This window comes from Frondihabitans sp. OV104 (assembly GCF_057787745.1).
In genome coordinates this window covers 1,982,382-2,209,040 of the sequence record NZ_CM173541.1, presented here as the reverse complement: position 1 = coordinate 2,209,040, position 226,659 = coordinate 1,982,382, and the positions used below count along the sequence as shown (strand labels likewise).

210 protein-coding genes, 7 tRNA genes, 1 other RNA gene, 3 pseudogenes and 1 riboswitch (2 of these 222 running past the window's edge) are annotated in these 226,659 nt (G+C 69.9%); of the genes and pseudogenes, 147 read left to right on the top strand and 74 right to left on the bottom strand.

All coding sequences use genetic code 11. The features are described from left to right. Positions 1-499, bottom strand: partial view of an aminodeoxychorismate lyase gene (locus AC3CBB_RS10460; RefSeq protein ID WP_488624519.1) — the 5' portion only. 362 nt of this gene lie to the left of the window's left edge; the window shows 499 of its 861 coding nt (coding positions 1-499); its start codon is at positions 497-499; its stop codon lies off the left edge, out of view. Between the two features lie 22 nt (positions 500-521). On the opposite strand from AC3CBB_RS10460, the gene AC3CBB_RS10455 reads away from it, so the two are divergent. From AC3CBB_RS10455 to ribH, 4 genes and pseudogenes are all read left to right on the top strand, one after another. Continuing rightward, complete coding sequence (locus AC3CBB_RS10455; RefSeq protein ID WP_158614158.1) at positions 522-1,187, top strand: pentapeptide repeat-containing protein; 666 nt, start codon at positions 522-524, stop codon at positions 1,185-1,187. Positions 1,188-1,325: 138 nt separating this feature from the next. Next, positions 1,326-1,475, top strand: a riboswitch (FMN riboswitch). A gap of 109 nt (positions 1,476-1,584) precedes the next feature. Then, complete coding sequence (locus tag AC3CBB_RS10450; protein WP_488624518.1) at positions 1,585-2,217, top strand: riboflavin synthase; 633 nt, start codon at positions 1,585-1,587, stop codon at positions 2,215-2,217. Continuing rightward, positions 2,214-2,852, top strand: a pseudogene (ribB, locus tag AC3CBB_RS10445) (3,4-dihydroxy-2-butanone-4-phosphate synthase); the annotation flags it as partial. The gene AC3CBB_RS10450 and the pseudogene ribB, both read left to right, overlap by 4 nt. Positions 2,853-2,887: 35 nt before the next feature. After that, positions 2,888-3,376, top strand: coding sequence for a 6,7-dimethyl-8-ribityllumazine synthase (ribH, locus tag AC3CBB_RS10440; RefSeq protein ID WP_123505268.1), 489 nt, complete (start codon positions 2,888-2,890; stop codon positions 3,374-3,376). A gap of 43 nt (positions 3,377-3,419) precedes the next feature. On the opposite strand, the gene AC3CBB_RS10435 is transcribed toward ribH, so the two are convergent. From AC3CBB_RS10435 to upp, 9 genes are all read right to left on the bottom strand, one after another. Then, positions 3,420-4,205, bottom strand: a complete 786-nt coding sequence (locus tag AC3CBB_RS10435) for a dienelactone hydrolase family protein (RefSeq protein WP_488624517.1) — start codon at positions 4,203-4,205, stop codon at positions 3,420-3,422. 29 nt (positions 4,206-4,234) lie between these two features. Further along, on the bottom strand, positions 4,235-4,822 hold the full coding sequence (locus AC3CBB_RS10430) for a TetR/AcrR family transcriptional regulator (protein WP_158614157.1): 588 nt from the start codon (positions 4,820-4,822) through the stop codon (positions 4,235-4,237). An 80-nt stretch (positions 4,823-4,902) separates the two neighbouring features. After that, on the bottom strand, positions 4,903-5,343 hold the full coding sequence (locus AC3CBB_RS10425; RefSeq protein ID WP_123505876.1) for a GNAT family N-acetyltransferase: 441 nt from the start codon (positions 5,341-5,343) through the stop codon (positions 4,903-4,905). A gap of 85 nt (positions 5,344-5,428) precedes the next feature. Then, entirely contained in the window at positions 5,429-6,868 is a 1,440-nt protein-coding gene (locus tag AC3CBB_RS10420) for a serine hydrolase domain-containing protein (RefSeq protein WP_488624516.1), read from the bottom strand. Continuing rightward, the gene (locus tag AC3CBB_RS10415; protein ID WP_488624515.1) at positions 6,865-8,238 is read right to left on the bottom strand and encodes a cryptochrome/photolyase family protein; all 1,374 of its coding nucleotides are present in this window, start codon (positions 8,236-8,238) and stop codon (positions 6,865-6,867) included. The genes AC3CBB_RS10420 and AC3CBB_RS10415 overlap by 4 nt, the downstream gene beginning before the upstream one ends. After that, positions 8,239-8,817: a MarR family winged helix-turn-helix transcriptional regulator gene (locus AC3CBB_RS10410; protein ID WP_488624514.1), complete on the bottom strand. Its 579-nt coding sequence runs from the start codon at positions 8,815-8,817 to the stop codon at positions 8,239-8,241. Between the two features lie 76 nt (positions 8,818-8,893). Next, positions 8,894-9,619, bottom strand: coding sequence for a hypothetical protein (locus AC3CBB_RS10405; protein WP_488624513.1), 726 nt, complete (start codon positions 9,617-9,619; stop codon positions 8,894-8,896). A gap of 275 nt (positions 9,620-9,894) precedes the next feature. Beyond that, on the bottom strand, positions 9,895-10,593 hold the full coding sequence (locus AC3CBB_RS10400) for a winged helix-turn-helix domain-containing protein (protein WP_488624512.1): 699 nt from the start codon (positions 10,591-10,593) through the stop codon (positions 9,895-9,897). A gap of 467 nt (positions 10,594-11,060) precedes the next feature. Next, on the bottom strand, positions 11,061-11,696 hold the full coding sequence (upp, locus tag AC3CBB_RS10395; protein ID WP_488624511.1) for a uracil phosphoribosyltransferase: 636 nt from the start codon (positions 11,694-11,696) through the stop codon (positions 11,061-11,063). Between the two features lie 72 nt (positions 11,697-11,768). Here upp and AC3CBB_RS10390 point away from each other — a divergent pair, with 72 nt between their 5' ends. Then, entirely contained in the window at positions 11,769-12,200 is a 432-nt protein-coding gene (locus tag AC3CBB_RS10390) for a nucleoside deaminase (protein WP_488626738.1), read from the top strand. A 412-nt stretch (positions 12,201-12,612) separates the two neighbouring features. Here AC3CBB_RS10390 and AC3CBB_RS10385 read toward each other — a convergent pair whose 3' ends face one another. Beyond that, a complete protein-coding gene (locus tag AC3CBB_RS10385) occupies positions 12,613-13,575 on the bottom strand; it encodes a cation diffusion facilitator family transporter (RefSeq protein ID WP_488624510.1) in 963 nt (320 codons plus the stop codon). Positions 13,576-13,648: 73 nt separating this feature from the next. On the opposite strand from AC3CBB_RS10385, the gene proC reads away from it, so the two are divergent. After that, entirely contained in the window at positions 13,649-14,482 is an 834-nt protein-coding gene (gene proC / locus AC3CBB_RS10380) for a pyrroline-5-carboxylate reductase (RefSeq protein WP_488624509.1), read from the top strand. Positions 14,483-14,512: 30 nt separating this feature from the next. Here the strand turns inward: proC and AC3CBB_RS10375 are convergent, their stop codons facing one another. Together AC3CBB_RS10375 and AC3CBB_RS10370 are read right to left on the bottom strand one after the other, a co-directional pair. Next, positions 14,513-15,184 carry a potassium channel family protein gene (locus AC3CBB_RS10375; protein ID WP_123505256.1) on the bottom strand — a complete coding sequence of 224 codons (672 nt, stop codon included), beginning with the start codon at positions 15,182-15,184 and terminating at the stop codon, positions 14,513-14,515. After that, entirely contained in the window at positions 15,177-16,568 is a 1,392-nt protein-coding gene (locus tag AC3CBB_RS10370) for a TrkH family potassium uptake protein (protein WP_488626737.1), read from the bottom strand. Before AC3CBB_RS10370 ends, AC3CBB_RS10375 begins: the two co-directional genes overlap by 8 nt. Positions 16,569-16,721: 153 nt before the next feature. Between AC3CBB_RS10370 and AC3CBB_RS10365 the strand changes: the two genes are divergently transcribed. From AC3CBB_RS10365 to AC3CBB_RS10350, 4 genes are all read left to right on the top strand, one after another. Then, positions 16,722-17,225: an ArsR/SmtB family transcription factor gene (locus AC3CBB_RS10365; RefSeq protein ID WP_488624508.1), complete on the top strand. Its 504-nt coding sequence runs from the start codon at positions 16,722-16,724 to the stop codon at positions 17,223-17,225. 131 nt (positions 17,226-17,356) lie between these two features. After that, a complete protein-coding gene (locus tag AC3CBB_RS10360) occupies positions 17,357-17,551 on the top strand; it encodes a helix-turn-helix domain-containing protein (RefSeq protein ID WP_123505254.1) in 195 nt (64 codons plus the stop codon). A gap of 140 nt (positions 17,552-17,691) precedes the next feature. After that, on the top strand, positions 17,692-17,790 hold the full coding sequence (locus AC3CBB_RS10355) for a 30S ribosomal protein bS22 (protein ID WP_003792170.1): 99 nt from the start codon (positions 17,692-17,694) through the stop codon (positions 17,788-17,790). 77 nt (positions 17,791-17,867) lie between these two features. Next, the gene (locus AC3CBB_RS10350; protein WP_488624507.1) at positions 17,868-18,137 is read left to right on the top strand and encodes a glutaredoxin family protein; all 270 of its coding nucleotides are present in this window, start codon (positions 17,868-17,870) and stop codon (positions 18,135-18,137) included. Positions 18,138-18,156: 19 nt separating this feature from the next. On the opposite strand, the gene aspS is transcribed toward AC3CBB_RS10350, so the two are convergent. After that, positions 18,157-19,485, bottom strand: a complete 1,329-nt coding sequence (gene aspS, locus AC3CBB_RS10345) for an aspartate--tRNA(Asn) ligase (RefSeq protein WP_233579885.1) — start codon at positions 19,483-19,485, stop codon at positions 18,157-18,159. A gap of 108 nt (positions 19,486-19,593) precedes the next feature. On the opposite strand from aspS, the gene AC3CBB_RS10340 reads away from it, so the two are divergent. The 5 genes from AC3CBB_RS10340 to ccsB are packed head-to-tail and all read left to right on the top strand — an operon-like array spanning position 19,594 to position 24,332. Beyond that, on the top strand, positions 19,594-20,235 hold the full coding sequence (locus AC3CBB_RS10340; RefSeq protein WP_488624506.1) for a histidine phosphatase family protein: 642 nt from the start codon (positions 19,594-19,596) through the stop codon (positions 20,233-20,235). Further along, complete coding sequence (locus AC3CBB_RS10335; protein ID WP_488624505.1) at positions 20,232-20,834, top strand: TlpA family protein disulfide reductase; 603 nt, start codon at positions 20,232-20,234, stop codon at positions 20,832-20,834. Before AC3CBB_RS10340 ends, AC3CBB_RS10335 begins: the two co-directional genes overlap by 4 nt. After that, entirely contained in the window at positions 20,835-21,602 is a 768-nt protein-coding gene (locus tag AC3CBB_RS10330; RefSeq protein ID WP_488624504.1) for a cytochrome c biogenesis CcdA family protein, read from the top strand. Then, positions 21,586-23,322 (top strand): cytochrome c biogenesis protein ResB, encoded by a 1,737-nt coding sequence (resB, locus tag AC3CBB_RS10325; RefSeq protein WP_488624503.1) that lies wholly within the window; start codon positions 21,586-21,588, stop codon positions 23,320-23,322. Before AC3CBB_RS10330 ends, resB begins: the two co-directional genes overlap by 17 nt. Beyond that, on the top strand, positions 23,319-24,332 hold the full coding sequence (ccsB, locus tag AC3CBB_RS10320; protein WP_488624502.1) for a c-type cytochrome biogenesis protein CcsB: 1,014 nt from the start codon (positions 23,319-23,321) through the stop codon (positions 24,330-24,332). The genes resB and ccsB overlap by 4 nt, the downstream gene beginning before the upstream one ends. Here ccsB and AC3CBB_RS10315 read toward each other — a convergent pair. Continuing rightward, positions 24,317-25,360 carry an o-succinylbenzoate synthase gene (locus tag AC3CBB_RS10315; protein ID WP_488624501.1) on the bottom strand — a complete coding sequence of 348 codons (1,044 nt, stop codon included), beginning with the start codon at positions 25,358-25,360 and terminating at the stop codon, positions 24,317-24,319. The genes ccsB and AC3CBB_RS10315 overlap by 16 nt on opposite strands. Here AC3CBB_RS10315 and AC3CBB_RS10310 point away from each other — a divergent pair. The 3 genes from AC3CBB_RS10310 (at position 25,359) to AC3CBB_RS10300 (ending at position 28,512) form a co-directional block, all read left to right on the top strand. Beyond that, positions 25,359-26,282 (top strand): 1,4-dihydroxy-2-naphthoyl-CoA synthase, encoded by a 924-nt coding sequence (locus tag AC3CBB_RS10310; protein WP_488624500.1) that lies wholly within the window; start codon positions 25,359-25,361, stop codon positions 26,280-26,282. The two genes, AC3CBB_RS10315 and AC3CBB_RS10310, sit on opposite strands and share 2 nt — an antisense overlap. 16 nt (positions 26,283-26,298) lie before the next feature. After that, positions 26,299-27,417: an AMP-binding protein gene (locus AC3CBB_RS10305; protein ID WP_488624499.1), complete on the top strand. Its 1,119-nt coding sequence runs from the start codon at positions 26,299-26,301 to the stop codon at positions 27,415-27,417. A 141-nt stretch (positions 27,418-27,558) separates the two neighbouring features. Next, a complete protein-coding gene (locus tag AC3CBB_RS10300) occupies positions 27,559-28,512 on the top strand; it encodes a 1,4-dihydroxy-2-naphthoate polyprenyltransferase (protein ID WP_123505245.1) in 954 nt (317 codons plus the stop codon). A gap of 42 nt (positions 28,513-28,554) precedes the next feature. On the opposite strand, the gene AC3CBB_RS10295 is transcribed toward AC3CBB_RS10300, so the two are convergent. Further along, positions 28,555-28,845: a DUF4229 domain-containing protein gene (locus AC3CBB_RS10295; RefSeq protein ID WP_158614155.1), complete on the bottom strand. Its 291-nt coding sequence runs from the start codon at positions 28,843-28,845 to the stop codon at positions 28,555-28,557. A gap of 67 nt (positions 28,846-28,912) precedes the next feature. Between AC3CBB_RS10295 and AC3CBB_RS10290 the strand changes: the two genes are divergently transcribed. From AC3CBB_RS10290 to AC3CBB_RS10280, 3 genes are all read left to right on the top strand, one after another. After that, complete coding sequence (locus AC3CBB_RS10290; RefSeq protein ID WP_123505243.1) at positions 28,913-29,275, top strand: PLD nuclease N-terminal domain-containing protein; 363 nt, start codon at positions 28,913-28,915, stop codon at positions 29,273-29,275. Then, a complete protein-coding gene (menD, locus tag AC3CBB_RS10285; protein ID WP_488624498.1) occupies positions 29,275-31,017 on the top strand; it encodes a 2-succinyl-5-enolpyruvyl-6-hydroxy-3-cyclohexene-1-carboxylic-acid synthase in 1,743 nt (580 codons plus the stop codon). The genes AC3CBB_RS10290 and menD overlap by 1 nt, the downstream gene beginning before the upstream one ends. 84 nt (positions 31,018-31,101) lie before the next feature. Then, complete coding sequence (locus tag AC3CBB_RS10280; protein WP_488624497.1) at positions 31,102-31,953, top strand: PPK2 family polyphosphate kinase; 852 nt, start codon at positions 31,102-31,104, stop codon at positions 31,951-31,953. A 41-nt stretch (positions 31,954-31,994) separates the two neighbouring features. Here AC3CBB_RS10280 and AC3CBB_RS10275 read toward each other — a convergent pair whose 3' ends face one another. Further along, on the bottom strand, positions 31,995-33,221 hold the full coding sequence (locus AC3CBB_RS10275; protein ID WP_488624496.1) for an isochorismate synthase: 1,227 nt from the start codon (positions 33,219-33,221) through the stop codon (positions 31,995-31,997). A 122-nt stretch (positions 33,222-33,343) separates the two neighbouring features. On the opposite strand from AC3CBB_RS10275, the gene ubiE reads away from it, so the two are divergent. The 4 genes from ubiE (at position 33,344) to AC3CBB_RS10255 (ending at position 37,943) form a co-directional block, all read left to right on the top strand. Then, complete coding sequence (ubiE, locus tag AC3CBB_RS10270) at positions 33,344-34,075, top strand: bifunctional demethylmenaquinone methyltransferase/2-methoxy-6-polyprenyl-1,4-benzoquinol methylase UbiE (RefSeq protein WP_488624495.1); 732 nt, start codon at positions 33,344-33,346, stop codon at positions 34,073-34,075. Positions 34,076-34,096: 21 nt separating this feature from the next. Continuing rightward, positions 34,097-35,176 carry a polyprenyl synthetase family protein gene (locus tag AC3CBB_RS10265; protein ID WP_488624494.1) on the top strand — a complete coding sequence of 360 codons (1,080 nt, stop codon included), beginning with the start codon at positions 34,097-34,099 and terminating at the stop codon, positions 35,174-35,176. Positions 35,177-35,296: 120 nt separating this feature from the next. Then, positions 35,297-36,661: a ferredoxin--NADP reductase domain-containing protein gene (locus AC3CBB_RS10260; protein WP_488624493.1), complete on the top strand. Its 1,365-nt coding sequence runs from the start codon at positions 35,297-35,299 to the stop codon at positions 36,659-36,661. A gap of 64 nt (positions 36,662-36,725) precedes the next feature. Continuing rightward, positions 36,726-37,943, top strand: a complete 1,218-nt coding sequence (locus AC3CBB_RS10255) for a heparan-alpha-glucosaminide N-acetyltransferase domain-containing protein (RefSeq protein WP_488624492.1) — start codon at positions 36,726-36,728, stop codon at positions 37,941-37,943. 143 nt (positions 37,944-38,086) lie between these two features. Here AC3CBB_RS10255 and AC3CBB_RS10250 read toward each other — a convergent pair whose 3' ends face one another. Further along, positions 38,087-38,575 (bottom strand): YajQ family cyclic di-GMP-binding protein, encoded by a 489-nt coding sequence (locus AC3CBB_RS10250; RefSeq protein ID WP_123505236.1) that lies wholly within the window; start codon positions 38,573-38,575, stop codon positions 38,087-38,089. 126 nt (positions 38,576-38,701) lie between these two features. On the opposite strand from AC3CBB_RS10250, the gene AC3CBB_RS10245 reads away from it, so the two are divergent. The 3 genes from AC3CBB_RS10245 (at position 38,702) to AC3CBB_RS10235 (ending at position 41,459) form a co-directional block, all read left to right on the top strand. Then, positions 38,702-38,783, top strand: a tRNA-Tyr gene (locus AC3CBB_RS10245). A gap of 108 nt (positions 38,784-38,891) precedes the next feature. After that, positions 38,892-39,695, top strand: a complete 804-nt coding sequence (locus AC3CBB_RS10240; protein WP_488624491.1) for an inositol monophosphatase family protein — start codon at positions 38,892-38,894, stop codon at positions 39,693-39,695. A gap of 273 nt (positions 39,696-39,968) precedes the next feature. Then, a complete protein-coding gene (locus tag AC3CBB_RS10235) occupies positions 39,969-41,459 on the top strand; it encodes a M23 family metallopeptidase (RefSeq protein ID WP_488624490.1) in 1,491 nt (496 codons plus the stop codon). Positions 41,460-42,136: 677 nt separating this feature from the next. Here AC3CBB_RS10235 and AC3CBB_RS10230 read toward each other — a convergent pair. Beyond that, entirely contained in the window at positions 42,137-43,846 is a 1,710-nt protein-coding gene (locus AC3CBB_RS10230) for a glycoside hydrolase family 13 protein (RefSeq protein ID WP_488624489.1), read from the bottom strand. A 71-nt stretch (positions 43,847-43,917) separates the two neighbouring features. Between AC3CBB_RS10230 and AC3CBB_RS10225 the strand changes: the two genes are divergently transcribed. The 7 genes from AC3CBB_RS10225 (at position 43,918) to AC3CBB_RS10195 (ending at position 49,119) form a co-directional block, all read left to right on the top strand. After that, entirely contained in the window at positions 43,918-44,904 is a 987-nt protein-coding gene (locus AC3CBB_RS10225) for an aldo/keto reductase (protein WP_233579882.1), read from the top strand. A gap of 174 nt (positions 44,905-45,078) precedes the next feature. Continuing rightward, a complete protein-coding gene (locus AC3CBB_RS10220; RefSeq protein ID WP_123505231.1) occupies positions 45,079-46,053 on the top strand; it encodes an aldo/keto reductase in 975 nt (324 codons plus the stop codon). A 138-nt stretch (positions 46,054-46,191) separates the two neighbouring features. After that, positions 46,192-46,263 (top strand) — tRNA-Thr (locus tag AC3CBB_RS10215). 83 nt (positions 46,264-46,346) lie between these two features. Continuing rightward, positions 46,347-46,420, top strand: a tRNA-Met gene (locus AC3CBB_RS10210). Positions 46,421-46,640: 220 nt separating this feature from the next. After that, complete coding sequence (locus tag AC3CBB_RS10205; protein WP_488626736.1) at positions 46,641-47,465, top strand: alpha/beta fold hydrolase; 825 nt, start codon at positions 46,641-46,643, stop codon at positions 47,463-47,465. 336 nt (positions 47,466-47,801) lie between these two features. Beyond that, positions 47,802-48,446: a hypothetical protein gene (locus AC3CBB_RS10200; protein WP_488624488.1), complete on the top strand. Its 645-nt coding sequence runs from the start codon at positions 47,802-47,804 to the stop codon at positions 48,444-48,446. 46 nt (positions 48,447-48,492) lie between these two features. Continuing rightward, a complete protein-coding gene (locus tag AC3CBB_RS10195) occupies positions 48,493-49,119 on the top strand; it encodes a hypothetical protein (protein WP_488624487.1) in 627 nt (208 codons plus the stop codon). 298 nt (positions 49,120-49,417) lie between these two features. On the opposite strand, the gene AC3CBB_RS10190 is transcribed toward AC3CBB_RS10195, so the two are convergent. Then, positions 49,418-50,065 carry a TetR/AcrR family transcriptional regulator gene (locus AC3CBB_RS10190; protein ID WP_488624486.1) on the bottom strand — a complete coding sequence of 216 codons (648 nt, stop codon included), beginning with the start codon at positions 50,063-50,065 and terminating at the stop codon, positions 49,418-49,420. Positions 50,066-50,169: 104 nt separating this feature from the next. Between AC3CBB_RS10190 and AC3CBB_RS10185 the strand changes: the two genes are divergently transcribed. Further along, complete coding sequence (locus AC3CBB_RS10185) at positions 50,170-51,330, top strand: FAD-dependent monooxygenase (protein ID WP_488624485.1); 1,161 nt, start codon at positions 50,170-50,172, stop codon at positions 51,328-51,330. Positions 51,331-51,380: 50 nt separating this feature from the next. Here the strand turns inward: AC3CBB_RS10185 and AC3CBB_RS10180 are convergent, their stop codons facing one another. Together AC3CBB_RS10180 and AC3CBB_RS10175 are read right to left on the bottom strand one after the other, a co-directional pair. Further along, the gene (locus tag AC3CBB_RS10180) at positions 51,381-51,704 is read right to left on the bottom strand and encodes a DUF7882 family protein (protein WP_488624484.1); all 324 of its coding nucleotides are present in this window, start codon (positions 51,702-51,704) and stop codon (positions 51,381-51,383) included. Positions 51,705-51,729: 25 nt separating this feature from the next. Further along, positions 51,730-52,020, bottom strand: coding sequence for a hypothetical protein (locus AC3CBB_RS10175; RefSeq protein ID WP_488624483.1), 291 nt, complete (start codon positions 52,018-52,020; stop codon positions 51,730-51,732). A 223-nt stretch (positions 52,021-52,243) separates the two neighbouring features. On the opposite strand from AC3CBB_RS10175, the gene AC3CBB_RS10170 reads away from it, so the two are divergent. The 3 genes from AC3CBB_RS10170 to AC3CBB_RS10160 are packed head-to-tail and all read left to right on the top strand — an operon-like array spanning position 52,244 to position 55,300. Next, positions 52,244-53,458 (top strand): type III polyketide synthase, encoded by a 1,215-nt coding sequence (locus AC3CBB_RS10170; RefSeq protein WP_488624482.1) that lies wholly within the window; start codon positions 52,244-52,246, stop codon positions 53,456-53,458. Further along, the gene (locus AC3CBB_RS10165; RefSeq protein WP_488626735.1) at positions 53,458-54,165 is read left to right on the top strand and encodes a class I SAM-dependent methyltransferase; all 708 of its coding nucleotides are present in this window, start codon (positions 53,458-53,460) and stop codon (positions 54,163-54,165) included. Before AC3CBB_RS10170 ends, AC3CBB_RS10165 begins: the two co-directional genes overlap by 1 nt. Then, entirely contained in the window at positions 54,158-55,300 is a 1,143-nt protein-coding gene (locus AC3CBB_RS10160; RefSeq protein ID WP_488624481.1) for an FAD-dependent oxidoreductase, read from the top strand. The genes AC3CBB_RS10165 and AC3CBB_RS10160 overlap by 8 nt, the downstream gene beginning before the upstream one ends. Here AC3CBB_RS10160 and AC3CBB_RS10155 read toward each other — a convergent pair. Further along, positions 55,297-56,124 carry a UbiA family prenyltransferase gene (locus AC3CBB_RS10155; protein WP_488624480.1) on the bottom strand — a complete coding sequence of 276 codons (828 nt, stop codon included), beginning with the start codon at positions 56,122-56,124 and terminating at the stop codon, positions 55,297-55,299. The two genes, AC3CBB_RS10160 and AC3CBB_RS10155, sit on opposite strands and share 4 nt — an antisense overlap. A 288-nt stretch (positions 56,125-56,412) precedes the next feature. Between AC3CBB_RS10155 and AC3CBB_RS10150 the strand changes: the two genes are divergently transcribed. The 4 genes from AC3CBB_RS10150 to AC3CBB_RS10135 all read left to right on the top strand — a co-directional run bounded on the left by AC3CBB_RS10150 (position 56,413) and on the right by AC3CBB_RS10135 (position 59,113). Continuing rightward, complete coding sequence (locus tag AC3CBB_RS10150; RefSeq protein WP_123507469.1) at positions 56,413-56,859, top strand: FAS1-like dehydratase domain-containing protein; 447 nt, start codon at positions 56,413-56,415, stop codon at positions 56,857-56,859. Then, positions 56,856-57,284 carry a MaoC/PaaZ C-terminal domain-containing protein gene (locus tag AC3CBB_RS10145; RefSeq protein ID WP_488624479.1) on the top strand — a complete coding sequence of 143 codons (429 nt, stop codon included), beginning with the start codon at positions 56,856-56,858 and terminating at the stop codon, positions 57,282-57,284. The genes AC3CBB_RS10150 and AC3CBB_RS10145 overlap by 4 nt, the downstream gene beginning before the upstream one ends. After that, positions 57,281-58,390 carry a UDP-N-acetylmuramate dehydrogenase gene (locus tag AC3CBB_RS10140; protein ID WP_488624478.1) on the top strand — a complete coding sequence of 370 codons (1,110 nt, stop codon included), beginning with the start codon at positions 57,281-57,283 and terminating at the stop codon, positions 58,388-58,390. The genes AC3CBB_RS10145 and AC3CBB_RS10140 overlap by 4 nt, the downstream gene beginning before the upstream one ends. 84 nt (positions 58,391-58,474) lie before the next feature. After that, complete coding sequence (locus AC3CBB_RS10135; RefSeq protein WP_488624477.1) at positions 58,475-59,113, top strand: hypothetical protein; 639 nt, start codon at positions 58,475-58,477, stop codon at positions 59,111-59,113. A gap of 147 nt (positions 59,114-59,260) precedes the next feature. On the opposite strand, the gene AC3CBB_RS10130 is transcribed toward AC3CBB_RS10135, so the two are convergent. Next, positions 59,261-60,514, bottom strand: a complete 1,254-nt coding sequence (locus AC3CBB_RS10130; RefSeq protein WP_488624476.1) for a pyridoxal phosphate-dependent aminotransferase — start codon at positions 60,512-60,514, stop codon at positions 59,261-59,263. Positions 60,515-60,679: 165 nt separating this feature from the next. Between AC3CBB_RS10130 and AC3CBB_RS10125 the strand changes: the two genes are divergently transcribed. From AC3CBB_RS10125 to rplA, 5 genes are all read left to right on the top strand, one after another. Further along, positions 60,680-60,752, top strand: a tRNA-Trp gene (locus tag AC3CBB_RS10125). A 119-nt stretch (positions 60,753-60,871) separates the two neighbouring features. After that, complete coding sequence (gene secE, locus AC3CBB_RS10120; protein ID WP_123507463.1) at positions 60,872-61,153, top strand: preprotein translocase subunit SecE; 282 nt, start codon at positions 60,872-60,874, stop codon at positions 61,151-61,153. Positions 61,154-61,337: 184 nt separating this feature from the next. After that, complete coding sequence (nusG, locus tag AC3CBB_RS10115) at positions 61,338-62,309, top strand: transcription termination/antitermination protein NusG (RefSeq protein WP_123507461.1); 972 nt, start codon at positions 61,338-61,340, stop codon at positions 62,307-62,309. A 96-nt stretch (positions 62,310-62,405) separates the two neighbouring features. Then, positions 62,406-62,837, top strand: a complete 432-nt coding sequence (gene rplK, locus AC3CBB_RS10110; protein WP_123507459.1) for a 50S ribosomal protein L11 — start codon at positions 62,406-62,408, stop codon at positions 62,835-62,837. Positions 62,838-62,917: 80 nt separating this feature from the next. Further along, positions 62,918-63,607, top strand: coding sequence for a 50S ribosomal protein L1 (rplA, locus tag AC3CBB_RS10105; RefSeq protein ID WP_123507457.1), 690 nt, complete (start codon positions 62,918-62,920; stop codon positions 63,605-63,607). Positions 63,608-63,780: 173 nt separating this feature from the next. Here rplA and AC3CBB_RS10100 read toward each other — a convergent pair whose 3' ends face one another. Then, entirely contained in the window at positions 63,781-64,770 is a 990-nt protein-coding gene (locus tag AC3CBB_RS10100; RefSeq protein WP_488624475.1) for an NADP-dependent oxidoreductase, read from the bottom strand. Between the two features lie 130 nt (positions 64,771-64,900). Here AC3CBB_RS10100 and AC3CBB_RS10095 point away from each other — a divergent pair, with 130 nt between their 5' ends. After that, positions 64,901-65,518, top strand: a complete 618-nt coding sequence (locus AC3CBB_RS10095) for a Pr6Pr family membrane protein (protein ID WP_488624474.1) — start codon at positions 64,901-64,903, stop codon at positions 65,516-65,518. Positions 65,519-65,546: 28 nt separating this feature from the next. On the opposite strand, the gene AC3CBB_RS10090 is transcribed toward AC3CBB_RS10095, so the two are convergent. Next, entirely contained in the window at positions 65,547-66,161 is a 615-nt protein-coding gene (locus AC3CBB_RS10090) for a YqaJ viral recombinase family protein (RefSeq protein WP_199738312.1), read from the bottom strand. A gap of 111 nt (positions 66,162-66,272) precedes the next feature. Beyond that, positions 66,273-67,466 carry an ROK family protein gene (locus tag AC3CBB_RS10085; RefSeq protein ID WP_123507451.1) on the bottom strand — a complete coding sequence of 398 codons (1,194 nt, stop codon included), beginning with the start codon at positions 67,464-67,466 and terminating at the stop codon, positions 66,273-66,275. 434 nt (positions 67,467-67,900) lie between these two features. On the opposite strand from AC3CBB_RS10085, the gene AC3CBB_RS10080 reads away from it, so the two are divergent. From AC3CBB_RS10080 to AC3CBB_RS10045, 8 genes are read left to right on the top strand one after another with little or no spacing between them, the layout of a single operon-like run. Continuing rightward, positions 67,901-69,217, top strand: a complete 1,317-nt coding sequence (locus AC3CBB_RS10080; protein WP_123507449.1) for an ABC transporter substrate-binding protein — start codon at positions 67,901-67,903, stop codon at positions 69,215-69,217. A 51-nt stretch (positions 69,218-69,268) separates the two neighbouring features. Then, the gene (locus AC3CBB_RS10075) at positions 69,269-70,237 is read left to right on the top strand and encodes a carbohydrate ABC transporter permease (RefSeq protein ID WP_123507447.1); all 969 of its coding nucleotides are present in this window, start codon (positions 69,269-69,271) and stop codon (positions 70,235-70,237) included. Then, positions 70,234-71,130, top strand: coding sequence for a carbohydrate ABC transporter permease (locus AC3CBB_RS10070; RefSeq protein ID WP_123507445.1), 897 nt, complete (start codon positions 70,234-70,236; stop codon positions 71,128-71,130). Before AC3CBB_RS10075 ends, AC3CBB_RS10070 begins: the two co-directional genes overlap by 4 nt. Then, the gene (locus AC3CBB_RS10065) at positions 71,117-73,162 is read left to right on the top strand and encodes a GMC oxidoreductase (protein WP_488624473.1); all 2,046 of its coding nucleotides are present in this window, start codon (positions 71,117-71,119) and stop codon (positions 73,160-73,162) included. Before AC3CBB_RS10070 ends, AC3CBB_RS10065 begins: the two co-directional genes overlap by 14 nt. A gap of 39 nt (positions 73,163-73,201) precedes the next feature. Then, a complete protein-coding gene (locus tag AC3CBB_RS10060) occupies positions 73,202-73,918 on the top strand; it encodes a ThuA domain-containing protein (protein WP_488624472.1) in 717 nt (238 codons plus the stop codon). After that, the gene (locus AC3CBB_RS10055) at positions 73,903-75,000 is read left to right on the top strand and encodes a Gfo/Idh/MocA family protein (protein WP_488624471.1); all 1,098 of its coding nucleotides are present in this window, start codon (positions 73,903-73,905) and stop codon (positions 74,998-75,000) included. Before AC3CBB_RS10060 ends, AC3CBB_RS10055 begins: the two co-directional genes overlap by 16 nt. 47 nt (positions 75,001-75,047) lie before the next feature. Beyond that, on the top strand, positions 75,048-76,109 hold the full coding sequence (locus AC3CBB_RS10050; RefSeq protein WP_488624470.1) for a LacI family DNA-binding transcriptional regulator: 1,062 nt from the start codon (positions 75,048-75,050) through the stop codon (positions 76,107-76,109). A gap of 8 nt (positions 76,110-76,117) precedes the next feature. Then, positions 76,118-77,029 (top strand): TolB family protein, encoded by a 912-nt coding sequence (locus tag AC3CBB_RS10045; protein ID WP_488624469.1) that lies wholly within the window; start codon positions 76,118-76,120, stop codon positions 77,027-77,029. 93 nt (positions 77,030-77,122) lie between these two features. Here AC3CBB_RS10045 and AC3CBB_RS10040 read toward each other — a convergent pair whose 3' ends face one another. Together AC3CBB_RS10040 and AC3CBB_RS10035 are read right to left on the bottom strand one after the other, a co-directional pair. After that, positions 77,123-77,791 carry an ABC transporter ATP-binding protein gene (locus tag AC3CBB_RS10040; protein WP_488624468.1) on the bottom strand — a complete coding sequence of 223 codons (669 nt, stop codon included), beginning with the start codon at positions 77,789-77,791 and terminating at the stop codon, positions 77,123-77,125. Between the two features lie 35 nt (positions 77,792-77,826). Beyond that, the gene (locus AC3CBB_RS10035; protein ID WP_488624467.1) at positions 77,827-79,425 is read right to left on the bottom strand and encodes an ABC transporter permease; all 1,599 of its coding nucleotides are present in this window, start codon (positions 79,423-79,425) and stop codon (positions 77,827-77,829) included. 115 nt (positions 79,426-79,540) lie between these two features. Between AC3CBB_RS10035 and AC3CBB_RS10030 the strand changes: the two genes are divergently transcribed. The 4 genes from AC3CBB_RS10030 (at position 79,541) to rplL (ending at position 83,117) form a co-directional block, all read left to right on the top strand. Continuing rightward, on the top strand, positions 79,541-80,302 hold the full coding sequence (locus AC3CBB_RS10030; RefSeq protein ID WP_255410980.1) for a response regulator transcription factor: 762 nt from the start codon (positions 79,541-79,543) through the stop codon (positions 80,300-80,302). Next, positions 80,299-81,873 (top strand): sensor histidine kinase, encoded by a 1,575-nt coding sequence (locus tag AC3CBB_RS10025; RefSeq protein WP_123507429.1) that lies wholly within the window; start codon positions 80,299-80,301, stop codon positions 81,871-81,873. Before AC3CBB_RS10030 ends, AC3CBB_RS10025 begins: the two co-directional genes overlap by 4 nt. A gap of 287 nt (positions 81,874-82,160) precedes the next feature. Then, positions 82,161-82,676 (top strand): 50S ribosomal protein L10, encoded by a 516-nt coding sequence (rplJ, locus tag AC3CBB_RS10020; protein WP_123507427.1) that lies wholly within the window; start codon positions 82,161-82,163, stop codon positions 82,674-82,676. A gap of 57 nt (positions 82,677-82,733) precedes the next feature. Then, positions 82,734-83,117, top strand: a complete 384-nt coding sequence (rplL, locus tag AC3CBB_RS10015; RefSeq protein ID WP_123507426.1) for a 50S ribosomal protein L7/L12 — start codon at positions 82,734-82,736, stop codon at positions 83,115-83,117. Between the two features lie 99 nt (positions 83,118-83,216). Here the strand turns inward: rplL and AC3CBB_RS10010 are convergent, their stop codons facing one another. Beyond that, entirely contained in the window at positions 83,217-84,815 is a 1,599-nt protein-coding gene (locus AC3CBB_RS10010; RefSeq protein ID WP_488624466.1) for a helix-turn-helix transcriptional regulator, read from the bottom strand. Between the two features lie 246 nt (positions 84,816-85,061). Here AC3CBB_RS10010 and AC3CBB_RS10005 point away from each other — a divergent pair, with 246 nt between their 5' ends. From AC3CBB_RS10005 to AC3CBB_RS09990, 4 genes and pseudogenes are all read left to right on the top strand, one after another. After that, entirely contained in the window at positions 85,062-86,942 is a 1,881-nt protein-coding gene (locus AC3CBB_RS10005) for an ABC transporter ATP-binding protein (protein WP_488626734.1), read from the top strand. A gap of 156 nt (positions 86,943-87,098) precedes the next feature. Further along, positions 87,099-88,463 (top strand): cystathionine beta-synthase, encoded by a 1,365-nt coding sequence (locus tag AC3CBB_RS10000; RefSeq protein ID WP_123507422.1) that lies wholly within the window; start codon positions 87,099-87,101, stop codon positions 88,461-88,463. Positions 88,464-88,500: 37 nt separating this feature from the next. Continuing rightward, positions 88,501-89,652 (top strand): cystathionine gamma-synthase, encoded by a 1,152-nt coding sequence (locus tag AC3CBB_RS09995; protein ID WP_488624465.1) that lies wholly within the window; start codon positions 88,501-88,503, stop codon positions 89,650-89,652. A 139-nt stretch (positions 89,653-89,791) separates the two neighbouring features. Continuing rightward, a pseudogene (locus tag AC3CBB_RS09990) lies at positions 89,792-90,403 on the top strand (sugar transferase); the annotation flags it as partial. A gap of 37 nt (positions 90,404-90,440) precedes the next feature. Here AC3CBB_RS09990 and AC3CBB_RS09985 read toward each other — a convergent pair. Beyond that, the gene (locus tag AC3CBB_RS09985) at positions 90,441-91,598 is read right to left on the bottom strand and encodes a tyrosine-type recombinase/integrase (RefSeq protein WP_488624464.1); all 1,158 of its coding nucleotides are present in this window, start codon (positions 91,596-91,598) and stop codon (positions 90,441-90,443) included. Further along, a complete protein-coding gene (locus AC3CBB_RS09980) occupies positions 91,591-92,067 on the bottom strand; it encodes a hypothetical protein (protein WP_488624463.1) in 477 nt (158 codons plus the stop codon). Before AC3CBB_RS09980 ends, AC3CBB_RS09985 begins: the two co-directional genes overlap by 8 nt. A gap of 120 nt (positions 92,068-92,187) precedes the next feature. Between AC3CBB_RS09980 and AC3CBB_RS09975 the strand changes: the two genes are divergently transcribed. The 13 genes from AC3CBB_RS09975 to AC3CBB_RS09915 all read left to right on the top strand — a co-directional run bounded on the left by AC3CBB_RS09975 (position 92,188) and on the right by AC3CBB_RS09915 (position 101,882). Next, a complete protein-coding gene (locus AC3CBB_RS09975) occupies positions 92,188-92,403 on the top strand; it encodes a helix-turn-helix transcriptional regulator (protein ID WP_488624462.1) in 216 nt (71 codons plus the stop codon). Then, positions 92,403-92,534 carry a hypothetical protein gene (locus AC3CBB_RS09970; protein WP_488624461.1) on the top strand — a complete coding sequence of 44 codons (132 nt, stop codon included), beginning with the start codon at positions 92,403-92,405 and terminating at the stop codon, positions 92,532-92,534. Before AC3CBB_RS09975 ends, AC3CBB_RS09970 begins: the two co-directional genes overlap by 1 nt. Next, on the top strand, positions 92,531-92,731 hold the full coding sequence (locus tag AC3CBB_RS09965; RefSeq protein ID WP_488624460.1) for a helix-turn-helix domain-containing protein: 201 nt from the start codon (positions 92,531-92,533) through the stop codon (positions 92,729-92,731). Before AC3CBB_RS09970 ends, AC3CBB_RS09965 begins: the two co-directional genes overlap by 4 nt. A gap of 319 nt (positions 92,732-93,050) precedes the next feature. Beyond that, the gene (locus tag AC3CBB_RS09960; RefSeq protein WP_488624459.1) at positions 93,051-93,776 is read left to right on the top strand and encodes a hypothetical protein; all 726 of its coding nucleotides are present in this window, start codon (positions 93,051-93,053) and stop codon (positions 93,774-93,776) included. A 92-nt stretch (positions 93,777-93,868) separates the two neighbouring features. Beyond that, complete coding sequence (locus AC3CBB_RS09955; RefSeq protein WP_488624458.1) at positions 93,869-94,186, top strand: hypothetical protein; 318 nt, start codon at positions 93,869-93,871, stop codon at positions 94,184-94,186. A 58-nt stretch (positions 94,187-94,244) separates the two neighbouring features. Further along, a complete protein-coding gene (locus AC3CBB_RS09950) occupies positions 94,245-95,579 on the top strand; it encodes an AAA family ATPase (RefSeq protein ID WP_488624457.1) in 1,335 nt (444 codons plus the stop codon). Next, positions 95,576-95,737, top strand: a complete 162-nt coding sequence (locus AC3CBB_RS09945; RefSeq protein ID WP_488624456.1) for a hypothetical protein — start codon at positions 95,576-95,578, stop codon at positions 95,735-95,737. The genes AC3CBB_RS09950 and AC3CBB_RS09945 overlap by 4 nt, the downstream gene beginning before the upstream one ends. Next, positions 95,734-96,051: a hypothetical protein gene (locus AC3CBB_RS09940; RefSeq protein ID WP_488624455.1), complete on the top strand. Its 318-nt coding sequence runs from the start codon at positions 95,734-95,736 to the stop codon at positions 96,049-96,051. Before AC3CBB_RS09945 ends, AC3CBB_RS09940 begins: the two co-directional genes overlap by 4 nt. Continuing rightward, positions 96,048-96,446, top strand: a complete 399-nt coding sequence (locus tag AC3CBB_RS09935; RefSeq protein WP_488624454.1) for a helix-turn-helix domain-containing protein — start codon at positions 96,048-96,050, stop codon at positions 96,444-96,446. Before AC3CBB_RS09940 ends, AC3CBB_RS09935 begins: the two co-directional genes overlap by 4 nt. Before the next feature lie 11 nt (positions 96,447-96,457). Next, positions 96,458-97,000: a hypothetical protein gene (locus AC3CBB_RS09930; RefSeq protein ID WP_488624453.1), complete on the top strand. Its 543-nt coding sequence runs from the start codon at positions 96,458-96,460 to the stop codon at positions 96,998-97,000. Then, positions 96,997-97,323, top strand: a complete 327-nt coding sequence (locus AC3CBB_RS09925; protein WP_488624452.1) for a hypothetical protein — start codon at positions 96,997-96,999, stop codon at positions 97,321-97,323. The genes AC3CBB_RS09930 and AC3CBB_RS09925 overlap by 4 nt, the downstream gene beginning before the upstream one ends. Positions 97,324-97,929: 606 nt before the next feature. Continuing rightward, the gene (locus AC3CBB_RS09920) at positions 97,930-98,094 is read left to right on the top strand and encodes a hypothetical protein (protein WP_488624451.1); all 165 of its coding nucleotides are present in this window, start codon (positions 97,930-97,932) and stop codon (positions 98,092-98,094) included. A gap of 80 nt (positions 98,095-98,174) precedes the next feature. After that, positions 98,175-101,882 (top strand): phage tail tape measure protein, encoded by a 3,708-nt coding sequence (locus AC3CBB_RS09915; RefSeq protein WP_488624450.1) that lies wholly within the window; start codon positions 98,175-98,177, stop codon positions 101,880-101,882. Between the two features lie 675 nt (positions 101,883-102,557). Here AC3CBB_RS09915 and AC3CBB_RS09910 read toward each other — a convergent pair. Together AC3CBB_RS09910 and AC3CBB_RS09905 are read right to left on the bottom strand one after the other, a co-directional pair. Beyond that, positions 102,558-102,746: a hypothetical protein gene (locus tag AC3CBB_RS09910; RefSeq protein WP_488624449.1), complete on the bottom strand. Its 189-nt coding sequence runs from the start codon at positions 102,744-102,746 to the stop codon at positions 102,558-102,560. 577 nt (positions 102,747-103,323) lie between these two features. Next, positions 103,324-103,602 carry a hypothetical protein gene (locus tag AC3CBB_RS09905; protein ID WP_488624448.1) on the bottom strand — a complete coding sequence of 93 codons (279 nt, stop codon included), beginning with the start codon at positions 103,600-103,602 and terminating at the stop codon, positions 103,324-103,326. A 112-nt stretch (positions 103,603-103,714) separates the two neighbouring features. Here AC3CBB_RS09905 and AC3CBB_RS09900 point away from each other — a divergent pair, with 112 nt between their 5' ends. Beyond that, positions 103,715-104,182, top strand: coding sequence for a hypothetical protein (locus tag AC3CBB_RS09900; protein WP_488624447.1), 468 nt, complete (start codon positions 103,715-103,717; stop codon positions 104,180-104,182). Between the two features lie 13 nt (positions 104,183-104,195). On the opposite strand, the gene AC3CBB_RS09895 is transcribed toward AC3CBB_RS09900, so the two are convergent. Further along, a protein-coding gene (locus tag AC3CBB_RS09895; protein ID WP_488624446.1) for an IS3 family transposase occupies positions 104,196-105,364 on the bottom strand; the annotation gives its coding sequence in 2 pieces (ribosomal slippage) (positions 104,196-105,076 and positions 105,076-105,364; 1,170 coding nt in all). A gap of 39 nt (positions 105,365-105,403) precedes the next feature. Between AC3CBB_RS09895 and AC3CBB_RS09890 the strand changes: the two genes are divergently transcribed. The 5 genes from AC3CBB_RS09890 to AC3CBB_RS09870 all read left to right on the top strand — a co-directional run bounded on the left by AC3CBB_RS09890 (position 105,404) and on the right by AC3CBB_RS09870 (position 108,676). Then, a complete protein-coding gene (locus tag AC3CBB_RS09890) occupies positions 105,404-105,841 on the top strand; it encodes a hypothetical protein (RefSeq protein WP_488624445.1) in 438 nt (145 codons plus the stop codon). Positions 105,842-105,895: 54 nt separating this feature from the next. Then, positions 105,896-106,036: a hypothetical protein gene (locus AC3CBB_RS09885; RefSeq protein ID WP_488624444.1), complete on the top strand. Its 141-nt coding sequence runs from the start codon at positions 105,896-105,898 to the stop codon at positions 106,034-106,036. Positions 106,037-106,150: 114 nt separating this feature from the next. Then, positions 106,151-106,345 carry a hypothetical protein gene (locus AC3CBB_RS09880; RefSeq protein ID WP_488624443.1) on the top strand — a complete coding sequence of 65 codons (195 nt, stop codon included), beginning with the start codon at positions 106,151-106,153 and terminating at the stop codon, positions 106,343-106,345. Between the two features lie 73 nt (positions 106,346-106,418). Beyond that, the gene (locus AC3CBB_RS09875) at positions 106,419-107,369 is read left to right on the top strand and encodes a hypothetical protein (protein ID WP_488624442.1); all 951 of its coding nucleotides are present in this window, start codon (positions 106,419-106,421) and stop codon (positions 107,367-107,369) included. A 218-nt stretch (positions 107,370-107,587) separates the two neighbouring features. Then, on the top strand, positions 107,588-108,676 hold the full coding sequence (locus AC3CBB_RS09870) for an LCP family protein (protein ID WP_488624441.1): 1,089 nt from the start codon (positions 107,588-107,590) through the stop codon (positions 108,674-108,676). Between the two features lie 9 nt (positions 108,677-108,685). On the opposite strand, the gene AC3CBB_RS09865 is transcribed toward AC3CBB_RS09870, so the two are convergent. Further along, the gene (locus AC3CBB_RS09865) at positions 108,686-109,252 is read right to left on the bottom strand and encodes a TetR/AcrR family transcriptional regulator (protein WP_148061245.1); all 567 of its coding nucleotides are present in this window, start codon (positions 109,250-109,252) and stop codon (positions 108,686-108,688) included. 246 nt (positions 109,253-109,498) lie between these two features. On the opposite strand from AC3CBB_RS09865, the gene AC3CBB_RS09860 reads away from it, so the two are divergent. The 3 genes from AC3CBB_RS09860 to AC3CBB_RS09850 all read left to right on the top strand — a co-directional run bounded on the left by AC3CBB_RS09860 (position 109,499) and on the right by AC3CBB_RS09850 (position 113,521). Next, a complete protein-coding gene (locus tag AC3CBB_RS09860) occupies positions 109,499-110,728 on the top strand; it encodes a multidrug effflux MFS transporter (protein ID WP_488624440.1) in 1,230 nt (409 codons plus the stop codon). A 37-nt stretch (positions 110,729-110,765) separates the two neighbouring features. Further along, a complete protein-coding gene (locus AC3CBB_RS09855) occupies positions 110,766-111,473 on the top strand; it encodes a phosphatase PAP2 family protein (RefSeq protein ID WP_488624439.1) in 708 nt (235 codons plus the stop codon). Positions 111,474-111,538: 65 nt separating this feature from the next. Further along, complete coding sequence (locus AC3CBB_RS09850; protein WP_488624438.1) at positions 111,539-113,521, top strand: helicase HerA-like domain-containing protein; 1,983 nt, start codon at positions 111,539-111,541, stop codon at positions 113,519-113,521. Positions 113,522-113,587: 66 nt separating this feature from the next. Here the strand turns inward: AC3CBB_RS09850 and AC3CBB_RS09845 are convergent, their stop codons facing one another. Next, a complete protein-coding gene (locus tag AC3CBB_RS09845) occupies positions 113,588-114,214 on the bottom strand; it encodes a hypothetical protein (protein ID WP_488624437.1) in 627 nt (208 codons plus the stop codon). A gap of 231 nt (positions 114,215-114,445) precedes the next feature. Further along, positions 114,446-114,859 carry an RNA-binding S4 domain-containing protein gene (locus AC3CBB_RS09840; RefSeq protein WP_488624436.1) on the bottom strand — a complete coding sequence of 138 codons (414 nt, stop codon included), beginning with the start codon at positions 114,857-114,859 and terminating at the stop codon, positions 114,446-114,448. Positions 114,860-114,953: 94 nt separating this feature from the next. On the opposite strand from AC3CBB_RS09840, the gene AC3CBB_RS09835 reads away from it, so the two are divergent. The 3 genes from AC3CBB_RS09835 (at position 114,954) to AC3CBB_RS09825 (ending at position 118,517) form a co-directional block, all read left to right on the top strand. Then, positions 114,954-115,038 (top strand) — tRNA-Ser (locus AC3CBB_RS09835). Positions 115,039-115,179: 141 nt separating this feature from the next. After that, the gene (gene pta, locus AC3CBB_RS09830; RefSeq protein ID WP_488624435.1) at positions 115,180-117,270 is read left to right on the top strand and encodes a phosphate acetyltransferase; all 2,091 of its coding nucleotides are present in this window, start codon (positions 115,180-115,182) and stop codon (positions 117,268-117,270) included. 53 nt (positions 117,271-117,323) lie between these two features. After that, positions 117,324-118,517 carry an acetate/propionate family kinase gene (locus tag AC3CBB_RS09825; RefSeq protein ID WP_488624434.1) on the top strand — a complete coding sequence of 398 codons (1,194 nt, stop codon included), beginning with the start codon at positions 117,324-117,326 and terminating at the stop codon, positions 118,515-118,517. Between the two features lie 86 nt (positions 118,518-118,603). Here the strand turns inward: AC3CBB_RS09825 and AC3CBB_RS09820 are convergent, their stop codons facing one another. Next, positions 118,604-119,281: an NAD(P)H-binding protein gene (locus AC3CBB_RS09820; protein WP_123507398.1), complete on the bottom strand. Its 678-nt coding sequence runs from the start codon at positions 119,279-119,281 to the stop codon at positions 118,604-118,606. A 54-nt stretch (positions 119,282-119,335) separates the two neighbouring features. Between AC3CBB_RS09820 and ffs the strand changes: the two genes are divergently transcribed. The 4 genes from ffs (at position 119,336) to AC3CBB_RS09800 (ending at position 130,810) form a co-directional block, all read left to right on the top strand. Further along, an RNA gene (ffs, locus tag AC3CBB_RS09815) (signal recognition particle sRNA small type) lies at positions 119,336-119,432 on the top strand. Positions 119,433-120,184: 752 nt separating this feature from the next. Beyond that, entirely contained in the window at positions 120,185-129,199 is a 9,015-nt protein-coding gene (locus tag AC3CBB_RS09810; RefSeq protein WP_488624433.1) for a choice-of-anchor G family protein, read from the top strand. Between the two features lie 82 nt (positions 129,200-129,281). Next, positions 129,282-129,935: a hypothetical protein gene (locus AC3CBB_RS09805; RefSeq protein ID WP_488624432.1), complete on the top strand. Its 654-nt coding sequence runs from the start codon at positions 129,282-129,284 to the stop codon at positions 129,933-129,935. Beyond that, positions 129,932-130,810, top strand: a complete 879-nt coding sequence (locus tag AC3CBB_RS09800) for a hypothetical protein (protein WP_488624431.1) — start codon at positions 129,932-129,934, stop codon at positions 130,808-130,810. Before AC3CBB_RS09805 ends, AC3CBB_RS09800 begins: the two co-directional genes overlap by 4 nt. 41 nt (positions 130,811-130,851) lie before the next feature. On the opposite strand, the gene AC3CBB_RS09795 is transcribed toward AC3CBB_RS09800, so the two are convergent. Both AC3CBB_RS09795 and AC3CBB_RS09790 read right to left on the bottom strand, forming a co-directional pair. After that, positions 130,852-131,589, bottom strand: a complete 738-nt coding sequence (locus AC3CBB_RS09795) for a signal peptidase I (protein ID WP_488624430.1) — start codon at positions 131,587-131,589, stop codon at positions 130,852-130,854. Positions 131,590-131,719: 130 nt separating this feature from the next. Then, positions 131,720-132,337 (bottom strand): SipW-dependent-type signal peptide-containing protein, encoded by a 618-nt coding sequence (locus AC3CBB_RS09790; protein ID WP_488624429.1) that lies wholly within the window; start codon positions 132,335-132,337, stop codon positions 131,720-131,722. A gap of 201 nt (positions 132,338-132,538) precedes the next feature. Between AC3CBB_RS09790 and AC3CBB_RS09785 the strand changes: the two genes are divergently transcribed. The 9 genes from AC3CBB_RS09785 to AC3CBB_RS09745 all read left to right on the top strand — a co-directional run bounded on the left by AC3CBB_RS09785 (position 132,539) and on the right by AC3CBB_RS09745 (position 143,799). After that, positions 132,539-135,055 carry a DNA polymerase III subunit gamma and tau gene (locus tag AC3CBB_RS09785; RefSeq protein ID WP_488624428.1) on the top strand — a complete coding sequence of 839 codons (2,517 nt, stop codon included), beginning with the start codon at positions 132,539-132,541 and terminating at the stop codon, positions 135,053-135,055. Between the two features lie 2 nt (positions 135,056-135,057). After that, complete coding sequence (gene recR, locus AC3CBB_RS09780; protein ID WP_123507384.1) at positions 135,058-135,657, top strand: recombination mediator RecR; 600 nt, start codon at positions 135,058-135,060, stop codon at positions 135,655-135,657. Between the two features lie 223 nt (positions 135,658-135,880). After that, complete coding sequence (locus AC3CBB_RS09775; protein ID WP_123507382.1) at positions 135,881-137,146, top strand: aspartate kinase; 1,266 nt, start codon at positions 135,881-135,883, stop codon at positions 137,144-137,146. Positions 137,147-137,194: 48 nt separating this feature from the next. Next, positions 137,195-138,253 (top strand): aspartate-semialdehyde dehydrogenase, encoded by a 1,059-nt coding sequence (locus AC3CBB_RS09770; protein ID WP_488624427.1) that lies wholly within the window; start codon positions 137,195-137,197, stop codon positions 138,251-138,253. A 114-nt stretch (positions 138,254-138,367) separates the two neighbouring features. After that, complete coding sequence (locus AC3CBB_RS09765) at positions 138,368-139,798, top strand: malate:quinone oxidoreductase (protein ID WP_233580084.1); 1,431 nt, start codon at positions 138,368-138,370, stop codon at positions 139,796-139,798. Between the two features lie 313 nt (positions 139,799-140,111). Then, positions 140,112-141,287: a sensor histidine kinase gene (locus tag AC3CBB_RS09760; RefSeq protein ID WP_488624426.1), complete on the top strand. Its 1,176-nt coding sequence runs from the start codon at positions 140,112-140,114 to the stop codon at positions 141,285-141,287. Further along, a complete protein-coding gene (locus tag AC3CBB_RS09755; protein WP_488624425.1) occupies positions 141,284-142,429 on the top strand; it encodes a hypothetical protein in 1,146 nt (381 codons plus the stop codon). Before AC3CBB_RS09760 ends, AC3CBB_RS09755 begins: the two co-directional genes overlap by 4 nt. Continuing rightward, positions 142,416-143,159, top strand: a complete 744-nt coding sequence (locus AC3CBB_RS09750) for a response regulator transcription factor (RefSeq protein ID WP_123507372.1) — start codon at positions 142,416-142,418, stop codon at positions 143,157-143,159. The genes AC3CBB_RS09755 and AC3CBB_RS09750 overlap by 14 nt, the downstream gene beginning before the upstream one ends. Before the next feature lie 34 nt (positions 143,160-143,193). After that, positions 143,194-143,799, top strand: a complete 606-nt coding sequence (locus tag AC3CBB_RS09745) for a thymidine kinase (RefSeq protein WP_488624424.1) — start codon at positions 143,194-143,196, stop codon at positions 143,797-143,799. A gap of 10 nt (positions 143,800-143,809) precedes the next feature. On the opposite strand, the gene AC3CBB_RS09740 is transcribed toward AC3CBB_RS09745, so the two are convergent. From AC3CBB_RS09740 to AC3CBB_RS09720, 5 genes are all read right to left on the bottom strand, one after another. Then, on the bottom strand, positions 143,810-145,027 hold the full coding sequence (locus AC3CBB_RS09740) for a DUF2510 domain-containing protein (protein ID WP_488624423.1): 1,218 nt from the start codon (positions 145,025-145,027) through the stop codon (positions 143,810-143,812). Between the two features lie 85 nt (positions 145,028-145,112). Then, positions 145,113-147,143, bottom strand: a complete 2,031-nt coding sequence (locus tag AC3CBB_RS09735) for a hypothetical protein (protein ID WP_488624422.1) — start codon at positions 147,141-147,143, stop codon at positions 145,113-145,115. A 429-nt stretch (positions 147,144-147,572) separates the two neighbouring features. Beyond that, a tRNA-Pro gene (locus AC3CBB_RS09730) sits at positions 147,573-147,646 on the bottom strand. 50 nt (positions 147,647-147,696) lie between these two features. Beyond that, a complete protein-coding gene (locus tag AC3CBB_RS09725; RefSeq protein ID WP_123507364.1) occupies positions 147,697-148,656 on the bottom strand; it encodes a metallophosphoesterase in 960 nt (319 codons plus the stop codon). Beyond that, positions 148,653-151,238 carry a transglycosylase domain-containing protein gene (locus AC3CBB_RS09720; RefSeq protein ID WP_488624421.1) on the bottom strand — a complete coding sequence of 862 codons (2,586 nt, stop codon included), beginning with the start codon at positions 151,236-151,238 and terminating at the stop codon, positions 148,653-148,655. The genes AC3CBB_RS09725 and AC3CBB_RS09720 overlap by 4 nt, the downstream gene beginning before the upstream one ends. A 51-nt stretch (positions 151,239-151,289) precedes the next feature. Between AC3CBB_RS09720 and sp36 the strand changes: the two genes are divergently transcribed. Further along, complete coding sequence (sp36, locus tag AC3CBB_RS09715; protein WP_199738302.1) at positions 151,290-151,448, top strand: Sp36 family protein; 159 nt, start codon at positions 151,290-151,292, stop codon at positions 151,446-151,448. Then, entirely contained in the window at positions 151,448-151,909 is a 462-nt protein-coding gene (locus AC3CBB_RS09710) for a RidA family protein (protein ID WP_123507360.1), read from the top strand. Before sp36 ends, AC3CBB_RS09710 begins: the two co-directional genes overlap by 1 nt. Positions 151,910-151,941: 32 nt before the next feature. Here AC3CBB_RS09710 and acs read toward each other — a convergent pair whose 3' ends face one another. Next, a complete protein-coding gene (acs, locus tag AC3CBB_RS09705; RefSeq protein WP_488624420.1) occupies positions 151,942-153,903 on the bottom strand; it encodes an acetate--CoA ligase in 1,962 nt (653 codons plus the stop codon). A gap of 642 nt (positions 153,904-154,545) precedes the next feature. Between acs and AC3CBB_RS09700 the strand changes: the two genes are divergently transcribed. The 9 genes from AC3CBB_RS09700 (at position 154,546) to AC3CBB_RS09660 (ending at position 163,121) form a co-directional block, all read left to right on the top strand. Next, entirely contained in the window at positions 154,546-155,445 is a 900-nt protein-coding gene (locus AC3CBB_RS09700) for a TadA family conjugal transfer-associated ATPase (RefSeq protein WP_488624419.1), read from the top strand. After that, positions 155,442-156,407, top strand: a complete 966-nt coding sequence (locus AC3CBB_RS09695) for a type II secretion system F family protein (protein WP_488624418.1) — start codon at positions 155,442-155,444, stop codon at positions 156,405-156,407. The genes AC3CBB_RS09700 and AC3CBB_RS09695 overlap by 4 nt, the downstream gene beginning before the upstream one ends. A gap of 85 nt (positions 156,408-156,492) precedes the next feature. Beyond that, on the top strand, positions 156,493-156,696 hold the full coding sequence (locus AC3CBB_RS09690; RefSeq protein WP_488624417.1) for a DUF4244 domain-containing protein: 204 nt from the start codon (positions 156,493-156,495) through the stop codon (positions 156,694-156,696). Continuing rightward, a complete protein-coding gene (locus tag AC3CBB_RS09685; protein WP_488624416.1) occupies positions 156,677-157,015 on the top strand; it encodes a TadE family protein in 339 nt (112 codons plus the stop codon). Before AC3CBB_RS09690 ends, AC3CBB_RS09685 begins: the two co-directional genes overlap by 20 nt. Positions 157,016-157,635: 620 nt before the next feature. Beyond that, complete coding sequence (gene topA / locus AC3CBB_RS09680; RefSeq protein WP_488624415.1) at positions 157,636-160,524, top strand: type I DNA topoisomerase; 2,889 nt, start codon at positions 157,636-157,638, stop codon at positions 160,522-160,524. Then, positions 160,524-161,144: a dTMP kinase gene (gene tmk, locus AC3CBB_RS09675; protein WP_488624414.1), complete on the top strand. Its 621-nt coding sequence runs from the start codon at positions 160,524-160,526 to the stop codon at positions 161,142-161,144. Before topA ends, tmk begins: the two co-directional genes overlap by 1 nt. 2 nt (positions 161,145-161,146) lie before the next feature. Next, complete coding sequence (locus AC3CBB_RS09670) at positions 161,147-162,295, top strand: DNA polymerase III subunit delta' (RefSeq protein ID WP_123507346.1); 1,149 nt, start codon at positions 161,147-161,149, stop codon at positions 162,293-162,295. 45 nt (positions 162,296-162,340) lie between these two features. Continuing rightward, positions 162,341-163,009 carry a TetR/AcrR family transcriptional regulator gene (locus AC3CBB_RS09665; RefSeq protein ID WP_123507344.1) on the top strand — a complete coding sequence of 223 codons (669 nt, stop codon included), beginning with the start codon at positions 162,341-162,343 and terminating at the stop codon, positions 163,007-163,009. 39 nt (positions 163,010-163,048) lie between these two features. Beyond that, a tRNA-Thr gene (locus AC3CBB_RS09660) sits at positions 163,049-163,121 on the top strand. A 311-nt stretch (positions 163,122-163,432) separates the two neighbouring features. Here the strand turns inward: AC3CBB_RS09660 and AC3CBB_RS09655 are convergent. Then, the gene (locus tag AC3CBB_RS09655; RefSeq protein WP_488624413.1) at positions 163,433-163,870 is read right to left on the bottom strand and encodes a hypothetical protein; all 438 of its coding nucleotides are present in this window, start codon (positions 163,868-163,870) and stop codon (positions 163,433-163,435) included. Between the two features lie 165 nt (positions 163,871-164,035). Between AC3CBB_RS09655 and AC3CBB_RS09650 the strand changes: the two genes are divergently transcribed. The 4 genes from AC3CBB_RS09650 to AC3CBB_RS09635 all read left to right on the top strand — a co-directional run bounded on the left by AC3CBB_RS09650 (position 164,036) and on the right by AC3CBB_RS09635 (position 166,967). Then, a complete protein-coding gene (locus AC3CBB_RS09650) occupies positions 164,036-164,563 on the top strand; it encodes an RNA polymerase sigma factor (RefSeq protein WP_488624412.1) in 528 nt (175 codons plus the stop codon). A 9-nt stretch (positions 164,564-164,572) separates the two neighbouring features. Beyond that, positions 164,573-165,076, top strand: a complete 504-nt coding sequence (locus AC3CBB_RS09645) for a hypothetical protein (protein ID WP_488624411.1) — start codon at positions 164,573-164,575, stop codon at positions 165,074-165,076. Then, positions 165,073-165,519, top strand: a complete 447-nt coding sequence (locus AC3CBB_RS09640; protein ID WP_488624410.1) for an META domain-containing protein — start codon at positions 165,073-165,075, stop codon at positions 165,517-165,519. Before AC3CBB_RS09645 ends, AC3CBB_RS09640 begins: the two co-directional genes overlap by 4 nt. Before the next feature lie 89 nt (positions 165,520-165,608). Then, positions 165,609-166,967, top strand: coding sequence for an LCP family protein (locus tag AC3CBB_RS09635; RefSeq protein ID WP_488624409.1), 1,359 nt, complete (start codon positions 165,609-165,611; stop codon positions 166,965-166,967). A gap of 94 nt (positions 166,968-167,061) precedes the next feature. On the opposite strand, the gene AC3CBB_RS09630 is transcribed toward AC3CBB_RS09635, so the two are convergent. Continuing rightward, positions 167,062-167,316 carry a hypothetical protein gene (locus AC3CBB_RS09630; RefSeq protein ID WP_488624408.1) on the bottom strand — a complete coding sequence of 85 codons (255 nt, stop codon included), beginning with the start codon at positions 167,314-167,316 and terminating at the stop codon, positions 167,062-167,064. 23 nt (positions 167,317-167,339) lie between these two features. Further along, the gene (locus AC3CBB_RS09625) at positions 167,340-167,597 is read right to left on the bottom strand and encodes a hypothetical protein (RefSeq protein ID WP_488624407.1); all 258 of its coding nucleotides are present in this window, start codon (positions 167,595-167,597) and stop codon (positions 167,340-167,342) included. Positions 167,598-167,723: 126 nt separating this feature from the next. Between AC3CBB_RS09625 and AC3CBB_RS09620 the strand changes: the two genes are divergently transcribed. The 3 genes from AC3CBB_RS09620 (at position 167,724) to AC3CBB_RS09610 (ending at position 171,078) form a co-directional block, all read left to right on the top strand. Then, positions 167,724-168,650: a ribokinase gene (locus AC3CBB_RS09620; protein WP_488624406.1), complete on the top strand. Its 927-nt coding sequence runs from the start codon at positions 167,724-167,726 to the stop codon at positions 168,648-168,650. Between the two features lie 103 nt (positions 168,651-168,753). Continuing rightward, a complete protein-coding gene (locus AC3CBB_RS09615) occupies positions 168,754-170,274 on the top strand; it encodes a D-alanyl-D-alanine carboxypeptidase/D-alanyl-D-alanine-endopeptidase (RefSeq protein ID WP_488624405.1) in 1,521 nt (506 codons plus the stop codon). Between the two features lie 204 nt (positions 170,275-170,478). Beyond that, positions 170,479-171,078, top strand: a complete 600-nt coding sequence (locus tag AC3CBB_RS09610; protein WP_488624404.1) for an isochorismatase family protein — start codon at positions 170,479-170,481, stop codon at positions 171,076-171,078. Between the two features lie 626 nt (positions 171,079-171,704). Here the strand turns inward: AC3CBB_RS09610 and AC3CBB_RS09605 are convergent. The 9 genes and pseudogenes from AC3CBB_RS09605 to AC3CBB_RS09565 all read right to left on the bottom strand — a co-directional run bounded on the left by AC3CBB_RS09605 (position 171,705) and on the right by AC3CBB_RS09565 (position 181,294). Further along, the gene (locus AC3CBB_RS09605) at positions 171,705-173,627 is read right to left on the bottom strand and encodes an ABC transporter ATP-binding protein (protein WP_488624403.1); all 1,923 of its coding nucleotides are present in this window, start codon (positions 173,625-173,627) and stop codon (positions 171,705-171,707) included. Between the two features lie 143 nt (positions 173,628-173,770). Next, complete coding sequence (locus tag AC3CBB_RS09600; protein WP_488624402.1) at positions 173,771-175,120, bottom strand: MFS transporter; 1,350 nt, start codon at positions 175,118-175,120, stop codon at positions 173,771-173,773. Positions 175,121-175,802: 682 nt separating this feature from the next. After that, positions 175,803-176,411 (bottom strand): annotated as a pseudogene (gene ribA, locus AC3CBB_RS09595) (GTP cyclohydrolase II); the annotation flags it as partial. A 26-nt stretch (positions 176,412-176,437) separates the two neighbouring features. Continuing rightward, positions 176,438-177,439, bottom strand: a complete 1,002-nt coding sequence (gene ribD, locus AC3CBB_RS09590) for a bifunctional diaminohydroxyphosphoribosylaminopyrimidine deaminase/5-amino-6-(5-phosphoribosylamino)uracil reductase RibD (RefSeq protein ID WP_488626733.1) — start codon at positions 177,437-177,439, stop codon at positions 176,438-176,440. A gap of 137 nt (positions 177,440-177,576) precedes the next feature. After that, positions 177,577-178,155 carry a GNAT family N-acetyltransferase gene (locus AC3CBB_RS09585; protein ID WP_488624401.1) on the bottom strand — a complete coding sequence of 193 codons (579 nt, stop codon included), beginning with the start codon at positions 178,153-178,155 and terminating at the stop codon, positions 177,577-177,579. 40 nt (positions 178,156-178,195) lie between these two features. Then, positions 178,196-179,203, bottom strand: coding sequence for a tryptophan--tRNA ligase (gene trpS, locus AC3CBB_RS09580; RefSeq protein WP_123507318.1), 1,008 nt, complete (start codon positions 179,201-179,203; stop codon positions 178,196-178,198). Between the two features lie 54 nt (positions 179,204-179,257). Next, positions 179,258-180,103 carry an exodeoxyribonuclease III gene (locus AC3CBB_RS09575; RefSeq protein ID WP_488624400.1) on the bottom strand — a complete coding sequence of 282 codons (846 nt, stop codon included), beginning with the start codon at positions 180,101-180,103 and terminating at the stop codon, positions 179,258-179,260. A gap of 65 nt (positions 180,104-180,168) precedes the next feature. Beyond that, positions 180,169-180,441 (bottom strand): HPr family phosphocarrier protein, encoded by a 273-nt coding sequence (locus AC3CBB_RS09570; protein WP_123507316.1) that lies wholly within the window; start codon positions 180,439-180,441, stop codon positions 180,169-180,171. 82 nt (positions 180,442-180,523) lie between these two features. Then, entirely contained in the window at positions 180,524-181,294 is a 771-nt protein-coding gene (locus tag AC3CBB_RS09565; protein ID WP_123507315.1) for a DeoR/GlpR family DNA-binding transcription regulator, read from the bottom strand. 242 nt (positions 181,295-181,536) lie between these two features. On the opposite strand from AC3CBB_RS09565, the gene ptsP reads away from it, so the two are divergent. Genes ptsP through AC3CBB_RS09545 form a run of 4 tightly spaced genes read left to right on the top strand, consistent with a single transcriptional unit; the run spans position 181,537 to position 186,421 of the window. Then, complete coding sequence (gene ptsP / locus AC3CBB_RS09560) at positions 181,537-183,195, top strand: phosphoenolpyruvate--protein phosphotransferase (RefSeq protein ID WP_488624399.1); 1,659 nt, start codon at positions 181,537-181,539, stop codon at positions 183,193-183,195. A gap of 54 nt (positions 183,196-183,249) precedes the next feature. Then, a complete protein-coding gene (locus tag AC3CBB_RS09555) occupies positions 183,250-184,803 on the top strand; it encodes a PTS mannitol transporter subunit IIBC (RefSeq protein ID WP_488624398.1) in 1,554 nt (517 codons plus the stop codon). A gap of 23 nt (positions 184,804-184,826) precedes the next feature. Further along, positions 184,827-185,264: a PTS mannitol transporter subunit IIA gene (locus tag AC3CBB_RS09550; protein ID WP_123507313.1), complete on the top strand. Its 438-nt coding sequence runs from the start codon at positions 184,827-184,829 to the stop codon at positions 185,262-185,264. Next, the gene (locus AC3CBB_RS09545) at positions 185,261-186,421 is read left to right on the top strand and encodes a mannitol-1-phosphate 5-dehydrogenase (protein WP_488624397.1); all 1,161 of its coding nucleotides are present in this window, start codon (positions 185,261-185,263) and stop codon (positions 186,419-186,421) included. The genes AC3CBB_RS09550 and AC3CBB_RS09545 overlap by 4 nt, the downstream gene beginning before the upstream one ends. Positions 186,422-186,530: 109 nt before the next feature. Here the strand turns inward: AC3CBB_RS09545 and AC3CBB_RS09540 are convergent, their stop codons facing one another. Continuing rightward, positions 186,531-187,370: a hypothetical protein gene (locus AC3CBB_RS09540; protein WP_123507311.1), complete on the bottom strand. Its 840-nt coding sequence runs from the start codon at positions 187,368-187,370 to the stop codon at positions 186,531-186,533. A 197-nt stretch (positions 187,371-187,567) separates the two neighbouring features. On the opposite strand from AC3CBB_RS09540, the gene AC3CBB_RS09535 reads away from it, so the two are divergent. Together AC3CBB_RS09535 and AC3CBB_RS09530 are read left to right on the top strand one after the other, a co-directional pair. Then, positions 187,568-188,725 (top strand): DUF6177 family protein, encoded by a 1,158-nt coding sequence (locus AC3CBB_RS09535; protein ID WP_488624396.1) that lies wholly within the window; start codon positions 187,568-187,570, stop codon positions 188,723-188,725. Next, complete coding sequence (locus AC3CBB_RS09530; RefSeq protein ID WP_488624395.1) at positions 188,715-189,059, top strand: hypothetical protein; 345 nt, start codon at positions 188,715-188,717, stop codon at positions 189,057-189,059. Before AC3CBB_RS09535 ends, AC3CBB_RS09530 begins: the two co-directional genes overlap by 11 nt. Here the strand turns inward: AC3CBB_RS09530 and AC3CBB_RS09525 are convergent. The 6 genes from AC3CBB_RS09525 to AC3CBB_RS09500 all read right to left on the bottom strand — a co-directional run bounded on the left by AC3CBB_RS09525 (position 189,056) and on the right by AC3CBB_RS09500 (position 195,033). Next, the gene (locus tag AC3CBB_RS09525) at positions 189,056-189,808 is read right to left on the bottom strand and encodes a succinate dehydrogenase iron-sulfur subunit (RefSeq protein ID WP_123507308.1); all 753 of its coding nucleotides are present in this window, start codon (positions 189,806-189,808) and stop codon (positions 189,056-189,058) included. The two genes, AC3CBB_RS09530 and AC3CBB_RS09525, sit on opposite strands and share 4 nt — an antisense overlap. 1 nt (position 189,809) lies before the next feature. Beyond that, on the bottom strand, positions 189,810-191,624 hold the full coding sequence (gene sdhA / locus AC3CBB_RS09520) for a succinate dehydrogenase flavoprotein subunit (protein ID WP_488624394.1): 1,815 nt from the start codon (positions 191,622-191,624) through the stop codon (positions 189,810-189,812). A gap of 40 nt (positions 191,625-191,664) precedes the next feature. Then, positions 191,665-192,120 (bottom strand): succinate dehydrogenase hydrophobic membrane anchor subunit, encoded by a 456-nt coding sequence (locus tag AC3CBB_RS09515; protein ID WP_488624393.1) that lies wholly within the window; start codon positions 192,118-192,120, stop codon positions 191,665-191,667. Positions 192,121-192,123: 3 nt separating this feature from the next. Then, complete coding sequence (gene sdhC / locus AC3CBB_RS09510; protein WP_123507306.1) at positions 192,124-192,570, bottom strand: succinate dehydrogenase, cytochrome b556 subunit; 447 nt, start codon at positions 192,568-192,570, stop codon at positions 192,124-192,126. Positions 192,571-192,660: 90 nt separating this feature from the next. Next, positions 192,661-193,809 (bottom strand): glycosyltransferase family 4 protein, encoded by a 1,149-nt coding sequence (locus AC3CBB_RS09505; RefSeq protein WP_488624392.1) that lies wholly within the window; start codon positions 193,807-193,809, stop codon positions 192,661-192,663. Positions 193,810-193,920: 111 nt separating this feature from the next. Continuing rightward, complete coding sequence (locus tag AC3CBB_RS09500; protein WP_123507305.1) at positions 193,921-195,033, bottom strand: mannose-1-phosphate guanylyltransferase; 1,113 nt, start codon at positions 195,031-195,033, stop codon at positions 193,921-193,923. Between the two features lie 226 nt (positions 195,034-195,259). Here AC3CBB_RS09500 and AC3CBB_RS09495 point away from each other — a divergent pair, with 226 nt between their 5' ends. The 9 genes from AC3CBB_RS09495 (at position 195,260) to AC3CBB_RS09455 (ending at position 204,178) form a co-directional block, all read left to right on the top strand. Next, a complete protein-coding gene (locus tag AC3CBB_RS09495) occupies positions 195,260-196,351 on the top strand; it encodes a BMP family lipoprotein (RefSeq protein WP_488624391.1) in 1,092 nt (363 codons plus the stop codon). 108 nt (positions 196,352-196,459) lie between these two features. Continuing rightward, on the top strand, positions 196,460-197,977 hold the full coding sequence (locus AC3CBB_RS09490; RefSeq protein WP_488624390.1) for an ABC transporter ATP-binding protein: 1,518 nt from the start codon (positions 196,460-196,462) through the stop codon (positions 197,975-197,977). Next, on the top strand, positions 197,974-199,251 hold the full coding sequence (locus AC3CBB_RS09485; protein ID WP_488624389.1) for an ABC transporter permease: 1,278 nt from the start codon (positions 197,974-197,976) through the stop codon (positions 199,249-199,251). Before AC3CBB_RS09490 ends, AC3CBB_RS09485 begins: the two co-directional genes overlap by 4 nt. Beyond that, positions 199,248-200,537, top strand: a complete 1,290-nt coding sequence (locus AC3CBB_RS09480) for an ABC transporter permease (RefSeq protein ID WP_488624388.1) — start codon at positions 199,248-199,250, stop codon at positions 200,535-200,537. The genes AC3CBB_RS09485 and AC3CBB_RS09480 overlap by 4 nt, the downstream gene beginning before the upstream one ends. After that, entirely contained in the window at positions 200,534-200,971 is a 438-nt protein-coding gene (locus AC3CBB_RS09475; protein ID WP_123507300.1) for a cytidine deaminase, read from the top strand. Before AC3CBB_RS09480 ends, AC3CBB_RS09475 begins: the two co-directional genes overlap by 4 nt. Then, positions 200,968-202,260 (top strand): thymidine phosphorylase, encoded by a 1,293-nt coding sequence (locus tag AC3CBB_RS09470; protein WP_488624387.1) that lies wholly within the window; start codon positions 200,968-200,970, stop codon positions 202,258-202,260. Before AC3CBB_RS09475 ends, AC3CBB_RS09470 begins: the two co-directional genes overlap by 4 nt. Before the next feature lie 66 nt (positions 202,261-202,326). Next, entirely contained in the window at positions 202,327-203,439 is a 1,113-nt protein-coding gene (locus AC3CBB_RS09465; RefSeq protein WP_123507298.1) for an adenosine deaminase, read from the top strand. Positions 203,440-203,442: 3 nt separating this feature from the next. Continuing rightward, positions 203,443-203,892, top strand: a complete 450-nt coding sequence (locus tag AC3CBB_RS09460) for a PTS sugar transporter subunit IIA (RefSeq protein WP_123507297.1) — start codon at positions 203,443-203,445, stop codon at positions 203,890-203,892. Positions 203,893-203,905: 13 nt separating this feature from the next. Further along, positions 203,906-204,178, top strand: coding sequence for a PTS sugar transporter subunit IIB (locus AC3CBB_RS09455; protein ID WP_488624386.1), 273 nt, complete (start codon positions 203,906-203,908; stop codon positions 204,176-204,178). A 362-nt stretch (positions 204,179-204,540) separates the two neighbouring features. On the opposite strand, the gene AC3CBB_RS09450 is transcribed toward AC3CBB_RS09455, so the two are convergent. The 3 genes from AC3CBB_RS09450 to AC3CBB_RS09440 form a co-directional block, all read right to left on the bottom strand. Next, entirely contained in the window at positions 204,541-206,421 is a 1,881-nt protein-coding gene (locus AC3CBB_RS09450; protein WP_488626732.1) for a phospho-sugar mutase, read from the bottom strand. Between the two features lie 2 nt (positions 206,422-206,423). Continuing rightward, entirely contained in the window at positions 206,424-207,272 is an 849-nt protein-coding gene (locus tag AC3CBB_RS09445; protein ID WP_488624385.1) for a purine-nucleoside phosphorylase, read from the bottom strand. Positions 207,273-207,404: 132 nt separating this feature from the next. Then, positions 207,405-208,577, bottom strand: a complete 1,173-nt coding sequence (locus tag AC3CBB_RS09440) for an Rv1352/Rv1906c domain-containing protein (RefSeq protein ID WP_488624384.1) — start codon at positions 208,575-208,577, stop codon at positions 207,405-207,407. 216 nt (positions 208,578-208,793) lie between these two features. On the opposite strand from AC3CBB_RS09440, the gene AC3CBB_RS09435 reads away from it, so the two are divergent. Continuing rightward, positions 208,794-209,669, top strand: coding sequence for a type IV toxin-antitoxin system AbiEi family antitoxin domain-containing protein (locus tag AC3CBB_RS09435; RefSeq protein WP_488624383.1), 876 nt, complete (start codon positions 208,794-208,796; stop codon positions 209,667-209,669). Positions 209,670-209,914: 245 nt separating this feature from the next. Here the strand turns inward: AC3CBB_RS09435 and AC3CBB_RS09430 are convergent, their stop codons facing one another. Further along, on the bottom strand, positions 209,915-211,675 hold the full coding sequence (locus tag AC3CBB_RS09430) for an acetyl/propionyl/methylcrotonyl-CoA carboxylase subunit alpha (RefSeq protein WP_488624382.1): 1,761 nt from the start codon (positions 211,673-211,675) through the stop codon (positions 209,915-209,917). A gap of 79 nt (positions 211,676-211,754) precedes the next feature. Then, positions 211,755-212,414 (bottom strand): Maf family protein, encoded by a 660-nt coding sequence (locus AC3CBB_RS09425; RefSeq protein WP_488624381.1) that lies wholly within the window; start codon positions 212,412-212,414, stop codon positions 211,755-211,757. Positions 212,415-212,464: 50 nt separating this feature from the next. On the opposite strand from AC3CBB_RS09425, the gene AC3CBB_RS09420 reads away from it, so the two are divergent. The 4 genes from AC3CBB_RS09420 (at position 212,465) to AC3CBB_RS09405 (ending at position 216,874) form a co-directional block, all read left to right on the top strand. Next, on the top strand, positions 212,465-213,700 hold the full coding sequence (locus tag AC3CBB_RS09420) for a class I SAM-dependent RNA methyltransferase (RefSeq protein WP_488624380.1): 1,236 nt from the start codon (positions 212,465-212,467) through the stop codon (positions 213,698-213,700). A 75-nt stretch (positions 213,701-213,775) separates the two neighbouring features. Continuing rightward, positions 213,776-214,486 carry a response regulator transcription factor gene (locus AC3CBB_RS09415; RefSeq protein ID WP_123507550.1) on the top strand — a complete coding sequence of 237 codons (711 nt, stop codon included), beginning with the start codon at positions 213,776-213,778 and terminating at the stop codon, positions 214,484-214,486. Then, a complete protein-coding gene (locus AC3CBB_RS09410) occupies positions 214,476-215,780 on the top strand; it encodes a sensor histidine kinase (RefSeq protein ID WP_488624379.1) in 1,305 nt (434 codons plus the stop codon). Before AC3CBB_RS09415 ends, AC3CBB_RS09410 begins: the two co-directional genes overlap by 11 nt. After that, entirely contained in the window at positions 215,777-216,874 is a 1,098-nt protein-coding gene (locus tag AC3CBB_RS09405; protein WP_488624378.1) for a hypothetical protein, read from the top strand. The genes AC3CBB_RS09410 and AC3CBB_RS09405 overlap by 4 nt, the downstream gene beginning before the upstream one ends. A 614-nt stretch (positions 216,875-217,488) precedes the next feature. Here AC3CBB_RS09405 and AC3CBB_RS09400 read toward each other — a convergent pair. Both AC3CBB_RS09400 and AC3CBB_RS09395 read right to left on the bottom strand, forming a co-directional pair. Continuing rightward, positions 217,489-217,725, bottom strand: a complete 237-nt coding sequence (locus AC3CBB_RS09400; protein WP_488624377.1) for an acyl-CoA carboxylase subunit epsilon — start codon at positions 217,723-217,725, stop codon at positions 217,489-217,491. Continuing rightward, positions 217,722-219,323 (bottom strand): acyl-CoA carboxylase subunit beta, encoded by a 1,602-nt coding sequence (locus AC3CBB_RS09395; protein WP_488624376.1) that lies wholly within the window; start codon positions 219,321-219,323, stop codon positions 217,722-217,724. The genes AC3CBB_RS09400 and AC3CBB_RS09395 overlap by 4 nt, the downstream gene beginning before the upstream one ends. A gap of 58 nt (positions 219,324-219,381) precedes the next feature. Between AC3CBB_RS09395 and AC3CBB_RS09390 the strand changes: the two genes are divergently transcribed. The 6 genes from AC3CBB_RS09390 (at position 219,382) to purE (ending at position 225,650) form a co-directional block, all read left to right on the top strand. After that, the gene (locus AC3CBB_RS09390; RefSeq protein ID WP_488624375.1) at positions 219,382-221,130 is read left to right on the top strand and encodes a hypothetical protein; all 1,749 of its coding nucleotides are present in this window, start codon (positions 219,382-219,384) and stop codon (positions 221,128-221,130) included. Next, positions 221,127-221,921 (top strand): biotin--[acetyl-CoA-carboxylase] ligase, encoded by a 795-nt coding sequence (locus AC3CBB_RS09385; protein WP_488624374.1) that lies wholly within the window; start codon positions 221,127-221,129, stop codon positions 221,919-221,921. The genes AC3CBB_RS09390 and AC3CBB_RS09385 overlap by 4 nt, the downstream gene beginning before the upstream one ends. Before the next feature lie 3 nt (positions 221,922-221,924). Then, positions 221,925-222,521 (top strand): PH domain-containing protein, encoded by a 597-nt coding sequence (locus tag AC3CBB_RS09380; protein ID WP_488624373.1) that lies wholly within the window; start codon positions 221,925-221,927, stop codon positions 222,519-222,521. An 85-nt stretch (positions 222,522-222,606) separates the two neighbouring features. Continuing rightward, positions 222,607-223,917, top strand: a complete 1,311-nt coding sequence (locus tag AC3CBB_RS09375; RefSeq protein ID WP_123507284.1) for a UDP-glucose dehydrogenase family protein — start codon at positions 222,607-222,609, stop codon at positions 223,915-223,917. A 2-nt stretch (positions 223,918-223,919) separates the two neighbouring features. Next, positions 223,920-225,062, top strand: a complete 1,143-nt coding sequence (locus AC3CBB_RS09370; RefSeq protein ID WP_488624372.1) for a 5-(carboxyamino)imidazole ribonucleotide synthase — start codon at positions 223,920-223,922, stop codon at positions 225,060-225,062. Between the two features lie 87 nt (positions 225,063-225,149). Further along, on the top strand, positions 225,150-225,650 hold the full coding sequence (gene purE, locus AC3CBB_RS09365; RefSeq protein ID WP_123507283.1) for a 5-(carboxyamino)imidazole ribonucleotide mutase: 501 nt from the start codon (positions 225,150-225,152) through the stop codon (positions 225,648-225,650). A gap of 22 nt (positions 225,651-225,672) precedes the next feature. Here purE and AC3CBB_RS09360 read toward each other — a convergent pair whose 3' ends face one another. Beyond that, a protein-coding gene (locus AC3CBB_RS09360; RefSeq protein WP_488624371.1) for a glycosyltransferase family 4 protein crosses the window boundary here: on the bottom strand, positions 225,673-226,659 show its 3' portion. The gene runs 153 nt beyond the window's last position; only the last 987 of its 1,140 coding nucleotides appear in the window; the start codon falls outside the window, past its right edge; its stop codon occupies positions 225,673-225,675.

Genomic DNA, 226,659 nt, shown 5'->3' with positions numbered 1-226,659 from the left:
CCGCCTTGTTGACGGCGTACGAGAGCGTCTTCGCGCCCTGCAGCAGCCACGGCGAGGTGTCGCGGACGTCGCTCCGGTAGCCGCGGTCGAGGGTGACGACGGCGATCCCCGCCGTGCGCTCCTCATCGAAGCCGCCCGCCTCGAACAGGTGCACCCAGCCGGTGGGCGCCGCTGACGCCGACCCCTCGATGCCGCGGGTGTAGACGAGCTTGACGAGCAGCTCGGGCGCGGTGTCGTCGGCCAGCTCGATGCTCCGCAGCACGGCCTCGCGCCAGACGTCGAGGTCGGGCACCGGGAGGTCGAGCATCGCCGCCGACCTCGCGAGGCGCGTCAGGTGCGGCTCGAGGGCCTGGGCTCGGCCGCCGACGACGCCGATGCTCTCGAAGACGCCGTCCCCGCGCGTCACGCCCAGGTCGAGCACCGACACCTGCGGGGCGTCGGGGTCGGCGGTCGTGATGGTTCCGGCGGGGTCGATGATCAGCAGCACTGGCGATGTCATACCCCGACGCTACCCTTCTGGCATGGCCAGCAAGAAGAAGACCGAGTTCGAGGCGCCGCGTCTCGACGAACCCGATCCGCAGGGTCTCGACGACTCCGCGGCCGAAGAGCTGGGCTCACGCGAGTCGCACGACGCCGAGCGGTTCACCGGCGGCGACCTCACCGAGTACGACCTCGAGGGCTCGCGGTTCAGCGAGTGCGTGTTCGAGCAGCTGACGCTGACCGGCGCCCGGCTGCGCGGCAGCCGCTTCACCGAGTCGGTGCTCGTCGAGTCGTTCGCGCCCGAGCTGAAGGCGTCACGCACCTACTGGCGGGCCGTGCGGTTCGACCGTCCGCGCTGGGGCTCGGCCGAGCTGTTCGACTCCGAGCTCGAGTCGGTGCGGATCTCAGGCGGCAAGATCGACTACCTCAACCTGCGGTCGTCCAAGCTGACCGACGTCGTCATCGAGAACTGCTCGATCACCGAGCTCGATCTCGGCGGCGTCTCTGCGACGCGGGTCGCCCTGCTCGACTGCCGCATCGGCACCCTCGACGTGACCGGCGCCCGGTTGTCGTCGGTCGACCTGCGCGGCGCGACCTTCGACCGGATCGACGGGGTCGACGACCTCGGCGGCGCCGTCATCGACGACCTCCAGCTCCAGCTGCTCGCTCCGATCCTCGCAGCGAGAATCGGCGTGCTGGTTCGGTGATCCCGTGTCCCGCGGGCGCATTGCCGGCGTCGGCCGCGGGGATCCGGGCTCTGGCGAATCCGCCGCGGCGGCGCAATGTCGACGAACGTAACGCGTAAGGCGAACGAAACATGGCGGTGATACCTTGTGGATCACAAGCAACGCGCTCCGGGGTCAGTGAGATTCTGAACCGGCGGTATAGTCCGCGACCCGCACCGCACGGCGATCATGACGATCGCACGGCGAGGCGGCTGAACTGGTGTGATTCCAGTACCGACGGTGAAAGTCCGGATAGGAGGCAGCGCGTGCCCGTGCGCGTCATCCTGCGCGCGGGCGGCGGCCGTCGGCCGACCCATCCCCGGAGCTCTGACAAGAGCCACCCCGCCCCGAAGGCGGAGTGCAGACCGGAGAAGAACACGTGTTCACGGGAATCATCGAGGAGCTGGGCCGGGTCGTCCGCATCGACGACAACGGCGACTCCGTCCGGCTGACCGTCCACGGCCCCCTGGCCGTCGACGGAGTCCACCACGGCGACTCCATCGCCGTCTCGGGAGTCTGCCTCACGGTCGTGGAGTCGACGGCCGACAGCTTCACCGCCGACGTCATGAAGCAGACCCTCGTCATGAGCACCACGGGCGATCTGGAGGCCGGCTCGTCGGTCAACCTCGAGCGGGCGGCCCGCGTCGGCGACCGTCTCGGCGGCCACATCGTTCAGGGTCACGTCGACGGCACCGCCACCCTCGTCGAGCTCGAGCCGAGCGACGCCTGGCGCCGCCTCCGCTTCAGCCTGAGCGACGAGCTGTCGCCGCTCCTCGTCGACAAGGGGTCCGTCACGCTCGAGGGCGTCAGCCTCACGGTCAGTGCGATCAGCGACCCAGGAACTCCGGACGCGTGGTTCGAGGTCTCCCTCATCCCCGAGACCCTGGCCGCCACCACCCTCGGCCACAAGGCCGTCGGCGACCGGGTCAACGTCGAGACCGACGTGCTGGCCCGCCATGTCCGCCGCATGCTCAAGCTCGACGAGCTGTCCGAGACGGCGGCCGCGCTGTGACCACCGCCGCCACGCTCGACACGATCGACACGGCGCTCGAGCACCTGCGCCTGGGGCGGCCGATCATCGTCGCCGACGACGAGTCGCGCGAGAACGAGGGCGACGTCGTGCTCTCGGCCGAGCTCGCCTCGCAGGAGTGGCTGGCCTGGCTGGTCCGCTACTCGTCGGGGTTCGTGTGCGCGCCGATGAGCGCCGAGATCGCCGACCGGCTCGACCTGCCGCCGATGGTGGCGCGGAACGAAGACGAGCGGGGCACCGCGTACACGGTGTCCGTCGACTCGGCGAGGGGCGTGACGACGGGGATCAGCGCCCACGACCGCGCCCACACGCTGCGAGTGCTCGCGGATCCTGCGTCCGTGCGAGACGACCTGCACCGGCCCGGGCACATCCTGCCCCTCCGCGCCGTCGCCGGCGGCGTCCGCGCCCGCAACGGGCACACCGAGGCCGCCGTCGACCTGATGATCGCCGCAGGGCTGCGCCCGGTCGGGGTCATCAGCGAGATCGTCGCCGACGACGGCGAGATGATGCGCCTGCCGGCCCTCCACGAGTTCGGCGCCGCCCAGGGCGTGCCCGTCATCACGATCGCCGGGCTCATCGAGTGGCTCGACGCCCGCGAACCCCGCCAGACCCCCACCGCGGCGACTGCCGCTGCTACAGAAGGAGCGACCGCATGAGCGGCGAAGGAGCACCCACCACCACCGACATCGACGGCACCGGCGTCCGCGTCACCGTCGTCTCGGGCACCTGGCACACGAAGATCGCCGAGGGGCTGCTGAGCGGTGCGCTTCGCGCCCTCGAGGCCATGAACGCCACCGTCACCGTCGTGCGCGTGCCGGGCAGCTTCGAGCTGCCCGTCGTCGCGAAGGCCGCGCTCGAGAACGGCGCCGACGCGGTCGTCGCCCTCGGCGTCATCATCCGGGGCGGCACTCCGCACTTCGAGTACGTGTCGGACGCCGCCACCTCGGGCCTCACCCGCGTCGCGATCGACGCCGGCAAGCCGGTCGGATTCGGCCTGCTGACGCTGGACGACGAGCAGCAGGGCATCGACCGAGCCGGCTACCCGGAGTCGAAGGAGGACAAGGGCGCGGAGGCCGCGACGGCCGCCGTCGAGACGGTGCTCACGCTGCGCGCGATCGCGGCGCCCGCCCTGGTCTCGTAGCTCGACGGGGCCGGACCCTCGAATCGGCCGCTCAGCGAACGGGCTACGCGAGGACCTCGCCGAAGAACGTCTCCATCGCCGCCCACGAGCGCGTGTTCGCCCGCTCCTGGAACGCGGCGCCGTGGTCGGGCGCGTCGGTGCCGGGCACCGCGAACGCGTGCAGCGCGCCCGAGTACGACACGATCTGCCAGTCGTCGGCGCCCGCGCTGGTCATCTCGTCTTCGAAGGCCTCGACGGCGGCCGGCGGGACGATGGGGTCGGCCGCACCCGTCAGCACGAGCACGGGCGCCGTCACGGAGCCGGACGCGGCGGGGGACTGCGTGCTGAGGTTGCCGTGGAACGACACGACCCCGGCGACGTCGGCCCCGGCGCGGGCGGCCTCGAGCGCGCCCGAGCCCCCGAAGCAGTAGCCCATGACGGCGATGCGCGACGGATCGACGCCCGGCGTCGCCTTGAGGGTCTCGAGGTTGGCGAGCACGCGCTCGCGGAACAGGTCGACGTCGCCGTAGAACTTCCCGGCGAGGGCACCCGCCTCGTCGCCGTCCGCCGGCTGGCTGTCCGCGCCGTAGATGTCGCCTGCGAGGGCGATGTAGCCGAGGCGCGCGAGCATCTCGGCACGCACCTTCACGTGGTCGGTCAGGCCGAACCAGTCATGAAGCACGAGGACGGCCGGCGAGAGATCGTCGGCATCCGCGGGAGCGGCGAGATAGCCCCCGAGCGCGGTACCGGCGGAGTCGTGCTGCACGTCGGTGGCGGTGACGGCGGCCTCGGGCACGGAGCCCAGGAGGTCGCGGAGTTCGGGGGTCAGGGCTGAGGCATCGAGGGTCATTGTCCCGACGCTACTCGCAGGAGACTGCTCTACTCGCCGACGGCGACCGGGATGGGGGCGACGGACAGCATGCGGTCGACTGCCTCGCGGACGACGATCGCGCGCCGTTCGGTGTCTTCGCGGTGGAGGTTCGTCGTCGACGGGGTGACGAACCACGAGAGCACGAGGCCGAACGACATCGTGAAGACCTCGTCGACGCGCCACTCCGAGTCGATCAGGCCGCCGGCCTGCGCCTCCCGCACGCGCTCCCGGCGCGCCTCGAGCTCCTCGTGATCGACGATGCCGGGGCTCGACAGGCTGACGCCCTCGATCTGACCCCAGAGGATCATCCGGGCGTCGTCGACATGGGCGGAGAAGTGCAGGTAGAGCCGGGACGCCCAGCCGGGCATGTCGTTCGCGTCGAGCGGCACTGCCTCGAGCCAGCGGTCGATCGACGAGCCGAGCGCGGCGTCGAAGAGGTCGCGCTTGGTCTTGAAGTGCGCGTACAAGCGCTCCTTGCTTGCTTCCGCGTTCCGCGCGATGGTGTCGATCCGGGCCCCGGCGAGGCCTCGCTCGGCGAATTCCGTGTGCGCGGACGCCAGGATCCTCTCGCGAGGAGGGGTCTCTCTGCGTGCCATTTTTCGAGTGTATGTCCAGAGCGGCATCCCCGGGCCAGAAATCCGGAACAGAACGTTCGGTGTGTCGGTGAGAAGCCTCGTCAGCCTGCCGGGCGCGTCATCGGAACATGCACGATCTCGTCGTCCAGGAAGTCGTCGCCCGAGCGCACGAAGCCGAAGCGCGCGTACCAGCCCTCGAGGCGGGCCTGCGCGTCGAGGCGGGTGAGCCGGCCTTCGGCGGCATCGACGGCGCGCTGCATCAGGACGCCGGCGTAGCCGTGCCCGCGGGCGGGGAGGGCGGTGGCGACCCGGCCGATCCTGCGATCCTCTCCGTCGTGCAGGAGGCGCAGCGTCGCCAGCACGTCGCCGCTCGCGTCGGCAGTCCAGAACTGGCGTGTGTCGGGCTCGAGGTCGCGGCCGTCGAGCTCGGGATAGGCGCACGCCTGCTCCACGACGAACACGTCGACGCGCAGCCGCATGATCCGGTAGAGCACCGTCGGGTCGAGGCGGGCGGTGAGGGCGTCGTCGTGCGTGACCGTCATGCTTCGAGCGTACGGGGTGATCGCCGAGCGCTCTGTCTATCGAACACATCGACGGGCGCCTGCCGGTGCAGGCCCGCCGCCGCTCTCAGCGCTCGACGCGCACGCCCAGCGTCTGCACCCGCGGCGCCGCCTCCGGGGTCAGGCGGATCTCGACCCGCAGCCGGCCGTGCGCGCCGGGGATCCGCCACACCAGGTGCGAGGGCGCCGACGACTCCTCGTCGGGCCCGGCCTCGGGGCCCGCCGGGAGCGGCTGCTCGGCGAGCCCGCCCACGGCGTCGATCGCCTCGGCCCAGGCCGTGCGGCGGTGGCCGAGGGGCACGTCGAGATCGACGTTCTCGCTCAGGAGGCCCGCGGGCACGTCGGCCCCGCGCACGACGGCATCGACAGCCGCCTGGGCGACGCGCGTCTCGGGCCACACGGTGGCGCGCGGCGCGGCGTCGACGTCGTGGAGCAGCGCGTGCAGCGTCGAGGCGGTCGGGACCGACACCTGCGCGTAGGTCGCGTTCTCGAACGCCACCATGCCGATGCCGGAGGCGGCGTGCCAGCGCATGTGCGCCGAGAAGCCGGGGTAGCCGCCGGAGTGCGACACGACCGTTCCGAGGTCGACCTGGTCTTCGACGAACAGCCCGAATCCGTACGCGGTCGGCTCGCCGCTCGACTTCGACACCGCGGGCACGTACCGGTGCATCTGCTGGAGCTCGCGCCGCGACGCCCGCGAGAGGATCCCGTCGCGGTCGCCGTCGCGGCCGTCGGCCCATGCCGACGACAGCCAGCGTGCCCAGCGCGACAGATCGGCGACGGTGCTGAACAGCCCGCCGATCGGCGAGAAGCCGCCCGGGCCCGAGAAGGGGAGCGGCTGCCATTCGCCGTCGAGCCTCCGGTGGCCCACGGCGAGTCGGTCGTCGGCGTCGTCGGGCCGCACGAACCCGGTCGACGCGAGCCCGAGGGGCTCGAGGATCGACCGGGTGACGACGTCGCGGTAGGGGGTGCCGCTCGCGACCGCGACGACCCGGCCGAGCAGGGCGTAGCCGAGGTTGGAGTAGGCGAATCGGGTGCCGGGCACGCTGTCGAACGACAGCCCCGAGGTGAGCAGGGCGTCGAGGGCCTCGTCGGTGATCGACTCCTGCCGGTCGCCCCACGGGTCGTCGGTGGGAAGGCCCGCCGACATCGTGAGCAGCATCCGGATCGTGGGCACCGGCGCGTCGGCCGACGGCAGTCGGACGGCCTCGAAGGCGGGGACGTACGCCGTCACCGGGTCGTCGAGGTGGAGCGACCCCGCGTCGCGGAGGGCGAGGAGGGCGGTGGCCGTGAAGCTCTTGGTGCACGACGCGATCCGGTAGACGGTGTCGGCGGTGGGCCGCGTTCCTGCGACCGTTCCCGTGGAGCCGGTGTGCACCAGGCCCTCGGGCGTGAACACCCCGTACGAGGCGCTCGGGGCATGACCCTCGCCGGCTCGCTGATCTTCGCCGGCTCGCTGGGCGAAGAGCCTGTCGACGCCGCGCACGGCCTCTGCGAGCGACGTCACTTCAGACCGGCCTTCCGTCGCATGTGGTCGTAGGCGTCGAGGGCCTCCTGCCGCGACCGCTTCAGGTCGACCATCGGCTCGGGGTAGTCGTCGGTGCCGTACTCGGGCACCCACTGCCTCACGTAGTCGCCCTGCTTGTCGAACTTGTCGCCCTGCAGCACCGGATTGAAGACGCGGAAGTACGGCGCCGCATCGGCGCCCGACCCGGCCACCCACTGCCAGTTGCCGGGGTTGTTGGCCTCGTCGGCGTCGACGAGGGTGTCCCAGAACCAGGCCTCGCCCACTCGCCAGTCGACGAGCATGTTCTTGATCAGGAAGCTGGCGGCGATCATGCGCACGCGGTTGTGCATGACGCCGGTCTGCCAGAGCTCGCGCATCCCGGCGTCGACCATGGGGATGCCGGTGCGGCCCTGCTGCCACGCTTCGAGGTCGGCCTCGTGCGGCTCCGCCCACTCGAAGGCGTCGAACTCGGGGCGGTAGTTCGCCGTCGCGAGGTCGGGGTTGGCGAAGAGGACCGTGTAGTTGAACTCGCGCCAGACGACCTCGCGCAAGAAGCCCGCCGCCTGCTTCTTCGCGGCCGGCGACAGGTCTCCGCGGAGGCGGTGCCACACCTGGAACGGACTGATCTCTCCGAACTTCAAGAACGGCGAGAGGTGGCTCTGGGTGTCCTCGCCGGGGAAGTCGCGCCGGTCGTAGTCGGCGAGGTCGTCGGCGATGAACTGCTCGAGACGACGATGAGCGCCGGCCTCGCCGGGCTCCCACCGGTCGCGCAGGCCACCCGCCCAGTCGGGCTTCTCGGGCAGCAGCGACCAGGAACTCAGGCGGTCGCCCTTCGGCGCGGGGGTCAGGCCGTCGAGGTGCTTCGGCCCGGGATACGGGTGGCGGGGCTCCGGCTGGTCGAGGCACGCGCGGTAGAACGGCGTGAAGACCTTGAACGGGGTGCCCGAGCCGGTCTTGATCGTCCACGGCTCGAAGAGGAGGCTGCCCTGGAAGCTGTGCGCCTCGATGCCGGCGTCGGTCAGGGCCTCTTTGATGCCCGCGTCGACCTCGCGGGCCCGACCGCCGTAGCGGCGGTTCCAGACGACGGCACCGGCGTCGATCTCGGCGGCGAGGGCGGGGATCACGTCGGCCACCGGGCCGCGGCGGAGCGTCAGCGCAGCCCCGCGGTCGTCGAGGTCGGCGGCTAGCGACTCGAGGCTGTGGTGCAGCCACCAGCGGGAGGCGGCGCCGATCGGCCGGATACCGGCCGTCTCGTCGTCGAGGACGAACACGACGACGATCGGCTCGCCGCGTTGGACGGCCTGGTGGAGGGCGGGATTGTCGGCGACCCGGAGGTCGTCACGGAGCCAGACGAGGGTGGGGGAGGCCACTCAGATGCCGACCCCGACGGGGGCGGTGACGCCTTCGCTCGACTCGGCAGCCGCCGCCGGCTCATCCGGCGCGTTCGCCGCGTCGCCCGGGAGGCTGGGATCGTCTGGGAAGCACAGCCGGTCTTCGTTCGGCGTGTCCGCGATCTTCGGGCCCAGGCGCAGCTTGAGGCAGAGCGCCATCAGCTGCTCGAGCTCGTCGCGGTCGAGAGTCCCGCCGACCCGGCGCGCGATGGCATCGGCGTGGCGGACGGCTGTCGACCGGAAGACCTCGCTGCCGAGGGAAGTGAGCGCCACGATGATGCCGCGACCGTCGCCGGGGTCGCTGAGCTTCTCCACGATGCCCTTCGCGGTGAGGCGGTCGACGAGGCGGCTGATCGAGGGCTGAGTCAGCAGCAGGTGCTGGGTCAGGTCTTTGATGCGAGCGCGCTTGTCGGTCTGGTTCGACAGATTGAAGAGCACGTCGTACTCGTTGAACGAGATCTCGTTGGTGGGAAAGCACGCCGTCAGCTCGCGCATGATCGTGACCTGCGCCCGGAACAGGGCCTCCCAGGCCCCCACGGCCGCGCTCTTGTCGCTCATCGCTACTCCCTCAAACAGTTCCATCAGTGTACGGAGTACCGCCGACAAAAGACCGGGGAGGCGAGGTGCCGACGGGCTACTCGGTCGGCTCCGCGACCTCGAAGCCGTAGTAGCCGCAGGCCTCGGTGAGGAAGAGCCCCGGGAACTGCGTGACGACCGCCGTCCAGGCGCGAGCGCCGTCGAGGCCGAGGTCTTTCACGGCCTCCGGGTCGAGCTCGGCGTCCTCGGCATCCGTCTCGAGCAGGACGGTGGCGATGTAGCCGCCGTCGATGTTCTCGTTGTCGCCGAACGGCATCGAGATGGTGAAGCCGTGGGCGATGTCGTCCTCGACGCGCTCGGCGGTGAGCTCGATGTGCGGCTGGAGCCGGCGGGCCAGATCGATGATCGAGTCGATCCAGGTGCGCGCCTCGGCGGCCTGCTCGGACGACCATCCCATCTCGGCCCGCGCCTCGTCGAAGCCGTCCAGCCTGACCGGGCCGTCGTCCGACCAGGTCGCCGTGATGTCGGTCGTCGACGTATCGATCGACGGCGTCACGACGAGCTCCGACGGCAGATCGTCGACGCCGTACGCGAGCCAGAGGCCCAGCTCCGGCAGCGCGGTGTCGAGCAGGTCGCTCGTCGGGCGGACGTTGCCGGGCACGACGAAGCTCACCTCGAACTCGGAGCCGACGCGAACCGGCTGGACCACGCCGAGGGGCGACCGGCCCGACGCGTCGACCCAGTCGACGTCGTCCGGGTCGTAGAGGAGGACGCCGTGGGGGCGCTGGTCGGAGGAGATCCACCGGAGGTCTGCGAGAGTCACGCGCCCAGTCTGGCATCCCCGGGGCACAGCCCCGGTCGACAGACTGAAGGCCAGCTACCGAGGCGGGTAGCTGGCCTTCTCCCTTGCACCAAGAGTGTCCTGCAATCACATTCCACTGACGTTGCCACAGCAAACAACTTCAGTGACATCAATGTATAACGGCGAGGTAACGACGTCTAGTTACCGAATCGTTATTTTGCTGGGAAGTCACCCAGTGGCCACTGACGGCCGGGGTACGCGATGTCGGCGGGCCGGGGGACAACGGCGAGGGCGGCTCAGAAGACGTCGGGGCTGGGCGTGGAGGCCTGACGGATCGACACGTCGGCGTGACGGTCGAAGCGGTAGCCGACGCCGCGGACGGTGCGCACGATGTCCTCGAACGCGCCGAGCTTCGAGCGCAGGCGACGCACGTGCACGTCGATGGTGCGCTCGTTCGGCACCTCGTCGTCAGCCGCCGACCAGAGGCTCGAGATGAGCTCCGCGCGGTCGATGGTGCGGCCCTCGCGCAGGACGAGGTACTGCAGGAGCTCGAACTCCTTGTAGGTGAGGGGGGCAACGTCGCCGTCGAGCAGGACGCGCTTGCGCGAGATGTCGACCACGACGCCGCCGCGGGCGCCGGGCTCCTCGTCGACATCGGTGTGGCGGTGCTTCGCGAGGGCGGCAGGATCCTGCAGCGCGAGTCGCACCACATCCACGTCGCGCCCCCCGGCGCCTTCGGGGGCGAGCGCCACGGCGGCGTGCGTCTCGGCGGCCGGGGCCAGCTGCTGCGTCAGGGCTCGCAGCTGCGAGACGATCTCGCCGAGGCTCGTGCCGGCCTCCAGGGCCTTGAGCTCGTCGATGCCCACGTAGAGGACGAAGCCTCGGGCTTCGCTCCCCTCGGGGACGGCGCGAAGGCGGGGGGCGGGGGATTCCGTGACGGCCGTGAGGTGGCGCTGGGTGGTCTGGACGGGGGTGGTATCGAGTGCGAGTGACATGGGTGAGCTGAGTCCTCTGGGACGTCGAAGGCGCCCGTTCGTCCGCTGTCGCGACCCTCGTGGAGCGGGAGGGGCGTGCGGAGAAGGAACGCGATGCCTTCTGTGTGTGCCGCGTGGCTCCCTGCTGAGCGGAATGAGGCTCGAAGCGGGTAGCAAGTGGGGATGCGCCGCCGGGTGGGCGGATGTGCATCCGGAGTCGGCCTCGCGAGCGGGTGTGCTCGCACTGAGGGTGCGGGTCGCAGACAGCGGTATCAGGTCTGCGGACCTGCGGAGACTCGGCGGGTCGGACGCCTTTAGGCGTGCATTCGACAACACATGACTGCCGTGACCGACATCATGCCGGCCGACGCCTTGAGACCTCGGGGAGCGGAGGCTCCCTGGGTGATCGGGGCGAACGAGTGTGCAGTCATGGCCCCGATTGTTTCGCACGGCGACGCCCGGTGTCAACCGGACGTGCCGCCCGTGCCCTACTCGGCCAGCCCGTACAGGCGGTCGCCGGCGTCGCCGAGTCCGGGCACGATGTAGCCGTTCTCGTTGAGGCGCTCGTCGACGGCGCCGAGCACGATCGACACCTCGCGGCCGTGCATGGCCTTCTCGACGGCGGCCAGTCCCTCGGGCGAGGCGAGGATGCAGACGGCGGTGACGTCGACGGCTCCGCGCGCGAGCAGGAAGTCGATCGCGGCGATCAGCGAGCCGCCGGTGGCGAGCATGGGGTCGAGCACGAAGCACTGGCGGTTCGACAGGTCGTCGGGGACGCGCTCGGCGTAGGTGACCGGCTGCAGGGTCTCCTCGTCGCGCATCATGCCCAGGAACCCCACCTCGGCGCTCGGCACGAGCTTCGTCATGCCCTCGAGCATGCCGAGGCCGGCGCGCAGGATCGGCACCACCAGCGGCCGCGGCTTCGAGATCGCGAGGCCGATGGTCGTCGCGACCGGCGTCTCGATCTCGACGGGCTCGGTGCGGACGGTGCGCGTGGCCTCGTAGGCCAACAGCGTCACGAGCTCCTCGGTGAGGGCCCGGAACGTCGGCGACTTGGTCCGCCGGTCGCGGAGCACGGTCAGCTTGTGGGTGATGAGGGGGTGGTCGGCCACGTGCACTCGCATAGGCTCGAGGCTAGCGGAGTCGAACGACGGAGGTGGCCGGTGCCCGCGATGCCGACGGAGTTCGCCGCGTGGATGGGCGACGCCCTCGACGAGGCCGCTCTCTGCGCCGCGACGGGCGACGTCCCGGTCGGGGCCGTCGTGGTCGACGCCGCCGGGCGCATCATCGGCTCGGGCCGCAACGAGCGCGAGGGGGCGCAGGATCCCACCGCCCACGCCGAGGTCCTCGCTCTGCGGGCCGCGGCCCGTGCCACCGGCGACTGGCACCTCACCGGCTGCACCCTCGTCGTCACCCTCGAACCGTGCCCGATGTGCGCCGGGGCGATCCTGGCGGCGCGGGTTCCGCGGGTCGTGTTCGGCGCCTGGGACGACAAGGCCGGTGCCGCCGGAAGCCTCTACGACATCCTGCGCGACCGGCGCCTGCCGCACCGGGCCGAGGTGTACGCCGGCGTGCGAGAGGACGAGTGCGCCGCCGTCCTGCTCGACTTCTTCGCCGCCCGCCGCTGACGAGGCCCCGCTCCGCCCCGCCGTTTCGGCTCAAACCCGCTGTCTATCCCGCGGGCCCGCGTCGCTCCGGCGGGCTGGCGGACGCCGCGCCGAAGCCGCGCCGCGCCGAAGGCGCCAGAAGGCATCGATTAGCGGCCGCCGCGGCCGAGGACCAGGCGAAGCCCGGCCTGCGCCGCTCCGGCGGTCTGGCGGACGCTGCGGCGAAGCCGCGCCGCGCCGAAGGCGCCAGAAGGCATCAATTAGCCGGCCGCCGCGGCCGAGGACCAGGCGAAGCCCGGCCCGCGCCGCTCCGGCGGTCTGGCGGACGCTGCGGCGAAGCCGCGCCGCGCCGAAGGCGCCAGAAGGCATCGATTAGCCGGCCGCCGCGGCCGAGGACCAGGCGAAGTCCGGCCCGAGACCATCAGGCGACCGGCTAATCGGCGGCGCGGAGGATGATCGCGTCGGTCGGCGGCGCGACGGCGTCGGGCGCCGCGTAGACGTCCGGCTCGACGTAGATCACGCGTGCTACGGGAACGGCCGCGCGGATCCGCGCCTCGACGGCGTTGATCGACGACGCGACGTCGGCGAGCAGCATGCGCCCGCTCAACGCCACCTTGACGCCGACGAGCAGCTCGTCGGGCCCGAGATAGAGGGTCTTCATGTGGATGATCGACTCGACCTCGGCGCCCTCGGTGATGGCCGAGCGGATCGCCGCGACGTCGGTGGACGACGCGCCCTCGCCGACGAGCAGGCTCTTCGTCTCGATGCCGAGCACGATCGCGACGAGGATGAGCAGCGCGCCGATCAGCACCGTGCCGAGCGCGTCGAACAGGCTGTTGCCGGTGACCCAGGTGAGGCCGACGCCGAAGAACGCGAACACCAGGCCCGTCAAGGCCGCGGTGTCTTCGAGCAGCAGCACGGGGAGCTCGGGGGCCTTCGCCCGGCGGACGAACTGCACCCACGATCCGGTGCCCTTGTGCGGCCGCGCCTCGCCGAGCGCCGTCTTGAGCGAGAAGCCCTCGAGGCCGATCGCGATCACGAGCACGATCATCGGCAGCCACGGCACCTCGAGCTCGTGGGGGTGCTGCAGCTTCTCGATGCCCTCGTAGAGCGAGAAGACGCCGCCGACCGAGAACAGGATGATCGACACGACGAACGCGTAGACGTACCGCTCGCGGCCGTGGCCGAACGGGTGCTCCTCGTCGGCGGCCTTCTTCGCCTGGCGGCCGCCGATCAGCAGCAGGAACTGGTTGGCCGAATCGGCGATGGAGTGGATGCCCTCTGCCAGCATCGACGCCGACCCCGACAGGGCCCACGCGATCAGCTTGACGAGGGCGATCCCGAGGTTGGCGCCGAGCGCCGCGAAGATCGCCTTGTTTCCGTGACCCGAGCTCATGCAAAGCCTTCCTCGTGATTCGCGACCCGGACCCCTGCGCCCGCGTCGCTGCCGCCAATCCTAGGATGGACGAATGACCACCACCCTGCCCGCCACAGCGATTCTCGGAGCCGGATCGATGGGCGGTGCGATCCTGCAGGGGCTGCTCAGCCCGGAGGTGACCGTCGAGGGGGGTCTCCGCGTGACCAACCGCTCCGAGGCCAAGGCGGGCGCCCTGCGACGCGGAGCCGTCACGTCTCTGGCCACCGAGACCGATCCGGCCGCCAACGCGTCGGCGGTCACGGGCGCGAAGCTGGTGCTCATCGGCGTGAAGCCGTACCTGGTCGTCGACCTGCTGCGCGAGATCGCGCCGGTCCTCGAAGCGGGCACGATCGTCGTCAGCCTCGCAGCCGGGATCACCACCGCCGCGATGGAGGCCGTCCTGCCCGAGCACGTGGCCGTGCTCCGCTCGATGCCGAACACACCGGCCGTCGTGGGCCTCGCCGTCACGGGCCTCGCCGCCGGCAGCCGGTCGAGCGACGCCGACCTGGCGCTCGCCCGCTCCCTCTTCTCGTGCGTCGGCGACGTCGTCACGATCCCGGAGGAGAAGATCGACGCGCTCTCGACCATCTCGGGCTCGGGACCGGCGTACGTCTTCTACCTGATCGAGGAGATGACCCGTGCGGCCGTCGACCTCGGCTTCACCGACCACCAGGCCGCGACCATGGTGCAGGGCACGTTCCGCGGGGCGAGCGAGCTGCTGGCCCGCGAGGTGATCGATCCCTCCGAGCTGCGCCGCCGGGTGACGAGCCCGGGCGGGACGACCGAGAGGGCGGTGGAGGTGCTGCAGAGAGCCGACCTCAAGGCCGTGTTCGACGACGCCGCGGCGGCCGCGCTGGCGCGGGCCAAGGAGATCGGCGGCGAGTGAGGCGGCGTCGGGCGGTTCCTGCGACCCGCTCTACGACTCCAGGGCTGAGAACCGCTCGAGATCCGTCTCGGTTCCGCTGACGATGATGAGGTCGTGGTCGCCGACGACGGTGTCGGGGCGGGCCTCCTGGAAGGCGCCGCCGGGGCTCTTCACCCCGACGATCGTGACGCCGAACTTCGGCAGCACCTTGCACGCGCCGAGGCTCTGCCCCCGCACCGACTTGGGCGGGTACATCTTGACGATCGAGAACTCGTCGTCGAACTCGATGTAGTCGAGCATGCGGCCCGAGACGAGGTGCGCGACTCGCTCCCCGGCCTCGGCCTCCGGGTAGATGACGTGGGTCGCGCCGATGCGCGTGAGGATCTTGCCGTGCGAGGTCGAGATGGCCTTGGCCCAGATCTGCGGAACTCCGATGTCGACGAGGTTCGCCGTGATGAGCACGCTGGCCTCGATCGACGATCCGACGCCGACGACCGCGATGGCGAAGTCCGCGGCGCCGATCTGGCGGAGCGCGTCGATGTCGCGAGCGTCGGCCTGGACGGCGTGCGTCACGCGGTCGGCCCACTTCTGGACGAGTCCGGCGCTGGTGTCGACGACGAGCACCTCGCGGTCCTGGCGTTCGAGCTGGCCGGCGGTCGCGGCGCCGAACCGGCCGAGCCCGATGACCAGGACGGGGGCGTCGTGGGGAATCCGTTCAGCCAACGATCGGCCTTTCTTCGGGGCGGGTGAACAACTGGCGGCGCTGGCTGTTGGCCAGGGCCACGGCGAGCGTCACTGTACCAACGCGGCCCATCCACATCGTGACCGCCAGCACGTACTTGGCCGGGTCGGGCAGCGAGCTGGTGAGGCCGGTCGAGAGGCCGCAGGTGGCGAATGCCGAGATCACCTCGAAGAGCGCGTGCGAGAGCTCCGCCTTGGTGATCTGCAGGATCACGATGGTCGCCACGGCCACGATCGTCGCGCCCCACAGGGCCACGCTGACCGACAGGCGCAGCACGTCGGAGGGGATGCGGCGGCCGAACGCCTCCATGCTGCGCTTGCCGCGCGCCTCGGCGAAGGCGGCCAGGAACAGCACGGCCAGGGTCGTCACCTTGATACCGCCCGCGGTCGACGCGGAGCCGCCGCCGATGAACATCAGCATGTCGGTGACCAGGAGGCTCGAGTCGTGCAGATGCGCGATGTCGATCGTCGAGAAGCCGCCCGAGCGCGCCATCGTGCTCAGGAAGAACGACTCGAAGACCGTCTTGCCGGCGTCGTCGGTGCCGAAGGTGCGCGGGTTGTCGAACTCGAGCACAAGGTAGAGGACGGCTCCGGCGACCAGCAGCACGGCGGTCGTGACCAGCGTCAGCTTCACGTGCAGCGACCAGCGGCGCGGATGCAGGGGGTTGCGCGTGATCGCGTAGATGACCGGAAAGCCGATGCTGCCGAGGAAGACGCCGACCATCAGCAGCCCGAGAAAGACGAAGTCGCCTTCGAACGGCGCGAGCCCGGCTGCGTTCGGCGTGAAGCCGGTGTTCGTGAACGCCATGGCCGAGTAGTAGAAGCTGTCGAGCACGGCATCGCCGAACGGGATGCCGTCGATCAGCATCCGCGGAATCAGGAGGAGGGCGATCGCGAGCTCGATCGCGAGGGCGCTCACCGCCACCGTCGTCAGCAGGCCGCCGACCTCGCCCAGCCGCACCGCCTGCCCCTCGGGCACCGGGCCGGCGTGGGCGCGCAGCGGGTTGGTGTCGCTCGCCGCCATCAGCTTCGACCGGAGGCCGAGTCGGCGCGACACGACGAGGCCGAGGATCGACGCCACGGTCAGCACTCCGATCGCGCCGATCTGGACGCCCACGAAGATGACGACGTGGCCGAACAGCGACCAGTGCGTCGCCATGTCGACGGTCGCGAGCCCGGTGACGCAGATGACCGACACGGCGGTGAACAGCGAGTCGGCGACCGGGGTGATCTCGCCCGACGTCGACGAGATCGGCAGCATGAAGATGCCGGTGAAGACGAGGATCAGCGAGGTGAAGATGAGTATCGCGAACCGCGCCGGCGACTTGCGGGTGATGTCGTCGACCGAGTCGCGGAGCACGGCCAGAGGCCCTCGCGAGCCCTTCGAGACGGGGCGTCGCGGCTGGACCCGACCGGTGCGACCCACCTGCGGAGCTGTCGCCACCCGTCCTCCAACGCCGCCGAGATTCGCCTAGAAGCCTCCATGGTAGTCGGGCTCGCGGATCGATACCCTTGCGCCATGGCCGACATCTACACAGTGATCGCCGACCCTACGCGTCGCGAGCTGCTCCGTGTGCTTCGCGACCGAGCCGACGGCCAGGGCGCCCGTGGCCACGACGGCGACGGCCGCGGCAGCGACGGCGAGATCAGCGTCGGCGAGATGGTAGTCGAGCTGATGCTCAGCCAGCCGACCGTGTCGAAGCACCTCCGCGTCCTGCGCGACGCCGGGCTCGTGTCTGTCCGCGAAGAAGGGCAGCACCGCTACTACCGCATCGACTCCGAGCCGCTCATCGCCGTCGCCGAGTGGCTCACGCCGTTCGTGGCCGTCGTCGACGAGCCGATCGAGGCGCAGGAACTCGCCCCCGCCACCGGGCGCACCGTCCCCGCGCCGCTCCGCCGGGCCGCCGAGACCCTGCCCGATGTCGGCGACGTGGGGGCCACTCTCGGCCGTACCGTGGCCGGCGCCCGCAGCCGCATCCTCGACACCGCCAAGAAGCGGCTCGGCCACCGCGAACAGGGGTAGCCGGCTCGCTGGACACCGAGTCACATGCGCCCCTAAAGTAGCCACGAGGCACACGAGCAACACTCAGCAGGCCCCAAGACGATGTCGTCCGCTCCGAGTGAGCGGGTCGACCCCTAACCCGAGGCAGGACCATGTCGGACGATCTGACAGACGCGCGCTTTCTCACGGTGGCCGAGGTCGCCGACATGATGCGCGTCTCCAAGATGACCGTGTACCGCATGGTGCACTCGGGGGAGCTGCCGGCGATCCGATTCGGCCGCTCGTTCCGCGTGCCCGACTCGGCCGTGGCGGCCGTGCTGCGCGGCGGGGTCGCCGACGTCGGCTGACGTCGTGCAGGGCGGGCAGTTCCTGCGCCGGTTCGTGTTTCCGATCGCTGGCGAGTAGACTGACGCGAGGTATTTTTCCGCGGTTCTTGATGGGCCCGGTTTTTCCAGGTTTCATCCAACAGACAACTGCGAGGTGCCCTATGGGTTCTGTCATCAAGAAGCGTCGTAAGCGCATGGCGAAGAAGAAGCACCGCAAGCTGCTTCGTAAGACGCGTCACCAGCGCCGCAACAAGAAGTAGAGCAAACGCAAAAAGGCTCCTGCCCTTCGGGCGGGGGCCTTTTTTCGTGCCTCGCACGGCGGCGGTAGCATGACGGAGTGCCCGTGCCCCATGTGACCCTGCTGACGAAGCCCGGCTGCCACCTGTGCGACGACGCCCGCACCGCCCTCGAGGCGGTGCTCGACGAAGTGGAGTTCGCCGGCGCTCGCGACTACGACGAGCTGTCGATCCTCGACGATTCCACGCTGGCCGACGAGTACGCCGAGGAGATCCCCGTCGTGCTCATCGACGGGCGCGTGCACACCATCTGGCGCGTCGAGCCGGAGCGCCTGCGCACAGCGCTGCGCGCTGCGGCACCGCCCCGCTGATAATTGTGCTCTAACCGGTCTACGGCTCGAGGCGCGTGGGCCCGCGGAACAGGTAGGTCGTCTCGCGCAGGTTCGGCAGGTGCAGCATCAGCATGAGCACGCGCGCCAGGCCCATGCCGAAGCCGCCGTGCGAGGGCACGCCGTAGCGGAAGAAGTCGAGGTAGCCGCCCAGCTCCTCGGGATCGAGGCCCTTGTCGCGGGCGTTCGCCTCGAGGTGGTCGATGCGGTGCTCGCGCTGGGCGCCGGTCGAGATCTCGGTGCCGTTGTAGATGAGGTCGTAGCTGTTCGTCAGGCTCTCGTCGCCCTCGTTGCGCATGTGGTAGAACGGCCGGATGCTCGACGCGTAGTCGGTGAGGAACACGAAGTCGTGGTCGTAGGTCTCTTTGACGTAGGCCGAGATCTGGCGCTCGCCCTCGGGGTCCATGTCGTCGTCGGCGCGGGGGATCTCGTAGCCGCGGTCGGCGACGATCTGCTTGGCCTCGGCCAGGGGGATGCGCGGGAACGGCAGCGACGGAACCGTCAGCTCGACGTCGAACAGCTCTGCGATGGCGGCTCCGTGCTTCTCGACCACGGCCGAGAACGCCGCGTGCAGAAGCTCTTCGTGCAGCTTCATGACGTCTTCGTGCGACTCGATCCAGCTGATCTCGGAGTCGACCGAGGTGAACTCCGTGGCGTGGCGGCTGGTGAACGAGGGGTCGGCGCGGAACGCGGGCCCGACCTCGAAGATCTTGCCGAAGCCGGCCGACTGGGCCATCTGCTTGAAGAACTGAGGACTCTGCGCCAGGAACGCGCTGCCCTCGAAGTACTCGACGCGGAACAGCTCGGCCTTCGACTCGCTTGCTGAGGCCATGAGCTTCGGCGTCTGGATCTCGACGAAGTCGTGCTCGACCCAGTAGGTGCGGAGCGCGTGGAGCAGCGTCGTCTGGATCTTGAAGATGAGGGCGTTCTTCGGAACGCGGAGGTCGAGGAAGCGCCAGTCCATGCGCTTGTCGATGCCGGAGTCGTCGGCGATCGGGGTCTCGGGGATGGCGAGCGACGCCACGTCGAGCGACTCGAGCTTCACCTCGACGCCGCCGAGCTTGACGCGCTCGTCGTGCTTCAGCTCGCCGGTCGCCGTGAGGAACGAGCCCTGGGACAGAGCGGAGATGGTGTCGGACACCGGGGTGGCCTCGATCTCGCCGGCCTCGTTCGAGACGCGGGGGGCGACCAGCTGGACGGCACCGGACTCGTCGCGGAGCACGACGAACTGCACCTTCTTCTGATCGCGCACCGTCTCGACCCATCCGGACACCGTGACGGGCCCGTCGGAGGAAGCAGCGAGGTCTTTGATGAGGGTGCGTTCAGTCACGGTCCCCGAGTTTACGTGTCGGGCGGGTCTCTCGGGGCCGAGAGACCGCATCCCTGTGGAAAACCCTGGTGGGAGGTGTGCGCAACGGCGCAATCTACACTGGATGCCGTGCCCGCGAACCAGATCCACCTCGTCCGCCACGGCGAGGTGTTCAACCCCGAGGGCGTCCTCTACGGGCGCATCGAGGGGTTCGGGCTGTCCGACCTCGGCCATCGGATGGCCGAGGCGGCGGCCGACGCGCTGTTCGCCGAGAAGGCCCCCGTGCACGCTCTCTTCGCCTCGCCCTTCCAGCGCACGCTGGAGTCCGCGGCGCCCTGGTCGCACCTCTTCGGCCTCGACATCCAGACCGACGAGCGCCTGATCGAGCCGACGAACAAGTACGAGGGCCGCGCGGGCGGCTTCACGAAGTCCCTGGTGCGACCGGCCGAGTGGCCGTGGATCGCCAACCCCCTCAAGCCCAGCTGGGGCGAGGCTTACGTGAGCATCGCCGCTCGCATGCTCGCCGCCGTCGACAGCGCCTGGCGCAGCGTCGACGACGGCGACGTCGTGCTCGTCAGCCACCAGCTCCCGATCTGGATGGTGCACCGCAGCCTGGAGGGCGAGCGGCTGTTCCACGACCCGCGCCGACGTCGGTGCTCGCTCTCGAGCGTCACCACTCTCGAGCGCCACGACGACGCCTTCGTCGAGGTCGGCTATCGCGAGCCGGCCGCTGCCCTCCACGCGTCCGCCATCGACTCTGGAGCCGTGTGAACCTCAAGCGCCCCTTGACCCTCGTCCGCGCCGCCGTCCTCGGGGCCGCTCTCGTGGTGGCCCTCGCCGGCTGCTCGTCGAACGACCTCCTCGCGCAGTACCAGAGCGGATCGAACAAGAACTACATCTCGGGCGACGGCAGCGTCACCGAGGTCAAGGTCTCGGACCGCACCGACCCGGTGCAGTTCACGGCCACCACCGACGAGGGCAAGTCGATCTCGCGCAAGACCTACGAGGGCCACGTCGTCGTCCTCAACTTCTGGTACGCCTCGTGCCCGCCCTGCCGTGTCGAGGCCCCGGCGCTGCAGTCGCTGAGCGAGCAGTACTCGTCTGACGGCGTGCAGTTCATCGGCGTCAACGTGCGCGACGAGTCCGACACCTCGCGCGCCTTCGCCCGCAACTTCAAGATCACCTACCCGTCGGTCACCGACGTCACCGACGCGAAGGTCCAGCTCGCGCTGGCCGGCACCCGCGGACCGAACTCGACGCCGACGACGATCGTGCTCGACTCCAAGGGCCGCGTCGCGGCGCGCATCCTGGGCGAGGTCGACAAGAGCATCCTCAACACCCTCATCTCCGACACGGTGGCCGGCAAGTAGGTGTTCCAGGGCAACCCGTTCTACGAGGCGGTCACCAGCGGCCAGCTCGCACTGGCCCTGCCGGTGGCGATGCTCGCCGGCCTGCTGTCGTTCGTGTCGCCATGCGTGCTGCCTCTCGTGCCGGGGTACCTCGGCTACGTGGGCGGCCTGGCCGGCACGTCGCAGGACGCCCGGGGCAAGCGCCGCGACCGCGCCCGAGTGGTGGTCGGCGTGGTCCTCTTCATCCTCGGCTTCACCATCGTCTTCGTGGCTCTGAACACGGCCGCCGGCGCTGTGGCGGGGTTCTGGTACCTCCAGTGGCGGGTGCTCATCTCCCGGGTGCTCGGCGTCGTCGTGATCCTCATGGGGCTCGTCTTCATCGGCAACTTCCCCTTCTTCCAGCGCACGGCGAAGCTCACGATCAGCCCGAAGGTGGGCCTCGTCGGCGCCCCGCTGCTCGGCATCGTCTTCGGCCTCGGGTGGAGCCCCTGCCTCGGGCCGACTCTGGCCGCGATCACCGCGATGTCCGTCAACTCGGGCTCGGCGGCGCAGGGCTTCCTGCTCGGTCTGTTCTATTGCGTGGGCCTGGGCGTCCCGTTCCTGCTGGTCGCCCTGGGCCTCGGCTGGATGGCGCGCACCATCGCATTCGTCAAAAGGCACATCCGTGCCGTCAACCTTGTGGGAGGCAGCCTTCTCGTGGTCATCGGAGTTCTCATGGTCGTCGGGGTCTGGGCAGACCTCATGTCGCGCTTCGGGGCGGTGATCGCGAACTATGGCACGGTCGTCTGACACCGACAAGGGGCTGACCGGCGGCTCGACCGACACCTCCGAAGACCGCGGCGTCGATCAGCGCGCCGATCCGCTGAGGCCGAGCGACCACATCGACTCCGAGCCCGGCGACTCGGGCGACTCCGGCATTACCCAGCCGCGCCTGAGCCCGCTCGGGTACCTCCGCTTCTTCTGGCGCCAGCTCACCAGCATGCGCACGGCGCTCCTGCTGCTCATGCTGCTGGCCCTCGCGGCCGTGCCCGGATCGCTCGTGCCGCAGACCAGCTCCGACCCGAACGGCGTCGCGCAGTACAAGTTCGACCACCCGACGCTCGCGCCGATCCTCGACAAGATCGGCCTGTTCAACACGTTCTCGACGCCGTGGTTCTCGGCCGTCTACCTGCTGCTGTTCGTGTCGCTGGTCGGCTGCATCATCCCGCGCGTCAAGCACCACCTCGAGGCGCTCCGCTCGGCCCCGCCGAAGACCCCGGCCCGACTCTCGCGCCTCGCCGGCTTCCAGGCCTTCGACGTGCCGCGCCCCGCCGATCGGAGCGCCGCGCCGGTGTCGGCCGAGATCGCCGTCGCGCACGCCAGGTCGCTGCTGCGCCGGGCCGGGTACCGCACGCGGATCGTCGGCGACTCGGTCAGCGCCGAGCGCGGCTACCTGCGCGAGACCGGCAACCTGGTGTTCCACATCGCGCTGCTCGGCATCCTGGTGACCGTCGGCATCGGCGGCGGCTTCGGCTACACCGGCCAGCGCGTCGTGGTCGTCGGCCAGACCTTCTCGAACGTGCTCGGCTCGTACGACTCGTTCAACCCGGGCCGGTTCTTCAACGACGCCCAGCTGGCGCCGTTCAACATCAAGGTCGACAAGTTCACGGTCAAGTACGAGCAGAAGATCCTCGATGCGATCGGAACGCCGATCGAGTACAAGACCGACGTGACGACGACCCAGCCGGGGGCGACGGCCGAGAAGAAGACGATCAAGGTCAACGAGCCGCTTCAGATCGGCGGCACCAACGTCTACCTTCTCGGCAACGGCTACGCGGTCAACGTGGTCGTCCGCGACGGCGAGGGCAACGTCGCGTTGAAAGACTCCATCCCCTTCCTCCCGCAGGATTCCAACCTCACGTCGCTCGGCGTCATCAAGGTGCCCGACGCACTGCCGAAGCAGCTCGGCATGCAGGGCTTCTTCTACCCCAGCGCCGTCAAGCAGGCGACGGGCGCCTACGCGTCGAACTATCCCGACGCCATCAACCCGGTCCTCTCGCTAAGCGTGTACACGGGCGACCTCGGCCTCGACGACGGTGTGCCTCAGTCGGTCTACACGCTCGAGACCGGAAAGCTGAAGGTCCTCGCCGGCACCCAGCCGTCGGCCGAAGAGAAGCCGATCGCCCTGAAGCCCGGCCAGACAGTGAAGCTGCCCGACGGTCTCGGCTCGATCGAGTTCACCGGAGTCAGCCGCTTCGTCTCGCTCGACATCCACCACGACCCGTCGCAGCTCTACGTGCTCGTCTTCGCCGTGCTCATCGTGCTCGGCCTGCTCACGGGCCTGTTCGTGCCCCGCCGCCGCGTGTGGGTCAAGGCCGTCCAGGGCGAGAACGGGCTCCGCATCGAGTACGCGGGCCTCGCCCGCGGAGAAGACCCGACGCTCGAGCGCGCCGTCGGCGACCTGGCCAAGAGGCACCAGGCCGTACTCGACCCGAAATCGGCCTCCGATCGACGTAAGGTGAACCCGTGACGACAGATCAACTCTCGCTCTACTGCCTCTATGCGGCCTATTCGGCGATGGCGATCTACACGATCTCCTTCATCGCCTTCGCGCTCGACCTCGCGAAGCGGTCGGGCGACGCCCAGGTGGCTGCCACCGCGGCGATCAAGGCTCAGGCCCAGCGTCTCGCCGGCAAGGCCGAGATGATCGCGCAGGGCGCAGGAACTCCTGGCGGCTCCGTCGCCGTCCTCGAGCGCACCGACGTCGACACCGGCGCCGACGCGCCCCGCCGCTCGTCGAAGTTCGAGCGCATCGGCATGTCGATGATGGTCCTCGGCCTCGCCGTCCACATCTCCTCCGTCGTGCTCCGCGGGTTCGCGGCCGACCGGGTGCCGTGGGCGAACATGTTCGAGTTCGGCCTCACCGGCACGGCTCTCATCGTCGCGGTCTTCCTGATCGTGAACCTGTTCGTCAACCTGAGGTACCTCGGCGCCTACGTGATGGGCCTGAACCTCATCCTGCTGGGCGTCGCCGTGGTCAACTTCTACGTCGCGGTCAGCCCCCTGGTGCCTGCGTTGCAGTCGTACTGGCTCGTCATCCACGTCTTCGTCGCCTGCCTCGGCACGGCGTTCTTCGCCATCGCCGGTGGGCTCTCGGCCGCGCAGATCATCCAGGACCGCCGCGAGACGGCGAAGAACCCGGGTCTGCGCCTGTTCGACACGCTCCCCGGAGCCGAGCGCCTCGAAGACCTCGCCTACCGCATCGCGCTGGTCGGCTTCGTGCTCTGGACCTTCACGCTCATCGCCGGCGCCATCTGGGCCGAGAAGGCCTGGGGCCGCTACTGGGGCTGGGACACCAAGGAGACCTGGACCTTCATCATCTGGGTCATCTACGCCGGCTACATCCACGCCCGAGCGACCCGCGGGTGGCGAGGAGCGCGCTCGGCGTATCTGTCGCTGGTCGGCTTCGCGGCTGTCATGTTCAACTTCTCGGTCGTGAACCTGTTCTTCAAGGGCCTCCACGCCTACTCGGGTCTGTAAGCGCCGCCGTTCTCGTCGAGGAGGGCGTGGCAGGCTCGGATGCGGTCGAGCCACCAGGCGCGGCGCTCGGCGGGCGCCGCGTGCTGCCGCAGCAGGTCGATGTCGACGTCGATGCGCCGCACGTCGACCGCACCGCCCGAGGGGAGCAGCGGCTCGCGAGTGACGTCGGCCGTCAGCATCGCCGCGGTGCCGAGCCCGCAGTCGTGGGGGAGCGCGGGCACGGCGGCGGCGAGGTAGGCCCCCATCGAGAGCCCGACCGACGTGTCGATGGCGCTCGATACGACGACCGGCAGCCCGGCCTCGCGCACGATGCGCGTCGCGGCGGCCACCCCGCCGAGCGGCTGGGCCTTGATGACGAGGAGGTCGGCGGCTCCGGCGCGGGCGACGGCCAGAGGGTCGGCGGCCTTGCGGACGCTCTCGTCGGCGGCCACGGGCACCCCGGTGCCGGCGGCCCGTACGGCGGCGAGCTCTGCGACGGTGCGACAGGGCTGCTCGACGTACTCCAGGTCGAAGGGGGCCAGCGCCTCGAGGGCGGCCAGCGTCTCGTCGACGGACCAGTGCATGTTGGCGTCGACGCGCACCCTCCCGGCGGCACCGACGTACTCGCGCGCGGCCCGGACCCGGGCGACGTCGTCGGCGAGGCTCTGCCCCGGCTCGGCCACCTTCACCTTGACGGTGCGGCAGCCCGGGTACCGGTCGAGGATCCCCGCCACCAGCGCCGCGTCGACAGCGGGGAGCGTCGCGTTGACCGGCACCCGGTCGCGCAGGGGAGCCGTCTCGTCACCCCACCCGAAGTCGATGGCGGCCCGGAGCCAGGTCGAGGCCTCCGCGGGCTCGTACTCGACGAACGGGCTGAACTCGGTCCAGCCGCGGGGCCCCTCGACGAGCAGCGCCTCGCGCACGTCGACACCGCGGAACCGGTTGCGGAGCGGAAGCGCCACCACGTGGGCGTCGCGGACGAGGTCGTCGATCGAGGGAAGCACGCGGCCCAGTCTTCCACCGGGGCCGGTGGCTAGGCTTGCAGCCATGCGCGACACCGTCTCCGACCTGTTCGATCCCCGCGAGTGGAATGAGGTCGAGGGCTTCGCCGAGCCGACGAACGCCGCGTTCACTGACATCACCTACCATCACGACGTCCGCGGCCAGGTCGCCCGGATCGCGTTCGACCGCCCGGAGGTGCGCAACGCGTTCCGGCCGCACACCGTCGACGAGCTCTACCGTGCCCTCGACGACGCCCGCATGAACCCGCGGATCGGCGTGGTGCTCCTCACCGGCAACGGGCCCAGCGCGAAGGACGGCGGCTGGGCGTTCTGCTCGGGCGGCGACCAGCGCATCCGGGGCCGCGACGGCTACAAGTACGAAGGCGACGAGGCTCTCAAGCCCGACCCGGCCCGGAGCGGCCGACTTCACATCCTCGAGGTGCAGCGGTTGATCCGCACGATGCCCAAGGTCGTCATCGCGGTCGTCCCCGGCTGGGCCGCGGGCGGCGGCCACTCGCTGCACGCCGTCGCCGACCTGACGATCGCCAGCCGCGAGCACGGCAGGTTCAAGCAGACCGATGCCGACGTGGGCTCGTTCGACGGCGGCTACGGCAGCGCGTACTACGCGCGGCAGATCGGCCAGAAGCTCGCCCGCGAGGTGTTCTTCCTCGCGCAGGAGTACTCGGCCCAGCGCGCCTACGAGATGGGCGCGGTCAACGCCGTCGTCGACCACGCCGAGCTCGAGGTCGAGGCCCTGTCGTGGGCGCGAATCATCATGACGAAGTCGCCGACCTCGATCCGCATGCTGAAGTTCGCCTTCAACGCGGTCGACGACGGCATGGTCGGCCAGCAGGTGTTCGCCGGCGAGGCGACCCGCCTGGCCTACGGCACCGACGAGGCCGTCGAGGGCCGCGACTCCTTCCTGCAGAAGCGCGAGCCCGACTGGTCGCCCTACCCCTGGCAGTACTGATGTCGGGAGGGCAGTGATGCACGGGCTGCGAGCCATCGACGCACGGCGGCCGCGCGAGGTGCTCGAGGGGATGCGCGACGCGCTGGCAGGCGGCGACGCCGTGAATCCGCGGGTCGACTCCGGAGTTCCTGCGGACCTCCCGACCCAGGTCGAGAAGCGCGTCGCCCTGGTGATCGAGACGAGCGGCTCGACGGGGAAGGCCAAGCGCGTGGCCCTCTCGACCGGCGCCCTGCTGGCCGGAGCGGCCGCCGCCGACTCGGCCCTGAGCGGCCCGGGCCAGTGGGTGCTCGCGCTTCCGGCGCACTACGTCGCAGGCACCAACGTGCTCGTCCGCTCGATCGCCGCCGAGACGGAGCCCGAGCTGCTCGAGCCGGGGCACTTCGATCCGGCCGCGTTCGCCGCTGCCGCACGGCGCCTGACGCATCCCGTCCGCTACACCTCCCTCGTGCCGGCCCAGCTCTCGACGATGCTCGACTCGCCCGACGCCTCTGCGCTCGCGCGATTCGACGCGGTGCTGGTCGGCGGTCAGGCCACCCCGCGATCACTGCAGGAACGTGCACTCGCCGCCGGAGTCCGCGTCGTCCGCACCTACGGCTCGAGCGAGACGAGCGGAGGCTGCGTGTACGACGGCGTCCCCGTCGGCGCCACGCGAGCGGCCGTGGTCGACGGCCAGCTGGAGCTCAGCGGACCCACCCTCGCCGAGTACTACCTGGGCGATCCCGAGTGGACCGCGGCGGCGTTCGTCGAGCGTGACCGCGTGCGCTGGTACCGCACCGGCGATGCGGGCGTCGTCGACGACGAGGGCGTCGTCACCGTGACCGGCCGGCTCGACGACGTGATCGTCTCGGGCGGTGAGAAGGTCTCGCTCGGCGTCGTGGAGCGGATCGTGCGCGAGCTGCCGGGCCTGGCGGGCGCCGTCGTCGTGCGCGCCCCCCATGCCCGCTGGGGTGAGGTGCCGGTCGTCGTCGCCGTGCCGCCCGTCGCGCTGACCCTGGTTGACCTCCGGACCGCCGTCGCGGACTCCGCGGGTCGCGCCGCGGCCCCCGACCGCATCCTGGTCGTCGAGGCGATCCCGCTGCTGCCGAGCGGCAAGCCCGACCGCGTCGCCCTGGCGCGCCTCGCCGCCACGGCCTGAGCCCCGGGGGTTTCGTTCCCGAAGGCTTTCCCTGGGCGTGAATTCACGCGCAGGGAAAGCGTCTCCAGAGCGAACTGCAGCCCCTCGCAGGGCGTGGAGCGAAGTGGCCGACTTCGGAGAGACGCCCGGTAAACTCCCGGGGTGCCACAGACGCGATCGAACAGCAAGAAGAAGACCGGCCGACCGGGCGGACGCCCCGGGAAGGTCGTCGCGCGCAAGGCGACGGCCGGCGACTGGATCTCGGGGGCGCGGCCTCGCACGCTGACCCTGTCGATCGCGCCGGTCGCCCTCGGCAGCGCCGCCGCCGCGGCCGTCAACGACTTCGACTGGCCGCTCGCGCTCCTGTGCCTCATCGTGTCGCTGTTCCTCCAGGTCGGTGTGAACTACGCGAACGACTACTCCGACGGGATCAAGGGCACCGACAAGTTCCGCGTCGGCCCTCCGCGCCTGACCGGCGGCGGCGTCGCGAACGCGAAGAGGGTGCGCAACGTCGCCTTCGCCTCGTTCGCCGTCGCGGCCGGTGCGGGCATCGCCATCGTGATCATCACGCAGTTCTGGTGGCTCCTCGCCGTCGGCGCCGCGTGCGTGGTCGCCGCCTGGTTCTACACCGGGGGCCGTCGCCCGTACGGCTACAACGCCATGGGCGAGATCTTCGTCTTCGTGTTCTTCGGCCTCGTGGCGACGTGCGGCACCATGTTCGTCCAGGCGCACGACGTCTCGTACACGGCCGTCGGCTTCGCCGTCATGATCGGCCTGTTCTCGTGCGCGGTGCTGATGGTCAACAACATCCGCGACATCGAGCAGGACCGCCAGGCCGGCAAGCGCACGCTCGCCGTCGTCCTCGGCCAGCGCGGGTCGCGCATCGTCTACGCGCTCTTCCTTCTGGTGCCGTACGTGATCGTGTTCTTCTACACGTACCTCTTCTTCAACGTCGGCTACGTCTACTTCGCTCTGATCCTGACGCTGCCGGCCCTGCTCATCGGCGTCACGGCGAAGACGGCGAGAGAGCTGATCCTGGCGCTCCAGCTGTCGTCGTTCTCTGCGCTGCTGTTCTCGCTGGGCCTCAGCGCCCTGTTCTTCTTCGCGCAGCCGTAGCGCGCACCGGCGCGGCGTCAGAGCGCGTCGGTCCGGGACGCCCTACGCGTCTTCGGACGGCGGACCCGACTTGCGCAGCACGGGGCGGCCGCCGAGCAGCTCGTCCTCCGCGTCGGCGTCGAGGTCGCGCTCCGGCACCATGCGCCGCTGCGCGATGCCCTCGGCTACACCGGCGCGAAGGCGGCCGAAGAAGATGTACGAGATGAGCAGTGCCAGCACCGCGGCGATTGCGGCGGCGATGTAGACGTTGATCGACGGGATGAACCTCAGCACCACGAAGATGACCGCGAACGTGCCGATGCGGGCGGAGGTGTAGAGGAGCGCTGCTTTCACGCTGGGCAGTCTAAACGAGCTACCTCGGCCAGGCGATCGCACAGTCGGGGCGCCTACCATCGCCCACATGGTCAAGGGTCTGATTGTTCTGATCGTGGCAGCCGCCGCGTTCGTCGTCTACGCCCTCGTCGACTGCCTCTTCACCGAGCATCAGCGGGTGCGCGCGCTGCCGAAGCCGGTGTGGGCTCTGATCGTCATCGTGCTCCCCGTCGTCGGCGCCGTGCTGTGGCTGCTGCTCGGCAGAGCCCCCCGCACGCCGCGACGCACCGTCGCCCCCGACGACGATCCGGAGTTCCTGGGCCGCCCGTTCACGGCGGTGAGCGACGAAGACCGTCACGAGCTCGACGAGCGCATCCGCCGCCTCGAGCAGGAGCTCTCGGAGCCGCCCGCCCGCACGGACGACGACGGGCCGAGTGGCACACTGAAGTAGTGCCGACCCTTCCCGCCCCCTCGGGCAGTCCCGCTACCGATTTCGCCGTCGTGCTCCTCGCCGAGCTGCAGGCCTCGGGCGTCCGGGACGTCGTGCTCAGCCCGGGGTCGCGGTCACAGGCGCTGGCCCTCGCGGCGGCGGAGTTCGAGCGCGCCGGGCGCCTGCGGCTGCACGTCCGGCTCGACGAGCGCTCAGCGGGGTTCCTGGCCCTGGGGCTGGCGATCGAGTCGGGGCAGCCCACCGCCGTCGTCACCACGTCGGGAACCGCCGTCGCGAATCTGCATCCGGCCGTGCTGGAGGCGCATCACTCGGGCGTCCCGCTGATCCTGCTGACGGCCGACCGGCCCGACGAGATGCGCGGGATCGGCTCCAACCAGACCACGCACCAGCCGCGCCTCTTCGGCGAGGCACTCCGCCTGCTGCGCGACGTGCAGGCGCCGTCCGACAGCGGCGTCGACGCGCAGTACGTCCACGAGCTGGCGCGCGAAGCCGTCTCGGCCGCCCTCGGCCGCTCCGGCTCGCCCGACCGTCCCGCTGCACCGGGCCCCGTCCAGCTCAACGTGGCCTTCCGGGAGCCGCTCTCCGCCCCGGCGACCACGCTTCCGACCGAGGCTGCGCCTGCTCCCGGCGCAGGAACTCCGACGACCGCCGCCCTCCCCGGCCGCACCGCCGACCTCCGCGTCGACGAGGTACCCGGCACCGTCGTCGTCGCCGGCCACGCGGCCGGCCCCCGGGCCGAGGAGGCCGCCCGCCTGCTCGGCGCGCCTCTCGTCGCCGAGGTCTCGAGCGGCGCCCGTTTCGGCCCGCACCTCGTGCCGTCGTATCGGCAGCTGCTCGACGATCCCTCGTTCGGCGGCGCCGTGCGCCGCGTCGTCGTCTTCGGGCACCCCACGCTCACCCGCGAGATCCCCGCGCTCCTGAAGCGGGCCGACGTGGAGGTCGTCGTGGTCCGCGGCGGAGTCCCGGAGGCGTACGACCCGAGCCGGTCGGCGACCGTGGTCGACGACGTGCGGATCGAGGGCGACCCCGACGGTCGGCAGCATCGCGGCTGGGTCGGAAGCTGGGTGCACACCGGTCGGGCGCTGCTGAGCGACGACGACGCGGCGCCCGACCTGGAGGCCGAGCAGTCCGAGTTCCTGCGCTCCGAGGTCGACGTGATTCGGCAGCCGGTGACACGTCGCCACCTGGTCGAAGCGCTCTGGCGCCTGACCTGGCCGCACGACCGGCTGATCCTCGGGGCGTCTCGGCTGATCCGCGAGGCCGACGTCGCCGTGACCGGCAAGAAGATCGCCGTGCACGCGAACCGCGGCCTCGCCGGCATCGACGGCACGATCGCGACGGCCACCGGAATCGCGCTCGCGTCGCAGGCCGGCGGCACCGCGGGAGGCCCTGCGCTCGACTGGGCCGACGGCGCCCGGGGCATCTCGCGCGTGCTCGTCGGCGACCTGACACTGCTGCACGACGCCGGCTCCCTGCTGTTCGGCGAGGGCGAGGCCCGCCCGCGGCTGCAGATCGTCGTGGGCAACGACGGCGGCGGCACGATCTTCGACGGGCTCGAGGTCGCGCAGACCGCGCCCGTCGACGCCATGACGCGCGTGCAGCTCACGCCGCAGCCGGTGTCGTTCGAGCACCTGGCCCGTGCCTACGGCTGGGACTACGTGCGGGCGTCGACCCGCGGCGAGCTCGAGCAGGCGCTCGCCGGGCCGACAGGCACTGTCATCGAGGTGCCGCTGGCGCGCTGAGAACGGCAGACGCTCCGGGTCTGCAGGCGCTCCGGATCTGCAGGCGCTCCGGGTCTGCAGGCGCTTCGGGTCTAAGGTCGAGAAATGGCCAAGACGTGGAGCACCGAACCGTCCGACGCGCTGAAGTTCGCGCCCGGCACCGCCCTCGACAGCATCGACACCGACGCCTCGCCCGGCTTCGGCGGCGACAAGAAGTACGGTCAGCAGACGCTCGAGTCGGGCCGCGAGCAGCTGTCCGAGCTGCAGGAGAAGCTCTTCGCCGACTCGCGCGCGGCAGGTGGCACGAAGAGCGTGCTGCTCGTGCTCCAGGCGATGGACACCGCTGGCAAGGGCGGCATCGTCCGCCACGTGGTCGGCGCGGTCGACCCGCAGGGAATCAAGCACCACGCCTTCAAGAAGCCCACCGAAGAGGAGCTGGCCCACGACTTCCTCTGGCGGGTGCGCAACGAGCTGCCCGGCGTGGGCATGATCGGCGTCTTCGACCGGTCGCACTACGAAGACGTCCTCGTCGCGCGGGTCCGCTCGCTGGTCTCGACCGACGTGCTCGAGCAGCGCTACGACGAGATCAACGCCTTCGAGAGCGAGCTCGTCGCGAGCGGCACGACCCTGATCAAGGTGATGCTGCACATCTCGTTCGACGAGCAGAAGGCGCGTCTGGCAGAACGGCTCGACCGCCCCGACAAGCACTGGAAGTACAACCCCGGCGACATCGACGAGCGCAACCTCTGGGCCGACTACCAGAGCGCCTACCAGGTGGCCCTCGATCGCACGTCGACCGATCAGGCGCCGTGGTTCGTGGTGCCAGCCGACAAGAAGTGGTACGCGAGGGTCGCCGTCCAGCGGCTCCTCATCACCGCGCTCCGGGCGCAGGAACTCGACTGGCCGCCGGCCGACTTCGACGTCGCCGTCGAGAAGACGCGTCTCGCGGCCTCCTAGCGGGGCGCCGGCTCGGCCCGCCCGGTCAGCGTCGTCGAGGGTCAGCCCAGCGCGTCGGCCATCGGCATGAACTTCATCGTCGTCTCAGCGACCTCGCGACTGGCGACGGACTCGGCGACGATGCCCGCCCCGGCGTACGCCCGCACGCGGCCGTCGGCGCCGTCGGCCGCTCGCGTCACCTGAGCGCACCGGAGCGCGATCGCCCACTCGCCGTCGCCGTCGGCCCCCACCCAGCCCACGGGGCCGGCGTAGCGGCCGCGGTCGAACGGCTCGAGCCGCGCGATGACGGCCAGGGCGGCGGGGGTGGGAGTTCCTGCGACCGCTGCCGTGGGGTGCAGGGAGTCGATGAGGTCGAGCGCGGACGCGCCGTCGGCCAGGCGCCCCCGGACGTCGGTGGCGAGGTGCCACACGTTCGGCAGCCGGAGCGTGAACGGCCTCTCGGCCGTGGTGACCTCGATCGCGTGGCGCTCGAGCGAGAGCAGGATGCTGCTCAGGGCGAAGGCGTGCTCGTCGAGGTCTTTCTGCGACGTAGCGAGCTCGAGCGCGTTCGCGGCGTCGGAGGCCGCGTCGATGCCGCGGCCCATGCTGCCGGCGAGGACCCGGGCGCTCAGCTCGCCGGACTCGCTGCGGATCAGAGTCTCGGGGCTCGACCCGATGAGCCCGTCGACCGCGAACGTGTAGGTGTCGGGGTAGGCGAACGCGAGGTCGCGCGCCACGCGACGCAGGTCGGCGTCGTCGGGGAGGGCGGCGTCGAGGGGCCTCGCCAGCACGACCTTGCTCAGCTCGCCCGACTCGATCGCGGCGACCGCGTCGTGCACGGCACCGGCGTACGCGGCCGCCGTGAACGCCGGCTCGGCGAACTCGACGTGCACCTCGGCGCCCAGCGACGTGCGCTCGCCGACGTCGGCGCCGTCGACCCGCGTGATCCAGTCGATGCCCGCGCGACGGCCGACGACGACCCGCGGCACGATGAGCACGCTCACGTCGTCGGACTCGTCCGCGAACGCGAAGGACCCGAACGCGACGAGCCCCGTTCCCGCGAGCCGCACCTCGTCGACGACGGTCGCAGCCGCGGCGATCCCTCGCCAGGCCTCGGCCGCCTCCCGCATCCGCGCCTCGCCCCGGAACTCGAGCCGCAGCGCCTCGCCGATGCCGGCGATGCCGTCGCCGCGCCGCACGAAGAGGAGCGGATCGCGAGGGTCGACGTGGGCGAGGAAGGGGGTGATGTCGTCGATCCGGGTGGTCTCGACGTGCAGGGGGTGGTTCACTTCTTCATCGTAACGACCGGGATCGCGGGGCCCTCGGGCAGTTGCGTCCCCTTCACCTGGGTGTTCGTCGTGCATCGCCTGCTCTCGGCCTGGGTGGAGATCGGGCCGGTAGGATTCCCTGCGTGACCAAGGCCGATATGAACAAGCAGCCCAGCGAGGTTGCCTCCATGTTCGATGGGGTGGCCGCGCACTACGACGTGACGAACGACATCCTGTCGGGCGGCAACGCGGTGCTGTGGCGCATCGCCACCGTGAAGGCGATCGGCGCCGAGCCCGGCGAGAAGGTGCTCGACATCGCCGCCGGCACCGGCACGTCGTCGGCGGCCATCGCCAAGGGCGGCGCCACCGTCACGGCTCTCGACTTCTCGGCCGGCATGGTCGCGGTCGGCCGCAAGCGCCAGCCGCACATCGAGTTCATCGAGGGCGATGCCGAGCAGCTGCCGTTCGACGACGGCACCTTCGACGCCGTCACGATCTCGTTCGGCCTGCGCAACGTGAACAAGCCACGCCAGGCGCTCTCCGAGATGTACCGCGTGCTCAAGCCCGGCGGCCGCATCGTGATCTGCGAGTTCTCGACCCCGCCCGTCGCCGCCCTGCGCTTCGGCTACCAGGCCTACCTGCGGCACGTGCTGCCCGGAATCGCCAAGGTCACCTCCAGCAACTCGCCCGCCTACACCTACCTCGCCGAGTCGATCGAGAAGTGGCCCGAGCAGCAGGTGCTCAGCCAGTGGCTCCGCGGGGCCGGCTTCACCCGTGTCGCCTACCGCAACCTGACCGCAGGGATCGTGGCCCTCCACCGGGGTCACAAGCCCGCCGGCTCGACGAGGCGACCCGCCTCGGCCCCCGACGCCTGAACCACACGCAAAGGTGAACCCGTGAACCCCAGTGCACCTCCGGCTCGTCGGAGCTCGGGCCTGAGCTCGTCGCTCGGCCTCGCTGAGAAGCTCTTCTCGTCGGCCTCCGAGCGCCGCTTCGTCGCGGCCATCGACGCCGGCCTCGAGCGCGTCGAAGACGGCCTGCTCGTCGAGATGGCCTTCGGCGACGACCTCGCCGACGTCACGAGCCGCTACCTGCTCAGTGCCGGCGGCAAGCGCATCCGCCCGACGCTCGCACTGCTCATCTCGCAGCTGGGCGACGGGGCCACCGACGCCGTCGTGTCGGCCGCGCAGGCCGTCGAGATCACTCATCTCGCGTCGCTCTACCACGACGACGTCATGGACGAGGCGACCATGCGCCGAGGCGTCCCGAGCGCCCAGTCGCGCTGGGGTAACAGCGTCGCCATCCTCACCGGCGACCTGCTCTTCGCCCGGGCCTCCACGATCGTCGCCGATCTCGGCGAGGAGGCGATACGGCTCCAGGCGCAGACATTCGAGCGCCTCTGCCTCGGCCAGCTGCATGAGACGATCGGCCCGCGCGAGGGCGACGACCCCATCGCGCACTACCTCGACGTGCTCAGCGACAAGACCGGCTCGCTCATCTCGATGGCGGCCAAGGTCGGCGTCATGTTCTCCGGCGCCCCGCGGGAGTACCTCGGGCCGGTCTCGGCCTTCGGCGAGAAGATCGGCGTCGCCTTCCAGCTCGTCGACGACGTCATCGACCTGTCTCCGCAGAGCGAGGAGACCGGCAAGCGCGCCGGCACCGACCTCCTGGCCGGCGTCGAGACCCTGCCGCTCATGTACCTGCGCGTCCAGGCCCAGACCGACATCGACTCGTCGGCCCTGCTCAGCGAGATCGAGGCCAACGTGCGCGCCGCGACCGCGGGCGGCGACGTCAGCGAGGCCGACCTCGCCGACACCGTCCGGCAGCTCCGCGAGCACGACGTGACGCGCCGCACCCACGACGAGGCCCGCCGCTGGGCCGACGACGCGGTCGCCGCACTCGCGCCGCTGCCGCAGGGCCCCGTGAAGAAGGCGCTGACCCGCTTCGCGGAGCGCGTCGTCGAGCGCCAGGCCTAGCTCTCCCGCCTCGGGCCCTGGTGCCCGGGCTTGTCCGAGCGATTCGCAGCGGCACGCCGAACACACCCTGACCACCTGTCCGAGAACACCCCGAACCGCCCGGAAAAGAACGCAGTACCTATGACGACCTTGCGCCTCGCCATCGTTGGAGCCGGCCCCGCCGGTATCTACGCCGCCGACATCATCCTGAAGGCCGAACGCCAGTTCGACGTCCAGATCGACCTGTTCGAGCAGCTCCCCGCCCCGTACGGCCTCGTCCGCTACGGCGTCGCCCCCGACCACCCGCGCATCAAGGGCATCATCAACGCCCTCCGCGACGTGCTCGACCGCGGCGACATCCGCATCTTCGGCAACGTCCGCTACGGCGTCGACATCTCGCTCGACGACCTGAAGAAGCACTACAACGCCGTGATCTTCTCGACCGGCGCCATCAAGGACGCCGACCTCGACATCCCCGGCATCGACCTCGAGGGCAGCTACGGCGCCGCCGACTTCGTCAGCTGGTTCGACGGCCACCCCGACGTGCCGCGCACCTGGCCGCTGGAGGCCTCCTCGATCGGCGTCGTCGGCGTCGGCAACGTCGCCCTGGACGTCTCGCGCATCCTCGCCAAGCACGCCGACGACCTCCTTCCCACCGAGATCCCCGACAACGTCTACGACGTGCTCAAGGCTTCGCCCGTCACCGATGTGCACATCTTCGGCCGCCGCGGTCCGGCCCAGGTGAAGTTCTCGCCGCTCGAGCTCCGCGAGCTGGGCGAGCTCCGCGACGTCGACATGATCGTCTACGACGAGGACTTCGACTACGACGAGGCCTCGAAGAACGCCATCGCCACCAACAAGCAGGTCTTCGTCATCGACAAGGTCCTGAACCAGTGGCGCCAGCGCGAGACCGGCAGCGCGTCGCGCCGTCTCCACCTGCACTTCTACGCCAAGCCCGTGCGAGTCGAAGAGGTCGACGGCCGGGTCTCCGGCCTCATCTACGAGCGCACCCGGCCCGACGGCGCCGGCAGCGTCGAGGGCACCGGCGAGTTCCGCACCGTCGAGATGCAGGCGATCTACCGCGCCGTCGGCTACTTCGGCTCGCCCCTCGACGGCATCCCGTTCGACGAGAAGCGCGGCGTCATCCCGAACCACGAGGGCCAGGTGCTCGACGACCACGATCAGATCGTGCCCGGCGTGTACGCCACCGGCTGGATCAAGCGCGGCCCCGTCGGCCTCATCGGCCACACCAAGAGCGACGCGATGGAGACCGTGCAGCACGTGCTGACCGACCAGGCGTCGTGGTGGGCCCCGGCCGACCCGTCGCTCGAGGCGATCCCCGCGTTGCTCGAATCCCGCGGCGTCGCGTTCACCGACCTCGAGGGCTGGCACCGCCTCGACGAGCACGAGATGGCGCTCGGCGCCGGCTTCGAGGGCGACGTCGAGCGCGTCCGCGTGAAGGTCGTGCCGCGCGACGAGATGGTCACGGTGTCGCGGGCTCAGTAGTCTCGGCGCCCGGGCCTGTGGATGACTTCTGCAGACTCCCGGGCGCCGCCGCTACCGTGGTGGCATGACGCTCACCGCCTCGCGCCCTGCCGCTTCCGGCCCGGGAGCACGCCTCCGCGGCATCGATGCGGCGCGTGGCATCGCCCTGTTCGGCATGTTCGCGGCGCACCTCGTCGACGTCGAGAACCCCGTCGACTGGAGCGAGCCGTCGACCTGGTGGTCGATCGTGGCGGGTCGGTCGTCCGTGCTCTTCGCCGTGCTCGCAGGCATCTCGCTGGCTCTGACGACGGGGCGCGACAAGCCGGTCCGCGGCGCGGCCCTGACAGTCGCCCGGCGCAGGATCGCCGCCCGCGGCGTCCTCATCGCCGTGATCGGCATCCTCCTGATGCTGCTCGAGACTCCCGTGGCGGTCATCCTCGCCACCTACGGCATCCTCTTCGTCGTGCTCCTCCCCGCCCTGTCGTGGTCGCGCGTCGCGCTCCTGACAGTCGCCGGCGGGCTCGCCCTCGTCGCGTTCCCCATCTCGCTCGCGTCGGTGTTCCCGCTCGCCGAGACCGGCGTCATCCTCCAGCAGATCTTCCTGTACTACCCGCTCGCGACCTTCGCCGCCTACCTGCTGCTGGGCCTGGCCGTCGGCCGCTCCGACCTGCGGTCTCCGCGCGTGCTCGGTGCGCTCCTCGGCGGGGGCACGGCGCTGGCCGTGGTCGTCTACTCCGTCGGCGAGGCCGTCACGCCCGGCGGCCTCCTGTTCCACTCGTTCGGCGGTCTGCGGCTCCGCGACTACGTCTTCGCGTCCGAGCCGCACTCCTCGACTCTCGTCGACATGCTGGGCTCGGCCGGCGTGGCCCTCGCCGTCATCGGCGCCTGCGGGCTCCTCGCCCGGGTTCCGCGCAACGCGCCGCTGTTCGTGCTCGCCCGCGTGGGCGCCATGCCGCTCTCGATCTACTCGGCCCACCTCGTCGTCATCGCCTGGCTCTACCACTCCGGGTTCCTCGACGGGCTCACGCCCGCGGGCGAGGGGACCGTCTGGGCCCTCTTCGTGGTCGGAGCCTGCCTCGCAGCCCTCGCCTGGGGCGGGCGTCCGGGGCCGCTCGAGCGTGCGGTCGCCGCCGTCGCGCGTGCCGTCGGCGGGCGCGCGCCGGAGGCCGTGGCACCAGGTGTCCAGGGCGGCGCTCCCGTGCTCGGCGCGGTGTCCTCGTCCGTCAGCGGAGTCGCCGCCGGCGGATCCACGTCGACATCGCCCCGAGACGACTGGGCGCCGCCGAGCGGCCGCCCGCTGTAGGCCCGGCCGCACCGGGGGATGGAACCACGATCGGGTGGCGGAGGTCGGGTGCGACGGGTGCCGGGTGACGAAGGGGTCAGGCGCGGCGGCGGGCGGCGAGTTCCTGCGCCGGGATTGTCGCGCGAAGCGCTGGTCGAGCCCGCCTAGCGGAAGTTGACGAACTGGAGCGAGACGTCGAGGTCGGCGCCCTTGAGGAGCGCCATCGTCGCCTGGAGGTCGTCGCGGCTCTTCGAGGTCACGCGCAGCTCGTCGCCCTGGATCTGGCTCTTGACGCCCTTGGGCCCCTCGTCGCGGATCAGCTTGTTGATCTTCTTCGCGGCCTCTTGGTCGATGCCGTCTTTCATGGAGATCTCGATGCGGTACTCCTTGCCGCTGGCGTACGGGTCGCCGGCGTCGATGCTCTTCAGCGAGATGCCCCGCTTGATGAGCTTCGACTCGTAGACGTCGAGGACGGCCTTGGCGCGCTCCTCGGTGTTCGCCTTGATGAGCACCTTCTCGCCGCTCATGTCGATGGCGGCGCCGACGTTCTTGAAGTCGTAGCGCTGCTCGACCTCCTTGCGCGCCTGGTTGAGCGCGTTGTCGGCCTCCATCTTGTCGACCTTGCTGACCACGTCGAAAGAGCTGTCTGCCATGTCGTCCACCCTAGCGAATGGCGGCGACGGCGGCCTCCGCACGCGCCGTGGTCGAGACCACGGCGCGGAGGCTGTATTGTTGACGGGCGCCTTCGGTTGGTGAATACACTGGTCGAGTGCGCACCTGGCAAGTTACCCAAGCGGCCAAAGGGATCTGACTGTAAATCAGCCGGCGTAGCCTCCGGGGGTTCGAATCCCTCACTTGCCACACGGTGTCCGACGACGACACGGAAGAACACACTGTGTCCCTTCGACACAGAAGAACGCAGAGACGCCCGGTGCTGAGCATCGGGCGTTTCGCATACCTGGGGGTCGCATGACCACGAACGCCGAGCTGCTCGAGATCGCCCGCTCCATCGCGCGGGAGGCGGGCGAGCTGGCTGCGCGGCGCCGGGCCGAGGGCGTCGAGGTCGCCGCGAGCAAGTCGAGCTCGGTCGACATCGTGACGCACGCCGATCGCGAGGTCGAGACCCTGATCCGCGCACGGCTCGCAGCAGAGCGACCGGGCGACGGCTTCTACGGCGAGGAGTCCGGCGCGGAGCCGACGCAGACGGGTCTCACCTGGATCGTCGACCCGATCGACGGCACCGTGAACTTCCTCTACGGGATTCCGGCCTACGCCGTCAGCATCGCCGTCGTCGAGGGCGAGCCCGACCCGCTCACGTGGCGGGCTCTGGCCGCGTGCGTGTTCAACCCCGTCGCCGGGGAGGAGTACGTCGCGACCCGCGGCGGCGGCGCCTTCCTGAACGGCGAGCGTCTCGCCGTGTCGAGGCCCGCCGACCTGTCGCAGTCGCTGCTCGCCACCGGCTTCTCGTACGACCCTGTGCGCCGTATCGAGCAGGGCGCGGTCGTCGCCCCCCTCCTCGGCCGCGTCCGCGACATCCGCCGTATCGGGGCCGCCTCCCTCGACCTCTGCAGCGTCGCCGCGGGTCGGCTCGACGCCTACGTCGAGCGCGGCCTCCAGCCGTGGGATCACGCCGCCGGCGTCCTCGTCGCCGGTGAAGCAGGTGCGACGGTGCTCACCCCCGCCGGAGCCCAGGCCAGCCGCGACCTCACCTTCGTCTGCGCGCCCGCCGTCGCCGCTGAGCTCGCGGAGGCACTCGCCGACGGCGGGTTCTGAGTACCGAACCAGAGAGGGCGCAGGAACTCCCCGACACCGCCCGACCCCCCGCACGCGGGTATATATCAATATCGGGCCTAGCCATCCGGTTGCGAATTCGCTACCATGGGTCAGGCGTTGCTCGTCCGGGAGGCTTTCCGGGGGCGCACGCTAGGGTGATTCGATCACCGTCGTCCGCGGCCGTCTCTCCGCGGGCAGTTCCCGGCCACAGCCCTGTGCAGCACTTTCTGCGCGGCGCCGAAGCCCGCCCCCGACCCTGAGGACCTACTCGCAGTGACCCAGCCTGACGCCGCCCCCACCGCCCACCGCGGAACCGCAGGCGACGTCGACGGCCCCACCGTGGCCCCCCTCACGCGACGTGCCGCGCGCGCCCGCGAGCGTCAGCTCGAGACGGCGGCGACCTTGGTCGTCGACCCGTCATCGCTGGCTGGCTCGTCGTCGCTGGCTGGCTCGGCTGCGCTCGCCGGTCCGGCTTCGCTGGCTGGCTCGGCTTCGCTGGCTGGCTCGACGTCGCTGGGCGATCCGACTGCTGTGGCCTCGGCGGCGCTCGGTGCAAATCCGGCTCGGGTCTCGCCGGCCCGCCTGTCTCCCGACGCGATGTCGTCGTCTGCCGTGTCGCCCGCGTCGGCGTCCGTGTCGACTGCTTCGGCGTCGCCAGCTCCGGTGTCGACTGCTTCGGCGTCGCCCGTTTCGACGCCGGCGAGTCCGGCGTCGGTCGCCTGGCCCGCCACACGCACGACGCCGGGCTCGATGGTCACGTCGCGCACGTCGACGGGGTCCGGCCCGACGGTCGCGACGCCTGCGGTCACGACGACCGGTGGCCCGACGGTCGCGACGCGCACCTCGGTGGCGGCCGACCCTGTGGCTCGCGAGGCGACCCGTGCTGCCGAAGCCCCGTCGGTCGCAGCACCCGCCGCGGCCTCCGCCCCGGCGACGCGGCGGTCGCTGCGCGCCCAGCCGATGCGTCGAGTTCCTGCGCCCGGTTCCCCTCGTCTCGCACCCGCCGCGGTCCGGCCCGTGATCTCGACCCGCGGCCGTCGCACCCGCCGTTTCGGGGTCCTCGGTGGCCTCCTGTTCGTCGGGGCCACCGTCGTCGCGACCTCCGTTCCCGCGAACGCCTACTTCGTCGACACCCCCGAGCACGTCGCCGTGAAGCTCGCCGCCGCCGTCGAGGCCGGCACCACCGTCGGCGGGGCCACCTCGTCGACCGCCGGGCAGGGCTACATCGCGTCGGGCACCGTCGTCGGCGCCAGCCTCGGCCGTGACGGCTACTCGGTCAGCGCCCCCAAGGTCACCTCGTCGAGCACCGGCACCGGAGCGTTCGCGAACGACTCGACCGCGCCGGTCCAGTGGCCGTTCGCCACGACCTCGCCGATCAGCAGCGGCTTCGGCTCGCGGCAGGTCGCCAACTGCAGCTTCTGCTCCACGTTCCACGAGGGCCTCGACTTCACGCCCGGCGCCGGCACGCCGATCCAGATCATCGCGGACGGCACCGTCTCGAAGGTCGAGCAGGGCGGCGGTGCCCTGGGCTACAACGTGTGGATCGACCACACCATCAACGGCGTCCCGGTCACCAGCGTGTACGCGCACATGGTCGCCGGATCCATCAAGGTCACGCTCGGCGAGAAGGTGAAGGTCGGCCAGCAGGTCGGCAACGTCGGCTCGACCGGCAACAGCACGGGTGCGCACCTGCACTTCGAGATCCACCTCAACGGCGTTCCGGTCGACCCGTACCCCTGGCTCGTAGCCAACGCCGGCGCGTAGCGCCTCGTCTGCCGCGGCTGCGCGCGGCGCCGCCGAACGTCGGCCCCGCCCCGCCTCGTACCCGCCAATCGAGCGGCTCGGCCCGTGGGCTCGGTTCGGCCCCGCCGGGTCGGTGAAGACCCGCCGATGCGGCTCACGCCTGCCGATCCGGCGCGCTCCCTCCGAGGCGGCGACGTAGCCCCGCCGAATCGGCTCGCGCCCGCTGAAGGTCCGGCGGCTTCGTGCCGATCCGGCGGGGGCGAGGCGGTGGCGGGCGGCTCGGCCCGCGCTTTCGGTTCTGCCCGGCCGGGTCGGCGGAGACCCGCCGATGCGGCTCACGCCTGCCGATCCGGCGAGCTCCCTCCGAGGCGGCGACGTAGCCCCGCCGAATCGGCGCGTTCCCGCCGAACGGCAGGCGGGTTCGTGCCGATTCGGCGGGGGCGAGGCGGTGGCGGCCGGCTCGGCCCGCGGGTTCGGTTCGGCCCCGCCGGGTCGGCGAAGACGCGCCGATGCGGCTCACGCCCGCCGATTCGGCGCGCTCCCGCCGAGTCGGCGATGTAGCCCGCCCGAATCGGCGCGTTCCCGCCGAAGGGCAGGCGGGTTCGTGCCGATCCGGCGGGGGTGACGCACTCGAAGCCACCCACACCATGCCGCACCGACAACGCCGCGGATCACCCCACCCAGCGCCGCGACCGCGATCAGGCCGAGCGGACCCAGACGGTCGCGTCGCCCGGCAGCGCCGGCCCGTCGAGCTCCACGGTCGCCAGCAGCTCGTCGCCGATCGGCAGCTCGACCGGCACCGTGCCGGTGTTCGCGATGACGGTCACGACGCCGTTGCGGAACGCGACCACGTCGGCTCCGTATCCGTCGAGCCACTCGACCGACCCGGAACCCAGGTCGAACTCAGCCCGGAGCGCGAGCGCCAGGCGGTAGAGCTCGAGCGTCGACGCCGGCTTGCCGGTCTGCGAGTCGCGGGCGTAGGGCGCCCAGTCGTCGGGCTGCGGCAGCCACGACTCGCCGCTCGTGTTGAAGCCGTAGGCGGGGGACGCGGCCTCCCACGGGATGGGCACGCGGCAGCCGTCGCGGCCGTACCTCTCGCCGTTCGTGCGGAACCAGGTGGGGTCCTGGCGGGCGTCGTCGGGCAGGTCGATGGCCTCGGGCAGGCCGAGCTCCTCGCCCTGGTAGAGGTAGGCCGAGCCGGGAAGGGCGAGCATGACGGCGGTGGCGGCGCGGGCTCGGGCCAGGCCGACCGCGCGGTCGGGGAGGCCCGGGCTCCTGGGGCCGATTCCTGCGCCCTGGGGGTTGTCGGCGGTCAGCCCGAGGCGGGAGGCGTGGCGGACGACGTCGTGGTTCGACAGCACCCACGTGCTCGGCGCGCCGACGCTGGAGAACACCTCGAGGGAGGCGTCGATGACGCGCTTGATCGACGGGGCCGACCAGCCGCTCTCGAGGTAGGTGAAGTTGAAGGCCTGGTGCATCTCGTCGGGGCGCACCCAGTTGGCGAGCTTCGAGAGCGGCTCGACCCACGCCTCGGCGACGAGGATCCGGTCGCCCGCGTACGTGTCGAGCAGCGCGCGCCAGGAGCGGTAGATCTCGTGGACGCCATCCTGCGCCCAGTACGGCGGCGTCGCGCCCTCTTCGAGCCCGCCGCCCATGCTGCCGCTGTCGGCGGGCGGGGTGTAGTCGGGCAGACCGGGCTTCTTGATCATGCCGTGGGCGACGTCGACCCGGAATCCGTCGACTCCGCGGTCGAGCCAGAAGCGCAGGATGTCGAGGAACTGCTCGCGCACCCACGGGTTCTGCCAGTCGAAGTCGGGTTGCGACGAGTCGAAGAGGTGGAGGTACCACTGGCCGGGCGTGCCGTCGGCCTCGGTGATGCGGGTCCAGGCCTCGCCGCCGAAGACCGACTGCCAGTTGTTCGGCGGCACCTCGCCGTCGGCGCCCGTGCCGTCGCGGAACAGGTAGCGAGCCCGCTCGGTCGAGCCGGGCCCGGCGGCGAGGGCCTCCTGGAACCAGCGGTGATCGCTCGACGAGTGGTTGGGGACGAGGTCGACCACGAGGCGCAGTCCGAGCTCGGTGGCCTTTGCGCGGAGGGCGTCGAAGTCGGCGAGGGTGCCGAACCGCGGGTCGACGTCGCAGTAGTCGGCGACGTCGTAGCCGGCGTCGCGCTGCGGCGACGTGTAGAACGGCGACAGCCAGACGGCGTCGACGCCGAGATCGGCGAGGGCCGAGAGGCGTGAGGTGATGCCGGGGAGATCGCCCATGCCGTCGCCGTCGCTGTCGGCGAACGAGCGCGGGTACACCTGATAGATGACGGCTGTGCGCCACCACTCCGATCCCGTGTCGGCGGCGATCAGCTCGGAGGGGGAGATGTCTGAGGCGGGCACGGTGGACTCGTCGTGAGGCATGGGTGCCACGATACGACAGGCGTGCTCTGCTTTCCGTCTCCCTTGCCAGGCTGCCGATCTGATCGGTTAAGGTGGAGTATCCGACGTCGATTGGCCTTGACCTGAACATCTTCACCGACACTGAGACCGCCACCGGTTCCGCGTTCCCTCTCGCGCTCGGCACGAACGTCTTCGGGTGGACCGTCGGGGCTCCGACGGCGCTCGAGATCCTCGACGTGTTCGCGGCCGACGGCGGCCGGGTCATCGACACCGCCGACGTCTACTCCGCGTGGCTCCCGGGCAATTCGGGCGGCGAGTCCGAGGCCATCATCGGCCGCTGGCTGGCACGCCCCGGCAACCGCGACCGCGTGCTCGTCAGCACCAAGGTGGGCCAGCACCCCGACGCGCCCGGCCTCACGCGCGACAGCATCCGCCGGGGTGTCGAGGCGTCGCTGACCCGCCTCCGCACCGATCGCATCGACCTCTACTTCGCGCACTACGACGACGACGAGACGCCGCTGGAGGAGACCGTCGGCGCGCTCAGCGAGCTGGTCGACGAGGGCAAGATCCGGTATCCGGCCGCCTCGAACTACACGGGCGCGCGGCTCCGGCAGGCACTCGCGATCGCCGACCGCGACGGGCTGCACCCCTTCAGGGCGATCCAGTCGGCGTACAACCTCGTGCGGCGCGACGACTACGAGCGCGACGTCGCCCCGATCGTCGACCACTTCGGCCTCGCAGTGCTTCCGCACTCGGCGCTGGCGAGCGGATTCCTCACGGGCAAGTACCGCAACGGCGTCGACGACGGCGAGTCGCCCCGCGGCGGTCGTGCGCTGAGCTACCTCACCCCCGAGAACGTCGCCACGGTCGACGTCGTCATGGAGATCGCCGAACGCCACGGCGTCGTGCCGGGCGCCGTCGCCATCAAGTGGCTGGCCTCTCGCGACGGCGTGATCGGCGCCCTCTCCAGCGCCCGCTCGACTCTCCAGCTCGAGGGTCTGCTCGCGGCCTCCAGCCTCGATCTCTCGGCGCAGGAACTCGGGGCCCTCACTGCGATCTCGGAGCCCCCGGCCGCGTAGGCGCAGTCCAGCCCCTCCATGCTCCCGCCCGGTGCGATGACCGTCTTCGCCGTCGAGCCGGAGCTCCAGGCTGTGCGAGACCCGATGATGCCCCTCGCCGAATGTGTCGCCGCTCGGAATGCGCGACGTCGACCGGTGTTGTCTTCAGGAGACACCTCGACAGAAGGAGCTCACATGACGGACGCACCTCGTATCGCACTCGGCGAAAGCGACCTCCGGGTCTTCCCCCTCAATCTCGGCGGCAACGTCTTCGGCTGGACGGCCGACGAAGAGACGTCGTTCGGCGTCCTCGACGCGTACGTCGCGGCCGGCGGCAATTTCATCGACACGGCTGACGTCTATTCGGCGTGGGTCCCGGGCAACGCCGGTGGCGAGTCGGAGTCGATCATCGGCCGCTGGATGGCGTCGCGCGGCAACCGCGCCGACATCGTGATCGCTACCAAGGTCGGCATGCTCGAGGGCTTCCAGGGCACCTCGCGCGACATCGTGCGCAAGGCCGTCGATGCATCTCTGCAGCGCCTCGGCACCGACTACATCGACCTCTACTACGCGCATCAGGACTTCACCGACCGCCCGGTCGAGGAGGCCGTCGAGGCTCTCGACGAGCAGGTGCAGCTCGGCAAGGTCCGCGCCATCGGCGCCTCCAACTTCACCGGCCAGCGCCTCGAGCAGGCCCTGCGCTTCAGCGAGTCCGAGAACATCTCGAAGTACGCCGCGATCCAGAACAAGTACAGCCTCGTCGAGCGCGACGACGTCGAGGGAAGCGAGGGCGGCCCGACGGTCGCCGACGTGGCGCTCGCCGAGACCGTGTCGGTCATGCCGTACTTCTCGCTGGCCAGCGGATTCCTCACGGGCAAGTACCGCGACGGCGTGACCGTCGACAGCCAGCGCGCCAGCGGCGCCGGCGCGTACCTCGACGACCGTGGCCGCCGCGTGCTCGGGGTCCTCGACGAGGTGGCCGGAGCCCACTCGACTTCGGTCGCCACCGTGGCGCTCGCGTGGCTGCTCGCCCAGCCGTCGGTCGGCACGCCGATCGCGTCGGCCCGGACCGTCGAGCAGCTGCCCGACCTCGTCGCGGCCGCGACGCTGACGCTCGCCGACGACGAGGTCGCCGCCCTGTCGGCGGCGTCGTCGACCGTCTCGGCGTAGCCCGCATCGCGAGGGTGTCGGGGCGACCCGGCACCCTCCGTGCTGTCGGCGTCGTCTCGTGTCACGAGGCGCCTCGAAGTCCTGCTATTCTCGTGTGGTGCCAATCGCGGCCTGAAACACTGACGGCGCGACGGCTACGCCCCCTTAGCTCATTGGTAGAGCACTTCCTTGGTAAGGAAGAGGTAGTGGGTCCGATTCCCACAGGGGGCTCGTCCCTCTGAACGACACTGAACCACCGCTCGCGCGGACTCAGTCGAGATGCGGAGGCACAGGCCGGCCTAGTCGGCTGGTGCGGCGGGGTAGCTCAGGTGGTTAGAGCACACGGCTCATAATCGTGGTGTCGCGGGTTCGAGTCCCGCTCCCGCTACACGTAAGGCCCTCTGGCCTGGGTCACCCCAGGCGGAGGGCCCTTTTTCACGGTGTCTCGGCGGTCAGAGGCACGACGATCGAGTTCACGAGAGCCCGCGAGGGCGGTGCGTGTGAGAACGTCGCGTTAACTCTTCTCAGTCGTGTCTTCTGTGCCGCCAGAATGTGGCTGGCGGGTATCTGCTCGCCGTTGTGAATCGCTTTGTGAGCTGGGAGCTTCGATGAGCACGATTACGACTTCTGACGGAACCGAGATCTTCTACAAGGACTGGGGCACCGGGCAGCCCATCGTCTTCAGCCATGGTTGGCCTCTGTCGGCCGATGACTGGGACGGACAGATGCTGTTCTTCCTGAGCAAGGGCTATCGCGTTATCGCCCACGATCGGCGAGGTCATGGACGATCGACTCAGACGTCCGAAGGCCACGACATGGACCACTACGCGGCCGACCTCGCAGCACTGACCGAGCACCTCGATCTCCACGACGCGATCCACGTAGGCCACTCGACCGGTGGCGGCGAGGTGGCGCACTACATCGGGGTCTACGGGGAGGCGCGGGTCGCTCGGGCGATTCTGATATCGGCTGTCCCGCCGCTCATGGTCCAGACCGAGACCAACCCGGGTGGCTTGCCGAAGAGCGTGTTCGACGGGTTGCAGGCGGCACTGGCCGCGAACCGGTCGATCTTCTACCGCGACCTGCCCGCGGGTCCGTTCTACGGGTACAACCGCGACGGCATCGAGCCATCGGAGGCGGTCATCCAGAACTGGTGGCGGCAGGGAATGATGGGCGGTGCCAAGGCCCACTACGACGGTATCGTCGCGTTCTCGCAGACCGACTTCACCGAAGACCTCAAGAAGATCAGCGTGCCGACGCTGGTCATGCACGGCGAGGACGACCAGATCGTCCCCTTCGCCGACGCAGGCCCACTCTCGGCAGAGCTGGTGCAGAACGGCACCCTCAAGGCCTACCCCGGCTTCCCGCACGGTATGCCGACCACCGAAATGGACACCATCAACGCCGACATTCTGGAATGGCTCACCGCCTGAGTCGATGCGCGCAGCAACGCGTTGACGCCGAGAGGAGGTTCGGTGGCGCCTTGGCGCCCCCGAGCCTCCTTCTTCGTCTGGGTGCCGGCTATCGACATCGGGATCGGGTCGGGTCGGCCGGACCGGACGATTCTCGGCTACAAGTCCCCGGCGCGACGCCGTCGATCCTCGAAGGTGTGAAGGGGTGTGCAGGACCGCTGGGTGAAGGCTGACGCTCAGATCGATGTCCTCATCCCGCGTTTCTTGGGAGAGCGCACCAAACTGAATCTCTATGCAAGATCAGGCTGTCGTTAGGCTCCGAGTAGTCTTGTTGACCCGAACGACGGAGTTCCCCCATTGACTACCACCCAGAACGATGCTGCCGCCCGCTGGGCTGCGGCTGCGGAACTCGCGGACGGCGTTACCGATTACGGCCTTCACAAGCGGCGCGCCCGGGTGCTTCTGCAGGTCGTTGCCCTCATCGGTGGAACCTGGATCGTCGGCTTCGTCATCGCGCTCATTTTCATTCCCCACGGATCCGGCCACGACACGTCTGGGTCCTCCGACGTGCAGTTCCAGCAGCTCATCGCCCAGTTCGTCTTCCTTGCCCTCGGCTTACTCATCGTCATCCTAGGTTTCATCTGGGCTAAACGCACCGGCCACTACATCACGAGGTGGCGGGCTGTTGCGAGCCCCCTCAATCGGAAGGAGAAGAAAAGCGTCCGCCGGCAGATCAGCGGCAAAGAGCAGCCCGACGAGGGACACCTAGGAACTGTTGTGGCGATGGCACGCCAGAACCGGCGAGCCACCCTCGGCATCGCACCCATCTACTCGGCGCTGGTCCTCTTTGCCATCGCCACCGCGGTCGGCTCCAATGATCTCCTCATCAAGCTCCTCGAGCTCGCGGTGTCCTTGATGTTCGTCGTCGTCGCGATCCAACTGGTCGTGCTCTATCGCCGAGCTGGCCGTTTCATCGAGCTCCACTCAGGCGAGACCGAATGAGAGTGCGGGGGAGCAGCCCGCAAGCAATCGGCGGAACACGGGCAGCATGAGTTCGATCTCCGATGCACTGCCGGCGGCCAGTGACGAGGATCGCCGGTGGGCTGAGGCTTCTCGGCGCGTCCGGGAGCAGAAAGAGCATGGGCCGCGCGTACGGGGGATATCGAACCAACTGGCTCTTCTCATCTTGATCGTTTGCGTTGGCGGCCTAGGCGTCGTGGCCCGCTTTAATGAGCCCCTGAGCGCTGCTGCTGTCGGCCAGTTCCTGCTCCTCGCCGCGGCGCTTGCTGTGAGCGGTGTGGGCTATGCCCGGGCAAAGCGCGGTGGCCGCCTCCTGTCGCAGATCCCGACAACACGAGCCGAGTGGCCTCTCTCGCCGCTGCTCCCCGAAGAGCGTCGCTCTCTGGCCCGGCAGCTTCGCGGACGCATCCCGCCAACCGAGCATTCTCGCGAGATCGTGCCGGATCTCATCGCGAACTCCCGACTGAACAACCGAGCAGTGCTGCTCTCCCTAGTCGGGCTTGTTTTGTTCCTGTTTTCGGAATCGTTGTACCTCGGGTGGCCGCGGCCACTCGTCATTGCGGGCCTCGCGGTCTTCCTGGTGATCATGACAAGGGTCGAAGCCCGAAGGTGGCAGAAAGCACTCGAGCAGAGCCGTTCGACGTTTCACGCGTGAAGTCTCGGAGACTCGATCGCCATTCGGGAATGGCGGCTTTGTCTTGGAAACCCTCAAAAGGACTGCCTAGCTAGCGTTGCGGCGGGAACGACTTTTCGAGACGGCGCGGGGCTCTCGAATTCAGGGCTTGCGAGGCCCCTGACCCGGCGATTGAGACGTCTCGAAGACCTTCAGTGTCCCGAGACACGCCTCAGAGCACCCGTTCCGGGACTGGACCAGGTCGCCCAGCCGAGATGGACGAACCCGGGCGGGCGAGGGAGCTGTCCTCTGATCGGTGTGTCCGGCAGCGGCGCGACTGCTAGATGCTCCCGGCGGCTCTCGCCTTCGAGGCGCGAAAATTGGCGGCGGCGTCGCGGAGCGTCATCTCAGCGTCGTCGTGGAGCGACTGAGCCACGACGGCGAGGTCATCTCCCGAGAGGATCGCCGCTCCGACCCTGTCCGTGATGGCCTGGACGACCGTGATGAGAGCACTTGCGTGGGCCCGGGCGACCAGGGGGTTCAGCTCGGGGTCGGTGTCCCGTATGGCTTCCGCCAGCGCGTCGCCCTGCCGATGGCGGAACTGCAGGGCGTAGCGCCGCAGAACGTCGCTCTCGATCGACTGGGCCGGATACTCTCCGCGAGCGAGGTGGGGATCCTCGGTCACGAAGTGGTCGATATCGGCGTGCACCAGGTCGCGAAGCGCATCGGCGGGAGTCAGAGACGGATCCCGGTCGGCGACAGCGCGACGGGAGCGCTCGAGCATGTCGTCGGCCATGTCGAGGACGAGATCGGGCTTGGTGGGGAAGTGGTTGTACACCGTCTGCTCCGCGACCCCGGCCGCGGCCGCGACGCTCGTCATGGAGACGGCGTCGTACCCGTGTTCCGCGAAGAGTCGAGCAGCGGCATCCGCCACGCGCTCGCGCATCTCGCGCTTCCTCCGCTCTCGGCGTCCTGGCTCCTCGGTCACGCCGATCATTCTTCCACAGTGCTTGGGGTTACTCCACCTTCGTGCTAGCGTGAAAACGGTGGGGTTACCCCACTAATTTGACTCAGGCTGAGAGAGGACGATTCATGAACACCACGAAGACGCAGACGACGGGGGAGGTCCTGATCTCCGGCGCGAGCTTCGCCGGGCTGACGACGGCCATCTGGATGCAGCGCCTGGGGTACCGGGTCACCATCGTCGAGAGGGCAGCAGGGCTCCGGAAGGGCGGCACCCCCGTCGACCTGCGGAACGACGCCATGATGATCTTCGACAGGCTCGGGTTGCTTCCGGCGGTCCGGGCCAAGGCGCTACCCGCCCGCTCGACCGAGTTCGCCCACGTCGACGGCACCCCGATCGCGAGCATGGGGCCGGAGCCCACGGCCGACACGATCGTGGTCGACGACTACGAGATCCACCGCCACGACGACGTCGAGATCCACCGCGACGACCTCCTTGCCATCTTGTTCGCGGAGGTCGAGAAGACTGCCGAGATCGTCTTCGGGGAGTCCATCGCGGCACTGACCGACACGTCTGAGGGCGTCCGAGCCGAGTTCCGCGGCGGTCCCGTCCGCGACTTCGCGCTCGTCGTCGGATGCGACGGCAACCACTCCGGTGTCCGCGGCCTCCGCTTCGGCCTCGAATCGGAGTACAGCCGCTTCCTGCACCACTACACGTCCGTGACGGTAGTCGACGGCGCGCTCATCGCCCCCTGGACATCCAGGATCCAGAACACACCTGGCCGCACTCTGCTGCTGAACTCCTACGACACCACGACCGACGTCGTCCTCGTCTTCCAATCCGACGATGAGATCGCGTACGACTACCACGACGTCGACGAGCAGAAGCAGCTGATTCGCGACCAGTTCGCCGACGCCGGCGAGCCGTTCAGCGAGGCCATCGTCGACAAGGCCCTCGGCGCCGACAACTTCTATTTCGACAAGCTGAGCCAGATCCGGCTGCCCGGGTGGTCGTCCGGCCGAGTCGCTCTCGTCGGTGACGCCGCCTACTGCCCGTCGCCCGCCGCCGGGATGGGCGGCTCCGTCGCCATTCTGGGGGCGACCGCCCTGCACGACGCGTTCGTCACAGCCGGGGGAGACATCGAGATCGCGTTTGCGGAGTACGAGCGGAGCTTCCGGCCGACCGCCGAGAAGATCCAGACGGAGACCGAGCAATTCGGCCTCCCCATGATCTTCCCCGACACCGCCGAGGCGATCGAGGCCCGCAACGCCCAGCTTCTCGAGATGTGATCAGTGGCCTGTCCTGCCGGCGACCTCGGGCACTCCAGCCGACGCCGCCGCTAGATCACGTGATCCGGCTGCGATTCCTGTGGCTCCGGAATGAGGGCCAGGCCGGGGTTGGAGTTCGCCGCCGCGGTCAGAATCTCGATCCAGGCCCGACTGATCGACGGCATGAGCCGATTCTCGTAGTCGAAGTTCAACGGGATCGAGGGATGCAGCCAGATCGTCGACTGAGGGGCGTCGCCGTCGGCGCCCTTCTGCCACGTGAACGAGAACGACTCATCCCGCCGGAGCTTGGCGAGGATGACGAGCTGCAGGTGAGCCAGCGCCCGGTCGTCGATCCCGATCGCGAACCGGTTGTCGCCGTAGAACAAGGTCCCCACGCCTATGCCGCCTTTCCGGTCGTGTTCACTCGTCGAATTCATCGAACGGAATGCCGCCCTGAGCGCCGGAGCCCGGACCGGGCTCGGTGAGCGGAGCTGCTTTCACGTCGCCGAGGGCAGCGGTCCTCGCCCGGAGGTCCGCAATCGCGGGCCCGTCGACGATGTCGGCGTCGTCGTAGCCTGCAGGCTCGGCCATGAGCTCGCTGCTGGGCCCGATGAGGATCGTCGACTCGCCCACGATCCCATCCGGACTGATCGAGGGAATCTGAAGCGAATCCGTCGCTCCGCGTTGGCCGAGACGGGTGGCGTAGTCCACGACGGCGTCGACCAATCCGTCTGTCGTCACCAACGAGCCGCCGGCATAGAGAATTCGTTTCACAGGACCCACCTCTCATGTGCGACGCTCTGCCGCCGGACTCGGTCTCTGAAGCCGATTCAACCTCATCGGGTGTGGTCGTTGCCGTTTCGGGGTACGCGAGAGGGCCGATGAGGACGCCGCGCACCTGAGCGCCGCCGCCACGGCGGAAGTAGCATGACGCATGCCCGCCGCCATCCGCTCCATCGAGACAGCTGTGCCGGCGACGATCGTCGGGCAGGCCGCCCTCCGCGACCTCCTCCACGAGCAGGAGGTGTACGGCCCGCTCGGGCGCCGCGTGATCTCGGCGGCTTTCGACGGGTCGGAGATCGAGACGCGCCACTCCGTGCTGGAGGAGCTCGGATCGGACGCGCCGCCCCGCGTTCCTGCGCTGTATGAGGCTTCGTCGCGGCGCCTCGCCGACCCGGGCACGGCCGCACGCAACGACGCGTACGCCCTGTACTCGAAGCCGCTGCTCGTCGAGGCGGCGCGCAAGGCGCTGGCGGGTGCGCCGGGCCTCGACGCGGCTGACGTGACGCACGTGGTGACGGTGTCGTGCACCGGCTTCTACGCGCCCGGCCCCGACTACGTGCTGGTGCGGGAGCTCGGGCTGAGGCCCTCGACGCAGCGGTTCCACCTGGGGTTCATGGGCTGCTACGCGGCGTTCCCGGCTCTCCGTATGGCGGCGCAGTTCTGCGAGGCCGACCCGTCGGCCGTGGTGCTCGTGGTGTCGGTCGAGCTGTGCTCGCTGCACCTGCACGTGGTCGACGATCCCGACGCGATCGTCGCCGCCTCGGTCTTCGGCGACGGCGCTGCGGCGGCCGTCGTGACGGTGCAGGGCGGATCCGGCCCGCAGCTCGACCTCGACGCCTTCGAGTCGACGATCGTGCCCGAGGGCGCGGGCGAGATGGCCTGGACCATCGGCGACCACGGCTTCGACATGGTGCTCTCGTCGTACGTGCCCAAGATCGTCGAGCGCAACATCGGCGCCGCCTTCGAGCCTCTGCTGGCCGGCGCCGGGCTCGCGGTCGGCGACGTCGACGCGTGGGCGGTCCACCCGGGCGGACGCAGCATCCTCGACCGCGTCCAGTCGGCCCTGGGCCTCGACGACGAGCTGCTCGCCCCATCGCGCCGGGTGCTCCGCGAGTTCGGCAACATGTCGAGCGCATCCGTGCTGTTCATCCTGAGCGACCTGCTGCACGAGCAGGGCGACGGGCACCGGGCGCAGGAACTCGCCCTCGCCACCACCACGGCCTCCGCCGGCGCCTCCGCCCTCGGCGAGCCCGCCCCTCGTCCGACGGCCCTGGCCCCGTCGGCGCCCCGGCGCGTGGCCGCCGTCGCGTTCGGCCCCGGGCTCACGGTCGAGACGGCGCTCCTCACCCTGCGCGCGGGGTCGTGATGCCGCTCGCCGTGCGCGAGACGGCGGCCGCGGAGCTGATGGACGACCCCGACTGCGACCCGCTCGCGCTCGACCGCACGTACGGCCACTTCGCGCTCGTGAACCGCCTCGTCGCGGGCTGGCGGTCGGTGTACACGACCCGCATCCGCCCGCTGGCGCAGGTGGTGCCGGGAACCCTGACCGTCCTCGACCTCGGGTCGGGCGGCGGCGACGTGTCGCGGGCCCTCGCGGCATGGGCGCGGAGCGACGGCCTCGACCTCGAGGTCACGGCGATCGATCCCGATCCGCGCGCGTTCCGCTACGCCTCGTCGCGCCCCGGCTCGGAGGGCGTCCGCTTCGAGTGCGCGTCGAGCGGCGACCTGGTGGCAGACGGGCGCCGGTTCGACGTCGTGGTCTCGAACCACGTGCTCCATCACCTCGACCCCGCGGCGCTCGCCGAGGTGCTCGGCGACAGCGAGCGTCTCGCCACGCGCCTGGTCGTCCACAACGACATCCGCCGCAGCGCCCTCGCCTACGCCGCCTACTGGGCCGCCACCGTCGGCACCTTCCGAGGCTCGTTCATCCACCCCGACGGCCTCCTCTCCATCCGACGGAGCTACCGGGCGCCGGAACTCGCCGCCGCCACCCCCGCCGCCTGGACCGTCACCCGCCATCGCCCCTGGCGCCTGCTCCTGTCGTTCGCGCCACCCGGTCCGCCCCGTGCGTGACGTCGTCGTCGTGGGCGGCGGGCCCGTGGGGCTCTTCCTCGGGGCGCTGCTCGCCGAACGCGGGCTCGACGTCGCCGTGTGGGAGCGCCGCGAGGCCCCGGGGGCGTCGTCGCGGGCCATCGGCATCCACCCGCCGTCTCTGGCCGCCTTCGACCGGGTCGGGGTGGCCGACGCCGTCGCCGCCGAGGCCGTGCGCGTCCGTCGCGGCATCGCCCGCAGCGGCCGCCGCACCCTCGGCGTCGTCCCGTTCGCGGGCGTCCACCCCCGTTTCGACTTCGTCGCCGCGCTTCCGCAGCACCGCACCGAGGCGATGCTCGAGGCGCGGCTGGCCGAGCTCGCGCCCGGGGCGCTCCAGCGCGGGGTCGAGCTCGTGGCCGTGGACGACGCCGACACGTCGCGCGTGCGGCTCGTCGCGCGGGCATCGGGCGTCGAGTCGTCCGAGGTGGCCCGCTTCGTCGTCGGGGCCGACGGGCCGCGGAGCACGGTGCGGGGCCACCTCGGCGTCGCCGCGGCCCTGCGCAGCTACCCCGACCCGTACGTCATGGGCGACTTCCGCGACGACACCGGGTCGGGCGACGACGCCGTCGTCCACCTGGAGGGCGACGGCGTCGTCGAGTCGTTCCCGCTCCCGGGCGGCGCCCGTCGCTTCGTCGTGCACACCGGCACCCGGCTGCAGGATGCGACGGCGGAGGACGTCGCGCGCCTCGTCTCCGAGCGCACCGGGTCGCCGGTCGATCCCGCGACGAACACGATGCTCAGCGGCTTCGTGGCACAGCGGCGCATCGCAGACAGGACGGTGCGCGGCCGGCTCGCCCTGGTGGGCGACGCGGCGCACGAGATCAGCCCCATCGGCGGCCAGGGCATGAACCTGGGCTGGCTCGACGCGCTCGAGCTCGCGCCGCTGATCGTCGCGGCCGTCGCGAAGGGCGCTGTCGATGAGGGTGCGCTCACGGCCTGGGGGGCGCGGCGGCTCGGGGCCGCGCGGCGCGCGGCCGGGCAGGCGGAGGCGAACATGGCGCTGGGCAGGCCCGTGGGCGCGGCCCGACGCGTCGTGCGCGACACGGCGTTGAGCGCCGTGCTGGCGACACCCGCCCGGCGCACGCTGGCGCGCGCCTACTCGATGGCCTGGGCCTAGCCGGCCAGGTGGGCCCCGCCGGCGATCAGCTCGGCGGCGAGCACGACCGCGGCCGCGATGACCAGCCGGAACAGCGCGCGATCGGGCGGCCGGGTGACGAGCAGCCTCGTGCCCCACGCCGCGATGCCCACGGCGACGACCAGGCCGACGAGGGAGGCCGCGGAAGCCCGAGTTCCTGCGACCACGATCACGGACGACAGCACGAGGGCGCCGAACGCCACCAGACCGGAGGTGCGCGCACCGAGCCGGTGCGGCAGCCCGCGGACTCCCGTGGCCGCGTCGTCGGCCAGGTCGGGCAGCACGTTGGTGAAGTGGATGGCCACGCCGAAGATCGCGCCGACGGCCGTCGCCCAGGGTGCGGCGGGCGTGCCCTCCTGCGCCGAGAGGGTGACGACGCTCGGCAGCAGGCCGAACGCCACGACGAACGGGAGCACCGAGACGGGCGTGCGCTTGAGTCCGGCGTTGTAGGCCCAGCCGGCGGCGACGAGCACGAAGTGGCAGGCGGCCGCACCCGGCCCCAGCGCGACCGACACCGCCATGCCGATCACCGCCGTCGAGACGGCCGCGCGGAACACCGTCGCCCGGGGGATCAGCCCCTGCGCAACCGGCTTGTCGGTCCGGCCGCTGGCGGCATCGCGCGGCGCGTCGATCCAGTCGTTCGAGAACCCGATCGAGAGCTGGCCCAGCAGGATCGCGACGGCCAGCACGGCGATCCGCGCCGGGGCGAAGCCGAGGCTCGTCGCGAGCAGCGCCGCCAGCGCCGTGACGGCCAGCGTGGGGCCGGGGTGCGACGAGAGCGCGAGTTGCCTCGCCCGGCTGAGCATCGCCCCAGCCTAGGGGACGCCCGCGGCGCCGAGGGGAATGAAGCGTGCCCCGCCGAGTAGCCCGGCGGGGCACACCGTGTGCGCCGGACGGCCTCGCAGCACCGTGGACTCACTCCGGAGTCCGTGGTGGATCAGTACCGAGCGCTGCGGTGCCGTCAGAACGGGGCACGTACGTCGAGTTACCATCCCAGACGTGACACGGACTATACGCCGCGATATCCCCGCCGGAAAGGGGGCAGTCGCAACTCGCTAGCGGCGGCGTCGGAGGCCGCCCGTAGACTTGTCGCCGTGCCTGTGAACCCTGAACTGCAAGGGCGGTCCTTTCCGTCCGTGAGTCCGTATCTCGTCGGGCGAGAGAAGGTGCGCGAGTTCGCCCGCGCCACCTCGTCGACCAGCTCTCTCGCCCTCGACCCCGAGGCGGCCCGTGCGGCCGGGTTCGCCGACGTCGTGGCGCCCCCGACGTTCGCGATCGTCGTGCAGGAGCACACGCTCCAGCAGCTGCTCTCCGAGCCCGACGCCGGCATCGACTTCTCGCGCGTGGTCCACGGCGACCAGCGCTTCGCCTACACGCGCCCGATCGTCGCCGGCGACGAGCTCACCGCCACGTTGACGGTCGCGAGCGTGAAGTCGCTGGGCGGCCACTCGATGGTCACCGCCGAGTCGGTCATGGTCGACGGGGCGGGCGACCACGTCGTCACCGCCATCTCGACCCTCGTCGTGCGAGGCGACGAATGAGCGCCCTCGAGGTCGGCCAGGTCGTGGCCGAGAAGACGTACACGCTCACCCGCGACTCCCTCGTGCGCTACGCCGGGGCCTCCGGCGACTTCAACCCGATCCACTACCGCGACGACGTCGCCGCCTCGGTCGGGCTGCCGGGCGTGCTCGCCCACGGCATGCTCACCATGGGCGCGGCCGTGCAGCCGGTCGTCGCCTGGCTCGAGAGCGCTGACGGGCCCGGCATCGGCGCGTGGGTCACCGACTACCAGGTGCGCTTCACGCGACCCGTGCTCGTCGACCCCGAGACCGGCGCCGATGTCACCGTCGTCGCGAAGGTCGGCCAGCTCGACGCCGACGCCAAGACCGCGCGCGTCGACCTCACGGTCACGTTCGGCGGCGAGACCGTCCTGGGCAAGGCCCAGGTGCGAGTGGCCTGGGCGTGACGTCTCCCGGCACGGTGTCACTGGCCGACCTCACCACGATGGGCGTCGGCGGCACGCCCGAGCGCCTCGTCGAGGCGACGACCTCCGACGAGCTGCTGGCGGCGGTCCGCGAGGCGATCGCGGGCGGCGACCCGTGGTTCGTGCTCGGCGGCGGCTCCAACCTCGTGGCGAGCGACGAGGGCTTCGCCGGCACGGTGGTGCGGGTCGCGACGCGGGGCGTGGAGTTCCTGCCCGCCGAATCCGGGGCCGTGCGCCTTCGGGTGCAGGCTGGCGAGCCGTGGGACGACCTCGTCGCCCTCACCGTCGCCCGCGGCTGGTCGGGCATGGAGGCGCTCAGCGGCATCCCGGGGTCGACGGGCGCCGCACCGGTCCAGAACATCGGGGCCTACGGGCAGGAGGTCGGCGACAGCCTGATCAGCGTCGACTTCTTGGACGCCGAGAGCGGCGAGTTCCTGCGCATCCCCAAAGCCAACATGGGTCTCGACTACCGCACCAGCGTCTTCAAGACCGGTCGCGTGGGCGTCATCACGGCCGTCGAGTTCGCCTTGATCGACGGGGCAGGAACATCGCAGCCCGTCGCCTTCCCCCAGCTCGCGGGCGCCCTCGGCGTCGACCTGGGCGCGCGCGTGCCCGTGGCCGACGTCCGGGCGCGGGTGCTCGAGCTCCGCGCCTCCAAGGGCATGGTGCTCGACGCCGCCGATCGCGACACCTTCTCGAGCGGCTCGTTCTTCACCAACCCGATCGTCGAGCGCGCTGTGCTCGACTCGCTCCCCGCCGACGCGCCCCGGTGGGAGACCAGCGCGCAGGAACCCCGCGCCCAGGCCGTCCCGCTCGGCGAGACGCCGGCGCCGCCGCACCCGTCCGAGCCCGGCCCCGTGAAGCTCAGCGCCGCCTGGCTCATCGAGCACTCCGGCGTCGCCCGCGGCTTCCGCCTGCCGGGCTCCGGCGCAGCGATCTCGTCGAAGCACACCCTCGCCATCACGAACCGCGGGAGTGCGACAGCCGACGACGTGGCCGAGCTGGCCCGCTTCGTGCAGTCGCGGGTCGCGGCCGAGTTCGGCGTCGTGCTGCACCCCGAGCCGGTGCTCCTCGGGCTGGTCCTCTAGCCCACAGGCTGCCGTAATGTGAATTTCACATACGGTAGGTGGTGTCGTCGGCATCGGCGACTTCCCCTCACCGAAAGAGACCCTATGTCACGTCTTCCGCTTCCCGCTTTCGCCGCAGTCGCCCTCGGCGCGGCCATCGCGCTCGCGCCGGTCGCCGCTCACGCCGCGCCGGTGCCGGCCGCTCCGGCCTCGGCACCGGCCCCCGGCGCGCCCGCCGGTGTGGTCGACACGCAGATCAAGTTCGACGACTTCGTCTACCTGAAGCTCACGTCGCCGCGCGGATCGTCGCTCAAGGTGTCGATCTACGACGACGGCGCGCTCGTCGGCAGCGGCTACACGACCGGTGACGCCGCGGCCGCCTTCGAGCTCGAAGGCCAGGGCAAGGAGACCGAGACGTACACGGTCCGCTCCGTGGCAGCCGGTGGGATCGCCGCCACCCAGGACCTCACCGTCGACTTCAGCGGCGTGGAGCTCGCCAAGCCCCGCCTGGTCGGCGCTCCCGAGCAGAACCTGTCGCCGCGTCTGACGTTCACGGCGATCCCCGGCGCCAAAGTGTCGCTCTCGGTCAACGGGTCTCCGGCCGTCTCGAAGCAGGCCGGCGCCGACGGCCTCGTCGCGTTCTCGGCGAACCTGAAGCCGCACACCCAGAACCGCCTCGTCGCCCAGCAGTTCGCGGGACAGTCGAAGTCCGGCGTGCACTCGTTCGGCATCATCCAGAAGTAGTGCGAGGCGCGACGGATCGCAGCCGGCCCGATGCGCCCCGGCGGACGGGCTCGGCCGCGATCCGTCGGGCTCGGCCCCGATCCGTGGGGCTCGGCCCCGATCCGTCGGGCTCGTCTGGGATATATCGGGCGGTACGCGCTGCGGGGCCTAGGCGAAGAGCTGCTGCAGGCGGCGCACGCCCTCGAGGAGGGCGTCGTCGCCGAGCGCGTACGAGAGGCGGAGGTATCCGCTGGGGCCGAACGCCTCACCGGGCACGGTCGCGACCTCGGCCTGGTCGAGGATCAGATCGGCGAGCTCGAGCGACGTGGTCGGCGTGACGCCGCCCCAGGTGCGGCCGAGCAGGCCCGACACGTCGGGGTAGACGTAGAACGCGCCCTCGGGGGTCGGCGTGACGATGCCGTCGATCGCGTTCAGCTCGGCGACGATGGTCTTGCGACGCACGTCGAAGGCCTGGCGCATCGCCTCGACGGAGTCCTGCGAGCCGGTCAGGGCCGCGATGGCCGCACGCTGGGAGACGTTCGACACGTTCGACGAGAGGTGCGACTGGAGGTTCGATGCCGCCTTGGACACATCGGCAGGCGCGACCATCCACCCGACGCGCCAGCCGGTCATCGCGTAGGTCTTCGCGACGCCGTTGACGAGGATCGTCGTGTCCGCGAGCTCGGGGACCGCCTCGGTGATGGACACGGCCTTGACGCCGTCGTAGACGAGGTTCTGGTAGATCTCGTCGGTGATGACCCAGATGCCGTGCTCGAGAGCCCACTCGCCGATGGCGCGGGTCTGCTCGGCCGAGTAGACGGCACCGGTCGGGTTGGACGGCGACACGAACAGCAGCACCTTGGTGCGCGGGGTGCGGGCCGCCTCGAGCTGCTCGACGGTGACGAGGTAGTCCTGGTCGGCACCGGCGAAGACCTCGACGGGCACGCCGCCGGCGAGCTTCACGGCCTCGGGGTAGGTGGTCCAGTACGGAGTGGGCAGGATGACCTCGTCGCCGTCGTCGACGATGGCGGCGAACGACTGGTAGACGGCCTGCTTGCCGCCGTTGGTGACGATGACCTGCGACGCGGTCACGGCCGTGCCGCTGTCGCGCAGCGTCTTCGCGGCGATCGCCTCGCGCAGGTCGGGAAGGCCGGCGGCCGGCGTGTAGCGGTGGTTCCTGGGGTCGCGGGCGGCGACGACGGCGGCCTCGACGATGTGGTCGGGCGTCGCGAAGTTGGGCTCGCCGGCGGCGTAGCTGATGACGTGCTTGCCCTCGGCCTGGAGCGCCTTGGCCTTCGAATCGACCTTCAGCGTCGCGGACTCGGCGATCGCGGCGATGCGCGAGGAGAGTCGGGGCTTGATGGTCGTGTCGGTGCTGGCAGCGTCGGTCCTGTTCACGGCCCCAACCCTACCCGGCGACATGCCGCCGGAGGGTCTCAACTTTACTTGCCCAGAGGCGTCGCCTACACTTGTCTGCGGTGGTGGAATCCACCAAGCTTTTCCATGCCCATCGTCCAGGTGAGAATCTGAGCGACGGGGCGGCACCTTCAGGGGGGTCGCGGCGGGGGAGCGGATTCCGGTATCCAAAGGGCGGTGGCTCAATTGGTAGAGCAGCGGTCTCCAAAACCGCAGGTTGCAGGTTCAAGTCCTGTCCGCCCTGCAGCCCTGTCCGTGCAGACGCACGGGCTGGACGACATGCCTGATCCAGGCTGACGGCCGAGCAGCACCTCGCTCGGCTCGGGGCCGGGGCGGGCACACGCTTCGAAAGGCACGAACCAAGTGGCGAGAAAAGACGTTGACGTTCCCGATGAGGACGTCGTCGCGATTGCGAAGGCCGATGGGGCTGCGCGTCGCGGTCGTTTCGCGCGCATCATGCTGTTCTTGCGCCAGGTCATCAACGAGCTCAAGAAGGTAGTCACTCCGACCCGCAAAGAGCTGGTCAGCTTCACGCTGGTCGTGCTGGTGTTCGTCGTGATCATGATGGCGCTCGTGTTCGGTCTCGACACGCTCTTCGGCTTCGCCGTCCAGTACGTCTTCGGCAACGGAGTCAGTGCCGGCTAGAGCGGAGTCGGCGCCAGCCCGTCCGTGGCATCTCGAGGCCGCCCGGGCCGCCTCCAGCCGCAACTCGCAGTCTGAACGCCGGTAGCGAGCTGTCGAAGCCCACCCCGTCCAGACCCACGACAATCCCGATCCGGGCGTCCAGCATCCCGACGACGACCCGAACCATCCAACGGAAGAAGAACCCTTGCCGAAGAACGAGCGCGACGACATCGACCTCGCCACTGCCGCCGAGCAGTCCTCCGAGGTCGAAGAGGCCCAGGAGGGCTCGACGCAGACCGCTGACGAAGACAGCGTCGACTCCGCCGAGCACGAGGCGCTTCACGTCGAAGGCGACGACCAGTCCGACACGACCGGTCTCGACGAGCTTCTCGACACGCTCGACGCCGCGAAAGACGAACAGGCCGACGCCGTCGTCGACGACGCTCTCGACATCGACAGCGCCGACGAGGCCGAGGCGGCCCTCGAGGCGACCGAAGACGAGGAGGAGCTCGACGGAGACGAGGCCGAGGCGGCTGAAGAAGCCGACGAGGCCGAGGTCGACCCGTACGAGGCCTTCCGCTACGACCTGCGCGGCAAGCCCGGAAAGTGGTACGTCATCCACTCGTACGCGGGCTTCGAGCGCCGCGTGAAGCAGAACATCGAGAACCGGATGGTCTCGATGACCATGGAGGACTTCATCTACCAGGTGGAGGTCCCGATGGAAGACGTCGTCGAGATCAAGAACGGGCAGCGCAAGCTCGTCACCCGCGTCCGCATCCCCGGCTACGTGCTCGTCCGCATGGACCTCAACGAAGACTCCTGGTCGGTCGTCCGCCACACCCCGGGCGTCACCGGGTTCGTGGGCAACGCCCACAACCCGACGCCGCTGCGCTTCGAAGAGGCCTTCAACATGCTGAAGAGCCTCGTCCAGGTGCAGGAGGCCGCACCGGCCGCCAAGGGCAAGTCGGGCGGCGGCAAGGCGGCGCAGCGCGTCATCCCCGCCGAGGTCGACTTCGAGATCGGCGAGACGATCACCATCAAGGAGGGCTCGTTCGCGGGTCTTCCGGGCACGATCAACGAGATCAAGCCCGAATCGGGTAAGCTCACCGTGCTCGTTTCGCTGTTCGAGCGCGAGACGCCGGTCGAGCTCAGCTTCGACCAGGTCACCAAGCTGTAGCCCCCATTTTTTAGACCACCGGATCGTGCCGCACGGCATTCCGGGAGAGCACGTTGCAACCGCAACGAGCTCGAACCCACAAGAAGGAAGAAACACATGGCACCGAAAAAGAAGGTCACGGGTCTGATCAAGCTTCAGATCAACGCCGGCGCCGCGAACCCCGCCCCGCCCATCGGCCCGGCTCTGGGTCAGCACGGCGTGAACATCATGGAGTTCTGCAAGGCGTACAACGCCGCGACCGAGTCGCAGCGCGGCAACGTCGTTCCCGTCGAGATCACCGTGTACGAAGACCGTTCGTTCACGTTCATCCTCAAGACGCCCCCGGCCGCCGAGCTCATCAAGAAGGCCGCCGGTCTCGCCAAGGGCTCTGCGACGCCGCACACCGTCAAGGTGGGCAAGCTGACGATGGACCAGGTCCGCGAGATCGCCACGACCAAGCAGTCCGACCTGAACGCCAACGACATCGAGGCCGCGGCCAAGATCATCGCCGGCACCGCTCGTTCCATGGGCATCACGGTCGACGCGTAAGCGTCCTCCCACCCCTCTAGACATCCAGTGGGAGAGCCGGCCAGGCTCGTAACCACGCCCTCGAAATCAGGAGATTTCACATGGCTCAGAAGTCCAAGGCGTACCGCGCCGCTGCCGAGAAGATCGAGGCAGGCAAGTTCTACACTCCGACCGAGGCCGTCGCCGTCGCTCGCGAGACCGGCTCCAAGAAGTTCGACTCGACCGTCGAGGTCGCGCTGAAGCTCGGCGTCGACCCCCGCAAGGCCGACCAGATGGTGCGCGGCACCGTCATCCTCCCGCACGGCACCGGCAAGACCGCCCGTGTCATCGTGTTCGCGACCGGTGCTGCCGCTGAGGCCGCTATCGCCGCGGGTGCCGACGAGGTCGGTGGCGACGAGCTCATCGAGAAGGTCGCCGGCGGCTACACGTCGTTCGACTCCGCCGTCTCGACCCCCGAGCTCATGGGCAAGGTCGGTCGTCTGGGCAAGGTCCTCGGCCCGCGCGGCCTCATGCCGAACCCCAAGACCGGCACTGTCACCCCGAACGTCGCTCAGGCCGTGAACGACATCAAGGGCGGCAAGATCGAGTTCCGCGTCGACAAGCACTCCAACGTCCACTTCGTGATCGGCAAGGCCGGCTTCACCGAGGAGCAGCTCGGGGCCAACCTCGAGACCGCCCTCGACGAGGTCGTCCGTCTCAAGCCGTCCTCGTCGAAGGGCCGCTACATCACCAAGGGCACCGTCTCGACCACCTTCGGTCCTGGCATCCCCCTCGACATCAACCAGTTCTAGAACTCGGTAACCAGTTCTAGAACTCGGTAACCAGTTCTAGAACTCGGTAACCAGTTCTAGAACTGTATGAGAAGGGCCCGCGTCTTCGGACGCGGGCCCTTCGTCGTACCCCGGGCCGCGATCGAGACGCAGGAACTCGCGCCCAGCGCGGCAGACCCGAGTTCCTGCGCCCCTTACTCGTCGGCGACCTTCAGCACCAGCTTGCCGCGCGTGTGGTTCTGCTCGAGCAGCCGGTGGGCGTCGGCGACGTCGTCGAGGTCGTACACGTCGTCGACGTAGACCGTAACGTCGCCCGAGTCGAGCAGGCGGGCGATGATGGCGAGGCAGGTGGCGTCGGGGGACATCGCGTAGTCGGTGAAGCGGACCCCGGCGGCGTCGGCGCGCTCGGCGAGGCCGTCGACCGGGTTGACCGGCACGTGCACGAGAAGGCCGCCGGGGCGGACTACTCCGATCGACCGTTCGGCGACCGCGTCGTCGGCGACCAGGTTGATGCAGACGTCGACGAGCGCGACCTCGTCTTCGAAGAGGCTCGTCGTGTGGTCGACGACCTGCTGGGCGCCGAGCTCGGTGAGCCAGGACGCGTTGCGCGGCGACGTCGTGGTGATGACGTGGGCGCCGAAGTAGGCGGCGAACTGCACGGCGAAGTGGCCGACGCCTCCCGCTCCGGCGTGGATGAGGATCCGCTGGCCCTCGTGCGCCTTGGCGACGTCGACGACGAGCCCCCAGGCGGTCAGAGCCGCCAGCGGAACCGCCGCCGCCTCGACGTGCGAGAGGTTCTTGGGCTTGCGGCTGACCTGCAGCGCGGGCACGCTGACGTACTCGGCGTAGCTGCCGGGGGAGCGGGGCACCGAGGCGACGCCGTAGACCTCGTGCCCGGGCTTGAGCGGGTGGGCCTGGTAGGGGCTCTCCACGACGACTCCGCTGAAGTCGCAGCCGAGGACAGCCGGGAGCTCGGGCGAGCCGCAGGTTCCGGCAAGGCCCGTGCGGGCCTCCGCATCGAACGGGTTGACGCCGGCGGCGAGGACTCGGATGAGCACCTCGGACCCCTGTCGTCCCGGCGTCGGGATCGTCGTCGGCGTCAGGACATCCGGCCCGCCGTTCTCCGTGATCACTATGGCCCGCATGGTGTGGGTCATCACGGCCCCTTCGGTCGTCGTCGTCATCGAGAGCCTTCCTTGGTGGGTGGCGCGGCTGTCGGGTCAGGCGCTTGGCGTGCTCTCAGTAAACGGGGGCGATGAGTCGGATGTGTTTCGGGAGTGTCAAGGATGCGGAAACTATGGATACGCTCGCGGGGTGAAGACCACCGTCGTCGTCGTGCGCATCGCTGCCGCCCTCGCCATCCTGATCGCGGTGCTCGCGCAACTGGCCAGCTCAGTGAGTTCGCCGGTGTTCGCGATCCCGAACTTCTTCGGCTACTTCACGATCCAGAGCAACCTGTTCGTGATGGTGACGCTCGTGCTCGGGGCCGTGTGGCTCGCACGCGGGCGCGCAGACCCCGGGTGGCTGCTCATCGCGCGCGGCGCCACCGCGACGTACATCGCCACGACCGGCCTGGTCTACAACACCCTCCTGCTGAACGTGCCGCCGTCCGACTTCACGGTCGCGTGGTCGAACGACATCGTGCACCGCTGGATCCCGCTGATCGCGGTGCTCGACTGGATCTTCGTCGGCGACCGACGGCCGATCGCCTGGAAGCGCCTCGGGGTCTTCCTGATCTACCCGCTGGTGTGGCTGATCGTCGTGCTGCTCCGCGGGCAGAGCTTCGTGCCCTATCCGTTCCTGAACACCGCCACGCTCGGCTGGCCGGTCGTGCTGCTGTACTGCGTCGGCATCGCCGTGTTCATCGGCGGGATGAGCGCCCTGGTGATCTGGCTGAGCCGGTACCGGATCCTGCGGGTCGGTGCTCCGTAGAAGGCTGCGGCCCCTGAAGAGGGCGGCTCTAGCGGACCGTCTCGCGGAGCGCCTCGATCACCATGTCTGCGAGCCCGACCAGCTGATGGATCTGGCTCTCGTCGCGCTCGACCCACTCGCACCTCGGCGGCCCCGGGATCGGCACGAAGTCGTCGTGCTGCTCCCAGACGACGAGGGTGCGCTCGGCTCCGAGCACGTACTGCTGCCACCAGACCTGGCGGAGGTACGACCGGGGGATCGACGTCCAGGCCTTCGACGTGGTCTTGATCTCGCAGAGGACGACGTCGCCGTTGCCGCGCTCGGCGACCCCGTCGGGTGTCGCCAGGTGGAGCGGCTGGCCGTAGGCGTGGAACAGTCTGCTCGACGGCAGGATCGCGTGGTTGCGCTGGACCCAGCGGGCGATGACGGGTTCGCGCGCGCGGCCGTGGTCGGTGAACTGGTTGCCGGTGAAGCCCGAGCCGAAGAGCTTCTCGGTGACCACGCCGCGGATGGCGGCGGGGCCCGAGAGACGCGCCACGTCGGTCGCCGTGATGCCGCGCGAGCGGGCGCGGAGCCAGGCGACGCGATCGGTCGAATCGGCGAGCACCCGCGCCTCGTGGTGGCGCTTGGCGTCGTCCGCGTCGTCGTCCCAGAGGGCGAGCATCGGCTGGACGAGGGTCATCCCCCCATTCTCCTTCGAAATTCGAGGAGATAGCGCCGTGCGGCGGGTGTTTTGGAGCGATCGGTGCCCGCCGGCGCGGAATTCTCCTCGAGATTACTGAGCGGAGGAGGAAGCGGCGGCAGCCAGAGCGTCGAGCGCCTCCGGCGCCAGCGCGAAGTGGATGGCGAGCATGCTCGCGCCGAGGATGGCCGCGTCGTCGGCGGCTCGCGACTGCACGATCTGGAGGTGCTCGGTGGCGAGCGGCATCGACCGCGAGTAGACGACCTCGCGGACGCCGGCCAGGAGATGCTCGCCGGCTTCCGACATCGAGCCGCCGAGCGCGATCACCGACGGGTTGATGAGGCTGACGCAGGTCGTGAGCACCTCGCCGATGTCGCGGCCCGCTTGGCGGACGGCCCGCACGGCGTCGAGGTCGCCGCGACGGACCAGCTCGACCACGTCGTCGCCGGTTGCGACGTCGCGGCCCTGGCGGCGGAGGGAGGCGGCGATCGCCGGACCGGAGGCGATCGCCTCGAGGCAGCCCGTGTTGCCGCACCGGCACTGGATGCCGGCGCCGCGGGACACCGGGATGTGCCCGATGTCGCCGGCGCTGCCCTGGGCACCGCGCTGCAGCTGGCCGCTCGAGATGATGCCCGAGCCGATGCCGGTGGCGACCTTGAGGAAGAACAGGTGATCGACCTCGGGCCAGGAGTGGGTTCGCTCGCCGAGCGCCATGATGTTGACGTCGTTGTCGACGTACACGGGAATCGGCATGTGGCGATGCACCCAGCCGGGAACGTCGAAGGCGTCCCAGCCGGGCATGATCGGCGGGTTCACCGGCCGCCCGGTCGAGAACTCGACAGGGCCGGGGAGGCCGATCCCTGCCGCGATGAGGTCGGCCCGCGACTTGCCCAGCTCGGCGAGAAGACGATCGGCGTGCTCGACCATCCAGCCGAGGACGACCTCCGGGCCGAGGCTGATCTCGAGCCGCTCGGTGTGGCTGGCGAGCTCGCCGCCCATGAGGTCGGCGAGGGCGACGTGCGCGTGGCTGGCCCCGAGGTCGGCGGCGAGCACGACGCGCGAGGAGGGCTTGAGGGCGATGCGCGACGGCGGTCGGCCACCCGTCGATGCGGCGTCGGCGACGGGCCCGATCAGGCCGAGGGAGGTGAGCGCGTCGAGGCGCAGGCCGATCGTCGAACGGGCGAGGCCGGTCACCGCGGCGAGCTCGGCGCGGGTGCGTGGACGGCCGTCGCGGAGCAGCTGGAAGAGGTCGCCCGCCCCTGTCGATCCGAGGACAGACGTGCGCATCGCGTCTGACATAGGAGGAGTAAACCACAGGCGTCCACCCCGGTGATCGATTCGTGACCAAAGGCGTCGAGAATCGTTCGTCTTTTGCTTGACGCTCGACAGAAGTCCACCTAATGTGTGACTCGGTCAAGGATGACCTCTCCGATGGTGCATCCTTCCGCCCGCTTTCCCTCGCGATGTTTTCTCTTCACCGAAGCGAAAGTTTCGTTCGATCCGCACAACTTTCGAAAGACGAGGGGGAGATCACGAGTCGACATCGAACGCCGGAAAACAGGCGATCGTGCGTTGACTTAGCGAACCAGAGGGGTCAAGATGACTCCAGCAATTGGTTGCAAGAGGCCACAAACCACTGAAACACAGCAGCGGGGCTTCGAAAGTTTTATCCGTTCAACGACGAACCGCCAGGCAACGCAGCCGGCGAAAGGACACTGACCATGCCAACCCAAATCACCAGCTCCGCATTCAGCCGTAGGGCATTCCTCGGCGGGGCAGCGGGCGTCGCCTCGATCGCAGTGCTCGCGGCCTGCTCCTCCGGGGGCGGAAGCGGCGGCACCAGCTCCAAGACCATCAAGTTCTGGAACATGCCCTGGGGCAACACGACCTTCAACACGCTCGACAAGACCATCACGACGGGCTACAAGCCTTCCGGCTCGAACGGGGCCGCCACCTACCAGGTCATCCAGTGGGCCAACTTCACGCAGACGTTCGCTTCGGCCGTCTCGTCGAACACCGGCCCCGCTGTCTCCTCCGGCGGTGGAACGCAGGCCTTCCAGTACGCCGCGCAGGGCAAGATCGCCTACGCCGACGACCTCATCGACTCGTGGAAGTCCAACGGCCTCTACGACGACTTTCTGCCCGGCCTCATCGACACGATGAAGACCGACAAGGGCTACGCGGCCGTTCCGTACAACCTCGACATGCGCGTGCTCTGGTACAGCAAGTCGCTCTTCGAGAAGGCCGGCATCGACGAGGCGCCCACCGACTGGCAGAGCTACATCGACGCCTGCAAGAAGCTCAAGGCGATCGGCGTCTACGGCTGGGGCCAGGGCTCGGGCGCCGGAAACTTCACCGGCTCGCACACGATGGTCAGCCACATGATCAACAACGGCGGAGGCCTCTTCGACGAGAACCAGAAGCCCAACGTGGTCACGCAGAACAACATCGAGGCGATGGAGTTCATGCTCGAGCTGGTGAAGAACGGCTACACCGACCCGGCGGCCGCGACCTACACGAGCGCCAACGTCCAGGCGCAGTGGAAGGCCAAGAAGTTCGGCATGGGCTTCGACGGCGCCGCGCTCAACCAGAACGTCGGCGGCGACTTCCAGACCGACCTCGTCGTGGGCACCCCGCTCGTCGGCCAGAACGGCGGCAAGGGCGCGCTGTACTTCCCGAACAACATCATGATGTACACGAACACCCCCAGCCAGAAGGGCTCGGAGGCGTTCCTCACGTACTACTACAAGAACATGGCGCCGCTCTGGACCAAGAACACCGGTGTCGGCCTCCCCGTTCTCCAGTCGATCGCCGACACCGCGGAGTTCAAGGCGAACGCCAATGCGGTCAAGGTCATCAAGGAATGGCAGCCCATCTCGAAGACGTGGGCCTCGCCGGGTGGCGACGCCCTGTTCGCGGGCGTCACCGTCGCCGACGGAACCCCTGCTATGAGCAACTTCACGCAGTCGATCCTCGGCGGCAAGGTCTCGGCGAAGGACGCCCTGACCACACTTCAGAACGCTCTGAAGTCGGCCTGACCCCCTGCGACGTGGTCGCCATCCCCCCGTTCTGTCACGAAGGAGTGAAGTATGTCGGCCAGTAGCGTCGCAGAGAACCTGAGGCGCGCTCGGCGCGGAGTCGGTATGTCCGGCTCCGGGTCGGGCGCGCCCCGCCCCACCCGCAAGTCCAAGAAGTTCACCGCCCGCACGTGGACGCTCCTCGCGTTCGCTCTCCCGTCGCTGGCGCTGCTGCTTCTGCTCAACCTCTACCCGGTCATCTACGCAGGCATCCAGTCGCTGCGGAGCGGCTCGCTGATCGACAGCGGCACGTTCGTCGGCCTCCAGAACTACACGAACATCCTGACCGAGCCGGCCTTCTGGAAGGCTGCTCAGTTCACGGTGATCTTCACCGTGGTCGGCGTGTTCGGATCGTGGCTCGTCGGCCTCGTGTTCGCGCTCCTGCTCCGCACCCGCATCCCCGCGGGCGGCGTCTTCAAGGTGCTCCTGCTGCTGCCGTGGATCGTCCCGGTCGTCGTCTCGTCGACCTCGTGGAACTGGCTGGTCGCCACCCCGCAGTCGCCGTTCCCGGTCATCGCGTCGCACCTGGGCCTCGGGAACGTGCTGTTCCTGGCCGACCCGGTGCTGGCTCAGGTGACAGTCTGCATCTTCAAGGTGTGGATCTCGTTCCCCTTCATGATGATGATGATGGCCTCGGCGCTGGCCTCGGTCGACACCAACGTCTACGAGGCCGCGAAGGTCGACGGCGCGTCGAACTGGCAGTCGTTCCGCCTGATCACGCTGCCTCTGATCGCCCGCACCACCTTCGTGTCGTGGATCCTGATGACGATCTTCTGCGTCAACGACTTCCCGACCATCTTCCTTCTCACCGGCGGCGGGCCCGTCAACGCGACCCAGTCGCTCGTGGTCCTCGCCTACCTGACCGTCTTCCAGAACTTCCAGACCGGCCCCGGCGTCGCGATCGCCTTCCTGATGACCTTCGTCCTGGTCGTCATCTCGGTCGTCCTGTACCGCCAGATCCGAAAGGTGAATGTCGAATGAGCACCCTCAGCGTCCGCAAGGCCCGTATCGGCGCCGAGCCCGGCGAGATCACGAAAGTCGCCAAGCGAATCACCTCGCAGGATCTCCAGGAGCGCGGCAAGTGGTGGCGCTTCGTCCTGATCCTGATCATCACGGCCATCGTGCTGGTCCCGATCATCGCGGTCGTCGGCCTGTCGTTCACGCCCTCGCTCGGATCGACGGTCACGGGCAACTTCACGCTCGAGAACTACGGCCTGGTGTTCTCGCAGACCGCCGTGGCGGCCTGGCTGAAGAACAGCCTCACGGCGACCCTCATCACGGTCGTCATCGCCACCGCAGTCGCGGCCCCTGCCGGCTACGTCCTGAGCCGGGCCCGCAACAAGCTGGTCTCGGGCTACTCGCTGGTCCTGTTCGTCGTCCAGTCGCTGCCGGTCGTGACCGCGGTCATCCCGCTGTTCATCCTGTTCGCGAAGTTCAACCTGGTCGACAACCTGGCCGGCGTCACGATCATCTACGTCGGCTCGACGATGTCGGTCGCGATCTGGATGATGGCGGCGTACTACGACTCGATCCCGATCGCGCTCGAAGAGGCCGCCTGGATGGACGGCGCCTCGCTGTTCGGCTCGTTCACGCGCATCGTGCTCAGGAACGCCCTTCCGGGAATCCTCTCGACGGCGATCTTCTCGTTCCTGCTCGCCTGGAACGACTACCTGATCGCGCTGGTGTTCCTGCGCTCCGACCCGAACTACACGCTCCCCGTCGGCCTGGAGACGTTCTTCCAGCAGAACGCGACCAACTGGGGTCTCGTGATGGCCGTCGCCGTCGTGATGATGCTCCCGCCGGTGATCCTGTTCACGTTCCTGAACAAGTACTTCAGCGTCGGCGGAATCGGCGGATCGCTTGCCGGCCGCTGAGGCCACCCCGTTCACCGCACCTCTGAAGTTCTCCGCACGCCTCCGCGCCGCCGTCGACCGGGTCATCCCGGCCGACGGCTGGCCGGCCGGCTGGTCGGGCGGCGTCGCCGACTACGTGTCGACGGCCGGCTCCGACCTCGACTGGGCGCGTGAGCCGCTCCGGTCGCTCGACGTCCGCCTCGGCGAGAGCTTCGCCGAGCTCTCCGCGGCTGAGCAGGACGCCATCCTCCACACCCTCGAAGCCGAGAGCGACCCTGGCTTCGCAGCCCTGCGCCGCATCTGCTGGGAGGGGTTCTACGCCTCGACCCCGGGTCGCCGCCCGGCGGGCCTCGACATGGTCGGCTTCCACGCCGTCCCTCCGGGAGTCGCCCCGATCGAGCCCGACCCGGTTCCGAGCATCCGCCCCGAGCAGGTGCGCCGCTCGTACGACGCGGTCGTCGTCGGCTCCGGCCCCGGCGGCGGCGTGGCCGCCCAGGTGCTCGCGCAGGCCGGCCGCCACGTGCTCCTGATCGAGCGGGCGCGCCAGCTGTCGAACGCCGATCTGCGCGGCGACCACCTCCACGGCAAGCGGGCCGCGGTCTACGCGCCGTCGGCCGGCCCCGGAGCCGGACACCCCCGAATCGCCCAGCTGCCGACCGGCGACGTCGAGCTCGACGGCACCGGCCATGCCGCCCTCTACGGCCTGAACGCCGACGCGTTCGGCGGCGGCACCCGGCTCTGGCAGGGGATGGCGTGGCGGTTCCTGCCCGAGGACTTCGCCATGCGCGACCACTACGGCAACCCCGAGGGCGCCTCGCTGCAGAACTGGCCGGTGGGCTACGACGAGATGGAGCCGTACTACACCCGCGCAGAGCAGGAACTCGGCGTCGCCGGCACCGAGGGCGGCCTCACGAGCCGCACCCCGCGCTCGTCGGGGTACCCCCTCCCCCCGATGGGCACCGAGCCCGCGCGGGAGCTCCTCGGCCACGCGGCCGACACCCTGGGCTGGGGCTGGGGGCCGATTCCCCTGGCCATCAACAGCGTTCCGAACGACGGCCGTCCGGCCTGCGTCCGCTGCCCGCAGTGCGTCGGCCACGCCTGCCCCGTCAACGCGAAGAACGGCTCCCACAACACGTTCGTGCCGCGCGCCGTGGCCACCGGCCGCTGCGACGTCCTGTTCGACGCCGAGGTGATCGAGGTCCGCGACGGCTCCGGCCGCGCGGGCGTCACCGTCATGGCCGACACCTCGGGCGCTCCGGTGAGCCTCGCCATCGACGCCGATGTCGTCGTGCTGTCCGCCGGAGCCGTCGAGACACCGCGGCTGCTGCTCGCCAGCGGCATCGGAAACGACGAGATGGGCCGCCACCTGCACGACCACCGCTTCACGACCGTGCTCTCGACCGTCGCCGAGCCCGCCAAGCCGTTCGTCGGCCCGGGCCATTCGGTCGCCACGCTCGACCACGTGCACCGCGACACGATCCCGTGGGGCGGCGGCGTGCTCGTCGACCTGATGGGGCTGCTGCCGCTGACCTCCGCGATGGCGCCGAGCGCCGAAGGAGTTCCTGCGTGGGGCGACGGCCACAAGGAGTGGATGAGGGAGGGGCGCCGCCACGTGTTCGGGGTGTTCGGCATGGGGCAGGAGATGCCTCTGCCGACGTCGCGGGTCTCGCTCGCGAGCGTCCGGGACCGCTGGGGCCGGCCGGGTGCAGCTCTCCGAAAGGATGTCCACTGGGCCTCGCGCGAGGTCGAGATGGGGATGGCGGTGGCGGGCCGGGAGTGGCTGGCCGCGGCCGGAGCCACCGACATCCGCGTCCCGCATGGCGGAGCGACGGCATCGGCTGCCGGCGAGCACTCCTGCGGGACCGCCCGGATGAGCGATGACGCCGCGACGGGTGCCACCGACCGGTACGGCCGGGTGCACGGCGCTCGACGGATCGTGGTCTGCGACTCCTCGCTCCACCCCACCAACGGCAGCGTGAACCCGACGCTCACGATCGTGGCGAACGCGTTCCGCGTCGCCGAGCACCTCGCCGGCAACTGGCCGAGCGCCTGAAGACCTGATCGAACGACCAGAGAAGACGAAGAACCGAAGATGACTGGAGATACCGACGTGACGACGACAAAGCGCGCCCTCGTGGTGCGAGGCGGATGGGACGGCCATGAGCCGGTGGAGGCGACGGAGCTGTTCCTGCCGTTCCTCAAGGAGAACTTCGCCGAGGTGCGGGTCGAGGAATCGCCCGCGATCTACGCCGACGCCGAGTACATGGACACGGTCGACCTGATCGTGCAGTCGGTGACGATGTCGACGATCGAGCGCGAGGAGTTCGAAGGACTCCGCGCGGCGGTCGAGAAGGGCACCGGCCTCGGCGGTTGGCACGGCGGCATCGCCGACTCGTACCGCAACAACTCCGACTACCTGCACCTGATCGGCGGCCAGTTCGCCTCCCACCCCGGCAAGGCGCCGGACGAGCGGATCGGCGAGCAGTCCGACAACTACCGGCCCTACGTCGTGGCCATGACGGACGCGGCGAAGGACCACCCCATCACGCAGGGCATCTCGGACTTCGAGCTGACCAGTGAGCAGTACTGGGTGCTGCACGACGATTACAACGATGTGCTGGCGACGACGACCCAGGCCGTGCGGCCGTGGGACCCGTGGACCCGTGAGGTCACCAGCCCGGCCATCTGGACCCGGCAGTGGGGCGAGGGCCGCATCTTCGTGACGACGCCCGGCCACCACGTCGACATCCTCCAGAACGAGAACGTCCGCACCATCATCGAGAGGGGGCTCCTGTGGGCCAGCCGCTGACAGTAGGAATCATCGGCGTCGGGAAGATCAGCGAGCAGTACTTCGCGAGCTTCCCGTCGCTGCCCGGCCTCGAGCTCGTGGCCGTCGCCGACATCGACGCCGCCCGCACGGCCGAGGTCGCCGCGGCCCAGGGCGTCCGCGCTCTGACCGTCGACGAGCTGCTCGCCGACCCGACGATCGACGCCATCGTGAACCTCACGATCCCGGCAGCGCACGTCGAGGTCGGCATGCGCGCGCTCTCCGCGGGCAAGCACGTCTTCGCCGAGAAGCCGCTCGGCCTCTCGACCGAGGAGGCCGCCCCGCTGCTCGCGCTCGCCGAGACGACCGGGCTGCGCGTCGGCAGCGCACCCGACACCGTGCTCGGGACAGGAGTCCAGACCGCCCGCGACGCCCTCGACGCCGGCCTCATCGGCGCCCCCGTGGGCGCTCAGGTGCACTGGTCGGCGCCCGGGCACGAGCGCTGGCACCCGTCGCCGCTGTTCTACTACCAGCCCGGCGGCGGCCCCCTGTTCGACATGGGCCCCTACTACCTGACGAGCCTGATCACCCTGTTCGGCCCCATCGTCCGCGTCACCGGGCAGGCGACGCGCTCCGCCCGCGACCGCGTGGTCGAGACGGGCCCCCTCGCAGGAACTGCGATCCCCGTCGACGTCGACACTCATATCGCCGCCCTCATCGAGCACGCCTCCGGCGTCACCTCCACCCTCACCGTGAGCTTCGAGGTGTGGGCGACCCGCTCGCCGCTGTTCGAGGTCTACGGCACCGCCGGCACGATCGCCGTCGCCGACCCCAACCGGTTCTCCGACCCGAGCGAGATCGCGACGAAGGACGAGCCCGAGTTCCGCGAGCTGCCGGTCTCTGCCGGCTACGCCGACGCCGGCCGCGGCTACGGCCTCGCCGACATGGCCCGCGCCATCGAGACCGATCGGCCGCACCGCGCCAGCGGCGAGCTCGCGTTCCACGTGCTGGAGGCGATGGAGGCGATCCTGGTCTCGAGCGACGAGAAGCGCGTGGTCGAGATGTCGAGCACGGTCGAGCGCCCGGCGCCGGTGCCGCTCGGCGCCCGCCCCGAGGACTGGTGAGCGGCCGCTAGGTCGCCGCGCCGGACCGAGACGCGAGCATCAGTACGATGACGACCGTGACGAACAGGACTGCGGCGCTTTCGGCCGCCGACAGCGGCCCCGCCTCGCGGGCCACTCTGTCGGAGGTGGCCGAGCGCGCCGGCGTCTCGATCTCGACGGTGTCGAAGGTGCTCAACGGGCGCGGGGGAGTCTCTCTCGACACCCGCGCCCGTGTCACGGGGATCCTGCGCGACCAGCGCTACAACCGGCGCAACTCGACGCAGGCGGCGGCGCCGCTGCTCGAGCTCGTCTGCCAGGCGCTCGACAGCCCGTGGATGGTCGAGGTCGTCGTCGGCGTCGAGAGCGTCGCGCGCGAGAACGGGCTGAGCGTCGTGGTCACCGGCATGAAGGACCGCGGTGCGGGCGACGCGAGCTGGATCGAGGGGGTCCTGCAGCGCCGGCCGCTCGGCGTCGTGCTCGTCATCGCCGACCTCTCGGACGACAACCGGCACCAGCTCCGCAGCCACAGCATTCCGTTCGTCATCATCGATCCGGAGGGAGACCCTGATCCCGACGTCCCGGCGATCGGCTCGGCGAACTGGATGGGCGGCTTCATGGCGACCCGCCACCTCATCGGGCTCGGCCACCGGGATATCGCGACCATCTCCGGCCCCGACGGCTTCATGGCGTCGACCGCGCGGCTCTCCGGGTACCGGGCGGCACTCGCCGGGGCCGGCATCCCCGAGCACGGCGGCTACGTGCGCGGCGGCGACTTCTCGCTCGAGGTGGGGCTGGCCGAGGGTCTGGTGCTTCTCGGCCGGCCGGACCGCCCGACGGCGATCTTCGCGGCCAGCGACATGCAGGCCCTGGGCGTCTACGAGGCGGCCCGCACGCTCGCGCTCCGGATTCCCGACGACCTCTCGGTCGTCGGCTTCGACGACCTCCACATGACGCGCTTCACCGGCCCGCCGATGACGACGGTGAGGCAGCCGCTCACCGAGATGGCGGAGGAGGCCACGCGCCTCGTGCTCCGCCTGCGCGAGGAGCCGGCGCTCCGCTCGACCCGCCTGGAGCTCGCGACGACGCTCGTCGTGCGCGGCAGCACGGCGCATCCGGCTTCGTCGAGTTGACTGGGGGCATGCCCCGCACCCTCCTCCCCGGCCAGAGCAGCCGAGTGCTGCTCGTCGACCCCGCGACCGGCGACGCCGAGACCGTCTTCGAGAGCGACACCGTGCTCGTCGAGGCGCCGAACTGGGACCCGGATGGACACTCGCTCGTCGTCAACGCCGACGGGCTGCTGTGGAGGCTCGGGCTCGCGGACGGTCGCCTGGAGCCGATCGCGATGGGCGGAGTTCCTGAGATCAACAACGATCACGTCATCGCGTCCGACGGGGCCTCGATCTTCGTCAGCGGGAAGGACGGCCACGTCTACGAGGTGCCCGCCGCCGGCGGGACCGCGCGGCGCGTGACCCGCGAGCACCCGGAGGGCCGCGGCTACAAGAACTACCTGCACGGCGTCTCGCCCGACGGCACGGCACTCTCGGTGGTCGTCGGCGGGAGGCCCACGCCCGAGTCCGCGTTCGACGAGTGGCGCACGAACCTGGCGCTCGTGGCGGTCGCCGACGGTGCGACGACGCTGGTGACCGACGACGAGCACCCTGACGACGGCGCCGAGCTGGCGGGCGGCTGGGTCTGGTTCAACACCGAGCGCTTCGCCGACGAGCCCGGCCACGCCCAGCTCGCGCGCGTCCGCCCCGACGGCTCCGAGCTCGAGCGGGTGGTCGACTCCGACACGGTCGACTGGTTTCCGCACCCGGCGCCCGACGGGTCGTGCCTGGTCTACCTCTCTTACGACGCAGGAACTCGCGGCCACCCCGAGAACCTCCCCGTGGCGATCCGCGCGCTCCCGCTCGTCGGGGGCGACCCCGACGGGCTCGGCGACCGCGAGCTGATCCGCCTCTTCGGCGGCCAGGGCACGCTCAACGTGGCGGGCTGGGCGCCCGACTCGAGCCGCTTCGCCTGCGTCGCCTACCCTCTCGCCGACGCCTGAACCCTCCCGATCGGCGTCTCCGCCGGTCCGCGGACGCGCGTCTCGGCCGATCGAGAGGGTCTGGCCGTGCCCACGAGTGGGCGCGGCGGCGGGCTAGGCGTCTTTGACGTGACCGCCCTTGAGATGGAGGCGGCGCTCGGCGCGGCGAGCCACCGACGAGTCGTGCGTCACGATCACCAGGGTCAGGCCGCGGTCGCGCCACACACCCTCCAGCAGGTCCATGATCTCGTCGCGGGTCGCCTCGTCGAGGGCGCCGGTCGGCTCGTCGGCCAGGAGCACGCTCGGCTCCTTGACCAGCGCGCGGGAGATCGCGACGCGCTGCTGCTGGCCGCCCGAGAGCTCCGACGGCAGGTGGTCGGCGCGCTCGGCGAGCCCGACCGACTCGAGCGCGGCCCTCGACCGTGCCTTCTGCTCGTCGCGGGACAGCGGCGAGCGGGCGAACGCGGTCTGCACGTTCTCGAGCGCCGTGAGCGTCGGGATCAGGTTGAAGCCCTGGAACACGAAGCCGATGTCGGTGGCGCGGATGTCGGCGAGCTTCGAGTCGCCGAGGGTCGAGACGGTCTTGGTGCCGAGCATGATCTCGCCCGACGTGGGCTTGTCGAGGGCGCCGAGCATCTGCAGCAGCGTCGACTTGCCGCCGCCGGTGGGGCCCTGGATCGCGACCATCTGGCCGGTCGGGATCTCGAGGTTCACCTTGCTGAGCGCGGTGACGGTGCGCGTCTTCTGGACGTACGTCTTGGTGACGTCTTTCAGGGAGTACATGGGAGTCCTGTCGTGTCGATGTCGGAGGTAGCGGCTCAGGCCACGCTGCGGAGAGCTTCGGCGGGACGGAGGCGCGAGGCGCGCCATCCGCCGATCGCGCCGGCGAGGAGGCCGCCGATCACGGCGAGGGCGACCGCGATCACGATGATCGAGACGGCGATCGGGGCGTGGAGGCTGACCTCGGTGGCGGTGGAGGCGACCTGGGCGCCGAAGCGGGCGCCGGTGGCGCCGGTTCCTGCGCCCGTGCCTCCCTCGGCTCCGCCCGACGTGCCGCCGGCCGCCCCGCCCGGGGGAGTGCCACCGGCTGCGCCACCGGCTGTCGTCGTCGCGGCGCCGCCCGAGAGGGTCGGCGAGATGACGTTGATCACGATGACTCCGACGATGCCCACGATCACGCCGGCAACGCCGCCGATGAGGCCCTGCACGAACGACTCGCCGGCCACCTGACGCACGATGCGGCCGTTCGACCAGCCGATCGCCTTCAGCGTGCCGAACTCGCGGGTGCGGCGGGTGACGCCCGAGACCGTGAACAGGATCGCGATCAGGAAGGCGGCGGCCAGCACGATGATCGACAGCCAGGTGCCGAGGTTCGAGACCAGGCTGGAAGCCGTCGACAGGGAGCCGGAGACGCTGGACGCCAGGTCGGACTCCGTCGAGACGGTCGCCTTCGGGAGGGTCTTCTCGAGAGCGGTCTTGAGCGTCGAGACGTCGCTGGACGACTCGGCGCTGACGTAGATGGTGCTGACCTTGCCCGAGAGGTCGGCGACCTTCTGGGCGGTGTCGAGGGGCATGTACATGTCGGAGCCGGTGGTCGCCGACGACGAGGTCGACTTGACGATGCCGATCACGGTGAAGGTCGTGGAGCCGATCTTCTTGGTGTCGCCGACCGCGAGGCTCTCGGTCTTGGCGTACGAGCTGTCGACGATCAGGACGTGCTTGCCGGCGTCGGCCGACGTGAAGGTGCGCCCCTTGGTGAGCGAGACGCTCGTGAGGGGGCCCACGGCGTCGGCCGTGACGCTGACGCCCGAGACCGTCGTCTGGTCGAAGCTGAACGAGCCGCCGCCGAAGCCGCCGCCGCCCTGGCCGCCGGTCGGTGCGCCGGTGGCCGTGCCGGTCGGGGCCTGCTGCTGGGCGGTGCCGCCGGTGGTGCCTCCGGTCGTGCCCGACGTGCCCTGCTGCGTCGTGGTGCCCGAGAAGTCGTTGAGCTGGAGCGACAGGGTCGCCGCGGCGCTCTTCACGCCGGTCGTCTTCTCGACCTTCGCGAGGGCGGAGTCGGCGAAGGTGGCCGTGCCCCGCGCAGCACTCAGGCTGGACTGCGACAGCGACGTGCTGTTGCCGCTGGTCGTTCCGCCGCCGGAGCCGAAGGTGAAGGTCGGCCGACCGCCGGTCGACGACGGCGTCTCGGTCTGGCTGATGGTGATGTCGGTGCCGACGCCGTAGACGGACTGGAGCACGGTCGACTGCGCCGCCTTCACCCCGCCTGCGACGGAGTTGACGATGATGACGAGCGCGATGGCCAGGGCCATGCCGGTGGCGATGATCGCCGTCTGCTTGCGCCGGTTGCTCAGCTCCCGGTACAGGTAGGTGAAGAACAAGGGGTACTCCTCGGGGTGGTGGCAAGGTGCTGTGAACATGGCGACAGTACGGACGGCGCATATGGCGGGGTTATCGCGACCTTGTCAAATTCCTATGAAGCAAATCCCTGGCGGGCTCATCAGGTCGTCACAGGCAGCTCATAGAAACCGGCAGATACTTGAGAGCGTGACCACTTCAGCCCCCATCACCGCCCCCGCCGCACCGCGCCTCACCCGCGCCGACGGCTCGCCCCTCCGAGTGCTCGTCGTCGACGACGAGAACAGCCTCACCGACCTGCTCTCCATGGCGCTCCGCTACGAGGGCTGGGAGGTCAAGGCCGCACCGGACGGACAGACCGCTCTGACGCTCGCCCGCGAGTTCAAGCCCGACGCGATCGTCCTCGACGTCATGCTCCCCGACATCGACGGCCTCCAGGTGCTCGGCCGCCTCCGCACCGGCGGCGACGACACCCCCATCCTCTTCCTCACGGCGAAGGACGCCGTCGAGGACCGCGTCACGGGCCTGACCGCGGGCGGCGACGACTACGTCACCAAGCCGTTCAGCCTCGAAGAGGTCGTCGCCCGTCTCCGCGGCCTCATCCGCCGCTCGGCCGCGATGGTCTCCGAGGGCGGCGACTCGCGCATCATCGTGGGCGACCTCGTGCTCGACGAGGAGAGCTACGAGGTGTCGCGCGCCGGTCGCGAGATCGAGCTCACCGCCACCGAGTTCGAGCTGCTGCGCTTCCTCATGCGCAACCCGCGCCGTGTGCTGTCGAAGGCGCAGATCCTCGACCGCGTGTGGTCGTACGACTTCGGCGGCAAGTCCAGCGTCGTCGAGATCTACATCTCGTACCTCCGCAAGAAGATCGACGCGGGCGAAGAGCCCATGATCCACACCGTGCGCGGCGTGGGTTACGTGATCAAGCCCGTCGCATGACGGTCCACCCCGTAGCCGTCGCGCGAGGATGGGCGAAGAGCTTCGGTGGTCCGTTCACGCTCCGCCGGCGCCTCGTGCTGAGCATCGTGGCGATCTCGGCTCTGCTGGCGATCCTGATCGGCGCCCTGAGCGTGGTCGTCCTGCAGCGCGTCCTCTCGGCCCAACTTGACGCGCAGCTCACGTCCGCCGTCGCTCGCGCCTCAGGCCAGGACGGCCGCAACGGCTTCGGCGGGTCGGGTGCCGACACGGGCGGACCCAACCAGGCACCGGGCACCGTGACCATCTACTACTCGGGCAGCGCAGCCTCTGCCACGAGCAGCACGCTCGGTTCCGGTCTCGTGCTCGAGTCCGGACGCGTCGGCACCGTGTCGTCTGCCACGAAGACAGCCCTTTCGAACGTGGCGACCGGCGACAAGAGCGAGGAGATCCAGCTCGGTTCGAGCTACGGCAGCTATCTCGTGCGTGCGGTGCCGGTCACGGTGCAGCTTCCCAGCGGCAGCTTCGTCCAGGCTCGCGTCGTCGTGGGCCTGCCGCGAGACTCCGTCACCGGCCCCGTCGGCAAGCTCATCGCCGGCATCGCGATCATCGCGGCCGCCGGCATCGCCGCCGCGATCTTCTTCGCCATGATCACCGTCAAGTACGCCCTCGGACCGCTGCAGCGCATGGCCGAGACCGCGGCTCGCGTCGCCGAGATGCCGCTCGACCGCGGCGAGGTCGCGCTCGACGCCCGCGTGCCCGAGGAGGACACCGACACCCGCACCGAGGTCGGACGCGTCGGCGCCGCCATGAACCGCATGCTCGGTCACGTCTCGCATGCGCTCACGGCCCGCCAGGAGTCCGAGAACAAGGTGCGGCAGTTCGTCGCCGACGCGTCACACGAGCTCCGCACGCCGCTCGCCTCGGTGCGCGGCTACGCCGAGCTCACCCGCCGCATGGGCAAGGACCTCCCCGAAGACGTGGTCTACGCCATGGGCCGAATCGAATCCGAGTCGGTCCGCATGACGTCGCTGGTCGAGGAGCTCCTGCTGCTGGCCCGCCTCGACGAGGGCACCGACCTCGTCAAGAAGGAGGTCGACCTCACGCGCATCGTCCTGGACGCCGTGCACGACACGCACGTTCAGGCGACGGAGCACCAGTACGACGTCTCGGTGCCCGAGGTGCCGATCACGCTGCTCGGCGACCCGATGCGCCTGCATCAGGTCGTCGCGAACCTCCTGGCCAACGCCCGCACCCACACGCCCGACGGCACCGAGGTGTGGGTCAGCCTGGAGCGCGACGACACGACTCACGAAGCCATCGTCACGGTCTCGGACAACGGTCCGGGGATCGACCCCGCCGTCATGCCGGTGCTGTTCGAGCGGTTCGCCCGGGCCGACAGCTCGCGGTCGCGCAAGGCCGGCTCGACCGGTCTCGGCCTGGCCATCGTCCATGCCGTCGTGCACTCGCACGGGGGCACGGTGACCGCGACGAACGGCGACCCCGGTGCCGTCTTCACGGTGCGGCTGCCGCTCGAGCGCGCACCGCAGGGTCGGCCGGTTCCGCTGCCGGCGCCCGAGCCGGTGCGCTCGTAGCGACCGCCCCGAGTTCCTGCAGACACTGCCTGTGACCGATGCCCGGCGTCTTCGGCGGGAGTTGCAGGAACTCGGGCCGGTCGCCTATAGTGAACGAAGCCCAAGACCGCTGGTTGTCGGTGCCCGCTCGAAAGAGCAAGCGCTGGCCGAAGGTTCTCTCCCGAGAGACGTCCCGCGCAGGTGTTCGAAGCTCAAGCTCCGTGCATTCTGCGCGGAGCTTTTTTCGTGTGAGCACTGGACTCGAGAGAGTCACGAGGGGCTGCCAGCTTTCACACGTTAGGAGCGACATGGCGAACAAGGAAGCTTCGGTCGCCGAGCTCACGGAGTCGTTCCGTAGCTCGACCGCCGTCCTGCTCACCGAGTACCGCGGCCTCACCGTTGCTCAGCTCAAAGCGCTGCGCACCGGTATCCGTGAGGACGCCACCTACGCCGTCGTGAAGAACACGCTCACCAAGATCGCGGCGAACGCTGCGGGGATCTCGTCGTTCGACGAGGAACTCGTCGGCCCGTCCGCGATCGCTTTCGTCCACGGAGACCCTGTCGCCGTGGCCAAGAGCCTGCGTGACTTCGCCAAGGCGAACCCCGAGCTCATCGTGAAGGGCGGTTACTTCGACGGTAACCCTCTGAGCGCAGCCGAGGTCAACCAGCTCGCCGATCTCGAGTCGCGGGAGGTGCTGCTGGGCAAGCTGGCCGGCGCCTTCAAGGCTTCGCTGTTCGGTGCGGCCTACCTGTTCCAGGCTCCGCTGTCGAAGACCGTTCGCACGGTCGAGGCTCTGCGCGCCAAGCAGGAGGACGCCGCGTAAGCGGTCGTCCAGTACTCACCACCCCACACTTTCAGCACTACCAACAAGGAGAAACAAATGGCAAAGCTCAGCCAGGACGAACTGATCGAGGCTTTCAAGGAGCTCACGCTCATCGAGCTCAGCGACTTCGTCAAGAAGTTCGAAGAGGTCTTTGAGGTCACCGCCGCTGCCCCCGTCGCCGCTGCCGGTGCCGCTGGCCCCGCCGCCCCGGCCGAAGAGGTCGAGGAGAAGGACTCGTTCGACGTCGTCCTCGAGGCCGCCGGTGACAAGAAGATCCAGGTCATCAAGGAGGTTCGCGCGCTCACCAGCCTCGGCCTCGGCGAGGCCAAGGCCGTCGTCGACGGTGCCCCCAGCACCGTCCTCGAGGGTGCCAACAAGGAGACCGCCGAGAAGGCCAAGGCTCAGCTCGAGGCCGCCGGCGCCACGATCACCCTCAAGTAGTCTCACCACTGCTGACACGAAAGCCCCGGGCCGAGAGGTCCGGGGCTTTCGCGCTGCCAGCGTCGCCTGCGCCGGGCAGCGCTACTGCTACTGCTACTGCTACTGCTCCTGCTCGGCGAGGCCCAGCTGCACGGCGCGCGCGATCGCCTCGCGGCGGTTCGTCGCCGAGAGCTTGCGGTAGATGCTGCGGACGTGGCTCTTGACCGTGTTCACCGAGATGAAGAGCTCGGCGCCGATCTGGCTGAGGGTCGCGCCGGTCGCCAGGTGCCGCACGATGACCAGCTCGCGCTCGCTGAGCGGGTCGACGAGCACGACGGAGTCCGTCGAGGGGGCGGTGCGGAGGCGCTCCATCATCGCGACGACGATCGCCGGCTGAACGCGCCCGGCGGCGCGGCCGAGCAAGCGCTCCAGCACTTCCGACGGGAGCGTGGCGAACGGCCAGACGACGCCGTTCACGGCCGCCATGAGCAGCGATCGGTCGAAGGCGATGCTCGATGCGACCGCGTTGCCGAGGTCGTCGTGCGCGGTCGCGGCGATCGCGTGGATCTGCACCATCGACCGCATCGAGTGCAGGTCGCCGAGCGCCAGGCACGACTCGAGCGCGTCCAGCGCCTGCTGCGGGTCGCCCAATGTCAACGAGGCGAGTGCGGTGATGCTGGCGGGGCAGTTGACGTGGTGCTGGCCTACCGGGATGTCGGCGAGGGCGTCGTGTGACTGCGATGCCTCGCCCAGCGACCGAAGGGCTTCGGAGCGCAGGATCCGTGTCGCCGAATCGAGCGCCGACGCGCCCGAGAAGTGCGCGAGCAGCCGTGTGACGCGGCCGAGCAGATCGAGCGCCTCGATCGAGGCGCCGTCGTCGTAGCGGGAGAGGGCCTCGACGTACAGCGAGTGCGCCTCCCAGTCGGTGTTGCGGCAGGCGATGCGCAGGTCGCGGAGCAGCGCCTCGTGCGGTTCGGAGCCGCTCTCGCGCTCGATGTGGAGGTGGAAGCGCGTCACCTGCGCGAGCGCGCCGAACGACGAGCGCAGCAGGTCGGTTCCGTCGGCGTGCTGGGCGGCGAGGTCGATCTGGCTGTCGGCGAGGGCGAAGTCGCCGAGCAGGAACGCCACGTAGGCGAGCGCCGAGTGGCACTCGACCCGCTCGGCGGTCGACAGGTGCTCGTTGGCGAGCCCCTCGGCCAGCGACAGCGCGAACAGGGCCTCGTCGAAGGCGCCGGTGTGGATGCGCGCGAGGCCCAGCTGCAGTGAGAAGGAGGCGCTCAGGTCGATGCGGCGGCTGATGTCGAGCGACTCGTCGCTCTCGATCATGGTGCGCGCCGTCTCGAGGTTCTCACGGGAGCGCTCGATGTCGCCCATCGTGCGCATGGTGGCCGCGAAGTGGATCAGGTAGCCGACGCGGACGTCGAGCGGACTGCCCGGATCGGCCCTGATGCTCTTGTCGACGGCGCGGAACCAGGGCAGCGCGGCACTCCGGGACGTCGAGCCGATGGAGCGGTAGCTGGCCGCGAGAGCGAGCAGGATGCGGGCGCGGTCGCTCCACTCCTTCTCGGGAATGCTGCGGATGGCGTCGCGAAGCCGGGCACCCTGGATGGGCGCGATCTGGGGCCACATCGTCTCGATCGTGTCGAGCGCGTTGCGGCCGTCGAGTTGCAGCGCCGTCGAGTTTTCGGGTTCGCCGGTCGTATCGTTTCGGGAGTTCACGGAATACCTCTGCTGCATCGGGTAGTTCCCCGGTCGGGACGGGGAATGCAGCTCGTTGGACGCGATCCGAAGGCGACGATCGTGCTTCGGGCGGATCGTCCTGACGGGAGAGACCTCGATCTGCCCCCTGCTTCGGGCCACTGCCCGACAACATCATAAACTGAGATTTCTTTCCACCGGGAGCTTTTCGCACATCGGCCAGAACTGGGGTCATCGCAGCGGGCGTACTGTGAGCCGGTGAGCAGGATGGATCAGATCGCCTCGGGCGGCGGCATGCGAGGCGGCGGCGGCCGACCGGGCGGCCCCGGGCGGGTATCGGCCGCCGATGCCCGGGCGCAGAAGGCGGCCAACGCGGACGCCCCGAAGATCCCCGACCTGTTCCGGCGGATCCGCAGCCTGTTCCAGCCGCATCGGCGGGCGCTCATCGTGACAGTCGTGCTGGTGCTCGTGTCGGCGGCGATCAGCGTCCTGCCCCCGCTCCTGACCCAGCAGGCCTTCGACAGGGGCCTCTTCCCGGCCGGCGGCCCGAACATCCCCGTGCTCATGCGCCTCGTCGGCGCCATGGTCGGCCTCTGGATCCTGTCGGCCGGTCTCGGCGTCTGGCAGACCTACCTGACGGCCACCGTGGGCAACAAGGTGATGGGTGCGCTCCGCATCCGCCTGTTCGGGCACCTGCAGCGCATGGAGCTCGCGTTCTTCACCCGCACCAAGACGGGGATCATCCAGTCGCGCCTGCAGAACGACGTGGGCGGCGTGGCCAATGTCCTGAGCAACACGGTCTCGAGCATCCTCGGCAACACGGTCACGGTGATCGCGGCGTTCGTGGCGATGCTGCTGCTGTCGTGGCAGATGACCGTCGTGGCCGTGATCCTGCTGCCTGTGCTCGTCGTCGCGCAGCGGCGCGTGGGCCAGGTCCGGGCGCGGATCGCCACTCAGACGCAGGAGTCGCTGTCGGACATGACGGCCATCACGCAGGAGACGCTCAGCGTGTCCGGGATCCTGCTCGCGAAGGCCTTCAATCAGCAGCGCACCGAGGTCGAGCGCTACGCGAACGAGAACCGCACGCAGATCGGCCTGCAGGTGCGGCAGACGATGAGCGGCCAGGGGTTCTTCGCGACCGTGCAGATCTTCCTGTCGATCATCCCCGCCGTGATCTACATCGTCGCCGCCTACCTGATCCAGGGCGGCGTCGACGTGACTGCCGGGACGATCGTCGCGTTCACCACCGTCCAGGCCCGTCTGACGTTCCCGCTCATGGCGCTGCTGCGGGTGGCGCTCGACATCCAGACGTCGAGCGCCCTCTTCGCCCGAATCTTCGAGTACCTCGACCTGACGCCGGCGATCCGCGAGCCTGCTGTGCCCGAGCGGGTCGACCGGTCGCAGCTGGGGCGCGTCGAGTTCGACGACGTCACGTTCGCCTACCCGGACGCCGAGCCCGGAGCCCGGACCCTCGCCGGACTCACGTTCGATATCGAGCCGGGCCAGTTCGCCGCCTTCGTCGGCCCTTCCGGCGCCGGCAAGACCACGGTCTCGTATCTGATCCCGCGGTTCTACGAGGCGTCCGGGGGCAGCGTGCGCTTCGCCGGAGTCGACGTGCGCGACCTCGGCCAGGACGACCTCGTCTCGAACATCGGCATCGTCAGCCAGGAGACCTACCTCTTCCACGCCACGATCGCCGAGAACCTCCGCTACGCGCGGCCGGGCGCCTCTCAGGAGCAGCTCGAGGACGCAGCGCGCCAGGCGAACATCCACGAGACGATCGCCTCCTTCCCCGAGGGGTACGAGACGCTCGTGGGGGAGCGCGGCTACCGGCTCTCGGGCGGCGAGAAGCAGCGGCTGGCCATCGCGCGCGTGCTCCTGAAAGACCCCGCAGTGCTGGTGCTCGACGAGGCGACCAGCGCGCTCGACTCGGTGTCGGAGCGCATCGTGCAGGCGGCGCTCGACAACGCCTCACGCGGGCGCACCACGATCTCGATAGCGCACCGCCTGTCGACCGTCCGCGCGGCCGACGTGATCTTCGTCGTCCGGGCCGGCCGCATCGTCGAACGGGGTACGCACGACGAGCTGGTCGCTCTCGGAGGCCTGTACACAGAGCTCTACGAGCAGCAGGCGAACGTCCCGCTCTGACCTTCGGGACGCAGGGTGTCCTCCGTGGTGCCGAGAGCCGTTCGCGGTGACCGCACGATGCCGAAGTCGCGTCGATCGAGGACGCGCCGAAGCCCGCGATTCGTCCGTCGGCGTAACAGCCCCCTGCCGTCAGGCACCCCTCGGTAGACTCGAGAGGTGAAGTACGCGGACTCCGTCATCGACCTCGTCGGCAACACCCCGCTCGTGAAGCTCAACCGGCTGACAGAGGGCATCAGCGCCACCGTGCTCGTCAAGGTCGAGTACCTGAACCCGGGCGGATCGTCGAAAGACCGCATCGCGACGCGCATCATCGACGCCGCCGAGCGCGACGGGCTGCTGAAGCCCGGGGGCACCATCGTCGAGCCGACCAGCGGCAACACCGGCGTGGGGCTCGCCCTGGTCGCCCAGCAGCGCGGCTACCGCTGCGTCTTCGTGCTGCCCGACAAGGTCGGCGAAGACAAGCGCAACGTGCTCACCGCCTACGGTGCCGAGATCATCGTCACGCCGACCGCAGTCGCTCCCGACAGCCCCGAGTCGTACTACAGCGTCTCCGACCGCCTTGTGAGCGAGATCCCCGGCGCCTTCAAGCCGAACCAGTACGAGAACCCGAACGGCCCGCTCAGCCACTACGAGACCACCGGCCCCGAGATCTGGCGCGACACCGACGGGCGCATCACGCACTTCGTCGCCGGAGTCGGCACCGGCGGCACGATCAGCGGCACCGGTCGCTTCCTGAAGGAGGCCTCCGAGGGTGCCATCACCATCGTCGGCGCAGACCCCGAGGGCAGCGTCTACTCAGGCGGCACCGGTCGCCCCTACCTGGTCGAGGGAGTGGGCGAGGACTTCTGGCCCGGCGCCTACGACGGCTCCGTCGTCGACCGGATCATCGCCGTGTCGGACGCCCGGTCGTTCGACATCACGCGCCGTCTCGCCCGCGAAGAGGGGCTGCTGGTCGGAGGATCGAGCGGCATGGCCGTCGCCGCCGCCCTCGACGTGGCCCGCGAGCTCGGACCCGACGACATCGTGGTCGTGCTGCTGCCCGACTCGGGCCGCGGCTACCTCGGCAAGATCTTCAACGACCGCTGGATGCGCTCGTACGGCTTCAGCGAAGAGAGCGACGAGACCACCGTCTCGGACCTCATCGCCTCGAAGAGCGGCGAGCTGCCCGACCTCGTGCACGCCCACCCGTCCGATACCGTCCGTGACGTCGTCCAGATCATGTCGAAGTACGGTGTGTCGCAGATGCCGGTGCTGTCGGCCGAGCCGCCGGTCGTCATCGGCGAGGTCGTCGGCGCCGTCGAGGAGCGCGCGCTCCTGGAGCAGGTCTTCTCGGGCCAGGCCCAGATGACCGACCCGGTCGCCACGTTCATCGGGCCGCCGCTCGCCCTGATCGGCCTCAACGAGTCGGTCTCGGTCGCGCGGCGCGCGCTCGAGAAGAACGACGCCCTGCTCGTGACGACGGACGGCAAGCCGGCCGCGGTCGTGACGCGTCACGACCTCCTCGCCTTCCTGTCCGAATAATCCCTGTTCCTGCTCGACCGAACCCCGAGGTACCCCTGTGAGCCACGACTTCGAGACCCGCGCCATCCACGACGGCCAGGCGTTCGACCCCACGACCGGCGCGATCATCCCGCCGATCTACCAGACGTCCACCTTCGTCCAGGACGGCATCGGCGGCTTCCGCGGCGGCTACGAGTACGGCCGCTCGGCCAACCCCACGCGCGACTCGCTCCAGACAGTCCTCGCGAGCCTCGAGGGCGGTTCGGCGGCGTTCAGCTTCTCGTCGGGCCTCGCCGCCGAGGACAGCCTGCTGCGGGCCGTCCTGGCCCCCGGCTCACGAGTGGTGATGGGCAACGACGTGTACGGCGGCACCCACCGTCTCGTGAACCGGGTCTGGGCGGCCTGGGGCGTCACGCTCGAGACCGTCGACATGAGCGACCTCGACGCGGTGCGTGCCGCCGCCCGCCCCGGCGAGACCACCGTCCTGTGGGTCGAGACGCCCAGCAATCCGCTGATGAAGATCACCGACATCGCGGGGCTGGCCGAGATCGGCCACGCCGCCGGCGCTCTCGTCGTGGTCGACAACACCTTCGCGTCGCCATACGTGCAGCAGCCCCTCGCCCTCGGTGCGGACGTCGTGGTGCACTCGACGACCAAGTACCTCGGCGGCCACTCCGACACCCTCGGCGGCGCCCTCGTCGTGAACGACGACGAGCTCGCGTCGAAGATCGGCTTCATCCAGTTCGGCGTCGGCGCCATCTCGGCCCCGATGGAGGCCTGGCTCACGATCCGCGGCATCAAGACCCTCGGCGTCCGCATGGACCGCCACTCGTCGAACGCGCAGGCCATCGCCGAGGCCCTCGTGGAGCACCCTGCCGTGGAGACCGTCTTCTACCCCGGCCTCGCGACGCACCCCGGCCACGAGCTCGCCTCACGTCAGATGAAGCGCTTCGGCGGCATGCTCTCGGTCGCGCTGGCCGGCGGTCCCGCGGCGGCCCGCACCTTCGCCGAGTCGACCGAGGTGTTCCAGCTCGCCGAGTCGCTGGGCGGCGTCGAGTCGCTCATCGGCTACCCGTCCGAGATGACCCACGCATCGGTGAAGGGGACCGAGCTCGCCGTCCCCGAGAACGTCATCCGCCTCTCGGTCGGGATCGAGTCGATCGACGACCTCCTCGCCGACGTCGACGGGGCGCTCGGCCGCCTCGGCTGAGACCCGCAGCAGCACCCCTGGGCCCGCTCCTCGTGAGCGGGCCCTTTTTCGTATCCGAACCCGACATGTCAGGTATTGATATCGAGGGCGAATTGGCCTAGTCTCGGATTTGATATTTCGCATTCGATTCGAGGTTTCTGTGTCTCTCGCAACCCGCGCTCCGCGCCCGATCAGCGCTGCCCATCCTGCTGACGCTTCCGCACCGATCAGCTTCGTCGACAGGGCCTCTCGTTCGAGCGACTCCGTGCCCAAGCGCGCCGTCGACCTCGCCGGCTCCGCCTTCGGACTCCTCCTGCTGCTGCTCCCCATGCTCGTCGTCGCGGCGGTCATCCGTCTCACGAGCCGCGGTCCGGCCATCTACCGGCAGGAGCGAATCGGCCTCGACGGCCGCCCCTTCGAGATCCTCAAGTTCCGCACCATGTACGCCGACGCCGATCGTCGTCTGGACGAGCTCAAGAAGCGCACGACGATCGAGGGTCCGCTCTTCAAGATGATCGACGACCCGCGCATCACGCCGGTGGGCCGCGTCCTCAGACGGTTCTCGATCGACGAGCTGCCGCAGCTCGTCAATGTGCTCCTCGGCGACATGAGCCTGGTCGGGCCCCGACCGGCCCTCTCGTGCGAGGTCGACGAGTACTGCGCCCGAGCCGTCCGCCGCCTCGAAGCGGTTCCGGGCATGACCGGAGCGTGGCAGGTCGGCGGGCGCAGCACCCTCTCATGGGAGGCCGGGCTCGACCTCGACATCCACTACGTCGACAAGTGTTACCAGTCCGCGACCTCGAAAGGATTTAGCGGGTTTCGGCCTGTTCAGTCCGCATCTGGTCCGCGAAAAGCTCGGTCGAGGTTTTCATCAGGGCACCTGCTGCAAGCCTCGTGCGGTCCTCGGCGGTCTCCCAAAGGTGGCTGTAAACAGCCAGTGTCGTCGTTGCTGAGGCGTGGCCGAGGGCTCGCTGAACGGTAACAACGTCGCATCCTGCGGCGATCAGGCCCGACGCGTAGTGGTGCCGCATGTCGTGCAGCTTGGCCGTGACGCCAGCCGCCTCACGTGTCTTTTGCCACCAGTACGTGACGAACGCGTGCGACGGTGGCAAGCCGTTCTTGCCGACGAATAGCCACTGCTCTTCGCCGCGCACACCAATCGTCTCCACGTGACGCGCGAGCATCTCGAGCAGTTCGTCCGGCAAGAACACGACCCGCTCGGAGCCATGCTTGGGCGGGGTGATCCGAATGCCGCCGGCAGGTGCCCTCTGGATCTGCCGCGTGACGTGCAGCTCGCGCTTGAGGAAGTTGATATCTCCGAGCTGAACCCCGGACGCCTCTCCCTGCCTGAGCCCGGCAAACGCCGCGAGGCACACGTACGGCTCGAACCACGGCTCAGCCGCGGCACGGATCTTCGCCACCGTCTCTGAGGATGGCACCTGCATGGCCTGCTCTGCGCGTCGCATGCGGGGGAGCCTCACCCCTTCGGAGGGGTCGACCGCAAGCAGACGATCGCGCACCGCCCCTCGAAGGACGGCGCGGACGTACTGGTATCGGGTCCGAATCGTTGACGCGGCAAGCCCCGCCTTGTCCATCGACTTCACCCACGCCTCGACATGGGACCTCCGAAGCTTGCCGAACTCGATGTCTTTGAACGTGCACATCCGCACGGCCAGCTCTGAGTTCTCGATGGTGTTCTGTGCCCAGAGCTGATGACTGGCCCAGCCAACGTAGAAGGAGGCAAGCGTTGCCGCGCCGGCGATCGGGTCAACATATGAGCCAGTTTTCATAGCGGCTGCGATGTCATCCAGCCACTCCTGGGCACTATCACCAACCGAGCGGCCTCTTGCCAGCGCTACCGCCGTGGCTTTGTTCCGGTAGTCAAACTGCTTAGCGAACTCGCGCCCCGTCTCATCGCGGTACCGGGCCCGCCACTTGCCATTCGGGCGCTGTTGGATGCTAGCCATCAGCATCCTGCAAATCCGCAAGCTTGTTCTCTGCCTCGCGGGCGACCGTTTGGCGATGCTTCACGTTCCGAACTACACGCTCAGGTGAATCACGCAGCCATCCAGTTGCCAGCTCCTTCAACGCCGGAGCTGACGCCCGCTCGATTGCGAACTTTAACTGCATCTGCGTCTCCAGGTAATGCTCGACGGCCTTCTCTAGCGCCTCATTGGCCTTGAACATTTGTCGATTCCAAAGCATCATCTGCGTGTCACCGTCAGCCATCGTCAGCGAGAAGGCATAGCCGAGGATGCTCTGGATGTCTTCCGCCTCGGCTAGGCGCAGGGGCCGTTCGCCACGCTCAACAGAACCCACGGTCACGTGCGACCACTTCCAACCGCGTGCCTTCATGGCGTCAGCAAGGTCGCGCTGCGACATCTCGCCTCGGAGCTTGACGAGGTTGCGACCGATTTGTTCATCCATTGTGGGCATGAACTAGACCATATCGAAATCTGACCGCCGTTGGTAGTGATTGGTTGCGTACCAGAGTTGGACATGCTTTAATCCTTCCAAGGGCGGTCACCAGAACTGTCCAAGAGCGAAGGGGCTGTCATGGCCATCACCATCAATGGGACGGAGACGCCGCGGCTGCGACGCCTTATGACCCTTCCGGAAGCGGCGGAGGCAATTCGGCGTAGCGAGTCTCAACTGCGGTGGATGATCTCCGCGAAGAAGGCACCGCCTCACGCGAAGGTCGGCGGACGCATCATGTTCGACGCTGACCAGCTCGCGTCGTGGATCGATGACCAGTTCGCGGGGGCGTCCTAATGACTGAGCATGAGATCGAGGCTATTGAGGGCAACCGCATGCTCTGCACGTGCGGCCTCTGGCTCGAGGGGGAGTCCACGTGGAAGGCCATGCTGGCTGGCTCCCGTCACGCTCAGGACATGGCCGCATGACCGGCCACCGGCAGCTTCGCGAACGTCGGGAAGCGAACCACCTTGGGCGCAACGAGACGGCCACCCGCGCGTCCATGGGAGCGCGAACCCTCTCGTACATCGAAGACGGGACCATGCGGGCGACACCGCAGATCATCGACCGCATCAATGTCGCCATGGACTCGCTCATCGCCGAGAAGCAGCGGCAGGCCGGATGACAGCTTTGGCACCAGGTCGAGCCGATTACTCGCTCGACTACTACTCCCTGACTTATCGGGATTCAACGGGCGAACAAGCTGTCCGCAACCTCACGCCAGGCAACGTCTCGATCACCTGGCCGGACGGATACACGATCTGGATTCCAGAGCAGCAAGCCAAGGGACTGTTGAGGTTCCTGCTCTGGGCCTACAGCTTCCGCAGATCGCGGAAGGGTCACACCTGGGCTCAGCCCAAAAAGAACGACGCCGGCTCTCCTGGCAGAGAAACCGGCGTCACATCCACCCAGAACCGTTCAAAGAACTGAAGGACGAAGTCATTATGACCACTACGACTATTAAATCAGCCGCCCACCGGAGCCGCGACCCCCAGAACTGGGCAGAAGCGCTTACCGAAGTGGGCCTCCAATGCCTAGGTGACTGGAAGCCATCCATCACCGAGGTGGCCGACGCAGACAAGTACGCCGACTACGCCGTCGAGATCGTCTATTCCACGACACGCGTCCATGAGGACGAGCCGCTCGGCAACAACAGCATCAGGTGGTGCGGTTGGATCGCGGTCTTTCCCACCTCGAAGAAGTTCCAACTGCAGGTGCCGCAGAGATCGCATGACTTCGACCTAAGTTCCTTGCAACGCGAGGCAGAGAAAATCCGGGACGGTTGGTTCAACGCGCGCACATGGACAGCGCTCGTGCTGCCCCGGACCGGCGAAGAAGTCTTCTACGCGCGCATCGGCTACCTAGAACTTGCGGCCGACCCCTTCGTCTCTGGTGATGAGATCGTCCCCTGCGAGGAGGCCTGGTGCCAGGACAACGGTAGACACCACCTCGGTGACCGGGATGATGACGACGTCCTCGTAATTCATACCGCCGAGTCGTTTGTTGGCGAATACGGGACGATCGAAATCACGAAGGTCAGCAATGACGTCTGGCGCATCGATCCTCACATCGAAGTCGGCCTATCCGCAGCGGCTGCGGCGGACCTCGTCAACGACCTCGAGTACGCGCTCGCCGCAGTCAAGAACCTGAACGAGAAGGACGCCGCCTGATCGCCATGGAGGACAATCCGATGGCCCGTGACCACAAGGTTGCGGGCCATCGGTCAGTCCCGACTCGATACCCGGAGCGAATCACCCTGTCGATGGGTGCCGAACGGTACCTCGAGCAGCTCGGGCAAGACCTACTAACCGGCGACGTCGAACTGACTCAGCTGTCACCCGCCCTCCTGCAGCTCTACGTCGTCGCTTTCGAACAGGGACGCGCGTCGCTGCGGGCCGAGCTCGACCGGGCGAACGACGACGCCGACCGGCTTTACGCCGAGGTGTGTAGACGGCTACCGCCCAACGAGGACTGGCAGACCTTCGCCGAGCTCTCCCGGCTCCGCGGCGATGAGGAACGTGCCCGCCGAGCAGAAGAACGCACCAAGTACATCGCGGCATCCACCGCGGCCAGCAACTAGCACCCCAGCAACAAACGCCCCCACGTCCAAACGGTGAAGAGAAACCGAAGAGGAACCCATGACCAACCCCAAGACCGCAGCACGCCCCGCCACGGGTCTGACTGCGGCACAGGCAGACGCAATCGACTTCAAGAACATGCCGACGACGCCACCCGCACGGCTTACCGCTCTCGAGCCGTCGCAGGCCAAGCCGACTCGCACCATGATTCTCACGCCGATGGCGACAGTGAAGCCGGAACGCCAGACGTTCCTCTGGACCGGACGCATCCCCATGGGAACGGCGACGATCTTCGCGGGGCGCGGTGGCGAGGGTAAGTCCACCTTCTCGCTCTGGCTGGCCTCCCAAGTCACCCGCGGAACCCTCGAGGGAGAATTCGCCGGCATCGCCACGAGCGTCTTGCTCGTCGGACACGAAGACGACCTCGGGACCGTCGTTGCCCCAAGGCTCGTGGCAGCTAAGGCCGACATGGGCCGCGTGTTCTCCCTCACCATCCAGAGCGACGTCGAAGGTATCGAGGTCAACGAGGTGCCGTCGATCGCGGAAGACCTCGGGCGCATCCGGCAGGCCATCGTGGAGTCTGGCGCGAAGCTCATCATCGTCGACCCGCTCACGTCGATGATGGACGGCGCAAACCTGGACAAGACCTCAGAGGTGCGCAAGGCGTTAAACCCGTTCACGGCTCTCGCTGCGGAGCTGAACGTTGCGATTGTCGCCCTCATGCACTTCCGCAAAGGCACCGGCGACACCCGAGACCTGCTCTCTGGCTCGCATGCTTTCAGGGACACCGCCCGCAGCGTCATCCTCTTCGTCACCGATGAGGACACTGGCCAGCGTGTCGCGAGCGTCGACAAAGCGAACTACTCCGAGAGTCGTGGCGACTCGTTCTCGTTCAACCTGGTGTCCACTGACGTGCCTCTCGCTGGCGGGGACGTGGCATCGGTCGCGCGAGTCGAGTACCTGGGGGAGTCCACCATCAGCGTCTCCGACATCGTCAACAAGCCCGAGGACGTCGACCTCGGCGAAGACATTGGCGCTGTGGTCGCATACGTGAACGACCGCGTAGATCCGGTGAAGCCGGCGGACGTAGCGCGAGACCTCGGGCAGGACCCCAAGGCGGTGCGCACATATCTGTCCCGAGCCTGGAAGCGGGGGATCGTCGACAAGACCGGTTATGGCTACTACCAGCGAAGTGCAACAGCTCCGTCAGTCCGTGCAGTTGTTGCTCCTGTTGCACCTGTTGCTCTTAACCCCCTAAGAGCAACAAGTGCAACAACTGCGACAGCGCAACAGGCACACGAAGCTGTTGCTCTTTGCTCCGTCTGCCAACTCCCAATGAGCCCGGCACTCGCGGGCCATGCCACCCATCCCGGCTGCGATGGGAGCGTCCGATGACCCGCAACGCGTTCGGCATCCCCATCTCCGAATCCCTCTGCCCTGACTGCGACGCCGAAATGCGCGTCGTCGAAGTCAGCCCCGGAGTCTCCATCCTGCAGATCCTCCACGACGACACCTGCCCCACGCTCAACTTCATCGAAGGGGGACGCAAATGAGCGACGACACAGACGCCGACCTCGCCACCGGCTTTCAGGCGTGGGACGGCTCCGTACCAAGCCGCCCCATCGACATCGAACGCACCCTCCGACTGCGACTTGCCGTCCTCGACAGAGACCAAGACGCTTACCTCACAACCCTCGGAGCAATCCTGCGAGACAACAGCGGCCCCAACAGGGTCACCGCCATCGTCGCCACCATCAACAACCTCGTCGCGGATCTCGAAATACTCACGATCAATCTGGTCGGCGAACAAGAAACGACGAACATCCTCAAGACGGCGCTGCTCGAATCCCTGCGAAGTGCTGAATGATTCGCCCACCCGAGTTCCTCGTCCTCACCAGTGGCGTCTTCGTCAGCTCCCGGGTGGCGGCTTACCTGCTCAGCCACGCCGACCTCGACGCCTACCGTCGGCACCACCGCGGCGAAGACCCCGAAGTCGACAACACCCTCGTCGCCATGACCGTCGCGGCACTGGGCTGGCGTAGTTCCGCAACCGGAACCAAGGAAGCGGCACCACCGGAACTCGACCCATCATCAGAGTGGCTGGGAACACGAGCAGCCGCGAACCAACTAGGCGTGACCGATTCCGCCATCCGCAAGGCCATACGTGAGCGCCGTCTACACGCCGAGAAGATCGGCAACGTCTACCGCATCACCCGCGAACAACTCGCCCACTACAAGCAGACCCGCACTGCCAACCATTAGGAGCAACCCCCGTGTCACTCGAAGCACTCACCACCGAAGTCGACAGCATTCGCGAGCAGGCCAAAGCCACCTCGAACACCTACGGGCAGCAGGCCAAGGCGATCGACAACGACCCCAACCTCAGCGCCGAAGGCAAGAAGACAGCCAAAGCGACCGTCAACAACAACGCCCGCGAGAGCCTCCGCAACCTCAGCCGCAAAGAGAGCGAGGCCATCGACAGGAAAGTGCGCGACCTCGAAACCCGGCTCGACTCGAAGATGGGCAGCACCGCGACCGACATCATCGCCTTCCGTGACGCACAGGACCGGGCCGACCGTTTCAGCGACCCCGACGACGCCAAGCGTGTCCTCGAGCGAGCCATCCGATCCGAAGACACGGCACTCGCGCACGCGATCTTCCGACGCGCCATCGACGCCAACTGGAGCAGCGTCATCGCCACCTTCGGCAACGAGTACCCCGACAAGAAAGACATCGTCGGAGAGCTCGCCTACCTCAAGGAAGCGCAGAGGAACACGCTCACCCGCTCCATGCAGTACATGTGGTTCAACGCATGAGCGACGCACCCGAGACCACGTTCACCGAGGCCGACGTCGAGTACCTCAACCAGCGCGCCATCAAAGCGGAGCACGCAGCCATGCGTCTCACCGTCGCAGCGAAGTACGGCATCAGCCCCGAGGACAGCGCTGCCCTGCTCACCGCACCCGACGAAGCCGGCCTCACCGCGCAAGCCGCACGCCTCAGTGAGTGGCGCGCCTCCACGCGTGTCACCGGTCCTTACGTGCCAACGGAAGGCAGAACACCCGAGCGGACCAAGAAGAGCGAGGTGCAGCAGTTCAGCAACCGGCTCTTCGGACGCGACCCCGACCTGACCTACTGACCATGCCGATCGTTGGGCTGGCATACCGGCACCAAGCCAGCGACCGACATGTCACGACCAGATGCCTCGACCATCGAGACACCTAGGGGGAGGCCACCCCAAACCCAGGTCCAAAGCCCCTCCGGGGATAGGCGGCATCCGTCCCCACGATCTGGATGAACCGGCCCTTTGGCTTAGATCCCCGAGTTTGCGGGGCGGAAGGAACGAAATATTGAGTGCAAGTAGGGCTCCGAGGGCTCCGAAGGAGCTGCAGGAGGGTGGAAAGCGTCTCTGGAACCGTGTTCTGAGGGACTTTGAGCTGGCGGATCACGAGGAGTCGATCCTGCAGCAGGCGGCTAGGACGGTCGACATTCTCGATCGCCTGCAGGTCGAGATCGGCGCTAGCGAGCTAATGGTGGAGTCGACGCAGGGTTCGCGCATGAATCCGGCGGTAGTGGAATTCAGGCAGCAGACCTTGACTCTGGCGAAGCTGATGGCGTCCCTGCGCATCCCGTTTGGGGACGATGAGTCGGTGCCTCAGAACCGGTCTGGTGTTCGGCGGGCGAGTCTGTCGGCTGAGCGGTGAAACGTCGGGAGCGGCAGGACAGGGTCAGGGTTCCTCGGGGCGTGGCGGTGTACGTCAGCGCGGATTGGCCTGGCCGGAACGAGTCGGAGCGGATGAGCGTGTGGGCTGATGCTCGCCGTGAGTGGAAGGACGCTCACGACATCATCGAGCTTCCGGGCGATGACTTCGTGATCCCTGACGCCCCGTTCTATATCGAAGACATCTAGCCCCACCGATCAGCTTCACCTTTGCCTCACCTCCCGGTGGGGCTTTTTTAGTGCCCTGATGGGCAGGAAGAGAGGCCCTCATGGCCGACCGCATAACCCGCGTTTCCCTCACCGCTAATGTGACGAACTACATCTCGGGCATGACCCGTGCTACGGCCGCGACTCGTGGCGCATCGGATGCCGCCGAGCGTCTCGCCGGTCAGCGGCAGGCGTTCACAGCCCTCGGAACGGGTGTCACCGCATTCGGCGCAGTAGCGGCGGCGGGCGTAGCCATAGCAGTCAAGAAGTTCGCCGACTTCGATCAAGCCGTCTCGGGTATCCAGGCGGCCACCCACGCCAGCACCAAAGACATGCTCCTGCTTCGTGACGCCGCGATCGACGCCGGAGCTAAGACGGTGTACTCGGCCACAGAAGCCGCCAACGCCATCACGGAACTATCAAAGGCCGGCGTCTCAACCGCTGACATTCTTGGCGGCGGCCTTGACGGTGCGCTCTCCCTGGCGGCTGCCGGCCAGATCAATGTCGCGGACGCAGCCTCCTATGCGGCCACAGCCATGACCCAGTTCGGGCTCAAGGGTTCGGCGGTGCCGCACATCGCTGACCTCCTCGCTGCTGGTGCGGGTAAAGCGCAGGGCTCGGTTACGGATCTCGCCAACGCTCTCAACCAGGGTGGCCTTGTGGCTTCCCAGGCGGGGCAGTCGATCGACGAGACGACAGGTGTTCTCGCCGCGTTTGCTTCCCAGGGTCTGCTCGGATCGGACGCCGGCACCTCTCTTAAGACGGCTCTGCTCGCCCTCGAGAACCCGTCCAGTCAGGCCGCTGGTGTGATGTCGAAGTACGGCATCAATGTGTACGACGCGGCCGGCAACATGGACTCTTTCCAGGAGATCGCCGGCACGCTCAGCACTCAGCTCAATGGCCTCACCGATGAGCAGCGTAACTCTGCCCTCGCGACCATCTTCGGTTCGGATGCGGTCCGCGCTGCCAATGTCCTCTATTCCGAGGGATCTGACGGTATCGCCAAATGGACGGCGAACGTCAATGACAACGCGTACGCCGCCGAGACGGCCCGCATCCAGCTCGACAACCTCAAGGGCGACCTCGAGCAGCTTGGTGGGGCCCTGGACACGGCTCTAATCCAGACCGGCTCAGGTGCCAACGGTGCGCTCCGCGACCTGACCAAGGGTGCAACGGGCCTAGTGAACGCGTTCGGCGATGCAGGTCCTGCAGCTCAGAACACGGTCCTGGTTCTCGGTGCTGTCACCGCCGCCACGGCCCTCACTGGCGGCGGGTTCCTGCTCGTCGTCCCCAAGGTCGCGGCGGCGAAGGCGGCCATGGTCTCGATGAACCTCACGGCAAGGCGTCTCGCTGTCGGCCTTGGTATCGGTGGCGGTGTTGCCCTGGCGCTCACTGCTATTACTGCTGGTTTCTCCAACCTGGGTTCGACCGCGGACCTCACTTCCGACCAAATCGCCAGGCTGAACTCGTCCGCGAGGGTTGGCAACATTGCCAGCTTGAATAAGCAGTTCACTGCCGGCCAGGGAGACGCCGGCCTCCTTGCCACCCAGATCACCGGCGTCAAGTCTGCCCTGAATGAGCTCGACAACCACGGGACCAAGAACACCATTGCGGGGTTCCTCGGTCTGGCTGACGTCACCAAGACTGCGGAGGCCCAGTTCGCACAATTGGGCACGAGCCTTGGTGACATCGCTAGGTCGTCGCTGCCGGACGCGTCAGACGGCTTCAACAAGATCGTGAAAGCGGCTGGCGGCGGTTCGAAGACGGCGGCGTCGCTCCTGGAAAAGATGCCGGACTACACCGCGGCCCTCACCGACCTTGCCACTGAGGCGGGAGTGACTCTGACCAAGCAGCAGCTCCTCAACCTCGCTCAGGGCAAGGGAGCGATTGCGGCGGAACTGTCGACGACGGCATCGCAGAAGCAGTCCGATGGTCTCGCTGCCCTGTCTGGCACCGCCGTTGCCGCCAAGGGTGACGTGTCCGACCTGTCGAAGGCAATCACCGATTTCGGCAAGACTCAGTTCGATGTGAACCAGACTCAGCGTGACTTCCAGCAGGCGATCGATGACGCAACCCAGGCTCTCAAGGACAACGGGCAGACGACCGACGCGACGACCGAGAAGGGTCGGGCGAACGCAGAAGCGCTCGACAAGATCGCGTCGTCCGCACTCGACTCCGCCGCCGCCCTTAGCCAGACGGAGAACGGTCAGAAGAAGGCGTACAAGGCCATCACGGACGGGCGTAAGGCGTACATCGATGCGTCGGTCGCTGCGGGGGTAAGTCGTTCGGCGGCGGCCAAGTACGCCGACGCCTTGGGCCTCATCCCGTCCAACGTGGGAACCGCAATTGCCCTCACCGGTGTGCAAGCCGCGCAGTCCGCCATCGATCGTTTCCTGGCCACTAACGATGGCCGGATCATCAACATCCAAACCAAGAACAACGTGTCGACCATCACTACCGGTTCGGGCATGCGGGCTTCTGTCGGTGACGATGTGGTGCGTGCCGGCGGCGGTCCGATCTCCGGCCCGGGCACCGCGACATCCGATTCGATCCCCGCCTGGCTGTCGGATGGCGAGTACGTCGTCAAGGCGTCCTCGGTGGCGAAGTACGGGCAGGGCTTCCTTGACCGGGTGAACGCCGGCAAGTACGCGGAGGGGGGCGCTGTCCGCAAGTTCGCCAACGGCGGGGTGGCGGACTTCCTGACGAGCATCCGTCGTGGAGACCTGACGGGCACCTCCGGTATTGACCAGCTCTTCACCATGGCCCAGGACGCTGACACCTTCAAGAGCGCCGTGCAGCGGAACTCCTTCCAGGTCGCCGCCGTCAACGCCGACACTGCTCTCGTGAAGCTTGAGGCATCGTCTGAGAAGGCATCCAAGGCAGTAGCTAGCGCATCGTCAGCACTCGACAACGCCAAGTCCAAGCTAAATAGCCTCCGGGATGCGTCCAAGTCGCTGGCATCGTCCACCGCTGATTCGGTATCGAAGTTCTCGGTCAGCGACTACGGCTCCGCGGCGGGGCTGCAGTTCGGGCTCAAGGCAAACAAGGGCTCGGTTAAGGAGTTCACCACCCTGCTCGCCACGCTCCGCAAGAAGGGCCTCAGCTCCGTCCTGATCGCCGAGATTGAAGCCATGGGGTCCGAGGAAGGTATCCCGCTCGCACGCTCCCTGGCGGCCTCCACGACGGCGAACATTAAGTCGATCAACTCCGACTTCACCGCCGCGCGATCGACCGCCAAGGCATACGGACAGTCGGTCGCCGACGCTCAGTACGGGAAGCAGATCAAAGCCGCCGAGTCCGGGGTTCGCGTCGCACGCGCACAGCTCACCGCCGCGAACAAGCACGCCAAACAGATCACCGACGCGATCACCACGCAGGGCAAAGCAGTGCAACGCGTCATCGGCAAGGCACTCCACGCACCCGGCTACGCCGACGGCGGGTACACCGGTGACGGTGCACGGAACAAGGTTGCCGGCATCGTTCACGCGGGTGAGTACGTAGTGAATGCGAAGGCCACCGCGAACCTCCGCAACCGGTCGATGCTCGAGGCCATGAACGCCGGCTACCCCGGGTACGCGTCGGGTGGCTACGTTCAGCCGGTCTACGTCCGCAGCAACACGGGCGGTGGAGAAGGGCTCGACTACAAGCGCCTCGCTGAGGCGGTCGTGCAGAGCGCCCGCCCTATCGAGCAGCACTTCTCATTCCCGTCCAACAACCCGGCCGCAATCGCCCAGTTCGTCTCGCGTCGCCAGATGGTCGGCAACTACTAGCCCACGAAGAAGCCCCCAAGATCATTCCTCGATCCTGGGGGCTCTGGTGAGTCAGAGAGCTACCTAAAGTCGATCGCGACCTTGCAGGATGCGGACGACACCGAAAACGATGAAGCCGAGCCCGAACGCGGCTATAACCCCGGCCAACAATCCGCCAGGCAAGCCGCGGAAGATCCCGTAAGTCATAGGTTCGCTGGGGTTCCGGACGAAGAGAAAAAGAAGACCAAACGCGAGGAACATTGCCCCAATGATTATGGCCGCAGGGGGTTTGCCCTTGATCTTCTGGTCGAAGTAACCCAGGACGGCCAAGTTAGTGGAATCGCGGGGAGTTGAGGCCCGGCCCGGTCTGCCTTGGGGGAAGGCACCGGGCCGGGGGTTTGAGGGTCGCCATTGACTCTCGAAACTGTATTACTCCGAACGGTCGAGTGCCGCCAAGGAATCAGATCTTGACGGCACTCGCTGTGCCCAGGGCACGAAGAGCACCATACGTCCGTGACCGTGGCCGATTCAGACATGTCCAGAAAGCGAAGTGTCTACCAGGGACCACGCAAATCGGGAGGCGAACGCCGTCGATTTTCCGAGCCGGCGACGCGCACTTGCTCGGGATGTCGCTCTCGAGGAGCATGAGGGGCCACTTGGTCGAGAGCTCTGATTGAACAATCCCTTATGCGGACACTACGACCTCGGGTCTCGCTTGGGTAGTCGTAGTGGTGGATCGAAGTACAAGGGAACCGCGGCATCCGTGGCTGGCTGGGCTGCGGTCTTGTCGGGCTTTTCCAGGCTCTCAAGGCGGCCACCGATGATGTCGGATTTCAGCAGTGGTGGGTGGGCCTGCGGGATTTCTTCGAAGTCTTTCTCTTCCACCACTCTTTTTTATCCCACACCGAACCCGGGCGAAACCCGTGGCAAAGAGCGTCTGGCCTGGGAGTCACGTGGCAACCGCGACCAGCCTTGGGCAATCCGTCCTATCGTCCCTGGAGGCGAACCCAACCCCGCCGGCGCTTCCTCTTGGTGTATCGACACCGGAAGCGCGGGGGCGCTGCCCGGTCCCGAAGCCGGGTAGCGCCTTATTCTGGGAAAAAGATGAGAATCACCGACTTCGCCGTCCTCGCTTCGTAGCTAGGGGGTCTAATCAATTGCCGATCGGGATATTGGCAGGCTCACGATTCGGGTCGTGTGCCATCTCTAGCGGGGGAACCATGGGACTTGGTTCCCCCGCTTTTCCGTTTGCGCAAGGGGGTATCGCGGGCCGGGGGCTGGGTTGAACTGACGTATGCGTTTGCTCATTCCGGTCCTTGTCGCGGGCGTCTTCCTGGTTGCGAAAGTCAGTCGGCAGCACCCCGGCGCAAGCCATCGAAAACGGCTTGTCGCCCGTGAAATCGAGGAATTCGTCAGTCTGGACGCCGATGACTATAACCGGCCTCAGTCCTAGTTTCAGGGGCTACGAGACGCCCGGCTCGGGCGAACTCCGGTCGATCAGATCGAGGATCTCCCGTTCGTGCTGCATCATCCACGACGCCGCCGAGTTGAGCGTCTTGAACGTCTTGAGCCACGGTCGTTTGTTGGTCTCGTCGCGACAGTAGGCGTACGCGTCCACCACCCACACGCCGTCGACATTGCGCGCGATCACCCAGCCGAGTGGCGGCGCTGGTTTGCGTACGATCACCCAGAACCCGAAGCTCCCGTACGCGTGAGGATGCGACGGAGCCGGCTTGCTCAAGATCTTGTCTAACGCTTCACCGCTGCCTCTGACTCCCATGGGAAGAGGATGCGGGGAGCCACTGACATCACGTGCGTTGCCGTTGCCTTCAAGCGTCTGTCATTATTCGGCGATGCCCGACTCCTCAAATGGACCGACGCGTCGTGACAAGTTTCTCGACATGTTTGGTCCTATCGCTAAGCCACTCAAGTCCAACTTCATTCTCCCAGCGGTCATTCTCGTCAGCACTCTCATTGCTCTTGCCTCTACTCGCATGTGGTTGGTTGACGGGAAAATCAACCCGGGGTGGACGCCATGGGTGGTCGCATTTGGGATAGCCGCCGCCGTCGCAGTAGTTCTGGACCGAGTCGCCGACGCCTTCGAGAAACGCGATAGCAACCGCGAGTACAGCGGGAGCGAATTCACTGCTGAGTCGACCGTCACCGAGCTCAATGTGTTTCTGGCTGAAGCTCTTGAAGTGACATTCCTTGAGCAAGCATCCAAAGCGACCGCACTAGCTGCTCTCCGTCGGCACCTGGTCAGGTCAGCAGCAAACGCAATCGGTCCTGGTTCTCGAGCGACGGGACTGCTGAGGGTTTAGTTGACTCGGTTTCCTAGGCCGCGATTGCGGCCTGTGGGTTGATTATGGCTTCGTACTCGACCGGTGTCAGCTTGCCGAGGCCACGTTGGCGCCTTTTCCGGTGATAGCTGGCCTCGATCCAGGTGATTATCGCCAGCCGCAGCTGCTCCCTTGTAGCCCATTTCCGCTGGTTCAGAACGTTCTTCTGCAGGAGCGCGAAAAACGATTCCATCGCAGCGTTATCGGCGCACGCACCGACTCTGCCCATCGAGCCGAGCAGCCCCGCCTCGCTCAAAGCGCGGACGTATGTCTTGGACCTGAACTGGCTGCCCCGATCGGAGTGGACCACAGTGCCGGCCGGGCTCCGGCGGTCGACAGCCATCCGAAGTGCGTTGACAGCGAGGGACGCTTTCATTCGGTGGTCAATCGAGTAGCCCACGATCCGACGGGAGCAGGCGTCCTTCACAGCGCACAGGTAGAGCTTGCCCTCGGCCGTCTCGTGCTCGGTGATGTCGGAGAGCCAGAGCCGGTTCACATCCGGAGCGGTGAACTCTCGTTTGACCCTGTCGTCGTGCACCGGTGGGCCGGCTTTGCGGTTCAGGCCGCGTTTCTTCGAGTGCAGCGACCAGAGCCGCTGCTGGGAGCACAACCGCCAGACACGTCGCTCCGATGTCCGATGCCCGGCGGCCTTCAACTCATCGGCGATGAACCGATACCCAAACGTCGGGTCGTCCTCGTGAACATCGAGAGCCGCGTTCGTGAGATGGGCGTCGTCCCAATCGCGCTGACTGACCGGGTTGCTCCTCCACCGATAGAACGCCTGCTTGGAGAAGCCGAGCACCCGGCAGGCCACCGTGACGGGGACTCCGTCAGCGGCAAGGTCAAGGACCAGCGGGTAACTCATTTTGGGAGTTGAGACTGGGCGAAATACGCCGCCGCCCGGCGCAGGATCTCGTTCTCCTGCTCGAGCAGCCGGATCCGTTTCTGCGCCTCTTTCAGCGCCGCTTGCTCGGCCGCCTTTGCTGCTGCGGTTGACGCTGACGCCGGATCGAGTCCCTCGTCACGGTCTGCTACTCGAAGCCACCGTTGCAAGCACGTCTCGGAGATCCCGAAGTCTTTCGCGACTTGTCGATGCGATGCCTCGCCTCGGCGGGCGACCGCGATCACGTCACGTCGGAACTCCGGTGGATAGGCCTTCACCATGTTGAACATCCTTCCAGCAAGGGCGAATGCCCCTACCGATTGGAGTCAACCGAACCCTCAGCAGTCCCGACCTACTACACCCTTGATCCATTTGACAAAGGCAACCGCATCTTGGGCGACCCTCAACATTCCGTTACGGTCGGGCGAAGCGACAAACCGGCTCGGCCGTTCATTGAGTCAGAGTCACCCGACCATGATGTCTGGTCAATTCTGGAAAGTCCTGACGAGCACCCGGAGATCGTCAACAGCCCGGATGCGGTGGCGGGTCTGGACTGGGACCGCAAGCCCTACAACACCTTCCTAAGCGTTCCTGTCAAAGCGCACGGCGTCGCCTTTGGTCTCCTGAGCGTGAACAACGCAACGGCCGGCTCGATCGGACGGACTCAGCGGGCCGCAATACTTTCGATGGCGCGCACGTTCGCAATCGCCCTTGCTTTCGACACAGGCAGTCGCAATTTGAACGCGCGGGACTCTTAGGACGAATGTCAGCGGTCCGAGTTAAGTTGTACCCAGCGAAAGGAGAGCGACGCCATGACGAACATTCAGACAGCAGCAGAAACTGACCGTGAACGCGAGATTGCCGAAAAGAAGAAGGCAGAGGAACGCCGCGCAAGTGAACGACGCGCTTGGTTGAGGGCTCGCGCACAAACGATCGGTGCAGCCGCCCGCTAGCCGCTAATGCCGCGATTAGCGGCGCTGGGGGTGGCCCGGTGATGGGTGAATCACCGGGCATACGGTCACAAGAGAACACAAGTGCCACCATCGCATCGGGGTTATTCTCAAATCATGCCTGCCGGTCCTATCTACACGGTTCACGTCACGAAAGACGGCGATTACTTCCTGCTCACGATTCCCGACGTCGGCGTCACTCAAGCACGCCACCCCAACGAGATCGAGTTGATGGCCCGCGACTACATCGTCAACCTGCTCGAAGCGCCCGAGAACTCATTCGAGCTCAACATCGTTACCGGGGCGCTCTGATCGTCTTCTCTCCTGCCAATATCGAGGTATGGAAGTCGATGAAGTTTGGGCGTATCGAGCCCGGCCCTCAGCAATGCCGACCCCTGTCCGAATCGTCAAGTTGGGCCAGAAGAAGCCAGCGCGAGTTCTCTGCCGCTTCGAGGACGATGAATACGAAGGCGGGCAAGAGTGGCTCATCCCGAGCCGCCTAGTCGCACCCTGGGATGGCCTAAGGGACTTTCTGGATCGAGAAGAATCTCTCGCTCGCCTGATTGCGGTTGGCAGACCTGACGACATTGAGTCCTCAGCTCTCGACATCATCGAGCAGCGGTACCTCTCCAATGTTGCAAGAAGGCGAACACCATCAGGCCAATGGGGCTTACTTGACATCGTCGACGTCGACGGCCTCGCAACTCTTACCGGTCTAGACAAAGACGAGATGACTCGAGACGGCTGGTCGCACGACGGTATCTGGACGGTGCCCCTGACTACTACCCGAAATGTGATTGCAGCCCTGGCGAGCATCAACGCAGATGACCTGCTGAGGTTTGTAGCGAGGGAGGAAGAGTCGGCGCGAGAGGCCGCCGCTGTGGGGCAATGGTCGCGCGGTCGGAACCCGACATACATAGAGCCGGAGATCGCCGCTGAGGTCTTCGAGGACTTTGAGAAGCCCTACTTCGATCTGCTCCGATCGTGGGCCGGCGAGGAAGCCACGCAGCGGCAAGATGAAACCCGGCTTTGGAAGCATGAGGCCTGGCGGCTTTACCGTCTCCTTGACGAGTCGATCGAGTCTCTACGCAAGTCGGGTCAGAGGGAGACTGCCTGGCAGCTTTACAAGCAGTTGCATCCAGAAGCGAACCGCAAGACATGGAAGACCACGAAAGAGGCTGAACGCGAGCGCGATGAACGACGAGCCGAAGCAACGCGTGCGCGGCAGCAAGCGTTGGGGAGTGCGCGGACTTGGGAGCTGTGGAGAAGAAGGCAAGAAGACGAGGCGGAGATCTGGTCGGATTCCTGGAAGCCTCGCAAGGACTGGGATGACTAGTTGGTCCGCAAACAGTCCGCAAAAACGCCTGTATAGGCCAACCTCAGACAAGGTCAAACAACCATAGAACCCTTGATTTGCAGGGGCGACGACGTTGCTCAACACCTGATCTGAACCTGCCAACAGTTCGTCGACAACTGGAACCTCCGCTACGACGTCGTCATCCTCGCCCGCACCGTGCGAGCCGTGGTGCTGCCGGTGGGGGCGTACTGACCCCGATGAGCCCGCAGAACCCGATGAGCCCGCAGAACCCGATGCGCACGCCGAGCCCGACGACAGCCGAAGTCGAGATCCTCCCCAGCCGCTCCAGCCGTCGTCGCGACGGCGTGACCAAGCGCCGCTCGCGTCGTCGTCGCCGGCTCATCGTCGCCCTCCTGATCGTCGTCGCCCTCCTGGGCAGTGCCGTGGCCGCCGGCGCGCTCTTCGTGCACGACGTCGTCGGCGGCAATCTGACGACGATCGCCGACGACACCGCGTTCCCCTCGGGCAAGCGGCCTGCCGCCTCGACCGGGGCGAAGAACATCCTGCTCATCGGCTCCGACTCGCGCCGACCCGATCTCGAGGGGCGCTCCGGCAATCAGCGCGCCGACACGATCATGCTCCTGAACGTCTCGGCCGACCGGCAGCATGTCGCAGTCATGTCGATCCTCCGCGACCTGTGGGTTCCCGTTCCCGGCCACGGTGAGACCAAGGTCAACGCCGCCCTCGCGCACGGCGGGACGGCCCTGCTCATCGAGACGCTCGAAGACCTCCTCGGCGCGCGCATCGACCATGTCGCGATCATCGACTTCTCCGGGCTGTCCGCCATGACGACGGCTCTGGGAGGCGTCGTCGTCGACAACCCGACGCCGTTCACGGCGAGCCGCGGCGAGGACCGGTTCTTCGCCGCCGGCCCGATCACTCTCGAGGGCGACCGAGCCCTCACGTTCGCGCGCGAGCGCTACGCCTTCTCGACCGGCGACTACCAGCGGGTCACGAACCAGCAGCTTCTCCTGCAGGGCATCGTGAGCCGGGCGCTGAGCCGGGACGTGCTGGCTGATCCTGCCAGCCTGGTCGAGTTCGTCCGGGAGACCTCGCGCACCGTGACGGTCGATGCCGGATTCACGCTGCGCGAGTCCGGAGCGCTGGCCTACAGCCTGCGCGGAGCCGACCTGAAGAACTTCGACTTCTTCACGCTGCCGACGGGCGGCACGGGCACGGTGGGCACGCAGTCCATCGTCAAGGTCGATCCGGCGGCGACGTCGAAGGTGCGAGCCGCGCTCGCGACCGACACCCTGGCCGACTACGCCCGTGGTCTCACCGAGTGACGCCTGCGGTCAGTCCCACCATTCGGGCAGGAGCAGGATGATGTTGTCGACGAGCACCTTGCGGCTGGTGCGCTTGCCGGTGAGCCAGTTCTCGATCACGCCGACGAGCCCGTGAGCGATGAAGCCGGCCGCCAAGGGCGGGGAGATCGCTTCGGGCAGGCTGTCCGAGATGCGGTTCTCGAAGTGCAGGAGCGACGACACCTCGAAGTGGCGAGCCAGTACCCGGTGCGTCGACGCGTCGAGGTTGTCGGGCAGCGCGAGCCGGTAGATGTCGCGGTACTTCACCACGTGATCGACGACGCGCTCCATGCCCTTCCGCGAGATCTCCTCCGGCGAGTGTCCACCGACCTCGCGCAGGGCGAGGTCGCTCTCGCGGATGGCGTCGAGCTCGGGCGTGAGCACGTCGGCGAGGAGCCCGCCGGGCGAAGTCGCGTGGCTGTAGAAGGTGGCCCGGTTGATGCCCGCCGCGCGGGTGACGTCGGCGACGGTGATCGTCGACACGGGAGCAGCCGATGCAAGCTCGATGATGGCGGCGTGCAATGACTTCGTCGTCTGCACGATTCTCGCATCAACCATGTGATCCTCCAGGTGCTTTATGGTGGCCCTGAGCCTAGACGCCGGGTGCCGAGAATTAACGCAGGATCGCCCGCCGACATCTGTCGTGCGATCCGGATCGCCACTACTCTGGATGGACGACGACCGTCGAGTTGTCGCCGATCACCCCCATCTTTCTCCCGCCGATCCAGGAGCGGTCCGCCACGTACTGCTGTGCGTCCGGCCCTTCTCCGCGGCCGAGTACCGCCGCCCGCGCAAAGGAGCTCCGTGACAATCGTCGTGCACCCGGGAGACGCCCTCTCCCGGCGACAGCGCCTGGTCTACATCGTCGTGCTCGGCGCCCTCACGGCGCTGGGGCCGGCGACGATCGACCTCTACCTGCCCGCGTTTCCGGCGCTGGAGTCCGACTTCAGCGTGACGACGGCGACGGTCCAGCTCACGCTGACTGCGACGACCATCGGGTTCGGCCTCGGGCAGCTGCTGGTCGGGCCGTGGAGCGACAAGGTCGGGCGGCGGCTGCCCCTGATCGTGGCGAGCTCGCTCCACGTGTGCGCGAGCGTGGGGGCGGCCACGGCGGCGAACATCGAGTTCCTGGGCCTCTTCCGGGTTCTGCAGGGGATGGGAGCGGCGGCGGGCGGTGTCGTCGCCATGGCCCTGGTGCGCGACCTCTTCGGCGGCAAGCCGCTGGTGCGCATGCTGTCGCGCCTGGCACTGGTGAACGGCCTGGCGCCGATCCTCGCGCCGGTGATCGGCTCGCAGCTGCTGCGCTTCACGAGCTGGCGCGGCATCTTCGCGGTGCTCGCGGCCTACGGGGTGCTCGTGGTGGTGGCGGCGGTCTTCTTCATCGTCGAGACCCTGCCGAAGGAGCGCCGCGCCGAGCAGGGGCACTCGACGCTCCGGCAGCGGTACCGGGTCCTCTTCCACGACCGCATCTTCGTCGGCGTCGCGCTCATGGGCGCCATGATCTTCTCGGGGCTGTTCGCGTACCTCTCGTCGTCGTCGTTCCTGTTCCAGTCGCTGTACGGATTCTCGGCGCAGGAGTACGGCCTGCTGTTCGCCGTCAACTCGCTCGGCATCGTGGTCGGCGTGCAGATCAGTGCGCGCCTGGCCCAGCGCTTCGGGCCGCAGTGGATCCTCGCGTGCTCCACCGCCACCATGCTGGTCGCCGCCCTCGCTATCGTCATTCTCGACACCCTCCAGGTCGGCCTGCTCGGCGTGCTCGTGCCCCTGTGGATCTTAATCGCGTCGTGCGGCTTCTCCTTCCCGCAGGTGCAGGTGCTCGCTCTGGCGAACCACGGCAAAGAGGCAGGAACTGCCGCCTCCCTCCTCGGCGCCCTCAACTTCGGGCTCGCCGGCCTCATCTCGCCCATCGTCGGAGTCATCGGCATCTCGACCGCAGCTCCGATGGGCGCCGTCATGGCATGCACGAGCGCCGTGGCGATCCTGAGCCTGTGGATCCTGGTACGGCCGGGGACGGTGCCGCCGCTGGGGCACTGACGCGGGTCTATCAGCGTGGCGTGGGTAGCGTGGATGGATGCCGACGCCGACCGAGCCCCGCGCCGCCGAACCCCGACCGGGTGAGCCCGGCCCGACCGAGCGCCGGGTCGCGCTCGGAGTGAGCCGCCGCTGGCCCGTCATCAGCGCCCTCGGAGCCGTCGGGCTCGCCCTTCTTATCGGCTGGCTCGTCACGGTGCGGAGCACCGCCGACCTCCTCGACGCCGAGTGGATGGAGGAGATCGTCGAGCACCGGTCTCCGATCTGGCAGGGTCCGGCGCTCGTCATGAACTTCATCGGTGGCGGCTGGTTCGGCGTGTTCGCCGTTCCGATCGGCATCGTCGCCTGGCTGCTGATCACGCGGCACCGGGCGGGCGCCCTCTACTTCGTGATGGCGACCATCCTCAGCGCCGGCGTCGTCCAGGCGCTCAAGCACACGTTCGGGCGCGCGCGACCCGCCGACATCCTGGTGACGAGCGACTTCGGGTCGTTCCCTTCGGGGCACGTGGCGAACGCCGCGACCATGGCCGTCGCCCTCGGCGTCATCTTCGGGATGCGACGGGTCTGGATCGGCGGCGCCGTGTACACCGTCGTGATGCTGGTGAGCCGCACCTACCTCGGAGCGCACTGGCTCACCGACACGGTAGGCGGCCTGCTCGTCGGCGGGGGAGTGGCCGTCGTGCTGTGGGCCCCGTTCGCGCTGCGGCTGCTGCGGGAGCGGCGGCGATCGGCGTCGGCTGGCGCATAGACCCCGTGTCTAGGCGGCGTCGACCGGGTCTTCCCGACGGCGGCACCGGCTCTTAGGCTGACCCCATGAGCGACGCAGTGGAGACCGCCCGTCAGAACGCCGAGGCGCTCGTCGCCGCCGCTGCGAAGGCGCAGGCAGAGGCGGAGGCCGCGATGGCCAGGGCGCAGGAACTCGCTGCTCAGGCCGCGGCGGCAGCGACGGCGCAGGCGCAGACGGCGGCCGACGCTCAGGCGGCGGGCGAGGCGGCGGCGCAGGCGGCAACGGCCCCCGCGGCGGCGGCTCCGGCAGCGGTGTCGGAAGTTCCTGCGCCCGCGATCGCGACAGCAGGACCTCTGGGAGAGGCCGACGTCGACGCCATCCGCGCCGGCTACGCGTTCTCCGGAGCCGCGCTCGAGATGGGCGCCCTCGTCAACGGGGATGCCCGGGCCGACGTGCCGGTGCGCATCCCGCTGGCGATGATGAACCGTCACGGTCTCGTCGCCGGAGCCACCGGCACCGGCAAGACGAAGACCCTGCAGGTGCTGGCGGAGCAGCTGTCTGCCGCCGGCGTGCCGGTCTTCGCTGCCGACGTGAAGGGCGACCTGTCGGGCATCGCGAGCCCGGGGGAGTCGTCAGAGAAGCTGCTCGACCGCACGAGGGGCATCGGCCAGGACTGGTCTCCGCTGGCGGCGCCGACGGAGTACTTCGCCCTCGGCGGCAAAGGGATCGGCGTGCCCGTGCGCGCGACGGTCTCAGGCTTCGGGCCCCTGCTGCTCAGCAAGGTCCTCGGCCTGAACGACACCCAGGAGTCGAGCCTCGGGCTGGTCTTCCACTACGCCGAGAAGGCGGGGCTTCCACTCCTCGACCTCTCCGACCTGAGAAGCGTGCTCACGTACCTGATCAGCGACGACGGCAAGGCCGAGCTCACCGACCTCGGCGGGCTGAGCTCGCAGACGGTCGGGGTGATCCTGCGCGAGCTGATCATGTTCGCCGACCAGGGCGCCGACCTGTTCTTCGGGGAGTCCGAGATCGACACGGCCGAGTTTCTGCGACTCGCTCCGGACGGACGCGGCATCGTCAGCCTGCTCGAGCTGCCCGGGGTCGCGACTCAGCCGGCGCTGTTCTCGACGTTCCTGATGTGGATGCTCGCCGACCTGTACAACGACCTGCCCGAGGTCGGCGACCTCGAGAAGCCGAAGCTGGTGTTCTTCTTCGACGAGGCCCACCTGCTGTTCAAGGACGCATCCAAGGACTTCCTCGCGCAGATCACGCAGACCGTCCGCCTCATCAGGTCGAAGGGCGTCGGCATCGTGTTCGTGACGCAGACGCCGAAGGACGTCCCGTCGGAGGTGCTGGCCCAGCTCGGCTCGCGCGTGCAGCACCAGCTCCGCGCCTTCACGCCCGACGACGCCAAAGCGCTGAAGGCCACCGTGTCGACCTATCCGTCGAGCGGCTACGACCTGGGCGCGGTGCTCACCACGCTGGCCACCGGCGAGGCCGTCGTCACGGTCATGAACGAGAAGGGTGCGCCGTCGCCGGTCGCCTGGACCCGCCTGCGGGCACCCCGCGGCTCGATGTCGCCCACGCCGACGCCCGACATGGAGGCCGCCGTCGCGGCCAGCCCGCTCATCGCGAAGTACGGCACGGCCATCGACCGCGAGTCGGCCCGCGAGATCCTGACGGCGAAGCTCGAGGGGGCAGCCGTCGCGGCTGCCGCCCGCGCCGACGCCGAGGCGAAGGCGGTCGCCGACGCGGCGACTGCGAAGGCCGCCGCGGCCGCGGCCGCGTCAGCCGCGAAGGAGCAGGCCGCGACCGCCAAGGCCGCCGCGACGGAGGCCGCGCGCGCCGAGCGGGAGCGGGCCAAGGCGCAGGCCGAGTACGAGCGGCAGCAGCGCGAGTTCGAGAAGGCCGACCGGGCGCGGCGCGCGAAGTCGACGACGGGCAGCCGGGCGCGCCCGAGAGCCCAGCAGTCGACGGACCTGCTGGGCGAGCTGCTCGGATCGAAGAGCAGTCAGAAGATCATGGGCGAGGTCGTCAAGGGGATCTTCGGGACACTGCGGCGACGCTGACGCGGTGCGGCGGGGTCTGCGGCAGCCACTCCCGGACACGGTGCGGAGCGCGCCGAGCCTGGTCGCTCAGTCCCCGAAGGCGGCCCGGAGCGCCACGACGGCGGCCGCGATGACGACGCAGGCGCTGACGACGTAGGTGATCATCGCCGCACGGCTCAGGTACCAGCCTCGAGCCATCGGGAACTCCCGGAAGTACTCCCTCCGCGACATCGGCGACAGGTCGACGGTGGTCTGCGCGTCGAGGGCGTCGGAGATCGTCGCGATGTCGGCGTCGCTCCAGAACAGCGCGTTCATGGCGAACAGGCGCCGGCCCATCGCGTCGACGGCGAGCATCTGCGTGAGGGCCTCGGTCGAGCCGCCGCGGTAGACGCGGTTCACGAGGACGCGGTCGATGAGCGACAGGTCGACGGCGGTCGTGGGGAGCACCATGCGCTGCTTGACAAAGTGCGTGGCGGTGACCGACGTGAAGACGAGCCGGAAGCGGATGTAGACGACGAAGAACACGGCCGTGACGACGACCTCGGCGAAGACCGCGACGGGCTGCAGCCAGGAGCCGTGAGTCAGCCACAGGATCGCCGCGAAGACGGGCAGGAGGCTGAAGGCACCCGACACCAGGGCCGTGCGGCCGAGCGCCGGCAGCGGCCGGACGAACGCGCGGGACGCATCGGGTGAGCCGGAGCGGACGTCGGCCACGGACTCGCGGCACTTCTCGCGAGCTGTTCGAGCGGCCCCCACAGGCCGCGTCATTTCGCTGTACATCGTGTGTTCCCCCTAAAACCTCAGGACGCCGCAGGCCCTCCACCCCTGAAGAACCGGCCGCGCAGACAAGACGATAGCCGAGGCCGGCGACATTCGTACCGCCCAGTTCGGGTGGTAACCGACTCGCAGGTATGTTTCGCGGGAGCCTGACGCGGCGGCCGGCAGTCAGACGTCGGGGTCGTCCTCCCAGACGATCTCATCGCCCAGGAACTGGCCCCGAAGCCGATCGATCTCCCGTCGATCGCGCTTCGTCGGCCGCCCGGCACCCCGGTCGCGGACGGGCAGGTAGGCGAGCTCGGCTCGCGGAGGCGGCGGCGGAGTCAGATCGATCACGGCCTCCGCGGCGATCGGGGCCCCGACGCGCTTCAGCAGGATGCCTTTGACCTTCACGATCCGGTCGAATCCCTCCACCCGGCTGCGGACCTCGTCGCCCACGCGGATCGCGTGAGCTGCCTTCACGCGCTCGCCGTTGACGCGCACGTGACCGGCTCGGCAGGCCGACGTGGCGGCCGACCGGGTCTTGTAGAGACGGACCGCCCACAACCAGACGTCCACCCGTGCGCTGGCCGGCGAATCCATCCTCCGAGCCTACGGCGACGGGGACGGTTCGTCACCCGTCCCCGAACCCGGTAGAGTTCTCTAGGTCGAACGGCACCTCATGGTTCCGATCACTGGAGAATTCGCCTAGTGGCCTATGGCGCACGCTTGGAAAGCGTGTTGGGTTTACGCCCTCGGGGGTTCGAATCCCCCATTCTCCGCTCCAATTGGGTTGATCGTGCCCGGTCCTTCGGGGCCGGGCTCTCCCGTTTCTCGCGTGCTCGCCGGGTCGCTCTCGCTCCGCGGCGAGCCCGCTGCGCTCGACACGGCGGGTTCGGAGGCGACGGCTCTAGGGTTGGATCGTGTCGACACGCATCTACATCACGTCTGCTGAAGGCCACACCGGCAAGTCCACCGTCGCGCTCGGCGTTCTCGACACGCTGAGCCACGAGCTCGGACGCGTGGGCGTCTTCCGCCCCGTCGCGCGCTCCACCAGCGAGCCCGACTACGTGCTCGAGCTGCTTCTGGCCCACGACAGCGTCGACCTCCCCTACGAGGACTGCATCGGCGTCACCTACGACGACGTGCACGCCGACCCCGACGCCGCCCTCGCCACCATCGTCGGCCGCTTCGCCGCCGTCGAGCGCCAGTGCGACGCCGTCGTCATCGTCGGCTCCGACTTCACCGACGTCGGGAGCCCGACCGAGCTCTCGTTCAACGCCCGCATCGCCGCCAACCTCGGCGCCCCCGTGCTGCTCGTGCTCGGCGGCCGGACCGCCGACGGCGACCGCCCGCGCACCGGCGCCGACATGCGCCAGGTGGCCGAGCTCACGACCCTCGAGCTCCGCTCCGAGCACGCCGGCCTGCTCGCGATCGTGGCGAACCGCGTCGAGCCCGACCTGATCGACGAGGTCACGTCCGGCATCACCGAGGCGATCGAGGGGGCTGTGCCCGTGTGGGCGCTCCCCGAGGACCGCGTCCTCGTCAGCCCCACGCTCCGCGCAGTCATGTCCGCGGCTCGGGCCCGCCTGCTCCAGGGCGACGACGCCCTGCTCGACCGTGAGGCCGTCGGAGTCGTCGTCGCCGCCATGTCGATGGAGAACGTCCTGCCCCGCCTGACCGAGGGTGCCGTCGTGGTCGTCCCCGGCGACCGGTCCGACGTGCTGGTGGCGACCGTGCTCGCCCACGCGTCCGACACCTTCCCGTCGCTCTCCGGCATCGTCCTCAACGGCGGCTTCGACCTCGCGCCCCAGGTCGTCCGCCTCATCGGCGGCCTCAACAGCCCGCTGCCCATCCTGTGGTCGGAGCTCGGCACCTACGACACCGCCCTCCGTATCACGCAGACCCGCGGCCGGCTGGCCGCCGAGTCGCCGCGCAAGTACGACCTCGCCCTGTCGCTGTTCGAGAACGGCGTCGACGGGGCCGAGCTGCTGCGCCTGCTGCAGGTCGGGCCCTCGCAGGTCGTCACGCCCCTCATGTTCGAGTACCAGCTGCTCGACCGTGCCCGCAGCAGCAAGAAGCACATCGTGCTTCCCGAGGGCGACGACGACCGGATCCTCAAGGCGGCCTCGTCGCTCCTGCAGCGCGGCGTCGCCCGGTTGACCCTGCTCGGCAACGAGTCCAGCGTTCGCTCCCGGGGAGCCGAGCTGGGCCTCGACCTCGCCGACGCGACGGTGCTCGACCCCTTCGATCCGAAGCTCCAGACGAGGTTCGCCACCGAGTACGCCGCGCTCCGCGCCCACAAGGGCACGACCATGGACATGGCGATGGACACCGTCACCGACGTCTCGTACTTCGGCACGATGATGGTCAAGATGGGCCTCGCCGACGGAATGGTCTCGGGCGCGAAGCACACCACCGCGCACACGATCCGCCCGTCGTTCGAGGTCATCAAGACCAAGCCGGGCGTCAACGTCGTGTCGAGCGTCTTCCTGATGGCGCTCGCCGACCGCGTGCTCGTCTACGGCGACTGCGCCGTCATCCCCGACCCGACCTCCGAGCAGCTCGCCGACATCGCGATCTCGTCGGCCGAGACGGCCGTGCAGTTCGGCATCGAGCCGCGGATCGCCATGCTGAGCTACTCCACCGGCACCTCGGGCTCCGGCGCCGACGTCGAGAAGGTGCGCTTAGCGACCGAGCTGGTCCGCGAGCGCCGCCCCGACCTGCTCGTCGAGGGGCCGATCCAGTACGACGCCGCGGCCGACCCGACCGTCGCCGCGACGAAGATGCCCGACTCGGCGGTCGCCGGCCGCGCGACGGTGTTCATCTTCCCCGACCTGAACACCGGCAACAACACCTACAAGGCCGTCCAGCGCAGCGCCGGCGCCGTCGCCATCGGGCCGATCCTGCAGGGGCTCAACAAGCCGATCAACGACCTCTCGCGCGGCGCCCTGGTCAGCGACATCGTGAACACGGTCGCCATCACCGCGATCCAGGCCGGGACCGAGGCGTAGGCCGCGGCAGCCTCCGTTCCTGCACCCCCTCTCTTCAACAGAAAGCACCCCACGTGAGCGCAGTCCTCGTCGTCAACTCCGGTTCGTCGTCGTTCAAGTACCAGCTGATCGAGCTCGACGGGGAGCGCACCCTCGCCTCCGGGCTCGTCGAGCGCATCGGCGAGGAGGTCGGCGCCACCACGCACAAGAACGTGCTGACCGGCGACGAGACGTCGAACGACTCGACGCCGATCCCCGACCACGCGGCCGGCTTCTCGGCGATGCTCCGCGCCTTCGAGCAGCACGGCCCCTCGTTCGACGAGCACCCGCTGATCGCCGTCGGCCACCGCGTCGTTCACGGCGGCTCGGAGTTCGCGACCGCCACGGTCGTCACGTCCGAGGTCGAGAAGGCGATCGACCGGCTCTCGGCGCTGGCGCCCCTCCACAACCCCGCCAACCTGCAGGGCATCCGGGCTGCGCGCAAGGCCTTCCCCGACTCGCCTCAGGTCGCCGTCTTCGACACGGCGTTCCACCAGACGCTGGCCCCGGCGGCCTACACGTACGCCATCGACGACGCGCTGGCGAAGAAGCACGCGGTGAGGCGGTACGGGTTCCACGGCACCAGCCACAAGTACGTGTCGGAGGAGGCTGCGAAGTTCCTGCGCCGCCCGCTCGGCGAGTTGAAGATGATCGTGCTGCACATCGGCAACGGCGCCTCGGCGACGGCGATCGACCGCGGACGCAGCATCGAGACGTCGATGGGACTCACGCCTCTGGAGGGCCTCGTGATGGGCACGCGCTCGGGCGACGTCGATCCGGCCGTGGTGTTCCACCTGCACCGCGAGGAGGGACTGACGTTCGAGGAGCTCGAGACGATGCTCAACAAGCGCAGCGGCCTGCTCGGGCTCACCGGCAACGGCGACATGCGCGACGTGCAAGACGCGGCCTCGCGCGGAGACGAGACGGCCGAGGCGGCGCTCGCGGTGTACCGGCACCGGATCCGCCACTACGTCGGCGCCTACATCGCCCAGCTCGGCGGGCTCGATGCGGTCGTCTTCACGGCCGGGGTCGGCGAGAACAACGCCCTGCTGCGGCGCCGCACGCTGCTGGGCCTCGACTTCTTGGGGATCACCATCGACGACGATCGCAACGAGCTCGGCTCTCGCGAGGCCCGCTTCATCTCGAAGGAGGGCGCGCCGGTCGCCGTGCTCGTCGTCCCCACCGATGAAGAGCTCGAGATCGCGCGTCAGGCCGCCGCTATCGTGTGAGCGGCCCGCCGGCGCCGGGTCGCACCCCGCCGCCGCGCCGAAAGGACTCAGCCGGGCCGCCGCGGCGGCCGTCGCGCCGACGGGACTCAGTACTTGATGGCCGCCAGGGCATCGCTGATGTCGAGCTCGCCACTCGTCAACTCGAACTGCGTCTTGACGGCCGTGCCCTCGATGATGGCCGTCGCGACCACAGCGGCCACGTCGGCGCGGGGGATCGAGGCGTTCTCGAGGCGAGCGCCGACCGCGACGGCTCCGGTGGGGGAGTCGTCGGTGAGGGTGCCGGGGCGCACGATCGTCCAGTCGAGGCCATCGCGCGCGCGGATGTCGGCGTCGGCCTCGCTCTTCGCGCGCAGGTAGACCTGGAACACGTCGTCGTCGGCCGCGGGGAGCTTCGCGCGCTCGGCGTCGAAGTCGTCAGTGTGGATGGCCGACACCAGCACGTACCGCGAGACGCCGGCGCGCTCGGCCGCATCAGCGAGCAAAATCGCGCCGTCGCGGTCGATCGTCAGCTTGCGCTCGGCGCCGCTGGCTCCGCCGCCACCCGCCGCGAAGACCACGGCGTCGGCGCCGTCGAGGTGGCCGGCGAGCGTGTCGACGTCGGCGCTCTCGAGGTCGAGCACGATGGCCCGGGCTCCGGCGGACTCGAGCTCGGCGACGTGGTCGGGGTTGCGGACGATCCCGACCGGGTCGTGACCCGCGTCGGACAGGAGGCGTTCGAGGAGCAGGGCGATCTTGCCGTGACCACCGGCGATGACGATTCTCATGAGTCCATCCAACCCGGGTGTCCTGCAAGACGCGTCATAGCAGGTAAAGTAGTCGACGGCTCCCCACGTGGCGCCATCCAGGCCAACTCCCCCAGGGCAGAAATGCAGCAAGGGTAACCGGGCTCTGGCGGGTGCGTGGGGGGTCTTTCGTTTTCTGCTGGCGCAGAAAACCTCGGCGCACCCGGCAGACAGTGCTCGTTGGTCAGGATGCTTCGCATCCTGACGTGGCGGGTGCGTATCGCGGCTCGGCGACGGCGACGTGGCCATCGCCGTCGGTCCGGGCGGGGCGCGGCGACGACGAGGGCCACCTCGCGCGCTGGCGGGCGGGGCTCGACGACGCAGCGGCGTGTCCGCACTGTGGAGGACACCTTTGTCCTCCATCTGTCGAATACCCTCGAACTGGGGGGTCGAACCAGACCGTCCAGTCGGTTCGGTTCGTCGCAACCTGCTTATGATGGCCGCAGAAACACCGTCGCCCCTCACCAGGGCATCGGCACTCCATCCCTCACGGAAGGACGCGACCGTGACGTCGCACACCAGGATCAGGCTCTCCACGACTTCGGTCGTGCTTCACCGTGGCGCCGCTCGAAGCAGGCCGCACAGACCCTAGAGGTCGTGCACCACCGATCGACGATCAGGCGTCGACCAGCACGGCCCCGCTCCACCTCCGGTGGGATGCGCGCCCCACCACCGCGCATCCCGCCCTCGCAACGACGCGAGCACCAGCCTCACCGCACCACCTGCAGCCTCACCAGCACCGCCGGCCCTCTCACCACGAGCCGAAGCACCCGCAGGCACCACGGGCTCCACCCGCTCCACGGCACCATCGGCACCACCCCTCCGCCCCACCATCGGAGGGTTTCCGGATCAGTGACGGCACCCACCGTCAGGAAGAGACACCTCATGGACTCCCAGAGGACCCCCGGCCGCACCCTCCTCGGCCGCCTCCCGCGCACGACTTCTCGCCACTTCACCAGGGGTGCTCTCGTCAAGGCCGCGGCCGCGACCATCGTCGGCGCGGTCATCGCCGCGTCGGCCGTCGTGCCCGCGCAGGCCGCGACCGGCGACGTCTCCGAGGCCGAGGGCGTGCTGCTCTCCGGGTCCGGGATCGTCAACCTCGACACCATCGCCCAGCTGAAGGGCGCCTACTCGTCGACGAGTGCGACGACGTCGGCCGGCACCGTCGCGAACCCCCTCGACCTCACCGCCGTCAACGCGCTGGGCGTGAACCTCGGCAACGGCGTGCAGCTGCTCGGCGCGAACGGGATCCTCCAGCTCGGCGTGGCCGGCCAGTACGCCGCCACGACGGCGACCACCTCGACGGCGGCGGCCGGTCTCGTCGGCTCCGACGGCACGATCGCAGTGGGCGCAGGAACTCCGGGCACCCCGTCGACCCTCAACCTCACGCCGCTCCTGAGCCGCGTCGGCGCGGCCTCGGCCGTCGCGTCCAGCGCCGAGCTCGACCTCGGCGCCCTCGCCTCGCGCATCCAGGCGCAGCGGACCACGGGCGCGGCGACGACCGGCTACGGAATCGCCGGCGCCAAGTTCCAGCTCACGAGCCCTGCGGTGGCGGGTCTCAACACCTCGCTGCAGACGACGGTCAACGGCGTCGGCTCGAGCCTGAACAACGCGGTCGCCGATCCGGCCGCGCTCAACTCGGTGGTGTCGGGCACCTCGGGAGGCCTGACGTCGGCCCTCAACACGCTCGGCCTCGGCGTGCTCAGCCTGAACGGCACGGCCCTCACCGCGAACATCACCGGCCTCAACCTCGCCGGTGTCACGGCGCCGGTTCTCGCGCAGACCTACACGTCGGGCCCGGTGACGATCAACCCGTCGACGGGCCAGATCGTCATCGACCTGAACACGCTGCAGGCGCTGAACGGCCAGGATCCGAACACGAAGCTGCTGTCGACGCCGGCCCTCCAGAGCATCGTCACCGCCGCGATCCAGGACATCCTCGTCACGCAGATCCCGACCGCGCTGAACACGGCCGTCGTGACCGCGATCGGCAACGCGACGCTGAACGCGACCCTGACCGCGAAGATCAGCCTGCTCGGCGGCAACGTCTCCAACCTCACCGTGAACATGACGACGTCGCTCGCGAACCTCCTCAAGACGACCGGTCGCGCTCCCCTCACGGTGACAGCCAGCGCGACCGCGATCGGCGCCCTGGGGCTGAACATCTCGAGCGCCGTGCTCAACCCGCTGCTCCAGCCGCTCGTGGACGGAACAGTCGCGCCCCTGCTGCGCGGTCTCGTCGCCCCGACCGTCGGCACGATCACCTCTACTCTCGCCGCCACGACCGGTCTCGTGAACACGACCCTCGCGCCGCTCACCGGCATCCTGAACCAGCTGGTGACGATCACCGTGAACGCGCAGGACTCGACGACGGGCTTCCGGGACTCCCGCGGCGACGACGCGGGCTCCCAGTCGGTCTCCGCCCTCCGACTGACGGTGCTGCCGGCCCTCAACGCGGCGACCGTCAACCTCGCCACCTCGACCGTCAACGCGACGCCGATCGCACCCGTCGCCATCACGGCGCCGACGGTCGGCCAGCAGTTCACCGTCGCCACCCCGACCGCCACCCGATCCATCACCGTCAGCGGCACCGGCGAGCCCGGCGCCGGCGTGGCAGTCGACCTCGGCGGCGGCCGCACCGGCACCGCCACGGTCGCAGCCGACGGCACCTGGTCGTCCACGATCCCGGGCGTGGGGGTGGGCTCCGTCACCGCCAGCGTCACGCAGACCTTCGGCGGCGTCGCCGGCAGCCCGGTCACCCGCGCCTTCACCGTCGTGGCCCAGGCTCCGCTGACCATCACGAGCCCGACCGCCGGCCGTACCTTCACCGTCGTCTCGAACTCGGCCACGACGCCCGTCACCATCACCGGCACCTCGACGCCGGGTGCCGCTATCGCCCTCGACCTCGGCTCGGGCATCACCGGCACCACCACGGCACAGGCCGACGGCACCTGGTCGGCGACGATTCCCTCGCTCGCGGTCGGTCCGTACACGGCCTCGGCCACGCAGACCATCGGCGGCACGACGTCCGCAGCCGTCACCCGCTCCTTCTCGGTCGCCGCGGGCGCCCCGCTCACCGTCGCGACACCCGCTGACGGCACCCGGATCGTCGTCCCGAGCGCCACGTCGACGACCACCGTCACCGTCACCGGTACCGCGCAGCCCGGGGCGACTGTGACCGCGTCGCTCGGCTCGGGCCTCACCGGCACGGACACCGCGGCCGCCGACGGCACGTACAGCATCCCGATCTCGGGCGTCGGCACGGGGCCGTACACGGTCGGCGTCCGCCAGACCGTGGCCGGCACCCAGTCCGCTGCCATCACACGCGACATCACTGTCGTCGCGGCGTCGCCGGTCGTCATCCAGGCACCTGCCGCGGGAGCGCAGATCTCGGTCGCGGGCCCGAACTCGACCACTCCGGTCACCGTCTCCGGCACGGCGCAGCCGAATGCCTCCGTCACCGTGCAGCTCATGACCGGCGTCACGGCGATCGTCATCGCCGGCTCAAACGGCGCATGGAGCACGACCTTCCCGGCCGTCCCGGTCGGCGACTACACGGCCAGCGCGACGCAGACCGTCGCCGGGGCGACCTCACCCGCCGTCACCCGCGCCTTCTCGGTCGTCGCCGGAGCCGATGTCGTCATCACGGCCCCGGCTGCCGGCACCGTCTCGACGGTGGCCGATTCGACGTCGACCCGCAGCGTCACGGTCTCGGGCACCGCCCAGCCCAACGCCTCAGTGGCCGTCGTCCTGGACGCGACGCACACCGCGACGGTCACCGCGAACGGCTCCGGCGCGTGGACGACCACGTTCACCGGCGTCGGAGTCGGCGACTACGCCATCACGGCCGCACAGACGGTGAACGGAACGAGCTCCGTGCCGGTCACCCGCCCGTACTCGATCGTCGCCGGCGCACCCGTCGTCATCACCGCTCCGGCTCCCGGGGCGACGGTCCTGGTCGCCGGCGCCGGCACCAGCGCCAGCGTCAGGGTCAGCGGCACGGCCCAGCCGAACGCCAGCGTGACGATCGACCTCGGCGGCCAGACCGCGACGGTCACGGCCAGCGCCTCCGGCGTCTGGACGAACGCCTTCTCGGGCGTCGCCATCGGCACGCACACCATCAGCGTCGCCGAGACCGTGGGCGGCACGACGTCGCCCGCCGTCACGCAGACCCTGACCGTCGCGGTCGGCGACCCGGTCGCCATCACGGCGCCGAACCCGGGCGACAGCGTCACCGTCTTCGGCGCCGACGGCTCGACCACTGTCGTGGTCTCCGGGACCGCCCAGGCCGGCGCCCGAGTGGTGGCCGGCTTCGGAGCCGGGCTGAACGCGGCGACGACGGCCTCCGCCTCGGGGGCCTGGACGGTCTCGATCCCGAACGTCGCGGTCGGCGACTACTCGCTGTCGGCCACCCAGACGATCAACGGCTCGAGTGCCGCGTCCGCGTCACAGGCGTTCTCGGTCATCGAGGGCGACGGCATCGTCATCCAGACGCCGGCGAGCGGCACGGTCTTCGCCGTGGCCGATGCCGGCTCGACCCGGCCGTCGACCGTCGTCTCCGGTGTCGCCGATGACGGGGCCGCCGTCACTGTCACCCTCGACTCGGGCCAGTCGCTGTCGACCACGGCGAGCAGCTCCGGCACGTGGAGCGTCTCGTTCCCGAACCTGACGCCGCGCACCTACACCGTCGGGGCGAGCCAGACCGTCGGGGCCGTGTCGTCCCCCGCCATCAGCACGAGCTTCACGATCGCGGTGGGCGACCCCGTCACGATCACCTCGCCCGCCGCCGGCACCGACTACACGGTGGCAGCCGCCGGGCAGACGGTCCCCGTGACCGTCACCGGCTCCGCGCAGGCGAATGCCGTGGTCCACGTCACGGCCGACGGCCGCACCGTCGACGTCACCGCCTCGGCTGCCGGCCGCTGGTCGCTCGTGCTCGACGGCTCGGCGAACGGGACCGGATCGGGCCTGGGCATCGGCGACTACCCGGTGAGCGCCACCCAGACCGTCGGCGGCACCACGTCGACGCTGCCGGCCACGACCGACTTCACGGTCTCGGCCGGAACCCCCTTCACGGTGGCTGCCCCCCTCGACGGCTCCATCGTCCCGGTCGCCGACGATGCCAGCACGGTCACCGTGCCGGTCTCGGGCACCGGCCAGGTCGGCGCGTCCGTGGCAGTCACTCACGCCGGCGTCGCCAAGACCGTCACGGTCGGCATGAACGGCACCTGGTCGACCTCCTTCCCGGGAGTCGGCACCGGTGACCAGACCTTCGTGTCGGTCGAGACCGTCGGCTCGACGACCGCCGGCCCGATCAGCCGGACGATCACGGTGAAGGCCGCCCCGGCCGTCACCGTCGTGGCCCCGGAGTCCGGCTCGACCATCCTGGTCGCCGGAGCGGGTTCGACGACGGACGTCACCGCGACCGGAACCGCGGCGCCGAACGCCCCCGTGACCGTCACGGTCGGCTCGACGAGCGTCGACACGACGGCGACCGCCGGCGGCACCTGGACGGCCGACCTCGGCCAGCTCGGGACCGGCACCTACACCGTGGGCGCCGCTCAGACGGTCAACGGCACCACGTCGACGCCGATCACCTCGACCTTCCAGGTCGCAGCCGCCCCGGCGGTGGTCATCACGACGCCGGCCGCCGGCACGACCATCACGGTCGCCGACGACGACTCGACCACGAGCGTCCCGGTCGCCGGGACGGCGTCTCCGAACGCGACGGTCGACGTGACCATCGGCACGACGACACGCGAGGTCACCGCCAGCGGCACCGGGGCCTGGTCGACGACCATCCCGGACGTCGGGACGGGCACCGCGACCATCTCGGTCACTCAGACCATCGGCGACACCGTCTCGGCGGCAGTCACCGCGACCGTGACGATCACAGCGGGCGACCCCGTCGCCATCACGACGCCGGCCGACGGCTCGACCGTGACCGTGGCGGATGCCGTGGCGACGGCGACGATCCCCGTGACCGGCACGGCCCAGGCCGGGGCCAGCGTCCGCGTGACGCTCGACGGCGGCACGCCGAAGACGGTCACGGCCGACAACTCGGGCAACTGGTCGACGAGCTTCACCGGCGTCGCGGTCGACGTCGACCCGCACACCATCGCGGCGACCCAGACCGTGAACGGCACGACGTCGGCGGCCGTGACGAGTGACGTCACCGTCGAGGCGGGCGACCTCGTCACGATCACCACGCCCGACGACGGCGACGCGTACGTCGTCGCCAGCGACTCGGCGACGACCGACGTGAAGGTCATCGGCACGGCCGAGGCCGGAGCCACGGTCACGGCCGAGCTCGCCGACGGCATCGCCGCGACCACGACCGCCAACGGCGACGGCACCTACACGCTGACCCTCCGCGACGTGCCGACCGGTCCGCACACGATCTCGGTCACCCAGACGATCGACGGGACCACGTCGGTCGAGCCCGCCACGGTGAAGATCACCGTCGGCACGGCGGACGCGGTCACGATCACGACTCCGGTCGCCGGCACCGACCTCCAGGTCGCCACCATCGGCGAGACCGTCGACGTGCCGGTCTCGGGTGTCGCCGAGCCGGGAGCCGACATCACCGTCGACCTCGGCGGCGGCCTCACCGCGACCACCACGGCGGGCGACGACGGAAAATGGTCGGTCACCGTGCAGGGCGTCCCGGTCGGCGACCACACGATCTCGGTCGTGCAGACCATCGGCGGCTTCGACGCCGATCCGGTGACGCGCGACCTCGTCGTCAGCGTGGCCGACCGCGTGGTCGTCAGCGCTCCGGCCTCCGGCGCGATCATCCCCGTCGCGACCGCCGGCAGCACGACGAGCGTCCCGGTCTCCGGCACCGCCGAGCCGAACACGGCCGTGCGGGTCTCGCTCGACGGCGGCACCCCCGCGGTCGTCACGAGCGACGGCGACGGCGCCTGGTCGACGACCTTCACCGGCGTCGGCGTGGACGACCACAGCGTCAGCGTCGTGGAGGTGCTCGACAACGGGCCCACGACGCCGGTCGTGGTGGCGTTCTCGGTCGGCGTCGCACAGGCCCTGACCATCTCCACCCCGCAGGCGGGACAGCAGTTCCAGCTTCCCCTGGGCACCGAGACGACCACGGTGCCGGTCTCGGGAACAGGCCTGCCCGGAGCCTCGGTGACCGCCACCCTCGACGGCCTCCAGCCGAAGACCACCACGGTCGCGGCGAACGGGACCTGGTCGGTGTCGTTCCCCGGCGTCGGCACGCTGCCCGCGACTCACGAGATCGAGGCCGTCCAGACGGTCGCCGGCACCGCGCAGGCGCCGAGAGACGTCACGTTCTCGGTGGTCACGAGCCTGAACCCGGCGGCCCCCGTCGAGATCACCTCGCCCACCGCGGGTGACGTGCTGCCCGACGCGGACGGCGACGGCACGGTCGACGTGCCGGTCTCCGGAACCGGCCAGCCCGGATCGACCATCACGGTCGACCTCGGCGACGGCCACACGGCGACCACGACCGTCGGCGACGGCGGCACCTGGACCGTCACGGTCACCGACGTCCCGGTCGGTCCGATCACGATCGTGGTCACTCAGAGCGCGAACGGCACGGTGACGAGCTCCGACAGCGCCACAGTGACGGCCGACACGGTCGCCCCCGCTGTCATCACGGCTCCCGCCGACGGCTCCACGGTCTTCGTCTCGGACGACGGCGCGACCACCGACCTCCTGGTCTCCGGCACCGGCGAGCCGGGCGCTTCGATCGCGATCGACCTCGGCGGCGGCCTCACCGCCACCGCCACGATCGGCTCGAACGGCAAGTGGAGTGCCACGGTCGACGGCGTCCCCGTCGGCGACCACACGGTCTCGGTCGTCGAGACCAGCGACGGCGCGATCCTCCCGGCGGTGACCTCGAAGGTGTCGGTCGACGTCGCCGACCCGGTGAGGATCGCGACCCCGGCCGACGGCACCACTGTCACGCAGCCCACGGCGGGCGGCTCGCTGCCAGTCACTGGCACGGCCCAGGCCGGCGAGCAGGTCTCGGTCTCGCTCGACGGCGGCACGCCGAAGGTCGTGACCGCCGGCACCGACGGGACGTGGGCCGTGACGTTCCCGACCGTCGCCGCAGGAGACCATGAGATCTCGGTGACGCAGGAACTCGCCGACGGCCCCACCGACGCGGTCACCGCCGACGTGACGGTCCGCGTGGCGAACTCCGTGGCGATCACCGCTCCGCAGACGGGCCAGCAGATCCAGGTCCAGACGGGCTCCGCGACGAACGTCGTGGTGACCGGCACGGGCGAGCCCGGCGCGAAGGTCAAGGTCGTGCTGAACGGCGTCGACCCGCAGACGGCGACCGTCACGGCCCAGGGCACCTGGACCACGACGTTCACGGCGGTCGACCCCGGCAGCCGCAGCGTCACCGCGACCCAGACGGTCGGCGGCGTCGCCGGCGATCCCGCGAAGGTCACCTTCACCGTCGTCGAGAAGGCGAATCCGGTCGCCGCTCCGACGATCACGAGCCCGTCCGCGGGACAGATCGTCCGCGACGACGACGGCGACGGCTTCTTCGACGTCCCGGTGACGGGCACGGGCGAGCCTCGATCGACCATCACGGTCGACCTGGGCGACGGCCTCACCCGCACGACGACGGTCGGCGCAGACGGCACCTGGTCGGTCACGGTCACAGCCGTGCCCGACGGGCAGGCAACCATCCAGGTCACCCAGAAGACCGGCAGCGTCGTCACCGGCTCCACCGCGGTGACGGTGACCGGCACGAAGGCGGCCCCGATCGCGATCACCGCCCCGACGGCCGGGCAGAACGTGCCCGCCGGCCTCGGCGGCACGGGGGCCACGACGGTCACGGGCACCGCAGAGCCGGGCGCCACCGTGAGGGTCCGCCTCGACGGAGGCACCGCGCAGACGGTCACCGCCGACGCCGACGGCGCCTGGTCGGTCTCGCTGACGGGGCTTGCGACCGGCAGCCACACCGTGACGGCGACCGAGACGGTCGGAGTGGCCACCTCGGCACCCGTGTCCGTGGCATTCACGGTCGTCCCGGTCACGACGACCGGCGGCATCACGGTGCTGAAGCCGTCAGACAACGCACTGATCCCCGACTTCGACCGGGACGGACACCACGTCGTGCCGATCAGCGGAATCGGCACCCCGGGTGCGCTGGTGACGGTCGATCTCGACAACGGCACGATCCTGACCACGACCGTCCTCGCGGACGGCACATGGAGCGTGACCTTCCCGCTGGTGCTCGACGGCGACCACACCTTCATCGCCTCGCAGACGGTGGCCGGCGTGTCGACCAGTGCTCCCCAGCAGTCGTTCACCCTGATGGCGCTCGACCCGCTGAAGGTGAACTCGCCGGCGCCGGGCTCGACCTACATGGCCGGCAGCGACGGCACGGCGACCGTCCCGATCATGGGGACGGCCGAGCCGGGGGCGTCGGTGACGGTGATGCTCGACAACGGCGACACCAAGACGGTCGTGGCCGATGCCGACGGCAACTGGAGCGTCGCGTTCGCGGGAGTGGCACCGGGTGCGCACACCTACACCGTGACGCAGTCGATCATGGGCATGACGTCCGACCCGGTCTCCACCACGTTCACCGTGATGCGCGATCCGGCCGCCGGCAGCGGGGGAAGCACGAACGGCGGCGGCACCGGCGGCGGCACTGGCTCCGGCGGGGGCCCGGGCAGCGGCAGCGGTACCGGCTCGGGAACCGGCTCCGGCACCATCGCTCCCGCCGGCAACGGCGGCACGACCAGCTCCGCCCCGACCTCCCTGGTCGAACGCGGACTGGCCTACACAGGCTCGGTCGTCCTTCCCTGGGCGGCCGTGGGCGCAGGCATCCTCGCGCTGGGTCTCGGGATGTTGGGTGCATCCCGCGGACTGAGCAGGATCAGGGCGAGGAAACGCTAGCGCCGGAGGCGACCCTCTCCTTCGGGTGTGAGAGGGTCGCCTCCCTTCTCCTCTCAATCGACTGAGCGAGATCGGCGACTCCATGACGGCGACGACGGCACGACCGACGGGGCGAGTGCGCCTCGCCGTGCTCGCGGCCGGCGTCGCCGCCCTGGCATCCTGGACCGTCGCGACCTCGGCCGAGTGGACCGACTCCCTCTCCCTGGGCCCCCGGGGCCCCGACGGCGGCGACCTGGTCTCGACCTCGTTCGGCTTCGAGCAGCGAGCGGTGGCGACCGATGGCACCACGGGGGAGTGGACGGGCGGCGGAACGGCCGACCCGCTCACCGCCCTGCCGTTCACCGGCGAGGTGCTCGAGGCCGGAGCCCCGGTCTACGCCGCGCTCGAGGTCCGCACCCGCGCCGGCTCGCTCGCAGGCCGGGTCGCCGTCGCGGCTCCTGTGCCGGAGGGCGCCGCCGGCCCCGACTCCAGCGCCCTCTGGAAACGCCTCCACGTCCGCATCGCCGCCCTCGCCCCGGGCGCCGGCTGCTCGGCCGCGACCATCGCCGGCGGGCAGCAGCTCGCCGACGGAACCCTGGCGAGCGTCCCCGCGTCCGGCCCGGTCTCCCTCGCGGCCGATTCCGGCGACGCGGTCCTGCTCTGCTTCGAGGTCGGCCTCGATCCCGGGGCGCAGGAACTCCCCGCCGCCGCCCAGACCACCGCCACCTGGGCCCTGCAGGCCGTGAGCACGGCGTGACCGGCCACCGTCTGCGAGGCTGGGGCATCGTCGCGGTCGCGGCGGCGGCGGCCACCCTCGCCTCCATCGTCGTCCTCGCCGTCGACGTCACGCTCGTCGAGGGGGCCGCTCCCGCGCGCGAGACGGTGGCCGTCAGCGCCGACCGGGGCCTCCAGCCCCAGTTCGCCGGCTTCAGCCCCGGGTACGCGGAGACGTGGCGCCTCGACGCGACGCCGGGCAGCGACGCGAGGCTGGAGCTGCGGGTCGAGCCCGCCGGAGGCCTCACCTCGGTCGACGACGGGCTCGCACTGTCGGTGGCGACGTGTCGGGATTCCTGGACCGCCTCGAGTTCCTGCGCCCGGAAGACGACCGTGCTGGCGACGACGCCGCTGAGCGACCCCGTCTTCGACGACGGCATCGTGCTCGGCCGAGTGGCGGCGGGCACGACCGTGCACGTGCAGCTGGTCTTCGAGATGGCCGACACGCCGGCCGCGCGCACGGACGACTCTCTGATGGGTCTGGCCGGGAGCGCCGACCTGAAGGTCACGGCGTCGGGCATCACGCTCTCAGGATCCGGCGCCGGCGGGGCGGGCGGCGGCGGGCAGTCGCCCGGGGCGGGCTCGGGAGCGGGATCAGAGGCAGGATCGGCCTCGGGCTCCGGGTCGACGTCGGGTTCCGGCTCGACCGCTCTCGACGGCTCCGACGGCCGTGATGGCAGCGAGTCCGCGGCCGGGTCTTCCGAGCGGTCCGACCCGAGCGCGCGCGGGAGCGACCCCCGTGACCGGAGACTCGCCTGGACGGGCACGACGATCGCCGGGGCCGGCGTGCTCGGCGCCTCGCTCGTCGGCATTGGCGCCGTCGTGATGCTGGCGCGCCGGCGCACCCCGCGCTCCTAGCGCATCCTCGCTCGCGGCCCCTCGGGTGGATCGGCGGGTGCTCAGCGGGCGTGGTGCGCGGCGCTCGCGTGCCGGCGGGCGTCGTAGGCGTCGGAGAAGGAGGCGGTGGTGAGCGCGGGGTCGGCGTCGGACTCCGCCAGGTGGCGGGGGTGCGGCGAGGGAGCAGTCGCGTCGGAGGGCGACGCCGGTGGCGGGGGGCGAGTTCCTGCGCCCTCGGGCTCGTCGTCGCGGGGCACGAGCTCGTCGGGATCGCGCAGCAGGCGCTTGTCGAGCGGCGGGCGGAAGCCGATCACGGCGAGCATGCCGAAGAGCGCGCCGACCGGGAACACGACCTGCGGCTTCGAGACGGCCGACAGCACGAAGCCGAGGCCCGGCGTCGACCAGAAGACGCGGTCGGCGCTCCTCGTCACGATCGGATCGGGGTCGGCCTCGGCGTTCGCGTCGCCCTTGATGACCAGCGACCAGGCGCCGTCCGGGCGCTCGGCCTTCGACACCAGGCGGTGCGTGATGCGCTCGCCGTCGCCGCGGATCACGCTCACCACGTCGCCGGGCTGCAGCTCGGCCGCCGGCACCGTCTTCGACAGCGCGAGGGCCCCCGTCGGGATCTGCGGCGACATCGAGCCGGTGCGGAACACCAGCGGCGTCACGCCGAACAGCAGCGCGGCCGCCGCCACGAGCAGGCAGAGCACGCCGATCACGGAGCCGATCCAGAGGATCACCTCGCGGATCGCCACGGCCGCGCGGAATCCGCGGCTGGCGGTCGCTGGGGCTGATGTCATCGGCTCTGCTCGATCGTGGGGAAGAGAAGCGGGCGATGGTCGCACGGTCCACCCGAATGGAACCGGTCGAACCACCGCCCGCTCGTCCCGACTCGGCCGGGACCGGAGTGACCTGGAGAAGGTCGAAAGACTACTGGTTGGCAGTGAACGACACCGTCGCGACCGTCGACCTGCCCTGGGCGCCGGTGGGGGCGCTCGACGGCAGCTCGACTCGGAAGCAGAGGTTCTCGACGGCACCCACGGCCAGGGGGCGACCGGTGACGGCCGGGGCGGCGCTCAGGGTCGTCGTCGGCGAGATGTTCGTCGCGGTCACGCCGGCGGCCGACGTGTAGGTGGTCGCGTTGCAGGTCGCCGACGTGCCGTTCGACACGATGCCCCAGTTGAGGTTCGCGTTGAGGGGGGTTGCGTCGGTGCCGTTCGTCGACCCGACCGTGAAGCCATAGGTGAACGGCACCGTGCCGGCGTTGCTCACGGGGAGGTTCGCGTAGACGACCGTGCCGGGCACGGCATTCGCCATGCTGAGCGACGTGACGGCGACCGTGCCGTCCTGGCCCTGGAGCTTGAGGTCGAGCGATCCGGTGCTGAACGTGCCGGTCGCGGCTCCGGTGTCGGACCACGCGGCGAGCGTCGCGACCGTGCCGAGGCCGACGACGGCCCCGAGGGCGAGGACCGCTCGGACCCTGCCCGAGCGGGAGAGGCCCCTCTTTCGAGGTGCGGGGGCGTGCGGGGTCGCCAACTGGGTCGACATGGAGTCTCCTGATCCTGATCCGGAGGACTGCGAGGGAAGCTGGTTGGGCCTCCGCCGGTGGTGAGCCGGGCGGTCCGTGTGCGTTCGAGGGTACTCCAGACAATCCGGTTCGACCAGTGTCAGATCGCCCCCGTCCGGGGGACTCGCGGGCGAGGCCCCACCCCGGCCGCGAGTGTCGGCGGCTCCGACTACTCTTTCTCTGTGGTCACCGCTCTGTATCGCCGTTATCGGCCCGAGAACTTCGCCGAGCTCATCGGACAGTCTCAGGTGACCGATCCTCTGCGCACCGCCCTGCGCACGAACCGGGTCAACCACGCCTACCTGTTCAGCGGCCCGCGCGGCTGCGGCAAGACGACGTCGGCCCGGATCCTGGCGCGCTGCCTCAACTGCGCGGAGGGCCCGACCGACACCCCGTGCGGCGTCTGCCCGAGCTGCGTCGAGCTGTCGCGCGACGGCTCCGGCTCGCTCGACGTGATCGAGATCGACGCGGCCAGCCACAACGGCGTCGACGACGCACGCGACCTGCGCGACCGCGCGATCTTCGCCCCGGCCCGCGACCGCTACAAGATCTTCATCCTCGACGAGGCGCACATGGTGACGCCGCAGGGCTTCAACGCGCTGCTCAAGATCGTCGAAGAGCCGCCGGAGCACGTCAAGTTCATCTTCGCGACGACCGAGCCCGACAAGGTCATCGGCACGATCCGATCGCGCACGCACCACTACCCCTTCCGCCTCGTGCCTCCCGCGCAGATGCTCGACTACGTGCAGCACCTCTGCGAGACGGAGGGCGTCGAGGCCGCGCCCGGAGTCCTGCCGCTCGTCGTGCGCGCCGGAGGCGGCTCGGTGCGCGACACCCTCTCGCTGCTCGACCAGCTCATCGCCGGGTCGGAGGGCGACGCCTCCGGCAGCGTGACCGTCGAGTACGAGCGCGCCGTCGCCCTGCTCGGCTACACGCACGCCTCGCTGCTCGACGCCGTCGTCGACGCGCTCGGAGCCCACGACGGCTCGGCGGCGTTCGCCAGCGTCGACCGCGTGATCCAGACGGGGCAAGACCCGCGACGGTTCGTCGAAGACCTCCTCGAGCGGCTCCGCGACCTCATCGTCGTCGGGGCGACCAACGAGGGCGCCGGCGCGGTGCTGCGCGGCATCACGCCCGAAGAGCTCGAGCACCTCGCCCGCCAGGCGCACGCGTTCGGCGCCGCCGAGCTCTCGCGCTCGGCCGACGTCGTCAACCGCGCCCTGACCGACATGACCGGCGCGACGTCGCCGCGCCTCCACCTCGAGCTGATGATCGCCCGCGTGCTCGTGCCCGAGAGCGACGAGACCGGCCGAGGTGCTCTCGCCCGCGTCGAGCGGCTCGAGCGTCGGGTCGGCGTCGATCAGGGCGGTGCAGATCAGGGCGGTGCAGATCACGGCGTTGCGGGGCAGGGTGCTCCTGCGCGGGCTGGCGCGTCCTCGGGCGGTGCCGCTCCGTCCGGACTGCCGCCGCGCGGTGCCGCGCAGGGCGATGCTGCGCGCGGTGCCTCGCCGGCCGCGTCCGGTGCGTCTGCCGCCGCGCCCGCCTCGTCGTCGCCCGCCGCCGCCGCGGATGCCTGGGCCGCTGTCGCGCCAGGAGCGCCGGCCGCCCCGCCCACGCAGGCTCCCGCTGCCGCTCCGGCGCCGGACGAGCCGGTGTCGTCCGCCACGACGACTCCGTCAGCTCCCTCGCCGGCCGCACCATCGACGCCATCGTCCGCTTCTTCTCCGGCCGCGTCGTCGCCGCCTCCGGCCGCGCCGGTCGGCGCCGTCACGCTGCAGCAGCTCCGCGACAGCTGGCCCGAAGTGCTCGAGGTCGTCGAGCGCGACAAGCTCTCGGCCTGGATGGTCGCCATGACCGCGACGGTCCGCGACTTCGCCGACGAGGTCCTCACGCTCACCTTCCCCAGCGTCAACGACGTGGAGCAGTTCAAGCGCCCTGCCGGAGCCTCCGGCGAGGGCGTCAGCGAGCACCTGCGTCGCGCGATCGTGCAGGTGCTCGGCGTGCGGGTGAAGTACATCGCGAGGGTGGAGCGTCCCGACGAGGGCGGTTCGGCGGCACCGGCGGCGACGATGCCCGCGGCGCCGAGCCCGACGGCTCCGGAGGCCGTGGCGGGCCCGGCCGCACCGGCGGCGGCGGCGACCCCGACGCCGACGGTCGCGGCGGCGACGGCAGCGTCGGGCCCGGCGGCGGGCGGGCACGATCCTGCGCCGGTACGCCCTGCGCCGGCACGCCCTGCGCCAGCACGCCCTGCGTCCGCCTCGTCGGCGCCCACCACCGGCTGGGACGTCGCGCCGATCCCGCAGTCGGCTCCGCCGGAGGCCGACGGGCCCGGCCCCGACGAGCTCGGCCCCGACGAGCCCGGCCCGGACCTGCCCGAGCACATCTCGACGGAGCCGCCCGGGGGAGTCCCGCCGGTCGACGTCGAGCCTCCGGTCGACGCCCGCCCCGCGGCCCCCGCCTCGACCCCGGCCGCGTCTGCTGCTGCCCCGTCTGCACCTGCTGCCACCCGGTCCGCGGCGCCCGCCCACTCGGCGCCCTCGGCACCGCGCTCACCCGCACCGAGCCGCGGCGTGCCGCAGAACTCGCGGTACGGCGAGGCCGTCGTGCGCGAGATCCTGAACGCGCAGTTCATCCACGAAGAGACCGTCGCGCCGCGTGTCACGCCGCAGAGCGGGCCGCCGGCCGACGGGAGCAGCTGAGCATGTACGAGGGCATCGTCCAAGACCTGATCGACGAGTTCGGCCGGCTTCCCGGCATCGGGCCGAAGTCGGCTCAGCGCATCGCGTTCCACATCCTGCAGACCGAGAACTTCGACACGTCGCGGCTCGCCGAGCTGCTCGTCGACGTGAAGACCAAGGTGCGCTTCTGCGAGATCTGCGGCAACGTCACCGAAGAGACCACGTGCTCGATCTGCCGCGACCCGCGGCGGTCGCCGGCCACGATCTGCGTCGTCGAAGAGGCGAAAGACGTGCAGGCGATCGAGCGGACGCGCGAGTTCCGCGGCCTGTACCACGTGCTCGGCGGCGCGATCAGCCCGATCGACGGCATCGGCCCCGACGACCTCCGCATCCGCCAGCTCGTGCAGCGCCTCGCCGACGACACTGTCACCGAGGTCATCATCGCCACCGACCCCAACCTCGAGGGCGAGGCGACGGCGACCTACCTGTCGCGCATGCTCGCGCCCTTCGGGCTGCGTGTCACGCGCCTCGCATCGGGCCTCCCGGTCGGCGGCGACCTCGAGTACGCCGACGAGGTGACGCTCGGGCGCGCGTTCGAGGGCCGGCGGCTCGTCAGCGAGTGATCTCGCAAGGACTCCTGCAGTAGACGTCCTTGTCAGTCCTGCATGCGAGACCCTGTTTCCTTGCAGGGTGCGTAGATCGGGGCGCAAATCCTTGTGAGCGCGCACACGTTCCTCTCGTAAGGACGCCAGCGGGCGGCGCCCCCGCCGTAACCCGCTCGAAACGTCCCATAGAATCGTGGGTCAAGCGCGGCGATCGACCGCCCGCTGTGAATGGAGTGACCCGGTGGCGCTGATCGTGCAGAAATTCGGCGGTTCGTCCGTTGCCGACGCCGAGAGCATCAAGCGGGTCGCCAAGCGGATCGTCGAGACGCGCAAGGCCGGCAACGAGGTCGTCGTCGCCGTCAGCGCGATGGGCGACACGACCGACGAGCTCCTCGACCTCGCCAACGAGGTCACGCCGATGCCCGCCGGCCGCGAGCTCGACATGCTGCTCACCGCTGGCGAGCGCATCAGCATGGCCCTGCTCGCCATGGCCATCCGCGGCCTGGGCGTCGAGGCGCGCTCGTACACCGGCAGCCAGGCCGGCATGATCACCGACGCCCAGCACGGCAAGGCGCGCATCGTCGACGTCACGCCCGGCCGCGTCCGCGAGGCGCTCGACCAGGGCGCGATCGCCATCGTCGCCGGCTTCCAGGGCTTCAACCGCTCGACCGGAGACATCACGACGCTCGGCCGCGGCGGCTCCGACACCACGGCCGTCGCCCTCGCGGCGGCGCTCGACGCCGACGTCTGCGAGATCTACACCGACGTCGACGGAATCTTCACGGCCGATCCGCGCGTTGTGCCCAGAGCGAAGAAGCTCGACCGCATCACGAGCGAGGAGATGCTCGAGCTGGCCGCCGCCGGCTCGAAGGTCCTCTACATCCGCGCGGTCGAGTACGCGAGGCGCCACGGCGTCACCCTGCACGTCCGCTCCTCGTTCAATGGCAACGAGGGAACACTGGTCGTCAACCCGAAAGAGGGAGAGCACGTGGAAGAGCCGATCATCGCCGGTGTCGCCGGAGACCTGAGCGAGGGCAAGATCACCGTCGTCGGCGTGCCCGACAAGCCCGGCAAGGCCGCCGAGATCTTCCGCACGGTCGCCAAGACCGGCGCGAACATCGACATGATCGTGCAGAACGTGTCGGCCGCGGCGACCAGCCTCACCGACATCTCGTTCACTCTCCCGAAGGCGGATGGCGCGACCGTCATCCAGGCCCTCGAGTCCGAGCGCGAGTCCATCCAGTTCGCGGGCCTCCTGTACGACGATCAGATCGGCAAGCTGGCCCTGGTCGGCGCCGGCATGCGCACGAACGCCGGCGTCAGCGCCAAGCTCTTCACCGCGCTCTACGAGGCCGGCATCAACATCGAGATGATCTCGACCAGCGAGATCCGCATCTCGGTCGTGACCCGTGCCGACACCCTCAACGACGCTCTGCGCGTCGTCCACGCGGCCTTCGACCTCGATGGCGAAGACCTCGCCGTGGTCCACGGCGGCACCGGCCGCTGACGCGGCCCCTCCCACGAAGCCCCACAGGCACGAGAACAGGACAAGACCATGGCTGAAGGCCTCCGCGTAGGCGTCGTCGGTGCGACCGGGCAGGTGGGTGCCGTGATGCGCTGGCTGCTCGAGGAGCGCGAGTTCCCGATCGCCGAGATCCGGTTCTTCGCCACCGCGCGCAGCGCCGGCACCACCCTGCCGTTCAAGGGCGAGCAGATCGTCGTCGAGGACGTCGAGACGGCTGATCCCTCCGGTCTCGACATCGCGCTGTTCTCGGCTGGTGCCACAGGATCGCGCAAGCACGCCCCGCAGTTCGCCGCCGCGGGCGTCCTGGTCATCGACAACTCGAGCGCCTGGCGCATGGACCCCGAGGTGCCGCTCGTCGTCAGCGAGGTCAACCCCCACGCCATCGACGAGGCCGTCAAGGGCATCGTCGCCAACCCGAACTGCACGACCATGGCCGCCATGCCCGTGCTGAAGGTGCTCGACGCCGAGGCCGGGCTCGAGCGGCTCACGGTCAGCACCTACCAGGCGGTCTCGGGCTCCGGCCTCGCCGGCGCCGAGGAGCTCCTGACGCAGGCCAGGGCGGCTCTCGAGCAGGACACCATCGGCCTGGTCCAAGACGGCGCCGCGGTCTCGTTCCCCGAGCCGGTCAAGTACGTCGCCCCGATCGCGTTCGACGTCATCCCGTTCGCGGGCAGCCTCGTCGACGACGGTCTGAACGAGACCGACGAGGAGAAGAAGCTCCGCAACGAGAGCCGCAAGATCCTCGAGCTGCCCGATCTGCGCGTGAGCGGAACGTGCGTGCGAGTTCCTGTCTTCACCGGCCACTCGCTGTCGATCAACGTCGAGTTCGCCCACGACCTCACGCCCGAGCGCGCCACGGAGATCCTCTCGTCGGCCCCTGGCGTGGTGCTGTCCGAGGTGCCGACTCCGCTCGCCGCCGCCGGCCAGGACCCGAGCTTCGTGGGCCGCATCCGCCACGACGAGGGCGCCCCGGGCCACCGCGGGCTGGCGCTGTTCATCTCGAACGACAACCTTCGCAAGGGTGCCGCCCTGAACGCGGTGCAGATCGCCGAGATCGTCGCGGCGCGTCGCACGGTCGCCGCCGGCTGAGTCTCGCTCGGCATCGAGCGTTACCCGAGAACGCGGACGCTCGTCGAGCCATAGACTCGACTGGTGACTGCTGCAACGGAGCCCATCGACGTCGCCCTCATCGGCGGCGGAATCATGTCCGCGACCCTCGGCACGCTCCTTCACGAGCTCCAGCCCGAGTGGACGATCCGGGTCTACGAGTCGTTGAACGACGTCGCGCAGGAGAGCAGCAACCCGTGGAACAACGCGGGCACCGGTCACTCGGCCCTCTGCGAGCTGAACTACACGCCCCAGAAGGCCGACGGCTCGATCGACATCACGAGCGCGGTCAAGGTCAACGAGCAGTTCCAGGTCTCACGCCAGTTCTGGTCGTTCCTCATCGGCGCCGGGGCGCTCCCCGAGCCCGACCGCTTCATCAACTCGACGCCGCACATGAGCTTCGTCTGGGGTGCGGCGAACGTCGAGTACCTCCGCAAGCGCAACGAGGCGCTCGAAGGGCACCCGCTGTTCGCCGGCATGGAGTTCAGCGACGACCCCGGCACGATCGCGGAGTGGGCCCCTGCCCTCATGGCCGGTCGCTCCGCGGGAGAGCCCGTCGCGGCGACGCACATCCTGGCCGGCACCGACGTCGACTTCGGGGCGCTGACCCGCAACCTGTTCGACCACCTCACCTCGACCGGCACCGAGCTGCTGCTCGGCCACCGGGTCACCGACCTCACCCGCCTGCCCGGCACCGGCTGGGGGCTGACCGTGGTGAGCGGCGCTACCGCCGAGACGACCCGGGTCCGGGCGCGATTCGTCTTCGTCGGCGCCGGCGGAGGGGCGCTCGGCCTCCTGCAGAAGTCGGGGATCCCCGAGATCGCCGGATTCGGCGGCTTCCCGGTGAGCGGCGAGTTCCTGCGCACCGACAATCCCGAGGTGGTCGCGAAGCACCAGGCCAAGGTGTACGGCAAGGCCGCCGTCGGCTCGCCGCCCATGTCGGTGCCGCACCTCGACACCCGCGTGGTCGACGGCACCGCGAGCCTGATGTTCGGGCCGTACGCGGGCTTCAGCCCCAAGTTCTTGAAGTCGGGCTCGTACCTCGACCTGTTCAAGTCGATCCGGCTGCACAACCTGTACCCGATGATCCGGGTCGCGCTGTCGAACTTCGACCTGCTGAAGTACCTCGTGAGCCAGCTGGCCGCGTCGAAGAAGACGAAGTTCGACGCACTGCTCGAGTTCATGCCCGACGCCGACCCGAAGGACTGGTACCGGATCACGGCGGGCCAGAGGGTGCAGGTCATCAAGAAGGACGCCAAGAAGGGCGGCGTGCTGCAGTTCGGCACGGAGGTCGTCTCGGCGGCCGACGGCTCGATCGCCGGCCTGCTGGGTGCCTCGCCTGGCGCCTCGACGGCCGTCCCGATCATGCTCACCGTGCTCGACCGGTGCTTCCCGTCGAAGAAGGCCGAGTGGGCGCCGAAGCTGCGCGCCATGATCCCGACGGTGGGCGAGCAGCTGGCCGACGACGAGAAGAAGGCCGCGGCCACCATGGAGTCGACCGCGAAGTCGCTGGGCATCCACGCCTGACCCCCGTCTGTACCGGCCCGGGTTGGCGTCATGTGTCGCCCGTCGGCAGTATGATCTGCGTGGACCGCATTCGGGGCACAAATAACCCCGTATGGGTGGTCCACCCGCGTTATGTCCCCTGAAACCGGGGTACACGGAGCCGCCGTCTTTTGCGATACTTCGAATAGCCGCAGATCTCGCTGCGGCCCCTGCAGTCCACAGACATGCTGACGCGGGCCGGAACGAAGGAGGACGCGTGCTGCTCGGGCTACCCAGTCATCTCGCTCCTCAGAGTTCGGGTCGCGCGATCGCACGCTCCTGTCACGCCATCGCCATGATGCTGCTCATCGCGGCGGCGGTCGTCCTGAGCGCCGTGCAGCTGTCCCGGCCCGCCTTGATCCTGTGGCCGGCGCTCCTGGCGCTCGTGCCGATGTTCGCGTTGATCCTGCTCATCGAGAAGGTCCGGTCGACGGCGTCGACCGTCGCGTACCTCGTGATCGGCGGCGCCTCGGTCTACGTCTACGCGGTCGCGGTGCTCTCGCAGATCGCGAGCGTCCAATCGTCTGACGCATTCAGCCTCTCGCTGCCCAAGCTCGCCCTCGTCATGGTCGGCGGCAGCGGCCTCTATGCCAGCCGCGGCCCGCTCTGGGCGACGTTCGGCCTGGTCGCCGGCGAGATCGCCACGCAGATCGCGACGATGCAGACGCACGCCCAGCCGAAGGTCGACGTCACGACCCTGCTCGGCTACATCCTCATCGTCGCGACGATGGGCGGAAGCCTCGTCGCCCGAGAACGCGCAAAGCGGGTGCAGCCGAACCTCCACCGCGCGGCCCGCGACGTGCAGATGTCGGGGGTCCGCTTCGAGATCGAGCAGCAGGCGTCGGCTCTCGTGCATGACACGGTCCTGAGCCACCTGGCCGCGCTCTCGCTGGCGAAGCCCGGCCGGCTCGACCCCGAGCTCGTCTCCGCGATGGAGCACGACCTCGAGGTCCTCATCGGCCAGGAGTGGCTCAACGAGGCCGCTGCCGGCCTCACCTCCTCCCAGGTGGACTGGGAGGCGACAGAGCTCTACTCGGCGATCGGCAAGTCGATCGACGCCGGTCTCGACGTCGCCGTCACCGGCGACGTGCTGGCCGTGGTCCGCCTGAACTCGGTCCGGGGCCGTGCCCTCGCGCTGGCAGTCGCGCAGTGCCTGGCCAACGTGCAGAAGCACTCCGGCACCGACAGGGCCGAGGTCGTCGTCTTCGGCTCGGGCTACGACGTCTCGGTCATGGTCATCGACAACGGCGTGGGCTTCACCGAGAGCGAGACGCCCCGCGACCGCCTCGGCGTCAAGAACTCCATCCGCGCGCGCATCGAGCGCGTCGGCGGGGTCGTCCAGATCTGGTCGTCTCCCGGCAGCGGCACCTCGGTCATGATCGACCTTCCGGCCGAGCCCGCCGCGGCATCCGACACCGCGCCGAGCGGCGACGTCCCGATCATCGCCCGCTCGGCGGAGGACGCCGCATGAGCGATCGCGAGGCCACCGCCCAGCAGGTCGATCCGCTGGGCGCCCTGAACATGCGTCCGGTGACGGTCGTCATCGCCCTGTTCGCCGTCGCCCTCGCGATAGGCCGCACTCTGGCTCAGGTCGACGAGGTCATGCGCGACGGCTTCTCGATCATGTCGATCGTCTTCGTCGTCATCGCAGCCGCGACCCTCGTCGTCGCGTCGAGCCCCCTCCGAGCCCCGCTCCGCCGCACGCGCTTCGTGGCCGTCGTCGCCTGCGGCGTGCTCGGCATGCTGCTCGCCGCGGTGGCCACGGCGGGCCACGACGTCATGGTGCGCGACGACTGGGGGAGCACCGTCATCGGCCTCCTCATCCTGGCGTGCGCCCCGTACCGCCCCGGCCGCGATCTGCTCGTCGCCACGGTCGTCTCGGCCGTCGCCGTCGGCATCGTCGTGCTCCTCGAGGCGCCGACCTTCGCCACGCAGGCGCCCGCCCTCGTCTTCGTCGCCGTCGGCGTCACGCCGGTCGTCGCGCTCGGCGTCGGCAGCGCCGTCTACTCGGCCAACTTCGTGCGGCAGGTCAGCCAGTGGACCGACCGCGCCGAGTCCCTGACCGCCGAGCGCGCCTCCGAGGTGCGCTCGGGCATCGCCCGTTCTGTCCAGCAGGATCGCGTCACCGGTCTCAACCGCGACGTCGTCCCGTTCTTCACGTCTCTGGTGGAGCGCGGCGAGGTCACCGACGCCGACACCCGCCGCGCCGGCGAGGTGGCCACGCTGATCCGAGAGCGGATCGTGGCCGACGCCGACCGCAGCTGGCTCGAGCAGGCCCTGCTCGACGTCTGCCCCAACGGCGAGGCGGGCACTGTCGTCGACCGCTCCCGGCTCGCCGACCACATGACCACCGACCAGCGGACAGCCGTCCGCGCGATCGTGAACGCGATGTCCGTCGACGACGCCACTCGCACCTCCAGCCTGGGGATCGTCCTCCACGACGACGCCCCTCTCGTCCGGGCGCTCCTCCGCGTGGAGAGCACCTCGACGGACGCTGCCGCCAGGCAGCACTTCGCCCCCTACTTCGCCGTCCTCCGCATCCTGTTCCGCGACCTCCAGGTCGATGTGAACGGCTCCTTCCTCACATTAAGGTTCTCCTATGACCAGCACTGACCCGACGGGCAGCAACACTCTCCGGTCGAGTTCGTCGCGGCCCCTCCCCGTCGCCTCCTGGAACTCGCTCGCCCCCGAAGCGCCCTCGCAGCGTCGAGTGCGACTGGCCATCCTCGACGACCACGAGGTGCTCCTCGACAGCCTGTCGAGCTGGATCAACGTCAACGCGTACGACTTCGACCTCGTGCTGACGGCTCACACCTGGCTCCAGCTGGTGCACAGCGACAACTTCCCGACCGACCTGGTCTTCCTCGACTTCCAGCTCAAGGAGCCGGTGTCGATCGAGGCCCGAGTGCGCACCTGCCGTGCCGCCGGAGCCAAGGTCGTCGTGCTGTCCAGCCTCGACACCCGCGAGTCGCGCGAGCGCGCCCTCGACGCCGGGGCCTCGGCCTTCCTCAGCAAGGCGCTGCCGATGCGCGAGGTCATGGACGCCGCCCGCCAGGTCATGGGCGTCGCCCGCGACAACGCCCCGCAGCGCGACTGGCGCCCGCTCCCGGTGGGCGCGGCCAACCAGAGCCGCCCCAAGCTCAGCGCCGGCGAGGCAGAGGCCTTCCGCCTGTACGTATCGGGCTTCTCGACCAACGAGGTCGCCCAGCAGATGAACGTGCAGTACGAGACCGCCAAGACCTACCTGCGCCGCGTCCGCGAGAAGTACGCGAAGGCGAACCGCCCCGCGTCGAAGAAGGCCGAGCTCATCAGGCGAGCGGCCGAAGACGGCTACCTCCAGTAGCAGCCGACCGCGTCGGCCCGGCTACGCTTTCGGAGTGGCAAAACTCTACTTCCGCTACGGAGCCATGAACTCCGGCAAGAGCACCGCGCTCCTGCAGGCGGCCTACAACTACGAGGAGCGCGGTCAGCGCGTGCTCCTCGCCAAGCCCGACACCGACACGCGCGGCGATGATCAGATCGTCTCGCGTCTCGGCGTGACCCGGCGCACCGACTTCCTGGTCGGGGCCGGCGACGACCTGGCGGCCGTGTTCAGCGCCGCGAGGCAGAGCGTCCGCGATCAGACGGGGCAGGAACTCGCCTGCCTCCTGGTCGACGAGGCGCAGTTCCTCTCCGCCGCCCAGGTCGACGACCTGCTGCGCATCGCCGTGCTCGACGACATCCCCGTGCTGGCGTACGGCATACGCACCGACTTCCAGACGCGGGCCTTCGACGGCGCCGCGCGGCTCTTCGAGGTGTCGCACTCGCTCGAAGAGCTCAAGACGATCTGCCGCTGCGGGCGCAAGGCCATGTTCAACGCTCGGCTGATCGACGGCGCGTACGTCTTCGACGGCGACCAGGTCGCCATCGACGGTGCGACGGTCACGTACGAGCCGCTGTGCGGCTCGTGCTACCTCGAGGAGTCCGGCGGGCGCCTGGCCTGAGTCGCGTCCGCTACGGGGTGCTGATCTGGATCTCGGAGCGTCCCGTGGAGTCGAGCACGCTCACGTGCGCCGTGGCGGTGCCGCCCGGCAGCGTGACACGGCACTCGAACGACGCGCCCACCGAGAGGGCGACGGTGGCCGGGCATCCGACCGTGGCGGCGATGCTCGTGTCGCCCTTGATTGCGGCCGTGAGCGCCGCCTGAGCCTGGGCCTGCGAGTAGAGGAGGGTTCCGTCGGCCTGGGGCGTGCCGATGACCGGGGTGGGGGCCCCGGCGGCGCTGTGGGCGATGGCGGAGGTGCCCGCTCCTGCGCCCGTCGAGCTCGAGGTCGTGGTGTGCGACCCGGCGCGCTCCAGACCGGCGAGGACGCCCACCGAGAGGGCCAGGCCGAACAGCGCCAGGAAGAGCACCGCGAGGATGAGGGCCGCTACCGCGTGGGGCCGACCGACCGGGGTGAGCCCGGAGGACTTCATCTGCGAAGCACGGATGAGACCCACGATCGACAGCGGGACGGCTGCGATGACGAGGCCGATCACCACGACGCCGACTCCCAGCTGCGCCAGGACTGCGATGGGGGAGGTGAGCAGTCGCTGAGTCGTGAGTGCTATCGACACGCCGTCGGTGATCAGCGTGATCAGCATGAACGTCAGCGCGAGGCGCGCGGGCTTGTTGCGGGGCTGGAGGGTGAAGGCGCCGGGACGGGAGGCTCCGAAAGGGGATCCCGTGCCGTACACGGCGTGCTCCGGCGAGGCCGGCGCGTTGGCGATCCACGCGGCCGGCGTGTGCCAGCCGTCGCTCGGCGACGCGGGAGGTGTGGCGGTGGTGGCCAGCGGGTTCAGCGGCACGTAGGGCGATGAGGCGGCTGCGGCCGGTGCGGCGACCGTCGGCTCGACGGACCCGGCCGGGGGAGTGCCCACGGCGACCGAGGGGAGGTTGCGGAGGCTGCGACGGCTGGGGAGCGCGGGCGACTGCGGGCGCGGCTGGGTGGTGGCGCGCTGCGTGGCGGCACGCTGGGCGGCGGCGCGCTCTGCCGCTTCCCGTTCGGCGGCCGCGTGCTCCTCGACCTCGGCCGACGCCGGGGTCGATGCGGGGGTCGGGGCCGAGGCGGTCGGTACGGCGTCCAGGGTCTGGGCGGTCCACTGCGCGCCGTCCCACCAGCGGTAGGCCGCGGCGGCGCTCGGATCGGCGTACCAGCCCGCCCGCGGAGCGGTCGTCGTCGTGTCGGTCACGTGATCCCCCAGAGATGTGTGTCTGACCAGAGTAGGGAGCGGGAGGGAGCCTCGGGCATCCCCAGTCCTGGTGTCGTGACGGCGGTCACTTCACGCTCAGGACCAGGGTTTTCGCCGTCCCGGACGAGATGTTCGACGTGCCCGCGTACGACGCCTTGAGCGAGTAGCGGCCGGCTTTCGCGAACTTCGGCAGGGTCAGGATCACCCGCCCCTTCTTCGACGACGGCAGCGTGTAGGTCTTGATCGTCTTGCCGCCTGCCTTCACGGTGAGCGTGCCGGTCGGCGCGGAGACACCGGTCGCGGAGACGGCGACCGTCAGCTTCGGCGTCGTCGAGCGGCTGACCTTCGTCGCGGCCAGGCTCGATCGCACGCTGGGCGCGGCCTTCCTCACCGTGACGGTCGTCGATCCCGAACTCGACGACGTCTCCGCACTGGCGTCGGCAGGCGTGAACGAGGCGGTCACCTTCTGGATGCCGGCGGAAGTGGTCGAGGGGAGGCGGTACGAGGCGCGTCCGTAGGCGTCGAGGGCCACGGTCGACACGGTCCTGCCGTTGCGGGAGAAGGTCACCGCGCCGTCGGCGGCGTCACCGCTGCCGTCTGCGAGCGTCACGGCCGCGGTGGCCGTCACCGTCGTGGTCGACCCGTACGTCTGCGAGGCGCGGTTCACTGCCAGCGTCGTCGCGGTCGCGACGCCGGCGACTCCCGGCCTGCCCGAGGGGGCGGAGGTCTTGTCTGCCGGAGCCGGCTCGTCGCCCGGCATCTCCGGCGCCGCGATGCTGACGGTCACGACAGCACCCGACGCGGGCGTCAGCGACTTCACGGCGATGGTGACGCCGGAGCCGTAGTCGGTGAAGCTCTGGCCGGCGTAGAGGCGCGTGTCGCGCCTGGCCGGGTCGCTCGCGGTGTCGGGCGAGGTGGCGAGGACGAACGTCGCCGGGTACGTGCCCGACTGGGCCGACCCGTCGAGGGTCCGCATGATCCGCACGATGCCGGTCGACGCGCTGCTGCCGAGCGAGCACTTCGTGTATCCGCCGTAGGCCTTGTCGCAGTTCTGCAGGTAGCCGCCGAACTCGGCGTCGGTCGAGTCGCCGCCCGCCTTCGTGCGGTACTCGACGTAGTAGACGGCGCCGGTCACGGGGTCGGTGACCTGCAGCGACCGGCTGCCGGACGAGCCGCTGAGCGGAGCCACCGTGAAGGTCTGCGTGCTGCCCGCGGTGTCGTCGGCCTCCACGCCGGAGAGATAGCCCGCGAGCGAGCGCTGGACGCTCGAGAGTCCGGGCCGGGCGCCCTTGAGCGAGTAGCCCATGATGTCGGAGTAGTCGCCGTACTCGAGCACCGGGCAGAGCACCGAGTCGTTCTTCTCGTCGGCGTAGGCGAAGTCGCTGCCGAGGCCGTCGAACTCCGTCGAGGAGCGGCAGATCGCCGAACCCGAGTGCTTGAAGCCGAGGTTGTGGCCGAACTCGTGCAGCAGCACAGGAACCCCGTACGTCTGATCGCCGCCGTTGCCGCTGAAGATCTCGCCGCCGAGGCCGCCGACCGTGCCGAATGCCTGCGTTCCGCACGCCTCCTTGCTGAGGGCGATCAGGTGCTTGTGCGTGCCCTGCCAGCTGTAGTTCGCGAAGGCGCCCTTGAACGCGGTCTTCGCGACGCCGTCGAGGGCGGCGCCCGGGTCGGAGCACGTCGAGAGGCCGAGCGAGTCGTCCTCGATGCCGCCGAGCTGGATGTCGACGGTGTGCGACGACTGCTCCCACCAGTAGTCGTGCATCGACGCCACGGCCGCCTTGATGGTGGCGTCGTCGACCTCGTCGTCGCCGTTCGTGTCGTCCTTGGTCGAGGTGGTCACCGCGACTCGGCTGACGTAGACGGTCTCGACGGTGACACCGGTGCTGGTGCTGTCCGCGGTGCTGTGCGTCGTCGACCTGGGCGTCCTCAGACGGGACGCAGGAACTGCCGGAACGGTCACTTCGTCGTTCGACAGGTCGACCGTGTGCGTCGGGGCCGCCGTCGTCGCGGCGTACGCCGCCGGGCCCGGCGTCCCCGCGCCGATCGCGCCCAGCGCCACGGCCCCCGCGCAGAGGACGGCGAGCAGAGTGGCGGGGCGGCGGCGTGCAGGCAAGGCGGGCTCTTTCGGATCGGCCCCGCGTCTCAGGGCAACCCGCCTACTCCACCATCTGGCAGCCGTCGGCCCCAGACCCACTCCGGGTCGCCCGCGTCCGGGGGCCACCTGCTCCGCGGGCACGACCGCCATGCGCCGGCGGGCAAAGCACGCGTGCGACGGTGATGACCGCCATGGGCCGGAGCGAGCGCCAGCGAGCAACGGCATGCGCCGAGAGGCGCCAGACAAGCACCGCGCGAAATCCCGGGCGCGCCGCCCGAAGGCCACCGAGGATGACCGCCATGGGCCGGAGCGAGCGCCAGCGAGCAACGGCATGCGCCGAGAGGCGCCAGACAAGCACCACGCGAAACCCCGGGCGCGCCGCCCGAAGGGCGGGCCAGAAGGGGAACGAAAAATTGGCCCCACCCAAGGGTGGAGCCAATTTGTTCGTCGGGGTAGCGGGATTCGAACCCACGACCTCCTCGTCCCGAACGAGGCGCGCTACCAAGCTGCGCCACACCCCGATGGTGTGTGTCGCCCTTCAGAACCCGGGGGCCCGAGGGACTCCACTACATTAGCCCATGTTCGGAGGCGTCAATGTCACGAGGACCGCCTCGGGGGCGCAGGCGAAGCGGAACGGCGCGTAGATCGAGGTCCCGATGCCGGCCGAGACCTCCAGCTGGGCGGTCTTGAACGCGTGCGTCCACGTGCTGAGGCCGGCGACCTGCTTGCGCGGGATGTCGCAGTTGGTGACGAGCGCGCCGTAGCCGGGCACGCAGACCTGGCCGCCGTGGGTGTGCCCGGCGAAGATCAGCTCGGCGCCGTTGGTGACGAACGAGTTGAGCACGCGCTGGTAGGGGGCGTGGGTGAGGCCGATGGTGAACGGCGCCGGGCCGTCTTCATCCTGCCAGCCGACGTTCTCGCGGAGGTCGTCGAGGGCTCCGGGGATGCGCTCGAGGTGGTCCCAGTCGCGGTGGGCGTCGTTCACGCCGAACAGCTCGAGGCGGTTGCCCTTCACCTCGAGGGCGCGCGCGGTGTTGTCGAGGTCGAGCCAGCCGAGCGATTCGAAGAAGCCGGTGAGGCGCTCGTTGTCGAGGGCGACCGGCTTGGCGCCGGCGCGGCTGGGCCCGCCGAAGTAGGTCAGCGGGCTCTTGAACTTCGGTGCGATGTAGTCGTTCGAGCCGTGCACGAACACGCCGGGCACGTCACGGAACGGCTCGAGCGCGTACTCGACGGCGTCGTACGCGTCGACGTGGCCGAGGTTGTCGCCGGTGTTGACGATCAGGTCGGGCTCGAGGCCCGCGAGGCCTCGAATCCACTCCTGCTTGTCGGTCTGCCACGGCGCCATGTGGATGTCGGAGAGGTGCAGGACGGCGAGGGGCCGTGATCCTGCGGGCAGGATCGGCAGCACCTCGCGACGCACGGCGTAGCGGTTGCGCTCCACGAGGGCCCCGTAGGCGAAGGCGCCGGCCGCCCCGACGGCGGCGAGGGTCGCCGCCGACAGCGAGAGGTCGGCCGTGCGGGCGCGGCTCACGAGCAGTTCCCGGGGTCTCTGCCGCTCTTGCCGCCGCCCACGGTCAGTGCGATCGCGGAGTCCTTCGCGGCTGAGGCGCCGTCGCCGGGGTTCGACGACACGACGTCGCACTTCTGGTCGTCGTCGCTCTTGGCGAACCCGGTGGTCACCTTGGAGGTGTCGAACCCGGCGTCCTCGAGGTCGCCGAGGGCGTCCTTCAGGCTCTTGCCGCTGAGCTCGGGCACGGTGGCCGCCTGCGATCCGTCGCTGGTGTAGACGGTGACGTTGCCGCCGTTCGGCACGAGGCTGCCTTCGCCCGGGCTCGTTCCTGCGACCTGGCCCTCGGGCTGGCTCGACGCCTGGGTGCCGCCGTCGACGTAGTTCAGGCCGACGCCGCTCAGGAGGTTCTTCGCCGCGTCGACGCTGTTTCCCGTCAGAGCAGGCACCTTGACGCCGTTGCCGGTCGCGAGGTTGCCCGACGGAATCGGGAAGGCCGTGCCCGGGTAGACGGTGTTGTTGAGACCCTGGACGGCCTTGAAGAGGCCGCTTCGGCTCGTCGCCAGCGTGCCCTGGCCGTAGACCGGGCTGGAGTACTGGCGCAGGCTGTGGCGCTGGCCGGACGTGTCGCCCATCCAGGTGACCGTGGTCAGAGCCGTGGTCGAGCCGTTCAGCCAGATCTGGTCGGCGTCGTCGGTGGTGCCCGTCTTGCCGAACTCGGGGGTGGCGTCGGGGAGTGCACCCGAGGCCGTGCCGCCGCCCTGGAAGACGCCCTGCATCGCCGAGATGGCGGTGGCTGCGACGTCGGGGTCGACGACCTGCTGGCAGTCGCTCTTCTGGCCGGAGACCGACTTGCCGTCGGGCGTCGTCACCTTGTCGACGACGATCGACGGGCAGTAGACGCCCTTGTTGGCGATGGCCGCGTACGCGGTGGCCATCGTGAGCGGTGCGATGTTGTTCGTGCCGAGGAACGACGACGTGTTGTCTTTCAGCTCGGCGCCGGTGGCCGTGTGCACGCCGAGCTTCTGGGCGACGTCGCGGATGTCGGCGAGGTCGAGCTGCTGCGCCATGCTGGCGTACGCGACGTTGACCGAGGCGGCCGTGGCGGTCTTGACCGTCATGTAGCCGGAGATGTAGCCCTCGTCGTTCTTCGGCTTGTAGCCCTGCGGGAACTCGCCGTCGACGGTCGAGTAGGTTCCGCCGTCGACGGTCATCGTCGGGAACGTGCGCGGCGTGGCGTCGACCAGCTCGTTGATGCCGTGCCCCTTCTCGAGCCAGTCGAGCAGCGTGAACATCTTGTACGTGGATCCGACCTGGAAGCCCTGCGACGACCCGTACTTCGTGTCGACCGAGTAGTTCAGGTAGGTGTTGGGGCCCGTCAGCGAGGCGCTGGCGTCGGTCGTGAGGTTCTTGTTCTGGGTCATGACGACCACGCGGCCGGTGCCCGGCTCGACCGAGTCGACGACGCCGCCGAGCGGGAACTGCGAGAACGTGGCGGGGGCCCACTGGTCGATCTGACCCTTGGCGTTCGCCGTCAGATCGAGGTTGATCGTCGTGTGGACCTTGTAGCCGCCGGTGTTCCAGTTCTTGGTGCGGGCGGCGTCCGAGCCGCCGAGGAACGCGTACGACTTGATCATCTCGGGGGAGGTGACGTAGTCGCAGAACTGCTGGGCGCCGCCGGCGGTGACCGCGGCGCACCCCTGGACGGCCGGCGTCAGCTTGACCGAGTCGCCGACCTTGGTCTCGAGGCCGCGCTTGAGCGTGTCGGCCGTGATGTAGCCCTGGGCCTCCATGGCCTTCAGGATCACGTTGCGGCGCGCGACGTTGTTCTTGTAGTTCTTCGGCGTCGACAGATCGCGGCTCTCGGGGTACTGCACGATCGCGATCAGGCTGGCCGCCTGCGTCGGCGTCAGGCTCTTGGCGCTCTTGTTGTAGTAGTGCTGAGCCGCGGCCTGAACGCCGTACGTCTGATCGCCGAAGTAGGCGATGTTCAGGTAGGCGAGGAGGATCTCGTCTTTGGAGTACTTCTTCTCGAGCCCGATCGCGTACTTCATCTCCTGGAGCTTGCGCGAGACGGTGACCTCTTTGGCGTCCTTGATGGCGGCGGCCTGCTTCTTGGGGTCCTTGATGTCCTGCGCCTGGGCGAGACGGATGTTGCGGACGAGCTGCATCGTCAGGGTCGAGCCACCGCCCGACTCGCCGAGTCCGCCGCTGAGCGAGCCGACGCCCGCGCGCACGATGCTGGTGAGGTCGACGCCGCCGTGCTGGTAGAAGCGCTTGTCCTCGCCGGCGACGACCGCGTGCTTCAGGTTCGGCGACACTTCATCCCACTTGAGGTTGACGCGGTTCTGCGAGTAGATGGTCGCGAACGGCACCTGCTTGCCGCCGGATTCGCCGTACAGCGTGTTGCGCTGCTGCAGCTGGCCGATGGAGATGTACTCGGGGAGGCTTTCGAAGATCCCGATCGACGACGACGCCGTCACGCTCGAGACCGCGAGGGCCGGCGTCACTCCGATGGTGACGAGGAGGCCGGCGAGGGCGCTGAAACCGACGAAGCCGAACACGGCTCCGACGACAGACGTGGGCCTCTTTTTTTGGGCAGACATAGGATCAGGGTAAGTGATCGACCGACACAACTGACTGAACGGACACCCAATATGGTCCTCTGGGAGTACTTCACAGCCCCCCTCATCGTGCACAACACGACAGCCATCCTGAACAACTTCGGGTCGGAGGGATGGGAGCTCGTCCAGGTTCTCCAGACGCCCGAGGGTGGCCTCGTCGCCTATCTTAAGCGCCCCGTGCAGGCCGCCTGATGGGCGCGATCGACGATCGCCTGGCCGAGCTCGGCATCACCATCCCCGACGTCGCCGCCCCGGCGGGCGCCTACGTTCCGGCGATCCTGGTGGGCACGACCGTCTACACGGCGGGCCAGCTGCCCTTCGTCGACGGGGCCCTGCCTGCCACCGGCAAGGTCGGGGCCGAGGTCGACGCGGAGGACGCACACGGCTACGCGCGCCAGGCCGTCCTGAACGCGCTCGCCGCGGCCAGGAGCGTGATCGGCGACCTCGACCGCGTCACGCAGATCGTCAAGGTGACCGGGTTCGTCGCCTCCGACCCCGCTTTTACGGGCCAGCCCGGCGTCATCAACGGCGCCTCGAACGTGCTCGGCGAGATCTTCGGCGATGCGGGCAGGCACGCGCGCAGCGCGGTCGGCGTCGCGGTGCTGCCCCTGGACTCTCCCGTCGAAGTGGAGATCATCCTCGAGATCGAGTGATCGGTGGCGGCTCGGGACGACGCCGGACGACGCTACAAGGCAGCGGAGATGACCGTCATCACGCTGGTGTCGGCGAGGGTGGTCGTATCGCCGACCTCGCGCCCCTCGGCGACGTCGCGGAGCAGCCGCCGCATGATCTTGCCCGATCTCGTCTTGGGCAGTTCCTGCACGATCATGACGGTCTTGGGCTTCGCGATCGCCCCGATCTCGTGGCCGACGTGGGCGCGGAGGGCGGCGACCGCGTCTTCGGGGCTCATCGAGTCGACCTGCGAGGTGCGCAGGATCACGAACGCCACGACGGCCTGGCCGGTCGTCTCGTCGGCAGCGCCGACCACCGCGGCCTCGGCGACGAGCGGGTGCGACACGAGCGCCGACTCGATCTCGGCGGTCGAGAGGCGGTGGCCCGACACGTTCATGACGTCGTCGACGCGCCCGAGCAGCCAGATGTCTCCGTCGTCGTCCTTGCGGGCGCCGTCGCCGGCGAAGTAGTAGCCCTTGTCGGCGAACTTCTCCCAGTAGGTCTCCCTGTAGCGGTCGGGGTCGCCCCAGATGCCGCGGAGCATCGACGGCCAGGGCTCGGTGATGACGAGCAGCCCGCCCTCGCCGCGGCCGACCGGCTCGCCGTGGTCGTCGACGACGTCGATCGCGACCCCCGGGAGCGGCACCTGCGCCGCGCCCGGCTTCAGCGTCGTGATGCCGGGGAGCGCGGAGATCATGATCGACCCGGTCTCGGTCTGCCACCAGGTGTCGACGATCGGCGTGATGCCGCCGCCGATGACGTCGCGGTACCAGACCCACGCCTCGGGGTTGATCGGCTCGCCCACGCTGCCCAGCAGCCGGAGCGACGACAGGTCGCGCGACGCGGGGATCTGCCGGCCGGCCTTCATGAAGCCGCGGATCGCCGTCGGGGCCGCGTAGAAGAGCGTGACCCCGTACTTCTCGATGATGTCCCACCAGCGGCCCGGCTCAGGGCTGTCGGGGGTGCCCTCGTAGATGACCTGGGTCGCGCCGTTGGCCAGCGGGCCGTAGACGACGTAGGTGTGGCCGGTGATCCAGCCGATGTCGGCCGTCGACCAGTACACGTCGGTGTCGGCGTGGAGGTCGAAGACGTTGCGGTGCGAGTATGCGGCGCCCGTCAGGTACCCGCCGGAAGTGTGCAGGATCCCCTTCGGCTTCCCGGTCGTGCCGGAGGTGTACAGGATGAAGAGGGGGTGCTCCGCCGGGAAGGCCTGTGCGACGTGGTCGTCGCCGCTTCGTGCGATCGCATCGTGCCACCAGAGGTCGCGACCGTCGTGCCAGTCGACGGGGTTCTCGCCGCGCTTGACGACGATCACCGTGTCGACGGTGCTCGCGCCGTGCAGCGCCTCGTCGAGGGCCTCGTCGACCGCGGGCTTGAGCGGCGACACCGCGCCCTTGCGCCACCCGCCGTCGGCCGTGATGACCACCTTGGCTCCCGCATCGTCGACGCGGGCCCGGATGCTCTCGGCACTGAATCCGCCGAAGACGACGGAGTGGATCGCGCCGATACGCGCCACGGCCAGCATCGAGATGACGGCCTCGGGGATGAGCGGGAGGTAGATGACGACGCGGTCGCCCTCCGTGACCCCCAGGTCGAGCAGCATGTTCGCTGCGCGCTTGACCTCGCGAGTGAGCTCCGCGTACGTCAGGGTGCGGGTGTCGCCCGGCTCGCCCTCCCAGTGGATGGCGACGCGGTCGCCCAGACCTGCCTCGACGTGACGGTCGAGGCAGTTGTAGGCGACGTTGAGAGCGCCGTCGTCGAACCACTTCGCGAACGGCGGGTTCGACCAGTCGAGCACGCGAGTGAACGGCTTCGACCAGGTGACGAGCTCGCGCGCCTGGTCTGCCCAGAACCCCAGACGGTCGGCTGCGGCTCGCTCGGCCAGCGCCGGAGTCGCGACGGCCTGCCCGGTGAAGGCCTCGTCGGGGGCGAATCGGCGGGTCTCCACGAGGAGGTTGTCGATGTTGTCGGGCATGGGCGTCCTTTCGCATCATTGCGAGGTCTGATCGGCGTGCTCCGGATGACGCTACTCCGGCTCCGGATGCGTTCAGTTGCGACCTCGCCGGGGCGCGCGGAAAGCGGTCGCCGTGCCGGGCGGAAGGCGGTCGAGAATGTCGCTTGCGTGCAGGACGGTTTGGGGTACACTCAATGCAGTCGGATTCGTTCCGGCTGGCGGCGCTACCGATTCCCCCCAATCGCGCGCTGCCGTGGCGGCACCCGTTCCCCCCAACTGGTGCCGCCCCTCTCTTTTAACCCGACGGGTTTCGTCCCTCACCCGTTCGGCGTCCTGCTCGGTCGTCTCCGGGTGTCGGCGAATTGGCTGGACGACCACTCAGCCGTCTTCCTCTCCACAGGCCCCAGATCCCCGCGGAATCGCGGCGGCGCCTGGGGATGACGCCTCCGTGGCCGCTCCGCCGACCTACGGTCGGCTATGGCCAGCGCACAGCCCCGATCCCCTGACGATCCCGCACCCTCGACGAGTGACGGGTCACCCGTTCGATTCGTGCCCTCACCCGCCGATGCGGCCTCCGTGCTTCGGGGGACGACCGATCAGATCGGGGTACGATTCGGGGTACGTCGTGCTGTACCCCGTCAGTTCGGTGCGCTGACCCCGCTGGTGGCTGCCGAGGGTGTCACCGACGTCTTCGTGAATGCCGGCGGCGAGGTCTGGACGACGGGCGACTCCGGGGCCGCGCGGGTTCGCGCGGCCGACCTCGACCCGGCCGAGGTGAGGCGCCTCGCCACCACGCTGATCGGGCTCGGCGGGCGCCATGTCGACGACAGCTCGCCCTTCGCCGACGTCCGACTCGCCGACGGTATCCGGGTCCACGCCGTCCTGCCGCCCGTGTCGCCCGGCGGCGCCCTGCTCTCGATCCGCGTCCCGGCGACGGCGCGGCTCGGCCTCGACGACCTCGAGCGCGGCGGCTTCTTCGACATCGTGCCGCGCGCCGAGCTGGCCGACCATGTGCGGAGGCGGTCGAATCTGCTGATCACCGGGGCCACCGGCAGCGGCAAGACGACCCTGCTCGGCGCGCTGCTCGCCCAGGCGCCGCCGACCGACCGGCTGGTCACGATCGAAGATGTGGCGGAGCTCCGGATCGCGCACCCGCACGTCGTCTCGCTGGAGGCCCGCCAGGCGAACGTCGAGGGGGCCGGGCGCATCGACCTCGCTCAGCTCGTCCGCGAGGCCCTGCGCATGCGGCCCGACCGCCTGATCGTGGGGGAGTGCCGCGGAGCCGAGCTGCGCGAGATGCTGTCGGCCCTCACGACCGGGCACGACGGCGGCTCCGGAACCCTCCACGCCAGCGGGGTGGAGGCGGTCGCCGCCCGACTCGAGTCGCTCGGGGCGCTCGCGGGCCTCGACCCGGAGGCCCTGGCACGGCAGGCGGTCGAGGCCTTCGACGTCGTCGTGCACGTCGCCGCGACGGCCGAGGGGCGGCGGGTCGAGGCCACGGCGACGCTCGAGCTCGACGGGCGCGGACGGCTGGTGGCGCGGCGCGAGAGGAGGGATCGGTGAGGTGGCGCCGAGTTCCTGCGCCCGAGGCCCTGTCGGCCGGCCCGGCGATGTCTCGGCTGGCCGCTCTGCTCGAGGCGGGCGTGGCTCCCGCGGTCGCGTGGCGCCATCTGGCCGACAGGGCGAGAGGGGCGCAGGAACTCCGCGTCCTGGCCGCCACCGCCGAGGCGACCGCCGCGGGAGGCTCCGGGGCGTCGGCTCTCGCCCGGGCGGTCGCGAGCGCGCCTCCCGAGGCGGTCGCCCGCGCCGAGTGGCTTCAGGTCGCGGCGGCGTGGCACGTCGCCGAGGCCACCGGAGCACCCCTGGCGGCCACGCTCCGCGCCGGCGCCGAAGCCGCCCGCGACCTCGCCCAGGCGCGGCGGGAGGCGTCGGTCGCGGCGGCCGGCCCTCGCGCCACGGCGCGAATCGTGCTCGCACTGCCGGCCGTGGGAGTGCTGCTCGCCGTGCTCATGGGCGTCGACGCGCCGCGGGTGCTGTTCGCCACGCCGGCCGGATGGATCTGCCTCGTCGGCGCGGGCCTGCTCGTCGGCGCCGCCCGGGCCTGGAACGCCAGGCTCTTCCGGGCCGCGGCCCCGCCCGACGGCATCCCGGGGCTCGAGCTCGAGCTCGTCGCGATCGGCCTGTCGGGCGGCGGCGGGTGGGGGAGGGCGCGGGCCTGCGCCGCGTCGGCGCTGGAGGCCTTCTGTCCGGGGCCTGCGTCGGCTGCCTCTGCTGCCTCGGTGCTGTCGGCCGCCTCCGCGCTGGACGACATCGAGGCGCTGTCGGTCGGGGCCGGCGTGCCGGGGGCGGCGCTGCTGCGGGGTGCCGCCGACGAGCTGCGGCGCGAGGCTCGCGCTCGGGCAGCCGCGGACGTCGAGCGGCTTGGCGTGCGGCTGATGCTGCCGCTCGGCATCTGCGTGCTGCCGGCGTTCGTGCTGGTCGGGGTGGTCCCCCTGGGGATCGCTCTCCTCAGGGGCGGGGCGTGAGGCGGGTTGTCCACAGATGCGGCGCCCGAGACCTGCGGCATCGCTCGGGTGGCGAGGCTGGGATCTCCCCAGTGAAAGGAATCGCATGACTCTCTCCCGTTCTCGTTCTCGCCTCCGCACCCGCCTTCGCCTGTTCGTCCGCGACGACACCGGCGCGGTGACCGCCGAGTACGCGATCGTCATCATGGCCGCCGTGGCGCTCGCCGGCACGCTCGTCACGATCCTGCGTTCGGGCCAGGTGAAGCAGGTTCTCCTCGATCTGGTGCAGCGTGCTCTCACCGTGGCGTGACGACGGGTCGGTCACCGTCGAGTTCGCTCTCGTGGCACCCGCTGTCGTGCTCCTGCTGGGCGGGGCGGCGAGCGTGCTCGGCGTGCTGGCCGGGGCCGTCGCGCTCGCCGATGCGGCCGGCGTGGTCGCGCGGGCCGAGGGCAGAGGAGACGAGGCCGCCGCGGCGTCCGCCGTTGCGCGACTCGTGCCCGACGCCCGGGTGGAGGTGAGCGGCGACGACCCGGTGTGCGTCCGGCTGTCGCGAACGGCGCCGCTGCCGCTGCTCGGCGCGCTCGTCCCGTTGGAGGCCCACAGCTGCGCGGCGGGCGGAGGCGAGTGACCCGGGGCGTCTCGGCGGTGGTCGGGGACACCGGGTCGGCGTCGATCGCGTTGGTCGCCGTCGTCGCCTCCGTGGCCGTTCTGACCGCCGCGGGGGTGTCGGTGGCCGCTCGCCTCATCGACGGTCACGCCCTCGCCGCCGCGGCGGATGCCTCCGCCCTGGTCGCGGCTGATGTGGCATCCGGACGTTCGCCGGGTGTTCCCTGCGCGGCGGCCGAGCGCCTGGCGAGGGCCAACCGGGCTCGCGTCGATGCCTGCGCAATAGAAGGGCTCGTGGCGACCGTCCGCCTCGTCCGGGCGGGGGCACTCGGCGATCTGTCGGCTACGGCGACTGCGGGGCCTCCGGGTTCCCCGCCAGGCCGAACGGTCGGCCGGCTCGGCACCGGTCCACGGCCCGCTCTCTGTCGGCGCAGAGGAATGAACGGCGAGACCCGGGCGCTGTGTGTGTATGGTGTGCCTGTCGGATGCACCGACACGGCGACGCACCGATCGCCTGGCGATGATGCCGTCGCGCATCCGGGCCGGCGCACGCTCTCCTCTATAAGACAGAGACACGAGCTCGTCGCAACCAAGTCGTCTGCGCGATTCGCAGACAGTCTTTTCCACCATCCAAGGAGTCCCGTGGCAGACACGAAGAAGCTGGTCATCGTCGAGTCGCCCGCGAAGGCGAAGACGATCGGCCAGTATCTGGGCAGCGGATACGAGGTGCTCGCCTCGGTCGGGCACATCCGCGACCTCGTCGAGCCCAAGAACCTCCCGGCCGACAAGAAGACGGGCTCGCTCGGCAAGTTCTCGGTCGACGTCGAGAACGGCTTCGAGCCCTACTACGTCGTGTCGGACGCGAAGAAGAAGACGGTCGCCGATCTGAAGCGCGCGCTGAAGAACGCCGACGAGCTCTACCTCGCCACTGATGAGGACCGCGAGGGCGAGGCCATCGCGTGGCACCTCCTGCAGGAGCTCAAGCCCAAGGTGCCCGTCAAGCGCATGGTCTTCCACGAGATCACCAAAGACGCCATCCAGAAGGCCCAGGAGAACACCCGCGAGCTCGACACAGCTCTCGTCGACGCCCAGGAGACCCGCCGCATCCTCGACCGCCTCTACGGCTACGAGGTCTCGCCCGTGCTCTGGCGCAAGGTCGGCCCCGGCCTGTCCGCCGGCCGCGTGCAGTCGGCCGCGACCCGTCTCGTCGTCGACCGGGAGCGCGAGCGCCTCGCGTTCGTCTCCGCCAACTACTGGGACCTCTCGGGCATCTTCTCGCCCACGCCGGAGCGCTCGCCCTTCGCGGCGCGCCTCGTCCGCGTCGACGGCAGCCGCGTCGCCTCCGGTCGCGACTACGACGACCGCGGCCAGATCAAAGGCGACGTCACCGCGCTGGACGCCGAGTCGGCGCAGGCGCTCGCCGCAGCGCTCTACGCGCCCGGTGTCGGCGTGGTCGTGCAGTCGGTGGAGTCCAAGCCCTACACGCGCCGGCCCGCCGCCCCGTTCACGACCTCGACGCTTCAGCAGGAGGCGGCGCGCAAGCTCCGCTTCTCGGCCCGCCAGACGATGAGCGTGGCGCAGTCGCTCTACGAGAACGGCCACATCACCTACATGCGAACCGACTCGCCGTCGCTGTCGCAGCAGGCGATCACCGCGGCCCGCACCCAGGCCGCGAAGCTCTACGGCTCCGACACCGTGCCCGAGAAGGTCCGCGTCTACACGGGCAAGAGCAAGAACGCCCAGGAGGCGCACGAGGCGATCCGTCCGTCGGGCGACACCTTCAAGACGCCGACCGAGCTGCAGAGCACGCTCCGCGGCAACGACTGGAAGCTCTACGACCTGATCTGGAAGCGCACCGTCGCCTCGCAGATGGCCGACGCCAAGGGCTCCACGGCGTCCGTCGTCGTCGCGGCCACCACGGCGTCGCCCGTCACCGGGATCGCGAAGGACGGTGCCTCGAGCACCGTCGCCGAGTTCGTCGCGACCGGTACCGTCATCACCTTCCGCGGATTCCTCGCCGCCTACGAGGAGGGCCAGGACGAAGAGCGCCACTCGTCCGACGCCGCTCCGGCCGACGATGCCAAGCTCCCCGTGCTCAAGGAGGGCCAGGCGCTCGTCATCGACGACGTCGAGGCCAAGGGGCACGACACCTCCGCTCCGCCGCGCTACACCGAGGCGAGCCTCGTCAAGACGCTCGAAGAGCTCGGGATCGGGCGCCCCTCGACCTACGCTGCGATCATGTCGACCATCGTCGACCGCGGCTACGTCACGCCGCGCGGCACGGCCCTCGTGCCGAACTGGATCGCCTTCTCGGTGGTACGCCTGCTCGAGGACTACTTCGGCGATCTCGTCGAGTACGACTTCACCGCGTCGATGGAAGACGACCTCGACCTCATCGCCGGCGGCGAGGCCGATCGGGTCGAATGGCTGAACGGCTTCTACTTCGGCAACGAGTCGCACCGCGGCCTCCGCAAGGTCGTCGACAACCTCGGCGAGATCGACGCGCGCGACATCAACTCGATCGACCTCGGCGAGGGCATGACCCTTCGCATCGGCCGCTACGGGCCGTACCTCGAGACGCCGGGCGACGACCCCGAGACGCCTCGCCGCGTCAACGTGCCCGAAGACCTGGCGCCCGACGAGCTCACCCCCGCCAAAGCGCGCGAGCTCATCGACGCCCCGGTGATCGGCGACCGCGTGCTCGGCCTCAACCCCGACTCGGGCAAGGAGGTCGTCGCGAAGGACGGCCGCTTCGGACCCTACGTCACCGAGCGCCCCGTCGAGGTGCCCGAGGACGACATCGCGGCCGACTCCGAGACCGGCGAGATCCTCGAGCCGGCGGCCACTTCCGCATCGGGCACGACGCTGACCAAGGCGCCCGCGAAGAAGGCTCCTGCGAAGAAGGCCCCCGCCAAGAAGGCGGCTGCTCCCAAGGAGCGCACCGCGTCGCTCTTCAAGTCGATGGACGTCGACTCGATCGACCTCACGACCGCTCTCAAGCTGCTCGATCTGCCGCGCATCGTCGGCGTCGACCCCGAGTCGGGCGACGAGATCCAGGCGCAGAACGGCCGATACGGGCCTTACCTCAAGAAGGGCGCCGACACCCGGTCGCTCACCAGCGAGGATCAGATCTTCGAGGTCGACCTGGCGGGAGCTCTCGAGCTCTACGCGCAGCCCAAGTACGGCGCCCGGCGCGCGTCGAGCGCCCTCAAGGAGTTCGAGGCACCCGACCCGGTCAGCGGCAAGGCGATCAAGATCAAGGACGGCCGTTTCGGCGCCTACGTCACCGACGGCGAGACGAACGCGACGATCCCGCGCGGCGAGACCGTCGAAGAGGTCGACTTCGACCGCGCCGTGCAGCTGATCGCCGACAAGCGCGCCAAGGGCCCTGCGAAGAAGCCCGCGGCGAAGAAGGCTCCGGCCAAGAAGCCGGCCGCCAAGAAGCCGGCCGCCAAGAAGCCCGCCGCGAAGAAGCCCGCCGCCGCCAAGACCACCGCCGCCACGAAGCCTGCGGCGACCGAGTCCGAGTAGTGTCCGGCCTCTTCATCACGCTCGAGGGGGGAGACGGCGTCGGCAAGTCGACGCAGGCCGCCCTGCTCGAGACCTGGCTCACCGAGCAGGGGCAGACGGTCGTGCGCACGCGCGAGCCCGGCGGCACCGACCTCGGCGCCGAGATCCGCATGATGGTGCTGCACCGGCGCGGCCACATCGCCCCGCGCGCCGAGGCCCTCCTCTACGCGGCCGACCGCGCCCAGCACGTGTCGACGCTCGTTCGCCCCGCGCTCGAGCGCGGCGAGGTCGTGCTCCAGGACCGCTACCTCGACTCGTCCGTCGCCTACCAGGGCGCCGGCCGGGTGCTCGGCGGCGACGAGGTCCGGGACCTATCTCTCTGGGCGGCCGAGGGCCTCCTGCCCGATCTGACCGTGCTGCTCGACCTCGACGAGACCGCGAGCCGCGCCCGTCTCGACTCCGACGCGAAGGAGTACGACCGGCTCGAGGCCGAGGCCGCCGACTTCCACGCGCGGGTCCGACGCGCCTTCCTGGCCCTGGCCGATGCCGAGCCCGAGCGCTTCCTCGTGATCGACGCCACCCGCAGCCGCGACGACATCGCCGCGGTCATCCAGGCGCGCGTCCGAGAGCTGGTGGGCTGACCGTGGGCTTCTGGGATCACCTCACCGGCCAGGACGACGCCATCCGCTCCCTCCGCGCGGCCGCGTCGACGGCGCCCGGCAACCGCGCCATGTCGCACTCCTGGCTGATCACCGGCCCGCCCGGCTCTGGCCGCTCCAACCTCGCCTACGCGTTCGCCGCGGCGCTGCTGTCGCGCGGACCGGCCGACGAAGACGCCACTCTCGCCCAGGTGCACGCCCGGTCGCACCCCGACCTCGCCGTTCTGAGCACCGACCGCGTCATCATCAAGATCGACGAAGTCCGCGAACTGGTCAGGAACTCGCAGTACTCGCCGTCGGTCGGCCGCTACCGCGTGGTCGTCGTCGAGGATGCCGACCGCATGACCGAGCAGACCTCGAACGTGCTCCTCAAGGCACTCGAGGAGCCCCCGTCGAGCACGGTCTGGATCCTCTGCGCGCCGAGCGAGGCGGACCTCATCCCGACGATCCGGTCGAGGGTGCGATCAGTGCGGCTGCGAGTTCCTGCGCCCGCTGACGTGGCCACGCTCCTCCGCGAGAGAGACGGCATCGACGCCGGGACGGCGCTGCTGGCCGCGCGCGAAGCGCAGAGCCACATCGGGATGGCGAGACGCCTGGCGACCGACCCCGAGGCCCGCGCGAGACGCCGCCAGACCCTCGACACGGTGCTGTCGATCCGGTCCGTGTCGGACGCCGTCGTGGCCGCCGGCGTGCTGCTCGCGGTCGCCGGCGACGACGCCAAGGCCTTCACCGCCGAGCGGGACGAGCAGGAGCGGGAGAGCGCCCTCCGATCGCTCGGAGTAGCACCGGGCGGCACGATCCCGCCGGCCCTGCGCTCGCAGATGCGGACCCTCGAGGAAGACCAGAAGCGCCGCGCCACGAGGTCGCTGCGCGACGGGATCGACCGCATCCTCGTCGACCTGCTCTCGCTCTACCGCGACATCCTGCTGCTTCAGCTGGGCGGCGTCGACGAGCCCATCAACGACAGCATCCGGCCCCGGCTCGATCAGGCTGCGCAGTCGTCGACCGCGGCCTCGACGCTGCGGGTGCTCGACGCCGTGCAGACGGCTCGCGAGCGGGTCGACCGGAACGTCGCCGCCCTGCTGGCCCTCGAGGCGATGCTCATCGCGGTGAGCCGTCACTCCACCCGATAGGTGCACGGTCAGCAGTTTCGCCAGCGCGTAGGCCAAGATGGTCGCATGACCGACCCGCAACCCGGCCTTCGCGAACGCAAACGACTCGCAACGCGGCGAGCCATCCAGGTGGCAGTGCTGCGCCTCGTCCGCGACAGGGGATACGACGCCGTCACCGTCGACATGATCGCGAACGACGCCGACGTGTCGCCCCGCACGTTCTTCAACTACTTCTCGTCGAAAGAGGAGGCCGTCGTCGGCGACCCGCCTCTCGTGCCCGACGGCGAGGCTCTCGACCGGTTCGTCAGCGCCCGCGGCCGCGACCTCGTGCTCTCGGACGTCGTCGGCATCCTCGAGGCCGCGACCGAGGAGTTCCTCACCGACCGCGAGCTCGTCGTAGCCCGCCGCGCGGTCCTGCGCGACCACCCCGAGCTGTTCGCCCGCCGCAACGCCTCCATGCACGAGTTCGAAGCCCAGATCCAAGACCTCGTCGGCCGGCGGCTCGCCGCCGACGACCCCGGCCTGGCCGCCGACGCCGACCGCCTCGCCAGCGAATCGCACCTCGCGGGCCTCGTCGTGATGGCGACCCTCCGCCACGCCTGGGCCGAGTGGATCGAGCAGAAGCCGGTCGAGCTCGGCGCCGCCGAGATCGAGCACACCCTCCGGCAACACCTCGAGCACAGCTTCACGACGCTCGGAACACTGTGGTCACGACAAGGCTCCGCGATCGGGTAATGTATCTGACTGTGCGTTCGAGCAACCACTCGAAATCACGCCGCCTTAGCTCAGTCGGTAGAGCGTCTCACTCGTAATGAGAAGGTCGTCAGTTCGATTCTGACAGGCGGCTCCCTTGGGCATTTGCTGTTCGCGTCTCGCTTCGCTCGCCGCTCGCATGCCGCGGTCGTGGTGTTTGTCTGGCGCCTTCGGCGCGCGCGTCAGAGGCCGCAAGCGGCCTTGACGCTGTGGCCTTTGGCCGCGGGGCGGCCTTGGCCCTGGCGGAACCTTCCGACGAGGGTGGTGCGACGGGCGACGGCGCCTAGCGGGAACCTTCCGACGGGGGTGGGGCCATTGGCCGCGGGGCGGCCTCGGCCCCTGGCGGGAACCTTCCGACGAGGGGTGGGGGGACGGGCGACGGCGGGTGCGCGACGGGCCGGGGGGTCAGCTGTCGCCCTGGTCGAGGACCCGCCAGCCGGCTGACGTTCGCGTGAAGCACAGCATCCAGTCCTGCGTCCCCGCCTGGATCGTCTCGTCGCTGCTGGCCGTCGTCCGCATCGTGAACGGCACGCAGTAGTCGCCCGCCGGCTCGCCCGTCGGGTCCGGCTTGCCGACGCCTGAGAACGCCAGCATGCGCGGGTCGCGGCACCAGGCGAACGTCCCCGTGCCCGGACCATCGGGCGCGTGCACGGTCAGCGCGTCCGTCAGCCCGCAGTCCTCCGTCGTCGCGGCGCGCAGGTACGCCAGCGCGACGTCTCGCACAGGGGCCGACGGCGCAGGAACGGGCCCCCGCGCCTCCGTGGCCCTCGTCGCCACGGCGTGCCCCCCGACGCCCGCCCCGACCGCGACCACCGCCGCGACGATCATCCATCTCGCTCTCATCCGCCCAGCTTCGCGGTCGCGGGCGGGCCCCGCCATCGGCCTGGAGGACGAGATCGCCGAAGGCCGGGCGGGGTCGGAGCCGGAGGGCAGTTCCTGCGCCCGAGAATATTCGGGGCGGGATGTCAGGATGTGGCTCCTGACGACATTGCCTGGGTGGAGGACCACATGGGGGAGCAAGCGGAGCGATCCGACGTGGCCCTGCTCGACGCGTCGAAGCAGGGTGACGTCGGATCGTTCGCGAGCCTGTACGAGAGGCACGCCGGGGCGATCCTGCGGTACTGCTGGGCGAAGGTCGGCCAGCAGCACGCCGCCGAAGACCTCGCGCAGGAGACGTTCGTCGTCGCCTGGACGAAGCGATCGTCGGCGACGGTCGTCGATCAGTCGCTGCTCCCGTGGCTGCTGACGATCAGCCGCAACCACTGCCGCAACCACCTCCGCAAGCATGCGAACCGGGCGACGCTCGAGCTTCGCGACAGCGATGGCACGGCCGGCGACACGGCCGAAGACGCCGCATGGGTCCGGTCCGAGCTCGCCAAGCTGAGCCCGACCGACCAGGAGCTGTGCCGCCTCTGCCTCGTCGAGGGGCGGTCCTACCGCGAGGCGGCCCAGGCGCTCAGCACGACCGAGGCCGCTGTCGGCAAGCGGCTCCAGCGGATCAGGGCGCGCCTCCGCGCCGCCCTCGGACACGAGTAGGAGACCCCGATGACGCAGGAACTCCTGCCCCCCGCCGACGAGACCGACCGCCTGGCGCAGGCCCGCCTCCCCGAGGTGCTCCGCCGCATCGACGCCGTCGAGCGCACCCGACGTCGGCGACGGCGGACTCTGCTCGTCGGGGTGCCGCTCGTCGCGGCTGTGCTGGTGGTCGGCGGCTTCGCCCTTCCGGCCCTGGCGCCGCAGTCGAGCGACGTCATGTCGGCGGGCGGCACCTCCGGCGAGAGCTCGCCGACGAGCGGGGGCGTGGCGGCGGACGGAAGCGTCCCGCAGAACGCGTCCGCCGGATCGCTGTCGTGCGAGGGCGCTGCCGCCGTCGCCGGACGCGCCGAGTTCTCGGGCGATCCGACGACCGCCTGCGAGCGACTGCTCCGCCTCCCGGCCGGCTCGCTCGACGACGCCGTGGTCTGCGAGGGGCCTTCCCGCGCGATCTCCGTGTACGCCGACGACCCGGCGACCTGTGCAACTCACGATCAGAAGGTGTGGACCAGATGAACGCTCTCCGAACGGCCGCGATCGCGGCGGCCAGCATGGTGGCCCTCAGCCTGAGCGGATGCGCGGCGATCGAGGAGGCGACGATCGCCAATCCGTTCGGCGACGCGCAGTACACGTCGATGTCCGGGACGGACGGCGGCAAGGCGGTGGAGTGGCTCGGGACGACGCCGCTCACCATGAGCTTCACGCGGATGAACGGGACTCTGACGATGATGATGAACACGCCGTGCAACGCGGTGTCCGTCGACGTTCGAGCTCGCGGCGAGGATCTCGTGCCCACGGGCAACGTGACTGCGACGGCGATGGGGTGCCGCGCCCGTGAGAGCGGCCAGGAGCACTGGGCCACCGAATTCGCCGCCCACACCATGCAGTACACCCGCGATGATTCGACGCTCACCCTCACGAGCGGCGACGAGACGATCCGCTTCTCGGTCGATGACTAGCCTCGGCCGAGCGGTTTGTTAGCGAACCGCAACCTTTGTAGTCTTCGTCAGGACGCGGCACACCCGGCCGCCGAGCACCAGGGAGCCCGATGACGAACGACGACCAGCCCCGACGGGGTCGCCGATCCGCGCAGGAGAGAGAGCCCGCGGCCTCGAGCCAGCCTGCGCCGACCGTCGCGCGGCACGGACGTCTCCGCCGCAGCCGCCCGGCCATCGTCGCGCTCAAGGCCGTCGGCATCGTCGCTGCCGTCGCCCTCGTCAGCACTGTCTCGGTCGCCGGCATCGCCGCGTGGTCGGTCGTGCACGAGGCCCAGCCGTCGGTTCCGTTCACCGCCATCGGTCCGTCGGGCAAGGCGCAGCACAAGACCGAGCAGATCACGGCCTACTCGGGCGAGGTCAACATGCTCGTGGTGGCGTCCGACACCCGGACGGGTCAGGGCGCCGGATTCGATGATGCCGCGAACCAGGCTGCGAGTTCCGGCGTCGGAAACAACGACACCAACCTCCTGATCCACATCAACGAAGACCACACCAGCATGGCCGTCATCAGCCTGCCCCGTGACCTCGAGGTGCCGCTGCCGGCCTGCAAGAACGACTCCGGCGGCACGACGCCCGCCTCGTCGCTCGGGATGCTCAACACGTCGCTCGGACGCGGCGGCGTGAAGATGGGCCTCCAGTGCGTGGCGACGACGGTCGCGAGCCTCACCGGCGTGCAGATCGACTACGCCGCCATGGTCAAGTTCGACGGCGTCGTGAAGATGACGACGGCCGTCGGCGGGGTCACCGTGTGCCTGGCCACGCCCCTCGTCGACCCGAACACCGACCCGCCGCTGAACATCCCCACGGCGGGGCCGCACGTGTTCAAGGGCAAGGAGGCCGGGGCGTTTCTGCGGACCCGCGAGGGCGTCGGCTTCGGCGGCGACACCGCGCGCATCAGCAATCAGCAGGTCTTCATGTCGGCGCTCATGCGCAAGATCGTCAACGGGGGAGTCCTGAGCAACCCCGTGCAACTGTACAACCTCTCGTCGACGGCCCTGAAGAGCGTGCAGAAGTCGTCGAGCCTCACGGCTCCGACGCTCGTCAAGATCGGCGTCGCCGTGAAGTCGATCGGCCTCGACAACATCGTCTTCTTCCAGTACCCGAGCGTCGACGATCCCGCCGACGCCAACCGCCTCATCCCCGACCCGGCCGGCGTCACCGCCCTGAAGGCCGCGCTCGTCAGCAACCAGGCGATCACGCTCGCGCCGGGCAGCCTCGGCCAGTCGGCGCAGCTGGCGACTCCGTCGGCGTCGTCATCGGCGACCTCGGCTCCTGCCGCGCCGTCCACACCGAAGTCGTCGAGCGCGTCCAAGGCGCCCGCGCCCAGCAAGACCGCCGCTGTGCTCCCGGGTACGGCCACCGGCCAGAGCGCGGCGCAGGAGACGTGCACGGCGAAGAAGGCCTACTGACGCGGGGCCGGCGCGTCTCCTCGACTAGTGGAATCGGGCGAATCGGCAGCTGACGCCTGGGTTTCGCCCGATCTGGCTAGCGGACGACGTGGCGTCAGTCGCCGTGCTCCTCGGACGGGTACCGCTCGCCTTGGGGGTCGTAGCCGGACCCGCGTCCGATCTCCTCGTCGGCGGTGGGAACATGCCGCTCGCCCGAGATGCCGCTGCCGTTGACGGCGACGTAGCCGTCCTCGCCGGAGGTGGCGCCGCCGAGCGGCTCGGTGACGTCGCCGTCCGGAGCCGAGGAGGGAGCCGGAGAGGTGACCGAGGAGGGGGAGGGAAGCGTGGGCTTGTCGTCGTCTGTGCTCATGCGCGTAGACGGTAGCCCCTGCGCTACAGGCGCTCCCAGGGCGCGGGCTTCGGCACGCTGACCCCGCACGCGTTGCAGATCTGCTCGGCCGGCCCGGCGTTCTTGTCGTCGAACACGTCGCGGTGGCGGTGGCAGTAGAGCCAGACCTCGCCGCAGCCGTGCGTCCAGGTCCAGAGGGCCTCGTGCGAGCAGCCCTCCCACTCGCACGACACGGTGTCGTCGAGTCCATCGAGCACGACGAGCTCGAAGTCGATCTCCCACGTGATCTCGGTGCTGGGCATGCTGCCTCCTACGGCGAGCAGAGCGGCGTTCGTCAGAGCCGGAGCGTTGACCTATTTCAGCACGCCGGCGGGTAGAACGGCCCGATCGAGCCTGGAGGTGCGCACCAGGTGTGAAAGGCTTACGGAGTGAACACCAAGCGCGTCATCGTCGTCGGCTCCGCGAATCAGGACTACCTGGTGCGCACCGTCCGCGCACCCCAGCCGGGCGAGACCGTCATGGCCACCGGCCTGACCAAGCAGCCGGGCGGCAAAGGCGCGAACCAGGCCGTCGCGGCGGCGCGACTCGGGGGAGACGTGCACTTCGTGGGCGCGGTCGGTCGGGACGACGACGGGGCCCGGATCCTGCGTTCCCTGGACTCAGACGGGGTGTCGGTCGACGACGTGCGGATCGTCGACGGGCAGCCCACCGGACTCGCCCTGATCTCGATCGACGACACCGGCGAGAACTCGATCACCGTGGTCTCGGGTGCCAACGGCACGGTGACGGCCGAGCGCGCCGCCGCCGCGGTCGTCAGGCTGGCCTCGGACGACGCTCTCCTGTCCATGCAGGGCGAGCTGCCGCGTGACGTGCTCGAGGCCTCCGCGCGCGCGGCTGCCGTCGCCGGCGCCCGCGTCGTGCTCAACCTCGCGCCGTACCTCGAGATCGACGCCGACGTCGTCGCGCTCGCCGACCCCGTGATCGTCAACGAGACCGAGGCCGCCGAGATGACGGGGCTCTCGATCGCCAGCGTCGACGAGGCCCTCGTCGCCGTCGACTCGCTCACCGAGCGGGCTCTCTCCGCCGTCATCACGCTCGGGTCGCTCGGCGCGGTCTGGGCGAATCGCGGCGAGCACGGCCACGTCGAGGCGAACCGGGTCGAGCACGTCGTCGACACCACCGGCGCGGGCGACGCCTTCTCGGGTGCCCTCGTCTCCAGCCTCGCCGCGGGCAGCGACCTCGAAGGGGCCGTCCGCGTCGGAGCCCTCGCCGGCAGCTTCGCCGTTCGCGGCATCGGCGCCCAGTCGTCGTACCCGCGAGAGTCCGATCTCGGGGCCGGCCCCGCCGCAGGCTGACGCCTGCCCGGGCGGGCTCGGCCCCGCCGCGGGCTGACGCCTGCCCGGACGGGGGTGATCGCCGCCGTTCGCTTTCTCGCCCGTCTTTCGTAGGATGGTCGCGATGACTTCCGACGACGAGGCCACCCGGGCCGGCCTGCTCTCCCGGGCCGGCGCCTTCTTCCGCACCCACCCGCGGGGTACCGCCATCACCGGCGGAGCCCTCGCTCTCGTGATCTTCGGCGGCGGCGCGCTCGCGGCAGGTGCCGCCACGGCGCCCACCTCCGCTCCCGCGACCAGCGCTCCCGCCGTCGCTCGCTCGGCGTCCGCGGCGCCGTCCTCCTCGGCCGCGTCCACTCCGAAGGCGACGTCGAAGGCCACGTCGAAGGCGACGCCGAAGACCACAGCGCGTTCTGCCCCCTCGCCCGTGCCCTCGGCCGTTCCGCTCCGCACCTGCACCGTCGCCGGCGCGGCGTCCGACGCCCGGCTCGGCACCTTCGAGGGCACCGTGCTCGATGCCAAGTCCGGCGCCACGCTCTTCGACCGCAGCGGGTCGACCCCCGCGCGCACCGGAAGCGTCATGAAGACCCTCACCACGGCCGTCGCGCTCGCCGACCTCGGCGCCGACTACCGCTTCACGACCAAGGTCGTCGGCTCGACCACCGGCACGGGCATCGCCCTCGTCGGCGGCGGCGATGCGACCCTGAGCGCCACTCCGGCGGGCTCCGAGAGCATCTACCCGGGCGCCCCGAAGCTGAGCACCCTCGCCGCCGAGGTGAAGGCGAAGCTCGGCACCAAGAAGATCACGGACATCGTGCTCGACGACAGCTACTGGAACGACGCCGACGCGTACGACCCCAGCTGGCCGGCGAGCGAGCTCACCATCGGCTACCAGCCCCGCGTCGTCTCGCTGATGGTCGACGGCGACCGCGCCAACCCGACCCTGTCGGTCAGCCCACGCTCGAGCGACCCCGTCGGCCGTGCCGGCGAGGCGTTCCGCACGGCGCTCGTCGCCGCCGAGGTCTCGGGTGCCTCGACGGCCGCTCTCACCCGCGGAACCGCCAAGAGCACCGACGTGCTCGCCGAGGTCAAGTCGCAGCCGGTATCGACCCTCATCGGCCAGATGATCCCGAACAGCGACAACACGCTCGCCGAGATGATGGCCCGGGTGTCGTCGAAGGTATCAGGCTCCGACGGCTCCGCGGCATCACTCACCGCCGTCTACCAGAAGGCCCTCAAAGGCACCTACGGCCTCGACGCCTCCACCATCAAGATCGTCGACGGCTCGGGTGAGAGCGCCAACAACGGCGTGCCCAGCGCCCTCGAGGCGTCGCTGATGCGCAAGGTCCTCGCAGGCGAGGGGTCGCTCAAGCTCCTCTACGACTCGCTCCCGGTCTCCGGTCAGTCCGGCACCCTCTCCACCCGCTTCACCGGCGCCAACGCCATCGCACGCGGCGCCATCCACGCCAAGACCGGCTGGATCGACAGCGCCTACACCCTTGCCGGAACCGTCGACGCGAAAGACGGGACCCAGCTCACCTTCGCGTTCTACGCGATCGGCAATGTGAGCGGCACGGCGCGCGAGGCCCTCGACACCCTCGCCACGGCGGTCTACTCGTGCGGTGCGAATCTGAGCGACGACTAGTTCCTGCGCACGCTGCCCGCCTCTCTTTCTCTCTCTCCCCTCCCCCTCCCTCCTCCCCCCGCCCCAAGGGCGGTGAGGAGTTGCTGGTTGCTGCCCGGGGCGGCCTCGTCGACAAGCAGCGACTCCTCACGCGGCTTGCGGCTTGCGGCTCGCGCGCTCGCGCGCCCGCGCGCTGCGCGCTGCGCGCTGCGGCAGACTGCTGACATGAGCCGCGCCCTTCTCGTCGTCGATGTGCAGAACGACTTCACCGAGGGCGGAGCCCTGGGCGTGGAGGGCGGAGCGGCGGTCGCGGCGGGAGTGACGGCGCTCCTGCACTCGTCGGACTATGCCGTCGTCATCGCCTCGCGCGACTGGCACGACGCCTCGGGCGACAACGGCGGCCACTTCGCGACCGACGCGGAGCCCGACTTCGTCGAGACCTGGCCCGTCCACTGCGTCGCAGGAACTCCCGGCGCCGCCTACCACGACGCCTTCGACGCTTCGGCCGTCGACGTCCACATCGTCAAGGGCATGGGCGAGCCCGCCTACTCGCTCTTCGAGGGGGTCGTCGCCGGGGTCGACGGGGCGCGCGGCGTCAGGGACGGCGCTCCTGAGACGGCGATCCACGTGCTCGATCGGCTCGGCGTGACCGAGGTCGACGTCGCCGGGCTGGCCACCGACTACTGCGTGCGCGCGACGGCCCTCGACGCGGTCGCCGCTGGACGTCGCGTGCGCGTGCTCTCCGCCCTCGTCGCGGGTGTCGCGCCGCGGAGCAGCGCCGCCGCGCTCGCCGAGCTGCGCGCCGCGGGCGTCGCCGTCGTGTAGCCGCCGGGCCGCCGGGACGTGGCCGTCGTCGTCGTTTCGGCGTCCTGTGGGCGACGCGCACGGCCATCTCGTGGGGGCGGCCCGCCGCGTAGGGCGTGGTGCCGTTCCGCGAGGTGGCCGTCGTCGTCGCTTCGGCGTCCGGTGGGCGACGCGCGCGGCGATCTCGTGAGGTGGCGCGCCGCGTCGTTGGCGCGCCGGGTGGGTGACGCGCGCGGCCATCTCGTGGGGCGGCTCGCCGCGTCGGGCGTGGTGCCGTTCCGCGAGGTGGCCGTCGTTGTCGTGTCGGCGTCCGGCGGGCGACGCGCATGGCCATCTCGTGAGGTGGCTCGCCGCGTCGGTGGCGCGCCCGGTGGGTGACGCGCATGGCCATCTCGTGGGGTGGCGCGCCGCGTCGGGCGTGGTGCCGTTCCGCGAGCTGGCCGTCGTCGTCGTGTCGGCGTCCGGCGGGAGACGCGCGCGGCCATCTCGTGAGGTGGCGCGCCGCGTCGTTGGCGCGCCGGGTGGGTGACGCGCGCGGCCATTTCGTGAGGTGGCGCGCCGCGTCGGCGGCGCGCCGGGTGGGCGACGCGCGCGGCCATCTCGCGCGCTGGCCGGCGCCGGCGCCGACCGCCCGCCTCCGGGGGCCGCTAGACCAGCAGCTGGTGCTTCGCGAGGTCGCGGTAGAGCGGCGTCGAGACGACGAGCTCCGAGTGCGTGCCCACGCCGACGACGCGCCCGCCGTCGAGCACGACGATCTGGTCGGAGTCGACGACGGTCGACAGGCGGTGGGCGATGATGATCAGCGTGCGGTCGACCGCGACGGCGTCGATCGCCTCGCGCAGCCGCTGCTCGTTGATGCCGTCGAGCGACGACGTCGACTCGTCGAGCAGCAGGATCGGCGGCGCGGCCAGGAGCGTCCGCGCGATCGCCAGTCGCTGCTTCTCGCCGCCCGAGAGCATCACTCCGTCTTCGCCGACCTGGGTCTCCAGACCTGCATCACCGCGCTCGACCACGTTCGTGAGATTCACCGCTTCGAGCACCCGCAGGCAGTCCGCGTCGGTCGCGTCGGGGGCGCCGAGCACGAGGTTGTCGCGGATCGTTCCGGCCAGGACCGGGGCGTCCTGCTCGACGTAGCCGATCTGGGCGCGGAGCGACTCGCGGTCGAGCGCCCGGATGTCTTCTCCGCCGAGGCGGATGACGCCGGCGGTCGGATCGTAGAAGCGCTCGATGAGCGCCAGGACGGTCGACTTGCCAGCTCCGGAGGGGCCGACGAGGGCGGTCCGCGTGCCCTGCTCGGCGTGGAAGCTCACGCCGTGGAGGACGGTCAGGTCGTGCGCGGCCGACGGGCGGGGCGCCGTGGGAGAGAGGAGCTCGTCGTCGGCGGGCGGTGCGGCCGGGTACGTGAACTCGACGCCGTCGAACGACAGCGAGTGCGCGGCGGCAGCGACCGGTGCGGCCGCGGCGCTCGCGCCGGCGGAATCGGCGCTCGTCTCGCCGGGCAGATCGATGATCTCCTGGATGCGGCCGAGGGCTCCCAGCGCCGAGTTGACGCTGGTCACGGCTCCGAAGGCCTGGCCGAGCGGCATGATCATCAGGAACAGGAACAGGATGAACGAGACCAGGTCGGCGACCGTGTCGGCGCCGGAGGCCACGCGGTAGCCGCCCACGCCGAGCACGACGAGGAAGGACACCTGCATGGCGATGCTGGCGATCGGCACGACGACGGCGGAGGCGCTGGCGACCTCGAGCCCGCGGTCGTAGGCGCCCTGAGCGTCGACGTCGATGGCGGCGATCTCGCGGTCGGTCGCGCCGGAGGCCCGGACCGTCCGGATGGACGAGATGGCGCGTTCGACGGCGGCGGTCAGGTCGCCGACCTTGCGCTGGGCGCGCTGGCTCGCGACGCGGATGCGGCGCGACAGAGTCACGACGACGACGACCGAGACCGCGACGATCAGCACGGTCAGGCCGAGGAGGACCGGGTCGATGATCGCCATGCCGACGATGGCGCCGATGAAGGTCAGCGAGCCGCCGATGGCGTCGACGAGGCCCTGCGTCAAGACGGCGCGGAGGAGGGTCGTGTCGGATCCGACGCGCGACACGAGGTCGCCGGTGCGGCGGGCGTCGAACTCGCTGATGGGGAGGTTGAGCATGCGTGCGACCAGTCGGCGACGGCTCGAGAGCACGACGGCCTCGCCGGTGCGCTGGAGCAGGTAGTGCTGGAACCCGTTCACCAGGCCGGAGATGACGACGAGCGCGACCAGCGCGACGACCAGGGTGCCGAGCGGCTTGTTCGACTGGACGAAGCCGATGACCTGCTGCACCAGCAGCGGCTGGGCGAGCGAGGCCGCGGCGCCGAGCACGCTGAGCCCGATGATGACGGCGAGCATCGGCTTGTGCTCGAACAGGAAGGGCAGTAGCTGGCTGAACTTCGCGCGCGGCCCCTCGGGGATCGGGCGGCCGTTGCGGTCGAGGCGCGGAGGCCTCGGCTTGCGGGAGCGGCCCCGCGCCTTGCCCGGGGATGCGGGGAGAGGAGCGTCGGTGGTGGGAGGTGCGGCGGTGTCGGAGCTCATTGTGTCCTTCGGGCGGTGATCCTGCGCCCGATTTTAGTCGCGTGCCGCCGCGCGCGGCGAAACCCCCGGCGCCTGTGGAGAAGCCCACGGCGAAACCCCCGGCACCCGTGGAGGACGGGGCCGGGGGCTTCGGGGTGGATCGCCTAGTTGAGGTTGTCGGAGTAGTCGACGTCGCGCGTCTCGCGACTCAGGAACAGCGCGCCGAGCGTGATCAGGGCCATCGCCGACAGGTAGACGCCGACGAGCCAGGTGCTGCCTCCGGCCGCCTTCCACAGCGCGACGGCGATGAACGGGGCGACAGCCGCGCCGAGGATGCTCGCCACGTTGTAGCTGATGGCCGAGCCGGTGTAGCGGACGTTCGCCGGGAAGAGCTCCGGCAGCACGGCGCCCATCGGGCCGAAGGTCAGCCCCATCAGGATGAAGCCGATCACCAGCAGGCCCTGTGCTCCGGCGAAGCCCGCCGAGAACAGCGGCGAGAACAGGAAGCCGAAGACGAAGATCCCGGCGGTGACGGCGAGCAGTAGACGACGTCGGCCGAAGCGCTCGGCCAGGGGACCGGAGACGAGCGTGAAGATGCCGAAGAACGCGACTCCGACGATCAGCATCAGCAGGAAGCTCTCGCGCGAGTATCCGAGGCCGGCGACCGGAGCGTCTTTGGCGGCCGTGCCGAAGGTCAGCGTGAACGTGGTCATCAGGTAGAAGAGCGTGTACGTCGCCAGCATGATGAACGTGCCGAGGATCAGCTGGCGCCAGCTGCTGCGGAACACGCGGCCCAGCGGCAGCTTCGACACGTTGCCGGTCTCGACGACCTTCGTGAACGCGGGGGTCTCGACGAGCTTGAAGCGCGCGTAGAGGCCGACGGCCACCAGCAGCGCCGAGCCGAGGAACGGGATGCGCCAGCCCCAGGTGGCGAACGCGTCGGCCGACATGCTCACGTTGAGGATCAGGAACAGGCCGTTGGCGACCATGAAGCCGATCGGCGCGCCGAGCTGCGGGAAGGTGCCGTAGATGGCGCGCTTGCCCGCCGGGGCGTTCTCGGTGGCGAGCAGCGCCGCCCCCGACCACTCCCCGCCGAGGCCGAACCCCTGGGCGAAGCGCAGGATCACGAGGAACGTCGGCGCCACGATGCTCCAGCCGGGCGTGGTGCCGGCGGGGATCAGGCCGATGAGGAACGTCGCGATGCCCATCGTCAGCAGCGATGCGATGAGCGTGTTCTTGCGGCCGATGCGGTCGCCGAAGTGGCCGAAGACGATCGAGCCGACGGGGCGCGCGATGAACGCGACGCCGAAGACGGCGAACGATGCGAGGAGGGCGACCGTCGGGTCGGTGTTCGCGAAGAACAGCGTCGGGAACACGAGGACGGCTGCGGTCGCGTAGACGTAGAAGTCGTAGAACTCGATCGACGTGCCGATGAGGCTGGCGACGATCACGCGAGCGCGGGAGTTCACAGGGGCGGGGCTGGTCGCCTTGCCGGCGGCGGTCGTTGTTGACATGGGGGTGTTCTCCGTGAACGGATTGCACGGGCACGCCTGGGCCGGCGCGCGCACGGTGCGGGCTGGCAGCGAGTGCGACGGGGAGACGGCGCAGGATGGCGCGGGAACTCCCGTGCGTCATCGCCACCGGGGAAGTGGTCGGCCGCTCGTGACGACCTGTTCACAGGCTACTACGACACGCTCGAGACGGCGAACCGCCTGGCAAGGATTCGAGCGGCCCGGTCGGGGCCGAGGCACCGACTGCACCCCGCCGCTGGAACCTAGACAAGCTACCTATTCAATCTAGGTAAACTGCCCGTTGATCTGGGAAAAAAGTACCGCATCATCCTCGCCGTGTGAAGCCCTAGAAAGCGGAGCCACCTGGCCCATAGAGTGCAGGGGTCTGCCAGTCTTTGGCCGGCACAGATGGCTCACGGGCCCTCGATTGGCTTTCACGGCAGGGAATCGGGCTCGTGAGCCGTCGCAAGGCCGGCATCGTGACGACCGCCGCGTCGCAAGAAGGGCCGCACCTCTCAAGACGAGGTACGGCCCTTACGACCGGCGGAACGCTAGCTTCACGGGCAGGGGCACTCCGCAGTCGCCGCGAGGCCAGACAGGCCATCGCTCGCCACACCCTACGCCGACACCGCGCCGGAGTCGACCGGTGGTGCGGGTGACTCCCAGGCAGTCGGCACACGGCGGCTCAGCCGACCGGATCGAAACCCGTATCGAGCGAGCCGGGCAGCTGGTGGCCCATGCGGTCGCGCTTGGTGTCGAGGTACGCCTCGTTGAAGGCGCCGACCCCGACGACCAGCGGCACCATCTCGGTGACCTCGATGTCGTGCGCGGTGAGCTGCGCCCGCTTGTCGGGGTTGTTCGACAGGAGGCGCACCGACTCCAAGCCCAGATCGCGCAGGATCTCGGCAGCCGCGACGTACTCCCTCGCATCGGCGGGGAGGCCGAGTGCGAGGTTGGCGTCGAGCGTGTCGAGGCCCTCCTCCTGGAGCTTGTAGGCGCGGAGCTTGTTGACCAGCCCGATGCCGCGGCCCTCGTGGCCGCGCAGGTAGATGACGACGCCGCCCTGGTTGTGGATGGTGTCGAGCGCGGCGTCGAGCTGCGGTCCGCACTCGCACTTGAGCGAGCCGAACGCCTCGCCGGTGAGGCACTCCGAGTGCACGCGGACGATAGCGCCGTCGCCGGGCTGACCGGAGACGATGGCGATGTGATCCGCGCCGGTGTCGAGGTCGCGGTAGGCGCGCATGCGGAAGGTCCCGTGGGTGGTCGGGACGGTCGTCTCGACCTCGAAGGTGACGTGCGGGCGCACGGCTGGGGTGTCGGTCATCGGGAGCTCCCGCTCTGAGTGCGGGCGAGGATCGCGAGATCGTCGCCGAGGGGGGTGACGGAGGTCACCGAGAGGTGACGCTGGCCGTCGATCGTGTCTACACCGAGGTCGCCGAGGGCGAGCCGGGGGCCGCCGATCAGCGTCGGGGCGAGGTAGACGAGGTAGTCGTCGACGAGGTCGTTCCGGATGAGCTCGCCGGCGACGGTGGGGCCGCCCTCGACGAAGACGGTGCGGACGTCGCGGGCGAACAGGTCGGAGAGCACCGCTCGGAGGTCGCGCGTGCCGGTCTCGACCAGGCCGCGCGGGTGCTGACGCAGACGCGCGTCGATCGGGACGGGGCGCTCGCCGACGACGACCGGCAGGGGCTGCAGTGGCAGCAGCTCGCCGCCGTCGCCGCGGGCGGTGAGAGTGGGGTCGTCGGCGAGCACGGTGCCCGTGCCGACGAGGATCGCGTCATGATCGGCCCGCTGCTCGTGAACGTGCTGGCGCGCGGCGGTGCCGGTGATCCACTGGCTGGTGCCGTCGGCTGCGGCGGCGCGGCCGTCCAGGCTCGACGCCCATTTGAGCGTGACGAACGGGCGCTGGAGCGACGCGGCGATCAGCCAGCGGCGCATCCACTCGGCGACCTCCGCGGCGAGCACCCCCTCGTCGACGGGGATGCCGGCGGCGCGCAGCCGCTCCTTGCCCCCGCCGGAGTGCGCTCCCGGGTCTTCGACGGCGAACACGACCCGCCCGATGCCGGCCTCGATCAGCGCCTCGGCGCACGGGCCGGTGCGGCCCCAGTGGTTGCAGGGCTCCAGAGTGACGACGGCGGTCAGCCCGCGCGCGCCGCCCGCAGGCAGCTTCGACATGGCGTCGACCTCGGCGTGCGGCGTCCCGGCGCCTCTGTGCCAGCCCTCGGCGACGGTGCGCCCCACGTCGTCGAGCAGCACGCAGCCGACCGAGGCGTGCGACCCGCGAGCCGGTCCGCGCGATGCCAGGGTCAGCGCGTGGCGCATGGCCTGGACGATCTGTTCGGGGGTGGGGCTCACGGGGGGCTTTCTCTCGAGAAGTGGAGCGGTGGTTCGACCATAACCAACGCCGTGCACCGAGGCGTATTCCGGAAAGGTGGCGTAACAGAGCCTTTACCAAAGCCTTAGGGCGCAGGAACTGCCGGCCCGCCGCCGGGCATCGACTCCTCGGGCCAGCCCGCCTTCTCGCCCCTGTCGTCGCCCGCCGCCAGCCGGGCCTTCCAGCAGGCCGGGTGCTGCCGGTCGCGGTCGGGCTGCAGCCCGGGGCCCTCGCCGACGTAGGTGAACCCGGCTCGGCGGGCCACGCCGGCGGAGCCGCGGTTGCCCACGTAGCCCTCCCACAGGATGTCGGGCATGCCGTCGGCGAAGGCCCAGTCGGCGACGAGCCGCACGGCCTCGGTCATGAGGCCGCGCCCGCGCACTCCGGCAGCCGCCCAGAACCCGATGTCGCGGTGCTGGTGGCGGATGCTGACCATGCCGACGAGGAGGCTGGAGCCGGGCTCGCGGAGGCCCCAGGTGTACTCGCGCCCGGTGGTCCAGCCGCGCTCGACGATCTGCGAGACGAACATCTGGGCGTCCTGGAACGTGTACGGCACCGGGACGGTGGTGAACTCCTGCAGGACCGCGTCTTGGCAGGCGTCGAAGATGGCGCCCGTGTCGGCGGTGCGGGGCACCTCGAGGCGGAGTCGCGGGGACTCCAGCACGAACGGCTTCATGGTCGCGGGGCGAGGGCGGCCGAGGCCGTCAGCGCACCTTCCGGACGAAGCCGATGCGGTCGTAGACGGTCGCCAGCGTCTTCTCGGCGATCTCGGACGCCCGGTCGGCGTTGGCGGAGAGCACGCGGTCGAGCTCGGCGGTGTCGTCGAGGAGCTCGAGCGTGCGCTCGCGCACGGGCGCGAACGTCTCGACGACGACCTCGGCGACGTCTTTCTTGAGATCGCCGTAGCCGCGACCTGCGTACTGCTCCTCGAGGGCCGGGATCGCCGTGCCGGTGAAGGCCGACAGGATCGAGAGGAGGTTCGAGACGCCGGCCTTGGCGCCGCGGTCGAAGCGGATCTCGCGCTCGGTGTCGGTGACGGCGCTGCGGATCTTCTTGCTCGTCTTGGACGGCTCGTCGAGCATCCACACGATGCCGCTGTCGGTCGCCGCCGACTTGCTCATTTTCGACTCGGGGTTCTGGAGGTCGTAGATGCGCGCGGTCTCCTTGAGGATGTAGGGCTCGGGCACGACGAATGTCTCGCCGAACCGCGAGTTGAAGCGGTTTGCGAGGTCGCGGGTGAGCTCGACATGCTGCTTCTGGTCGTCGCCGACCGGCACCAGCTCGGCGCCGTAGAGCAGGATGTCGGCCGCCATCAGGATCGGGTAGGTGAAGAGGCCGACCGAGGCCGACTCGGCGCCCTGCTTCGCCGCCTTGTCTTTGAACTGCGTCATGCGGCTGGCCTCGCCGAAGCCGGTCAGCGTGTTCAGCACCCAGGCCAGCTCGGCGTGGGCCGGCACCTGGGACTGCACGAACAGGATCGACTTGGCGGGATCGATGCCCCCGGCGATGTACTGGGCCGCGGTGCGGCGCGTGGTGGCACGGAGGGTGGCCGGATCTTGCGGCACGGTGATCGCGTGCATGTCGACGACGCAGAACAGGGCGTCGTGGGTGTCCTGCAGCGCGACCCACTGCTGCAGGGCGCCGATGTAGTTGCCGGCGTGGAGCGAGTCGCCGGAGGGCTGCATGCCCGAGAAGAGGCGGGGAGGAGTCATTGCGTGGCCTAACTGGTGGAGCGGAAGAAAGGAGGGTGCCCGGATGCGGTGGGGCTAGACGTCGTAGTCGACGACCACGGGGGTGTGGTCGGACCAGCGCTTGTCGTACGAGTCGGCGCGGTCGACGGAGTAGCTCGTGACCTTGGCGGCGAGCTCGGGGGTGGCCATCTGGTAGTCGATGCGCCAGCCGGAGTCGTTGTCGAACGCCTGGCCGCGCCACGACCACCACGTGTACGGACCGTCGACGTCGCCCGCCTGCTCGCGGCCGATGTCGACCCAGCCGAGCCCCTTGCCGCTGGTGCCGTCGACGCCCTCGACCTTCTTGCCCGCGGCGCCGAAGAAGCGGTCGAAGTAGGCGCGCTCGCGCGGCAGGAAGCCGGCGCGCTTGACGTTGCCCCGCCAGTTCTTGATGTCGAGGGGAGTGTGGCCGACGTTGAGGTCGCCCACGACGACAGCGAGCGGGTTGTGCTTCTCGAGCTGGGGGAGGCGCTTCGACATGGCGTCGAGGAACTTCCACTTCTCGTCTTGCTTGGGGGTGTCGACCTCGCCCGAGTGAACGTAGGTGCTCACGACGGTGACGATCGTGCCGTCGACGTCGTAGTCGGCCTCGAGCCACCGGCCGGCGGTGTCGAACTTCACGGCGCCCAGGTCGACGCGGTGGATCTCGGCCTTCCTGCGGCTCGCGAGGGCGACGCCGGCGCGGCCCTTGGCCGTCGCGGGGTCGTGCAGGATGCTCCACTCGGGACCGAGCAGGCCCTCGATGTCTTCGGTCTGGGCGCGGACCTCCTGCAGGGCCAGGATGTCGACGTCGCGGCTGTCGACCCACTCGCCCATGCCCTTGCGGAAGGCGGCGCGGATGCCGTTGACGTTGACGGTGGCCAGGCGGAGACGTGTACCCATGCGTTAAAGCCTACCGGCGCCTGCCGACATCGAGTCGGGGCGCCGGCGGAGGACGACGGTGCGGCTCAGGCGGCGTCGTGGTCGGTGGTCAGGAACTCCACCAGCGAGTCGGCGGTGGTCTCGGCGTCGTCGCCCGAGACGGTGAGGACGACCTCGTCGCCCGTGTTCACGCCGAGGCCGAGGAGGCCCAGGATGCTGGAGGCGTTGACGCTCTTGTCGCCCTTGGCGATGGTCACCTGGTGGCCGGAGGCGGTCACCGTCTGGACGAAGAGGGACGCCGGGCGGGCGTGGAGGCCGGACGACGAGGCGACGGTGACGGTGCGGGTGGCTTCGGACATGGATGCTGCTCCTTGCGAGGGTTGCGGACGGCGGTGGACGGACGTTGTACGACCGTAGTCGGTGGGGACGGGCGGAGGCTGGTCAGTTCCTGCCGGGCCAGAGGACCTCGGTGCCGGCGGCCTCCACCTCGCGGACGAGGTCGAGGTTGACGGCGGGGTCGGTGATGATCGTATCGATGGCGGCGATGGGCGCCACGCGACCGAACTCCTCGCGGCCGAACTTGGTGTGGTCGGCGAGGAGGATGCTGCGACGGGCGGCCTTGATAAGGGCCGACTTGACCGCGGCCTCCGAGATGTTGTGGGTGGTCAGGCCGCGCTCGGGGGTGATGCCGCCGACGCTGATGAAGGCGGCGTCGACCGAGACCATGCCGACGAGCTGGTGGGTCCAGGTGCCGACGCCGGCCAGCGAGTCGCGGCGGATGCTGCCGCCCAGCAGGTGCAGGTCGATGCCGGGCCGGTTCGCCACGGCCATGGCGACGGGGAGCGAGTGGGTGACGACGGTCAGACCGCGGTCGGAGGGGAGCATCTGCGCGAGGAGGATCGTGGAGGTGCCCGCGTCGATGATGATCGACCCGTTCTCGGGGATCTCGTCGACGGCGGCCTGGGCGATGACCATCTTCTCGGCGGTGTTGATGCCGCCCCGGTCGCCGACGCCCGGGTGGAAGGTCATCCGCTCGACGGGGATGGCGCCGCCGTGAGCCCGGCGGACGAGGCCGCGGCGCTCGAGGCTGGTGAGGTCTCGGCGGATCGTCTCGGGGGTGACCTCGAGGAGCTCGGCGAGGTCTCGGACGTCGACACGACCGTGCTGGCGGGCCTCCTCGACGATGCGGAGGTGGCGTTCTGGGGCGTACATCGGTCCTCATCGGTGAGAAATGGGCATTCTGGGCCTTGTCTCAGGCCACGAAAGCAGAACCAAGCGCAAACAAATGTCTGTTGGTGCATTTTTAGCTCTGATTTTGTTTGTTTGTCAATTCAGATCGATGTATGGTCTTCCCAGCGCCCGTCTCCGGACACATGGGTGCGCACTCGTCGAACACGCACCACACGAACCAGCTGCACTGCCGACAAGGCCAGCCCCAGATGAAGGAGTCTCGGATGCCCGAACTGCCCGGTGTCGGAGTCGGACGTGGAACCGCGTCCGGACCCGTCCTCCGCATGGCCGAACCGCTCGGCGAGCCCGACCAGTCGCCCCTCCAGGGCGATGCGGCCGCGGCCAAGTCCCGGGTCGGCGAGGCGCTGGCCGCCGTCGCCGCCGACCTCGGCAAGCGCGGTGCCGCAGCGGGCGGCGACGCCCAGGCCGTGCTCGAGGCCCAGGCGCTCATGGCGCAGGACCCGTCGATCCTCGACGACGTGCACTCGCAGATCGACGCCGGCACCAACGAGGAGCGCGCCGTCTACAACGCGTTCAAGTCGTTCCAGGACATCCTCTCGGGCATGGGCGGATACATGGGGGAGCGCGCAGCCGACCTCGGCGACGTCGCCCAGCGCATCATCGCGCAGCTCCGCGGCGTGCACGCCCCCGGCGTGCCCGAGTCGGACACCCCGTTCATCCTGGTGGCGCGCGACCTCGCACCGGCCGACACCGCCCTCCTCGACCTCGACAAGGTTCTCGCACTCGTCACCCGCGACGGCGGGCCCACCTCGCACACGGCGATCCTCGCGCGCGCCAAGGGCATCACGGCCATCGTCGGCGTGACGCAGGCCGACGAGCTCGCCGACGGCGACGTCGTGATCGTCGACGCCGGTGCCGGCGCCGTCCTCACCGACCCGACCGACGAGCAGATCGCCGACGCCGACCAGAAGCGCGCCGAGCGCCTCGCCGCCGCTTCCGCCCCGCTCACGCCGGGCGCCCTCGCGGACGGCACGACCGTGCCGCTGCTCGCCAACCTCGGCTCCCCGAAGGACGCCGCCGCGGCCGTCGAGCTCGGGGCGGAGGGCGTCGGGCTGTTCCGGACGGAGTTCCTGTTCCTCGACTCCCCGTACGCGCCCGACGTCGCGACGCAGAAGGCCTCGTACGTGGCTCTCCTGACGGAGTTCCCCGGCAAGAAGGTCGTCGTCCGCGCGCTGGACGCCGGCGCCGACAAGCCGCTGCCGTTCCTCACCGACGCGGGCGAGGAGAACCCGGCCCTCGGCCGTCGCGGTCTGCGCGCGCTTCGCGCCCACGAGAACATCCTCCGCGACCAGCTCACGGCGCTCGCCGAGGCCGACGCCGAGACCGACGCCGACCTCTGGGTCATGGCTCCGATGGTCGCCGACGTCGAGGAGACCGAGTACTTCGTGGCCCTCGCCAAGGAGCTCGGCATCACGACGGCCGGCGTCATGGCCGAGGTGCCCTCGGTCGCGCTCATGGCCGACCAGGTGCTCGAGACCGCCGACTTCGTGTCGATCGGCACGAACGACCTCACCCAGTACACGATGGCCGCCGACCGCATGCTCGGCACAGTGGCTTCGTACCAGGATCCGTGGCACCCCGCCGTGCTCCGCCTCGTCGCACAGCTCGGCACCGCCGGAGCAGCCGCGCACAAGGGCGTCGGCATCTGCGGCGAGGCCGCGTCCGACCCGCTGCTCGCGGTCGTGCTCGTCGGCCTCGGCGCGACCACCCTCTCGATGACGCCCGCGGCCCTCGCCGACGTGCGCGCCGAGCTCCTGAACCACACGCTCGACGAGGCGAAGGCGATGGCCCAGGCCGCGCTCCGCGCCCCGTCGGCCGCAGCGGCTCGTGCCGCGGCGTCCTCCGTCTCCACCTCGCTCTAGACCCCCCCCAGCACCACACAACCCCCTCACCACCATGAACAGAAAGACACGATCATGACAACGACGTCTGCAGGCGCCACGACCCGGGAGGCCGGTTCCGGCCGCGTCCGGGTCCAGAAGTTCGGCGCGTTCCTCGCCGGCATGGTGATGCCCAACATCGCGATCTTCATCGCGTGGGGCTTCATCACGGCCTTCTTCATCGAGACCGGATGGACTCCGGTCGGCGTCCTCGGCGGCTTCGGGACGACCGACGGCGTCGCCAACGTGGGCGTCGTCGGCCCGATCCTGACCTACCTGATCCCGCTGGCCATCGCCATCCAGGGTGGCCGCATGGTCTACGACATCCGCGGCGCGGTCGTCGGCTCGATCTTCACGATGGGCGTCATCCTCGGGTCCGACTCGACGATGATCCTCGGCGCCATGATCTGCGGCCCGCTCGGCGCGTACCTCGTCAAGCGGATGGACCGCCTCTGGGACGGCAAGATCAAGCCCGGCTTCGAGATGCTCGTCAACAACTACTCGGCGGGCATCCTCGGCTTCGGTCTCTTCATGGCCGGCTTCTTCTGGCTGTCGAAGCTCTTCAGCGTGATCGTCGTCGGCCTCGGCAACGCGGTCGAGGGCCTCATCAACGCCCACCTCCTGCCCCTCGCGAGCCTCTTCATCGAGCCGGCCAAGGTGTTCTTCCTGAACAACGCCATCAACCACGGCGTGCTCGACCAGCTGGGCGCCCAGCAGGTCAAGGAGTCGGGCAAGTCGATCCTGTTCCTCCTCGAGGCCAACCCCGGCCCCGGCCTCGGCATCCTCCTCGCCTTCACCTTCTTCGGTGTCGGTGCGGCACGCGCCTCGGCTCCCGGCGCGATCATCATCCAGTTCTTCGGCGGCATCCACGAGATCTACTTCCCGTTCGTCCTGCAGAAGCCGATCATGTTCATCGCCGTCATCCTCGGTGGCGCCACGGGTGTCGCGACCAACGTCGCCTTCGGCTCCGGCCTGACCGGTCCGGCCTCGCCCGGCTCGATCATCGCCGTCCTCGCCAACACCTCGCGAGACAGCTACCTGGGCGTCATCGCCTCGGTCGTCCTCTCCGCCGCAGTGTCGGGTGTCGTCGCATCGTTCTTCCTCATCGCGACCCGCAAGCGCGACCTGGCCGCCGGCGGCGGCGACATGTCGGACGCCCTCGCCAAGATGCAGGCCGCCAAGGGCCGCGACGCCAACGCCGCGACCGCGGGCGTCTTCGCCGGCTCCACCGCTCCCGCCACGGAGGAGGAGGCCGAGGCCACCTTCGGCGGTGTCGGCAGCGCCACCACCACGAGCACCGCCACCCGCGTCGAGAACATCGTGTTCGCCTGCGACGCCGGCATGGGCTCGTCGGCCATGGGCGCCAGCGTCCTGCGCAACAAGATCAAGAAGGCCGGCATCGAGGGTGTGACCGTGGTCAACAAGGCCATCGCGAACCTCACGGGCGACGAAGACCTGATCATCACGCAGCAGCAGCTGACCGACCGCGCGAAGACCATGAACCCGGGCGCCCAGCACGTCTCGGTCGACAACTTCATGAACGCTCCGCAGTACGACCAGGTCGTCGACCAGCTGGCGAACCAGAAATAACCAAAGAAAGTAGCATCTGAGACATGACTGATTCCGTCCTCCAGAAGAGCCAGATCAAAGCCGAAGGCACCGCCACGACCAAGTCGGAGGCGATGCGAGAAGCCAGCGAGATCCTTCTGGAGGCGGGATCGGTCACAGCCGACTACCTGCCTGCGATGATCGAGCGCGAGAAGAGCGTGTCGACCTACATGGGCAACTTCCTCGCCATCCCGCACGGCACGAACGACGCCAAGGACGCCATCCTGAAGTCGGCGCTGTCGTTCACCCGCTACTCGACGCCGATCGACTGGGACGGCAACCCCGTCCACTTCGTGGTGGGCATCGCGGGCATCGAGAACCAGCACCTCGAGATCCTGTCGAAGATCGCCATCATCTTCTCCGACGACGACGAGGTGCAGGCCCTCCGCGACGCCGCGGGCGTCGACGAGATCTTCGCCCAGCTCGAAGCGGTCAACGAGTGACTGCTGGCACCGCGGTCCATTTCGGCGCCGGCAACATCGGGCGCGGCTTCGTCGGGCTCCTGCTCCACGAAGCCGGCTACGAGGTCGTCTTCTCGGACGTCAATGCCGAGCTGATCGACGAGCTGAAGGCCGCCGACTCGTACGTCGTCCACGAGGTGGGCGAGGGCGCTGCCGACCATGAGGTCACCCGCTTCTCGGCCGTCAACTCCGCCGCCGATCCCGACGCCGTCGTCGCCGCGGTGGCCTCGGCCGCCGTGGTCACCTGCGCCGTGGGCCCGAACGTGCTCAAGTTCATCGCTCCGGCGATCGCCGCCGGGCTCCAGGCTCGCGACGCGTCGCTGCCGAAGGTCGCGGTCATGGCCTGCGAGAACGCGCTTAACGCGACCGACCGACTCGAGGAGTTCATCGTCGCGAACCTGCCCGGCGGCGCCGACGACGCCGCGCTCGGCAGGGCCGTCTTCGCGAACACCGCCGTCGACCGCATCGTCCCCGCCCAGGCGCCGGGCCAGGGGCTCGACGTCACCGTCGAGACCTACTACGAGTGGGCCATCGACCGGACGCCGTTCGGCGGAGCCGAGCCCGAGATCCCCGGTGTGCACTGGGTCGACGGTCTCGAGGCCTCGATCGAGCGCAAGCTGTTCACCGTCAACACGGGCCACGCGACGACCGCCTACTTCGGCTTCCTCGCGGGTGCGGACAAGATCTCGGACGCCATCGCGCTGCCCGAGGTGCGTGCCGCCGTCGAAGCCGTCCTCGGCGAGACGAGCGCCCTGCTGATCGCCAAGCACGACCTCGACCCGGCCGTTCACGGCGACTACGTCGCGGCGATCCTCAAGCGGTTCGAGAACGCCGACCTGCCCGACACCACGGCGCGCGTCGGCCGCCAGCCGCTCCGCAAGCTCTCTCGCGACGAGCGCTTCGTGTCGCCGGCCGCAGGTCTCAGCGACCGCGGCACGACCCCGGTCGCGCTGCTCGAGGCCATGGGCGCCGCCCTCCGCTTCGACGTGGCCGACGACGAGCAGAGCGTCGAGCTCCAGGCGATGCTCGCCGACGCGTCGAGGAGCGACGTCGAGCTGGCGGTGGCGATCACGGGCCTCGACGAGGCGCACCCGCTGGTGGCGCCGTTCGCCGCCAAGGTGGGTGCGGCGCGCGCGTAGCTGTGATCCGGCCCGCGGGCCGGCTCGCACTCGGCCCCGCCGTTGCGGCACGAACCCGTCGTCCCTTCGGCGGGTTCGTGCCGATTCGGCGGGTTCTACCGGTGGAGCGTCAGCCCCGCAGCCGAGCCCGCACCACGTCGCCGATCACGCCGTACACCCCGGCCTCCACGCCGAGCAGCGCCGGCGACGACTGCTCGCGCGCCTCGAGCAGCGGAAGCGCGGGGTCGAGCCCGTCGACACCCGGCACATCGGGCAGCAGCCGTCGCCCCACCGCCTCGCGGTGGAGCCCCAGCAGGGTGGCCAGGTGGTGCGGTTCGAGCACGTCGGCGACGACGGCGCTGAGCACGAGCCGGCCGACGGCCTCGGCGTCGGCCGGCGCAAGCGGCGGCACGGCGCCGTTCGCGGCGAGGGCCGCATCCGTCTGCTGCTCGACGCTGGCGAACACGCCGGGCCAGCCCCAGGCATCGGCGAGCACGTCGTAGGGTGCGGCGATGCCGAGACCAGCTCCCGGCAGCCAGGCCGGCGTGTAGCGCGGACTGCGCGGGAACCGTGCCAGGTCGTGCGCCCACGCCTCGTCATCGGGCCCGGCGGCTCCGGGGCCCGCCGTGAACGGGCTGCCGGGGTTGGCGTAGACGCGTCGGTCGTAGTTGAACCGGCAGGTGAAGCCGCCGTCCGCCTCCATCACGAGGCTCATCGACAGCCACGTGCCGCGTTCGGCGGCGGCCATGTCGCGGCGGAGGCGGAGGCCGAGCTCGTCGACGGCGCGGGGCACGGGCTGCTCGGACGCGTGACCGCCGACGGAGAGGGTCTCGAGTCGGCGGCCTGCGAGTTCCGACCAGAAGAGACTCGCCTCAGCCCATTCGACCTCGGCGAGCGACGCGGCGACGGCCGACGCCATCTCTCTCTGCAGGGCGAGCTCATCGGGGCGGTTGTCGGTCTCGGCGTCCACAGCGGGCCTCTCGTGGCGGGGCAGGGGGCGGGCGCCTCGCTCGGTGAGTCGCAGGGCGTGGTCCGAGCGTAGCGAGTGGGGTGGCGCCTGCGCGCGAGGGGGCCGAGGAGTGTCGCACGGACCACGGGCGCACGAACTGCGTGCCGCCGCAGAGCTCGCCCGGTCGCGGCCGGCCCCCCGGGAGTTCAATGGGCCGGGTGGGCACACCGATTCGCCATCCGCTGATCGACGAGATCACGCCGCATGCCGTGCGGGTGGCCAGTCGGTCTCGAGTGGTGCGTCTCACCCCGCCCCTCGCCGACCTGCTGTCGCGGCCGCCGCTGGCCGATCGCACGGTGGTGCTGGTGACGCCCGAGTCGGCTCGGATCACCATCGGCCTGCGCTCGGCGCTGGTCGCAGCAGGAGGGGTCTGGGCCGTCGAGACGCCGACCGGGTTCCGCGACGGCATCACGGGCGTCGACCGCGCCGACCTCGACGAGGCCGTGCTGGCCCCGCCACCGGTCCACGACCCGGACGCCGACGGCGACCTCCCGACGGGCTCGCTCACCTCGGCGGACGCCCACACCACCCAGCTCAGCGTCGACGTGACGCTCCTGCACCGGCCGACGGACGACGTGATGCTCGGCGGCGCGCTCGAGACGATGGCGCTGGCGATCGGGGGCGGGCGCCCACGCGCCTGGGGCCTCGCCGAGCCTCTGGAGCACGGCTGGGACCGCTGGGTGCTCACGCAGGACGCCCGGCATCGCGCGCCCGATGCGTCGAGGTTCCTGGTCGAGGGCGACGGCTTCTCGGCCGCCGTCACAGCTCGGTTCGGCGGGCACGGCATCGAGGAGACGGTCGCCATCACCGCCGACGTGCCGGGCGGTTCGGCGGGGCTGGACGCGGCGATCGAGCGGCTGGGCGAGGCGCTCGCGATCCTGACCGTGCATTCCCTGCCCACCTTCGCGCTGGTGCTGGCGCGCGTGGGGGAGGCCGATCGCACGTTCCGCCCGGTCGAGTACCCGCCGCCGAATCCGGTCGCGCTGCTCATCGGCGCCCCGTCGGTGCGGCGGCTGGCGCTGCACGAGCGCGTCTTCGCGGACGACCAGGACGTCGTCGTCGTCGGCAGCGCGTCGCGCCCCGCCTACCTGCTGCCGCTCGGCACGGCGACCGACCCCGGCTGGGACCGCCTGCACGATGCGCTCGACTCCGTCGGCGGCGACCGCCTCACCGCCCTCGTGGCCGCGCCGCTGCTCCAGGCGTGGGAGGACGACCTCCACGGCGACCTCGACCTGCACGGAGAGCCGCATCCGCACGACCGGAAGCCCGGCGACACGGGCGCAGGAACTCGAGGGGGTCACCCGGGTGCCCCGTGAGATCACGATCCTCTCCCGCGGCGACCACGACCTGTTCTCGCTCGCCGAGGCCGCCGAGGCGATCCCGGGTGCCGCCGCCGTGCGCGAGATCGACGGGGGCTCGGCGCTGCAGGTGACCACCGCCACGGGTGTGCCGGTGCTGACCGTCTACCCGCCCCGCCTCATGCCGACTGCCGGCGAGGTCGCGCGCCTGCTGCCGGACGCCCCCGCCGTCGACCTGCCGACGTGGTGGTGCGACGCCGTGGCGCCGCTCGGCGACGAGGGGGAGATCGGGGTGCGGGTGGCGTTGCAGCTCGCCGTCGGGATGGGTGCTGTCTGTGTCGTCGCCGATTAGGGCCGGCCGCGGAGCACTGCGGCTTTGACCTCGGCGATGGCCTGTGTCACCTGAATGCCGCGCGGGCACGCCTCGGTGCAGTTGAAGGTCGTGCGGCAGCGCCACACACCCTCCTTGTCGTTGAGGATGTCGAGCCGCACCTCGCTGGCCTCGTCGCGCGAGTCGAAGATGAAGCGGTGCGCGTTGACGATCGCCGCCGGGCCGAAGTACTGCCCGTCGGTCCAGAACACCGGGCACGACGAGGTGCAGGCGGCGCAGAGGATGCACTTCGTGGTGTCGTCGAACCGGGCGCGCTGCTCGGCCGACTGGAGGCGCTCCTTCTCGGGCTTCGACGACGACTGCAGGAAGGGCTGCACCTCGCGGTAGGAGGCGAAGAACGGCTCCATGTCGACGACGAGGTCCTTCTCGAGCGGCAGGCCCTTGATGGCCTCGACGTAGACCGGCTTCGAGATGTCGAGGTCTTTCATCAGCGTCTTGCACGCGAGGCGGTTGCGGCCGTTGATGCGCATGGCGTCCGAGCCGCAGACGCCGTGGGCGCACGAGCGACGGAAGGTCAGCGAGCCGTCCTGCTCCCACTTGATCTGGTGCAGCGCGTCGAGCACGCGGTCGGTCGGCAGCATCTCGACCGAGAACTCCTGCCAGCGCGGCTCGGTGTCGACATCGGGGTCGAAGCGGCGGATCATCATCGTCGCGGTGAACTTCTGGATCGCGTCGGCTGCTGCCGGACGCTCTTCGAGGACGGTGCTCATCTCAGTACTTCCGTTCCATCGGCTGGTAGTTCGTGATGACGACCGGTTTGGTCGAGAGCTTGATGTGGTCGCCCGCGTCGGCCGAGTGGGCGTCGCCCGAGAGGTAGGCCATCGTGTGCACGAGCCACTTCTCGTCGTCGCGCTTCGGGAAGTCCTCGCGGAAGTGGCCGCCGCGGCTCTCCTGGCGTGAGAGCGCGGAGTAGACGACGACCTCGGCGAGGTCGAGCAGGAAGCCGAGCTCGATGGCCTCGAGCAGGTCGGTGTTGAAGCGCTTGCCCTTGTCTTGCACCGAGATGTTGAGGAAGCGCTCGCGCAGCTCCTGGATCTTCTCGGTCACCGCGATGAGGGTCTCCTCGGTGCGGAAGACCTGGGCGTTGTCGTCCATGGACTCCTGCAGCTCACGCCGAAGGGTTGCGATGCGCTCGGTGCCGGTCGCTCCGCGCACCTGGTCGATCAGGCCCTTGACGAACTCGGCGGCGTCGTCGGGGAGCGGCGCGAACTCGGCCGTCTTGACGTACTCGACCGCGTTGTCACCGGCTCGCTTGCCGAAGACGTTGATGTCGAGCAGCGAGTTGGTGCCGAGGCGGTTGGAGCCGTGGACGCTCACGCAGGCGCACTCGCCGGCGGCGTAGAGGCCGGGCACGACGGTGGTGTTGTCGGAGAGCACCTCGGCCTTGACGTTGGTCGGGATGCCGCCCATGGCGTAGTGCGCTGTCGGAAGCACCGGCACCGGCTCGGTATAGGGCTCCACGCCGAGATACGTGCGGGCGAACTCGGTGATGTCGGGGAGCTTCGCGTCGATCACCTCGGGCGACAGGTGCGTGATGTCGAGGTAGAGGTAGTCCTTGTTGGGGCCAGCGCCGCGGCCCTCGCGGATCTCGGTGCGCATGCAGCGCGCGATGATGTCGCGAGGCGCCAGGTCCTTGATCGTGGGGGCGTAGCGCTCCATGAAGCGCTCGCCCTCGCTGTTGCGGAGGATCGCTCCCTCGCCTCGGGCGGCCTCCGACAGGAGGATGCCGAGACCGGCCAGGCCGGTCGGGTGGAACTGGAAAAACTCCATGTCCTCGAGCGGAAGGCCCTTGCGCCAGATGATGCCGACGCCGTCGCCGGTGAGCGTGTGGGCGTTCGAGGTCGTCTTGTAGATCTTGCCGAACCCGCCGGTCGCGAAGATGACCGCCTTGCCCTGGAAGACGTGCAGCTCGCCCGTCGAGAGCTCGTAGGCGACGACGCCCGCCGGGCGCTTCTCGCCGTCGACCTCGGTCATGATGAGGTCGAGCACGTAGAACTCGTTGAAGAAGTTGATGCCGAGCTTCACGCAGTTCTGGAACAGCGTCTGCAGGATCATGTGGCCGGTGCGGTCGGCCGCGTAGCAGGCACGACGCACCGGAGCCTTGCCGTGCTCGGAGGTGTGGCCGCCGAACCGCCGCTGGTCGATCTTGCCCTCGGGCGTCCGGTTGAACGGCAGGCCCATGTTCTCGAGCTCGAGCACCGCGGTGATGGCTTCTTTGGCCAGGATCTCGGCCGCGTCCTGGTCGACGAGGTAGTCGCCGCCCTTCACGGTGTCGAAGGTGTGCCACTCCCAGTTGTCGTCCTCGACGTTGGCGAGGGCCGCGGCCATGCCGCCCTGGGCCGCTCCCGTGTGCGATCGCGTGGGGTAGAGCTTCGAGATGACGGCTGTCGAGGCGCCCGCGCCGGCCTGGATGGCCGCACGCATCCCGGCGCCGCCGGCGCCGACGATGACGATGTCGTGCTGGTGGTAGTGGACGCCGTCGATGGTACGGGTCGGGGCGGTGGAGGAGTCGGGGATGTCAGACACAGGAACCTTCGAGAGTGGGGGAGCCGCTAGGAGAACGGCGTTACTGGGCCGGGCAGAACGACGGGAGGTCGCTCGGGAGGGAGCCGGCCGGGCACGGGTCGAACGTGTAGATGACCAGGGTGCCGAGGAGCAGGAGGACGACGCTGGAGGCCAGCAGCGCGATCAGCATGGTCTTGCGGACCTTCGGGTTCGACACGTAGTCGTTCACGATGGTGCGCATGCCGTTCGAGCCGTGGATCAGGGCGAGCCAGAGGAGCAGGGTGTCCCACACCTTCCAGAACGGGTTCGACCACTTGCCGCCGACGAAGGCGAAGTCGATCGCCTTGACGCCGCCCTGGCCGGCGATGAGGTTCGTGAACAGGTGCGCGGCGATCAGCACGATCAGCAGCACTCCGCTGCCGCGCATGTAGAGCCATCCCCACTTCTCCCAGTTGACGCGGCGCTTACGCGTGACGGGGCGAGGGCTCCGGGGGGCTTCGATGGTCGAGGAGGTCATGCGCTACTCCGAGAAGATGTTCATCATCTGGCGGGGGACGAAGCCGGCGAGCAGGATCACCCAGAGGGCGATCACGATCCAGAACATGAGTCGCTGGTGCTTCGTGCCCTGGCTCCAGAAGTCGATCAGGATGATCCGGAGGCCGTTGAGGGCGTGGAAGCCGATCGCCGCGACGAGAGCCGTCTCGCCGAAGCCCATGATCGGGTGCTTGTAGGTGCCGATGACCGCGTTGTACGCCTGCGGGCTGACCCGGACGAGCGCCGTGTCGAGGATGTGCACCAGCAGGAAGAAGTAGATCGAGACGCCGGTGATCCGGTGGAGGACCCACGACCACATGCCCTCGCGACCCCGGTACAGCGTGCCCTGGAACCTGCTCGGGCGCGGAGGCGCCACCTTCGTGTCGCCATTCGGCGCGGGAGGCCCGGTGAGGACCCCTGTCTGCTCGGCCATGAGCAACCCTCCAAAACGGATCGGGGTGTGACGCGGTATCTGAACCATCCTAGGCACCCGTCCTGAGCGCCTTGGAGAGCGCTGAGGGGATTATCTCGATGCCGAGAGAGTTCCCACGGGCTGCGGCATCGCCGCGGCGGCGGCCCCGTAGTGCGCGATCAGCTCGTCGCCGAGGTGGGTCCAGGTGCGGCCGACCACCGCGCGCCGGCCGGCCTCGCCGAAGCGGGCGCGGAGGAGTGGGTCCTCGACCAGCGAGAGGACGGCCCGCCGCAGCGAGTGGTCGTGGCGCGGGTCGAACAGGAAGCCGTCCACCCCGTGCTCGACGAGGTCGAGGGGGCCGCCGGCAGCCGGCGCGACGACCGGGAGCCCGGCCGCATGAGCCTCCTGCAGCGTCTGCCCGAAGGTCTCGGTCGTGCCGGCGTGCACGAACAGGTCGAAGGCGGCGTAGGCCGTGGCGAGCTCCTCGCCGCGGAGCGTCCCGAGGAAGACCGGGTCGAGCGCCGACAGGCGCCGGCCCAGCGAGGCGCGCGCAGGCCCGTCGCCGACCAGCACGAGCCTCATGCCGCGGATGCGCCGGAGGGCCTGCAGGCGCTCGAGCTCCTTCTCGGGGGCGAGGCGCCCGACGTAGCCCACGATCGCCTCGCCGTCGGGTGCGAGACGGGCCCGCAGTTCCTGCGCTGCCTGCTCGGTACGGCGGTTGGGATGGTAGAGCGCCGAGTCGACGCCGCGGCCCCAGGTCGCGACGCGCTGCACGCCGATGCGCTCGAGGTCGCGGCGGGAGGCCTCCGAGGGCACGAGCGTGAGGGTCGCATTGTGGTGCACCTTGCGGATGAGCTTCCACACGAGGGCGGTTCCGGCGGCGCCGAAGCCGTTGCGGCCGGCGTACTTGGCCATGTCGGTCTGGAAGATCGCGACGCTCGGCACTCCCATCCGCTGGGCGGCGGTGATCGCCTGCGCACCCAGCACGAGGGGAGACGCGGCGTGGATCACGTCGGGGTCGAAGCCGGCGAGCAGCGATGCCATCGCCGGGCCGGGGATCCCGACCGGGAACTGGCGGTAGCCGACGCTCGGCATGCGGTGCACGGCGAAGCCCGCGAAGCGGTCGGGGCCCTTGCCCGCTGGCGCGATGACCATGGCCTCGTGGCCGCGGTCGCGCAGATGCTCGAGCACCCGGCAGACGCTGTTGGTCACCCCGTTGACGGTCGGGAGAAAACTCTCGGTCACGATGGCAACTCGCATCATCCCACCTCATCCGCGCACAGAACCCGCTCGCTGAGGCGAACCTATGCGTCGGGTGTGACAGGGGAGTGGCGGGGCAGTGAACGCCGAATGGCGACCTGCCCGCAGCTGCTACAGGACGTCGTTGCGCCCCGACAGCTTGAGCGCGTCGACGACGCTCTTGACCCGCTGCGCGTTGGCGCTGGTGGTGACGAGCAGAGCGTCGGGGGTGTCGACCACGACGATGTCGCTGACGCCGATGAGCGAGATGAGCCGGTCGCCCTGGCTGACGACGATGCCCGACGACGAGTCGGCGAGCACGCGGGCGTTCTCGCCGAGGATCGCCAGATCGGAGGCGCGCCCCTTCGAGTGCAGCTTCGCGATCGAGGCGAAGTCGCCCACGTCGTCCCAGTCGAAGTCGCCGGGGATGACGGCGAGTCGGCCGAGGGCCGCGGCGGGCTCGGCCACCGTGTAGTCGATGGCGATCTTCTCGAGGTCGGGCCAGACCTGGTCGACGACGGCGCCTCGCGCGGGGGTGTCCCAGGCGTCGGCGAGCTCGAGCAGGCCGGCGAGCAGCTCGGGGCGCGTCTCGCCGAGCTGCCGCAGCAGCACGTCGGCGCGCGTGATGAACATGCCCGCGTTCCAGAGATAGTTGCCGTCGGCGACGTACTCCTCGGCGGTCTCGAGCTCGGGCTTCTCGACGAACGAGGTCACTGCTGCCGCGTGCGGGGCGCCGTCGATGGCGAGCGGCTGGCCGCAGTGGATGTAGCCGAAGCCGACGGCAGGCTCGGTCGGCGTGATGCCGATCGTCGCGATGTAGCCGGCGTCGGCGGCGACGATGGCCTCCTTCACTGCGCGCACGAAGCCGCGCTGATCGCTGATGACGTGGTCGGCGGCGAACGAGCCGATGATCACGTCGGGCTCGCGCTTGGCGAGGATGGCGGCGGCGAGGCCGATCGCGGCGGTGCTGTCCTTCGGCTCGGACTCGAGCACGACGTTGCGGTCTTCGAGGGCGGGCAGCTGGGCCTCGACGGCGGCGCGGTGCGAGCGCCCGGTGACGACCATGATCCGCTGCTCGCCGTTGATCGGGGCGAGGCGATCCCAGGTTCCGCGAAGCAGCGTGGTGCCCGACCCGGTGAGATCGTGCAGGAACTTCGGGGCGTCTGCGCGGCTCAGCGGCCACAGGCGGGAGCCGATGCCGCCGGCCGGGATGATGCTGTAGAACCGGTCGAGTGCTGTCGTCATGCCCACACCTTAGCGGCGGGCACAACCCGAAACCCCTATCAGATTCGGCGTAACGGCGCTGTTTCACGATGGTCGCGGTCCGGTAACGCTTCGCGCCCGATCGGGGCGACGTGCAATTAGCCCTCGTAACTTTGGGTAACCTGCAAGACATCGCGCCCAGCGGCGAATGCTGGGCCACTTCTTCACAATCCCTCTGCATCGCGCAGAACCCGTCTTGGAGGACACAGTGACAATCTCCGTGCGAAAGGCCGTGTTCACCGGCATCGCCATGGTCGGAGCGACGGCGATCCTCGCCGGCTGCGGCTCGGCCCCTGAAGCGACGAGCACCAAGAGCGGCTCGGCGTCGAGCTACCTCCCGTGCATGGTCTCGGACGCCGGCGGCTTCGACGACAAGTCGTTCAACCAGCTCGGCAAGGAGGGCCTCGACGCCGCCGCCGACACCCTCGGCGTCACGCCGAAGGCCGTCGAGTCCGCCGACCAGACCGTCTACGCCTCGAACATCTCGAGCCTCGTCACTCAGAAGTGCAAGCTGATCGTCACCGTCGGCTTCCTGCTCGCCGACGCGACGAAGGACGCCGCCAAGGCGAACCCGAACGTCGACTTCGCCACCATCGACGACGCGTCGATCACGGCCGACAACGTGCAGCCGATCACCTTCAACACCTCCGAGGCGGCCTTCCTCGGCGGGTACGCCGCTGCCGCGTACTCGAAGACCGGCGTCGTCGGCACCTTCGGCGGCGCGCACATTCCGACCGTCACGATCTTCATGGACGGCTTCTATGACGGCGTTCAGTACTTCAACGAGCAGAAGAGCAAGAACGTCAAGGTCGTCGGCTGGGACGTCGACAAGCAGAAGGGCGGCTCGTTCACCGGCGGCTTCGAGGCCGGCACCGCCGCCAAGCAGACGGCTCAGTCGCTGATCGATCAGGACGCCGACGTCATCCTCCCGGTCGGTGGCCCGATCTACCAGAGCGCCGCGCAGGCCGCGAAGGACGCCAACGCGAGCGGTAAAGACATCGTCCTCATCGGGGCCGACTCCGACACCTACGAGACCGACCCGGCCAACAAGGCGCTCTTCCTGACCAGCGTCGAGAAGGGCATCAAGCCCGCCACCGAGGCCGTCATCGAGTCCGCCGCCAAGGGCGACTTCTCGTCGACCCCCTACGTCGGCACCCTGAAGAACGACGGCGTCGGCCTGGCCCCGTTCCACGACTACGCCGACAAGATCCCCTCGACCCTCGAGGGCGAGCTCAAGACGATCAAGGCGGGCATCATCGACGGCTCGATCACGGTCAAGTCGCCGGCCGCCAGCAAGTAGCGCCACGGGCTCGGCCGCTCGCGCGGCCGTCCCACCACAGGGCCCGGAGCGACTAACGTCGCTTCGGGCCCTTACGCCTGCCTGACCCCCCAGGGAGAACCCAACCCCATGAAACTCGAGCTGCAAGGCATCACCAAGCGCTTCGGCGCTCTCACCGCGAACGATCACATCAGCCTCACCGTCGAGCCTGGCGAGATCCACGCGCTTCTCGGAGAGAACGGCGCCGGCAAGTCCACCCTCATGAACGTGCTCTACGGCCTGTACCAGGCCGACGAGGGCGACATCCTGCTCGACGACGTCGTCCAGCGGTTCGCCGGTCCCGGCGACGCCATGAACGCCGGCATCGGGATGGTGCACCAGCACTTCATGCTCGTGCCGGTCTTCACCGTGGCCGAGAACGTCATGCTCGGCCACGAGGAGACCGCGTTCGGCGGCCGCCTCGACCTTCCGGGAGCGCGCGCGAAGGTGCGCGCGATCTCGCAGCGGTTCGGGTTCGACGTCGACCCCGATGCCATCGTCGAGGAGCTCCCCGTCGGCGTGCAGCAGCGCGTCGAGATCATCAAGGCGCTGTCGCGTGACGCGAAGGTGCTCGTGTTCGACGAGCCGACCGCCGTGCTGACGCCGCAGGAGACCGACGAGCTGATGGCGATCATGCGGCAGCTCCGCGACGCCGGCACCGCGATCGTCTTCATCACCCACAAGCTCCGCGAGGTGCGCGAGGTCGCCGACCGCATCACCGTGATCCGCCTCGGCACGGTCGTCGGCGAGGCCTCGCCCACGGCGTCCAACGCCGAGCTCGCCTCGCTCATGGTCGGCCGCTCCGTCGAGCTGACCGTGCAGAAGGCGCCGGCCGAGCCGGGCGACGTCGCGCTCGTGGTCGACGACCTCCGCGTCATCGACGCCATCGGCCAGTTCGTCGTCGACGGCGTCTCGTTCGAGCTGCGCCGAGGCGAGATCCTCGCCATCGCCGGCGTGCAGGGCAACGGCCAGACCGAGCTCACCGAGGCGATCCTCGGCCTCCAGCCGCGCGTTGAGGGGCGGATCGAGCTCGACGGCAAGCAGATCCAGGGCCTCAGCGTCCGGAAGGTGCTCGACTCGGGTGTCGGCTTCGTCCCGGAGGACCGGACCGAGGACGGCCTCGTCGGCGAGTTCACCATCGCCGAGAACCTCATGCTCGACCGCTCGCAGTCCGGCCCGTTCGTGAAGCGCGGCTGGCTCCGCCTGGTCGAGCTGGCCGAGTTCGCGACCGAGAAGGTCCGCGAGTTCGACATCCGCAGCCAGGGCATCGCCACTCCGGTGGGCCGCCTGTCGGGCGGAAACCAGCAGAAGGTCGTCCTGGCCCGCGAGCTGTCGCGCGACCTGCGGCTCTTCGTCGCGGCCCAGCCCACCCGCGGCATCGACGTCGGCTCGATCGAGTTCGTCCACAAGCGCATCGTCGAGACCCGCGACTCGGGCGTTCCCGTGATCGTGGTCTCGACCGAGCTCGACGAGGTCACCGCGCTCGCCGACCGCATCGCCGTCATGTACCGCGGCACGATCGTCGGCATCGTCCCCGCCGACACCCCCCGCGACATCCTCGGCCTCATGATGGCCGGCGAGGTCCCCTCGACGGAGGACGCAGCATGAGCACCCCCACCCCGACCACGCCCGCTCCAGCTCCAGCTCCGGCTCCGGCTCCTTCGCGCGACGCGCAGGCCTCGCGCCTGCTCCGCGACATCGTCCAGAGCAACGCGATGGTGTCCGTCCTCGCGGTCGTCCTCGCGCTGGTGCTCTCGGGCATCCTGATCGCAGCGACCGACCCGACCGTGCAGTCGACGTCCGGCTACTTCTTCGCCCGTCCGGGCGACATGATCCAGGCGGTCTGGCATTCCGTGTCGGTCGCCTACGTGTCGATCTTCCAGGGCAGCGTCATCGACTTCAGCGCCTACGGCTTCGCCGCCGGGATCCACCCGCTGACCGAGACCCTGAACTACGCGATGCCGCTGATCGTCGCGGGCCTCGGGGTGGCGCTCGCGTTCCGCGCCGGCATGTTCAACATCGGCGGCCAGGGGCAGATCCTGATGGGCGCCGCGGCCGCCGGCTGGGTCGGCTTCTCGTTCCACCTGCCGCTGGCCGTCCACCTGCCGCTCGCCATCATCGCGGGTATCGCGGGCGGGGCCCTCTGGGGCTTCATCGTCGGCTTCCTGAAGGCGCGCACCGGCGCGCACGAGGTGATCCTGACGATCATGCTGAACTACGTCGCCCTGTACCTGGTGTCGTTCATGCTCCGGACGCCCGGCCTGCTCCAGGCACCCGGCTCCACGAACCCGCAGTCTCCGGCGACGCTGCCCACGGCGATCCTGCCGAAGCTGCTCGGCCCGAGCTTCAACCTCAACGTCGGCTTCCTGCTCGTGATCGCCGCGACGATCTTCTGCTCGTGGCTGCTCAACCGGTCGACGCTCGGCTTCCGCTTCCGCGCCGTGGGCGAGAACCCCCACGCGGCCCGCACCGCCGGCATCAACGTCAAGAACGTCTACGTCTGGGCGATGGTCCTGTCGGGCGCGCTCGTCGGCATCGCCGGCGCCACGCAGGTGCTCGGCACGCTGACCACCGGCTTCTCGTCGGGTATCGACGCGGGCATCGGCTTCGACGCGATCACCGTCGCGCTGCTCGGCCGCTCGCGCCCCTGGGGCGTCTTCGGCGCGGGCATCCTGTTCGGTGCTCTCAAGGCCGGCGGCTACGCCATGCAGGCCGCGAACGGCGTGCCGATCGACATCGTGCTGGTCGTGCAGTCGCTGATCGTCCTGTTCGTGGCGGCGCCGCCGCTGGTGCGGACCATCTTCCGAATCCGGCAGACCGGCTCCGGGTCGCCCCGCATCCGCAAGGCGTCCTCCTCCAAGACCGCGGTGGTGACCAAGTGAGCTCCCTGACCCCCGACGTGGCCGTGCCCGTCGCCGAGACCCCCGGGCTCGCCGTCGCGAAGACGCGCTCCTGGAAGGCACCGATCGCGCTGGGCGCGTTCGTCGTCGTGTCGGTCCTGCTGTTCCTCGTGGCCGGCCGCTCGGGTGACTCGACCTTCCGCCTGTCGTCGGCGACCGACTTCGTCAAGCTCCCCAACGCCTTCCTGCCGACGCGCGGCACCGACATCGTGCTCACGATCGTGCTCGCCGTCATCGCGGTCGCAGCCGCCTACCTGGTGTCGCAGTACCGCCGGGTGCCGATCTGGCTCATCGCGGTGTTCGGCGTCCTGTTCTTCGTCGCCTTCCTCACCTGGGCGGGCGCCGACCAGTCGATCCTGGTGCCCGGCCTCCTCGTCGGGTCGCTCGCCCTCTCGACTCCGCTGATCTTCGGCGCCCTCGGCGGCGTCATCTCGGAGCGGGTCGGCGTCGTGAACGTCGCCATCGAGGGCCAGCTGCTGGGCGGCGCCTTCGTCTCGGCCGTCGTGGCCAGCGTCACCGGGTCGCTCTGGGCCGGCCTCGTCAGCGCCATGGTCGCCGGCGCCCTGGTGTCGATGATCCTGGCCGTCTTCAGCATCCGCTACCTCGTCGACCAGGTCATCGTCGGCGTCGTGCTGAACGTGTTCGTCACCGGCCTGACGAGCTTCCTCTACTCCGAGGTGCTCACCTCGAACGAGAAGCTCAACCAGGGGCTCCGCTTCGCACAGGTCGACATCCCCGGCCTCAGCTCCATCCCGCTGATCGGGCCGCTCTTCTTCCAGCAGAACGTCGTCGTCTACCTGATGTACGTCGCCGTCGCGGTCGTCTTCTTCGGCCTGTTCAAGACCCGCTGGGGCCTCCGCCTCCGCGCGGTCGGCGAGCACCCGCAGGCGGCCGACACCGTGGGCATCCGGGTCAACGCGACCCGCTTCTGGAACGTCTCGCTGGCGGGCGCGATCGCAGGCCTGGGCGGCGCGTTCTTCACCCTCGGCGACCTGGGCGAGTTCCAGAAGTCGATGACCGCGGGTGCCGGCTACATCGCCCTCGCCGCCGTCATCTTCGGGCGCTGGGATCCGATCCGCGCCACGCTCGCGGCTCTTCTCTTCGGCTTCGCCAGCAACCTGCAGAACGTGCTCAGCGCGGTCGGCTCGCCGGTGCCGAGCGAGTTCATGCTGATGCTGCCGTACGTCGTCACGATCCTCGCCGTCGCGGGGCTCGTCGGCCAGTCGAGGGGCCCCGCCGCCTCGGGGAAGCCCTACGTGAAGTCATGACCGACGTCGACCACGAGAGCGTCTTCGACTGGGACGGCCTGCGCGCCACCGCTCGGGAGGCCATGCAGAAGGCCTACGTGCCCTACTCGAAGTTTCCGGTGGGGGCTGCGGCGCTGACCGACGACGGCCGCGTGGTGTCGGGCTGCAACGTCGAGAACGCCTCGTACGGCCTCACGCTGTGCGCCGAGTGCTCACTCGTGTCGCAGCTGACCATGACCGGCGGGGGCCGCCTCGTCGCGTTCGCCTGCGTCGACGGCAACGGCGGCGTGCTGATGCCGTGCGGCCGCTGCCGGCAGCTGCTCTACGAGCACTCCGCCGAGGGCATGGTGCTCGACACCGTCTCCGGATTCAAGACCATCGACGAGGTGATCCCGGACGCGTTCGGGCCCCGTCAGCTCCAGGCCTACGAGGCCTCCCAGAAGGACTCACAATGACCACTTCCATCGAACCCTTCGACGTCGTCGACCTGATCCGCGTCAAGCGCTCCTCCGGCACGCTGAGCACTGCCCAGATCGACTGGCTGATCGACGCCTACACGCGCGGCTACGTCGCCGACGAGCAGATGTCGGCGCTCACCATGGCGATCTTCCTGAACGGCATGCAGCGCTCCGAGATCCGCGACCTCACGCTCGCCATGATCGCGTCGGGCGAGACGATGTCGTTCGACGGCCTCGGCAAGACGACCGTCGACAAGCACTCCACCGGCGGAGTCGGCGACAAGATCACCCTGCCCCTCGCGCCGCTCGTCGCCTCGTTCGGCGTCGCGGTGCCGCAGCTCTCGGGCAGAGGCCTCGGCCACACGGGCGGGACCCTCGACAAGCTCGAGTCGATCCCCGGCTGGCAGGCGTCGCTCACCAACGAGCGCATGCGCGAGATCCTCGCCGACGAGGGTGCCGTGATCTGCGCCGCCGGAACAGGTCTCGCCCCCGCCGACGCCAAGCTCTACGCGCTCCGCGACATCACCGGCACCGTCGAGGCGATCCCGCTGATCGCGTCGTCGATCATGTCGAAGAAGATCGCCGAGGGCACCGCCGCCCTGGTGCTCGACGTGAAGTTCGGCTCCGGCGCCTTCATCCAGGACTTCACACGGGCGCAGGAACTCGCGCACACCATGGTCGACCTCGGCACCGACGCGGGCGTTCGCACGTCGGCGCTCCTCACCGACATGAGCGTTCCGCTCGGCAAGACGATCGGAAACGCCCTCGAGGTGCGCGAGTCGCTCGAGACCCTCTCGGGCGGCGGCCCGGCCGACATCCGCGAGCTCACCGTGGCCCTGGCGCGCGAGATGCTCGCCGCCGCCGGCCAGCCCGACGCCGACGTCGAGGCCGCTCTCGACGACGGACGAGCCATGGACTCCTGGAACCGCATGATCCGCGCCCAGGGCGGCGACCCTGAGGCCCCGCTGCCGGTGGCGCCACACACGCACGTCGTCACCGCCGCCGAGTCGGGCTACCTCATCGAGCAGGAGGCGCTGCCGTTCGGCATCGCCGCCTGGCGACTCGGCGCCGGACGCGCCCGCAAGCAGGATCCGGTGATGGCCACGGCCGGCATCGAGCTGCACGCGAAGCCCGGTGACCAGGTCACGGCCGGCCAGCCGCTCTTCACCCTTCACGGCGAGGACGAATCGCGGTTCGGCCGCGCGCTGGAGGCCGTCGAGGGCGCCTGGAGCATCGGCGGCACGGCCCCGGCGCCCCGGTCTCTCGTCGTGGAGCGAATCTCCTAGATTCACCCCGCCCGCTTGTGGTCGCCGTTCAGTCTGCCGACTGCGGCCACTAGTACGGTTGTCGGTATGAGCGCACCGGACCAGGAGTACCGCCTGCCCAACGGCGGGCCGAGCATCGCGGCGCTGCCGAAGGTCTCGCTCCACGACCACCTCGACGGCGGTCTCCGCCCGACGACGATCGCCGAGCTCGCGCCGGCAGCCGGCATCGAGCTGCCCGAGGGCGACCTCGGCGCCTGGATCGCGGCCCAGGCCGACTCGGGCTCGCTGGTCGAGTACCTGAAGACGTTCGAGATCACCGTCGGCGTCATGCAGACGGCCGAGGCCCTCACCCGGGTCGCCCACGAGTTCGTGCTCGACCTGGCTGCCGACGGCGTCATCCACGGGGAGGTCCGCTGGGCCCCCGAGCAGCACCTGACCCGCGGCCTCACTCTCGACGCCGCGGTCGAGGCGGTCCAGCAGGGTATCGACGACGCGATCGACGACCTCGCCGAGCGCGGCCACGAGATCTCGATCGGCCAGATCCTCTGCGCGCTGCGGCACACCGGCGAGTCGCTCGCCATCGCTGAGCTCGCCCTCCGCCACCGCGAGAACGGCGTCGTCGCCTTCGACATCGCGGGCCCCGAGATCGGCTTCCCGGCCGCGGGTCACCGCGCGGCGTTCGACCTGCTCGCGACCGAGTTCCTGCCCGTCACCGTCCACGCGGGCGAGGCCGACGGGCTCGACAGCATCCGCGGCGCCCTCCTCGACGGCCGGGCGCTGCGTCTCGGGCACGGGGTGCGCCTCGCCGACGACGTCAGCGTGATCGGCCGCGAGACCGACCGCACCACCGTGGGCCTCGGTCCGATCGCCACCTGGGTGCGCGACCGCGAGATCACCCTCGAGCTGGCGCCGTCGTCGAACCTGCAGACCGGGGCGATCGCCTTCTGGGGCACCGAGATGTACGACCACCCCTTCGACCTCCTCTACCAGCTGGGCTTCCGCGTCACCGTCAACACCGACAACCGGCTGATGAGCGCCACGAGCCTCAGCCGCGAGCTCGCGCTCCTGTCGCAGGCGTTCGACTACGACCTCAACGACTTCCAGGTCTTCCAGCTCAACGCCGCGGCCGCCGCCTTCCTCCCGCTCGAAGATCGCGACGCGCTCGCCGACCGCATCGCCCTCGGCTTCGAGGAGGCCTGACCCATGACGCTTCCCGCTCTTCCCGACGAGTCCATCGTCATCGCGGCGACGGTCGCCGACTGGCGCGAGGCCGTGCACGCCGCCGGAGCCGCGCTCGTCGCCTCCGGCGCGGCCAAGCCCGGCTACGCGGACGCGATGATCCGCATGATCGAGGAGCACGGCCCCTACGTCGTGATCGCCCCCGGTCTCGCCCTCGCCCACGCGCGGCCCGACGACCAGGTGCTCGCCGACGGCCTCGCCGTCGTCACCCTCGCGACGCCGGTCGCCTTCGGCCACCCGCACAACGACCCGGTCGGCGTCGTGCTCGGCCTTGCCGTCGAGTCGGTCGGCGGTCATCTCGAGTCGATCGCCGACCTCGCCAACGTCTTCAACGACCCGAGCATCATCCCGGGTCTCGCGGCGGCGACCTCCGCCGACGAGGTACGGCGACTGATGGGAGTGCCCAGCTCATGAACGGTGTGACCTCGTGAAGATCGTCACCATCTGCGGCGTCGGCATCGGCTCCAGCGGAATCCTCAAGGTGAACGCCGAGCGCGTGCTCGCCGGCCTCGACATCGAGGCCGACGTCGTCGCCGCCGACGTCGCGTCGATCCGCGCCGTCGCCGACGACGCCCAGGTGATCCTGACGTCGGCCGAGTTCGTCGACGCCATCGGCCCGACGTTCGCCGAGGTCATCGTCGTCGTGAACCACTTCGACCTCGAGGAGCTGCGCGAGAAGCTGGTGGCGGCGCTGGGGTGAGTGGGCGCGCGTCGTCAGCGTGCGTGTGCGCGTCGTCGCCCCCGGTGTGCGTCGTCCTTCGGTAAGGACTCGCTGCGTGTCCACGAGGATTCGGCGGCGTCGTTGCATGCCCCACGAGGAGTTCGACGCCGTTCTGCATCGCCGACAAGGATGCCGTCGCCGAAAGTCCTTGCGAGCGTGCACCGTCATCGCGCGCGTGCCCTGAGCCGCCGTCGCGCCGTCCCGCCGTCATCCTCATCCGAGGACGCCGTGCGCGCTCACGAGGACTCGGCGGCGTCGGTGCACGCCCCACGAGGAGTTCGACGCCGTTCTGCATCGCCCACAAGGATGCCGTCGCCGGGAGTCCTTGCGAACCGACCCACTCAGTGCAGCAGCGCGCGCACCCCGGCGTCGAGCTCAGCCACGACGGCGTCGGCCGCCGCGCGCCGCGCAGCTGCGTCGCCGGTCGTGCTCCATGCGTCGATGTACACCTTGAGCTTCGGCTCGGTTCCGCTGGGTCGCACGATGACCCGGGAGCCGTCGTGGCTCTCGTCACCACTGAGCCAGAAGCGCAGGATGTCGCCGGGCGGGAACGACTCGAACCCGTCGGCGAAATCGTCGAGCCGATCGACGGGGTGCCCTCCGATTGCGGTCGGCGGCGTCGCGCGCAACGCGGACGTGATGCGGGGGATCTGGGCCAGGTCGGTCACGCGCAACGACACCTGCGACGACGCGAAGGCGCCGAAGCGGGCGTCGAAGTCGGCGAGGTGCTGGCGCAGGGAGCTGCCGCTCGTGGCGAGCTCGGTCGCGAGGGCGAGCATGTCGACCGCAGCTGAGATCCCGTCCTTGTCACGGACCTTGGCCGGGTCGACGAGGTAGCCGAGAGCCTCCTCGTAGCCGTAGACGAGGCCGGGCACGCGAGACACCCACTTGAACCCCGTGAGCGTGTCGACGAACGGCAGCCCGAAGGAGTCGGCGACGGCGCGGAGCGCCGGCGACGAGACGATGCTCGCGGCCAGTGCGCCCGGCGTCGAATCGGCTGAGGCCGACGAAGCGGTCGCGCCGGCACCAGCCGCCGCATCGGACGATGCGGCGGCACCATCAGCGGTCGCGCCGGTAGCGGTCGCGCGCTCCGCGGCCCGCCACCCGAGCAGGGCACCGACCTCGTTGCCGGTGAGCTGACGCCAGCTGGTGGACTCGCCGTCGGCATCGGGGATCGCCACCGCGAGCCGGTCGGCGTCAGGGTCGTTGGCGAGGATCAGGTCGGCTTCGACCCGCGAGGCCGTGGCGAACGAGAGGTCCATGGCGCCGGGCTCTTCGGGGTTCGGGAACGCCACGGTGGGGAAGGCGGCGTCGGGCACCACCTGCTCGGCGACCGGGATCGGCTCGGGGAAGCCCGCCGTGGCGAACACCCGCCGTGCGACCTCCCAACCGACGCCGTGCATAGCTGTGTAGACGACGCGGAGCGGGGCAGGGCTCGTCGCCGCCGGCGCAGTGTCGACGAGGGCGGGCTCCGCCAGTGGGTCCGACGTGCCGGAGATCGCCGCCGTCACCCGCACGTACTCGCTCACCAGGTCGTCGCCGGCGGTCTCGTACTCGTCGGAGCGCGCAAGGTCGAGCACCGAGCCGCGTGCCACTTCGTCGATGAATGCGGCGATCTGGCCGTCGACCGGGCTGACGATCTGCGACCCGTGGTCGTCGTCGCCCAGGTACACCTTGTAGCCGTTGTCGCGCGGGGGGTTGTGGCTGGCCGTGACCATGACGCCGGCCGAGACATCGAGGTGCCGCACGGCGAACGCGAGCACGGGCGTCGGCAGAGCGCGGGGGAGCAGTACAGCGCGGATACCCGACCCGGCCATGATCTCGGCGGTGTCGCGGGCGAAGACGTCGGAGTTGGTGCGGCCGTCGTAGCCGATGACGATGCTCGGGGCCCGACGAGTCCGTTCCTGCGCCCCGGAGGAAACGCTGCCCTCGGCCTCGGACGTGCCCGTACCCGACGACCTCGAGAGCAGGAACTTCGCGAAACCGCCGGCGGCCTGGCCGACCAGCACGCGGTTCATGCGCGTCGAGCCCGCCCCCAGCTCGCCGCGGAGCCCCGCGGTGCCGAACTGCAGGCGTCCGTCGAACCGGTCGGCGAGATCGGCCGCAGCGGTCTCGTCGCCGCCGTCGGCCGCGGTCACCAGAGCGGTGAGCTCGTCGCGGGTCTCGGGGTCGGGGTCTTGCGCGAGCCAGGCCTCGGCGGTGGCGCGGAGGGTCTCTGGCAGGCTCACAGCGCCGCCACGACGCGGGCGAGGAGGTCGCTGATCACCGGCTCTGCCGTGCGGCCGGCTTCGAGCACTTCGGCGTGGCTGAGCGGCTCGGGCGAGATGCCGGCGGCGAGGTTGGTGATCAGCGAGAAGCCGAGCACCTCCATGCCCGACTGGCGGGCGGCGATCGCCTCGAGGCTGGTCGACATCCCGACGATGTGACCGCCGATCGCCTTGGCCATCTGCACCTCGGCCGGGGTCTCGTAGTGCGGCCCGCGGAACTGGCAGTACACGCCCTCATCGAGGCTCGGGTCGATGGTGCGCGCGATGTCGCGGAGGCGCTTCGAGTAGAGGTCGGTGAGGTCGATGAACGTCGCGCCCTCGAGGGGCGAGTCGGCTGTCAGGTTGATGTGATCGCTGATGAGCACGGGCTGCCCGGGGGTCCAGCTCTCGCGGATGCCGCCGGCGCCGTTGGTCAGGATCATGATCTTCGCGCCGGTGGCCGCCGCGGTGCGGACGCTGTGGACGACTCGGCGGACTCCGTGCCCCTCGTAGTAGTGCGTGCGCGCGCCGATGATGAGCGCGTGCCGACCGTCGGCCAGACGGACGCTGCGCAGCGTGCCGGAGTGGCCCACGACCGCCGAAGCGGTGAAGCCGGTGATCTCGGCGGCGGGCACCTCGGCGACGGTCTCGCCCAGCAGCTCGGAGGCCTTGCCCCAGCCGCTGCCCAGGGTGAGGGCGACGTCGTGGCGGGCGACGCCGGTGGCGCTCGCGATCTCGGCGGCGGCCGTCTGCGCGATCTCGGCGGGATCGGCGGACGGGTCGTCGAGCGGGTTCGCGCCGACGGGATTCGTGGTGGTCGAAGACATGCGAACCACTCTAGGGGCCGTCGGGGATCCCCCGTCGAGACTCTCCACAGCCCACAGGAAGTCAGCGAGTACGACGAAGGGCGCCGGCCCGGCCGGCGGTGATCGCTGGCCTCGTCGGGGCCCTATGCGCCGTTACTTGATGCGGGTCCAGGTGCCGCAGCCGTACGACTTGACGGCGAAGTCGGTCGATTTGACCGTCAGGGTCGCGATGAAGCCGCGGTGCTTGAATCCCTCGTGGTTGATCTCGTTCCACTCGGAGTCGTGGAGGGTGCCGAAATCGCAGCCGTAGCTGTTCGAGGGCACGGTGACCTGGTACGTGCCAGGAGTGATCTGCGTGCCCACCTTCCACATGCCCTCACCGGGGATGATCGAGCGAGCCGGCCCCGCGGACGAGATCCGGTGCCATTGGCCGCAGCCGGTGGTCTCGATGTAGGTGTCCTTGGCTCGAACGTTCATCAGCGCCTGGCCGTTGAGGACGGACGTGTCGAAGGAGAGTCCGTCGCCGTCGTTCACGAAGTCGCCGGGGGTCGCCGACCGGAGGCGTCCGTAGTCGCAGATCCCGGTCTGGTCGGGGTAGGTGTAGTAGACGCCGGGCGCGACGTCGCGCCCCACCTTCTTCACGCCGTCGCCCGAGAACGCGACCAGAGCCCGGGCCCCCGGTGCGGTCTCGGCGCTCGCCGCCGCGCTCGCCGCGTAGCCGGTCTTCTGCACTGTCACGTGACCGGAGAGGCGCTGCCCGATGTCGAGGCTGCCGACCTTGTAATGCTGGGTCGTCGCGCCGTGAATCGCGACCCCGTTGCGAAACCACGAGTACGCGTACGAGAGGTTCGACAGGCTCCAGCTGCCCTTCGTCAGAGTCAGCGTGACGCCCGCGCGGGCGATTCCCTCGACGATCGGACGGCTGGTCAGCACGGCACCCGGCGCCTTGGCGATGGCGCCGACGATCGTCCCGCGAGCGGCGGTCGCGTAGCCGGTGCGGTGGCCCGCGACCTTGGCCACGACGGTCGTGCCGTAGTCACGGCTCGTCAAGGTGTACGACGCGTGGGTGGCCCCGTCGATCGGCTGACCGTCGCGATACCAGCGGTAGTTCGTCGTGGTGGGCCGCGGCGACCAGGTCGCGACCGTCACGGTCAGTGTCTTCCCGACCTGCCGTGTGCCTGAGACAGTCGGCGACTTCGTCACGAAGGCGGACTCTGCCGTCGCGGGCGCGGCGCTGCCGCCCAGGCCGACGGCCAGCACCAGCGCAGCGGCCAGCAGAGAGGCGAGGGCCAGACCCGCAATTCGGGCATGGAGGGTGTTTTTCACGAGAGATCCGTTCGACGCGGCCATGCGCGAAGCCCTGTCGATGAGCCCCCGGTTCGACCTGTCAAAACCCTATGTCGGGCCACCGACACGCGCGACCGGTCGGTACCCCCATATCGGGGGTGAATCGTTTTCCACAGGGCGCAGGAATTGCCGTCGTCTCTCCACAGCGCGCCGCCTCTCTCGTTCGGGGCCTGGCCGCCGTCGCAGGCTCGGGGCATGGACAATCTCGAGCGCATCCTTCGTTCCGCCGGCGGCATCGCCACGACCCGCGGGCTCTCCTCCGGCGGCGTCGCCCCGCGGCACCTGGCGGCCGCCGTGGCCGACGGGCGGCTGCTGCGAGTGCGGCGCGGCCTCTACGCCCTGCCGGACGCGTCGCCGGCCGCGCTGCTCGCGGTGCGTGCGGGCGGGCGGCTGGCGGGGCTCTCGGCCGCGGCTTCATATGGTCTCTGGGACGGCTGCGACGACCGGCTGCACGTCGTCGTGCCGCGGAACTCCGCGATGGTCCCGAAGACGCGGCGCGAGCAGCTCCGCTCGGTCCGGACGATCGAGGGGCGGACAGTGGTCGTGCACTGGAACGACGACCCTCGCGATGTCGCCTGGGCCTGGCGCGTGTCGCCCGAGCGCTGCCTGCGTCAGGTGCTCCGCTGGGCGGACCTCGAGACGGCGACCGCGACCGTCGAGAGCGCGCTCACGACGGGTCTCGTCGAGCAGGAGACGGTGTATCGAATCGCATCGGGGCTCACTCCGTCAGCTGGGCGGGCGATCGAGCGGTGTCGGCCGGGCGCGCAGTCCGGGCTGGAGACGATCGTGCGGCTGCGCCTCGAGCGGCTCGGCTACGTGGTGGAGCGGCAGGCCTCGCTGTCGCGGGTCGGGCACGTCGACCTGCGCCTGCTCGGCACGCGCGTCGCCGTCGAGGTGGACGGCTTCGCGTTCCACGGCAGCCGGGCGCAGTTCGGCGAGGACCGACGGCGGGATGCCGAAGCCGCTGCGCAGGGGATCGTGACGCTGCGCTTCACCGCCGACCACGTGCGCGACCAGTGGCCGTGGGTGGAGCGGATGGTGCTGGATGCCGTGGCGAACGTGGCGTCGTGAGTACGGCAGTTCGCAAGGACTCTCGCGAGGGTCGTCCTCGGGAAGGGACGAAAACGGGGCGGATTGCCTTGTGGGCGGTGCAGAACGGGCGTGCGCTCCTTGCGAAGGCGCGCGACGTCCTTGTACAAGGAACGGGCACGACAACAGGAACGGGCACGACGACAGGAACGGGCACGACAGCAGGAACGGGCACGACAGCAGGAACGGGCACACGGGCGCCCAGCACCACGCCGCCCGCGCCCCGCTCAGTCCTCGATGCTCAGCAGCACGTGTCCCGACGACACCGTCGCGCCGACGGTCGCGTCGATGCCCGACACGACGCCGTCGCGGTGGGCGGCGACCGGCTGCTCCATCTTCATCGCCTCGAGCACGAGGACGAGGTCGCCCTTGACGACCTTCTGCCCGTTCTCGACGGCGAGCTTGACTACGGTAGCCTGCATCGGCGCCTTGACCGCGTTGCCGGTGGCGACGGCGCCACCGCTGCGGGCGCCGCTGCGACGCCTGCTCGGCGCGACCGGGTCGGCGGAGCGGGTGCCGAGCGACGCGGGGAGCGTCACCTCGATGCGCTTTCCGGCGACCTCCACGACGACCGTCGAGCGCTCGCCGGCGACGGACGGGGCCGAGGCCTCGCCGCTCCAGGCGGGGATCGTGTTGTCGAAGTCGGTCTCGATCCAGCGCGTGTAGATGGAGAACGGCTTGCCGCCCTCGGGGGCGAAGGCGGGGTCGGAGACGATCGCGCGGTGGAAGGGGAGCACGGTCGGCAGGCCGGCCACCTCGAACTCGTCGAGTGCGCGGCGCGAGCGCTCGAGGGCGTCCTCGCGCGAGGCGCCGGTCACGATGAGCTTCGCGAGGAGGGAGTCGAACGCGCCGGAGATCTCGTCGCCCGACTGCACGCCGGTGTCGACGCGGACGCCGGGGCCGCCGGGCGCCTTGAAGACGTGGACGGGGCCGGGTGCCGGGAGGAAGTTCCTGCCCGGGTCTTCGCCGTTGATGCGGAACTCGAACGAGTGGCCGACGGGCTCGGGGTCGTCGTAGTCGAGGACGCCGCCCTCGGCGAGGCGGAACTGCTCGCGGACCAGGTCGATGCCGGTGACCTCTTCGCTGACCGGGTGCTCGACCTGAAGGCGGGTGTTGACCTCGAGGAAGGAGACCGTGCCGTCTCTGCCGATGAGGAACTCGCAGGTGCCGGCGCCGACGTAGCCGACCTCGCGGAGGATCGCCTTCGAAGCGGCGTAGAGGGCGTCGTGCTGGGCGTCGGTGAGGAAGGGCGCGGGCGCCTCTTCGACGAGCTTCTGGTGGCGTCGCTGAAGCGAGCAGTCGCGGGTCGAGACGACGACGACGTTGCCGTGCTGGTCGGCGAGGCACTGGGTCTCGACGTGCCGGGGCTCGTCGAGGTACTTCTCGACGAAGCACTCGCCGCGACCGAAGGCGGCGATGGCCTCGCGGGTCGCGGAGTCGAACATCTCGGGCACCTCTTCGCGGGTGCGGGCGACCTTGAGACCGCGACCGCCGCCGCCGAACGCCGCCTTGATGGCGACCGGGAGGCCGTGCGTGTCGACGAAGTCGAGCACCTCGTCGGCGCCGGAGACCGGGTTCAGGGTGCCGGGAGCGAGCGGCGCTCCGACCCGCTCGGCGATGTGCCGAGCGGACACCTTGTCGCCGAGCTGCTCGATCGCCTCGGGCGAGGGGCCGATCCAGACGAGCCCCGCATCGATGACGGCGCGGGCGAAGTCGGCGTTCTCGGCGAGGAATCCGTAGCCGGGGTGCACGGCGTCGGCGCCCGAGCGGCGGGCCACCGAGAGGATCTTGTCGATCACGAGGTAGGTGTCGGCGCTCGTGGTGCCGTCGAGCGAGTAGGCCTCGTCGGCGAGGCGGGCGTGGAGCGCGTCGCGGTCTTGGTCGGCGTAGACCGCGACGGACGCGATGCTGCTGTCTCGCGCGGCGCGGATGACCCGGACTGCGATCTCTCCACGGTTGGCGATGAGCACCTTTGTAATACGCGGCATGAGAACCAAGCCTAGGGGTACCGAATGCACCCCCTTTGGATGCCCCGCACAAAAACGGGCAATCGGCACAGGAGGTGGTCTACAAGTCCGTCGGCCACAGCTCGTGCCACTCGACGCCGAAGTGCTGCCGGAAGAGACGTCGGAGCACGGGGATCGAGAGGCCCACCACCGCAGACGGCGTGCCCTCGATGTCGGTGATGAAGGCCGAGGCGAGTCCGTCGATGGTGAAGGCGCCGGCGACCTCGAGCGGTTCGCGCGAGGCGACGTAGGCGGCGATCTCGGCGTCGGTCAGGTCGTCGGCGAAGGTGAGCCGGGCCGAGGCCGTGGCTGACGCGCCCTGGTGGGGAACCCCGCCGCGATGGTCCAGAAGGTGGTGGCCCGAGTGCAGCACGCCGTGCCCGACCCGGGCCATCTGCGCCCAGCGCGCGGTGGCGACGGCCGGCTCGTGCGGCTTGCCGAGCACGTCGCCCTCGATCTCGAACGCCGAATCGCCCCCGAGCACGAAGCCGTCGATCGGCTCGCCGTCGACAGTGGCGCCGATCACGGTCTCGGCCTTGGCCCGCGCCAGGAGGGACACGGTCTCGACGGCATCGAGGGGACGGCCGAGCCGGAGCGACTCGACGGCGACCGCCTCGTCCTCGTCGACGCCGGGGGAGATCAGCACCGGCTCGATGCCGGCGGCGCGCAGGAGCGAGAGGCGGGCGGGGGAGGTGCTGGCGAGGTAGAGGCGGACCGTCATGCGACCAGCTTGGCGCATGCGGCGAGGAGCGCGCGTGGACAATAGGAGGTATGGGTGAACTCACTGGCCAGGACGTCGACCTCGACGTCACCTCCATCGCGCACGGCGGGATCTCCGTCGCGCGGCTCGACGGACGGGTCGTCTTCGTGAGCGACGCGATCCCCGGCGAGCGAGTGCGCGCCCGAATCACCGACGACCGCAAGAAGTCGTTCTGGCGAGCCGACGCCGTCGAGGTGCTCGAGGCGTCGCCGCACCGCCAGGAGCACGTCTGGTCGGCGGCCTCCATCGATCGCGATCCGTCGCAGCGAGCCGGCGGCGCCGAGTTCGGCCACATCGCCCTCGATCACCAGCGCGAGCTGAAGCGCCAGGTCCTCGCCGACGCCCTCGAGCGCATGGGCAGGATCACCCCCGAGGTCGTCGTGGAGCCCCTCGCCGGCGACGACGGCGTCTCGGGCACGCGGTGGCGCACCCGCGTGCGCCTGCACGTCGACGAGGCGGGCAGACCCGGCCCGTACGCCGCCCGCTCGCACACGGTCGTCGCCGTCGACGACCTCCCCCTGGCCACCGCGGCGGTCGAGGAGGCCGCGCCTCTCGACCAGCTGTTCGCCGGCGAGGAGCACGTCGACGTGCTCGAGCCAAGCGAGGGCGGCGCCCGCCTCATCATCGGCAAGCAGGCGCGGACCACAGTGGTCGAGCGCGTCGGCGATCGCGAGTTCCGCCTCGACGACGGCGGTTTCTGGCAGGTGCACCACGGAGCGGCGACGACGCTCACCGCAGCCGTCCAGGACCTCATCGACCCGGACCTGTTCGACCCGCGTGCCATGAACCTCGACCTCTACGGGGGAGTGGGCCTGCTGGCCGCCGCGGTCGGCGACCGCTTCGGCCAGGCCGTCCGGATCACCAGCGTCGAGAGTGACCCGCGGGCGACCGACCACGCCTCCGAGAACCTCAAGGAGTGGATCGGCGCCACCGCCGAGACCGGACGCGTCGAGCGCTGGATCCGCGACCTCGCCACGAAGCTCAGCAAGGGCGAGAGCGACCGCCTGGCCAAGGCCACGATCGTGCTCGACCCACCCCGATCGGGGGCTGGGAAAGACGTGGTGGGGCGGATAACGTCGGCAGGGCCCGCGCAGGTGATCTATGTCGCCTGCGATCCGGTCGCGCTCGCTCGGGACGTCGCCCTCTTCGCGGAGGACGGCTACGCAGTCGAGGGCATTCGTGCCTTCGACCTGTTCCCGAACACCCACCATCTTGAAACCGTGGTGCGCCTCGCCCGTCGAGAGTGACCGATCCCGATAGAATTCCGGGTGGACGCCCGGGGAAATCAGGGACCCGACGCGTCCATCGAACGAAGGATGATCGTGCCAGAAACCACGACTGACCCGAGCAACGCTCCCACGCCCCGGAGCGCCGCTCCCGTCCGCGTCGCCATCGTCGACGACCACGAGTCGGTGCGCCTCGGCATTCAGGCGGCGTGCCAGAACGAGGGCTTCACCGTGATCCTCACGGCGGCCGGCGTCCAGGAGTTCGTCGACAACCTCGCCGGGCGCGAGGTCGACGTCGTGGTGCTCGACCTCTCCCTCGGCGACGGCTCGACCGTCACCGAGAACGTCAAGCGCGTGCAGGCGACCGGCTCGGCCGTCCTCGTCCACAGCATCGCCGACCGCGTCGCATCGGTCCGCGAGGCGCTGGCCGCAGGCGCCGCCGGTGTCATCCCGAAGTCGTCCGCGACCAAGACCGTCATGGCCGCCGTCGCGACCGTCGCCCGCGGCGACGTCCTGAACAACCTCGAGTGGGCGAGCGCGATCGACGCCGACCGTGACTTCGCCAAGGCGCAGCTCGGGCGGCGGGAGCGCGAGATCCTGCACCTCTATGCATCGGGTCTGCCGCTCAAGCTGGCCGCCCAGCAGCTCGGCATCGGCTACTCGACCGCGCGCGAGTACCTCGACCGCATCCGCGTGAAGTACGTCGAGGTCGGCCGCCCGGCCCCGACGAAGGTCGACCTCCTGCGCCGGGCCGTCGAAGACGGAATCCTGCCCGGGCTCGATGCGGACGGCGGCGATGGCCGCTGACGGAGCCTCCTCCGTTCCTGCGTTCCGACCGAGGCCCACACGCAACCCGATCAGCGGCCCGCTGCTCGACAAGATCTTCGCGCGCGCTCTAGCCGCACTCGGGATCGTCTTCGGCCTCCAGTCGATCCCCTCCCTGATCGCGCAGCAGGGCAGCATGCAGCCCGCCTGGGGCTGGATCATCTCGATCGCCGTCTTCGGCGGCATCCTCGCCGTGGGCGTGGCGAGCGTCTTCATGCGCGGCATCGAGACCGCGGCCGCGTTCGTCGCGATCTCGTTCCTGGTCGCGCTCGTGACCTGGCCGCTCGCCGTGCGCGACCCGACGACCGTCCTGCCCCAGTCGCCCTGGCTGTACTACCTCATCTCGGTCGCGACCTCGGCCGCCGCCATCGCCTTCTCGCGCTGGATCGCCACCGTCTATCTGATCCTGGCGCCGACGATCTACGGCCTCATCGAGCTCACGCCATCGGGCGGCGGACTCCTGCCGTTCTGGGCCTCGCTCGACACGATCTACTCGGTGATCCTCGGTGGCGCCGTCCTGATCCTGATCATCCTGCTGCGGCAGGCGTCCGCCGCAGTGGACGGAGCCCAGAACATGGCGGTCGCCCGGTACTCGGGAGCCATCCGCGAGCACGCGACCGAGCTCGAGCGCGTGCAGGTCGACGCGATCGTCCACGACAGCGTCCTGACGACCTTCATCTCGGCGGCGCGCGCCTACTCGCCCGACGAGATGGCGCTCGCCACGACGATGGCCCGGAACGCGATGTCGCACCTGACCACCTCGGCCAGCGTCACCCCGTTCGACGAGTCGTCGACGTCGCTGACGTCGATGCAGGAGCGCATCGAGGTCCTGATCGACGGCCTCGGCGCGGAGGTCGAGGTGAGCTCGAAAGGCCTCGACGACCACTCCATCCCGGCCGGGGCCGCTGAGGCGCTCTACTCGGCAGCCGTCCAGGCCGTGGTCAACAGCGTCCAGCACGCCGGCGGCGACGACGTGTCGCGGTGGGTGAGCCTCAAGTGGGCCGGCGGCCGGGTGCGAGTCGAGGTCGGCGACACCGGCTCCGGCTTCAACCCGGCAGCCGTCCCGGGCGAACGGCTCGGAGTCCGCGTCTCGATCACCGAGCGGCTGTCGAACGCCGGCGGCGAGGCCACCATCCACACCAAGACCGGCTCCGGCACGGTCATCGACCTGGTCTGGCCGCGGCAGGCGCCGCGAGCCGAAGAGCCAGACGCCGCCGAATCCATCCCCGAGCGCTCGATCCCCGAGCACGCAACCGTCCAGCAGGAGATCTCGTGAACGTCAAGCTTCCCCGCTGGCTGCCTATCGGCCTCGCCGGCATCTTCTCGCTGTACCACCTGCTGCTGGCCTTCGTGTCGCTCGAGGTGCCGCGCAACCCGGTGCCGGTGCTCATCTGCATGGCGCTCTACGCCGCGGCGACGATCGTCGCGCTCTACCCGAACAAGTCGAAGAGCCTCACCATGCCGGTGTGGATCGCATGCCTGTGCGTCGCCGTCTCGATCATCCTTCCGCTCGCCGTCGCGTCGCAGCTCGACCCGCACCGCCCCGGCGGCAACGGCTACGCCACCTGGTACGTCGCCGCCGTCGGCACCCTCATGGTCATCGTGTCGACCCGTCGCCGTCACGGATTCGCCTGGGCCGGCGTCGGATTCCTCGTCGTGCACTCGGTTGTCTGGAGCGGCACCTTCGCCGACGTCGCCAGCCTCGGCGTGGTCGGCAGCGTGAGCTGGGTCGGCATCTCGCACGCTCTCCAGGTCACCCTGGCCCGCGCCAGCCGGGACACCCGCGAGTTCATCCGGGCCGAGCAGGAGGCCGCCGACTGGCAGGCCGCTCAGGAGGCCCACGTCAACGAGCGCCAGTTCCGGCTGCTCCAGACCGGCCGCACCGCCCGCCCCATGCTGCAGCGCATCGTCGCCGCGGGTGGCGACCTCACCGAGGCTGAACGCCAGGAGTGCCTCAACCTCGAGGGGGCGATCCGCGACGAGATCCGCGGACGCCGGCTGCTCAGCGACGACGTGCGCCACGAGGTCATGGCAGCGCGCCGCCGCGGCACCATCGTCAGCCTGCTCGACGAGGGCGGGATCGACGACCTCGAAGACGGCGAGCTCGCCCGCGTCCACGCCGCCCTCGCCAGCGCGATCCGCGACTCGTCGGCCGACCGCCTCATCATCCGCACGGTGGCTCCCGGCAGCGAGTACGCCGTGACGGTCGTCGGCCTCAGCTCCGAAGACCTCCAGTCGAGCGCGCTCGGTTCGTCGAACGCCGACGGCGAGGACTTCGACGACGACGAAGACGACGACGACGAAGACGAGGTCAGCCTGTGGCTGCAGATCCCGCGCTCGTCCGTGCCCGCTGACGCCGTAGACGCCTGATCGCGCAGGAACTCGGGAGCCCCGCCGACCTCGGCGCCGCCCCCGACAGCGCCGCCGCCGCCCGCCCCGAACCCGCCGCCACTGCCGCCGCCGGGCGGTAAGCCCGCCGGAACGGCACGATCCCGCCGCGGCGACGGCGTGGCTGTGCCGATCCGGCGGGGCTGGGGTGGACCCCGCGAAGCGGCACCCGCCCGAGCGTGCCGCTTAACTGCAGAAGGGCCGGACACCCAGTCCGGCCCTTCGCAAAACCCCCGAGTCAGGGCGACAACCCGAATATCACCCTGACTCGCCCCCGAACAGTCACAGGCTTGCTTACCCTAGTAAGCCCTGGCCGCGTGGCGGCCCCTGTTCGGTGGTGTAACTCTGAGAGAGACACCTAGCACAAGTAATAATGCCGAACTGAGCGTGTTGCCAAAAGTCGTCATTTAGGGGGACACCGGGGGGCAGACAGTCCGGTTCGTTTCGACCCGATGCCCCCCGTTGTGGGGATGTCTGCCGCACGTGATCGAAAAGAATGCGAATTTCGGGGTACGAACTCACCAAGGACGACCGAAACGGGGTACCTGGGCGCTGTGTCGTCGATCAGGCGCTGTGCCCGTCAAACGCTGTGTCGATCAGGCGCTGTGCCGCGTCCACTGCCCGGGCCCCGTGCGCAGCGGCGTGCGGAGCGCGCGCTGCGACTCGGCCCAGCCGGTCTGGCCCTCCGGGACACGACGCGCGGCGCTCTCGGCCTCGGCTTCGGCCGCGAACGCGCTGAGCACGGCCGTGACGGCCGCGAGCTCCTCCGGTGTCGGGTTGCCGGAGACGACGCGGATGGTCGGGTCGTCGGGCGGAGAGGGCTGCTCGCTCACAGCGGGATGTTCCCGTGCTTCTTGGCCGGCTGCGACGCCCGCTTGGTGCGCATGGCACGCAGGGCCTTGATGACGGCGGTGCGGGTCGCGGCCGGCTCGACGATGCCGTCGAGCTCGCCGCGCTCCGCCGCGAGGAACGGCGACGCCACGTTGTAGGTGTAGTCGTTCGCGAGCTTGGTGCGGACGGCAGAGACGTCTTCGCCGGCGTCCGTCGCCCGCTTGATCTCCGACCGGTAGAGGATGTTGACGGCGCCCTGGCCGCCCATCACGGCGATCTCGGCGGTCGGCCACGCGAGGTTGATGTCGGCGCCGAGCTGCTTCGAGCCCATGACGATGTAGGCCCCGCCGTACGCCTTGCGGGTGATGACGGTGACCAGCGGCACGGTGGCCTCGGCATACGCATAGAGGAGCTTGGCGCCGCGGCGGATGATGCCGGTCCACTCCTGGTCGGTGCCCGGCAGGAATCCGGGGGTGTCGACGAGCGTGAGGATGGGGATCGAGAACGCGTCGCAGAAGCGCACGAAGCGCGCGGCCTTCTCTCCGGCGTCGATGTTGAGCGTGCCGGCCATGACGTTCGGCTGGTTGGCGATGATGCCGACCGAGCGGCCCTCGACGCGGCCGAGGCCGATGACGATGTTCGGAGAGAACAGCGGCTGCACCTCGAGGAACTCGCCGTCGTCGACGATGTGCTCGATGACGGTGAGCATGTCGTACGGCTGGTTCGGAGAGTCGGGGATGAGCGTGTTCAGCGTGCGGTCGGCGTCGGTGATCTCCATCTCGGGAGCCACGTCGAACACCGGGGCGTCGGTGAGGTTGTTGTCGGGCAGGTACGACAGCAGGGCCGCGACGTAGTCGAGCGCGTCGTCCTCGTCGGAGGCGAGGTAGTGCGAGACGCCCGAGATCTTGTTGTGGGTCAGGGCGCCGCCGAGCTCCTCGAAGCCGACGTCCTCCCCGGTGACGGTCTTGATGACGTCGGGGCCGGTGACGAACATCTGGCTGGTCTTGTCGACCATGATGACGAAGTCGGTGAGCGCGGGGGAGTAGACCGCACCGCCGGCCGCCGGGCCCATGATGATCGAGATCTGAGGGATCACGCCCGAGGCCGCGGTGTTCAGCTTGAAGATCTCGCCGTACTTGCCGAGCGCGACGACGCCCTCCTGGATGCGCGCGCCGCCCGAGTCGAGCATGCCGATGATCGGCACGCCGGTCTTGATCGCGAGCTCCATGACCTTGATGATCTTCTCGCCGGCGACCTCGCCGAGCGATCCGCCGAACGTGGTGAAGTCCTGCGAGTAGATCGCGACCTGGCGCCCGCCGATGGTGCCGGTGCCGGTGACGACGGAGTCGCCGTAGGGGCGCTTGGCATCCATGCCGAAGGCTGTGGTGCGGTGACGGACGAACTCGTCGAGCTCGACGAACGAGCCGTGGTCGAGCAGGCCCTCGATGCGCTCGCGCGCCGTCTTCTTGCCGCGCTTGTGCTGCTTCTCCTGCGCGATCGCCTCGGGGGCGGTGACGGCGTCGTCGAACCTCTGCTGGAGGTCGGCGACTCTGCCGGCGGTGGAGGAGAGGCGGTCGGTCGTGGGGGTTTCGTCGGTCACGGCGACAACTCTAACCAACCGGCGCCTGACGGCCGGGCAGAGCGGCTAGTGTGCCGGGGTGGCCCCGATCCGACTGCGCAGCGCCGCGATCGAGGTGCTCGGTGTGGTTCTCGCGAGTTCCTGCGCCCTGATCGCCCTCGGGCACGCGGTGTCGGGAGCCAAGCGGGCCCTGCTGCTCTCGGATGGCGACAGCGTGCTGCTGCCTCTGCTGGTGCGGTCGGTCGAGCGCGGCGAGGCGTTCCAGTGGGGCATGTCGCCGGTGCTGTTTGCCTTTCCGGAACTGCCGCTCTACCTCGCGTCGGCGGCCGTCACCCGGGGCGTCGCGGGTGCGCTGCTGCTGAACGGCGTCCTGAACGTGGTGCTGCTCTACGCCCTGCTGCGGTTCGTTGCGGGCCGGGTGACACGGTCGCGGCCTCGCGCCGTGCTCGCGGCCCTCGCCGGAGTCGCCGTCTTCACCGCGGCCTGCCTGCTCGAGTCGCGGCCGGGCGGCAACACGGGCGAGATCGCGTCGCTCTTTCTGACGACCACGTACTACTCGGGTACGCTCCTGGCGCTGGTGGCGGCGATCGGCCTCGTGCTGCAGATCAGCGCGGGGCACGGGCGCAGGAACCGGCCGCCCGCCGCCCTCCTGATCGTCGCCGCGCTCGCCACCTTCTCGAACCCCCTCTTCGTGCTGTGGGGCACCGCGCCGATGGCGCTCGCGCTCGCCGCATTCGCGCTCGTGCGCCACAGCCGCTGGCGTCGCGCGCTGCTGGCGGCCGGCATCCTGATCGCCGGGAGCGGCCTCGGCTACGCCGGCAGGACTCCGCTCTCGAGGTTCCTGATCGCGCAGAAGGAGGAGTACTTTCGCTGGGACGGCCAGGCGGCGAGCCTCGCCTTCGCGCGGCAGACCCTCCTGACTCAGGCGCAGACGCTCGGCGGGTTCGTCGAGCTGGTGCTCGCGGCCGTCCTGATCGCCGGGACTGTCGTCGCGACCGTGGTCGCCCTCGCGCGCCGCGAGCGGTCGGCACGGACGCTGGCTCTGCTGATCGGGTCGGCGACCGTCGTGGCGGTGCCGGTGGGGCTGCTCATGATCGGCAGCATCTCGACCCGGTATGCGGAGCCGCTGGTGGTCGTGCCGCTGGTCGCGATGGTCGTCGTAGTCGCCGCTGCGCCGCGCCCTGCCTCCCTCCGCCCGCCCTCCCTCCGCCCCGCCTCCCTCCGCCCCGCCTCCCGAATGTCAAGGAGAGTTTTGCAGCGACGGGCCGGGATGCCCGTGGCTGCGCGCCGCCGGCCTGGTTTGTCCTTGAATTTCGGGGCCATCGGGGCGGGGGTGCTGGCGGCGGCCCTCGTCGCGACGGGAGCGGGCGCAGGAACTGCCGTGGCCCGCGCCGCCGCCGACCCGGCCGTGCCGGGGGCCTCGTGCCTCACGCAGTGGGCGACGGCCTCGGGGGCCGCGCGCGACGGAATCTCCGGTGCCGGCCAGTTCTGGACGGTCCGCGGGCTGCAGGCCTACGCGGGCGACGGGGTCGAGCTGGTGCAGGTCAACTCCGACCTGTCGGTGTACCCGTGGCTGGCCAACCTGGCTCCCGCCGAGAGCGCCCGGGTAGGTTACGTGGTCGTGGCCGAGCAACCCGACGACAACGGCCACCTGGACTACTGGGGAGACACCGTGACCGATCTCGGCACGCCGAAGGAGATCGTCCGCTGCGGGCGGTTCGCGATCTACGACTACCGCGGCACCGCCGCCGAGCAGCGGCTGACCGGGGCGGTCACGCGCAGCGCGCGGGTGCAGGCCGCCCTGCGCGGGCTCGGGGCGACGTCGTGAGCGGGATCCTGCCGATCACCCGAGGCGTCGCCTCCGTCGTCGACCTGCGCGCGACGACGGGCTCGACCAACGCCGACCTCGTCGAGGCCGCGCCCGGGCTCCCCGACTTCGCCGTCATCGCATCGTTCGCCCAGACGTCGGGCCGAGGCCGCCTCGACCGCTCGTGGCAGGCGCCCGCCGGCCAGAGCCTCGCCGCCAGCGTCCTGCTGCGGCCGCGGACGCCGTCGGGCGACGTGCTCCCCGTCGACGCGTGGGGCTGGTTCTCGCTGCTCGCCGGCGCCGCGCTCCGGACGGCCGTGGCCGACCTCCTGCCGGAGCGGTCGGTGACGCTGAAGTGGCCGAACGACGTGCAGGTGTCGGGGCGGAAGGTGTCGGGCCTGCTGGCGGACCTCGTCTGGGAGTCCGGAGTTCCTGCGGCAGTCGTCATGGGGTCGGGCATCAACCTGACGATCCCTCCCGACGCTTTGCCCACGCCGACCTCGACGTCGCTCGCGATCGAGGGCGCCGCCGGAAGCGCCGAGGAGATCGCCGACGCCGTCTTCGCCGCCTACCTGATCGAGCTGCGCCGGCTCGTCGACCTGCTCGCCGGAGGCGGCGACGTGCGCTCCGTCGTCGAGGCCCAGTGCGACACCGTCGGGCGGCGGGTGCGGGTCGAGCTGCCCGGCGGCGAGATGATGCACGGCACCGCGACCGGTCTCGACGAGACGGGGCGGATCGTCGTCCGCAAGGATGATTCCGGCGCCGAGGTGGCCGTGGCCGCCGGGGACGTCACGCACCTGAGGTATGAATGACCCATGTCGTCCGCTGAGCCGAACCCGTTCGCGGCGTTCGGCGCGCCCGCGGAGTCGGGCGAGCAGCCGCAGGGCGCCGGCGAGCCGGCCCGCGAGGAGGTCATCGCACGCCTGCGGCCGCACTCGCGCGTGCTGTTCTGGCCGTCCGTCCTGCTGATCGCGATCTGCGCCGCGACGGGCTTCTTCGGGGGCACCCTGCCCGAGCCGTGGATGAACAGCGCCCTGCCGATCGCCGCGCTGGTGCTGATCGCGCTGGTCTGGCTGCTGCCGCTGCTCGCGTGGCTCGGCCGGCACTACACGATCACGACGCGGCGGATCGTGATCCGGCGCGGCCTGTTCGTGCGCACCCGGCAGGAGCTCATGCACACGCGCGGCTACGACCTCACCGTCCGCAAGAACGCGGTGCAGAGCCTGTTCGGCTCGGGCGACGTGCTCATCAACACCGGGCTCGACCGGCCCGTCGTGCTGTGGGACGTCCCCACCGCCGACCTGGTGCAGTCGACCCTGCACGACCTGATGGAGCAGAACCTCAGCGCCGTCGCGCGCATGCGCCAGCAGGAGCAGTCCGCGCCGCAGGGCGGTCCGCCTGTCTGGCAGTAGCAGAGGTCGGGCCGAGCGGGCGTCGGCCTAGCGAGTCGCAGGAGCCCTGACGCGATTGTCAGAGGACGTCCAGTACTGTCGTAGCGTGCGTATTTCAGTCATCGGATGTGGTTATCTCGGAGCCGTCCACGCTGCCTGCATGGCAGAGCTGGGCCACGACGTCGTCGGCATCGACGTCGACGAAGCCAAGATCGCCGAGCTCCAGGCCGGCCGGGCCCCGTTCTTCGAGCCGGGTCTGCCCGAGGTGCTCGAGCGCGCCATCGCCACGGGGCGCCTGCGCTTCACCACCGACATGGCGGCCGCCGACGACGCGACGGTGCACTTCGTCGCCGTCGGCACGCCGCAGACCAAGGGCAGCTTCAACGCCGACCTGACGTACGTGAACGCGGCCGTCGACGGCCTCCTGCCGCACCTGGGCGAGGGCGACCTCGTCGTCGGCAAGTCCACCGTGCCGGTCGGCACGGCGGCGCGGCTCGCGGCAGTGGTCGAGGGGTCGGGGGCGGGGGCGTCGCTCGCCTGGAACCCCGAGTTCCTGCGCGAGGGCTTCGCGGTGCAAGACACCGTGGCGCCCGACCGCTTCGTCTACGGCGTGCCCTCGGGCGACGCCGGCGAGAAGGCGACCGAGGTGCTCGACGAGGTCTACGCGACGGCGCTCGCGACCGGCACCCCGCGCATCGTCACCGACTACGCCACCGCCGAGCTCGTCAAGGTGTCGGCCAACGCGTTCCTGGCGACCAAGATCTCGTTCATCAACGCCATGGCCGAGGTCGCCGAGGCCACCGGCGCCGACGTCACCCAGCTCGCCGACGCGATCGGCCACGACGCGCGCATCGGCCGCAAGTTCCTCAACGCCGGCCTCGGCTTCGGCGGCGGCTGCCTGCCCAAAGACATCCGCGCCTTCCGCGCCCGCGGCGACGAGCTCGGCCTGACCGACACGCTGTCGTTCCTCGGCCAGGTCGACGCCATCAACCTCCGCCGCCGGGAGCGCGTCGTCACTCTGACGCGCGAACTCGTCGGCGACCTCCAGGGCGTCAAGATCGGCGTGCTGGGCCTGGCCTTCAAGCCGAACTCCGACGACGTGCGCGACTCTCCGGCTCTCGACGTCGTCGAGAAGCTCGTCGCAGCGGGCGCCGACGTGCGCTCGTACGACCCCGAGGCCAAGCACACCGCCCTCCGCAGCCACCCCGACCTCACCGTCGTCGACTCGGTCGACGAGGCCATCGAGGGCGCCGAGGCCGTGCTGGTGCTCACCGAGTGGCAGCAGTTCCGCGACCTCGACCCCGCTGCCGTGGCGTCGGTCGTCGCGGGCAAGCGCGTCGTCGACGGCAGGAACTGCCTGGACGCCGTCGCCTGGCGCGCCGCCGGCTTCGAGGTCCGCGGGCTGGGACGCCCGTAGCCGTGGCTGCCTCCTTGCGCGTCGGCGTCATCGGCGGCGGCCAGCTCGCCCGGATGATGGTGCCCCCGGCCGTCCACCTGGGCCTCGACATCCGCGTCCTCGCCGAGACGGAGGGCTCGTCGGCCCGCCTTGCGGCGACCGCCGTCGGCGACTACCACGACGCCGAGACGGTGCTCGCGTTCGCGCGCGACGTCGACGTCATCACCTTCGACCACGAGCACGTGCCGCAGGACGTGCTCGCGGCCCTCGTCGAGGCCGGCGTCGCCGTCCACCCGAAGCCCGAAGCCCTGTTCGTCGCGCAAGACAAGCTGGTCATGCGCGAGCGCCTGGCCGGCCTCGGCCTGCCGGTGCCCGACTGGGCGCGGCTCGAGACGCCCGACGATCTCAGCGCCTTCCTCGCCGAGCACGGCGGCCGCGCCGTCGTGAAGACCGCGCGCGGCGGCTACGACGGCAAGGGCGTCCGCGTCGTGTCGTCGCCCGACGACGTCGCCGACTGGTTCGCCGCTCTCGCCGACCCGTCGACCGGCGGCGCGCTGCTCGCCGAAGAGCTCGTCGAGTTCCGGCGCGAGCTCGCCCAGTCGGTGGCACGGCGCCCCAGCGGACAGATCGTCGCGTGGCCCGTCGTCGAGTCGATCCAGCGCGACGGCGTCTGCGCCGAGGTCATCGCGCCGGCCCCGCGCTCGGCCGGCCGCGTCGCCGAGACGGCCGCCGAGATCGCGACGACCGTCGCCGCCCAGCTCGACGTCACCGGCGTCCTCGCCGTCGAGCTCTTCGAGACCACCGACGACCGCCTGCTCATCAACGAGCTCGCGATGCGCCCGCACAACACCGGTCACTGGTCGATCGACGGCTCGATCACCAGCCAGTTCGAGCAGCACCTGCGCGCCGTGCTCGACCTGCCGCTCGGCGACACGACGCCGCACGCCGCGTGGTCGGTCATGGTCAACGTCCTCGGCGGCCCTGCCACGGGCAGCATGGCCGACCGCCTGCCGGCGCTCATGGCCGACGAGCCCGGCGCCAAGGTGCACGACTACGGCAAGGAGCCGCGGCCGGGCCGCAAGGTGGGTCACGTGACGGCGACCGGTGCGGCGCTCGACGACGTGGTGGTCGCGGCGCGGGTCGCCGCGGCGCACTTCGAGGGCTAGGCGGCGTCGGGAGTTCCTGCGCCCGCGCTCTGTCTCGTCGAGCGAGTTCGAGGAGGGCCGGCTCGCTAGGCTGGAGGAGTGCCTGAGATGAACGCAGAAGCCCCCGTCGTCGCCCTCGTCATGGGGAGCGACTCCGACTGGGCGACCATGAAGTCCGCCGCCGACATCCTCACGGAGTTCGGCATCGCGTTCGAGGTCGAGGTCGTGTCGGCGCACCGCACCCCCGACAAGATGGTGTCGTTCGGGCGCGAGGCGGCCGGCCGCGGTATCCGTGTCATCATCGCCGGCGCCGGCGGTGCCGCTCACCTGCCGGGCATGCTGGCGTCGCTCACGACCCTTCCGGTGATCGGGGTGCCGGTCGCGCTGGCGAAGCTCGACGGGCTCGACTCGCTGCTCTCGATCGTGCAGATGCCGGCCGGGATCCCCGTCGCGACGGTGTCGATTGGCGGGGCGGCCAACGCGGGCATCCTGGCGGCGCGGATCCTCGGGGCGTTCGACCCCGCGATCTCGGCGCGGCTCGCCGACTACGCGACCGGGCTCGCGGAGCTCGTCGAGGAGAAGAACGCGCGGTTGAAGGCGTCGCTCTAGGCTGCGAAGCCCCGCGCCGCCCCTAGAGGTCGGCGTGCAGCTGCCACACCTTCTCGGCCGAGTCGCGCCAGCTGAAGGCGCGCGCCCGGTCGAGCCCTGCGACCCCGAGACGGGCGGCGAGGTCGGTGTCGTTGACGACCTGGAAGAGCGCCTGCGCGAGCCGCTCGGGGTACCCCGCCGCGTCGTCGCGAGGCACGATGACCCCGGCGCCCGCGGCGACCTCGACGAGCGCGGGCGCATCGGAGTGGACGACCGGCGTGCCGAAGCTGAACGCCTCGACGAGCGGGAGGCCGAAGCCCTCGGCGAGCGAGGGGAACACGAAGACGGAGGCGCGCTCCAGCAGCACGGCGAGCGACGCGTCGGGCACGCGGCCGAGAACGCGCACGCGGTCGGGTGCGAGGCCGAGTCGGGCCACGACGGAGTCGACGCTCACGTCGCCCCAGCCGGGAGGGCCGACGATGAGCAGCGGCACGTCGGGGGCGTCCGGGTGGGCGAGCGCCTCGAGGAGCGGCTCGATGCCCTTGCGCGGCTCGAGGGTTCCGACGCTCAGGATGTACCGCTCAGGCAGGTCGAGCTCGTCGGCGATCGCATCGGCGTCGGGCGGGGCGGCCAGGTCGGTCGACACGGCGCCGCCGATGACGCGCAGCCGGTCGCCGAAGGGGAAGAGCTCGGACAGCTCGCCGGCGACCGCGTGGGTCGGCACGACGACCGCGTCGGCGAACCGGTACGCGCGCTTCGCCATGGCCTTGTGCCAGCGGACGCCCTGCGCGGTGAGGGTGTCGGGGTTGGTCCACGGCACGGTGTCGTGGATCGTCACGGCCGTCTGGGTGGCCGGCGCCAGCTCGCGATCGTGCTTGTAGAGCGGCGTCATCAGGCTCGTGCCGTGCACCATGCCACGGCCGGGGAGGCCGATCACGCCGGTCTGCCAGGCGATCGACAGCTCGCGGCGGCCGAGCACGGAGCGGTACATGCCGGCGAGCCCGGGGAGCTTGTCGTCGAGCCGGTCGTA

Coding starts and splice junctions, on each gene's coding strand:
- AC3CBB_RS10455 (WP_158614158.1), top strand. CDS start 522: ATGGCCAGCAAGAAGAAGACCGAGTTCGAGGCGCCGCGTCTCGACGAA.
- ribH (WP_123505268.1), top strand. CDS start 2,888: ATGAGCGGCGAAGGAGCACCCACCACCACCGACATCGACGGCACCGGC.
- AC3CBB_RS10435 (WP_488624517.1), bottom strand. CDS start 4,205: ATGACCCTCGATGCCTCAGCCCTGACCCCCGAACTCCGCGACCTCCTG.
- AC3CBB_RS10430 (WP_158614157.1), bottom strand. CDS start 4,822: ATGGCACGCAGAGAGACCCCTCCTCGCGAGAGGATCCTGGCGTCCGCG.
- AC3CBB_RS10425 (WP_123505876.1), bottom strand. CDS start 5,343: ATGACGGTCACGCACGACGACGCCCTCACCGCCCGCCTCGACCCGACG.
- AC3CBB_RS10410 (WP_488624514.1), bottom strand. CDS start 8,817: ATGAGCGACAAGAGCGCGGCCGTGGGGGCCTGGGAGGCCCTGTTCCGG.
- AC3CBB_RS10400 (WP_488624512.1), bottom strand. CDS start 10,593: ATGTCACTCGCACTCGATACCACCCCCGTCCAGACCACCCAGCGCCAC.
- upp (WP_488624511.1), bottom strand. CDS start 11,696: ATGCGAGTGCACGTGGCCGACCACCCCCTCATCACCCACAAGCTGACC.
- AC3CBB_RS10390 (WP_488626738.1), top strand. CDS start 11,769: ATGGGCGACGCCCTCGACGAGGCCGCTCTCTGCGCCGCGACGGGCGAC.
- AC3CBB_RS10385 (WP_488624510.1), bottom strand. CDS start 13,575: ATGAGCTCGGGTCACGGAAACAAGGCGATCTTCGCGGCGCTCGGCGCC.
- proC (WP_488624509.1), top strand. CDS start 13,649: ATGACCACCACCCTGCCCGCCACAGCGATTCTCGGAGCCGGATCGATG.
- AC3CBB_RS10365 (WP_488624508.1), top strand. CDS start 16,722: ATGGCCGACATCTACACAGTGATCGCCGACCCTACGCGTCGCGAGCTG.
- AC3CBB_RS10360 (WP_123505254.1), top strand. CDS start 17,357: ATGTCGGACGATCTGACAGACGCGCGCTTTCTCACGGTGGCCGAGGTC.
- AC3CBB_RS10355 (WP_003792170.1), top strand. CDS start 17,692: ATGGGTTCTGTCATCAAGAAGCGTCGTAAGCGCATGGCGAAGAAGAAG.
- resB (WP_488624503.1), top strand. CDS start 21,586: ATGGCACGGTCGTCTGACACCGACAAGGGGCTGACCGGCGGCTCGACC.
- AC3CBB_RS10310 (WP_488624500.1), top strand. CDS start 25,359: ATGCGCGACACCGTCTCCGACCTGTTCGATCCCCGCGAGTGGAATGAG.
- AC3CBB_RS10315 (WP_488624501.1), bottom strand. CDS start 25,360: ATGGCTGCAAGCCTAGCCACCGGCCCCGGTGGAAGACTGGGCCGCGTG.
- AC3CBB_RS10305 (WP_488624499.1), top strand. CDS start 26,299: ATGCACGGGCTGCGAGCCATCGACGCACGGCGGCCGCGCGAGGTGCTC.
- AC3CBB_RS10290 (WP_123505243.1), top strand. CDS start 28,913: ATGGTCAAGGGTCTGATTGTTCTGATCGTGGCAGCCGCCGCGTTCGTC.
- AC3CBB_RS10280 (WP_488624497.1), top strand. CDS start 31,102: ATGGCCAAGACGTGGAGCACCGAACCGTCCGACGCGCTGAAGTTCGCG.
- AC3CBB_RS10260 (WP_488624493.1), top strand. CDS start 35,297: ATGACGACCTTGCGCCTCGCCATCGTTGGAGCCGGCCCCGCCGGTATC.
- AC3CBB_RS10255 (WP_488624492.1), top strand. CDS start 36,726: ATGACGCTCACCGCCTCGCGCCCTGCCGCTTCCGGCCCGGGAGCACGC.
- AC3CBB_RS10250 (WP_123505236.1), bottom strand. CDS start 38,575: ATGGCAGACAGCTCTTTCGACGTGGTCAGCAAGGTCGACAAGATGGAG.
- AC3CBB_RS10240 (WP_488624491.1), top strand. CDS start 38,892: ATGACCACGAACGCCGAGCTGCTCGAGATCGCCCGCTCCATCGCGCGG.
- AC3CBB_RS10230 (WP_488624489.1), bottom strand. CDS start 43,846: ATGCCTCACGACGAGTCCACCGTGCCCGCCTCAGACATCTCCCCCTCC.
- AC3CBB_RS10220 (WP_123505231.1), top strand. CDS start 45,079: ATGACGGACGCACCTCGTATCGCACTCGGCGAAAGCGACCTCCGGGTC.
- AC3CBB_RS10205 (WP_488626736.1), top strand. CDS start 46,641: ATGAGCACGATTACGACTTCTGACGGAACCGAGATCTTCTACAAGGAC.
- AC3CBB_RS10195 (WP_488624487.1), top strand. CDS start 48,493: ATGAGTTCGATCTCCGATGCACTGCCGGCGGCCAGTGACGAGGATCGC.
- AC3CBB_RS10185 (WP_488624485.1), top strand. CDS start 50,170: ATGAACACCACGAAGACGCAGACGACGGGGGAGGTCCTGATCTCCGGC.
- AC3CBB_RS10170 (WP_488624482.1), top strand. CDS start 52,244: ATGCCCGCCGCCATCCGCTCCATCGAGACAGCTGTGCCGGCGACGATC.
- AC3CBB_RS10165 (WP_488626735.1), top strand. CDS start 53,458: ATGCCGCTCGCCGTGCGCGAGACGGCGGCCGCGGAGCTGATGGACGAC.
- AC3CBB_RS10155 (WP_488624480.1), bottom strand. CDS start 56,124: ATGCTCAGCCGGGCGAGGCAACTCGCGCTCTCGTCGCACCCCGGCCCC.
- AC3CBB_RS10145 (WP_488624479.1), top strand. CDS start 56,856: ATGAGCGCCCTCGAGGTCGGCCAGGTCGTGGCCGAGAAGACGTACACG.
- AC3CBB_RS10135 (WP_488624477.1), top strand. CDS start 58,475: ATGTCACGTCTTCCGCTTCCCGCTTTCGCCGCAGTCGCCCTCGGCGCG.
- AC3CBB_RS10130 (WP_488624476.1), bottom strand. CDS start 60,514: ATGTCGCCGGGTAGGGTTGGGGCCGTGAACAGGACCGACGCTGCCAGC.
- rplK (WP_123507459.1), top strand. CDS start 62,406: ATGGCACCGAAAAAGAAGGTCACGGGTCTGATCAAGCTTCAGATCAAC.
- rplA (WP_123507457.1), top strand. CDS start 62,918: ATGGCTCAGAAGTCCAAGGCGTACCGCGCCGCTGCCGAGAAGATCGAG.
- AC3CBB_RS10100 (WP_488624475.1), bottom strand. CDS start 64,770: ATGACGACGACGACCGAAGGGGCCGTGATGACCCACACCATGCGGGCC.
- AC3CBB_RS10090 (WP_199738312.1), bottom strand. CDS start 66,161: ATGCTCGCCCTCTGGGACGACGACGCGGACGACGCCAAGCGCCACCAC.
- AC3CBB_RS10085 (WP_123507451.1), bottom strand. CDS start 67,466: ATGCGCACGTCTGTCCTCGGATCGACAGGGGCGGGCGACCTCTTCCAG.
- AC3CBB_RS10080 (WP_123507449.1), top strand. CDS start 67,901: ATGCCAACCCAAATCACCAGCTCCGCATTCAGCCGTAGGGCATTCCTC.
- AC3CBB_RS10075 (WP_123507447.1), top strand. CDS start 69,269: ATGTCGGCCAGTAGCGTCGCAGAGAACCTGAGGCGCGCTCGGCGCGGA.
- AC3CBB_RS10070 (WP_123507445.1), top strand. CDS start 70,234: ATGAGCACCCTCAGCGTCCGCAAGGCCCGTATCGGCGCCGAGCCCGGC.
- AC3CBB_RS10060 (WP_488624472.1), top strand. CDS start 73,202: ATGACTGGAGATACCGACGTGACGACGACAAAGCGCGCCCTCGTGGTG.
- AC3CBB_RS10050 (WP_488624470.1), top strand. CDS start 75,048: ATGACGACCGTGACGAACAGGACTGCGGCGCTTTCGGCCGCCGACAGC.
- AC3CBB_RS10045 (WP_488624469.1), top strand. CDS start 76,118: ATGCCCCGCACCCTCCTCCCCGGCCAGAGCAGCCGAGTGCTGCTCGTC.
- AC3CBB_RS10040 (WP_488624468.1), bottom strand. CDS start 77,791: ATGTACTCCCTGAAAGACGTCACCAAGACGTACGTCCAGAAGACGCGC.
- AC3CBB_RS10035 (WP_488624467.1), bottom strand. CDS start 79,425: ATGTTCACAGCACCTTGCCACCACCCCGAGGAGTACCCCTTGTTCTTC.
- AC3CBB_RS10025 (WP_123507429.1), top strand. CDS start 80,299: ATGACGGTCCACCCCGTAGCCGTCGCGCGAGGATGGGCGAAGAGCTTC.
- rplJ (WP_123507427.1), top strand. CDS start 82,161: ATGGCGAACAAGGAAGCTTCGGTCGCCGAGCTCACGGAGTCGTTCCGT.
- rplL (WP_123507426.1), top strand. CDS start 82,734: ATGGCAAAGCTCAGCCAGGACGAACTGATCGAGGCTTTCAAGGAGCTC.
- AC3CBB_RS10005 (WP_488626734.1), top strand. CDS start 85,062: ATGGATCAGATCGCCTCGGGCGGCGGCATGCGAGGCGGCGGCGGCCGA.
- AC3CBB_RS09985 (WP_488624464.1), bottom strand. CDS start 91,598: ATGGCTAGCATCCAACAGCGCCCGAATGGCAAGTGGCGGGCCCGGTAC.
- AC3CBB_RS09980 (WP_488624463.1), bottom strand. CDS start 92,067: ATGCCCACAATGGATGAACAAATCGGTCGCAACCTCGTCAAGCTCCGA.
- AC3CBB_RS09975 (WP_488624462.1), top strand. CDS start 92,188: ATGGCCATCACCATCAATGGGACGGAGACGCCGCGGCTGCGACGCCTT.
- AC3CBB_RS09970 (WP_488624461.1), top strand. CDS start 92,403: ATGACTGAGCATGAGATCGAGGCTATTGAGGGCAACCGCATGCTCTGC.
- AC3CBB_RS09965 (WP_488624460.1), top strand. CDS start 92,531: ATGACCGGCCACCGGCAGCTTCGCGAACGTCGGGAAGCGAACCACCTT.
- AC3CBB_RS09960 (WP_488624459.1), top strand. CDS start 93,051: ATGACCACTACGACTATTAAATCAGCCGCCCACCGGAGCCGCGACCCC.
- AC3CBB_RS09955 (WP_488624458.1), top strand. CDS start 93,869: ATGGGTGCCGAACGGTACCTCGAGCAGCTCGGGCAAGACCTACTAACC.
- AC3CBB_RS09950 (WP_488624457.1), top strand. CDS start 94,245: ATGACCAACCCCAAGACCGCAGCACGCCCCGCCACGGGTCTGACTGCG.
- AC3CBB_RS09945 (WP_488624456.1), top strand. CDS start 95,576: ATGACCCGCAACGCGTTCGGCATCCCCATCTCCGAATCCCTCTGCCCT.
- AC3CBB_RS09940 (WP_488624455.1), top strand. CDS start 95,734: ATGAGCGACGACACAGACGCCGACCTCGCCACCGGCTTTCAGGCGTGG.
- AC3CBB_RS09935 (WP_488624454.1), top strand. CDS start 96,048: ATGATTCGCCCACCCGAGTTCCTCGTCCTCACCAGTGGCGTCTTCGTC.
- AC3CBB_RS09925 (WP_488624452.1), top strand. CDS start 96,997: ATGAGCGACGCACCCGAGACCACGTTCACCGAGGCCGACGTCGAGTAC.
- AC3CBB_RS09915 (WP_488624450.1), top strand. CDS start 98,175: ATGGCCGACCGCATAACCCGCGTTTCCCTCACCGCTAATGTGACGAAC.
- AC3CBB_RS09900 (WP_488624447.1), top strand. CDS start 103,715: ATGCCCGACTCCTCAAATGGACCGACGCGTCGTGACAAGTTTCTCGAC.
- AC3CBB_RS09885 (WP_488624444.1), top strand. CDS start 105,896: ATGACGAACATTCAGACAGCAGCAGAAACTGACCGTGAACGCGAGATT.
- AC3CBB_RS09880 (WP_488624443.1), top strand. CDS start 106,151: ATGCCTGCCGGTCCTATCTACACGGTTCACGTCACGAAAGACGGCGAT.
- AC3CBB_RS09875 (WP_488624442.1), top strand. CDS start 106,419: ATGCCGACCCCTGTCCGAATCGTCAAGTTGGGCCAGAAGAAGCCAGCG.
- AC3CBB_RS09870 (WP_488624441.1), top strand. CDS start 107,588: ATGAGCCCGCAGAACCCGATGAGCCCGCAGAACCCGATGCGCACGCCG.
- AC3CBB_RS09865 (WP_148061245.1), bottom strand. CDS start 109,252: ATGGTTGATGCGAGAATCGTGCAGACGACGAAGTCATTGCACGCCGCC.
- AC3CBB_RS09855 (WP_488624439.1), top strand. CDS start 110,766: ATGCCGACGCCGACCGAGCCCCGCGCCGCCGAACCCCGACCGGGTGAG.
- AC3CBB_RS09850 (WP_488624438.1), top strand. CDS start 111,539: ATGAGCGACGCAGTGGAGACCGCCCGTCAGAACGCCGAGGCGCTCGTC.
- AC3CBB_RS09840 (WP_488624436.1), bottom strand. CDS start 114,859: ATGGATTCGCCGGCCAGCGCACGGGTGGACGTCTGGTTGTGGGCGGTC.
- AC3CBB_RS09820 (WP_123507398.1), bottom strand. CDS start 119,281: ATGAGAATCGTCATCGCCGGTGGTCACGGCAAGATCGCCCTGCTCCTC.
- AC3CBB_RS09810 (WP_488624433.1), top strand. CDS start 120,185: ATGGACTCCCAGAGGACCCCCGGCCGCACCCTCCTCGGCCGCCTCCCG.
- AC3CBB_RS09805 (WP_488624432.1), top strand. CDS start 129,282: ATGACGGCGACGACGGCACGACCGACGGGGCGAGTGCGCCTCGCCGTG.
- AC3CBB_RS09795 (WP_488624430.1), bottom strand. CDS start 131,589: ATGACATCAGCCCCAGCGACCGCCAGCCGCGGATTCCGCGCGGCCGTG.
- AC3CBB_RS09790 (WP_488624429.1), bottom strand. CDS start 132,337: ATGTCGACCCAGTTGGCGACCCCGCACGCCCCCGCACCTCGAAAGAGG.
- recR (WP_123507384.1), top strand. CDS start 135,058: ATGTACGAGGGCATCGTCCAAGACCTGATCGACGAGTTCGGCCGGCTT.
- AC3CBB_RS09770 (WP_488624427.1), top strand. CDS start 137,195: ATGGCTGAAGGCCTCCGCGTAGGCGTCGTCGGTGCGACCGGGCAGGTG.
- AC3CBB_RS09765 (WP_233580084.1), top strand. CDS start 138,368: ATGTCCGCGACCCTCGGCACGCTCCTTCACGAGCTCCAGCCCGAGTGG.
- AC3CBB_RS09760 (WP_488624426.1), top strand. CDS start 140,112: ATGATGCTGCTCATCGCGGCGGCGGTCGTCCTGAGCGCCGTGCAGCTG.
- AC3CBB_RS09755 (WP_488624425.1), top strand. CDS start 141,284: ATGAGCGATCGCGAGGCCACCGCCCAGCAGGTCGATCCGCTGGGCGCC.
- AC3CBB_RS09750 (WP_123507372.1), top strand. CDS start 142,416: ATGACCAGCACTGACCCGACGGGCAGCAACACTCTCCGGTCGAGTTCG.
- AC3CBB_RS09720 (WP_488624421.1), bottom strand. CDS start 151,238: ATGTCTGCCCAAAAAAAGAGGCCCACGTCTGTCGTCGGAGCCGTGTTC.
- sp36 (WP_199738302.1), top strand. CDS start 151,290: ATGGTCCTCTGGGAGTACTTCACAGCCCCCCTCATCGTGCACAACACG.
- AC3CBB_RS09710 (WP_123507360.1), top strand. CDS start 151,448: ATGGGCGCGATCGACGATCGCCTGGCCGAGCTCGGCATCACCATCCCC.
- acs (WP_488624420.1), bottom strand. CDS start 153,903: ATGCCCGACAACATCGACAACCTCCTCGTGGAGACCCGCCGATTCGCC.
- AC3CBB_RS09690 (WP_488624417.1), top strand. CDS start 156,493: ATGACTCTCTCCCGTTCTCGTTCTCGCCTCCGCACCCGCCTTCGCCTG.
- AC3CBB_RS09665 (WP_123507344.1), top strand. CDS start 162,341: ATGACCGACCCGCAACCCGGCCTTCGCGAACGCAAACGACTCGCAACG.
- AC3CBB_RS09655 (WP_488624413.1), bottom strand. CDS start 163,870: ATGAGAGCGAGATGGATGATCGTCGCGGCGGTGGTCGCGGTCGGGGCG.
- AC3CBB_RS09650 (WP_488624412.1), top strand. CDS start 164,036: ATGGGGGAGCAAGCGGAGCGATCCGACGTGGCCCTGCTCGACGCGTCG.
- AC3CBB_RS09645 (WP_488624411.1), top strand. CDS start 164,573: ATGACGCAGGAACTCCTGCCCCCCGCCGACGAGACCGACCGCCTGGCG.
- AC3CBB_RS09640 (WP_488624410.1), top strand. CDS start 165,073: ATGAACGCTCTCCGAACGGCCGCGATCGCGGCGGCCAGCATGGTGGCC.
- AC3CBB_RS09635 (WP_488624409.1), top strand. CDS start 165,609: ATGACGAACGACGACCAGCCCCGACGGGGTCGCCGATCCGCGCAGGAG.
- AC3CBB_RS09630 (WP_488624408.1), bottom strand. CDS start 167,316: ATGAGCACAGACGACGACAAGCCCACGCTTCCCTCCCCCTCCTCGGTC.
- AC3CBB_RS09625 (WP_488624407.1), bottom strand. CDS start 167,597: ATGCCCAGCACCGAGATCACGTGGGAGATCGACTTCGAGCTCGTCGTG.
- AC3CBB_RS09615 (WP_488624405.1), top strand. CDS start 168,754: ATGACTTCCGACGACGAGGCCACCCGGGCCGGCCTGCTCTCCCGGGCC.
- AC3CBB_RS09610 (WP_488624404.1), top strand. CDS start 170,479: ATGAGCCGCGCCCTTCTCGTCGTCGATGTGCAGAACGACTTCACCGAG.
- AC3CBB_RS09605 (WP_488624403.1), bottom strand. CDS start 173,627: ATGAGCTCCGACACCGCCGCACCTCCCACCACCGACGCTCCTCTCCCC.
- AC3CBB_RS09600 (WP_488624402.1), bottom strand. CDS start 175,120: ATGTCAACAACGACCGCCGCCGGCAAGGCGACCAGCCCCGCCCCTGTG.
- ribD (WP_488626733.1), bottom strand. CDS start 177,439: ATGCGCCACGCGCTGACCCTGGCATCGCGCGGACCGGCTCGCGGGTCG.
- trpS (WP_123507318.1), bottom strand. CDS start 179,203: ATGACTCCTCCCCGCCTCTTCTCGGGCATGCAGCCCTCCGGCGACTCG.
- AC3CBB_RS09575 (WP_488624400.1), bottom strand. CDS start 180,103: ATGGGTACACGTCTCCGCCTGGCCACCGTCAACGTCAACGGCATCCGC.
- AC3CBB_RS09570 (WP_123507316.1), bottom strand. CDS start 180,441: ATGTCCGAAGCCACCCGCACCGTCACCGTCGCCTCGTCGTCCGGCCTC.
- AC3CBB_RS09565 (WP_123507315.1), bottom strand. CDS start 181,294: ATGTACGCCCCAGAACGCCACCTCCGCATCGTCGAGGAGGCCCGCCAG.
- ptsP (WP_488624399.1), top strand. CDS start 181,537: ATGCCCGAACTGCCCGGTGTCGGAGTCGGACGTGGAACCGCGTCCGGA.
- AC3CBB_RS09555 (WP_488624398.1), top strand. CDS start 183,250: ATGACAACGACGTCTGCAGGCGCCACGACCCGGGAGGCCGGTTCCGGC.
- AC3CBB_RS09550 (WP_123507313.1), top strand. CDS start 184,827: ATGACTGATTCCGTCCTCCAGAAGAGCCAGATCAAAGCCGAAGGCACC.
- AC3CBB_RS09525 (WP_123507308.1), bottom strand. CDS start 189,808: ATGAGCACCGTCCTCGAAGAGCGTCCGGCAGCAGCCGACGCGATCCAG.
- AC3CBB_RS09515 (WP_488624393.1), bottom strand. CDS start 192,120: ATGACCTCCTCGACCATCGAAGCCCCCCGGAGCCCTCGCCCCGTCACG.
- sdhC (WP_123507306.1), bottom strand. CDS start 192,570: ATGGCCGAGCAGACAGGGGTCCTCACCGGGCCTCCCGCGCCGAATGGC.
- AC3CBB_RS09505 (WP_488624392.1), bottom strand. CDS start 193,809: ATGCGAGTTGCCATCGTGACCGAGAGTTTTCTCCCGACCGTCAACGGG.
- AC3CBB_RS09500 (WP_123507305.1), bottom strand. CDS start 195,033: ATGACGACAGCACTCGACCGGTTCTACAGCATCATCCCGGCCGGCGGC.
- AC3CBB_RS09490 (WP_488624390.1), top strand. CDS start 196,460: ATGAAACTCGAGCTGCAAGGCATCACCAAGCGCTTCGGCGCTCTCACC.
- AC3CBB_RS09485 (WP_488624389.1), top strand. CDS start 197,974: ATGAGCACCCCCACCCCGACCACGCCCGCTCCAGCTCCAGCTCCGGCT.
- AC3CBB_RS09475 (WP_123507300.1), top strand. CDS start 200,534: ATGACCGACGTCGACCACGAGAGCGTCTTCGACTGGGACGGCCTGCGC.
- AC3CBB_RS09470 (WP_488624387.1), top strand. CDS start 200,968: ATGACCACTTCCATCGAACCCTTCGACGTCGTCGACCTGATCCGCGTC.
- AC3CBB_RS09465 (WP_123507298.1), top strand. CDS start 202,327: ATGAGCGCACCGGACCAGGAGTACCGCCTGCCCAACGGCGGGCCGAGC.
- AC3CBB_RS09460 (WP_123507297.1), top strand. CDS start 203,443: ATGACGCTTCCCGCTCTTCCCGACGAGTCCATCGTCATCGCGGCGACG.
- AC3CBB_RS09445 (WP_488624385.1), bottom strand. CDS start 207,272: ATGTCTTCGACCACCACGAATCCCGTCGGCGCGAACCCGCTCGACGAC.
- AC3CBB_RS09435 (WP_488624383.1), top strand. CDS start 208,794: ATGGACAATCTCGAGCGCATCCTTCGTTCCGCCGGCGGCATCGCCACG.
- AC3CBB_RS09430 (WP_488624382.1), bottom strand. CDS start 211,675: ATGCCGCGTATTACAAAGGTGCTCATCGCCAACCGTGGAGAGATCGCA.
- AC3CBB_RS09425 (WP_488624381.1), bottom strand. CDS start 212,414: ATGACGGTCCGCCTCTACCTCGCCAGCACCTCCCCCGCCCGCCTCTCG.
- AC3CBB_RS09420 (WP_488624380.1), top strand. CDS start 212,465: ATGGGTGAACTCACTGGCCAGGACGTCGACCTCGACGTCACCTCCATC.
- AC3CBB_RS09410 (WP_488624379.1), top strand. CDS start 214,476: ATGGCCGCTGACGGAGCCTCCTCCGTTCCTGCGTTCCGACCGAGGCCC.
- AC3CBB_RS09380 (WP_488624373.1), top strand. CDS start 221,925: ATGTCGTCCGCTGAGCCGAACCCGTTCGCGGCGTTCGGCGCGCCCGCG.
- purE (WP_123507283.1), top strand. CDS start 225,150: ATGAACGCAGAAGCCCCCGTCGTCGCCCTCGTCATGGGGAGCGACTCC.